General features: G+C 58.6%; 179 protein-coding genes, 5 tRNA genes, 1 rRNA gene, 2 pseudogenes, 1 riboswitch and 1 other annotated feature. Of the genes and pseudogenes, 88 read left to right on the top strand and 99 right to left on the bottom strand.

Features of this window, described 5'->3' with window-relative positions:
- The first annotated feature begins 195 nt into the window (after window positions 1-195).
- The 3 genes from C4N24_RS07105 to C4N24_RS07095 all read left to right on the top strand — a co-directional run bounded on the left by C4N24_RS07105 (window position 196) and on the right by C4N24_RS07095 (window position 1534).
- Window positions 196-513, top strand: a complete 318-nt coding sequence (locus tag C4N24_RS07105; RefSeq protein ID WP_112090864.1) for a double zinc ribbon domain-containing protein — start codon at window positions 196-198, stop codon at window positions 511-513.
- 32 nt (window positions 514-545) lie between these two features.
- Window positions 546-1055 (top strand): hypothetical protein, encoded by a 510-nt coding sequence (locus C4N24_RS07100; protein WP_097791373.1) that lies wholly within the window; start codon window positions 546-548, stop codon window positions 1053-1055.
- A 68-nt stretch (window positions 1056-1123) separates the two neighbouring features.
- On the top strand, window positions 1124-1534 hold the full coding sequence (locus C4N24_RS07095) for a hypothetical protein (RefSeq protein ID WP_242960575.1): 411 nt from the start codon (window positions 1124-1126) through the stop codon (window positions 1532-1534).
- A gap of 74 nt (window positions 1535-1608) precedes the next feature.
- On the opposite strand, the pseudogene C4N24_RS15640 reads toward C4N24_RS07095, so the two are convergent.
- Window positions 1609-1797 (bottom strand): annotated as a pseudogene (locus C4N24_RS15640) (DUF6061 family protein); the annotation flags it as partial.
- Between the two features lie 149 nt (window positions 1798-1946).
- Between C4N24_RS15640 and C4N24_RS07085 the strand changes: the two are divergent.
- The 6 genes from C4N24_RS07085 to C4N24_RS07065 all read left to right on the top strand — a co-directional run bounded on the left by C4N24_RS07085 (window position 1947) and on the right by C4N24_RS07065 (window position 5987).
- The gene (locus C4N24_RS07085; protein WP_097791371.1) at window positions 1947-2195 is read left to right on the top strand and encodes a hypothetical protein; all 249 of its coding nucleotides are present in this window, start codon (window positions 1947-1949) and stop codon (window positions 2193-2195) included.
- Between the two features lie 58 nt (window positions 2196-2253).
- Window positions 2254-2685 (top strand): hypothetical protein, encoded by a 432-nt coding sequence (locus C4N24_RS15155; protein WP_143405465.1) that lies wholly within the window; start codon window positions 2254-2256, stop codon window positions 2683-2685.
- A 111-nt stretch (window positions 2686-2796) separates the two neighbouring features.
- Complete coding sequence (locus tag C4N24_RS07080; RefSeq protein ID WP_035393314.1) at window positions 2797-3102, top strand: type II toxin-antitoxin system RelB/DinJ family antitoxin; 306 nt, start codon at window positions 2797-2799, stop codon at window positions 3100-3102.
- Window positions 3099-3419 (top strand): type II toxin-antitoxin system RelE/ParE family toxin, encoded by a 321-nt coding sequence (locus C4N24_RS07075; protein WP_112090862.1) that lies wholly within the window; start codon window positions 3099-3101, stop codon window positions 3417-3419. Before C4N24_RS07080 ends, C4N24_RS07075 begins: the two co-directional genes overlap by 4 nt.
- Window positions 3420-3431: 12 nt before the next feature.
- Window positions 3432-5009: a recombinase family protein gene (locus C4N24_RS07070; protein ID WP_112090861.1), complete on the top strand. Its 1578-nt coding sequence runs from the start codon at window positions 3432-3434 to the stop codon at window positions 5007-5009.
- 66 nt (window positions 5010-5075) lie between these two features.
- The gene (locus C4N24_RS07065; RefSeq protein ID WP_112090860.1) at window positions 5076-5987 is read left to right on the top strand and encodes a LysR family transcriptional regulator; all 912 of its coding nucleotides are present in this window, start codon (window positions 5076-5078) and stop codon (window positions 5985-5987) included.
- A 220-nt stretch (window positions 5988-6207) separates the two neighbouring features.
- On the opposite strand, the gene C4N24_RS07060 is transcribed toward C4N24_RS07065, so the two are convergent.
- Window positions 6208-6999 (bottom strand): YoaK family protein, encoded by a 792-nt coding sequence (locus tag C4N24_RS07060; protein ID WP_112090859.1) that lies wholly within the window; start codon window positions 6997-6999, stop codon window positions 6208-6210.
- A 182-nt stretch (window positions 7000-7181) separates the two neighbouring features.
- Here C4N24_RS07060 and C4N24_RS07055 point away from each other — a divergent pair, with 182 nt between their 5' ends.
- The 3 genes from C4N24_RS07055 to pyrB all read left to right on the top strand — a co-directional run bounded on the left by C4N24_RS07055 (window position 7182) and on the right by pyrB (window position 10023).
- Window positions 7182-7592: a NifB/NifX family molybdenum-iron cluster-binding protein gene (locus tag C4N24_RS07055; RefSeq protein ID WP_112090858.1), complete on the top strand. Its 411-nt coding sequence runs from the start codon at window positions 7182-7184 to the stop codon at window positions 7590-7592.
- 185 nt (window positions 7593-7777) lie between these two features.
- A complete protein-coding gene (locus C4N24_RS07050) occupies window positions 7778-9079 on the top strand; it encodes an adenylosuccinate synthase (protein ID WP_112090857.1) in 1302 nt (433 codons plus the stop codon).
- On the top strand, window positions 9070-10023 hold the full coding sequence (gene pyrB / locus C4N24_RS07045; RefSeq protein ID WP_112090856.1) for an aspartate carbamoyltransferase: 954 nt from the start codon (window positions 9070-9072) through the stop codon (window positions 10021-10023). The genes C4N24_RS07050 and pyrB overlap by 10 nt, the downstream gene beginning before the upstream one ends.
- 67 nt (window positions 10024-10090) lie before the next feature.
- Here the strand turns inward: pyrB and C4N24_RS07040 are convergent, their stop codons facing one another.
- The 4 genes from C4N24_RS07040 to C4N24_RS07030 all read right to left on the bottom strand — a co-directional run bounded on the left by C4N24_RS07040 (window position 10091) and on the right by C4N24_RS07030 (window position 14334).
- Window positions 10091-10972 (bottom strand): aldose epimerase, encoded by an 882-nt coding sequence (locus tag C4N24_RS07040; RefSeq protein WP_112090855.1) that lies wholly within the window; start codon window positions 10970-10972, stop codon window positions 10091-10093.
- Between the two features lie 43 nt (window positions 10973-11015).
- A complete protein-coding gene (locus C4N24_RS15340; RefSeq protein ID WP_181573063.1) occupies window positions 11016-11168 on the bottom strand; it encodes a hypothetical protein in 153 nt (50 codons plus the stop codon).
- Window positions 11169-11244: 76 nt separating this feature from the next.
- Entirely contained in the window at window positions 11245-12735 is a 1491-nt protein-coding gene (locus tag C4N24_RS07035; protein WP_112090854.1) for a UxaA family hydrolase, read from the bottom strand.
- Window positions 12736-12819: 84 nt separating this feature from the next.
- Window positions 12820-14334: a tagaturonate reductase gene (locus tag C4N24_RS07030; protein WP_112090853.1), complete on the bottom strand. Its 1515-nt coding sequence runs from the start codon at window positions 14332-14334 to the stop codon at window positions 12820-12822.
- A gap of 322 nt (window positions 14335-14656) precedes the next feature.
- Here C4N24_RS07030 and uxaC point away from each other — a divergent pair, with 322 nt between their 5' ends.
- The 3 genes from uxaC to C4N24_RS07015 all read left to right on the top strand — a co-directional run bounded on the left by uxaC (window position 14657) and on the right by C4N24_RS07015 (window position 17371).
- Window positions 14657-16090 carry a glucuronate isomerase gene (gene uxaC / locus C4N24_RS07025; protein ID WP_112090852.1) on the top strand — a complete coding sequence of 478 codons (1434 nt, stop codon included), beginning with the start codon at window positions 14657-14659 and terminating at the stop codon, window positions 16088-16090.
- A 248-nt stretch (window positions 16091-16338) separates the two neighbouring features.
- On the top strand, window positions 16339-17223 hold the full coding sequence (locus tag C4N24_RS07020; protein ID WP_112090851.1) for a YitT family protein: 885 nt from the start codon (window positions 16339-16341) through the stop codon (window positions 17221-17223).
- A gap of 72 nt (window positions 17224-17295) precedes the next feature.
- Window positions 17296-17371: transfer RNA gene (locus C4N24_RS07015), tRNA-Pro, on the top strand.
- A gap of 278 nt (window positions 17372-17649) precedes the next feature.
- Here C4N24_RS07015 and C4N24_RS07010 read toward each other — a convergent pair.
- Window positions 17650-17811 (bottom strand): annotated as a pseudogene (locus C4N24_RS07010) (DUF6061 family protein); the annotation flags it as partial.
- Between the two features lie 227 nt (window positions 17812-18038).
- On the opposite strand from C4N24_RS07010, the gene C4N24_RS07005 reads away from it, so the two are divergent.
- Genes C4N24_RS07005 through C4N24_RS06990 form a run of 4 tightly spaced genes read left to right on the top strand, consistent with a single transcriptional unit; the run spans window position 18039 to window position 21453 of the window.
- Window positions 18039-18581 (top strand): RNA polymerase sigma factor, encoded by a 543-nt coding sequence (locus C4N24_RS07005; RefSeq protein WP_242983210.1) that lies wholly within the window; start codon window positions 18039-18041, stop codon window positions 18579-18581.
- Window positions 18578-19309: a hypothetical protein gene (locus C4N24_RS07000; protein ID WP_112090848.1), complete on the top strand. Its 732-nt coding sequence runs from the start codon at window positions 18578-18580 to the stop codon at window positions 19307-19309. The genes C4N24_RS07005 and C4N24_RS07000 overlap by 4 nt, the downstream gene beginning before the upstream one ends.
- A gap of 12 nt (window positions 19310-19321) precedes the next feature.
- Window positions 19322-20203: an ABC transporter ATP-binding protein gene (locus C4N24_RS06995; RefSeq protein ID WP_112090847.1), complete on the top strand. Its 882-nt coding sequence runs from the start codon at window positions 19322-19324 to the stop codon at window positions 20201-20203.
- Window positions 20200-21453, top strand: a complete 1254-nt coding sequence (locus tag C4N24_RS06990; protein ID WP_112090846.1) for an ABC transporter permease subunit — start codon at window positions 20200-20202, stop codon at window positions 21451-21453. The genes C4N24_RS06995 and C4N24_RS06990 overlap by 4 nt, the downstream gene beginning before the upstream one ends.
- Window positions 21454-21768: 315 nt before the next feature.
- Here C4N24_RS06990 and lysS read toward each other — a convergent pair whose 3' ends face one another.
- The 10 genes from lysS to C4N24_RS06940 all read right to left on the bottom strand — a co-directional run bounded on the left by lysS (window position 21769) and on the right by C4N24_RS06940 (window position 31607).
- Complete coding sequence (gene lysS, locus C4N24_RS06985; protein ID WP_005920647.1) at window positions 21769-23280, bottom strand: lysine--tRNA ligase; 1512 nt, start codon at window positions 23278-23280, stop codon at window positions 21769-21771.
- Window positions 23281-23292: 12 nt separating this feature from the next.
- Window positions 23293-23778: a transcription elongation factor GreA gene (gene greA, locus C4N24_RS06980; protein ID WP_055186361.1), complete on the bottom strand. Its 486-nt coding sequence runs from the start codon at window positions 23776-23778 to the stop codon at window positions 23293-23295.
- 259 nt (window positions 23779-24037) lie between these two features.
- Window positions 24038-24676: a GDSL-type esterase/lipase family protein gene (locus C4N24_RS06975; RefSeq protein WP_112090845.1), complete on the bottom strand. Its 639-nt coding sequence runs from the start codon at window positions 24674-24676 to the stop codon at window positions 24038-24040.
- 7 nt (window positions 24677-24683) lie between these two features.
- Window positions 24684-25613, bottom strand: a complete 930-nt coding sequence (locus C4N24_RS06970) for an ROK family protein (RefSeq protein ID WP_112090844.1) — start codon at window positions 25611-25613, stop codon at window positions 24684-24686.
- Window positions 25614-25631: 18 nt separating this feature from the next.
- Window positions 25632-26336 carry an N-acetylmannosamine-6-phosphate 2-epimerase gene (locus C4N24_RS06965; RefSeq protein WP_097783200.1) on the bottom strand — a complete coding sequence of 235 codons (705 nt, stop codon included), beginning with the start codon at window positions 26334-26336 and terminating at the stop codon, window positions 25632-25634.
- A 4-nt stretch (window positions 26337-26340) separates the two neighbouring features.
- Complete coding sequence (locus C4N24_RS06960; RefSeq protein ID WP_112090843.1) at window positions 26341-26790, bottom strand: YhcH/YjgK/YiaL family protein; 450 nt, start codon at window positions 26788-26790, stop codon at window positions 26341-26343.
- Window positions 26791-26863: 73 nt separating this feature from the next.
- Entirely contained in the window at window positions 26864-27793 is a 930-nt protein-coding gene (locus tag C4N24_RS06955) for a dihydrodipicolinate synthase family protein (protein ID WP_112090842.1), read from the bottom strand.
- A 444-nt stretch (window positions 27794-28237) separates the two neighbouring features.
- Window positions 28238-29209, bottom strand: a complete 972-nt coding sequence (locus C4N24_RS06950) for a carbohydrate ABC transporter permease (protein ID WP_055186355.1) — start codon at window positions 29207-29209, stop codon at window positions 28238-28240.
- Between the two features lie 14 nt (window positions 29210-29223).
- Window positions 29224-30120 (bottom strand): carbohydrate ABC transporter permease, encoded by an 897-nt coding sequence (locus C4N24_RS06945; protein ID WP_112090876.1) that lies wholly within the window; start codon window positions 30118-30120, stop codon window positions 29224-29226.
- A 131-nt stretch (window positions 30121-30251) separates the two neighbouring features.
- Complete coding sequence (locus tag C4N24_RS06940) at window positions 30252-31607, bottom strand: extracellular solute-binding protein (RefSeq protein ID WP_112090841.1); 1356 nt, start codon at window positions 31605-31607, stop codon at window positions 30252-30254.
- A gap of 485 nt (window positions 31608-32092) precedes the next feature.
- On the opposite strand from C4N24_RS06940, the gene C4N24_RS06935 reads away from it, so the two are divergent.
- The gene (locus C4N24_RS06935; RefSeq protein WP_112090840.1) at window positions 32093-32938 is read left to right on the top strand and encodes a MurR/RpiR family transcriptional regulator; all 846 of its coding nucleotides are present in this window, start codon (window positions 32093-32095) and stop codon (window positions 32936-32938) included.
- A 73-nt stretch (window positions 32939-33011) separates the two neighbouring features.
- On the opposite strand, the gene C4N24_RS06930 is transcribed toward C4N24_RS06935, so the two are convergent.
- The 3 genes from C4N24_RS06930 to C4N24_RS06920 form a co-directional block, all read right to left on the bottom strand.
- A complete protein-coding gene (locus C4N24_RS06930) occupies window positions 33012-36035 on the bottom strand; it encodes an InlB B-repeat-containing protein (RefSeq protein ID WP_112090839.1) in 3024 nt (1007 codons plus the stop codon).
- A gap of 121 nt (window positions 36036-36156) precedes the next feature.
- Window positions 36157-36819 carry a hypothetical protein gene (locus C4N24_RS06925; RefSeq protein WP_112090838.1) on the bottom strand — a complete coding sequence of 221 codons (663 nt, stop codon included), beginning with the start codon at window positions 36817-36819 and terminating at the stop codon, window positions 36157-36159.
- A 140-nt stretch (window positions 36820-36959) separates the two neighbouring features.
- Window positions 36960-37748, bottom strand: coding sequence for a hypothetical protein (locus C4N24_RS06920; protein ID WP_112090837.1), 789 nt, complete (start codon window positions 37746-37748; stop codon window positions 36960-36962).
- 153 nt (window positions 37749-37901) lie between these two features.
- Window positions 37902-37996, bottom strand: a riboswitch (cyclic di-GMP riboswitch).
- Window positions 37997-38329: 333 nt separating this feature from the next.
- Window positions 38330-38589, top strand: a binding site (T-box leader).
- Between the two features lie 107 nt (window positions 38590-38696).
- On the opposite strand from C4N24_RS06920, the gene C4N24_RS06915 reads away from it, so the two are divergent.
- On the top strand, window positions 38697-39641 hold the full coding sequence (locus tag C4N24_RS06915) for a bile acid:sodium symporter family protein (protein WP_112090836.1): 945 nt from the start codon (window positions 38697-38699) through the stop codon (window positions 39639-39641).
- Between the two features lie 189 nt (window positions 39642-39830).
- On the opposite strand, the gene C4N24_RS06910 is transcribed toward C4N24_RS06915, so the two are convergent.
- Window positions 39831-39907 (bottom strand) — tRNA-Val (locus C4N24_RS06910).
- Window positions 39908-40179: 272 nt separating this feature from the next.
- Here C4N24_RS06910 and C4N24_RS06905 point away from each other — a divergent pair.
- Window positions 40180-40350: a FeoB-associated Cys-rich membrane protein gene (locus C4N24_RS06905; protein WP_112090835.1), complete on the top strand. Its 171-nt coding sequence runs from the start codon at window positions 40180-40182 to the stop codon at window positions 40348-40350.
- A gap of 108 nt (window positions 40351-40458) precedes the next feature.
- Here the strand turns inward: C4N24_RS06905 and C4N24_RS06900 are convergent, their stop codons facing one another.
- Together C4N24_RS06900 and C4N24_RS06895 are read right to left on the bottom strand one after the other, a co-directional pair.
- Window positions 40459-40752 carry a hypothetical protein gene (locus C4N24_RS06900; protein ID WP_112090834.1) on the bottom strand — a complete coding sequence of 98 codons (294 nt, stop codon included), beginning with the start codon at window positions 40750-40752 and terminating at the stop codon, window positions 40459-40461.
- Window positions 40749-41012, bottom strand: a complete 264-nt coding sequence (locus tag C4N24_RS06895; RefSeq protein ID WP_112090833.1) for an XRE family transcriptional regulator — start codon at window positions 41010-41012, stop codon at window positions 40749-40751. Before C4N24_RS06895 ends, C4N24_RS06900 begins: the two co-directional genes overlap by 4 nt.
- Before the next feature lie 192 nt (window positions 41013-41204).
- Between C4N24_RS06895 and C4N24_RS06890 the strand changes: the two genes are divergently transcribed.
- Genes C4N24_RS06890 through C4N24_RS06875 form a run of 4 tightly spaced genes read left to right on the top strand, consistent with a single transcriptional unit; the run spans window position 41205 to window position 43672 of the window.
- Entirely contained in the window at window positions 41205-41825 is a 621-nt protein-coding gene (locus C4N24_RS06890; protein WP_112090832.1) for a LexA family protein, read from the top strand.
- 24 nt (window positions 41826-41849) lie between these two features.
- Window positions 41850-42068, top strand: a complete 219-nt coding sequence (locus tag C4N24_RS06885) for an aspartate dehydrogenase (protein ID WP_242983209.1) — start codon at window positions 41850-41852, stop codon at window positions 42066-42068.
- Between the two features lie 14 nt (window positions 42069-42082).
- Entirely contained in the window at window positions 42083-42781 is a 699-nt protein-coding gene (gene tsaA, locus C4N24_RS06880) for a tRNA (N6-threonylcarbamoyladenosine(37)-N6)-methyltransferase TrmO (protein WP_112090831.1), read from the top strand.
- A 12-nt stretch (window positions 42782-42793) separates the two neighbouring features.
- On the top strand, window positions 42794-43672 hold the full coding sequence (locus C4N24_RS06875; protein WP_112090830.1) for a LysR family transcriptional regulator: 879 nt from the start codon (window positions 42794-42796) through the stop codon (window positions 43670-43672).
- A gap of 61 nt (window positions 43673-43733) precedes the next feature.
- Here C4N24_RS06875 and C4N24_RS06870 read toward each other — a convergent pair whose 3' ends face one another.
- Together C4N24_RS06870 and C4N24_RS06865 are read right to left on the bottom strand one after the other, a co-directional pair.
- Complete coding sequence (locus C4N24_RS06870; protein WP_112090829.1) at window positions 43734-44720, bottom strand: glycerophosphodiester phosphodiesterase; 987 nt, start codon at window positions 44718-44720, stop codon at window positions 43734-43736.
- Between the two features lie 80 nt (window positions 44721-44800).
- Complete coding sequence (locus tag C4N24_RS06865) at window positions 44801-46240, bottom strand: 6-phospho-beta-glucosidase (protein ID WP_112090828.1); 1440 nt, start codon at window positions 46238-46240, stop codon at window positions 44801-44803.
- Between the two features lie 326 nt (window positions 46241-46566).
- On the opposite strand from C4N24_RS06865, the gene C4N24_RS06860 reads away from it, so the two are divergent.
- A complete protein-coding gene (locus C4N24_RS06860; RefSeq protein WP_112090827.1) occupies window positions 46567-47436 on the top strand; it encodes a phosphoribosylaminoimidazolesuccinocarboxamide synthase in 870 nt (289 codons plus the stop codon).
- Between the two features lie 64 nt (window positions 47437-47500).
- Here C4N24_RS06860 and fabZ read toward each other — a convergent pair whose 3' ends face one another.
- From fabZ to rsmD, 22 genes are all read right to left on the bottom strand, one after another.
- Window positions 47501-47971 (bottom strand): 3-hydroxyacyl-ACP dehydratase FabZ, encoded by a 471-nt coding sequence (gene fabZ / locus C4N24_RS06855; RefSeq protein ID WP_112090826.1) that lies wholly within the window; start codon window positions 47969-47971, stop codon window positions 47501-47503.
- A gap of 3 nt (window positions 47972-47974) precedes the next feature.
- Window positions 47975-49213: a beta-ketoacyl-ACP synthase II gene (fabF, locus tag C4N24_RS06850; RefSeq protein WP_112090825.1), complete on the bottom strand. Its 1239-nt coding sequence runs from the start codon at window positions 49211-49213 to the stop codon at window positions 47975-47977.
- A gap of 12 nt (window positions 49214-49225) precedes the next feature.
- Entirely contained in the window at window positions 49226-49975 is a 750-nt protein-coding gene (gene fabG, locus C4N24_RS06845; RefSeq protein WP_112090824.1) for a 3-oxoacyl-[acyl-carrier-protein] reductase, read from the bottom strand.
- A complete protein-coding gene (gene fabD, locus C4N24_RS06840) occupies window positions 49972-50904 on the bottom strand; it encodes an ACP S-malonyltransferase (RefSeq protein ID WP_112090823.1) in 933 nt (310 codons plus the stop codon). The genes fabG and fabD overlap by 4 nt, the downstream gene beginning before the upstream one ends.
- The gene (locus C4N24_RS06835; protein WP_112090822.1) at window positions 50901-51968 is read right to left on the bottom strand and encodes an NAD(P)H-dependent flavin oxidoreductase; all 1068 of its coding nucleotides are present in this window, start codon (window positions 51966-51968) and stop codon (window positions 50901-50903) included. The genes fabD and C4N24_RS06835 overlap by 4 nt, the downstream gene beginning before the upstream one ends.
- The gene (locus C4N24_RS06830; protein WP_112090821.1) at window positions 51962-52897 is read right to left on the bottom strand and encodes a DUF561 domain-containing protein; all 936 of its coding nucleotides are present in this window, start codon (window positions 52895-52897) and stop codon (window positions 51962-51964) included. The genes C4N24_RS06835 and C4N24_RS06830 overlap by 7 nt, the downstream gene beginning before the upstream one ends.
- Before the next feature lie 5 nt (window positions 52898-52902).
- Entirely contained in the window at window positions 52903-53853 is a 951-nt protein-coding gene (locus C4N24_RS06825) for a beta-ketoacyl-ACP synthase 3 (protein ID WP_112090820.1), read from the bottom strand.
- A complete protein-coding gene (locus tag C4N24_RS06820; protein ID WP_112090819.1) occupies window positions 53850-54809 on the bottom strand; it encodes an acetyl-CoA carboxylase carboxyltransferase subunit alpha in 960 nt (319 codons plus the stop codon). The genes C4N24_RS06825 and C4N24_RS06820 overlap by 4 nt, the downstream gene beginning before the upstream one ends.
- A 14-nt stretch (window positions 54810-54823) precedes the next feature.
- Window positions 54824-55681, bottom strand: coding sequence for an acetyl-CoA carboxylase, carboxyltransferase subunit beta (gene accD, locus C4N24_RS06815; RefSeq protein ID WP_112090818.1), 858 nt, complete (start codon window positions 55679-55681; stop codon window positions 54824-54826).
- Window positions 55682-55702: 21 nt separating this feature from the next.
- Window positions 55703-55930, bottom strand: a complete 228-nt coding sequence (acpP, locus tag C4N24_RS06810; RefSeq protein WP_015537410.1) for an acyl carrier protein — start codon at window positions 55928-55930, stop codon at window positions 55703-55705.
- 242 nt (window positions 55931-56172) lie between these two features.
- Complete coding sequence (locus C4N24_RS06805; protein WP_112090817.1) at window positions 56173-57651, bottom strand: UDP-N-acetylmuramoyl-L-alanyl-D-glutamate--2,6-diaminopimelate ligase; 1479 nt, start codon at window positions 57649-57651, stop codon at window positions 56173-56175.
- A gap of 23 nt (window positions 57652-57674) precedes the next feature.
- Window positions 57675-59255, bottom strand: coding sequence for a cell division protein FtsQ/DivIB (locus C4N24_RS06800; RefSeq protein ID WP_112090816.1), 1581 nt, complete (start codon window positions 59253-59255; stop codon window positions 57675-57677).
- Between the two features lie 34 nt (window positions 59256-59289).
- Window positions 59290-60417: an undecaprenyldiphospho-muramoylpentapeptide beta-N-acetylglucosaminyltransferase gene (gene murG, locus C4N24_RS06795; protein ID WP_112090815.1), complete on the bottom strand. Its 1128-nt coding sequence runs from the start codon at window positions 60415-60417 to the stop codon at window positions 59290-59292.
- Between the two features lie 55 nt (window positions 60418-60472).
- Window positions 60473-61786 (bottom strand): FtsW/RodA/SpoVE family cell cycle protein, encoded by a 1314-nt coding sequence (locus C4N24_RS06790; protein WP_112090814.1) that lies wholly within the window; start codon window positions 61784-61786, stop codon window positions 60473-60475.
- A gap of 28 nt (window positions 61787-61814) precedes the next feature.
- On the bottom strand, window positions 61815-62810 hold the full coding sequence (locus C4N24_RS06785; RefSeq protein WP_112090813.1) for a glycosyl transferase family 4: 996 nt from the start codon (window positions 62808-62810) through the stop codon (window positions 61815-61817).
- Between the two features lie 28 nt (window positions 62811-62838).
- On the bottom strand, window positions 62839-64221 hold the full coding sequence (locus C4N24_RS06780; protein WP_112090812.1) for a UDP-N-acetylmuramoyl-tripeptide--D-alanyl-D-alanine ligase: 1383 nt from the start codon (window positions 64219-64221) through the stop codon (window positions 62839-62841).
- A gap of 254 nt (window positions 64222-64475) precedes the next feature.
- Window positions 64476-66953, bottom strand: coding sequence for a peptidoglycan D,D-transpeptidase FtsI family protein (locus C4N24_RS06775; RefSeq protein ID WP_112090811.1), 2478 nt, complete (start codon window positions 66951-66953; stop codon window positions 64476-64478).
- A 113-nt stretch (window positions 66954-67066) separates the two neighbouring features.
- Window positions 67067-67546: a cell division protein FtsL gene (locus C4N24_RS06770; protein WP_112090810.1), complete on the bottom strand. Its 480-nt coding sequence runs from the start codon at window positions 67544-67546 to the stop codon at window positions 67067-67069.
- A 39-nt stretch (window positions 67547-67585) separates the two neighbouring features.
- Complete coding sequence (rsmH, locus tag C4N24_RS06765; protein WP_112090809.1) at window positions 67586-68551, bottom strand: 16S rRNA (cytosine(1402)-N(4))-methyltransferase RsmH; 966 nt, start codon at window positions 68549-68551, stop codon at window positions 67586-67588.
- Window positions 68552-68586: 35 nt separating this feature from the next.
- On the bottom strand, window positions 68587-69006 hold the full coding sequence (gene mraZ, locus C4N24_RS06760) for a division/cell wall cluster transcriptional repressor MraZ (protein ID WP_112090808.1): 420 nt from the start codon (window positions 69004-69006) through the stop codon (window positions 68587-68589).
- A 228-nt stretch (window positions 69007-69234) separates the two neighbouring features.
- On the bottom strand, window positions 69235-69696 hold the full coding sequence (locus C4N24_RS06755) for a hypothetical protein (protein ID WP_005921047.1): 462 nt from the start codon (window positions 69694-69696) through the stop codon (window positions 69235-69237).
- Window positions 69693-70268: a 16S rRNA (guanine(966)-N(2))-methyltransferase RsmD gene (rsmD, locus tag C4N24_RS06750; RefSeq protein WP_112090807.1), complete on the bottom strand. Its 576-nt coding sequence runs from the start codon at window positions 70266-70268 to the stop codon at window positions 69693-69695. Before rsmD ends, C4N24_RS06755 begins: the two co-directional genes overlap by 4 nt.
- Window positions 70269-70456: 188 nt before the next feature.
- Between rsmD and C4N24_RS06745 the strand changes: the two genes are divergently transcribed.
- From C4N24_RS06745 to C4N24_RS06725, 5 genes are all read left to right on the top strand, one after another.
- A complete protein-coding gene (locus C4N24_RS06745) occupies window positions 70457-71077 on the top strand; it encodes a flavodoxin family protein (protein WP_112090806.1) in 621 nt (206 codons plus the stop codon).
- Between the two features lie 356 nt (window positions 71078-71433).
- On the top strand, window positions 71434-73833 hold the full coding sequence (locus C4N24_RS06740) for a glycoside hydrolase family 2 protein (protein WP_112090805.1): 2400 nt from the start codon (window positions 71434-71436) through the stop codon (window positions 73831-73833).
- Window positions 73834-73980: 147 nt separating this feature from the next.
- A complete protein-coding gene (locus tag C4N24_RS06735) occupies window positions 73981-74376 on the top strand; it encodes a hypothetical protein (protein ID WP_055185500.1) in 396 nt (131 codons plus the stop codon).
- Window positions 74377-74382: 6 nt separating this feature from the next.
- Complete coding sequence (locus C4N24_RS06730) at window positions 74383-75228, top strand: DUF5685 family protein (RefSeq protein WP_112090804.1); 846 nt, start codon at window positions 74383-74385, stop codon at window positions 75226-75228.
- An 87-nt stretch (window positions 75229-75315) separates the two neighbouring features.
- Complete coding sequence (locus C4N24_RS06725; protein ID WP_112090803.1) at window positions 75316-76068, top strand: J domain-containing protein; 753 nt, start codon at window positions 75316-75318, stop codon at window positions 76066-76068.
- A 459-nt stretch (window positions 76069-76527) separates the two neighbouring features.
- Here C4N24_RS06725 and C4N24_RS06715 read toward each other — a convergent pair whose 3' ends face one another.
- A complete protein-coding gene (locus C4N24_RS06715) occupies window positions 76528-77007 on the bottom strand; it encodes a cytochrome C (protein WP_112090802.1) in 480 nt (159 codons plus the stop codon).
- 349 nt (window positions 77008-77356) lie between these two features.
- On the opposite strand from C4N24_RS06715, the gene C4N24_RS06710 reads away from it, so the two are divergent.
- Both C4N24_RS06710 and C4N24_RS06705 read left to right on the top strand, forming a co-directional pair.
- On the top strand, window positions 77357-77905 hold the full coding sequence (locus C4N24_RS06710) for a TetR/AcrR family transcriptional regulator (RefSeq protein ID WP_112090801.1): 549 nt from the start codon (window positions 77357-77359) through the stop codon (window positions 77903-77905).
- Window positions 77906-78106: 201 nt separating this feature from the next.
- The gene (locus C4N24_RS06705; protein ID WP_112090800.1) at window positions 78107-78781 is read left to right on the top strand and encodes a hypothetical protein; all 675 of its coding nucleotides are present in this window, start codon (window positions 78107-78109) and stop codon (window positions 78779-78781) included.
- 279 nt (window positions 78782-79060) lie between these two features.
- On the opposite strand, the gene C4N24_RS06700 is transcribed toward C4N24_RS06705, so the two are convergent.
- From C4N24_RS06700 to C4N24_RS06690, 3 genes are all read right to left on the bottom strand, one after another.
- Window positions 79061-80662, bottom strand: a complete 1602-nt coding sequence (locus C4N24_RS06700) for a glycosyltransferase family 4 protein (protein WP_112090799.1) — start codon at window positions 80660-80662, stop codon at window positions 79061-79063.
- 35 nt (window positions 80663-80697) lie between these two features.
- Window positions 80698-81492, bottom strand: a complete 795-nt coding sequence (locus C4N24_RS06695) for a hypothetical protein (RefSeq protein WP_112090798.1) — start codon at window positions 81490-81492, stop codon at window positions 80698-80700.
- Between the two features lie 104 nt (window positions 81493-81596).
- Window positions 81597-82712, bottom strand: a complete 1116-nt coding sequence (locus C4N24_RS06690; RefSeq protein WP_112090797.1) for an acyltransferase family protein — start codon at window positions 82710-82712, stop codon at window positions 81597-81599.
- Window positions 82713-83115: 403 nt separating this feature from the next.
- On the opposite strand from C4N24_RS06690, the gene C4N24_RS06685 reads away from it, so the two are divergent.
- From C4N24_RS06685 to cysS, 9 genes are all read left to right on the top strand, one after another.
- Entirely contained in the window at window positions 83116-84567 is a 1452-nt protein-coding gene (locus C4N24_RS06685) for a class I adenylate-forming enzyme family protein (RefSeq protein ID WP_242983208.1), read from the top strand.
- Between the two features lie 38 nt (window positions 84568-84605).
- Complete coding sequence (locus C4N24_RS06680) at window positions 84606-86072, top strand: class I adenylate-forming enzyme family protein (protein WP_112090796.1); 1467 nt, start codon at window positions 84606-84608, stop codon at window positions 86070-86072.
- A gap of 27 nt (window positions 86073-86099) precedes the next feature.
- Window positions 86100-86342: an acyl carrier protein gene (locus C4N24_RS06675; protein ID WP_005922973.1), complete on the top strand. Its 243-nt coding sequence runs from the start codon at window positions 86100-86102 to the stop codon at window positions 86340-86342.
- A 50-nt stretch (window positions 86343-86392) separates the two neighbouring features.
- Window positions 86393-87556 carry a hypothetical protein gene (locus C4N24_RS06670; protein WP_242983207.1) on the top strand — a complete coding sequence of 388 codons (1164 nt, stop codon included), beginning with the start codon at window positions 86393-86395 and terminating at the stop codon, window positions 87554-87556.
- 198 nt (window positions 87557-87754) lie between these two features.
- The gene (locus tag C4N24_RS06665) at window positions 87755-88792 is read left to right on the top strand and encodes a lysylphosphatidylglycerol synthase transmembrane domain-containing protein (protein WP_112090794.1); all 1038 of its coding nucleotides are present in this window, start codon (window positions 87755-87757) and stop codon (window positions 88790-88792) included.
- Window positions 88793-88796: 4 nt separating this feature from the next.
- The gene (locus C4N24_RS06660) at window positions 88797-89252 is read left to right on the top strand and encodes a hypothetical protein (protein WP_112090793.1); all 456 of its coding nucleotides are present in this window, start codon (window positions 88797-88799) and stop codon (window positions 89250-89252) included.
- Window positions 89253-90154: 902 nt separating this feature from the next.
- Window positions 90155-92407 (top strand): formate C-acetyltransferase, encoded by a 2253-nt coding sequence (gene pflB / locus C4N24_RS06650; RefSeq protein WP_112090791.1) that lies wholly within the window; start codon window positions 90155-90157, stop codon window positions 92405-92407.
- Window positions 92394-93146 (top strand): pyruvate formate-lyase-activating protein, encoded by a 753-nt coding sequence (gene pflA / locus C4N24_RS06645; protein ID WP_112090790.1) that lies wholly within the window; start codon window positions 92394-92396, stop codon window positions 93144-93146. Before pflB ends, pflA begins: the two co-directional genes overlap by 14 nt.
- A gap of 570 nt (window positions 93147-93716) precedes the next feature.
- Window positions 93717-95114: a cysteine--tRNA ligase gene (cysS, locus tag C4N24_RS06640; protein ID WP_005922944.1), complete on the top strand. Its 1398-nt coding sequence runs from the start codon at window positions 93717-93719 to the stop codon at window positions 95112-95114.
- A gap of 87 nt (window positions 95115-95201) precedes the next feature.
- Here cysS and nifU read toward each other — a convergent pair whose 3' ends face one another.
- The 4 genes from nifU to C4N24_RS06620 all read right to left on the bottom strand — a co-directional run bounded on the left by nifU (window position 95202) and on the right by C4N24_RS06620 (window position 98105).
- Window positions 95202-95645 (bottom strand): Fe-S cluster assembly scaffold protein NifU, encoded by a 444-nt coding sequence (gene nifU, locus C4N24_RS06635; protein WP_005922938.1) that lies wholly within the window; start codon window positions 95643-95645, stop codon window positions 95202-95204.
- Window positions 95646-95647: 2 nt separating this feature from the next.
- On the bottom strand, window positions 95648-96865 hold the full coding sequence (locus tag C4N24_RS06630; protein ID WP_112090789.1) for a cysteine desulfurase family protein: 1218 nt from the start codon (window positions 96863-96865) through the stop codon (window positions 95648-95650).
- A gap of 174 nt (window positions 96866-97039) precedes the next feature.
- Window positions 97040-97471, bottom strand: coding sequence for a hypothetical protein (locus C4N24_RS06625; RefSeq protein WP_112090788.1), 432 nt, complete (start codon window positions 97469-97471; stop codon window positions 97040-97042).
- A 310-nt stretch (window positions 97472-97781) separates the two neighbouring features.
- A complete protein-coding gene (locus C4N24_RS06620; protein ID WP_112090787.1) occupies window positions 97782-98105 on the bottom strand; it encodes a rhodanese-like domain-containing protein in 324 nt (107 codons plus the stop codon).
- Between the two features lie 132 nt (window positions 98106-98237).
- Here C4N24_RS06620 and C4N24_RS06615 point away from each other — a divergent pair, with 132 nt between their 5' ends.
- The 4 genes from C4N24_RS06615 (at window position 98238) to C4N24_RS06600 (ending at window position 99308) form a co-directional block, all read left to right on the top strand.
- The gene (locus tag C4N24_RS06615) at window positions 98238-98708 is read left to right on the top strand and encodes an RrF2 family transcriptional regulator (protein WP_097782970.1); all 471 of its coding nucleotides are present in this window, start codon (window positions 98238-98240) and stop codon (window positions 98706-98708) included.
- A gap of 67 nt (window positions 98709-98775) precedes the next feature.
- Window positions 98776-98851, top strand: a tRNA-Trp gene (locus C4N24_RS06610).
- 301 nt (window positions 98852-99152) lie between these two features.
- Window positions 99153-99229: transfer RNA gene (locus C4N24_RS06605), tRNA-Asp, on the top strand.
- A gap of 3 nt (window positions 99230-99232) precedes the next feature.
- Window positions 99233-99308, top strand: a tRNA-Thr gene (locus tag C4N24_RS06600).
- Between the two features lie 100 nt (window positions 99309-99408).
- On the opposite strand, the gene C4N24_RS06595 is transcribed toward C4N24_RS06600, so the two are convergent.
- From C4N24_RS06595 to C4N24_RS06580, 4 genes are read right to left on the bottom strand one after another with little or no spacing between them, the layout of a single operon-like run.
- The gene (locus C4N24_RS06595) at window positions 99409-100260 is read right to left on the bottom strand and encodes a hypothetical protein (RefSeq protein ID WP_242983206.1); all 852 of its coding nucleotides are present in this window, start codon (window positions 100258-100260) and stop codon (window positions 99409-99411) included.
- Entirely contained in the window at window positions 100244-100969 is a 726-nt protein-coding gene (locus C4N24_RS06590; protein ID WP_112090785.1) for a hypothetical protein, read from the bottom strand. The genes C4N24_RS06595 and C4N24_RS06590 overlap by 17 nt, the downstream gene beginning before the upstream one ends.
- 11 nt (window positions 100970-100980) lie before the next feature.
- Window positions 100981-101502 (bottom strand): hypothetical protein, encoded by a 522-nt coding sequence (locus C4N24_RS06585; RefSeq protein WP_112090784.1) that lies wholly within the window; start codon window positions 101500-101502, stop codon window positions 100981-100983.
- Window positions 101489-102034: an RNA polymerase sigma factor gene (locus C4N24_RS06580; protein ID WP_242983205.1), complete on the bottom strand. Its 546-nt coding sequence runs from the start codon at window positions 102032-102034 to the stop codon at window positions 101489-101491. The genes C4N24_RS06585 and C4N24_RS06580 overlap by 14 nt, the downstream gene beginning before the upstream one ends.
- A 172-nt stretch (window positions 102035-102206) precedes the next feature.
- On the opposite strand from C4N24_RS06580, the gene C4N24_RS06575 reads away from it, so the two are divergent.
- Window positions 102207-103169 carry a biotin--[acetyl-CoA-carboxylase] ligase gene (locus C4N24_RS06575; RefSeq protein ID WP_112090782.1) on the top strand — a complete coding sequence of 321 codons (963 nt, stop codon included), beginning with the start codon at window positions 102207-102209 and terminating at the stop codon, window positions 103167-103169.
- A 12-nt stretch (window positions 103170-103181) separates the two neighbouring features.
- Here the strand turns inward: C4N24_RS06575 and C4N24_RS06570 are convergent, their stop codons facing one another.
- From C4N24_RS06570 to C4N24_RS06560, 3 genes are all read right to left on the bottom strand, one after another.
- Window positions 103182-104186, bottom strand: a complete 1005-nt coding sequence (locus tag C4N24_RS06570) for a GTP 3',8-cyclase MoaA (protein WP_112090781.1) — start codon at window positions 104184-104186, stop codon at window positions 103182-103184.
- A 101-nt stretch (window positions 104187-104287) separates the two neighbouring features.
- Window positions 104288-104962, bottom strand: coding sequence for a GntR family transcriptional regulator (locus C4N24_RS06565; protein ID WP_112090780.1), 675 nt, complete (start codon window positions 104960-104962; stop codon window positions 104288-104290).
- A gap of 123 nt (window positions 104963-105085) precedes the next feature.
- Complete coding sequence (locus tag C4N24_RS06560) at window positions 105086-105727, bottom strand: phosphatase PAP2 family protein (RefSeq protein WP_112090779.1); 642 nt, start codon at window positions 105725-105727, stop codon at window positions 105086-105088.
- Window positions 105728-105850: 123 nt separating this feature from the next.
- Here C4N24_RS06560 and C4N24_RS06555 point away from each other — a divergent pair, with 123 nt between their 5' ends.
- From C4N24_RS06555 to C4N24_RS06535, 5 genes are all read left to right on the top strand, one after another.
- Window positions 105851-106759 (top strand): Cof-type HAD-IIB family hydrolase, encoded by a 909-nt coding sequence (locus tag C4N24_RS06555; protein ID WP_112090778.1) that lies wholly within the window; start codon window positions 105851-105853, stop codon window positions 106757-106759.
- A gap of 237 nt (window positions 106760-106996) precedes the next feature.
- The gene (gene eda / locus C4N24_RS06550; RefSeq protein WP_112090777.1) at window positions 106997-107959 is read left to right on the top strand and encodes a bifunctional 4-hydroxy-2-oxoglutarate aldolase/2-dehydro-3-deoxy-phosphogluconate aldolase; all 963 of its coding nucleotides are present in this window, start codon (window positions 106997-106999) and stop codon (window positions 107957-107959) included.
- A gap of 93 nt (window positions 107960-108052) precedes the next feature.
- Window positions 108053-109078, top strand: a complete 1026-nt coding sequence (locus C4N24_RS06545) for a sugar kinase (protein ID WP_112090776.1) — start codon at window positions 108053-108055, stop codon at window positions 109076-109078.
- Window positions 109079-109097: 19 nt separating this feature from the next.
- A complete protein-coding gene (gene kduI / locus C4N24_RS06540; protein ID WP_005921078.1) occupies window positions 109098-109946 on the top strand; it encodes a 5-dehydro-4-deoxy-D-glucuronate isomerase in 849 nt (282 codons plus the stop codon).
- A gap of 91 nt (window positions 109947-110037) precedes the next feature.
- Window positions 110038-110838 (top strand): gluconate 5-dehydrogenase, encoded by an 801-nt coding sequence (locus C4N24_RS06535; RefSeq protein ID WP_112090775.1) that lies wholly within the window; start codon window positions 110038-110040, stop codon window positions 110836-110838.
- A gap of 66 nt (window positions 110839-110904) precedes the next feature.
- Here the strand turns inward: C4N24_RS06535 and C4N24_RS06530 are convergent, their stop codons facing one another.
- The 6 genes from C4N24_RS06530 to eno form a co-directional block, all read right to left on the bottom strand.
- A complete protein-coding gene (locus C4N24_RS06530) occupies window positions 110905-112209 on the bottom strand; it encodes an HlyC/CorC family transporter (protein WP_112090872.1) in 1305 nt (434 codons plus the stop codon).
- 229 nt (window positions 112210-112438) lie between these two features.
- Window positions 112439-115051, bottom strand: a complete 2613-nt coding sequence (gene clpB / locus C4N24_RS06525; protein ID WP_112090774.1) for an ATP-dependent chaperone ClpB — start codon at window positions 115049-115051, stop codon at window positions 112439-112441.
- A 570-nt stretch (window positions 115052-115621) separates the two neighbouring features.
- Window positions 115622-118195: a hybrid sensor histidine kinase/response regulator gene (locus C4N24_RS06515; protein WP_242983204.1), complete on the bottom strand. Its 2574-nt coding sequence runs from the start codon at window positions 118193-118195 to the stop codon at window positions 115622-115624.
- On the bottom strand, window positions 118185-119012 hold the full coding sequence (locus tag C4N24_RS06510; protein ID WP_242983203.1) for a substrate-binding periplasmic protein: 828 nt from the start codon (window positions 119010-119012) through the stop codon (window positions 118185-118187). The genes C4N24_RS06515 and C4N24_RS06510 overlap by 11 nt, the downstream gene beginning before the upstream one ends.
- Window positions 119013-119029: 17 nt before the next feature.
- Entirely contained in the window at window positions 119030-121135 is a 2106-nt protein-coding gene (locus C4N24_RS06505) for a diguanylate cyclase (RefSeq protein ID WP_112090772.1), read from the bottom strand.
- A gap of 1195 nt (window positions 121136-122330) precedes the next feature.
- Window positions 122331-123617: a phosphopyruvate hydratase gene (eno, locus tag C4N24_RS06495; RefSeq protein ID WP_112090771.1), complete on the bottom strand. Its 1287-nt coding sequence runs from the start codon at window positions 123615-123617 to the stop codon at window positions 122331-122333.
- Between the two features lie 363 nt (window positions 123618-123980).
- Between eno and C4N24_RS06490 the strand changes: the two genes are divergently transcribed.
- From C4N24_RS06490 to asnA, 7 genes are all read left to right on the top strand, one after another.
- A complete protein-coding gene (locus tag C4N24_RS06490) occupies window positions 123981-125402 on the top strand; it encodes an MATE family efflux transporter (protein ID WP_112090770.1) in 1422 nt (473 codons plus the stop codon).
- 274 nt (window positions 125403-125676) lie between these two features.
- Complete coding sequence (locus C4N24_RS06485; protein ID WP_112090769.1) at window positions 125677-126888, top strand: ABC transporter substrate-binding protein; 1212 nt, start codon at window positions 125677-125679, stop codon at window positions 126886-126888.
- Window positions 126889-127042: 154 nt separating this feature from the next.
- Window positions 127043-127921, top strand: a complete 879-nt coding sequence (locus C4N24_RS06480) for a branched-chain amino acid ABC transporter permease (RefSeq protein WP_055185517.1) — start codon at window positions 127043-127045, stop codon at window positions 127919-127921.
- A gap of 12 nt (window positions 127922-127933) precedes the next feature.
- Complete coding sequence (locus tag C4N24_RS06475; protein ID WP_112090768.1) at window positions 127934-128962, top strand: branched-chain amino acid ABC transporter permease; 1029 nt, start codon at window positions 127934-127936, stop codon at window positions 128960-128962.
- The gene (locus C4N24_RS06470; protein WP_112090767.1) at window positions 128955-129794 is read left to right on the top strand and encodes an ABC transporter ATP-binding protein; all 840 of its coding nucleotides are present in this window, start codon (window positions 128955-128957) and stop codon (window positions 129792-129794) included. Before C4N24_RS06475 ends, C4N24_RS06470 begins: the two co-directional genes overlap by 8 nt.
- 3 nt (window positions 129795-129797) lie before the next feature.
- On the top strand, window positions 129798-130511 hold the full coding sequence (locus C4N24_RS06465) for an ABC transporter ATP-binding protein (protein WP_112090766.1): 714 nt from the start codon (window positions 129798-129800) through the stop codon (window positions 130509-130511).
- Window positions 130512-130696: 185 nt separating this feature from the next.
- Window positions 130697-131710: an aspartate--ammonia ligase gene (gene asnA, locus C4N24_RS06460; protein ID WP_112090765.1), complete on the top strand. Its 1014-nt coding sequence runs from the start codon at window positions 130697-130699 to the stop codon at window positions 131708-131710.
- A gap of 273 nt (window positions 131711-131983) precedes the next feature.
- Here asnA and C4N24_RS06455 read toward each other — a convergent pair whose 3' ends face one another.
- The 6 genes from C4N24_RS06455 to C4N24_RS06430 form a co-directional block, all read right to left on the bottom strand.
- On the bottom strand, window positions 131984-132886 hold the full coding sequence (locus C4N24_RS06455) for a DegV family protein (protein ID WP_112090764.1): 903 nt from the start codon (window positions 132884-132886) through the stop codon (window positions 131984-131986).
- A gap of 48 nt (window positions 132887-132934) precedes the next feature.
- Complete coding sequence (locus C4N24_RS06450; protein WP_112090763.1) at window positions 132935-134227, bottom strand: adenylosuccinate synthase; 1293 nt, start codon at window positions 134225-134227, stop codon at window positions 132935-132937.
- Between the two features lie 270 nt (window positions 134228-134497).
- Window positions 134498-135205: an LrgB family protein gene (locus C4N24_RS06445; protein WP_112090762.1), complete on the bottom strand. Its 708-nt coding sequence runs from the start codon at window positions 135203-135205 to the stop codon at window positions 134498-134500.
- Window positions 135186-135521: a CidA/LrgA family protein gene (locus C4N24_RS06440; RefSeq protein ID WP_278320364.1), complete on the bottom strand. Its 336-nt coding sequence runs from the start codon at window positions 135519-135521 to the stop codon at window positions 135186-135188. Before C4N24_RS06440 ends, C4N24_RS06445 begins: the two co-directional genes overlap by 20 nt.
- A gap of 248 nt (window positions 135522-135769) precedes the next feature.
- Complete coding sequence (locus C4N24_RS06435) at window positions 135770-136528, bottom strand: nuclease-related domain-containing protein (RefSeq protein WP_112090760.1); 759 nt, start codon at window positions 136526-136528, stop codon at window positions 135770-135772.
- A gap of 10 nt (window positions 136529-136538) precedes the next feature.
- The gene (locus tag C4N24_RS06430; RefSeq protein WP_005922796.1) at window positions 136539-136970 is read right to left on the bottom strand and encodes an RrF2 family transcriptional regulator; all 432 of its coding nucleotides are present in this window, start codon (window positions 136968-136970) and stop codon (window positions 136539-136541) included.
- Window positions 136971-137206: 236 nt separating this feature from the next.
- Here C4N24_RS06430 and cysK point away from each other — a divergent pair, with 236 nt between their 5' ends.
- Complete coding sequence (gene cysK, locus C4N24_RS06425; RefSeq protein WP_112090759.1) at window positions 137207-138139, top strand: cysteine synthase A; 933 nt, start codon at window positions 137207-137209, stop codon at window positions 138137-138139.
- A gap of 332 nt (window positions 138140-138471) precedes the next feature.
- Window positions 138472-139422 (top strand): tRNA dihydrouridine synthase, encoded by a 951-nt coding sequence (locus tag C4N24_RS06420; RefSeq protein WP_112090758.1) that lies wholly within the window; start codon window positions 138472-138474, stop codon window positions 139420-139422.
- Between the two features lie 178 nt (window positions 139423-139600).
- Here the strand turns inward: C4N24_RS06420 and C4N24_RS06415 are convergent, their stop codons facing one another.
- Window positions 139601-139846, bottom strand: a complete 246-nt coding sequence (locus C4N24_RS06415) for an IreB family regulatory phosphoprotein (RefSeq protein WP_005921243.1) — start codon at window positions 139844-139846, stop codon at window positions 139601-139603.
- 164 nt (window positions 139847-140010) lie between these two features.
- On the opposite strand from C4N24_RS06415, the gene C4N24_RS06410 reads away from it, so the two are divergent.
- From C4N24_RS06410 to C4N24_RS06395, 5 genes are all read left to right on the top strand, one after another.
- Window positions 140011-140418 (top strand): holo-ACP synthase, encoded by a 408-nt coding sequence (locus tag C4N24_RS06410; protein ID WP_112090757.1) that lies wholly within the window; start codon window positions 140011-140013, stop codon window positions 140416-140418.
- A gap of 140 nt (window positions 140419-140558) precedes the next feature.
- The gene (locus tag C4N24_RS06405; RefSeq protein WP_005921241.1) at window positions 140559-140909 is read left to right on the top strand and encodes a type II toxin-antitoxin system PemK/MazF family toxin; all 351 of its coding nucleotides are present in this window, start codon (window positions 140559-140561) and stop codon (window positions 140907-140909) included.
- Window positions 140910-141105: 196 nt separating this feature from the next.
- Entirely contained in the window at window positions 141106-141504 is a 399-nt protein-coding gene (locus C4N24_RS15635; protein ID WP_242983201.1) for a LytR/AlgR family response regulator transcription factor, read from the top strand.
- Window positions 141468-141839 (top strand): LytR/AlgR family response regulator transcription factor, encoded by a 372-nt coding sequence (locus C4N24_RS15630; protein ID WP_242983200.1) that lies wholly within the window; start codon window positions 141468-141470, stop codon window positions 141837-141839. The genes C4N24_RS15635 and C4N24_RS15630 overlap by 37 nt, the downstream gene beginning before the upstream one ends.
- Window positions 141836-143116, top strand: coding sequence for a sensor histidine kinase (locus tag C4N24_RS06395; RefSeq protein WP_242983199.1), 1281 nt, complete (start codon window positions 141836-141838; stop codon window positions 143114-143116). Before C4N24_RS15630 ends, C4N24_RS06395 begins: the two co-directional genes overlap by 4 nt.
- A gap of 59 nt (window positions 143117-143175) precedes the next feature.
- Here the strand turns inward: C4N24_RS06395 and C4N24_RS06390 are convergent, their stop codons facing one another.
- Window positions 143176-144492, bottom strand: coding sequence for an NAD(P)-dependent oxidoreductase (locus C4N24_RS06390; protein ID WP_112090756.1), 1317 nt, complete (start codon window positions 144490-144492; stop codon window positions 143176-143178).
- Window positions 144493-144632: 140 nt separating this feature from the next.
- A complete protein-coding gene (locus tag C4N24_RS06385) occupies window positions 144633-145835 on the bottom strand; it encodes a nucleotidyltransferase family protein (protein ID WP_112090755.1) in 1203 nt (400 codons plus the stop codon).
- Window positions 145836-146078: 243 nt separating this feature from the next.
- Here C4N24_RS06385 and C4N24_RS06380 point away from each other — a divergent pair, with 243 nt between their 5' ends.
- The gene (locus C4N24_RS06380) at window positions 146079-147278 is read left to right on the top strand and encodes an acetate/propionate family kinase (RefSeq protein WP_112090754.1); all 1200 of its coding nucleotides are present in this window, start codon (window positions 146079-146081) and stop codon (window positions 147276-147278) included.
- 586 nt (window positions 147279-147864) lie between these two features.
- Complete coding sequence (locus C4N24_RS06375; RefSeq protein WP_112090753.1) at window positions 147865-148152, top strand: zinc-ribbon domain containing protein; 288 nt, start codon at window positions 147865-147867, stop codon at window positions 148150-148152.
- Between the two features lie 76 nt (window positions 148153-148228).
- Here C4N24_RS06375 and C4N24_RS06370 read toward each other — a convergent pair whose 3' ends face one another.
- From C4N24_RS06370 to C4N24_RS06315, 12 genes are all read right to left on the bottom strand, one after another.
- A complete protein-coding gene (locus tag C4N24_RS06370; protein WP_112090752.1) occupies window positions 148229-149248 on the bottom strand; it encodes a glycosyltransferase family 2 protein in 1020 nt (339 codons plus the stop codon).
- A 21-nt stretch (window positions 149249-149269) separates the two neighbouring features.
- Window positions 149270-150331, bottom strand: coding sequence for an acyltransferase family protein (locus C4N24_RS06365; protein ID WP_112090751.1), 1062 nt, complete (start codon window positions 150329-150331; stop codon window positions 149270-149272).
- A gap of 5 nt (window positions 150332-150336) precedes the next feature.
- Window positions 150337-151716, bottom strand: a complete 1380-nt coding sequence (locus C4N24_RS06360; RefSeq protein ID WP_112090750.1) for an O-antigen ligase family protein — start codon at window positions 151714-151716, stop codon at window positions 150337-150339.
- A 43-nt stretch (window positions 151717-151759) separates the two neighbouring features.
- A complete protein-coding gene (locus C4N24_RS06355; RefSeq protein ID WP_112090749.1) occupies window positions 151760-152872 on the bottom strand; it encodes a glycosyltransferase family 1 protein in 1113 nt (370 codons plus the stop codon).
- Between the two features lie 15 nt (window positions 152873-152887).
- Window positions 152888-154087: a glycosyltransferase family 2 protein gene (locus C4N24_RS06350; RefSeq protein ID WP_112090748.1), complete on the bottom strand. Its 1200-nt coding sequence runs from the start codon at window positions 154085-154087 to the stop codon at window positions 152888-152890.
- On the bottom strand, window positions 154084-155922 hold the full coding sequence (locus C4N24_RS06345; RefSeq protein ID WP_112090747.1) for a GGDEF domain-containing protein: 1839 nt from the start codon (window positions 155920-155922) through the stop codon (window positions 154084-154086). Before C4N24_RS06345 ends, C4N24_RS06350 begins: the two co-directional genes overlap by 4 nt.
- Window positions 155919-157217: a hypothetical protein gene (locus C4N24_RS06340; RefSeq protein ID WP_112090746.1), complete on the bottom strand. Its 1299-nt coding sequence runs from the start codon at window positions 157215-157217 to the stop codon at window positions 155919-155921. The genes C4N24_RS06345 and C4N24_RS06340 overlap by 4 nt, the downstream gene beginning before the upstream one ends.
- 46 nt (window positions 157218-157263) lie before the next feature.
- Entirely contained in the window at window positions 157264-158199 is a 936-nt protein-coding gene (locus C4N24_RS06335; protein ID WP_242983198.1) for a metallophosphoesterase, read from the bottom strand.
- A gap of 220 nt (window positions 158200-158419) precedes the next feature.
- Window positions 158420-160231, bottom strand: a complete 1812-nt coding sequence (gene lepA / locus C4N24_RS06330) for a translation elongation factor 4 (RefSeq protein ID WP_112090745.1) — start codon at window positions 160229-160231, stop codon at window positions 158420-158422.
- Between the two features lie 19 nt (window positions 160232-160250).
- Window positions 160251-161453, bottom strand: a complete 1203-nt coding sequence (gene alr, locus C4N24_RS06325; RefSeq protein WP_112090744.1) for an alanine racemase — start codon at window positions 161451-161453, stop codon at window positions 160251-160253.
- On the bottom strand, window positions 161434-162234 hold the full coding sequence (locus tag C4N24_RS06320; protein WP_112090743.1) for a tRNA 2-thiocytidine biosynthesis TtcA family protein: 801 nt from the start codon (window positions 162232-162234) through the stop codon (window positions 161434-161436). Before C4N24_RS06320 ends, alr begins: the two co-directional genes overlap by 20 nt.
- Entirely contained in the window at window positions 162231-162800 is a 570-nt protein-coding gene (locus C4N24_RS06315; protein ID WP_112090742.1) for a hypothetical protein, read from the bottom strand. The genes C4N24_RS06320 and C4N24_RS06315 overlap by 4 nt, the downstream gene beginning before the upstream one ends.
- A gap of 312 nt (window positions 162801-163112) precedes the next feature.
- Between C4N24_RS06315 and rplM the strand changes: the two genes are divergently transcribed.
- Both rplM and rpsI read left to right on the top strand, forming a co-directional pair.
- On the top strand, window positions 163113-163541 hold the full coding sequence (rplM, locus tag C4N24_RS06310; protein WP_112090741.1) for a 50S ribosomal protein L13: 429 nt from the start codon (window positions 163113-163115) through the stop codon (window positions 163539-163541).
- A 17-nt stretch (window positions 163542-163558) separates the two neighbouring features.
- Window positions 163559-163957: a 30S ribosomal protein S9 gene (gene rpsI, locus C4N24_RS06305; RefSeq protein WP_005921092.1), complete on the top strand. Its 399-nt coding sequence runs from the start codon at window positions 163559-163561 to the stop codon at window positions 163955-163957.
- A 321-nt stretch (window positions 163958-164278) separates the two neighbouring features.
- Here the strand turns inward: rpsI and C4N24_RS06300 are convergent, their stop codons facing one another.
- Genes C4N24_RS06300 through C4N24_RS06270 form a run of 7 tightly spaced genes read right to left on the bottom strand, consistent with a single transcriptional unit; the run spans window position 164279 to window position 169083 of the window.
- Entirely contained in the window at window positions 164279-164533 is a 255-nt protein-coding gene (locus C4N24_RS06300) for a phage holin (protein WP_112090740.1), read from the bottom strand.
- 4 nt (window positions 164534-164537) lie between these two features.
- Window positions 164538-164756 (bottom strand): hypothetical protein, encoded by a 219-nt coding sequence (locus tag C4N24_RS06295; protein WP_112090739.1) that lies wholly within the window; start codon window positions 164754-164756, stop codon window positions 164538-164540.
- A 5-nt stretch (window positions 164757-164761) separates the two neighbouring features.
- Window positions 164762-165175 (bottom strand): YcbK family protein, encoded by a 414-nt coding sequence (locus tag C4N24_RS06290; protein WP_112090738.1) that lies wholly within the window; start codon window positions 165173-165175, stop codon window positions 164762-164764.
- Window positions 165176-165186: 11 nt separating this feature from the next.
- Complete coding sequence (locus tag C4N24_RS06285) at window positions 165187-165864, bottom strand: SGNH/GDSL hydrolase family protein (protein ID WP_112090737.1); 678 nt, start codon at window positions 165862-165864, stop codon at window positions 165187-165189.
- 1 nt (window position 165865) lies between these two features.
- Window positions 165866-166888, bottom strand: coding sequence for an Ig-like domain-containing protein (locus C4N24_RS06280; protein ID WP_112090736.1), 1023 nt, complete (start codon window positions 166886-166888; stop codon window positions 165866-165868).
- Window positions 166885-167469, bottom strand: a complete 585-nt coding sequence (locus C4N24_RS06275) for a hypothetical protein (protein ID WP_112090735.1) — start codon at window positions 167467-167469, stop codon at window positions 166885-166887. Before C4N24_RS06275 ends, C4N24_RS06280 begins: the two co-directional genes overlap by 4 nt.
- Window positions 167470-167481: 12 nt before the next feature.
- Window positions 167482-169083, bottom strand: a complete 1602-nt coding sequence (locus C4N24_RS06270; RefSeq protein WP_112090734.1) for a hypothetical protein — start codon at window positions 169081-169083, stop codon at window positions 167482-167484.
- 786 nt (window positions 169084-169869) lie between these two features.
- On the opposite strand from C4N24_RS06270, the gene C4N24_RS06265 reads away from it, so the two are divergent.
- From C4N24_RS06265 to atpC, 16 genes are all read left to right on the top strand, one after another.
- The gene (locus tag C4N24_RS06265; protein ID WP_238057046.1) at window positions 169870-170862 is read left to right on the top strand and encodes a 3D domain-containing protein; all 993 of its coding nucleotides are present in this window, start codon (window positions 169870-169872) and stop codon (window positions 170860-170862) included.
- A 136-nt stretch (window positions 170863-170998) separates the two neighbouring features.
- Window positions 170999-171247 (top strand): hypothetical protein, encoded by a 249-nt coding sequence (locus C4N24_RS06260; RefSeq protein ID WP_112090733.1) that lies wholly within the window; start codon window positions 170999-171001, stop codon window positions 171245-171247.
- A gap of 192 nt (window positions 171248-171439) precedes the next feature.
- Window positions 171440-173719 (top strand): 1,4-alpha-glucan branching protein GlgB, encoded by a 2280-nt coding sequence (glgB, locus tag C4N24_RS06255; RefSeq protein WP_112090732.1) that lies wholly within the window; start codon window positions 171440-171442, stop codon window positions 173717-173719.
- Window positions 173720-173805: 86 nt separating this feature from the next.
- A complete protein-coding gene (locus tag C4N24_RS06250) occupies window positions 173806-174999 on the top strand; it encodes a glucose-1-phosphate adenylyltransferase (RefSeq protein WP_112090731.1) in 1194 nt (397 codons plus the stop codon).
- The gene (gene glgD, locus C4N24_RS06245) at window positions 174993-176120 is read left to right on the top strand and encodes a glucose-1-phosphate adenylyltransferase subunit GlgD (RefSeq protein ID WP_097783029.1); all 1128 of its coding nucleotides are present in this window, start codon (window positions 174993-174995) and stop codon (window positions 176118-176120) included. The genes C4N24_RS06250 and glgD overlap by 7 nt, the downstream gene beginning before the upstream one ends.
- A 165-nt stretch (window positions 176121-176285) precedes the next feature.
- On the top strand, window positions 176286-177704 hold the full coding sequence (glgA, locus tag C4N24_RS06240; RefSeq protein ID WP_112090730.1) for a glycogen synthase GlgA: 1419 nt from the start codon (window positions 176286-176288) through the stop codon (window positions 177702-177704).
- 338 nt (window positions 177705-178042) lie between these two features.
- Window positions 178043-178303, top strand: a complete 261-nt coding sequence (locus C4N24_RS06235; RefSeq protein WP_172679811.1) for an AtpZ/AtpI family protein — start codon at window positions 178043-178045, stop codon at window positions 178301-178303.
- Window positions 178304-178318: 15 nt separating this feature from the next.
- A complete protein-coding gene (locus tag C4N24_RS06230; protein ID WP_112090729.1) occupies window positions 178319-178822 on the top strand; it encodes an ATP synthase subunit I in 504 nt (167 codons plus the stop codon).
- Entirely contained in the window at window positions 178823-179566 is a 744-nt protein-coding gene (locus C4N24_RS06225; RefSeq protein WP_112090728.1) for a F0F1 ATP synthase subunit A, read from the top strand. It begins immediately after the preceding gene.
- A 50-nt stretch (window positions 179567-179616) separates the two neighbouring features.
- Window positions 179617-179898: an ATP synthase F0 subunit C gene (gene atpE, locus C4N24_RS06220; RefSeq protein ID WP_005921517.1), complete on the top strand. Its 282-nt coding sequence runs from the start codon at window positions 179617-179619 to the stop codon at window positions 179896-179898.
- A gap of 37 nt (window positions 179899-179935) precedes the next feature.
- Window positions 179936-180442, top strand: coding sequence for a F0F1 ATP synthase subunit B (gene atpF / locus C4N24_RS06215; RefSeq protein WP_112090727.1), 507 nt, complete (start codon window positions 179936-179938; stop codon window positions 180440-180442).
- Complete coding sequence (atpH, locus tag C4N24_RS06210) at window positions 180439-180978, top strand: ATP synthase F1 subunit delta (protein WP_112090726.1); 540 nt, start codon at window positions 180439-180441, stop codon at window positions 180976-180978. Before atpF ends, atpH begins: the two co-directional genes overlap by 4 nt.
- A 90-nt stretch (window positions 180979-181068) precedes the next feature.
- On the top strand, window positions 181069-182589 hold the full coding sequence (gene atpA, locus C4N24_RS06205; protein ID WP_055186786.1) for a F0F1 ATP synthase subunit alpha: 1521 nt from the start codon (window positions 181069-181071) through the stop codon (window positions 182587-182589).
- Between the two features lie 19 nt (window positions 182590-182608).
- Window positions 182609-183457, top strand: a complete 849-nt coding sequence (atpG, locus tag C4N24_RS06200; protein ID WP_112090725.1) for an ATP synthase F1 subunit gamma — start codon at window positions 182609-182611, stop codon at window positions 183455-183457.
- Between the two features lie 25 nt (window positions 183458-183482).
- Entirely contained in the window at window positions 183483-184877 is a 1395-nt protein-coding gene (gene atpD / locus C4N24_RS06195) for a F0F1 ATP synthase subunit beta (protein WP_055186784.1), read from the top strand.
- Between the two features lie 3 nt (window positions 184878-184880).
- Window positions 184881-185279 (top strand): ATP synthase F1 subunit epsilon, encoded by a 399-nt coding sequence (gene atpC / locus C4N24_RS06190; RefSeq protein ID WP_112090724.1) that lies wholly within the window; start codon window positions 184881-184883, stop codon window positions 185277-185279.
- Window positions 185280-185880: 601 nt separating this feature from the next.
- On the opposite strand, the gene udk is transcribed toward atpC, so the two are convergent.
- Window positions 185881-186510: a uridine kinase gene (udk, locus tag C4N24_RS06180; protein WP_015537343.1), complete on the bottom strand. Its 630-nt coding sequence runs from the start codon at window positions 186508-186510 to the stop codon at window positions 185881-185883.
- A gap of 205 nt (window positions 186511-186715) precedes the next feature.
- Between udk and C4N24_RS06175 the strand changes: the two genes are divergently transcribed.
- Entirely contained in the window at window positions 186716-188332 is a 1617-nt protein-coding gene (locus tag C4N24_RS06175; RefSeq protein WP_112090723.1) for a phospholipase D-like domain-containing protein, read from the top strand.
- A 51-nt stretch (window positions 188333-188383) separates the two neighbouring features.
- Here the strand turns inward: C4N24_RS06175 and C4N24_RS06170 are convergent, their stop codons facing one another.
- Window positions 188384-189538: a glycosyltransferase family 4 protein gene (locus tag C4N24_RS06170; protein WP_242983211.1), complete on the bottom strand. Its 1155-nt coding sequence runs from the start codon at window positions 189536-189538 to the stop codon at window positions 188384-188386.
- Between the two features lie 228 nt (window positions 189539-189766).
- Window positions 189767-189883, bottom strand: a 5S ribosomal RNA gene (gene rrf / locus C4N24_RS06165).
- Window positions 189884-189889 lie beyond the last annotated feature (6 nt).

Genomic DNA, 189889 nt, shown 5'->3' with positions numbered 1-189889 from the left:
AATGTCAGCGAAGCCGAATTTCACAATCTTCAGCAAATTGTCTTGTGCGAAAATCAGAAAGTTTCCATTGAGAAAAACTTGCAAGTACGATACTACTGGTTCTGATGATATGTGCAACTGCTGCATTTGTATGGTTCACTTTTTGGTTTGACTGAATGATTTTGGCGTTTTGAATATTAAAGGATTGTATGTAAAATGACTTGCAAAAATTGTGGTTATGAAAACAAGCTGGGTGTTCAATATTGCCAACGGTGTGGTCAATACATTGAGCCTAAACGAACATTGGCACAAGAAGTAAAATCGTGGGATTTTAGAAGTCTCGCTGGTGTTGGCCGTAGAGATGTGAATATTGCGCCGCTGTTTACTGCATCACCCGTTCAAACTCCAGCAAAAGCACACCAAACGCCCTCGCCTGTTGAACCGATGCCAGACGGAAGATGGTATTGCCCGGACTGCGGAACATTAAATGCTTCTTCTGAACGTTTTTGCAAAAACTGTGGAAAAGTCCGATAAATGTGAAGAAAAACATGGAAGGAGGAAACCGTATGAAAAAGAAGGCTATAATAGTTCTTTGCCTTGCGCTGGTATTTACATTGATTGGCTGTGGAAATAATGCTCAAAGTTCAGATGAGCACAATGCAGAATACGAAGAAGGCTATACCGCTGGCTACGAGGCCGGGTATCATGACGGAGAAGAGCAAGCAACCGGAAATGAAAAACATTTTGCACGGTTTTCGGGTTCTTTTACGGCCACTGTTGAGCAGATCTTGCCCGATTACTATGCACTGCCGGGAAAAACGGTTGCGGTTGTTCACTTCTTTCAGGACAGACCATTTTTGCTTCATTTCCAGAAAGACTTAACTGGTGAACTTATTGAAGGAACAGCTTATGTGTTTGAGTTTGAGACTTTTGAAGTTGAACTTCCAGACGATGAAGAAAATCCAAATATTTCAGATTATATGTATTCAATAAATGTTACCAGTTATAGAGTTGCAGAAGATGACGAACTCGGATTGGAAGGCAAGATGCCAACTGTCGAAATAGTATCGAAGTAAGCAGACAAGCTGTTTTATAATGAAACGCAAAGATGGCAGTACACATTGGAATAGGATTCAAAAGCCGTATGAAGAACACAGCATCAAAAAAGAAAACTTGTCTCGGATTTTTGCTGATCGTATTTTTAGCATATGTGGTGTGCTATCTTCTTTCTCAAACAGTGTTTCATGAAGTCTACTTGTTTGAATGGACAGCAGCCCATTATTATTTGTGTTTATGGGTTGCATCTGTTACTTTCTGTTTTCTGGAAATGTATAGAGCAGCTCTTATCACAACAGCTGGAAACTGGACAGGAATTTTGATCGGACAAGTGTTGGGCGATTTTATTATCAAAATAAACGCCACAAAAATCACGCCGGATATGTATATAGGAAAAATATGGCAGCTCAAGGCACACTACGGAGTTTTGATTTGGCTACTCGTTTTCCTACTTTCGTTTATTATCGGAATGCTTGTTGAAAAGAAAAATCATTGTTAAAATGCGTAGTTAATAATAGACAGCCATCTATTTGCAAGTCGCAAGTAGATGGCTGTCGGTTTTATCTGTATATTCTAATTAAAGGTCAATCCTCTAAATCTGCCATGGTCACAGCTGAGTGAGAGATAATGCTCAATCTCACCACCCAGCACAAGCTGAGCATACTCCAAGGGCTTGTTGTAGAGCAGCCAGTCCAGTTCCGCCCGCTGCGTTGGAGTATTGCCGTATTCGTCCTCAATAGCGATGCAGATAAACAAAACTGTGATTATGCAACAAATTTTCCATGAATTTATGTGCAGCTATACGATTTTGAAAAATTTTGTAGACAAACGAAATAAATTGGGCTTAAATTTCGTTATTCCAGTAAGAAACGCAAGAGATTTCTTTTAGAGTGTATATAGGAGATCCTTTTATGCTAGAGCAGTTTTTCAAATCGCAAGTCGCAACCGTTTCTGATCCCTACCAAGGCAGTCGCATCACGGATGCGTTGGCGGCTGCGGGAATCAAGTTCTATTGCAAAACTAAAGATGTCAATCGGCGTAATACGTTCGATCAGGCAAGAATTGGAACTCTAGGTATAAAACCAAAGTATATCACAGAGATATTTGTAGACAAAGAAAATGCAGATATGGCACTGCATATTGTACACACGCTAAAGTAAAGTCTGCGATATCATAGTTCTTACAGCGTGATATGTTTTCAGTTGACTGGAGAAAAACATGAAAAGAATTTGCATTGGACTTTTGACCGCACTAGGGTGTATTGCTGTAGCTACGGCGTTGATTGTTCGGCCATTTAGCAAAAAATCCATCCAGTCTTATGTACTGCGAAATCAGGATGAGCTGACAAACTATGCGCGGAAAGTGATAGAAGAACATCCAATGGGACCGCTAGAGTGGAATGGATGGAAAGTATATTATTACGCAGATGATATGGTGGAATTTTGTACAGGCTCTTTCGGGCTCATTCCGAGTACTACATATAAGGGCTTTTACTATTCTGAAGATGATGAACCACATGGCTTTCAAGATGTTCCGGTTGAGTTTGTAAAAAGTGGAAATGGATGGTCGTGGGCAGAATCAGAAGGTGATAATACACAATATACTGAACGAATTGCAGCACATTGGTATTGGTATGAAGCAAAATTTTAGAAGTCGGAGAACCTGAAGTTATGTTGTGCAATATGGAGAAATTTAATTATAAGTTTGGGAGTTGTTGATTTGCAACGCAAAATACGTTACAATAAGGCCGAGGTGATAACCATGGAAAAAACGATGACACTCAATCTTCGTGTCAACCCCACCGTTAAGCAGCAAGCCGAGGATGTGTTGAAGCAGCTCGGCATCCCGATGGCAACAGCCATTGATATGTACCTGCGCCAGATCACCCTGACTGGCGGCATCCCCTTCTCGCTGTCCCTGCCGAAGGCTCCTGCGGCTCTGAACGCTGACACCATGACCGATGACCAGCTCCATGCAGCCTTGCAGGTGGGTATTAAGGAGATTCAGAACGGTGATACCGTGGATGCCGCAAGCGCATTCGCACAGTTCAGGGAACAGCACAGATGAAGCAGTATGACGTAAAAATTTCCCATGCAGCCCTCAGTGATATGGAGCAGATTTACAGCTACATTGCGGACCGTCTGCTGGAGCCTGACACGGCTATGGGGCAGTACAACCGCATTGCAGAAGCCATCCAGTCGCTGAACATCCTGCCGGAACGCTGTGCGCTGGTGGAAAGCGAGCCGGAACGCACCCAAGGGCTGCGGCAGATGCTGGTGGACAACTACTCGGTGTTCTACATTGTGGGCGAGGATACCGTGTCGGTGGCTCGTGTGCTGTATAGTGCATCCGACCTTGTCCGCCGCCTGCGGAGAATGAAGTAAGGAGGTGCAGCCATGACTGCCGTGATTTACGCCCGCTATTCCAGCGATAATCAGCGCGAAGAATCCATCGAAGGCCAGATTCGTGAATGTACGGCCTACGCCGAAAAGAACGGCATCACTGTGGTCAAACACTACATTGACCGTGCCCTTTCCGCCAAAACCGATAACCGCCCGGACTTCCAGCAGATGATCAAGGACAGCGAGAAACGGTTATTTGACATTGTGCTGGTCTGGAAACTTGACCGCTTTGCCCGAAACCGCTACGATTCTGCACATTATGAGTACCAGTTGGAGCGCAATCATGTCAAGCTGGTATCTGCCACGGAGCCCATTTCGGACAGCCCTGCGGGTATCATGGTCAAGAGTATGCTCACCGGCATGGCTGAATACTACTCGGCAGAACTTTCTGAAAAAGTTGTGCGCGGCATGACCGAGAATGTTCTGAAGGGAAAGTACAACGGCGGCACGATTCCCATTGGTTTTAAGGTGGACGAGGAGAAGTTCTTTCAAATTGACCCGCTGAAAGCCCCCTTTGTGGTAGAAGCCTTCCAACGTTACAACGATGGCGCGACCATGAAAGAACTGATGAACTGGCTGAACGACAGTGGTGTGACCACCAACCGCAACCAGAAGTTCACCTACAACAGTGTTCAGACGCTGCTGACGAACAAACGGTACATCGGAGAAAACCGCTTCAAGGATATCGTAATGCCGGACAGCATCCCGGCCATCGTGGACAAGGACTTGTTTGAAGAAGTGCAGCAAAAAATCAAGAAGAACAGCCGCGCTCCTGCCCGCCACAAGGCCGAGGATGATTATTTGCTCACCACCAAGCTGTTCTGCGGAATGTGCGGCGCGATGATGTTCGGCGAGTGCGGTACGGGTAGAAACAAGGTCGTTCATCATTATTATAAGTGCGCCACCGCGAAGCGTTTCAAGACCTGCAAGAAAAAGACCGTCCGTAAAGAGTGGCTGGAAGATTTGGTCATAGCTGAAACCATGAAGCTGATTCAGGACGATGCCGTGATTGATGCCATCGTTGCGGAAGTGATGGAGTTGCAGGATCAGGAAAACACCACGCTTCCTTTGCTGGAAAAGCAGATGCGCGAGGTAGAGAACGGCATTGAGAATATGCTGAACGCCATCCAAGCAGGTGTGCTGACCAACTCCACCAAATCGCGTTTGGAAAAGCTGGAAGCTCAGCAGAAAGAACTTGCGATTCGGATTGCCGAAGAAAAAATCGCTCGGCCACGGTTGAGCGAAAATCAAGTTCGGTTCTGGCTGACCCGGTTCCGCAAACTCGACCCGAATGTGAAAAGCCACCGGGAAACGCTTATCAACACGTTCGTGAACGCCGTTTATCTCTATGATGAAAAAGTTTTGATTACATTCAACTACAAAGACGGCACAAAAACCATCACTTTCGATGAAATCGCCGCCAAAGATGCCCCAGAGGGCAATGGTTCGGATTTAGGTTGCTTCGCTCCACCAAAAAACCTCAGCGTATGCAAGTACGCTGAGGGTTTTGTTTTCCCCGGCCTTTCCCTCTCCCGCAAAAAACACTTGCATTTCCGGCACATCGTGTTATGATACAAATCAGAAAAAGTCGTATAAAGTCATCAGGCGATATTGAAACGGAAAGAAGGCGCTGCACCCATGTATGTGGACTGGGAATACTACAAGATCTTTTACTATGTGGCAAAATACCAGAACTTTACCCGCGCGGCGCGGGTGCTGGGCAATAACCAGCCCAACATCACCCACGCCATGAACCGGCTGGAAAGCCAGCTGAACTGCGTGCTGTTCATCCGCTCCAACCGGGGCGTCACCTTAACGCCGGAGGGGGAGCTGCTGTACTCCCGCATTGCATCGGCGGCGGTACAGATCCAAGATGCAGAAGAAGAGCTGAGCGCCAGCGCCACGCTGGAGCACGGTGCCATCAGCATCAGCGCCACCGAGACCGCTTTGAACATCTACCTGTCCGAAAAGCTGCGCGCCTTCCATACCGAGTACCTGGGCATCCGGCTGCGCATCTCCAACCACTCCACCCCGCAGGCGGTGCAGGCAGTGCGCAACGGCGAGGTGGATTTTGCCATCATAACCACCCCCGCAGAGGTGGAAAACGGGCTGAAAATGGTGGAGCTGATGCCCTTTTACGAAGTTCTTGTGGGCGGCAGGACCTTTACGGCGCTGGCCAGCCAGACTTTGAGCCTGAAAGAGCTGGCCGGTTATCCCCTGATCTGTCTGAACGAAGAGAGCATGACCCGCAGCTTTTACCGGCAGTTCTTTCTGGAGCACGACGCGGTGCTGAAACCGGACACCGAAGCCGCCACCACCGACCAGATGCTCACGCTGGTCAAAAGCGAGCTGGGACTGGCCTTTATGCCGGAGCCTATGGCAGCACCCCTGCTGGCAAGCGGGGAGCTGGTGCAGCTGCACTTGCAGGAGATCATCCCCTCCCGCTCCATCTGCCTTGTCTACGACCATCACCGCCCGCTGAACACTGCCGCCCGCAAGTTCCAGCAGCTGCTGACCAAAGCCGGTGCACGGGGTGCAGCGCACAAATAATACCAATACAGCAAGGGGCTGCTGCAAACGATCAGCATCCTCGCCCTCTCAGTCAAAGCCTGTCGGCTTTGCCAGCTCCCCCAAAGTGGGAGCCCTTGGCAGTCCACGCAGACTTCATCTCTTTGCCAAAGCCTCTCCCTTTGGGAGAGGTGGATGCGAACAAAGTGAGCAGACGGAGAGGGCGAGCACGCTAAAAGTGTTTGCAGCAGCCCCTTTTCTCTTATTTTTTTACGCTCTGCTTCAGCTCCCGCTGTTCTTCCTGCAGTTCCCGCTTCAGGGTGCGGTCGATCTCCCGCGTCTCCTGCCGGATGGCGGTCAGATCCTTTTCGATGACCGGGTTTTCCTCCAGTTCCTCCCGGATGAACATCAGCGCAAAGCTGACCAGCAAAAAGCAACAGGAGATCCAGATGGCTCTGCCGCCCAGCTGCGCCGCGCTTTTACTGCCCAGCCCAGCCCCCAGCGCGAACAGCAGGATGATGCCGAAGTACCGCACCATCCGGTCCTTTGCGTGGGGCTCGTGGGTCTTGCGCCAGATGCAGAAGGCTTCTACGCCGCTGCGCAGGTCTCCGATGCACATGGTGCTGGCAAAGGCATAGCCGTCCACCTTGCGGAAAGCCTGCACCTGCATGGCGCAGGAAAAGGAAACGATGGCGTTTGCCAGCAGGTTCTGCGATTGCGGCAGAAAGCCCACCGCAAACAGCAGCAGCACCTCGCCCAGCACCACCAGCTGCCGCCAGTGCAGCCGCTGCATTGCCTGAAACTGCTCCCGCATTTTTTCTGCGACCAGCACCCCCAGCGCAAAAGCGCACAGGGGCACCAGATAGTGCAGCACCTTATCCCACCGGCCATCCATGATGTTGGCGCTCAGCAGCACGATATTGCCGGTCTGGGCATTGGCAAACACCTTGCCCCGGAACAGATAGGTATAGGCGTCCTGCAGGCCGCCGGACAGCGAAAGGAACACTGCCGTAAGAAAGGACTCGGACATTTGCCCGTGATGCTTTGTTTTCATACTTTTACCCTCTTTTCGGGCTCTATTATAATACATTTTACGGCAGTTTCTGATATCACTTTTACATACCGGCCATGTTTACCGCCCCAAAAGGCGCAAAAAGCGCGGGTGCCCTTCCCTATTTCGCCGCAATCTGTTAGAATAGGGAAAGAGAATATTGCATACAGGAAGGAGCTCTTATTATGAAGATCGCAATTCCTTATGAAAACGGTCAGGTGTTCCAGCACTTCGGCCACTCCGCGCAGTTCAAGCTTTACACCGCCGAGGAGGGCCGCATCACCGGTGCTGAGGTGGTCTCTACCGACGGGCAGGGGCACGGTGCACTGGTGGGCTTTCTGGTGCGCAGCGGCGTGAACGTGCTGCTGTGCGGCGGCATTGGCGGCGGGGCACAGATGGCACTGGCACAGGCCGGCATCCGTCTGTGCGGCGGCATCACCGGTAATGCTGACAGCGCTGCGGCGGCTTATCTTGCCGGCACACTGGTCTTTGACCCCAACGCCCGCTGCACCCACCACGATCACGAAGAGAGCCACAGCTGCGGCGCTCACGCCTGCCACGCCGGCAAGGGCGGCTGCACCGGCAGCTGCCACTGAGCAATACTTTTTTATGGCACAGCCGGATCTGCGGGTCCGGCTGTGCTCTTTTTATGTGCAGCATACAAAAAACATATCGTGACTATATGCAGGATACTTTTTACACATTCTCTTTTTCCTCGTATAATAGGCAAAGCGGTCTGAGACCGCACAAGGGAATTTATAGAAGAAGGTTATGAAGTATTATGCTTACCGCTGTTACTGGAATTAACTGGGGCGATGAGGGCAAGGGCCGCGTCATCGACCTGTTGGCTGAAAATGCCGATGTCGTGGCGCGCTATCAGGGCGGCGACAACGCCGGACACACTGTGGTGACGGAGCAGGGCAAATTTATCCTGAATCTGCTGCCCTCCGGCATCCTGCACCCGGAAGTGACCTGTGTGCTGGGCGCAGGCATGGTCATTGATCTGGATCACCTGTCCCGAGAGATCGATGCCATCGAGGAGCGCGGCGTGAAGGTCGACCCGGAAAACCTGAAGCTTTCCGATAAAGCCACCATCTCTATGCCGTGGCACAAGGTGCAGGACGGGCTGGAAGAAGATCGTCTTGCCCAGAAGGGCCGTGCGTTCGGTTCTACCCGCCGGGGCATTGCCTACGCCTACAGCGACAAGTACCGCAAAAAGACCCTGCGTCTGGGCGACCTTTTGCATCTGGACGAAGAGCGCGTCCAGAACCGCCTGCACGTGATTTTGGAATCCAAAAATCTGGAGCTTGCAGGCTGCTACCATCAGGAGCCCATGAGCTACGATGCTCTGCTGGAGTGGTGCCGGATGCAGGCCGGACAGTTTGCACCCTTCATCTGTGACGCGGGTGCCTTTTTGCAGCAGGCGCACGACAGCGGCAAGCGCATCGTGCTGGAAGCACAGCTGGGCGCAATGCGGGATATCGACTACGGCATCTTCCCGTTCACTTCCAGTTCCAACACGCTGGCAGCATACGCGCCGCTGGGTGCAGGCATCCCCAACTGCAGGCTTGACCATGTGGTGGGCGTGCTGAAAGCCTATTCCACCTGTGTGGGTGCAGGCCCCTTTGCGGCAGAAAATGCCATGGGCGAAGCTTGGAACGAGCAGCTGCGCAAGGCCGGCGGCGAGTACGGCGCTGCCACCGGACGTCCCCGCCGGGTAGGTCCCTTTGACTGCGTGGCAAGCCGGTACGGTCTGTCCTGTCAGGGTGCGGACAAGATCGCCCTGACCAAGCTGGACGTGCTGAGCAGCATGAAGGAGATCCCGGTCATCACCGGTTACAAGCTGGACGGCGTTGAAGTCCCCCGCTTCGACCCGCTGTCCGACCTTGACCGGGTGCAGCCGGTGGTCACCCTGCTGCCGGGCTGGAACAAGGATATCTCCGGCTGCAAAAGCTGGGACGCGCTGCCCAAGGCCGCAAAGCAGTATGTGGAGTTTCTGGAAAAGCAGCTGGGGCACGAGATCCAGTTCGTTTCCACCGGTGCCGAGCGCGAGAAGTTCGTGCTGAAAGGAGAATGGCTGTGAGACACTTTATTGAACCCAACAGCTTTTCTCTGGCTGAGCAGCTGGCACTGCTCGACCTTGCCGACCGGATGGAAGCTGACCCCGCGCCTTACGCCCACCTGTGCGATGGCCGCATTCTGGCTACCCTGTTCTACGAGCCCAGCACCCGCACCCGCCTTTCCTTCGAGTCTGCCATGCTGCGGCTGGGCGGTAAGACGCTGGGCTTTGCAGGGGCGCAGCTTTCCAGCGCAAGCAAGGGCGAGACGGTGGCCGACACCGCCCGCGTGGTAAGCAACTATGCCGACATCATTGCCATGCGCCACCCCAAGGAGGGTGCGCCGCTGCGCGCCTCCCAGTGTGCCCGCGTGCCGGTGATCAATGCCGGTGACGGCGGCCACGCACATCCCTCCCAGACCATGATCGACCTGATGACCATCCGCCAGCGCAAGGGGCGGCTGGATCATCTGACCATCGGCTTCTGCGGCGACCTGAAATTCGGCCGGACGGTGCACTCCCTCACCGCCGCGCTGAGCCAGTTCGAAGGCAACCGGTTCGTGTTCATCTCGCCGGAGGAGCTGCGCATCCCGCAGTACCTCAAGGACGAGACTCTGACCCCGCTGCACCAGACCTACAAGGAGACCGCCGATCTGGAAGCCGAGCTGCCCGGGCTGGATGTGCTGTACATGACCCGCATCCAGCAGGAGCGCTTTTTCAATGAGGAGGACTATCTGCGGCTGAAGGGCTGCTACCAGCTGGACGCAAAAACGCTGGCACTGGCAAAGCCCGACACCCCGGTGCTCCATCCCCTGCCCCGCATCGATGAGATCAAGCCGGAGATCGACAGCGACCCCCGCGCCGCCTATTTTGATCAGGTGCACAACGGCGTGTATATTCGCATGGCGATCATACTGGCGCTGCTGGGCATTGCCGACCCCATCACCGGCAAAAAGGTGCTGGAAGCATAAAGGAGCAGTATACAAAAACGGGCTGCCGTGCAGACATTGCACGGCAGCCCGTTTTATGTTTTATACCTTATGCCTTCTCGATGGTGATGCTCCACTCGCTGGTCATGGCCTCGTCCGGCTCCAGCACCTCGTGCTTGCCTTCCTCGTTCACGCTGTTTGCCCAGCCGTTCCAAGGCTCCATGCAGACAAAGCTCTCGGCATCCTGCTGCCACAGCACGCCGTTTTCAAAGGTCTCGTCCGCGTCCACGGTCACCTTGTGGCCGTTGCCCTTGTCGGTAAAGGTCATGGGGAACTGCACACCGGTCAGCAGACGGATGGTGTTGTCTGCACCCTCCTTGCGGGTGAGGGTGATCTTTTCCGGGGCGGCAGGCTGCTCGCCCTTGGCGTTCTCGGAGCAGGTGGCGCACTTGATGTCAAACTCCACGTTCTCCAGCTTGGAGGCGGTAAAGTAGGGGTGGTAGCCAAAGCTGAAGGGCATATCGGTGTTGCCCTCGTTGATGACGGTCAGGCTGACCAGAGCCTTGTTGCCCTCCAGATTATAGTTGAGCAGCAGGGTGAAATCGAACGGGTAGAGGAACTTGGTCAGCGGGGTGGACTCCAGTGCCAGCGTCACGCCGTCCGGGCCAACGCTTTCCACTTCCCACGCGCACAGGTCGGCAAAGCCGTGGGTCTCCATGGGATAAGCCTTGCCGTCAAAGATGTGCACGCCGTTATCCGGGTTGCCGCAGCTGGGGAACAGCACCGGCACGCCAAAGCGGGGACGGTTGCACTCCGAGAAATTGGGGCGGCGGGTCCAGACGAACTCCTCGCCGTCCAGCGTAAAGCTGGTGATCATACCGCCGCGCTCCGGGGTGATGGTGAGGGCGGTCTTTGCCTCGGGGTCGGTGATGACGTACTGCTCGTAGCAGGCGCCGTTCTCGGTGATGTACCGGGTGGTGATCTGATTCATAAATAAAAGCCTCCTATTATTGCCGCCGGGTCGCCCCGGCGGGTCATTTTTCTTGCTCGGTCTGCCGTGCATCCAGCTTTTTGAAGTAGTAATCGATACCGTAGCGGATAAAATATTTGATCAATCGTACTACACCATAAATGATAGCCGCATAAAGCAGCAGTGTCAACAGCAGCACTCCATTTGCGCCCAACATTTCATACACTTCCTTTCTTTTTATGCACAAAAAGGCCGCCGTACCGCTTTTTGCCGTACAGCAGCCCTTTTTTCAGTTACAGAACCACGCCGTCCTTGAAGATGGAGATCTCGCGGAAGCCGTGCTTTTCCGCCTTGGTCTGCTCGCCGCTGGCCACGCGGATGACCAGATCCAGCAGATCCTTTGCAGCCTCGTCGATGGTCTTTTCACCGTCTGCGATGACACCGGTGTTGAAATCGATCCAGCCGCCCTTCTTCTCTGCCAGCGGGGTGTTGGTGGAGATCTTCAGGGTGGGAGCCGGAGCGGAGAACGGGGTGCCGCGGCCGGTGGAGAACAGGATCAGGTGTGCGCCTGCTGCCGTCATGGCGGTGGCAGAAACCAGATCGTTGCCGGGGCCGTAGAGCATATTCAAGCCCTTGGTCACCACGGGGTCGCCGTAGCCGATGACGTCCATGATGGGGGCAGTGCCGCCCTTCTGCACGCAGCCGCAGCTCTTATCCTCCAGCGTAGTGATGCCGCCGGCCTTGTTGCCCGGAGAGGGGTTATCGTACACCACCTCGTTGTGGCTGATGAAGTAATCCTTGAAGCCGTTGATCATGTGCTCGGCCTTGACGAATACCTCCTTGTTGATGCAGCGATCCATCAGGAAGCCCTCTGCACCGAACATCTCGGGCACCTCGGTCAGCACGGTAGAGCCGCCGCGCTGACCCATCATGTCGGAGAAGCGGCCGATGGTGGGGTTGGCGGTAATGCCGGACAGACCGTCCGAGCCGCCGCACTTCATGCCCACCACCAGCTCAGACACGGGGATGGGCTGGCGCTCAAACTGCCCGGCATAGGCAGCCAGTTCCTTCAGGATATCGCGGGCGGCGGCAAACTCGTCCTCCACGTCCTGACAGGTCAGGAACTTGACGCGGTCGTGGTCGTACTCGCCCAGCTCTTCCACGAACTGATCGTGCTGCAGGTTCTCGCAGCCCAGATGCAGCACCAGAACGGCAGCGGCATTGGGGTGGCGCACCAGCGCAGCCAGCAGCTTGCGGGTCTGTGCGTGGTCGTGGCCGGTCTGGCTGCAGCCGAAGGGATGGGTGAAGGTGTACAGACCCTCGATGGAACCGGTGACCAGATCCTGATTGTCGGCTACCATCTTCTTAGCGATATCGTTCACGCAGCCCACAGTGGGGATGATCCAGATCTCGTTGCGGATGGCGGCGCGGCCGTCCTTGCGGCGGAAGCCCATAAAGGTCTCCGGCTCCGCCTTGGGCAGCGGAGCCAGATCCGGGGCGGGGTTATAGCTGTACTCCACCTCGCCGGACAGGTTGGTGTGCACGTTGTGGGTGTGCATCCAGGTGCCGGGGGCGGCGTCTGCGGTGGCGTGACCGATGGGGAAACCGTATTTGATGACGTTCTCGCCGTTCTTAATGGGCTTGACTGCCATCTTGTGACCCTGCGGGATATCCTCCAGTGCGGTGACGGCAAGGCCGTCCACCTCCACCAGCGTGCCCTTGGCAATGGGGTGCAGGGCAACGACCACATTGTCGATGGGGCTGATATGAATTGCCTGCGGCATAGTTGTTCTCCTTATCGTATCGCACAAAAGGGCTGCTGCCCAAAGCAGCAGCCCTTTGTTGTGCGGGTAGGTCGATTTTTCAGCTTACAGGCAGCTCTTGTAAGCAGCCTCGGCACCCTGAGTGCGGATCATTTCCAGATCTGCCAGCACAGCGGCCTCCAGACCCTCGATCTTGGTCAGATCCTGATCCCACATCTGGGTGTTGGTCAGCACAGCGTGCACCAGCTGGGCAGCGGTGTCGTCCTTGTGTGCATAGTAGAAGTCCAGAGCCCATGCATCGTCCTGGATCTTGTAGGTGTTGCCTGCGGGGCGCTTGCAGATCAGACCATCAGCGGTGCGCTCCTGAATGTCGTTGGAGTAGAAGGCGATGTAAGCAGCCAGAGACATGGTCAGGCACTTGGGCAGCTGCTTCTGCTCCTCGATATAAGCCAGGAAGGAGGGCATATTGCGGGCCTTCCACTTGGAGGTGGAGTTCAGGGAGATGCTCATCAGCTCGTGGTTGACGAAGGGGTTGTTGAAGCGGTCCTCAACAGCAGAGGCAAAGTCCTCCAGATCCTTCTTGTCCAGCGGCAGGGTGGGGATGATCTCCTCGTGCAGCATCTTGTTCATAAAGCCGCGCACGGTATCGTTGTGCATACAGTCGCGGACGATATCAAAGCCTGCCAGATAAGCGCCCAGCACAAAGCCGGTGTGTGCGCCGTTCAGGATGCGGACCTTGCGCTTCTTGTAGGGGGTAACGTCAGGCACGACCATAACGTTGACGCCGGCCTTCTTGAACGGCAGCTTGTCCTCCAGACCTGCGGGGCCCTCGATGACCCAGACGCCGAACACTTCGCCCACGTCCAGCACGGTATCGTGGTAGCCGTTGGCTTCTTCCAGAGCAGCCAGCTCCTGCGGGTCACGGATGCGGCCCGGAACGATGCGGTCCACCAGCGTGGAGCAGAAGGTGTTGGCAGTGTTCATCCAGTCGATGAAGGCGGGCTCCAGATCCCAATCCTTAGCGTAGTTGTTGCAGCACTTCTGCAGCTCCTTGCCGTTGTTGTCGATCAGCTCGCAGCTCAGGATGACCAGACCCTTATCGGCAGCGCCGTTGAAGGCCTTGTAGCGCTCGAACAGCACGCGGGTCAGCTTTGCAGGGAAGCTGTTGGGGGGAACCTGATCGAACTGGCTGTCGCCCTTGGTGTAGGCAATGCCGGCCTCGGTGGTGTTGGATACAACAGTCTCCAGATCCTCAGAGCGAGCCAGTGCCAGAACCTCGTCCCACTTGTTATCGATGTAGGGGCACACGCAGTCGGACACGCAGGAGATCACCCGCTTTGCGTCCACCTTCTGGCCCTTTTCACTGCCGCGCAGGTACAGGGTGTACAGACCCTCCTGCTCGTTGATCCAGTCTGCCATCTGGGGGAAGTTGCCGATGGGCTGCACCAGCTTGACCTTGCCGTTGTAGCCGGCCTTCTCGTTTGCAACATCGTAGAAGTAGTCCACGAAAGCGCGCAGGAAGTTGCCCTCGCCGAACTGCATCACCTTAACGGGAGCATCCTTCAGGATGTAGCCGTTGTAGCCAGTGCCTTCCAGAACCTTGTAGTTCAAAGTTTCCATCTTATTGATCTCCTTTATAAACTTGCTTTGCATGGCAGGCTCTCGTTTCCCCTGCCATCTTCTGCTCCTATTTTATGCTGTTGTATACAAAGAAGTCAAGTGTTTTGTGCAATGTTTTTAGTCCAAAAATGGCTATTTAGCGCATTTCCAGCGGTTTATACAATTCCAAGGGTGAAATTTTGGCAGTTTTTCAGTTGTATACATCGGCATTTTCCGGTATACTAAGGATAAGGCAGCCTGCCTGTTTAAAGCAGGTGCAATTCCATGCCCGTTTTTGTCTAAATTTTAACAAAATTTATCAGAGAAAAGGAGTTAAAATCCCATGAAAGCATTTATGGATAAGGACTTCATGCTCCAGTCTGCTACCGCACAGCATCTGTATCACGACTATGCAGCTGCTATGCCCATCTGCGACTATCACTGCCACATTCCTCCCCGCGAGATCTACGAGAACCGCCGCTTCGAGAACATCGCTCAGGTGTGGCTGGGCGGCCGCAACCCGGACGGCAGCTACTTCGGCGACCATTATAAGTGGCGTGTGATGCGCTCCAACGGCGTGCCCGAGGAGTACATCACCGGCGATAAGCCCGACCGCGAGCGCTTCCAGAAGTTTGCCGAGGCTCTGCCCATGGCCATTGGCAACCCGATGTACCACTGGACCAATCTGGAGCTGCACGTTTTCTTCGGCTACGACGGCGTGCTGAACGGCGACACCGCTGAGGAAGTGTGGAACCTGTGCAACGACAAGCTGCAGCACGATCCCAAGCTGACCGTCCGCGGCCTGATCGAGCAGAGCAACGTGGCCTTCATCGGCACCACCGATGACCCCATCGATGATCTGTACTGGCACCAGAAGATCAAGGAGGATTCCACCATCAAGTTCACCGTGGCTCCTTCCTTCCGTCCTGATAAGGCCATCAACATCAATAAGCCCGGCTTTGCTGAGTACATGGGCAAGCTGGCTGCCGTTGTGGGCAAGGAAAAGCTGGCCTGCATCGACTGCGTGACCGATGCCCTGACCAAGCGCATCGAGTTCTTTGCCGAGATGGGCTGCCGCGCTTCTGACCACGGTCTGGACTACATCCCCTTCCGTGCTGCCGACAAGGACGAAGTGAACGCCATCTACCAGAAGGTGATGAAGGGCGAGAGCTGCACCGTGGAAGAGGCTGAAAAGTACCAGACCTACATCCTGATCCATCTGGGCAAGCAGTACCACCGTCTGGGCATTGCCATGCAGATCCATTACAACTGCCTGCGCGGCGTGAACCGCAAGATGAACAGCCTGCTGGGTCCCGACACCGGCTTTGACATGATCAACACCGCCACCTGCGGCGGCGAGATCGCACAGCTGCTCAGCGCCCTGAACGACACCGACGAGTGCCCCAAGACCATCATCTACAGCCTGAACCCCGCCGACGACGCACAGATCGGCACCATTCTGGGCTGCTTCCAGAACAGCGAGGTGCCGGGCAAGATCCAGCACGGCTCCGCATGGTGGTTCAACGACCACAAGATCGGCATGGAAGAGCAGATGACCCGTCTGGCAAGCCTTGGCCTGCTGGGCAACTTTGTGGGTATGCTGACCGACAGCCGCAGCTTCCTGAGCTACACCCGTCACGATTACTTCCGCCGCATCCTGTGCAACATCATCGGCCAGTGGGTCGAGGACGGCGAGTATCCCAACGACGAGAAGGCTCTGGAGAAGATCGTCAAGGGCATCTGCTTCGACAACGCAAAGCGTTACTTCAATCTGTAAGCGCTTTCCCCTTTTCCTGAATTAGATCCTTCCGCGCCGCCCGCAGACAAAACTGTCTGCGGGCGGCGCTTTATTTTGCCCTTTTGCGCCCAAAGTGCACCGGATGTGTCGGTTTTTTGACCTTTCAGCGGCTATTTTCCGTCTTTTTCTACAACTTCTCCTTTATCCCTTGACTTCCTTGTACAAGGAGAGTATATTTTTGCATGGCATTCAGGCCAAATCGCTGTATTTTTTGATGGAGGAACCCCATGAACGGTTTAAAAGAAGCCTTCAGCCGCGAAAATCTGCTGAAGAATCTAAATTTCTTTGCCCTGCTGAACCTCGGCCTTGTGCTTACGGCAGTAGGCATCGTATATTTTAAAAATCCCAACCATTTCGCCTTCGGCGGCACCTCTGGTCTGTCCATCCTGCTGGCAGACCTGTTCCCCCGGATCAATGTGGGCGGCTTTATGTGGATCATCAACGTGGTGCTGGTGGTGCTGGGCTTTGTGTTTCTGGGCATCAAGTGCATGGGCTGGACGATCTACTCCTCCTTTGCGCTCTCCTTTTTCGTGTCCTGCTGCGAGTGGCTGTACCCTTCCGGCGTGTCCCTGAGCGGCGATGCCATGCTGGATCTGGTGTTTGCGGTGTTCCTGCCCGCATTGGGCGCGGCCATCGTGTTTGATATTGGCGCTTCTACCGGCGGCACCGACATCGTAGCACTGATCCTTGCCAAGTACACCTCCATGGAGATCGGCAAGGCGCTGATGGTCAGCGATATCCTCATCGTACTGGCTGCCGCCGTGCGGTTCGGCATGGGCACGGGTCTATACTGTATCCTTGGCCTGATCGGCAAATCCTTCGTGGTGGACGGTGCCATTGAAAACATCCGTCTGCGCAAGGTGTGCACCATCATGACCGCGAACCCGCAGCCCATTCTGGACTTCATCATCCACGACATGAACCGCTCTGCCACGGTGGAAAAGGCCTACGGCGCCTACACCCACCACGAGCTCAGCGTGCTGGTGACCGTACTCACCCGCCGTCAGGCTTTGCAGCTGCGCAACTTCCTGCGGGAGAACGACCCCCACAGCTTTATCACCATCGTCAACTCCAGCGAGATCATCGGTAAGGGCTTCCGCTCCTTCAACTGAGGATTTTGTATTGACGAACTGCACAAAAAACGATATACTATACTTTGGCGGTGCAGTTGTGCCGCCGGATGCCGGGGTGTTGCGCAGTTGGTAGCGCGCCTGCTTTGGGAGCAGGAGGCCGCGAGTTCGAGTCTCGCCACTCCGACCACAAGAAAAGCCACGATGAACCGTTTATAAATGCGGTTTTGTCGTGGCTTTATTTGTTGCTTTCTTTGGTGCATTCTTCCAGAATGCACCATATTTTTGCCTTGTTTTGGGCATAGACAGCTGTTAAAGGGGGGCTTACCACTCTTGACAAGACTTGATTGATACGCAAAGCAGTTTTTACTGGAACAGATCGAACGAAAATGCAAACAGTGCCCGCTCACCGTGGAGATTTGGCTCCATCGGTAGGCAGGCACTGTTTGCGTCAAATCATCAGATAGCTCAATCTTCCAGCCAGCCATGGTCACAGCCGAGGGAAAGATAATGCTCCGTCTCCCCTCTCAGTACCATCTGTGCATACTCCAAGGGCTTGTTGTATAGCAGCCAGTCCAGTTCTGCCCGCTGTGCCGGGGTGTTGCCGTACTCGTCCTTAATGGCAATGCACGCGAACTTTTGAGAACACGCCACTTTCGGCAGTGTGCAAGAAAAAGCAATGAAAACTTTGGCAAAAAGAGAGAGGGCTGGACGGTGCCAGCCCTCTTGACAAGGAAAAACACAAGGCTCTTTATTATAATAAAGCTATAAGAACATAATAAAGGCAATTATTTGAAATTTTTGAAAAAACAGAAATCATTTTGATGATATGGGACGTTTTAATAGACAGGAAGGGGGTGAACCGTATCCAGACAGAATTATTGCTGCGGAAAGTGCAGAGCGGAGATACGGGTGCGCTGGACACTCTGATTACAGCGTACTATCCACAAATTCTGAACTATTGCCGTTGGCATACAGCGGACGAGCAGCAGGCGCAGGATGCAGCACAGGAAACCTTTTTGAAAGCGGTGCGCTGGCTGGATTCCTGTGGTGGATTTCAGGGGGCATTCCGTCCCTTTCTGTACAAAATCGCAAAAAACATTTGCATCGATCTGAACCGTACGATGGAGCGGTCGGAGATATCGCTGGAAAGCTTGCCGGGCGAACCCGCCTATCAGGAAAGCGGCTTTGCTGCGGCAGAGGAGAAAGCAAACCTGCGAGCGCTGACGGCCCAGCTGGAGCCGGAACAGCGGGAACTGGTATTGCTGCGGTTCGCACAACAGCTTAAATTGCGGGAGATCGCGCAGATCACAGGTCTGCCCCTGCGCACAGTGCAGTCCCGCCTGCGTGCCGCATTGAAAACCTTGAAAATGCAATTGGAAAAGGAGGACTGGAGATGAATCGAGCCTTTGAAAAAGAACTGTCCAGAGCACTGGCGACAGAGCTTGACACAGCCGCACCGAAAACGCTGCTGCGCCGCTGCCGGGCGGAACATGTCGTAAAACAACGGAGTGATTGGCGTGATTTGCTGCACTGCCAGTTCAAATTGCTGGGCTGGAAGGTCTGGGCGCTGGAAGCAATGGCGGCACTGGCGTTGTACAGTGTGGGTCGGGAACTTGCCCTGTGGGAGAAGGCATGGACATTACGCAATGCACTGTTTGGTCTGAGCACACTTGCCATGCTGACAGCCCTGCTCGGTCTGCCGTTTTTATACCGGGCAAGTCAATATAAGATGCTTGAACTGGAACAAGCCACATATGCAGGAATCGGTCGTCCACTGGTGATGCGGTTTTTGCTGCTGCTGGCGGGGGAAACAATCCTGCTGGGAGTGCTGGTACTCAATGTGCGGGCAGCCGTGCCATGGAGCATCGGGCAACTGCTGGCGGTGTTGACCGTGCCATTTCTGGCCGCAAACAATGAGCTGCTTCTGCTGCTGCGCTGGGTGCGCCCGGAATGGATGATGACCGGGGCTGTACCACTGTTTGCAGGGCAGATGTGTTTGCTGCGGTTCGTGCAATTATCGGAACTGCCGAAAGGTCTGCCGCTGGCGGCGGGCGTGCTGGTACTCTGCATGGTGTTGCAGTGCATCCGGCTTGCCGCCCGGTCAGAATATATTGCAGAAGGCTGAAAGGAGCAAGCCATGGAACTGAAAATTCAGAATATTACAAAGCGATACCGGGATAAAACGGCGGTGGATGATGTGTCCATCACGCTCACGCCGGGTGTGTGGGGGCTGCTGGGGGCGAATGGTGCAGGCAAAACAACCTTAATGCGGATGCTGGCGGGCATTCTGCGGCCCAGCAGTGGCCGGATTTTGTGCGATGGGGTGGAGATTGGGACGCTTGGTGCGGCCTACCGGGAAAAGCTGGGGTATCTGCCGCAGGAATTCGGGTTTTACCCGGAATTCACGGTGCAGGACTATCTGGAATATATGGCGGCGCTCAAGGGTCTGCCGCGCACAGAGGCTGCCCGGCAGATCGACGCACTGCTGGAGCGGGTAAGCCTGACTGAGGTGCGCCGCAAAAAGATCATAAAGCTTTCCGGCGGTATGAAGCGCCGGGTTGGCATCGCACAGGCACTGCTCAACGACCCGGAAATTTTAATTCTAGATGAGCCCACGGCAGGGCTGGACCCCGGAGAACGGGTGCGCTTCCGTAATCTGCTGTCGGAGTTTGCGCAGGAGCGGATCGTTCTCATTTCAACGCATATCGTTTCGGATGTGGAATACATTGCGGCCGAAAATGCCGTGATGAAGGCTGGCAAAATCATTGCACAGGACACCACCGAAGGGCTGGTAAAGCAGATCGAAGCCAAGGTCTGGCAGGGAAATATCCCGATGGAACAGCTTGCCCGGTGGGAATACCGGCTGCGGGTGGTGAACCTGCGCAACGAGCCGGACGGAACGGTAACATTGCGGTATCTGGCGGATGCACCGCAGCTGCCGGACAGCGTCCCGGCACAGCCCCGGCTGGAAGATTTGTATCTGTGGCTTTTCCCAGAGGAAATGGAGGAAGCAAAATGAACCTGTATCGTTTGGAATTGAAACGTGTGTGCAAAACTCGTATGACAGCTATTCTGCTGGCCATTGCGCTGGTGCTGGCTGTGGTCATGGCATATCTGCCGGTGACCTTTATCGGCTGGACGGAACTGGATGCCAGCGGAAACAAAGTAAGTTACACGGGTCTGAAAGCAATCCGGAAACGGCAGGAGCAGCAGGTATCCGGTACCATCACGCCGGATGTCATGCAGGAAGCACTGGAAGCCTATCAGCGGGTGTACCGGCAGTATGATGCAAGCTCCATCAACGATATCCCGGTCGAGGTATTTTATAAAGAACTTGCCCGGTATCAGCCTCTTGTGAACAACGCAAAGGAAGCCTTTGCCGACCCGAAAACCGGCATGGCACCGGGCGTGATGGGGCTGACCGCAGAGGATATGCAGAACTTTTACAGCCAGCTCCCCAAACGGCTGGAATCGGTGATCTGGCTGGAACAAGACGGAAAGCCCGGCTATGAGCAGGCGCAGGCCATTGCACAGAAAAAGTTCGATGCTGTACAAAAACCGTTCACCTATTCATTTGGGGTCAGTTCAGACGCAATGGATTACCAGACCCTGTTGAGCTTGCTGCTCACCCTGCTGTGCGCGGTGATTGCAGCCCCGGTGTTTGCATCGGATGCACAGACCGGGGCTCAGGACATCCAACTGTGCACAAAAAACGGCGGTCTGCGGCTAGCAGCGGCAAAGCTAGCGGCGGCGTTTAGTATCACAGGGGCGGCGTATCTGCTCTGCGGCGTGGTGTGGATCCTGGTCACGAATGCTCTATTTGGCTGGGAAAGTACCCAAACTTCCGTGCAATGGCTGTTTTCTGTGACCAGCCTGCCGCCGTATACCGTTGGCCAGATGGAGTGGGTCATGCTGGTGGCAAACTTCCTGATCTTCTTTGCGGAGGTGGCCTTTGTGCTGATGGCATCCGTATGGGCCAAGAACAACCTGACCGCTTTGTCTGTGGCGCTGATCAGTGTGGTGGCACCGCTGATTGTTTATATGGTCGTGCCGGGCTCCTTTGGAGAATGGCTGTCCACCCTGATTCCGGCAGGGGGCATTGGGCTTTCCAATGCATTGCTGTATAAAATGATCAGCTTTGATTTTCTCTATGCAGGCGGGTATGCCTTCTTTCAGGCAGATGTACTGCTGGCATCGGCACCGATCAAGATCGTTCTGCTCGTTGGATTGGCAGCATGGGGGTATCTGCGAAAGACCAAGGTGGCTTAAAAGGAAACGCTACTGAAAAAAGTTCATCGGATGAACTTTTTTGTAACATTCTTTCCACAACTTTCTCGTATTATCTTTCAATAATAAGCACAAAGGCAGGCACACCATGTTTCCACAGTGTACCTGCCTTTTTCGTCTTTACGGGTTCGGTGTCCCTACTACACCAATCCACCTATTCGATTCTTACACCACACCGCTTTGTAAGGCTCCTTTTCGGGAAAACGTCCCCAAATTGGTGTAGTTGTGGTGTAGTACCGCAGATGTTGCTTGAAATCCGTTCAAAATTTCATCGTATCTGCGCCTTAATTTTGCATTTTACTGCTCAATCGGCTTCATCGTGGGGAACAGCAGCACATCGCGGATGGAGGCGCTATCAGTGAGCAGCATCACCAGACGATCCACGCCGAAGCCCAGACCGCCCGTGGGGGGCAGGCCGTACTCCAGTGCGTTGACGTAGTCGTAGTCCACCTGTGCCTTGCACTCGGGCTCCAGCGCCTTGCGCTCGGCCACCTGACGCTCGAAGCGGCCCTTCTGGTCGATAGGATCGTTCAGCTCGCTGAAGGCGTTGCCGTACTCGGTGCAGTCGATGAAATACTCGAAGCGCTCGGTGAAGGCGGGATCATCCGGCTTGCGCTTGGCCAGCGGGCTGATCTCCACGGGGTAATCGTAGATGAAGGTGGGCTGGATCAGCTTGTCCTCCACAAAGGCGTCGAAGAACTCGGCCAGAATGGCACCCTTGGTGGGCACCTCGGGCAGTTCCACGTTGTGAGCCTTGGCGGCGGCGATGGCATCTGCATCGGTCTGCCAGTCGTTGAAGTCCACGCCGGAATACTTCTTCACGGCTTCCACCATGGTCAGGCGCTCCCAGTGGCTCATGTCGATCTGCTTGCCCTGATACGGGATGACCAGACTGCCGCAGATCTTGAGGGCAAGGCGCTTGTACAGCTCCTCCACCAGATCCATCATGCCGTGGAAATCGGTAAAAGCCTGATACAGCTCAATGGTGGTGAACTCCGGGTTGTGCTTGGGGTCCATGCCCTCGTTGCGGAAGATACGGCCCACCTCGTACACGCGATCCATGCCGCCCACGATCAGGCGCTTGAGGTACAGCTCGGTCTCGATGCGCAGCACCATGTCCATGTTCAGGGTGTTGTGGTGGGTGTAGAAGGGGCGTGCGGAAGCACCGATCTCGAACGGGGTCAGGATGGGGGTATCCACCTCCAAGAAGCCCTTCTCGTCCAGATAAGCGCGGATCTCCTTCAGGATGCGGCTGCGTTTGATGAAGGTGTCCTTCACCTCCGGGTTTGCGATCAGGTCCACATAGCGCTGACGGTAACGCATCTCGGTATCGGTCAGGCCGTGGAACTTCTCGGGCAGGGGGCGCAGGCTCTTTGCCAGCAGGGTCAGCTCAGTGGCGCGCACGCTCAGCTCGCCGGTCTTGGTGCGGAACACCTCGCCCTTCACGCCGATGATATCGCCCACGTCCAGCTTTTTAAAGGCGGCGTAGGCCTCGTCACCCAGCTCGTCGCGGCGGACATAAAGCTGGATATCGCCCTTGTCGTCGCGCAGGTGGGCAAAGCTTGCCTTGCCCATGACGCGCTTGGACATCATACGGCCTGCCAGTGCCACCAGCTTGCCGCTGTCGGTCTCGTTGGGCAGCTCCTTAAATTCTTCCTTCAGGTCGGCAGAATACGCGTCCTGCGGGAACTTGGTCAGGGTAAAGGGGTCGTTGCCGGCGGCCTGCAGGTCGGCCAGCTTCTGGCGGCGCACCTGTACCTGCTCGCTCTCGGACAGACCCGCAGCGGGGTTTCTCTTTTGCTCTTCCATGGTTACTCCTACTTAGTTTGCAGAATGGGTGATGGCCAGCACGGTGTATTCCACGGTCTGGCCGGTGGGCAGCAGCACTTCGACCTTTTCGCCCACAGCCTTGCCCATCAGGGCGTGGCCCACGGGGCTCTCATCGCTGATCTTGCCGTTGAAGGCGTCAGCTTCGGTGCGACCCACGATATCGTATTCCTCGGCTTCGTCCTCGCCGGTCTCGCGGATGGTGACGTGAGTACCCACGGAAACGTTATCCACGCTCAGCTCGCTCTCGTCGATTATAACTGCGTTCTTGATGGTCTGCTCCAGCTCGGTGATGCGGTTTTCCACCAGACCCTGCGTATTTTTGGCCTCGTCGTACTCGCTGTTCTCAGACAGGTCGCCGTGGCTGCGGGCTTCCTTGATTTCTTCAGCCAGTTCCTTGCGGCGGACAGTTTTGAGGTATTCCAGCTCCTCCTGCATTGCCTTCAGACCGGCAGCGGACATCTTGATCTCTTGTGCCATTTGAGAATCTCTCCTTGTTATTAGCTGTATTTCTTTCGCGCAGCCACAAAGCCGCACAGGAATGCCATTTTGACTACACTATTATAATAGCAAGCCGGTGCCTTGTCAACAAAAAAGGCGGCAGTATGGAGGAAAAAGCGGCGCTTGCCGCGTGGCTTTTCCATGCTGTCCCGGAAATCGTGCTCTCTCCCCTGCTTACATGAAAATGCGATCCCGGAAAGTCCGCAGACCTTCCGGGATCGCTCTGACATCTTTTTGCTCAGACCAGCTTCGGCACCTCTGCGCCCAGCAGCTCTGCCAGCCGGGCGTGACCCTTGCGGGTCAGGTGCATAAAGTCCACCTCGTTGAACTCGCACTCGGCGGCGTCCATAAAGTGCACGCCCTGCCGCTCGGCCACGATGCGCAGCTGCTCGGCGACCCCGCGGGATTTCTCCACGCAGCCTGCGCCCATGACGGCATCGTGGAAGCCGTCCTTGATGCAGGGCGGTGCCACCACCAGAATGTTAGGCGCCTTGCCGCCCCAGCAGTCCACGCTCTTGACCTTGAGCAGCAGCCGCTCCATGCCCGCACCGATGCAGGCAGCGTTTGCACCAAAGCGCTCCTTGACGTCATTCGTGCCCAGCATGATGACCAGCAAGTCGATGACTTCATGGCTCTTGAGCAGGGCGTAGGCCACGCTCAGCGCATCCATGGACTCATGCAGCGGGTCCACGAACACGGTAGTGCGGCCGGAAAGTCCCTCCTCGGTGACCAGATACTCTTCGCCCAGCGCCTTTTGCAGGCGGCAGGTCCAGCGCTCGTCCTCGTTGAAGCGGATGCCGTGGTCGGCGCAGTCGTTGGGGTCGGCGCAATAGCCGTGGGTGTTGGAATCACCCAGACAGAGAATATGCTTTTTCATAACCAAATTACTCCTTTTCCATCGTCTGCCGGAAGTAGTACACAGCACCCACTATCCCGGCGTTATTGTGCAGCTGCGCGGCGCGAATTTCCAGCCCTTCGGCAAAGGCGGGCATGACTGCAGCCTTTACCTTGGCGGCAATGGGGTCGATGAGCAGCTTCTGCTGGGCAGACACGCCGCCGCCGATCAAAATCAGCTGTGGGTTAAAGATATGCACCATGCCCGCCAGTCCCTGCGCGATCTCGTCCGTCCATGCGTCCAGCAGCGCCAGCACGGTCTTGTCGCCCGTCTCAGCGGCGGCAAAGATGGTACGACCATCCCTCCATGCCGGGTTTTCCTCCTGCGCGGCGCGCACCAGTGCGGTGGTGGCGGCGTAGCGCTCCCAGCAGCCCTTTGCGCCGCAGGTGCAGTCCACGCCGTCCAGCGCGTGGGTGCGGTAGTGTCCCAGCTCGCCGCCCAGACCCCGCGCGCCTTCCAGCAGGCGGCCGCCGGTCAGGATGCCGCCGCCCACGCCGGTGCCCAGCGTCACGCCGATGACGTCCGTATAGCCCTGTGCACCGCCGACCCACACCTCGCCCAGCGTCATGCAGTTGGCGTCGTTGGCTACCGTGACCGGCAGGCCAAAGGTCTTTTCCAGCTCGGCTTTAATAGGTGCGCCGATGTAGTTGGGCAGGTTGCCGCAGGTACCCGCCACGATGCCCTTGCGGCTGTCGATCTGCCCGGTGGCAGAAACGCCGATGCCCGCAAGGCTTTCCGCCGGGACGCTCTGCGCGGCAAGGAAGGCTTGTGCAGCTTTCAGCACCGTGGTCAGGATGGGGGTGCGGTAGCCGTCAAAGCTTACGCTCTCCTCAGCTTTCGCCAGCACCATGCCGGCTTCGTCCACGATGCCCAGCTTGACGGCTGTGCCGCCGATGTCGATACCAAGATAGTGTTTCATAGCAGGCACTCCCCTGTGTTATTTTTTTGCGGCGTTGATGGCACCGGTAAAGCGTGCGGTGATCTCTGCCGGGCGGGTAATGGCACCGCCCACCACCAGCGCAAAGGCACCGGCTTCCAGCGCCTTGACCGCCTGCTCCGGGTAGTGGATGTGACCCTCGGCAATGATCTTTGCCGGGCACTCTGCGGACAGCTTGCGGATGAAGTCAAAGTCGATATCGTCAATGCCGGTGGTCTCGGGGGTGTAGCCGCGCATGGTGGTGCCCACAAAGTCGGCACCGGCTTCGGCGCAGAGCATGGCGTTTTCAAAGTTATCGCAGTCCGCCATCACCAGCTGTTCGGGGTACTTTGCCTTGATGGCGCGGATGAACTGCGCCGAGGTGGAACCGTCCGGGCGCAGCGCACCGGTGCCCTGCACGGCAAGGATATCTACCCCGCAGGCCACCAGCTCGTCCACTTCCTTCATGGTGACGGTGATGTACATGGGCGTGCCGGGGTAGTCCTTTTTGATGATGCCGATGACCGGCAGGTCCACCACCTGCTTGATCTGGGTAATATCCCGCACGGTGTTGGCGCGGATGCCCACAGCGCCGCTCATGGCGGCAGCTTTCGCCATCAGGGGCATCACGCCGCCCTCCTTGGTATACAGCGGCTCGTGCTCCAGTGCCTGACAGGACACGATAAGCCCACCCTTGATCTGTGCAAACAGCTTTTCCTTATCCATGGTCTTACTCCTCCATTCTGATCTTGACAACTGCCTTGCGCACGCTGACGCATCCGTGCTGTACAAGGCCGGGTTTATGCAGTTCCTCCGGGAAGAACAGTACAAATCGACCCTCGCCCAGTGCACCGGTTACTACGCTGGCACTGTCCTGAAAGCCGCAGTCCCCGGTAAACTCCCCGATCTCCGCGCCGGGCAGATTGGTGTAGCCCCAGCCCTCGCTGCCGGTAAGGTCTACCTGTAAATCAGCATAAAGCTTGTGGTACTCCGGGTGGTAGCCCGCGTCCGGGTGCAAGGTGGCGTCCATCAGGTTGATGAACACCTTGTCCCCGTCCACCTCGGTGCGCCCCAGCGGCAGGGCGGCAAGGTCGTGGGTCAGCAGATAGTCAATGGCGGTATCCAAGTTGGGGTGCAGTCCCCTGTACCGTACCAGATGCTGCAGGGTATCGCAGATCATTTGCGTTTCCTCCAATAAAAGAAGCGCCCGCCTCCCCTCTGAAAAAGAGACGGAGAGGGGCGCTTTTATTTTGTTACAGCTTTGCGATTGCGGCTTCGATCATGGACTGTGCTTCGGCAACGATGGGCTCATCCTCGGGGATCAGGCCGGGCATCGGGGCGCGCACGCTGCCCAGTTCCAAGCCGTACATCCGGCGCAGGATCTCCTTTTGCACCGCATACAGGTTGCCGTGGGCAGAGCACATCTTGTAGATGATGCGGTTGGCTTCGTACTGGATGGCGCGGGCCTTTGCGATCTCGCCCTTTTCCAGATGGGCATTCATAGCCAGATACAGCTCCGGCATCACGGCGTAGGTGCCGCCGATGCCGCCGTCTGCGCCGATGACGCGGCCGGAAACGAACTGCTCGTCCGGGCCGTTGAACACCACAAAGTTCCCCTCGCCGCGGGCAGCGATGCCGGCATCCTTGAACATCTGGATGTCCTGCGTGGGCATGGAGCTGTTCTTCACAGCCACCACGTTGGGGTTCTTCAGCATCTCGTTCAGCAGGCTCATAGTCAGCGCCGTGCCTGCCAGCTGCGGGATATTGTAGATGACGAACTCAGTGTTCGGGGCGGCTGCGGACATATCGTTCCAGTACTTGGCAATGGCGTATTCCGGCAGATGGAAGTAGATGGGCGGGATGGAGGCAATGGCGTCCACGCCCACGCTCTCGGCGTGGCGTGCCAGCTCCATGCTGTCGGCGGTGTTGTTGCAGCCGACATGGGCAATGACGGTCAGCTTGCCCTTGGCTTCGCTCATCACGGCTTCCAGCACCGTCTTGCGCTCATCGACGTGCTGGTAGATGCACTCGCCGGAGGAGCCGCCCACATACACGCCCTTGACGCCCTTGGCGATCAGGTGGCGGGTCAGCGCCTTGACCCCCTCCACCGAGATGTTGCCCTCTGCGTCATAGCAGGCGTAAAAGGCAGGGATGACACCCTGATATTTTTTGATATCTTTCATGTTTCAAGCCCTTCTTTAATTATAATTGTAAGTTGTATCAAGCTCGTACGCTTTTCAGTTCGGGCAACGGCATCAGCGCCCTCTTGCGGTGCCCTGCATCCGCTTCGACCCTTGGGCGGGTCTCGCGTCTTGCAGACCGCTGCGCCAAAAATTTCTCCCTGTACATCAAGCTCGTACGCTTTTCAGTTCGGGTAACGGCATCAGCGCCCTCTTGCGGTGCCCTGCATCCGCTTCGACCCTTGGGCGGGTCTCGCGTCTTGCAGACCGCTGCGCCAAAAATTTCTCCCTGTACATCAAGCTCGTACGCTTTTCAGTTCGGGTAACGGCATCAGCGCCCTCTTGCGGTGCCCTGCATCCGCTTCGACCCTTGGGCGGGTCTCGCGTCTTGCAGACCGCTGCGCCAAAAATTGCTCCCTGTTTCGGCCGCAGGCCGCGGTCGCAATTTTAGCCTTTAACCGCACCCATTGCGATGCCCTTGGTGAAGTACTTCTGGAAGATGAGGAAGATGATGATGATCGGCACAGCAGCCAGTGCAGCACCTGCCATGATCAGGCCAAAGTCGGTGCTGTTCTCTGCCTGCAGCTTTGCAATGCCCAGCGAGATGGTCAGGTTGCTGGTGCTGGACAGCATGATCAACTGCATGAAGTAATCGTTCCAGCTGTTGATGAAGGTAAAGATGGCCAGTGCGCCGATACCGGGCTTGACCATGGGCAGCACGATCTTGACAAAGGTGCGTGCCTCGCTGGCACCGTCGATGCGGGCAGCTTCCAGCATTTCGGTGGGGATGCCCTCACTGAACTGCTTCATCAGGAACACGCCGAACGGCCAGCCCACGATGGGGAAAATGACCGCCCAGATGGTGTTGTACAGGTTCAGTGCGCTCATCTCGCGCAGCAGGGGGATCAGGATGACCTGCTTGGGCAGGGCCATGGCACAGACAATGAGGGTGAACAGCAGCTTGCGGCCCACAAAGCGCTTTTTTGCCAGCGCATAACCGGCCATGGCGGCGGTCAGGCAGGTAAGGATCATGGACATAACGGCCATGAACACGGTGTTGATCATCCAGCGGATGGCGGCGGGAGCCATGGGACCCACCGAGAAGTAGACAGGCTCGCCGTTGGCGCTGAACTTGGAGCCGAAGGGCACAGCCAGCTGCCATAGCGGGGCACGCTTCCCGGCAAACAGTTTCTGGTAGTTGGTCAGCACCCACTGGCTGGGCCACCACTCGGGGGTGGTGGCGTTGATGGCGGCGCCGGTCTTGAAGGAGCCGGTGATGATCCAGTACAGCGGGAAGGCGAACAGCACCGCCATGATGCTGATGAGGATGATCGCCAGAATGGCGTAGGCGCTCATCTTTTTCAGTTTACTGGGATGGCGCTTCAACGGTTTTTGCTTTTTTGCAGCAGTTGCACGCATTGTTCCGCACCTCCTTAATTATCCTTGTTGCCCAGCTTGAACTGGACAGCAGACAGAATGGCGATGATCACCGCCAGCACCACGCCCATGGCGTTGCCGTAGCCGTACTTGTACTGCTTGAAGGCGGTGTAGTAGATGTAGTACATAATGGTATCGGTCTTGTGGTTGGGGCCGCCGGAGGTCAGCAGCTGGATCAGTGCAAAGCACTGGAAGGAGTTGATGGTGGTGATGACCAGAATGTACAGAGTGGTGGGCATAATGGCCGGCCACTTGATCTTCCAGAAGCACTGGAGGTCGGTAGCGCCGTCCACCTCGGCAGCTTCCACAATGGACTGATCCACGTTGCCCAGTGCCGAAACATACAGCACGATGGGCTGACCTACGGAGGTGGTGAGCAAGATCAGGATGATACAGCCCAGTGCAAACCGCTCGTCACCCAGCCAGTTGATGTTCTTATCCAGAATGCCAAGGCTCTTGCCCAGATAGTTGAAGATGCCGTAGTAGTTGTTGTACATCCACTTCCACACCACGGTAACAGCGACCGAGCCGGTGACCACGGGCAGGTAGAACACGCAGCGGAAAAGGCTTGTCGCCCACTCCGGCAGGTCCACGATGGCGGAGGACACCCACAACGAGAAGATGCAGGTGATGGGCACCGACACGATGACGATGACAAAGGTGTTCTTTAATGCGCCAAGGAAGATGGGATCGGCAAACAGGGTCTTGTAGTTTGCCAGACCCACAAAGATATCCGCGCGGTTCATGGTGGAGTCAAAGAAACTAGTCACCACGCAGAGGATCATGGGGTAGATGACGAAGCCCAGAAAGAAGATCAGGCTGGGCAGCAGGAAGCAGTAGGAGGCGAAGGTTTCGCGCCGTACCAGCGCACTGCTGCGTTTGGGCTCTTTCATTGCCGTCTTTGCAGCCAAGAGGATCACCAGACCTTTCGTTTGAGAGTGTTTTTTCCGTAAAAAGACCCCTCCCTCACCCGGAGGAAGGGGCCTTGCGGTTCAGCTGTGATGCAGTTCAGAAAAAGTAGCGCTTATGCCTCGGCAGCAGCGGCTGCGTTTGCGTTGTCCACAAAGGTCTTGACGGCAGTCTCGACGGCTTCGCCGGAGCCCACGCGCTGCAGCATATTCCACCACTCGGTGCGGGCAGTGGTCCAGCCCGGGGTGATCTGGTAGTAGTCGCCCAGATAGCCCATGAACTTGCTGTACTCGCTCATGACCTCGTTGCCGGCGTAGATGTCGCCCACGCTGGTGCGGACGGGGAAGTAGGTGGAAGCCAGCACGCTGTCCTTGACCTGAGCGGGGTCGGCAGCAATGAACTCGATAAAGGTCTTTGCAGCCTTGATCTTGGCCTCATCGCCGTTATCAAAGATGCCGAAGCCCCAGATGCCGCCGCACAGCTTCGGGTCGCCACTTTCGGTGGGGAATGCCATGGGGAAGATCTCGTCGCCGCTGATGGTCTGGCCTGCGGCAGCGGTGTCAGCGTTCAGCTGCTGTGCAATGTTCCAGCAGAAAGCCATCTGCAGGGTGCCGTTGCGGAACAGGGTGATCTCCTCGCCGCCGTTGATAGAGGGATCAAAGTTGACGCCCTTTGCATCGTACAGAGCCTGAATGGCCTTGATGTTCTCGGCAGAGTCGGCGGTGTACTTGGTGTGGGCTGCATCGGTAAAGGTGCCGCCGTACATATTATTGATGATGGCGCGGGTGCCCTGATCGCCGCCCTGACCGCTGCAGTAGATGGCTGCCACGTTCTCGTAGCCGCCCTTGTACAGTGCGTCCACAGTCTTGAGGAAGCCGTCGGTGCTCCAGGTGTGCTTGTCGGTGTCGATGTACTGGTCAGCGCCCACTTCCTTGACCTTGGTCATGTTCACGGCCATGCAGTGTGCGGTCATGCACAGGGGGTACTCGTAGTAGTCGCCCTTTTCGTTGTGGCAGGCAGACTCCACAGAAGCGTAGATGTCCTTCTTGGCGTCATCGGTCCACAGATCGTTCAGCGGAGCCATAACGCCCTTGGCACCCCAGTTGGCCACCAGACGCTCGGGGCCTTCCATGACCAGATCGGGTGCGCTGCCGCCCTCGATGGCGGTGTTCACCTGATCGTCGCCGTTGGTGTAGTCCAGGTACTCCACGGTCACCTTGATGTCGGGGTACTTTGCGTTGAAGCTGGAGATCAGGTTCTGGACGGTATCGTCATTGCCCCAGCCGCCGATGGGGTATGTCCACAGCTTGATGCTTGCGCCGGTGCTGGCTGCACTTGCAGCAGCAGAGGAAGCGGTGGAGGAAGCAGCAGTGCTGCTGGAGGCGGAACCGCCGCAGGCGGCCAGTGCACCGGCAGCGCCCAGAATACCGGCAGCCTTCAGGAACGAACGGCGGGAAATGCAGTTTTTCATGGTAGATTCTCCTTGTTCATCTTCTTCGACCCATCAGGGATCGTACTCCGTTTTGCTCGTAGCGGCTGCTCGTGTCCGCAGCCGTTGTTTGTAGCCTAATTATAGAAAATTATTTTCATTTTGTCCATTCATTCTTTTCATAAATTTTCATTTTTAAACCCAGCAGCCTGCACAAAATTGTGGGATATCAGAAAAAACACAATAATTTTGCACACTTCACTTGTCAAAATAGTTACAAAACGGTACACTTCCCGCTGTTATACTGAAAACAACTTTCAGAGCCCAAATTGTAAAAATGAAAATCATTTTCACAATTTGAAGCGTTTTTTCTGCCAAAACTGTGCCCTCTGCACAGAACCGGCGGGCAAAATGTGGTCATTACGCCTCTTGCACAGCGGCGCGGTTTCTCTTATACTTTTATATAAGAAGGTAATCACCAAAACGGCACCGGTGCACTGCCGGCAGCCGAGTGAGGAGAAGGAAGAATGTCTACTAATTTTTGGGAGCTGCTGCAGCAGCATCAGGGCGACCTGACAAGATCCGGCCGCACGGTGGCGGACTATCTGGTGCAGCACGCTGCGGAGGCACAGTATCTGTCCATATCGTCGCTGGCCAGAGAGTGTCAGGTGGCCGAGGCCACGGTGTTCCGGTTCTGCCGGGCGCTGGGCTTTGAGGGCTACCATGAAATGCGCATTGCGCTGGCACAGGCCAACGCCACCGGCGTGCTGGTGAACCAGCAGGAGCCCGCCCCGGACGCCGACACCGCCACTTTGTGCGAGCACGCTTCGGCGCTGTTCATGACCGCCATCAACGGCACCCAGAACGCTCTTTCGCCGCAGGCGGTGGAGCAGGCCGTGGCGCTGCTGCATAGCGCCCGGCAGGTGTTCTGCATGGGACAGGGCGGCAGCATGGCAGCCGCCAACGAGATCTGCGCCCGGTTTGCCTGCATCACCAACAAGTTCCGCGCCGTTGCCGACAGCCATATGCAGGTAATGGCTGCCAGCCTGATGACCGAGCAGGACGTGGTGCTGTTCGTCTCCTACTCCGGCGCTACCCGCGACCTGATAGAGACCCTGCGCACCGCCAAGGCCAACGGGGCAAAGGTCATCCTGATCACCCACTACGAGGACTCCCCCGGCGCAAAGCTGGCAGACCTTGTGCTGCTGTGCGGCGCACAGGAAAGCCCGCTGGACTCCGGCAGCATTCCCATCAAGGTAGCGGTGCTGTATGTGGCCGAGGTGCTGGTACTGCGGTACATTCTGGACGACAAACCCGGCAGCACCGAAGCGCAGGAGCGCACCACCGAAGCGCTGGCTGTAAAGCTGCTCTGAGCGGTTGTCTCCGGCAAAACGTGCAAACAAAAAAGGTGAAGTGACCAAAAGATCACTTCACCTTTTTGTTTTGTCAGCGCGTCAGCAGGATGTCCGCGTCCCCGCCGGGGTCTACGCTAAAGACATCGTCCAGTTCCTCCGGCAGCGGGTCGGGGTCTGCATCAAAGGCGGCGTCCGGGTCTACGCCAAACAACTCGTCCAGCTCTGCCGGCGGGACATCGGGGTCAAAGGGTTCTGCAGGCTCGACCGGGTCTATAGGCTCAACGGGGTCAGGGTCTGCCACAGGGCGTTGGGCGGCGGTCTTTTTCCACTGGGCGTAAAGGTCTACCGTGTCGCCATCCCGCCAGTCGGTCACGGGCACGCCGTTTACCCAGTACCATGTACCTGTGCCGTCCTCTTCCGTGTTCCAGCCCGCAAAAGCATAGCCCGCCCGCTTGAACATACAAGGGTGCACCGTTACGTCCGCAGCGCTGCGGCAGTACACAGTCTTTACCGTTTCCTCAAGGGCATCGTCCGGCTCAAAGTTCGCGTGATAGTGCAGGGCAAGGCCGACGGACGGTGCGGGGCTGCTCAGCCCCGGGGCTAAGCTCGGGCCGGGCATAGGGGTGGTGGAGCCGGGGGTGGAGCTACTTTTTTTAGAAAACGCCACTCGGACGGAGTCACCGTTGTAAACAGGCTCTGGATTCTGATCGCTTGGCGTGTAATAGTGGAGTTTGTCATCCTTTGCCGTCATAAATCCAGAATAGGACTGCGTCATATACTTAAAAACAACCCCCGTAGTCGGCGCCGTTCCTTCTGTTAGCGAAAGTTTGAAAATCAAATATCCCTGATCTTCGTAGTCCGGTTCAGCTTTAACATCTTTTATCTCATACCCTGCACCATAGTTCAGACCGCATTGATAAAACGATGTGTTGGATGCTTTTTCATCATTATTTACTGTAACAGTAAACGTGCCATATTTCTGGTCATTAGGATTTTTTGCAATTCCGTAGACATAACTCGTAGTAGCTTCCGCGCTGATCACCGACAGCAAATACCGTCTGCGCTGGATCATCAACGTGGGGTTGGGCTTTTTCAAGTCCTCTGCGCTGATCGTGCATTCCTTCGTGTAGTTAAAATTATGACCCTCTTCTATGTAGTTGCCTATCTTCCAAATCTTTCTTTCAAGTTCTTCCCCTATTGCGGTTTCATTATCCGTTGCATTCTCAATCAGCGTGGCGTCTCTTGCGGCGTTGGTTGCAGCGGTAATTGCCGTCATCACCTCAGGATTTGTCAAATCCAGCGTCCATTCCTTGCCCTCTTCCACCGCTTGACCTTTGAGCGTGAAGGAATATCCAGTCATCGAGCTGCCAAGAACAGGGTCTTTCGTACCATCTGCCGTGTAGCCCGTTTCGTCCTCAAACTGCACGGTGATGTTATAGCCCCAAATGGCGTAAAGCACACGTTTTTGCTCATCGCTCTGCGGCCTTGCAGCCATTTCGGCGGCGGTGTAGGTGTCCCATACGACATCGCTAACCTTAGCGCCCGGTTGATAAAGCTTGTCTCCCTTGGTATAGGTGGATTTTGTGCTCCACCCGGCAAACGACTTGCCGGCGGGGGCGGTAATTCCCAAGTCCTCCGGTTTTTCCAGCGTGCCGGTTTCCTCATACAGCACGTTCGTGCGCGCCGGGTTATCCTCATTTACATCTTCCTTGCCGCCTATACCGTCGTTGACCATATAGGTAATGCCCTTTTTATAGCAGGGAATGTAGCAGTAGCGGACATTGCCGTAACCATCCGTGTCCGTTGGCGTACCGGTCAGTTCACCCGTATACACACGGTAGGTCGTCAGGTTATCGTTGCTTTCTTCCTTAGTTTGGGTGACTGTCAGAGTTTTGTTTGCACAAATTCTAACATTTTTGCCGGGGGTCTCTTCATCATAGAAATAGCCGTTTTTGACATGGTGCAAACCCAGCTTAAAGTGGATGCCATAGGGAAACCGCCCCCAATAGTCATCGCCGTCACCCTGCCAGAACCAGTCCGTCCAATCCTGTCCATCTACGGATACCTGCATATTCACATGGCCGCTGATTCTCCCGCCTTGGTTGCCGCTGGCGTATTCACCATTGTAATCTGTAGCGCCGTTCACATCCAGCCAGTACCACTTGTACTTCCGGTTCAGGTTGATGGTAACGTTATTGTTTGCATCCACCTTGTTATCCGTCATACCGCTGGCATCTTGGTGTGTGTTCATGGTCGCTGTCGCTTTTTCCCAGCGAAGAGCAGCATCTGCTTCGTCACCGCTATAGCTCCACGGATATTCTTTGTCATTTCCAGTGGGATATTCCAAAATCTCGGTGTGCACCGGTTTAGCACCGGGTTTCACTGTTCCGTCCGCATTCACCATATCCACGGCTTCAACGCTCTTCCCATCGGCTGTAAGCTGCAGCTCCTGTTCGTAGACGTTGATGAAATAAGTAATGCATGATTTATGAGTAATGGCAAACTCAAAGCTTACTGTATCGGAGTAAGTGCCGCTCATGGTAGCTTGGCTGGGGTTTGTCACCTGAACAGTCAGAGGGACGTTAAAGCTGTCCTTCCAATTTATGTCAAAATCGTCCTTAGCCTTCTGTGCTACAATCAAATGAAGCTCCGGCTTTTTTGTTTTACGGTCAGTTCCAACTTCGTTATACATCCACATATTTTTCCCGCTGTACGAAGAACCGATGGCCGGGTCTGCCGTCAGGCTATACCCTGCCTGCACCTGCCCGCTCTCGTGCCGTAACTGCCAGTTGTTCTTAGAGTCAAGGGTGATTGTCAGGGTGCGCATCTGCCGCACGTCTGCCGTAACCATCAGCGTACTCGTCGTATTATCCTCGCTATCCACCGTCACAGTGGTGGGGATGGTCACGGTATAGCCGTCAGTCTCAATGCTGCCGGCGGTGTTCATGCCCGGTTCGGCGGTAACATTCGGCTCGTAGTCCAGCATTTCCTGCTCCGGCAGGGCGGCGGGCACATCGGCAAATTCCGGCGTTTGGGCAAGCGCCGTTCCACCCACTGCAAGGCACAGAGCCAGCGCAAACGCAAGGCCCAGCAGTTTTTTTGCACAATGTTTCATGGTGTATCCTCCTTGTGTGGGGTGGCTGCTTTTTGCCGCAAAGCCCAAAAAAGGGGAGAGGGAACAGCTCCCGTCTCCCCTTTGGGTTCAGGTGTTATTAGGTTGGGTGGGGTGGGTTAGGTCAGGCGTTGTCAACCTTTGCCGCAAAGGCAACCGTGCCGGTATACTCACCGGCAATTTCAGCATCGCCAGTGGAAAGGATAAACGTCAGATCCTGCTTACCGTAATCCGTGCCCGCGTTGAGTTTCAGAATCTCGCTGCTGTTATCAAGTTTATTTTCCGGAGTCGGCGTTGCGGGGTCAGCCTCTGTGCCCTTATAAATTGCGTAAGGCACTTTGGCGGTGTTACTGGTGATGGCACCCTTATTGGTCGTTTTCACATAAAAACCATCAGTGGCATTATACATCGTAGTAGTGCTAGAAATCGAAATGGTCAGCTTCGTGCCCGGCTTAAGTCTGCAATCAGAAACGTAAACGTTGCCAGACTCACCGCGAACATTTGTATCCGCAACCTTATAGGAGCCGGTATCTTTTACCTGATTGGCGTCAACCGTGCGCGTTGCATTTAAACCCGCATCTTTACCAAAGTCGATCGTTGCAGGAATCGCCCACTTATATCCTTCGGTAACCTCGTACTTTACCGTTGTTGTGGTATTCGTAGGCGTAGTACCTGACACATTTTCTCCAGCATGAGCAGTATCAGCCGCAAACACCGGCATTGCGCACACAGAAACCGCCAGAGAAGCTGCAAGGAGCAGGGTGGCCGCTTTCTTCGTCAATTTCATAATCCTTATTCGGCAATGGGGCCCGCAGCTGACGGTCAGCCTTGGATCTGCCTACTCCTTTCACACCATATGGTTTGTTGATCCCCAATTCAGTTCTTTTTTATTGTCAACACTGCCGGTTTTGCCCACCGCAAGGGGGCTCAGCCTACGGTCAGTGTCAGCTTTACAATGCCGCTGTTGGTCTTGGTGGTGCGGTCCGAAAGATAGGGCTGGCACACCACATAGGCCGGGTACTCGCCGGGGGCAAGGGCGCGGGTCATCTCCATCTTTTGCACATACAACCCGGGCGCTACAAGGCCGGACTGGAACAGCAGCTCGTCGCCGTCCTCTAAATACAACCCAAAGGCGATGTAGTAGCACTCCTCCTTGCCGGTCAGGGTAAGGGTGTACTGCTTGCCGTCATCGGCCTGCACGGTCAGGGTCTTTTCGCCCTTATAGCCCTTGACGGCTTCGATGGTGTATGCCCCGGCATCGTTTTTTTGGATGTCGAAAAACGCAGGGTCGGCGTCCAGCACCTTGGTCACATCGGCCTGAATGCCCGCCAAGCGCAGGTAATGGCTCAGCTCTGCGGTCTGGCCGCTGTCCACCACCAGCTTTTCCAGCGGAGTGCCGTCGATGCTTACCCAGTCCTCGTACCAGAGATTCTCGGCAGGGTTATGGAACTCGAATCCCTGCGTGATCTTTTTGGTCTTTGCGGGGATGGTAAAGCCGCCCCAGCCCGGCAGGGTGACGTTTTTGCTGCGGTCGATGGGGGTCTCCGGCTTGACATACTGCGCCTGATAGGTCTCCATGGGCAGCGCGGCTGCTTCGGACGCGCCGTTGGCCGTGGCAGCGGACTTGCCGCCGGACACTGCGATGTAGCCGCCCAGCAGCACCACCAGTACCACCAGCACCCCGATGACCGCTTTGCTTATGTTTTTGTTCTCCATGGGCTCCACGCTCCCTTTCCGTTGGAACAATAAAAAAGCCGCCCGACCTTGCGGGCAGCTTTGATGATACGAGCAAAATCCGGCGTGCCCTTAAAAAGAACACACCTGTGGTTTTGGACGTTCCCAGTATGCAGAGCATTTCTGCAAAAAACCGGGAGCAACCGGCTGGCATCATCCGGGAAATACCCCGAACCTTAGCCCCTATGGCTTTGCGTCCTTGCCTTTCGACAAGTTTGCCCAAAATTTGCCCAATATTTTTAAAGATTGATACATCATTTTTGTCGACAATAGTATAGCATACCCCCCCCCCGGTGTCAACCGGTTTTACCGGGATTTTGTTTATATTCTATGTTGTATTTTTTTAGTAACGCGGCCGAAAACGTTTACTTTTATATAGCAAACGGCAGTTTTCCCTTTATTTGTAAAAAGTTGGAAATTTGACCCGCGCAGCGCGGTGCAGCCCATGGCAAGGCAGCACAGCATGAGCTGTGTTCACCTTTGATGTGAATCAGGTGAAAAAGCAGACAGGCCGCATCCCTTGACTTCCGCCTTTAGGGGGAGTATACTCCGTGGCAGTGAAATATTCGGCTATGACGAGAAAGAGTACCCGGAAAGAATGCTGCAGAGAGCTGCCGGCTGGTGCAAGGCAGTGCAGGGCGTCCGTGGGAAGATCCTCTCCGAGCTTTCCTGCTGAATGGGCGGTGTATACGCCCCAGTAAGCGGGAACGGCAGGCTTCCGTTATCACGAGCCGCGCATTGTTGGATGCGCACTGAGGGGCCGGGCTTTGCACCGGCAATAAGAGTGGTACCGCAGAGGAGTTTATACGCCTTTGTCTCTTACGAACCGTAAGGGACAAAGGCGTTTTTGTTTGCGGGAAAGCCATTTCCCGGATGTTTCATTGCCTTTACATCCGCAAAAATAAGTGTTCAGGAAAAAGGAGTATCATCATGAAAACATTGGAAAAAGTAAGCGATTTTGTGGGCAAGTACATGGCCGTCATCGTCATTGTGGTGGCGGCGCTGGCGCTGCTGTTCCCCGGTCCCTTCAGCGTGGTAAAGACCGCATGGGTCAACACCCTGCTGGGCATCGTCATGTTCGGCATGGGTCTTACCCTGAAGCCGGAGGACTTCAAGGTGGTGTTCAGCCGCCCGAAGGACGTGATCATCGGCTGCATTGCACAGTTCACCCTGATGCCCTTCCTGGCATGGGCGCTGACCCAGCTGTTCCACCTGCCCACCGAGCTGGCCATCGGCGTCATTCTGGTGGGCACCTGCCCCGGCGGCACCTCCTCTAACGTGATGACCTATCTGTCCAAGGGCGACGTTGCGCTGTCCGTTGGCATGACTGCCGTTTCCACCGTGCTGGCACCCTTCCTCACCCCGCTGCTCACCCTGCTGTATGCCGGCCAGCGCGTGGATGTGAACCCTGTAAATATGTTCCTGTCCATCGTCAAGGTGGTGCTGGTTCCCATCGCACTGGGCTTTGTGGTCAACCACTTCTTCCATGCCTTCACACAGAACGCCGTCCGCGTGCTGCCGCTGATCTCCACCACCGCCATCGTGCTGATCATCTGCGCCGTTGTGTCTGCCAACTCCGCTAAGATCATGACCAGCGGCCTGCTGATCCTTGCCGTGGTCATCCTGCACAACCTGCTGGGCTACCTTACCGGTTTTGGCGTGGGCAAGCTGCTGAAGCTGGATTCCACCAAGTGCCGCGCAATCTCCATCGAGGTGGGTATGCAGAACTCCGGTCTTGCCACCTCTCTGGCCGCTGCCCACTTTGCACAGTATCCGCTGGCAACCATCCCCGGCGCTGTGTTCTCGGTGTGGCATAACATTTCCGGCGCTGTCCTTGCCAACTTCTTTGCCCGCACCGCAGAGAAGAAAGACTGATCCTTCCTACATATAATATAAGGGGCTGCTGCACAAGGTTTCTTCCCTGTGCAGCAGCCCCTGCTTTGTTTATAATATGTGTCGTGCGCGATGCCCTGCCTTTGCCTGTTTGCCGCTCTGTTGCGCAGGCAAACCCTCCGATAAACAAAAAACGCACCCGAACCCTCTCGGGTTCGAGTACGAACTGTTTGGTGGAGAATTAGGGACTCGAACCCCAGACCCCCTGCGTGTGATGCAGGTGCTCTAACCAGCTGAGCTAATCCTCCATATTCGCTTGTGTTGTGCGTTCCGAACTGGAACGTGATTATTATAGCACGGCATTTGCCGAAATGCAAGCCCTAATTTAAAATTATTTTACTTTTTTCGAAACACTTTCTCTGGCTGCAAATAAAGCACGCTGACTACCGGGCGTGCAACATTACCGCCGGGCAGCAGCAGCTGCTGCGCCCTGCACAAAAAAATGTGCGGCAGGCTGTTGCTCTTTGCCTGCAAATCGTGTATACTTGGGGGCAGAAAGCTGCATAAGAGAAATCGAGGGATGAATATGCTGACACTTCGCGGGATCATCACGCTGGTAATATTGGCTGTGCTGTTTGCGCTGGCTGTGGTCTGGATCTCCAGACAGGGCGGCTGGAAGGGCGAGGGCTGCAGCGGCAACTGCGCCTCCTGCCACAGCCATTGCGAGGATCCGGACGCTAAAAAGAAATAACCAAAACAGGGCTGCTGCACGAAACACGGTGCAGCAGCCCTAGTTGTTTATGTTTGTACGCCAAAAACGTCTGCGGACATTTCCGGGGTACTTTTCACGGTTGTTTGCTCAGAACGCTCCACGCTGGGCGGCGTAGACAGCGATGGTGCTCAAAAGATCCTGCAGCGCCTTCTGGTAGGTGGTGCGGCCGATGTGCAGCTGCTCTAAGATCTCGTCCTCCGGTCGCCGCTCAAAAAAGCGCATCCGCAGCAGGTCTGCCCGCATGGGGTCGTGCGCTTGATAGTAGTCGATGCCCTCATCAATGGCACTTTGCCAGCGGCGGTTTTCCGGCGTGCGCGCCCAGTGACGCTCGCCGTACCTGCGCAGGGCGTTCCGGGTCAGGTCTCGCTGTTCCGGTGTCACTGGCGCTTCCCCCTTTTGGGCAGTTCCAGCGCTGCACTGCGCGAGAACCGGTTCTCGGCATCGAAAAAACAGGCGTCCCGCTCGGCCATCGTCAGCCCCAGCATGGTGGAAAGCCGCTCGGCTTCGTCCAGCTTGAACTGGGTCTCGCCCAGCAGCTTGTGCCGCAGGGTGTTGCTGCTGATGTGCAGCACACTGGCCACATACTGCAGCTTGTAGCCGCTGTCTTGGATGTAGGTGTAGATCAGGTTTGTGTTTGCCATGGCTTCGCTCCTTTTTTGTAGTTCACCGCATTTGCAACAATCATTGGTTGTATTATACTCCGTTGTTGATTTGTTGTCAACCTAAAATTCCCAAAACGCGCGGGAATTGTTGATTTTCAGGAAATTTTCTGCTATACTCAACCCAGAACATTCTATCGCACATTACAACGCATTGTTTTTAGGAGAACTGCCATGTCCGATCTATCTACCCGTGTCCGTCTGCGCCGGGAGCAGCTGGGTCTTTCGCAGGAGGAGCTTGCCCGGCGCATGGGCTACCGCTCCCGTTCCTCTATCACCAAGCTGGAAAAAGGCATCAACGACCTGCCCCAGTCCAAGGTAGAGGAACTGGCGCAGGCGCTGGAGACCACCCCCGCCGCCCTGCTGGGGCTGGGCGCACCCTGCGCCTGTCCCCCGGGCTTTGAGCCGCTGCCCGCTATGGTGCAGGTGCCGCTGATCGGCTCCATCGCCTGCGGCACGCCCATCACCGCCGAGCAGAACATTGAATGCTATATCGGGGTGCCTGCCGCATGGCACGCGGATTTTGCTCTGACCTGCCACGGAGACAGCATGGCACCCACAATATGCAACGGGGACATCGTCTGCATCCGCTGCCAGCCCGAGGTGGAGCAGGGCGAGATCGCCGCCGTGCGGGTGGGCGAGGAAGCCACTCTCAAGCACTTCCACCGGCAGGGCGATGCCGTGATGCTGCTGGCGGATAACGCCGCCGTATGCCCGCCCATGTTCTACGCCGGAGAGCAGCTTTCGGAGCTGCACATCGAAGGCAAAGCCGTGGGACTTTGCCGCGGCTTATAAGATAAGGAGAGAAAGGAGCAGCCTGTGTTCGGCAAAAAGAAAATGTCCTCATCCTACGACCCCACCGCCCAGAAGCCGGTACTGCGATGCAGCATCTGCACCGGGGAGCAGGTGGCCGGGTTTCAGGATCTGCACACCGGCCATTTTACTGAGGTGCAGCTGATCCGCAGCCCGCAGGAATTGCAGGCTTTCCGCAGCCGGTACGGCATCCCCGCCGACTGTCCCATTGAAAAGATCTATTGAGCAAGGAGTTCATCATGCAACAGGCACCTGAAGCCATGACCCTGAAGGTCATTGCCCATATCCATACCGCCTTTCCCACCAAGTTCGGCATCCCGCGCCAGAGCGGGCTGGTAGAAGAGCTGCGGGGCGAGATCATCTTTACCCCGGAATACCGCAACCCCGATGCCCTGCGCGGGTTAGAGGATTTCAGCCACATCTGGCTGGTATGGCAGTTTTCCGGCGCAGTACGGGAAAGCTGGTCCCCTACCGTGCGCCCGCCGCGCCTTGGCGGCAACACCCGGGTGGGCGTATTCGCCACCCGGTCGCCCTTCCGGCCGAACCCGTTGGGACTTTCCAGCGTAAAGCTGGAAGCCATTGAGCAGCGCCCGGATGTGGGGCCGGTGCTCATCGTGCGCGGTGCCGACCTGATGGACGGCACCCCCATCTACGATATCAAGCCCTACATTCCCTACGCCGACTGCCACCCGGACGCCGCCGAGGGCTTTACCGGGCAGACCCGCACCCACCATCTGGAAGTGTCCTGCCCTGAAGCGCTGTGGCAGACCGTACCGGAAGCCGACCGCGCCGCTTTGCAGGGCGTGCTTGCCAGTGACCCCCGCCCCTCCTACCAGCACGACCCGCAGCGGGTGTACGGCATGGAGTTTGCCGGGCTGGAGGTGCATTTTACCGTGGACGGTGCTCAGCTCACCGTGCGGGACATCACCCTGTTATAAAAGGAGCTGTTCATGGAACTGCGGACTGTCAACACCTTTCTGCACATCGCCGAGCTGCACAGCTTTTCCCGCACCGCGCGGCAGCTTGGCTACTCGCAGTCGGCGGTGTCCTCCCAAATTGCACAGCTGGAAGCCGAACTGGGCACCCCGCTGTTTGACCGCGTGGGCAAAACGGTACGTCTGACCGATGCCGGCCAGACCTTTTTACGCTACGCCCGCACCCTGCTGGAAACTGCCCAGCAGGCGCAGGCCGCCTTGCAGCCCGCCCAGCAGGTGCGGGGCAGCCTGCGCATTGCGCTGGCGGATTCCGTATGCAGCACCTTTTTGCCGGGACTATTGCAGCGCTACCACGCCCGCTGCCCGCAGGTGGAACTGGTGCTGCATACCGCTTCCACGGACGAGATGCTGCAATTGCTGAGCACCAATCAGGTAGACCTTGTCTACACGCTGGACCAGCCCCTTTTGCAGCCTGCGCTGGTGCTGGCGGCAGACGTACCGGAGCCGGTGTGCTTCATTGCACCGCCGCAGCATCCGCTGGCGCAGGAAAACACCATCCCGCTGGACCTTCTGCCCCGGCAGGAATTCCTGCTTACCGAGCGGGGCATGAGCTACCGGGACGCGCTGGACCAGTGCATGGCGGCGCACGGTCTTGCCATCCACCCCTATCTGGAGCTGGGCAGCGCCGCGCTGCTGTGCCAGATGGTGGAGCAGGGCATGGGGCTTTCCTTTTTGCCGGAGTATATCGTGCGCAGCGCACTGGCCGAGGGGCGTCTGGCGCGGCTGAACGTGCCGGACTGCACCGTCATGATGCACCGGCAGCTGTTCTACCACCGGGATAAATGGGTGACCCCGCAGATGAACGTGTTCATCGAGCTGGTGCAGCAGCAATAACGGCGCATTACACAAAAAACACCGTCGTGCCCGCAGGCACGACGGTGTTTTTTGCTTGACATTATTTGCCGGCAGCCGTTGCTGCCTGCTCCTTTTCCATCCATTCCCGCACACGGTCGGGACGGTTGGTGATGTAGGCATCGGCGCTGGTACGCAGCAGACTGCGGACGGTATCTTCCATATCCACCGTCCACAGAGACACCTTGATGCCCATCTCGTGCAGTTCGTCAATGAAACCGGCATTTTTGTAGGCAGTGTGGTACTCGCAGCTGACCCACTCCGGCACAAAGTCCAGACTGCGGATATAGGTGGGCAGATCCCGCTGCGCCATCAAGTTCTTGTAGATCTCGTTCAGGCTCTCGCCGGGAAAGCTTGCCCGCAGCATACTTACCTTGTCGCTCATCCAACGGGTCATCCAGCTGCAGTTTTCCTCATCTGCTGCGCTCTCCGACAGGGCGGTATCCATGGCTTCCATTTCGTCCATGCCGTTGGTCAGCCCCAGATCCTTCCAGATGATGGGCGGCGGCAGCAGCAGGCTTTCCAGCTCGCCGTATACCAGCGCGCCTACCCGCAGTTCCGGCAGCAGCTGCTTTGCCTGCCGCAGCAGCGCGTGGTTGAAGGAGACAAGGATCACCTGCTCCACCATCTCGGTCTGCTGCAGTACCTCCAGCACCCGGGGCACAAAGTCCGGGTCGTTGTCCATAGTGGATTTCAGCTCCAGATGCACGGTGCACCCCGGCATCTGCCTGCACAGCTCCATGGCCTCCTGCAGGGTAGCGATCTTCTCGTCCTTGAACAATACGTCCTTCCAGCTGCCAAAATCCAGCGTCTTTAGATCGCCCATGGTCATATCGTAGATCTTACCGGAAATATCCGTGTGCAGATCGATCATATAGTCATGGTGGATCACAAGCCCGGCATCGCTGGTCTGCTGTACGTCCATCTCCACACCGTCCGCGCCCAGCTCCATGGCTTTTTTAAAGGCGATCAGGGTATTTTCCGGTGCAAGGTAGGAAGCACCGCGGTGTGCAATGATTTGTGGTGTCATAAATTTTCTCCGTTATCGGTTCGTCCTCACACATGGATGCCCCGGCGCTGCTGTTCCGCAAACAGTGCCGGGGCGTTGGCTCAAGCCAAGTCCTCGCCGTCCGAAGCAATGACCTTTTTGTACCAGTAAAAACTGTCCTTCCGGCTGCGGGCAAGGGTGCCGTTGCCGGCGTTGTCCTTGTCCACATAGATAAAGCCGTACCGCTTTTTCATCTCGCCGGTGGAAGCGCTTACAAGGTCGATGGGACCCCATGTGGTGTAGCCCATCAGGGGCAGACCGTCCTCGTTGACGGCCTTTTCCATCTCCTCGATGTGCGCCCGCAAATAATCGATGCGGTAGCTGTCGTGGATGGAGCCGTCCGGTTCTACGGTATCCACCGCACCCAGACCGTTCTCCACGATGAACATGGGCTTTTCGTACCGGTCGTAGATGGTGTTCAACGTCACCCGCAGACCCACCGGGTCGATGGCCCAGCCCCACTCGCTGGCTTTCAGGTAGGGGTTCTTCACCGATGCCGACACGGCGTTGCCTTCCGCATTTTCTGCCGCCATCAGCTCCTTATCCACCGTGATGCAGCGGCTGGAATAGTAACTGAAGGATACAAAATCCACCGTGCCCTCCCGCAGCGTGCGGTCGTCCTCCGGCTGGGTGCGCAGCTGCACCCCGGCACGCTCCATCCGCTTTTTAGCCCACACGGGGTAAGCGCCGCGCACCTGCACATCGGTAAAGAAGTAGTTGTCCCGATCGGCTTCCTGCGCCGCCCGCACATCCTCCGGGGCGCAGGTGCGGGGGTAGAACTGTCCCGCTGCCAGCATACAGCCCACCATGGCGTCCGGCATTTTTTCGTGCGCCAGCTTTACCGCCTTTGCGCTGGCTACCAGCTCGTGATGGGCAGCCTGATACTTGACCTGCTCCACGTTCTCGCCGGGATAGAACACCAGCCCTGCGCCGGTAAAGGAGAGGTGCAGCAGCATATTGATCTCGTTGAAGGTGAGCCAGTACTTCACCTTGCCCTTGAAACGGTCGAACAGCACCTCGCAGTAGTGGACGTAGGCGTCCACCATGCGGCGGTCTTTCCAGCCGCCGTATTTTTTAATGAGGGCAATGGGAGTGTCAAAGTGGCAGATGGTGACCAGCGGCTCGATGCCGTACTTATGGCACTCGTCAAAAATGCTGTCGTAGAAGGCCAGCCCCGCCTCGTTGGGCTGGGCGTCATCGCCGTTGGGCAGGATGCGCGTCCATGCAATGGACAGCCGGAAGCACTTGAAGCCCATCTCTGCAAACAGGGCGATATCCTCTTTATAATGGTGATACAGGTCAATGGCTTCGTGGCTGGGGTAGAAATGCGCATCGTCACAATCCAGCATCTCCATATAGCCCGTTGCCACCGGGAAACGATCCGGGCCGAAGGGGGTCACATCCACCGTGGCAAGACCCTTGCCGTCTGCCTGCCATGCACCCTCGCACTGGTTGGCAGCGGTAGCGCCGCCCCACAAAAAGCCCTTGGGAAATTTGCCCATACTCTTTACCTCCTCATCTGCTGTCGTGCCCCCTTGCAGGGGCACACGTTCTCTTATACTCTTATGATACCGCAACTGGCGGCGCTTGTCCATGACTGCATTTTGCAAAGGTGCGTGCATTTGGGGATAAAGTACGACTTTTATCGTCAAAACGCCGAAATTTCCTGCTGTTTTTTGCGCACTTTTCACGATAAAAACACAAAACTTGCCCGTTTTTCTTTTATTCTGTTCCTTTTAAACCGCGCGGCAGTATGGTAGAATAGTAGGGTAAGAACTGCGCTGCGCTGCTGCGCTGCCGAGAACATGGAAAAATGGAGTGTTTGATTATGACTGAGTTCAAACCCATCAAAGAAGGCAAGGTCCGCGAGATCTACGACAATGGCGACAGCCTGATCATGGTTGCCACCGACCGCATTTCTGCGTTTGACGTCATCCTGAAAAACAAGGTCACCAAAAAGGGTACCGTGCTCACCCAGATGAGCAAGTTCTGGTTCGATTATACCCGCGATCTGCTGCCCAACCATATGCTGAGCGTGGATGTGCAGGATATGCCGGAGTTCTTCCGTCAGCCCCAGTTCACCGGCAACAGCATGATGTGCCGCAAGCTGACCATGCTGCCCATCGAGTGCATCGTGCGCGGCTACATCACCGGCAGCGGCTGGGCCAGCTACCAAAAGACCGGCAAGGTGTGCGGCATCCAGCTGCCCGAGGGTCTCAAGGAGTCCGATAAGCTGCCCGAGCCCATCTACACCCCCTCCACCAAGGCAGAGATCGGTGACCACGACGAGAACATCTCCTACGAGCAGAGCATCGACGTGCTGGAAAAGCAGTTCCCCGGCCACGGTCTGGAGTACGCTACCAAGCTGCGCGACTACACCATCGCTCTGTACAAAAAGTGCGCCGAGTACGCACTTTCCCGCGGCATCATCATTGCCGACACCAAGTTCGAGTTTGGTCTGGACGAGGACGGCAACGTGGTGCTGGGCGACGAGATGCTGACCCCGGACTCCTCCCGCTTCTGGCCGCTGGAGGGCTACGAGCCGGGTCACAGCCAGCCCTCCTTCGACAAGCAGTTTGTCCGCGACTGGCTGAAGGCCAACCCCGACAGCAACTACGACCTGCCGCAGGATGTCATTGACAAGACCATTGCCAAGTATCTGGAAGCCTATGAGCTGCTGACCGGCAAGAAGCTGTAAGCGCTTTGTAAATCAAACGCTCCCGTTCATCGCCACAGGGGATGAACGGGAGCGTTTTCTGTTTTTATTCTGCTGCTTCGGTCAGCACAAAGGTCAGCTCTGCGGTGACGGCGCACTTGCCGTCCACCCATGCCGAAGCCTTGCCTACGCCCACAGCGCCGTGCTGCTGCACCAGTTCACAGTGCAGGGTGAGCACATCCCCGGGGACGACCTGCCTGCGGAAGCGGGCACTCTTGATGCCGCCGAACAGCGCCAGCTTGCCCTTGTTTTCCGGCAGGCTCAGCGCTGCCACAGCGCCGGTCTGTGCCAGCGCTTCCAGCAGCAGTACGCCGGGCATGACCGGCTGTGCCGGGAAGTGGCCGTTGAAAAACTCCTCGTTGCGGGTGACGCACTTGCGGCCGATGGCCCACTGCCCCGGCTCGTAGTCCAGAATGCGGTCCACGAGGGCAAAGGGGTAGCGGTGGGGCAAGATCTCCGCGATCTGCACACTGCTCAGAGTGTTGGCATTTTCACGCACGGTACGGGGTTCTGCCACAGGTCAGCCCTCCCATCTGCGCAGGGCGATGCAGGCGTTGTGACCGCCAAAGCCCAAGCTGTTGCTCAGTGCGTACTGCATCTCCTGCTGCCGCCCGGTGTTGGGCACATAATCCAGATCGCACTCCGGGTCGGGCTGGGCGTAGTGGATGGTGGGCGGGGCGAACTGATCCCGCAGCGCCAGCGCGGTGAACACGGCCTCAATGCCGCCCGCACCGCCCAGCAGATGACCGGTCATGCTCTTGGTGCTGACCACGGTCATCTCCTTTGCGTGTGCGCCGAACACGGCGTGAATGGCGGCAGTCTCGCAGGCATCGTTCATGTGGGTGCCGGTGCCGTGGGCGTTGATATGGTCCACCTGCTCCGGTGCAAGCCCAGCATCTGCCAAGGTCAGCTTCATGCAGTCGATGGCGCCCACGCCGCCGGGAGCCGGTGCGGTAAAGTGGTAGGCGTCGCAGTTGGCACCGTAGCCCACCACCTCGGCGTAGATGTGTGCGCCGCGCGCTTTTGCGTGTTCCAGCTCCTCCAGCACCAGCACACCGCTGCCCTCGCCCATGACAAAGCCGCCGCGGCGGGCATCAAAGGGCAGGCTGGCAGCGTCCGGGTCGGTGGCGGTGGAAAGCGCCTTCATGCTGGTAAAGCCGCCGATGCCCAAGGGGCTGATGCAGCTTTCCGCGCCGCCGCAGACCATCACCGGCTCGTAGCCGTCCCGGATGCGGTGGAAGGCGTCGCCCACGGCGTTGGTGCCGCCGGCGCAGGCCGTGACCGGGCAGGTGCACATCCCCTTCAGGCCGAAGCGGATAGCCACCTGTGCCGCTGCCATGTTGGCAATGGCCATGGGCACAAAGTAGGGGCTTACCTTCTCCATGCCCTTTTCCTCGCCGCGGGCGTGCTGCTCCTCAATGGTGGGCAGACCGCCGATGCCGCTGGACAGGATGACGCCGATGTTTTTGCCCTCGGCTTCCGTATCGATGCCGCTGTCTGCAATGGCTTCGGCGGCAGCGCCCAGTGCCAGCAGGGTGAAGCGCGCCATCTTGCGGACTTCCTTTTTGTCCACCACAGTCGCGGGGTCAAAATCCTTTACCTCACCGGCCAGTTTGCACTTGAAGTCGGTGGTATCGAACTGAGTGATGGGGCCGATGCCGCATTTACCGGCACGGGCTGCTGCCCAGCTGTCGGCCACATTGTTGCCCAGCGGGTTCACCGTGCCAAGTCCGGTGATCACAACTCTGCGTTTTTCCATAAGGGTTCTCCTTTACATTGCCATGCCGCCGTCCACACAGAGCACCTGCCCGGTGAGATAGCTGCTTTGTTCTGCGGCAAAAAACGCCACTGCCTGCGCCACATCCTCCGGCTGGCCTGCGCGGCCTGCGGGGATGCCCTGCGTCATGCCGGTGCGCACAGTCTCCGGCAGCACGGCAGTCATGTCGGTGTCGATAAAGCCGGGCGCTACCGCGTTCACGGTCACGTTCCGTGCGGCCAGCTCCCGGGCAAGGCTCTTGGTCAGGCCGATGAGCCCCGCCTTGCTGGCGGCGTAGTTGGTCTGCCCGGCGTTGCCGCGCAGCGCCACCACGCTGGAAAGGTTCACGATGCGGCCATAGCGCTGGCGCACCATGCGGCGGGCAGCTTCCTTGCAGCAGAGAAAGGCGCTTTTCAGGTTGGTGTCCAGCACCGCGTCAAAATCCTGCTCGGTCAGGCGCAAGATCAGGTTGTCCCGGGTGATGCCCGCGTTGTTCACCAGCACATCCACCCGGCCAAAGGCCTCGGCGGCGGCATCGAACAGCGCTTTGCAGCCCTCAGCGGTGGATACATCCGCCTGCACGGTCACCGCCTGCACGCCCTCGGCGCGGCAGAGCGCTGCCGTCTGCTCCGCAGGCTCTGCGCCGTGGCAGTAGTTCACCACCACATTGCAGCCCTGCTTTGCCAGTGCCACGCACACTGCGCGGCCAATGCCCCGGCTGCCGCCGGTAACGATGGCGGCGCGGGTCAGCTTTTCATCGCTCATTCTGCTTCCTTCCATGCGGTCAGCACCGCATCCAGCTGTTCCGGGGTCTCTACTGCGGTGCAGACCACCCCGGGCAGGGTCTTTTTCACAAAACCGCTCAGGGCGCTGCCGGGGCCGACTTCCAGAATGTGGTCCACGCCCAGCTCGCCCAGACGGCGCAGGGTATCTTCCATGTAGACGCTGCTCTGCACCTGCTTTACCAGCAGCTGCGGGATGCTGTCGGTCTCGGCCTTTTCATGCCCCAGACAGTTGAACAGCACCGGCGTCTCCATGGTGCCGAAGTTCTCGCCCGCAAAGCGCTGTGCCAGCGCATCCCCTGCGGGAGCCATCAGCTTTGTGTGGAAGGGGCCGCTGACCTTCAGCGGGATGCAGCGGCGGGCACCGGCTTCCTTTGCCAGCGCAGCGGCCTGCTCCACAGCGGCTTTCTCACCGCCGATGACCAGCTGCCCCGGGCAGTTGTAGTTGCAGATCTGCACACAGCCCGTCTCTGCAGCCTGTTCGCAGCAGGCAGACAGTTTTTCTCTGTCCAGCCCCAGCACGGCGGTCATGCCGCAGGCAAGGCCCTTTGCAGCTTCGGCCATGGCCTTGCCCCGGAAGGCGGTCAGCTCGATGGCCTGCTTTGCGGTGAACACCCCGGCTGCCTGCAGCGCGGAGTATTCGCCCAGCGAAAGCCCCGCCAGATAGGCGGGCTTTACACCCTTTTCCGCCAGCACGGCGGTCACACCGCAGGCAAAGGCCACCATGCAGGGCTGGGTGTATTCGGTCTGGTTCAAAACGCCGTCCGGGTCCTCAAAACAGACGCGGTGCAGGTCAAAATCCAGCGCTGCGCTGTCAAAGGCCGCCCGGAAGGCGGGAGATGCTTCGTAAAATTCCTTGCCCATGCCGGGGTGCTGCGCACCCTGACCGGCGTAAAGTACGGCAAGCTTCATAAGTTCTGCCTCCATTCGGTCACAAGTTCGTCCATCAGCTCGCGCACGGTGCGCATCCGGTCCAGCCTGCCCACGTTTTCGCCGCAGAAGAAGAGCCCTTCCTCCACGTTGCCCTTCACCGCCTCGATGAGGGCGTGGGTGATGCAGTAGGGCACGGCGACGGGGTCGCAGGTCTTGAGACACCGGGCGCAGTGCTTGGGCGGAAAGCGTTTGCCCTCGGCCAGCGCCTGCACCAGCGGGGTGTTCAGGGCGCGGCCGGGCATTCCCACCGGGCTGTGGATGATGCGCACATCCTCCGGCTTTGCCGCCAGCAACACGTCCTTGTAGGTCTGGGAGGCGTCGCACTCGTAGGTAGGGATAAAGCGAGTGGCAAGCTGTACGCCCGCAGCGCCAAGCTTTGTAAAGTGTGCCATGTCGGCACCGGTGTACACGCCGCCCGCTACGAATACCGGGATGGCGTGGCCGTATTGTTCCTCGTAAGGCTTTACCTCGGCCAGCACCCCGGGCAGAATTTCGTCCAAGGTCTGGCAGCGGTCAGCCAGCAGGTCCTCCTCGGCAAAGCCGAGATGCCCGCCCGCCTTGCAGCCCTCGATGACCACAAAATCGGCGGTGCGGTCAAAGCCCTTTGCCCAGCGGCGCAGGATGAGCTTTGCCGCCCGGGCGCTGGATACGATGGGCGCAATGGCCACCTCTTTGGTGCCCACGATGCCCGGCAGCTCCAGCGGCAGACCCGCACCGGAGACCACGGCATCCACCCCCGCCGCCACAGCGGTGCGGATGGCGTCGGCATAGTCCCGGGTGGCTACCATGGCGTTGATGGCCACCAGACCCATGCCCCCGGCGATGGCCTTTGCTTTTTGGATCTCTGCGGTCAGGGCGCGGTGGTTGGCAGCCGCCGGGTCACGGGCAAAATCCGGCTCGCGGTAGCCTGCATCGGCGGTGGAGATGCACCCCATGCCGCCGCAGGCCGCTACCGCACCGGCCAGCCCACCCAGCGAGACGCCCACGCCCATGCCGCCCTGCAAAATGGGTACTTGCAGGGGCTTGCCGCCAAGGGTCAGCATTCGGTGTTCAGCGCGGCGATGCGCTGCCTCCCGCCCTGCCACAGGTCGGCAAGGATGTCCGCCACGGGGCGCACCTCGTGCAGCATTCCGGCCACCTGACCGGCCATCAGGCTGCCGCTTACCGTGTCGCCCTCAAAGACGGCGCGGCGCAGGCTGCCCAGCGTGTATTTTTCCAGCTCCATCTTGTCCGCGCCCGCCTTTTCCTGACGGACATACTCCCGGCTCATGCGGTTTTTCAGCACCCGCACCGGTGCACCCACAGTGCGCCCGGTGACGATGGTGTCACTGTCCCCGGCTTTGAGCAGCGCGGCCTTGTAGTTGGGGTGGATGGGGCACTCCTCGCTTGCCAGCAGGCAGGTGCCCACCTGCACCCCGCAAGCGCCCAGCGCCAGCGCAGCCGCCAGCTGACGGCCATCGGCAATGCCGCCTGCGGCAATGACCGGCACGCTGACTGCGTCCACCACCTGCGGCACCAGTGCCATGGTGGTCATCTCGCCCACATGGCCGCCGCTCTCGGTGCCCTCGGCAATGATAGCATCGATGCCCAGCGGCTCCAGATGCCGTGCCAGCACGGCAGCAGCCACCACCGGGATCACCTTGATGCCGGCAGCTTTCCACATGGGAACGTATTTTCCCGGGTTGCCTGCGCCGGTAGTGACCACGGCGACCTTTTCCTCCACCACGATTTGGGCAAACTCATCTGCCTGCGGGTGCATGAGCATGATGTTTACGCCAAAGGGCTTGTCGGTCAGCTCCCGGCAGCGGCGGATGTTCTGGCGCAGGGTATCGGCATTCATGCCGCCCGCACCGATGATGCCCAGTGCACCGGCGTTGGAACAGGCGGCGGCAAACTCGCCGGTGGCAATGTTTGCCATGCCGCCCTGAATGATGGGGTATTTCGTCCCCAAGATCTCGTTTAAAAGTTTCATGGTCTTTATCCTTTATATTCCACGATCATGCCGCCCCAGGTCAGGCCGCCGCCGAAGCCAATGCAGGCAAGGGTCTGGCCGGGGTGCAGCTGGCCGCTTTCAGCCAGCTCGTTCAGCGCCACCGGGATGCTGGCAGCACTGGTATTGCCGTGGCGATCCATGTTTTTGTAGAACTTTGCACCGTCGGCGTGCAGCGCCTTGACGCAGTGGTCGATGATGCGGCTGTTGGCCTGATGGCAGACCACCCAGTCCAGCCCGTCCAGCGTAAGACCGGTCTCGTCCAGCACGGTGTGCAGGCACTTGGGCAGGGCATCCACCGCAAAGCGGAACACCGCCCTGCCGTCCATGCTGATGGGTGCCGAGCCTGCACGGCTGGGGCCGCCGGCATGGATGGCGGCATCGCCCCGAGCCCCCAGCGTGATGGCAAAGGGCGCGGCGGTGTCGGTCAGTTCAAACACCGCCGCACCGGCACCATCGCCGAACAGCACGCAGGTGGAACGGTCGGCGGGGTCCATCAGGCGGGAGAGCGCCTCTGTGCCGATGACCAGCGCGTACTGCCCGCCCAGCGTAGCCAGCAGACCGCGCGCCACCGCCGTGCCGTACAAAAAGCCGGAGCAGGCGGCGTTCACATCCAGTGCGGGGCGGTTTTCCGGCAGTGCCAGCGCCGCCTGCACCTGACAGGCCACGCTTGGGGTGGCATCCGGCGCGGAAAGGGTGGCGCAGACGCAGCAGGCAATGTCTGCCGGGGCAAGACCGCTGCGCTGCAGCGCCTGCTTTGCGGCGGCAATGGCCAGTGTGGCGGCATTTTCGCCCTCGGTGCAGTAGTGCCGGGTGCGGATGCCGGTGCGGGTGGTGATCCACTCGTCGCTGGTATCCACGGTGCGGCTCAGCTCTTCGTTGGTGACCGTGCGGCCGGGCAAAGCCCCGCCGGTGGCGATCAGACGCAAACCCTTCATGCTTTCCTCATTTCTCCGATCTGACGGAATTTCTGGTAGCGCTGCTCGGCCAGCTGACGGCCGTTCATGCGGTCAAGGCTGCGCAGCTGACGCCGCAGTGCCTCGTCCAGATTGCCGAACAGTACCCCGTGGGCACGCTGTGCGCCGCCCACCGGCTCCGGGATGATCTCTTCCACGATGCCGTCCTTGTACAGATCCTGCGCGGTCAGCTTCATGATCTCGCAGGCTTCGCCGCTGCGGGAGGAATCCTTCCACAGGATGCTGGCAAAGCCCTCGGGGCTCAGCACCGAGTAAACGGCGTTTTCCAGCATCAGGATGCGGTTTGCCACACCCAGCGCCAGTGCGCCGCCGGAGGAGCCCTCGCCGGTGACCACTGCGATCACCGGCACGGTCAGGCCGCTCATCTCCATCAGGTTGCGGGCAATGGCTTCGCCCTGTCCGCGCTCCTCGGCATCCTTGCCGGGGTACGCACCCGGGGTGTCGATAAAGGTGATGATGGGACGGTCAAATTTTTCGGCCTGCTTCATCAGGCGCAGGGCCTTGCGGTAGCCCTCCGGCCCGGGCATACCAAAGTTGCAGCGCAGGTTTTCTTCCAGCGTGCTGCCCTTGCGGTGGCCGATGACCGTGACCGGCTGGCCATGGAACAGTGCCACACCGCCCAGAATGGCGGCATCTTCCTTGCACTGGCGGTCGCCGCACTGCTCAAAGAAGTCGGTGAACAGTGCATCCACGATCTCGTCGATGTGGGGGCGCTCCGGGTGGCGTGCCAAAAAGACCCTGTCCTCTGCAGTCAGCGCCCCGCAGCCGGACAGCAAAGCGTCCTCCTGTGCGGAAAGCTCTGCCAGCTCGGCAGCGTGGTTGGTGATATCGGTCATATTCTCGTCCGCCGGGTCGCCGCGCAAGGCGGCGATCTTTTCATCCAGCGGTGCGAGCTGTTGTAAGATGTCCTTGATCATAAGGCGCTCCCTCCTCAGGCGTGCAGACGCAGCAGCTGCGCCAGTGTTTCGCGCATTTCGGTACGGGGCACTACCTTGTCCACAAAGCCGTGCTCGTACTGGAACTCGCTGCGCTGGAAGCCTGCGGGCAGCTTTTCGCCGATGGTCTGTTCAATGACCCGGGGGCCCGCAAAGCCGATCAGCGCCCCGGGCTCGGCCAGCATGATGTCGCCAAGGCTGGCAAAGCTGGCAGTCACACCGCCGGTGGTGGGGTGGGTCAGCACGCTGATGTACAGCCCGCCCCGGGCGGAGAACCGCTCGATGGCGGCAGAGGTCTTTGCCATCTGCATCAGGCTGAAAATGCCCTCCTGCATCCGGGCGCCGCCGCTGGCCGAAAAGATGATCAGCGGCAGGTGCTTTGCGGTGGCGTGCTCCACGGCGCGGGTGATCTTTTCGCCCACAGTGGTGCTCATGCTGCCCATAAAGAACCGGCTGTCCAGCACCGCAGCCACCACCGGGGTGCCCTCGATGCGCCCCGTGGCGGTGATGACAGCTTCCTTCAAGCCGGTCTTGCCTGTCTGTGCTTCCAGCTTTTCCGGGTAGCCGGGAAACTGCAGCACATCCTGCGGGGCAAGGTCGGCATCCAATTCCCGGAAGCTGCCCTTGTCCAAAATCAGGTTCAGGCGGTAGTACCCGCCGATGGGCAGGTGCACCCCGCAGTTGGGGCAAACGTACTGCGCCTTGTTCCAGATCTGGCGGGTGGCGCGGCGTCCGCACTTTTTGCATTCCACGAACTGCGGGTCGTTCCACACGGCACCCGCATCCCGCCGGGCTTTCAGCTGGAAGGTGCGCTCCCGCATACTGCCCGGCAGCAGGTCTTTGATACTGTTCATCGCGTTTCGCCTCGGTCAGCCTCAGACATGGGCATTGATGTAGTTGAAGATATCGCCCACGGTCTTGAGGTTTGCCAGCTCCTCATCGGGGATGGACACGCCGCAGGCCTCTTCCAGTGCCATGTTCAGCTCCACAGCGTCCAGGCTGTCGGCCTCCAGATCCTCGGTCAGGCTGGCCTCCATGGTCACCTTGTCCTCATCGCAGCTCAGGGTATCGACAACGATCTTCTTCATTTCCTCGAAAGTCATGGTAGTATTCTCCTTTATGTTGTATGATTGTATTGATTATTTACCTAAAATTTGTGAGGTATCGAACACGACCATTATAGCTAATTCGTCGGATAAGTCAATGGATTTAGTTAAATATTTTTATCTTTTACACTTTTGTCACAGTTTGCTTCCTTTTTATATAGCCCCCTGCACAGGGCGCAAAAAAGCCGCTGCACAGTGCTTTGTGCAGCGGCTTTTCCCGCAATAATATTATTATTTTCTTATTCCAGCCCGATCTGCTGGGCGTATTCCTCCAGCAGCTCCCGCTCAAGGAAGGGGGTCTTGACGCCCTCGCGGTCGCGGTAGGTCTCGTGACCCTTGCCGATGACGGCGATCAGATCGCCCTCCTGTGCGTGATCCACTGCGTAGTGCAGCGCGTCCAGACGGTCGGGAATCTCCACGAACTTTGCGTCCGGGTTGCCCTTGTTCATGCCCTCGCGGATATCCGCGATGATGTCCTCCACCTTTTCAAAGCGGTTGTTGTCCTCGGTGAGGATGGAGAAATCGGCCATCTTGGCGCAGATCTCGCCCATGCCGTAGCGGCGCAGCTTGGAGCGGTTGCCGCCGCAGCCGAACACCACCACCAGACGGTGGGGCTTGTAGGCGCGCAGGGTGGTAAGCAGGCTCTCGGTGGATACCTCGTTGTGGGCGTAATCCAGCAGGATGGTGAACTTTTTGCTGATGGGCACCAGCTCCACACGTCCCTTCACCACGCACTTGCCCAGACCATCGTGGATGGCGGCATCCGGCAGACCCAGCACCTTGCCCACGGCCAGCGCAGCCAGCGCGTTGTACACGCTGAACTCGCCGGGCATATTCACCTTGACGTCCATCTCGTCCTTGCCGGTAACGTGGAAGGCAACGCCCAGAAAATCGTGGGTGCGCAGCAGCTCGTATCCGGTCTCGCGGTAGTCGGCCTTTTCATCGCGGCCATAGGTGACCAATTTGCAGGTATGACCCTCCAGCAGGGCGGCGGTGTTCTCGTCATCGATATTCACCACGCCCACATCGCAGCGCTTGAACAGCTGTCCCTTCCAGCTGCGGTACTCCTCAAAGGTCTTGTGCTCGCCGGGGCCGATATGATCCGGCGAAAGGTTGGTGAACACGCCCACATCGTAGTGCACGCCCGCCACACGGTCCATCATCAGACCCTGACTGGACACTTCCATCAGTGCGGTGTCGCAGCCGGCATCCAGAAACTCCCGGAAGGTCTTTTGCAGCTCGTAGCTTTCCGGGGTGGTGTTGGCGGTGTCCTTGTGGCGTCCCATATAGTAGATGCCGTTGGTGCCGATCATGCCTACCTTGCGGCCTGCGGCCTCCAGCACGCTTTTGATCATGTGGGTGGTGGTGGTCTTACCCTTGGTGCCGGTGACGCCGATCATGGTCATCTGACGGGCAGGGTTTCCAAAGAGGTTGGCGCTCATCAGTGCCATGGCATAGCGGCTATTCTCCACCTTGACCACGGTCACCCCGGGCATGGCAGAAAGGTCGATGTCGTGCTGGATGACCAGCGCGCTGACCCCCTTGGCGGTGCAGTCGGCAGCAAACGCGTGGCTGTCCCGCTGGGTGCCCACGATGCACACGAACAAACGCCCCGGGGCAGCCTTGCGGCTGTCGTAGATGATATCTGCGATCTCAGTATCCAGACTGCCCTGCACAAGGGTAAAGGGCACGCCTTCCATCAGTTGTTCCAGCTTCATACAGTCTCCTCCAAAAAGCTTCTTTACATGGGGTTTTCTTCTTCGTTGGCCGTCATGCGGTCAGGGTGGGTCAGAGGCAGCTGCTCGGTGTCCGCTTCAGCCGCCGGTTCGGCGGTATCCGTGGGCTCTACACCCTCGGTGCTGTCCGTGCTGTCGGCGGCGTCCTCTGCCGGGGCGGGTTCCTCAACCTTGGGCGGCACCACATAGCCGGAGGGCAGCGTAGGCTCGCCCTGTGCAAAATAGATCTTGCGGGTGCTGCTGGCGCTGGTATGGCTGAAATCCAGCCGCCCGGTGTCGGTGGGGCCGCAGCCCTTGCCATCGGCGTTGGTCAGCACATAGCGGGCGCGGTCCAGCTTATAATCCAGATCGTTCAGCGTACCCAACAGCACGCTGATGCGGTCCTGATACAAAAATGCGATCTGTTCGGTGTCTGCCACTTCCAGCCGTGTCACATCCTGCGACAGGCCGTATTCTTCCAGCTTGCTCACCAAGGTGCTCAGAGCTTCCATGCGGGCATCCCCTGTGTCTGCCGTGCTTTCGCTCCCGGCTGCTTCCGACCCGGAGACGCTTGCTGCGTCCGCATCCTCCACAAGGCAGAACGCCTGTCCCGGGGCGGTATCCTGCAGCTTACCGCCGTACAGGGTGCAAAGCCCCTCGGGCTGGGTGCTTTCCTCGGACAGGATCTTCCATTTGTCCGAGATCACAAGCCACTTGCTGCCGTTTTGCACCGCGTAGGCGGGCACGGCTTCGGTCACCTGCACCACCACGGTGTTGGGGTAATCCCGGATCACCTTGATGGAGCCCAGCAGCGGGAAATTCTGCTCCAGCACAGCGGCCTTTTCGCCGGGCTCAAAGCTGAAAATGTTCTCTTCCAGCTGCACGCCCATCCGCTGCAAAATGCTGTCTGCGGAATAGCCCGCGATCTCGGTCACCTGCTTGCCGTCCGGGGTCTGCACCTGAATGGAATTGATGCGGAACAGCATGGTCATGGTCAGGTAGATGCCCGCGCCAATGACGCACAGCAGCATGGCAAAGGCGGTCAGGCGGCGCAGTATCCGGCGGCGGCGCAGGGTGGCGCGGGTCACCTTGCGCGTTTTGCGCTTTTCCCGACGGGCAGGGCTTTGCTGCGGGGCAGTCTGCGCCGGGCGCAGGCGCTGACCGTTGCCCGCCGGGTGCTGCCGGTTCGGGCGGTTTTGCGCGTTCTGGTTTTTCCGGCTGCTCTGCCCGCTGCGGGCATTGTTTGCCGGGCGGCGCTGTTTGCCGCCGGACTTCGCGTTTTTTGGTCTGCTGCCCGCCGGGCGGCTGCCGGCGGGGTACTGGGTGGTATTGCTCCCCTGCCCTTGCGCCGGACGGCGGGTCTGGGACTGGGGCTGGGTTGGGAACTGAATGCTGTTATCCGCCCGGGAGGAGCGCACACTGCCGTTGGCACTGCGGGAGGGCGGGCGGCTGAGCGGCTCGCCGTTGTAGCCGTAGCGGCTGCTGCCGGTGCTCCGGGGCGCATTATGATCCTGCGAAGGCGCAGAGGTGCGCGCCACATCCCGGTTCAGGTCATAGGGTCTGGTGTTCCGGGGTCTGCCGTTGCGGTCACGGTTCTGCTGCATCATTCGCACCTTCCTTCTTGTTTATTCCGGGTCTGCATCACGGGGTCTTTACCAGCTTGAGCAGCGCCGCAGTGATGCGGTCCAGACTGTCATCCACCGACAGGCTGCGGGCGTTTTTGCCCATTTCAGCCAGCTTGCCGGGCTGTGCCAGCATTTCGGCCACCGTCTGCACCAGCTTTTCGCCGGTCAGGTCTTTTTCCTCAATGACCATGGCCGCCCCTGCCTTTTGCAGCTCCATGGCGTTGTAGTACTGGTGGTTTTCGGCCACATTGGGGCTGGGGATCAGCACAGCGGCGCGTCCCACGGCTTCCAGCTCTGCCAGCGTCAGCGCACCGGCGCGGCTGATGACGAGATCTGCCGCAGCCAGCAGTTCCGGCATATTGTTGATGTATTCCTTTACCACAAGGCTGTCGCCGGGGGCAAAGCCCTTCTGCTTTTGCAGCTGCTCAAACAGCTGCACCCCGTACTGCCCGGTGGCGTGCAGATGCAGCACCGGCTTGTGCTCGTGCTGCTCCCATGCGCACAGGTCTGCCACCACCTCGTTGACCCGGCGTGCGCCCAAGCTGCCGCCAAAGGACAGGATGACGGTGCGGTCGCCCGCGCCCAGCTGTGCGCGGATGGCTTCGCGGTTCGCGGCCTGTGCAAACACTTCCGGCCGCACGGGGTTGCCCACCACAAGGGTCTTGTCCGGTGCGCCCAGCTTTTCCACAGCGGCAGGCACGGCGGCAAACACGATATCCACATCCGGAGCCAGCAGCTTGTTGGTCACACCGGGAAAGGCGTTCTGCTCGTGCAGGGCGGTGTGGATGCCCATTTTGGCGGCGCAGCGCACCACCGGCCCGGACACATAGCCGCCGCAGCCGATGACGAGATCCGGCTTTACCTCTTTCATCATGGCCTTGGCCTTAGGGCCGGAGAGGGCCAGATTCCACAGGGTGATGATGTTGCGCTTGATGTTGTGCAGGCTGAGCTTGCGCTGGAAGCCGGTGATCTCAATGTGGTGGAAGGGGTAGCCCGCCTGTGTGACCAGACGGTACTCCATGCCCTCCTTACGGCCTGCAAAGTGGATCTCGGCGGTAGGGTCAGCCTTTTTCAGAGCACCGGCAATGGCCAGTGCGGGGTTGATATGTCCGGCAGTGCCGCCGGCTGCAATGAGAACACGCATGGTGATTCCTCCTTATAAACGCCCGGCCTGCGGCCGGGCGGGCTTGCGGTTTGTTTTACTGTTCTGTGCGGGCTGCGCGGGCAGAAGCCAGATCAATGGTCTTGCGGGCAAGTTCCGCTTCCCGCTCAGCGCGGGCGGCTTCCCGCTGGGCACGCATCTGCTCCCGCTGCTGCGCCACCCGCTCGCCGTTGCGGCCTATGTTCACCATCACGCCCATCTCTGCCAGCAGCAAAATCAGGCTGGTGCCGCCGGAGGAGAAGAAGGGCAGGCTGATGCCGGTATTGGGCAGGGTGTTGGTGACCACGGCGATGTTGCAGAACACCTGCCACGCGATCTGTGCCATGATGCCGATGCCCACCATGGTGCAGTACAGGTTCTCCGCCTTATAGGCGATGAGCAGCCCCTGCACGATGAACAGCACGAACAGCACGATGATGAGCACTGCGCCGATGAAGCCCAGCTCCTCACACACCACGCTGAAGATGAAGTCGTTGGTGCTTTCCGGTAGCCAGAGCTGCTTTTCCACACTGTTGCCCAGCCCCAGTCCCTTCAACCCGCCGGAGCCGATGGCGTAAAGGCTCTGCACGGTCTGGTCGGTCATCTTGCTCAGATCCTGCGTCCAGCCGTCCAGACGCTTTTGCAGGTAAGGGATGGAGTCCACATGAGAGAGCAGCGTTTCCAGCAGGGCACCCGCCGTAACGGCACCCGCCCATGTCAGCACACCGCCGCTGCCGGACAGCAGCAGGATGGTGCCCACCACCGCCACCGTCAGCACGATGCCGGACATATGCGGCTCCAGCGCCAGCAGGATGACCACCGGCACAAGGGGCAGCACCGGCACCACCAGCTGCTTCCACACCCGCACCCGCAGCCACTCCCGGGGGGTAAGCAGGATGCGGCGCTCCGGGTCCAGCCGCTCCACCTGCGGCGCTTTGGCCGCAAGATGGGAACTGAACAGGATCATCTCAAACTTTGCTACCTCCGAGGATTGCAGTGTAAGCCCGCCGAAGCGGATCCAGCGGCGGCAGCCGTTCAGAGGAGCCATGGTCAGGGTGACGGCCAGCATGGCCAGCACGATGATGTACCCCGGCACCACCATCTTGCGCAGAAAACGGTGGTCCACATAGCTCATAAGGAATATACAGCCCAGCCCGAGCATCATACACAGCGCCTGCTGTTTGATGTAGTGGAAGCTGTCGCCCATGCGCAGGTAACCAGTGGTATAGCTGGCGCTGAACAGCATCACCAGCCCAAAGATCATAATAACAGCCAGCGTAGCCAGCCAGTCGATCAGCAACCGGGACCACGGGCCCGGGTCTCGCTGGAACACCGACACCGGCGCTCTGTGTTTTTTGCGGATAGTCGCCATCTGCGCTCCCTTCCCTCTCTGTGCCCGGTCAGCACCAGCGCAGCAGCGCCAGCGCCAGCACATAGCCGACAGCGCTCAGCGCAAAGCTGCACAGAAACACCGTCTCCGGGCTCATTTTATGCTTTTTTACCCAGCAGCGCAAGGGCTTGCCGGTGCGCTTTGCACACAGCAGCTGCGCTGCCAAAAGACCGCCCGCCGCCCAGAAGGGCAGCGCCAGCGGCACAGTCAGGCTGGTCATGTCCAGACTGAGCGGGATGCAGCCGATGGCACCCGCTGCCAGCAGACTGCCGCAGCAGCCCACCCCCAGCCTTGCCGGAGGGAACGCCCACAGCCCCAGTGCTACCAGTGCCCCTGCCAGCGCCCCGGGCAGCACCGCCAGCCCGGAAACGCCCAGACCGGCTTCTACCATCATCAACGCCAGCATGGCCACAAAGGCTGCACCGCACACCGCGCCCTCGTCCCGCTCGGCTACGCGGGCACACTCGGCCAGTGTTACCATCAGCACCGCCCACAAAAAGGGCACGGCGCTGCCCAGCAGCACATACCCCGCCCCGGGCACGCCCAGCCCCCGGGGCAGACAGCCCGCTGCCCGCAGCAGCAAAAGGACAAAGGCCGCAGCCAGTGCTTCCAGCAAAAGCCGCAGGTCCCGCCGCAGGCCCAGCGCCGCCGGGCTGCGCATCCGGGCAACATCTTCTGCAAGACCCACTGCCCCAAAGGCAAGGCTTCCGGCCAGTGCCGTGAGCAGCCGTGTCATCAACCGGCCCTCGCTGCCCAGCAGCTCCGGCTGGCCTACGCAGGCAGCAAGCCAGCCCACGCCCACCGCAGCCACCGTGCCCGCCGCAGCACACAGCCCGCCCCACAGCGGGGCGCGCAGGGGTGCAGGCCGGGGCTGCTCAGACTGTACCGGCTGCTGCTGTTGTTCGCGGCGTTCCAGCACCCGCCGCAGCGGCACAAACAGGCTGCACAAAGCTGCCGTAAGGGCAAAGCCCAGCACCACCGCCGCTGCCAAGGCGAAACGCTCCATAGATCAGACACTCCATTTCGCCAAATAGTTATACTTCCACTTCTTTATGCTCTGCGTAGAAGATGTCCAACACTTTTTCCAGTGCCATGCCGTGGCTGGCCTTTACCAGAACGGCATCGCCGGGCTGCACCCGGCTCAGCAGGGCATCGGCAGCCTCGCGGTAGCTGTCCGCGTGCAGGGTCTCTACCCCCTTGGCCGCAGCCACTACGGCGGTGCGCTTGGCCTGCTCGCCGTAGGTGATCAGGCAATACAGCCCGCTCTCGGCGGCAAGGCGTCCCAGCTCCTCGTGTGCTTCGCGGCTCAGATCGCCCAGCTCCAGCATATCGCCCAGCAGGGCAAAGCGGCGCTTGCAGGGGAAATCTTTAAACATCGCCAGCGCAGCCTTCATGCTGTCCGGGTTTGCGTTGTAGCAGTCCTCGATGACGGTCACGCCCTCGCTGTCCACCACCTTCTGGCGGCGTCCGGTCTGCTCAAAGTTGGAAAGGCCCCGGATGACCCTCTTGGCGTCACACCCCAGACGGGTAGCGGCGCAGTAGGCAGCCAAGGCGTTTGCCACATTATGGCGTCCCATGGCGGGGATATTCACCACAAAGGTGCCGTGCTCCTGATCCTCCAGCACAAAGCTCATGCCGTCAGTCTCCTGCCGGATGGACAGGGCGCAGACATCGGCGTTTTCATCGCTCAGACTGAACCACACCGGGCACACATGAGCGGGCAGCGCTGCCTTGCGCAGGAAGGGGTCGTCGTAGTTCAACACCAGCGGCGCACCCTCCGGCAGACCGTTGCAGATCTCCAGCTTTGCCTTGCAGATGTTCTCCTGACTGCCCAGATTGCCGATATGGGACACGCCGATGCAGGTAATGATGCCCACATCCGGGCGTGCCGCCCGCGCCAGACGGTCGATCTCGCCGGCGTGGCTCATGCCCATCTCGATGACCGCGTACTCGGTGCTGCTTTCCAGCCGCATCAGGGTGCGGGGCATTCCCAGCTCATTGTTCTGGTTGCCCTCGGTCTTGATGGTCTCGCCAAAGCCGCACAGAGCGGCGTAGGTCATCTGCTTGGTGGTGGTCTTGCCCACACTGCCGGTCACACCCACCATTTTGGGGTGGTACTGGCTGCGGTAGTTTGCGCCCATCACCATCATGGCGTGGTAGCTGTCCGGGCAAAGGATGGCCTTTTCTTCCGGCACACCGGGCACGGGATGGTTGACCACCACATACTCCGCGCCCTGCTCCAGCGCACGGGCGGCGAAATCATGTCCGTCGAACCGCTCGCCGGGGAAGGCCACAAAAATGCAGCCGGGTTTTACCTCGCGGCTGTCGGTGGTGACCAGTGCCACCTCCGGGTCACTGGTCAGTTTTCCGGCAGGCACCAGCCCTGCCAGAAGCTTGCTTGCATGAATCTTTTCCATTGTTCTATCCCCTCTCTATATTGATAAAAGTTCTCAATCCATACGATTGTTATCAACTGAATTTCTTGCTATTTTTAAGCGGGCTCGCCCTCTCCGTCACCTACGGTGACACCTCTCCCAAAGGGAGAGGCCTTGGCAAAAAGATGAAGTTTGCGTGGACTGCCAAGGGCTCCCACTTTGGGGGAGCTGGCGCGTAAGCGCCTGAGAGGGCGAGGCCGTTGCCCTGCGCAACAAGCCTTTGCAACGTGTCACTTTTACCCACAGGTCAGGGTGATGATGGTGCCGCGCTGCACGCTGGAGCCGGGCTCGGCGCTTTGCGCCTGCACCGTGCCGCTGCCCTCCACCACGCAGTTCAGCCCGGCGGCGCTCAGCATCTGGCGGGCAAAGTCCGGGCTCTTGCCTGTCACATCCGGCACCTCGGTGCGGCTGCCCTCATAGGTATCGGTATACAGGTAGATGGTGGTGCCGTAGGGCACCTTTGCGCCCGCGTGGGGGTACTGATAGGTGACCGGGGCAGCGGACTGGCTGCTCTGGCTCTCCTGCAATTGATGCTTTAAGCCCTGAATGTTCAGGCTCACCTGTGCGTTGCTCCACTCGGTGCCCACAAGGTTCGGCACCGTAACGATGGTACCGCTGCGGTCCTCGCCGTCGGTGGCGATGCCCAGATAGGGGGCTACCTCGCTGATGATATTGCCCGCCACAGGGGCTGCAAGGATGGAGGAATAGTCCGTCTTTGCGTTGTTGGGGTCGTCCAGCATGACGTAGACCAAAATTTCCGGGTCGTTGGCGGGCAGCACTGCCACGAAGGAAGCCACCTTTTTATAGTCGCCGTCGGCGCGGCGGTGCATATTCAGCTGCTCGGAAGTACCGGACTTGCCGCCGATGCGGTAGCCGGACACATAGGCGTTTTTGCCGCCGCCGGTGCCGTTGCCTACCTCATACTCCATCATCTCCCGGATGACCTCGCTGGCGCTCTGACTGATGACCTGACGGCGCACGTTTGCGCCGATCTCCTGAATGACGTTGCCGTTGGCATCGGTGATCTTATCCACCACATGGGGGGTGACCAGATACCCGCCGTTGACGGTGGCCGCAATGGCGGTGCACATCTGCAGCGGGGTGATGGCCATGGCCTGACCGAAGGAGGAGGAAGCCAGCTGCACCTCGCCCAGCTGGTCGGCGCGGTAGTACTGCATAAAGTTGGTCTCGCTGGGCAGGTCCACCCCGGTGCGGGCGGTAAAACCGAAGGCATCGAAGTAGTTATAGAACTGCTGCGAGCCGACGCGCTGCCCCAGCTGGATGTAGTAGATGTTGCAGCTCTTGCGCAGCGCCTCGGCCATATTGAGCAGGCCGTGCGCCTTGCGCCCTGCGCAGTGGTAGGTCTCCTTGGCAACACCGTACGCGCCGGAGCAGGTAAAGGTAGTGTTCATGGTCGCCACGCCGGAGTCGATGCCCATGGCGGAGGTGATGACCTTGAACACAGAGCCGGGGTAGTACAGTTCGGTGATGGCCTTGTTTTTCCACAGGATATCCCGGTAGTAGCCGGAATAGTCCGCTTCCTCGTCCAGAATTTTGTTGCCCTGTTCATCGGTGATGTAGTTGCCGTCGGCGTCCTTTTTATAGACGCCGTAAAGCTCCGGCTCTGCGTGCACCAGCTCGTTGAGATAAGCCTCGTTGGCGGTGTAGTTCAGCGGGTCGTTGGGGTCAAAGTCCGGCTTGGAAGCCATGGCAAGGATGGCACCGGTCTTGACGTTCATCACAATGGCGCAGCCGCGGTTTTCCACCGTGTTGGCTGCAATAGCTTCGTTCAGGTACCGCTCCGCGATCTCCTGCACGTTCACGTCCAGCGACAGCACCAGATTGGAGCCGTCCTTGGCGGCAAAGGTGGTAGCATTGGCGTCTGCAATGGCGTTGCCCACCGCGTTGCGCTGGGTGATGGTGCGGCCATCTACACCGGCCAAGGTGGACTGGTAGGATTTTTCCAGTCCGTAGGTGCCGACGCCGTCCGCATCCGTAAAGCCCAGCACCGCTGCGGCAAAGGCGCCGTAGGGGTAGTTGCGCTGGAAGCTCTTTTCCGAGGACACCGAGATGCGCCCCTTACGGGAGGTATCGGTGGCCTTTTTATGCGTCTTGTTGAAGCTGGTGACGTATTTTTCAATGGAAAGCTTCACCGCGTTGTTCACCTTGGTGGCAAGGGTGACGTAGGCAGAATCCAGCCGGGAAAGTGCATCGTAAACGGTCTGGTACTGCTGCTGGTACTCTGCCGAGGAGGTATCCACGCTGTCCATGCTTTCGCCGTCCCCAGAGAGCAGACGCAACGTCAGCTCCCGGCTCACCTCGGCGCACATGGCGGGGTCCAGCGTTTTGGTCACGGTGTCGTCATCATTGGTCTTGCTGGTATAAAGGATGCTGCTGTAACTGGGGTCTGCCCAGATAGTCCACACCACGCTGGTGGAAGCAAGGGTGATGCCGGAAGCATCGTAGATCTCGCCGCGGGTGGCCTTGATGGTGGTATCCAGCAGCTGCTGCTGGGCAGCGTACTGGCGGTACTCTGCCCCGTGGACGATCTGGATATTATACAGGCTGCGGATGACGATGGCGGCTGCCACCACCACCGCAAGGATGCCCAGACGGCTGCAAATCCGCCGCACCCGGCTGTCCAGCCGATCCCGTCCAGAAGCCGGACGCAGGCGGTAGCCCCTGCTTTTTTTGTTACGGAAAGGTTCTTGCATTGGTTCTCTCCTGCGGGGCGTGCACTGCATTCCGCACGCCCTGCGCTGTTATTTGTTCAGACTTCGGTGTCCATAAACCGAAAAAAGCGTGCGCCGCCGCACGCTTTTTCCGTTTATCTCACGGTGCCCAGAATGTTCACCGCGCCGGTGTACAAAAAGTCGGTCCATTGCCGCACGGTGGACTCCCGGCGCACCAGTGCGCCGCTCTCGCCCAGGCGGATGTAGGTGATCTGGCTGGGGTCTACTTTCATCAGACCCAGCCGCCCTGCGGTCTCCTCCACGCTGGCAATGTTGGTCTTGCTGTTCAGAGTGCTGTTGTAGTAGGTATACTGGCTCTGCTCGCTGACCAGCTGCGCTTTTGCGTCCTGGATCTGGTCGTTCAGCTCCACCAGCTGTGCCTCGCTCCACAGCAGACTGATGGCAAAACCCACCAGCAGTGCTGCCGCCACCAGATTCATGGCGTTATGTACGGCGGCCTGCAGCGGGTTCAACCGCCGCTTGCCGCCCTTTGCTACCCGCAGGTTTGCTTTGCGCTGCGGCTGCGGCGCCCTGCGGCGGCGCGCCGCGTTACGATCGTATGCTGGCTGACCCATGGTTCCTCTCCTCCTCATGATGCCGGTGCTTCCGGTATCTCAGCATTTTTCCAGTACACGCAGGTGGGCAGAACGGCTGCGCCGGTTCTCCTCCAGCTCCTGCGTATCAGCTTCAATGGGTTTGCGGGTGATAAGCTTTGCCTTTGCCTTGCCGCCGCATACACACACCGGAAACTCCGGCGGGCAGGTGCAGGCCGTGGACCAGCGGCGGAACTTGTTCTTGACCAGCCGGTCCTCCAGAGAGTGGAAGGTGATCACGCACAACCGGCCGCCCGGTGCAAGGTGATCGAAAATGGTATCCAAGCCCTCTTCCAGCGCATCCAGTTCATGGTTCACTGCAATGCGCAGTGCCTGAAAGGTGCGGCGGGAGGGGTTCTTGTTTTTGCGGCGCTCTGCCGGGGGCATCGCGCTTGCTACGGTATCTGCCAGCTGCAGGGTGGTCAGGATAGGAGCAGTTTCCCGCGCCTCCACGATCTTTCCTGCAATCTGCCATGCGTAGGGTTCCTCGCCGTAGTCCCGCAGGATGCGGGCCAGTTCCTCGCGGCTTTCGGTGTTCACAAGGTCTGCGGCGGTCTCGCCCTGCTGGCTCATGCGCATATCCAGCGGTGCGTCTGCCCGGTAGGAAAAGCCCCGGGCGGCATCGTCCAGCTGGTGGCTGGAAACGCCAAGATCCAGCAGTGCGCCGTTGATCTTTTCAATGCCCAGCTGCTCCAGCGCCTGCCCCGCATAGCGGAAATTGATCTGCACCACGGTGGCAGGCAGCCCGGCAAGACGCGCCCGCGCGGTCTGCACCGCGTCCGGATCCTGATCCAGCGAGATGAGTCTGCCGCCCTTGGCGGCATCCAGCCGCAAAGCGATCTGGCGGGAATGTCCCGCGCCGCCGGCGGTGCCGTCCAGATAGGTGCCCGCCGGGTCGATGGCAAGCCCTGTCAGGCACTCGTTCAGCAAAACGGGGATATGCTCAAACGAGGCCGGGTCAAAGGGCTGCTGTTCTTCAAAGGCCATTGGCACGGCCTCCTTTCTCGGTTTAATTTTTTGCATCAGAGGTGCAGCTTGCGCAGCTGCTCGGCGCGCTGGTCGTTGGTCACGGCGGCGCGGCGGGCGTTCCAGACCTCGGTGGCCCAGATCTCGGCGTGGTTGCGGTTGCCGATGATGGTCACGTCCTTTTCCAGCCCGGCGTAGGCGCGCAGCTCTGCGGGCAGCAGGATGCGTCCCTGCTTGTCCGGCACCACCTCGCAGGCGGTGCTGAACAGATCGCCGGAGACAGCCCAGCTGTTCATCAGCTCATCGCTTTCCAGCTTGTCCGCCAGCCGCTGGACTTCCTCCATGGGCAGTGCGAACAGGCAGTTGTCCACCCATTCCAGCACCACAAAGCTCTCGCCCATGGCGTCGCGGAATTTTGCGGGGAAGTTCAGCCGCCCCTTGGCATCGATGGTGTAATCATAACGGCCAAAAAACACGCGCTGCTCCCCCTTTCAGGGGCGTTTTCAGGGTGTATGCCCTACTTTTACCCACTTTGCCCCACTGATACATCTTTATTGTAGCAAATCAAGCCTGTGAATGCAAGGGTTTTCGGGCGGCTTTTTGCCGCAAAAGTCCACAAAAAAAGTCCCTGTGAGCCGTCATTTTTGCTCGCAGGGACTTCGTTTTCCGCAATGTGTGGAATTTGTGTGGAAAGTTGGCCGTTATCAGCCGTTTTTCTTGGCGTTCTGGCGCAGGCTGTTGCGGATGTTTTTGACCTGTGCGGCGTTTTCCACCATGGTGTCCTCGGTGGTGCGCAGCATATTCTCGCAGTAGTCGGTCACGGTCTGGCGCAGGGTGCGTGCCTCGGTCTGGGCTGCGGAGGTGATCTCAGAAGCGCGCTGCTGGGCAGCCTTGACGATCTCGGCATCGCTGACCAGAATGCGGGCGCGCTCCTCGGCCTTTTTCACAATGGCCTGTGCCTGTGCGTTGGCGCTGTCCACGATCTGTGCACGGTCGTTCACGATCTGCTGCGCCTGCCGCAGTTCGCCGGGCAGAGCCGCCCGCACCTCGTCCAGATAATCCCGGATCTGCTCCACATCCACGATGCGCTTGCCGCCGGAAAGGGGCACATTTGCGCTCTCTTCCAGTGCATCCTCAATGGTATCCAAAAGCTCGTTCACGTTCATAAGGCTTCTCCCTCCTGCTCAGCGGCGGGCTGCATGGGCTTTGTGTACTTCCACAGCAGCACCTTGCCGTATTTATACTGTTTCTGCAGGGTCAGACTGCCCGCCTGCGCGGGCAGCACGATGCCTGTTTTGCTCTCGCACAGCACGATGCCGCCCGGAGCAACGCACTTTTCCACGGCGGGCAGGATCTTTTCCAGCGTGCCGCCGCGGAAGGGCGGGTCCAGCAGCACCAGATCGAACTGCTCCCGGCAGGCCGATAAAAACCGCGCAGCCTCGCCGATATTCACCCGGCTGCGGTCAAACACGCCGCAGGCCTTGCAGTTGCGCATCACGATGCTTACCGCCTCCCGGCTCTCGTCCAGAAAGACGCACCGGGCCGCACCCCGGCTCAGCGCCTCGATGCCCAGCTGGCCGCTGCCGGCGTACAGATCCAGTACCCGTGCCCCGGGCAGGTCGAACTGTACGATGCTGAACATCGCCTCCTTCACCTGCGAGAGGGTGGGGCGGGTCACATCGGTGCCGGGCAGTGCTTCCAGCCTGCGGCCCCGGGCTTCTCCTGCGATCACGCGCATGATGTTACCTCCTTGCCGTAGCTGCCGCCCCCGCGGCAGCCAGTTTGAACTCTTTCGTATCCTTTATTATCTCCCATCTGCATAGCATTGTCAAGAGCCCGCATTGCGCTGCGGGCGGCTTTGTGCTACAATCATAGCAGCAATATTGCGCATTTTACGGCGCATTTCAGCAAAGGAGAGTATACAGCATGAAAGTTCTGCTCATCAACGGCAGCCCCCACGAGAAGGGCTGCACCTACACCGCCCTTTCCCTCATTGCCGGGGAGCTGAAGGCACAGGGCATCGAGACCGAGATCCTGCACGTCGGCGGTCAGCCCGTGGGCGGCTGCATCGGCTGCGGCGGCTGCCGCAGCGGCAACGGGTGCGTGTTCGGCGGCGTCGTCAACGAAGCCATTGAGAAGGCCAAGACCGCCGACGCCTTCGTGTTCGGCAGCCCGGTGCACTACGCCTCCGCTGCGGGCAACATGGCCAGCTTTATGGACCGTCTGGCCTACGCGGGCGGCAAGTATCTGGCCTACAAGCCCGCCGCCATCTGCTGCTCTGCCCGCCGCGCCGGTACCACCTCCACTCTTGACCAGCTGGTCAAATACCCCCAGTTCTTCCATATGCCGCTGGTCAACGGCTCCTACTGGGCGATGGTACATGGCTCCAACCCCGAGCAGGTATTGCAGGACGCCGAGGGCTGCGCCGTGATGCAGGAACTGGGCCGCAACATGGCATGGCTGCTGCGCTGCATCGAGGCCGGTAAGGCTGCAGGCATCGACCACCCGCAGAACCCGCCCCGCCCCATGACCAGCTTTATCCGCTGAGATAAAAGATTTGTTATGCGCTCCGCGTTGCTCTGCGCATCTTCAGCGGAAGAATTATTTTAAATTTATGGATTGGGAAACTCTACAGAGTTTCCCAATCCATTTTTTCACATACAGCCCCTCTCGTGAAAATGATTTCAGAGCCCCGGAACGCCGCTGGCGTTCCGGGGCTCCATTTCTATGGGCGATTTTGTACAATTTTTCCAAGTATTTCTTGGGCAACCTGCCACCCGGCAGCTTCCGCGCACTGCAAAATTTCTGCTGTTCCGGCACAAAAGGGGCGCGAATGCTTTTTTCGTTCATAACTTTGTGATACCATACCTCTATAAGCTTATCACTCAGACGGAGATCCTGCTATGGAACACTACGATTGGAACGAGGGCTGGCTGTTCACCCCCACATTCGACCCGGCGCTGGTGCGCCCGGAGTGCCCGGAGCTTTCCCTTACCCCGGTGCGGCTGCCGCACACGGTCAAACCCCTGCCTTATAACTACTGCAATGAGAACGACTACCAGCGCCTGTGCGGCTACCGGCGGGAGTTTTTTGCGCCCAAGGAGTGGCTGGGCCGCACCGTGCTGCTTACTTTCGGGGCAGTGGCACACGATGCCACTGTGTTCTGCAACGGGCGGCGGATGTTCCACCACGGCTGCGGCTACACCGCCTTTACGGTAGACCTGACCGGTGCGCTGCGTCTGGGGCAGAAGAATGTGGTGGCTGTGCGCTGCGACAGCCGGGAGGATCTGAACATCCCGCCCTTCGGCGGGCAGCTGGATGCGCTGACCTACGGCGGCATCTACCGCGCCGTCAGTCTGGATATCAAGGAGCCCGCCTACCTGCGGGACGTGTTTATTGAAGCAAAGGCGGAGGGCGATTTCCGCATCTACACCGCCACCGTGGGCGAGACGGTCGGCTGCACCCTGCAGGCCGAGATCCGCAGCCCCGCCGGGAGCCGGGCGGTGTACAGCGGCGAGCTTTCCCTGCCCATCACCGGCACGCTGAACAACGTGCACCCGTGGAGCTTAGAGCACCCTACCCTGTACACCCTGACCGTGCGGCTCATCCGCCCCGGCACCGGCGGTCTGCCCGACCGGGTGCTGGACGAAAAGACGGTGCGGTTCGGCTTCCGCACCGTGCAGTTCGTGGCGGGTGGGCTGTACCTGAACGGACAGCGGGTGGAATTGCGCGGCCTTGACCGGCACCAGAGCTACCCCTATCAGGGCTACGCCATGCCGGACAGCATCCAGCGGCTGGACGCCCAGCTGCTGAAAAAGGAGCTGGGCTGCAACGCCGTGCGCACCTGCTATGCGCCCCCCAGCCCGGCGTTTCTGGACGCCTGCGACGAGCTGGGTCTGCTGGTGTTCCCCGAGATGCCCGGCTGGCAGCACATCGGTGACGAGGTCTGGCAGGCGCAGGCGCTGCAGAACTGCCGGGAGATGGTGTGCCAGTGCCGCAGCCATCCCAGCATCTTTTTGTGGGGTGCCCGCATCTGCGGCAGCCCCGACAACGAGGCCTTTTATAAGCGCACCAACGAAGCCATCCACCGGCTGGACCCCACCCGCCCTACGGCGGGCAGCCGCAGCACCCGCAAGAGCCAGCTGCTGGAGGACGTTTACGCCTACAATGATTATTCCTACGCCGGGCGCGGCGCGGGCTGCGAGAACCGCGCCGCCGTGACCCCCGACACCCGCAAGGGCTACCTTATCAGCGAGTTCGGCGGGCAGAACTTCCCCGCCAAGCCCTTTGACGATGAGCCGCACCGTCTGGTGCAGGCACTGCACCACGCCGCCGTGCTGAACGACAGCATCGCCCAGCCGGGCGTTGCGGGCAGCTTTGGCTGGTGCATGACCGACTACAACACCCACCGGGAATTCGGCAGCGGCGACCGCATCTGCTACCACGGCGTGATGGATCCGTTCCGCAACCCGAAGCTCTCCGCCGCCGTCTATGCCAGCCAGAAAACGCCCCGCGCCCCCTCCGACATCGTGCTGGAGGTCTCCTCTGCCATGACGCTGGGCGACCTGCCCGGCGGCGCAGCCGCCGCCTGCTGGGTGTTCACCAACGCCGAGAGCGTGCGGCTGTACCGCGGCAACGACTTTGTGGCCGAGTTTACCCCCGACCGCCGGGGACGCTTTGCCGCCCTGCCCCACCCGCCCATCGAGATCAACGATTTTGTGGGCTCGCTGCTGGAAAAATACGAGGGCATGGATCACGCCACCGCCGTGCAGGCTGCCGCCATCCTCAACGAGCTGCGGCGGGACGCCATGGCGCTTTCACCCCTGTCCAAGGCGCGGATGCTCTCGCTGCGGCTGAGCTGGAATGAGCTGCTGCGGATGTACTACAAGTACATCGGTGTGCTGGGCAGCTCCGCGCCGGTGTACCGGTTCGAAGCGGTGTGGCATGGCCGCGCCGTGCGCACCGTGGTGCGGGAGCCGGTGCAGAGCGTCCGGCTGGAATGCACCGTGCACAACCCCTTGCTGACCGATGGCCCCACATGGGACTGCGCCGCGGTCAGCCTGCGCGCCATCGACCAGAACGGCAACCTGCTGCCCTACTGCGGCGAGGCCGTCTGCCTGTCCGTGGAAGGGCCGCTGAAAATTTTAGGCCCCTGCGTAGTGCCCCTGCGGGGCGGCATGGCGGGCACCTACCTTGCCACCACCGGCAAGGCCGGACGCGCCGTGCTGCACTGCCGCATGGAGGGAGCACTGGACACCGAAGCGGTGCTCACCGTGCGCAGCCGGGAGGAGCAAAACGTTTAATTTTCGTCCTTTCATGATAGATTTGCAGTCTGTTCAAAATTTTATCATGGTTGGCTGATATTCTAGAGGTACAAAGTATTCCGCAGGGCGGCGCTGCTGCCCTGCGTTTCCGTGTGTAAAGCCCCAGAGAAGAGGATGCGAAAACCTATGAGAGAAAAATTCCGTCAATTCATGATCGGCCGCTACGGCACCGATGGCCTGAACCAGTTTTTGAGCATGAGTTCCATCGTGATGCTGCTGGTATCGCTGCTCACCCGCGTTTCCCTGTTCACATGGCTGGGCGCGGCGCTGCTGATTTTGTGCTACTACCGCAGCCTGAGCCGCAATATCTCCAAGCGCACCGAGGAGAACTACCGCTTTTACAGCCTGAAGGATCGGTTCAATAACAAGTTCCGCAGCCTGAAGGAGCAGTGGGCCAACCGCAAGCTGTACCACTACTACCGCTGCCCTCAGTGCCGCCAGAAGCTGCGCGTGCCCCGGGGACGCGGACGCATCCAGATCTCCTGCCCGCGCTGCGGCACCCAGTTCATCAAAAAAAGCTGAGCCGCCATGTTCGGATATGTGATCCCGGATCGGGCCACCCTCAGCCCCGAAGCGCAGAGCCGCTACCGCTCGGCCTACTGCGGGCTGTGCCGCCGCATCGACGCTTTGCACGGGCTGCGGGGACGGTTCAGCCTGAGCTATGACCTGACCTTTTTGAACATTCTGCTGTGCAGTCTGTACGAGGGCGAAACCCCCGCAGACAGCGGTATAAACCGCTGTCCCATCCACCCGGTACACGGTGTACTTTGGCGCAGCGCCGACCCTACCGACTACTGCGCCGACCTGAGCGTGGCGCTGCATTACTACAACGCGCAGGACAAATGGCAGGACGACCGCAATCTGCTGGCGCTGGGGTACAGCGCCCTGCTGGACAACAGCACCGCCGAAGCCGCCCTGCGCTGGCCGCGCCAGTGCAATGCGATCCGCTCGTGTCTCGCCAAGCTTGCCGAGTACGAAGCCGCCGGCAGCACCGACCTTGATGCAGTGTCCGGCTGCTTCGGCACCCTGATGGCGGAGCTGTTCGACTACCGGCAGGACCGCTGGGCACCGGAGCTGCGCAGCATCGGCTTCCATCTGGGCAAGTTCATCTACCTGCTGGACGCCTACGACGACCTGCCCCGCGACAAGCGCCGGGACGCGTACAACCCCCTGCGGGAGCTGAGCACCCACCCGGACTATGAGGAAGAGATGCTGGACATCTTTGAGCTGCTGCTGGCACGCTGCGCACAGAACTTTGAGCGTCTGCCCTGCGTGGAGGACGCAGATCTGCTGCGCAACATCCTGTATTCCGGCGTGTGGCTGAAATACAACTGCAAAAACGCAAAACGCACCGGAAAGCCCGATGTGTCTTGATTTTGTGCCGATATTCCGGTAAAATAAAACGGATATGGTGCAGCGGCGCTGTACCGTCAGTATAATGAGTGAGGAAGTATACCGAGCATGAGAGATCCCTATGAGGTGCTGGGCGTTCAGCGCGGCGCAAGCGACGATGAGATCAAAAAAGCATACCGCGCCAAGTGCAAGCGCTGGCACCCGGATTTGAACCCCAACGACCCCACGGCCGAGGAGCACTTCAAGGAGGTGCAGGCCGCCTACGACGCTATTACCAAGGGCGATACCGGCCCCCAGATGGGCGGCAACCCCTACGGCGGCTACCAGCAGCAAAGCTATAACCGGCAGAGCTATGGGCAGCAGGGTTACGGCCAGCAGAACTACGGCTATACCGGTTTTGACGGCTTTGACGGGTTTGAGGGCTTCGACCCCTTTGGCTTTGGTTTTGGCTTTGGCGGCTACCAGCAGGCCGGGCCCAGTGCTTCCGGCACCGACACCCCGGAAATGCAGGCCGCCCGCAACTTTGTGGCCAGCGGCCGTTACGCCGAAGCGCGCCGGGTGCTGGACGGCATGACCGGCCGCAACGCGCGGTGGTACTATCTCTCCTCGCTGGCCAATCAGGGGCTTGGCAAAAGCGTGGACGCTTTGCAGGATGCCCGCCGCGCCGTGCAGCTGGACCCGAACAACACCGAGTACCAGATGCACCTGCGCCGGATGCAGAACCCCGGCCAGACCTACCGCACCCAGACCACCTACGCCCAGCCCGGCGGGCTTTTGCGCTGGTGCTGGAGCATGATTTTACTGAACCTGCTGTGCAACTGCTGCTGCGGCGGCTGGGGCTTCCGTGGGTTCAGAATGTAATGGGAAGTAGACGATTTGAAATGGCTTCCGCTATCGGGTTGCGGCACCCAGCATCCGCATCGTGCCTTGGGCGGCACTCGCGTCTTGCTGGCCGCTGCCCCAACAACTCCTCCCTGTTTCCGCCGCTGGCGGCGGTCGTCGTCGTTGCACTCTAGCCATTTTCAGCGGAAAAATTATTTTAAATTTCGGGATAGCGGAACGCCTGCGGGCGTTCCGCTATCCCATTTTCACAGGAGGGGTCGTAAAGGGAAACTACCTGTCAGCCGCTGCGTCCCTCCCCGTGAAAAAGTAAATCGGGAAAATCCGCAGATTTTCCCGATTTACAAATAAAAATAAAATTCCGCTATTGATGCGCAGAGCATCGCGGAGCGCATTCCAAATCGTCCACTCTGCCAAAAAAGGCTGCTGCACGCACGGTGCAGCAGCCTTTTTTCTGCTTACAAATGTAAGGGGATGCTCTTACTTCTGGGGAGCTTCGAAAGCGATGGCGGTAGCACCGGCAGCGGCGTCCACGCTCTTCAGAGAGATGGGAGCCACCTCGTAGTGCAGGGTGTCAAAGCTCTGGGTATTGCCGTCCTCGGTGGTGAACTCCAGAACGTAAACAACGTCAGCCTGCTTGTCAGCCTCGACATCGCGGGTGATGACGAGGCTCTCGCCGTCAGCCAGACCCTCGCCTGCCAGGTTCTCGCCCTTGTCCTCAGAGCCTGCATCGTACAGGTACAGCTCGGTCACCTTGCTGCCGGTGGTGTTGTACACGGTGTACTCGGCAGAAGCAGCCTCAGCCTCAGAGGAAGCAGCCTCGGAGGAAGCAGCCTCGGAAGAGGCAGCAGCAGAGGATGCGGTAGAGGATGCAGCGGTAGAGGCAGAGCCGCCGCAGGCGGTCATGCCAACAGCCAGTGCCAGAGCGGCAGCGGCAATTGCAACAGTCTTGAGCTTCATAGGGATTATCTCCTTTTTCGTCTTTTGTTGGTGTCAGGCCCCCGGCAGCATACCAACTGCCTTGGTTGGGCTGATATTCTTCCATTATACGCACGTTGACGAAAAAAGCAAGCTTTTTTCGTCAAAAATCAACGATAAAATAAGAATTGTTACTATTTTGACATGAATTTGGCACATTTTAGGAGATGTAAACTTGAATCATATCGTTGACATTCCGGCTGTTTTTTCCCTATGTGGCTGCGGGATAACGGCGCAGATAATTTTATTTTCCCCTTGACAGCCGCCAGCCGCCGCTGTATACTATGCATCGTGAACAGCGTTCATGTTGGGAGGTGAGCTTACGAATCCAATGGCAACGTCCAAAGCGGACATCCTGAAAACCAGCCGGGAGCTGATCCAGCAGAACGGCTGGGCAGCGGTCAACATCCGTGCGGTCGCCGCAGCCTGCGGGGTCTCCGTGGGCTGCATCTACAACTACTTCGGCTCCAAGACCGAGCTGGTAAGCGCGGCAGTGGAAAGCATCTGGAACGACATCTTCCACCACCCGGAGGACGAAGCCGTGTTTCAGGACACCCTGTCCTGCATCCAGTGGATGTACCGGCAGATGGAATACGGCTGCCAGCAGTATCCCGGCTTCTTCACCCACCACGCGCTGGGCTTTGTGCAGCAGGACACTGCCGGCGGCAAGCAGCAGATGCGGCAGACATGGCAGCACATTCTGGACGCTTTGTGCAGCGTGCTGCGCCACGATGCCAAGATCCGTCCTGACGCCTTTACCGAGCAGTTCACCCCGGAGCAGTTTGCGGGCATCCTGTTCTCCCTGATGCTGTCTGCGGTGGTGCAGCAGAGCTTCGACCCCTCTGCAGTGCTGGAGATCGTGCGCAGAACCATTTATTAAACAAAAAAACATCCCACAAGTCTTGTGGGAGTTTTTTAAGTCCGAATGTGAACACTGTTCAATTTGGTTTTTGCACCCCTCGAAACATACTATCACCAGCCCTTTTCCCTACGATGCTTCCGGTACGGCTCTGCCGCGCCGGTTCGCTATAAAAATCAAAAACAAAACCTGCGATCTAAAACAAACAAAGGGGACAAACGTATGCGAGCAATCATTGAAACCGTTTTCGACATCTTCTATCTGGTCACCGTGCTTACGGTGGGCATCCGCATGATCCGCGGCAGCAAGGCTGGCACCCAGTTCCGCCTGTTCGGCCTGATGGCCGTTGTGCTGGGCGCGGGCGACTCTTTCCATCTGGTGCCCCGCGCACTGGCACTGTGCACCACCGGTCTGGAAAACTACGCTGTGCCGCTGGGTCTGGGCAAGTGGATCACCTCTGTGACCATGACCGTGTTCTATGTGCTGCTGTACTACGTCTGGCGCAAGCGCTACCAGATCGAAGGGCAGAAGAACGTGACCGCCGCTGTGTACGCCCTGTCCGCTGTGCGCATCGTGCTGTGCATGATGCCGCAGAACCAGTGGCTCACCAACCACACCCCGCTGGCATGGGGCATCCTGCGCAATGTACCCTTTGCCCTGCTGGGTCTGCTGATCATCGTGCTGTTCTACCGCAGCGCCAAACAGAACAACGATAAGGCTTTCCGCTGGATGTGGCTGACCATCGTGCTGAGCTTCGGCTTCTATATCCCCGTGGTACTGTGGGCAGACGTCAACCCCCTGATCGGGATGCTGATGATTCCCAAGACCTGCGCCTACGTCTGGACCGTGCTCATCGGCTACAACGCCATGAAGGCCGAAACCGGCAAGCAGAACTGAGCCTGCACCTCCCCCGCTGCTTAGGGTGTATCTGAAAAGTCGAAAATTTAGTCTATTTCTACAAGCACAGCTGGATTTTGCGTTAAATAGCCTTGAAATCCACAAAGGATTCCTGCGGCTATTTGCCTTAAATCCCGCTTGTGTTTGCGAAATATTCGTCATTTTCTTTGTTTTCAGATACACCTTAACACAAAGGGGCGCACAAGACCCGGCAAAAAGACCGGAGCTGTATCAAGCCCTGAAAGGGCTTTACAGCTCCGGTCTTTTGTTTTTGCTATCTCATTCGCCGTCCGTCAGCTCTTTTACAAGCCTTGTCAGGGTGGCTACATAGGACTCGTTGGAGAACTGCTGCTCATACAGCCGGCGGCAGTCATCGTGCATGGCAGCCAGCATCTCCGGGTGCTCGATCGCCCAAGCCAGCTTGTCGGCCAGCTGCTGCGGGTCGTCGTCCTTGTACAAAAAGCCGTCCACGCCCTCGGTCACAAGTCCCGCCGTGCCGGTGTGCTCTGATACGATGGAGGGCTTGCCGAAGATCAGACCCTCGGTGACAAAGGTAGGCATGGGATCATCGCGGGAAGCGCACACCACGCAATTGCACTGCTCCATCAGGGATTTCACCTCCGGGCGCTCCAGCCGCTTGCGGTAGAACACCGTCTGTGGGTAATCCCGCACCAGACTGTCCACGGCGTTGTACATCCCCTTGTCGGCGGCTTTGCCCACAAAGAGGAAGGCGGCTTTTTCCCGCACCGCAGAGGGCAGCAGCCGGATGGCATTGCAGAAGATATCCGGGCCCTTGCGGGGCTCCAGCGAGCCGACCGTTACAAAGAGGGTGCGTCCCCCGGCAAAGCTGATGTCATAGCGGGGGAACTGCTCGGCGGCGTAGTCCGGCAGACCGTAGATCAGCTGCTCGATTTCAAAATCCGGCCGGACGGAGTGCATGGCGGCGGTGGCGTGGGAGCCTACGGCGCAGACATGGATATTTTTGCCCAGCGCCTTGGGGATGCTGTGAGAGATGAAGGGGTAGCCCGCAAAGGCATCGTGCAGCCACCACAGCACCGGCACAAAGGAGCCGTTCAGGGTGTTCACCACCGGCGCTTCCACCACCGTGTTGGCCAGCACAAGGTCTGCGCTGGTGGCCAGCCCCCACAGGGCGCTGGAAGTAACGCAGTCCGGGCGGGTGACCACGGCGGCACCGGCGTCCAGAAACAGCTGCAGCGGGCCCTCGTCCGCAGGGCCCAGCACTACTACCTCAAAGCCAAGGCTGCGCAGCACCGGCACGGCGCTTACCAGCACGATGGGCGCGCCGGTCATGGTCAGCTCGTGGCTCAGGATCAGCGCGCGGCGTCCCTTGGCGGAGAATACGTCCTCGGCGCACAGCTCCCGGCGGAAGTGCAGCAGCGCCTGCGGGATGCAGCAGCTGTGCTGCGCCATGGCGTGGGACAGGCGCAGCAGCTCGGTAACGCTGTCCCTGCCCCGGGCGGCGGCGCGCACCTTGTCCAGCAGTGCCCGGGACACCATGGCGCAGCTGCTGCCGGGCAGGTGCCGGGTGCTCAGGTACAGGGCGGTAGAGCCGTCAAAGCCAAAGGAGGCATCGCAGACTGCAAGGTCTGCACCCTCCCGCAGGGCAGCGGCAAAATAGGTCAGGGCGGTAGGGATGCATTCCACATCCTCGCTCACCAGCAGCACCCCTGCCACATCGGGGGTCAGCTCGCCCTCCAGCGCAGTCACCAGACGGAACTTGCGGTGCAGCTGGTTTTGCAGCGCCGTTTCCAGCGCCTTGTGACGCCCCGGCGCATAGACCAGAAGATAGGTGCTCTGGGTATCGGTATAGGCCTGCTTGGACAATTGCTTGCGCTGCAGGGTACTGTAACTGGTGTACATCGATCCAACTCCTCCGGGCAGAATATCGGGCGGGCTCAGTGGCCGCGCAGCAGGGTCAGCAGTCTGCGCAGCGGAGCGGTCAGCCGCCAGCTGCTGCTGGCGCGTATCGTTTCCAGCGAGACCTGATATTCGTGCTGGATGCCCTGCAAAGTCAGCAGCTGCTGGTTCAGCCGCATACATTCGGCGCGGCTGGCCTGCAGCATCTCATCAGCCTCCTGCGCGGCGGCAGCATTCTTCAGCTTCAGCTCGTTCAGTGCCCGCAGCAGAGATTTGCCGGGCTGCTCGTGCAGAAAACGCCCCAGCGGGTAGTAGTGGTAGTTTACCGCAAACTTCATGCCGGCGCTAAAGCCGGTGGTGCAATGCAGCGAAAGGTTCGGGTCCACATCCAAAAACAGCAGGCAGTCCTCCTGCAGCATAAGGCCGTTGACCGACTGAAAGCTGATGCGCTCGTCCGAAATGGCAAGATCGGTGATGCAGCAGGCCAGCTCGCCGGGATCCAGCCGGACAGCGCGGGCGTCCTCCGGCAGAACAAAGGTGACCGACACCTCATGGGTCAGCTCGTTGTGGGCGTCCTCGGCTGCGATCAGGCATTCCCGGGGCGAAAAGCCGCTGCCGGTGTCGTAGAACAGCTGCGGCAGGGTGAGGGTAAAGTTATCCGTCTCCGTGCTGTGCTTGGCAAGCTCGGTCTGGCAGACCAGCAGCTGCTGCTCCAGCTCCAGACACCGCTGTGCCAGCTGGGAAACACCCTCGTCCGAGAGCCTGAGCTGCTGCTCCAGCTCTGCAATATGCGCCTGCAGGGCAGCAGGGGTCGCGGGGAGTTCATGGTTCATAACGGGATCCTCCTCTTCCTTATCCTATAAGCTCAGCTGCGCCGCCGCAGCCGCAATGTGCTGAAAAGCCGTTTGCATAAGCATTGCAAGCAGCTTCCGAAAGATCAGTGCCGCGCAGTGTAGTGCACCTGCGGGGTGTGCCGCCGGGCGGGGAACAGCCGGATGATCAGCTCCCGCCGCCGCTGCAGCAGGGCACAGACCAGCCAGATGGAGCCCAAAGAAAAGGCATATTCCAGCCCGATGCCCACAAACGGGCGGTCGGCGTATTTTGCCGCAAGCAGATACCACGGAATGGCGGTAAGCTCCACGGTATGTATACAGAAGATATACAAAGAGCGGCGTCCGACGGCCTCAAAAAAGCTCACCAGCGCGTTCCGGTGCCGGTTCAGCCGCAGAAACAGCCGGACGAACAGCAGGCCGGCAAGGCCGTCCAGCAGGATGCTGATGGGGCCTAAGGTCCACTCTGCCATGGAAACGCAGTCGGTGCTGCCGGTGGCAAAGGCAGCCACCGGGATCAGCAGAACAGCTGCCCACAGGATGCAGGACATCCGGCGGGACAAGGGCTGATCCAGCCAGTGCTGCCGCTTGGCAAGGTAGCCGATGTACAAATACGGCGTGATCACCGCGCCCTGAATCAGGCAGAAAGGCAGCTCCCACGCAAGGCTGGTGCCCCAGCCCAGCAGGGCGGCACCGCCCACTACCCACGAAACGTACCGCTCCGGGAAGATGTTCAGGATGACGTCCAGCAGGATCCAGCCCACCAGCAGCGCCAGCAGATACCACATGGGCCCGCAGGAAAAGAACTCCTGCCCAAAGTAGGTGGCCGTATGGGGCAGACCCAGCAGAAAGCCGCCCGCCACCTTGATGCTCTCGGTCAGCGAGCCGGGCAGGTAGTGAAAGGTCTTATAATGAATGATAAAATGCAGCACTGTGGTGAACACCGCAGTATAGCAAAAGGGCTTGAGCAGACTTTTGAGCTGCTGGTGGATGCATTTGTGGATAGAGCGCTTGCGGAAGCCGTAGCCGCTGGCAATAAAAAAGGCTGCCATCAGCGTTTCGCGGTAGATAAAGCAAAAAAAGGCGGTCAGTGACAGGCCGTTCGACAGCTGGAGCGGATAAAGCTCTACGGTATGCCCCAGCACGATGGACAGCATCCCTGCGCCCTTGAGCATATCAAACATCCCGATGGAGCTGACAGTGCGGGGCTTGGTTGTTTCCATGAAAGATTCCTTCCCTGCGCCGGGCAGATACCCCCCTCGAGAAAAAGCCGGATACGGCGCAAATGATCAGTTTTTATGCAGCATTGCTATGATATATGGCTAGTATAATGCTTTTTGGGGAGACTGTCAATTTTGTTTTGCAGTCCGCGCCATACCGGAACTGGTATTTTGCGCTAAAAATTGTAGCACAGGAACCGGCGGATTGCAACGAAAGGTAGAATTTGGCCAGACTGCGCCAAAAGATACGCAACAAAAACTTGTCAAGATAAGAAATTAAATGTTGCAGAAGTATTGCATTGCGCTGGAAAATATTGTATACTGGGCACAGTTGAGCGCCCGGGCTGCGCCCCGAAGGACGGAGCCGGACGCTGGGCAGGACAAAATGCTCCGGGAGGTTAAAATTATGGTCACATCGCTGTATCAGTCACTTTGTAATATGGAAACGATCTATGCGGACCACGTGGCGATCCGGTATTATGACGAGACAAAACAGGGCGTAACGGAGGTGTACTACCGCCAGTATGCCCAGGATCTGCGCAGGTTCGTCAGCTTCCTGCGCAGTAAGGCAGGGGATGTCAAGGGGCAGCGGGTCGCGATCCTGGCCCGCAACAGTTACCACTACGTCATCTGTATGTACGGCACCGTGCTGGCGGGCGGTGTGGCAGTGCCGCTGAATATGGGCAAGAACTGGGACGAGATCCAGTACGAGCTGGATCTGGTGGAGCCGGTCTGTGTGCTGCAGGACGGTGAGTATCTGCAGTGGGAGCCTGCCCTGGCGGATGCCTACAGTGCAAAGCTGGAGCCGATGGATGCCTTTACCGCCTTTGCCCCCGCACAGGATGTAAAGGAAGTGGAAGATCTTGCCGCGATGGCCTTTATCATGTTTACCTCCGGCACCACCGGCCGCAGCAAGGGCGTTATGCTGAGCCAGAAGAACCTGTTTGCGGCCATGCCCGCCTTCCTGAATCCGTTTGATGATGTGCGCAAGGCGACCGGCTGGGACACCGATAAGTTCTGCTCGCTGTCCGCGCTGCCCATGTTCCACATCTCGGCCATGACCAGCCTAGTATCCTGGAGCATTACCGGCCACTGCATCAACCTGTGCAACGACCTCAAGTATTTCTACCGCGATATCGGCGCGATGCACAGCGAGGTGATGGCTGTGGTGCCGGTGCTGCTGAAGAGCCTGTATAAGGATGTGATGAAGGGCCGCCGCGACCGTCTGAATGGCCTGTGCGTCCTGACCTGCGGCGCAGCCATGTTCGACCCCAAGATGCTCAAGGACCTGATGGACAAGGGCTTCTTTATTGCCCAGATGTACGGCCTGACCGAGACCTGCGGCGATGGTGCCTGGAACTCCTCCCAGGAGGAAAAGCACCTGACCAGCGTGGGCCATGTGGACAACAGCTGCGAGTATAAGCTGGACGATGGCGAGCTGTGTATGCGCGGCACCCCCATCATGCTGGGCTACTATAAGGACCCCGAGGCCACGGCTGAGGTCATCGACAAGGACGGCTGGTTCCACACCGGCGACATCGCCCGGCTGGAAGAGGACAGCTATATGTACCTGACTGGCCGCAAGAAGAACCTGATCATTCTGGACAGCGGCGAGAACATCAGCCCCGAGGAGCTGGAGGATCTTGTGGAAAAATGCCCCGCCGTGAAGGAATGCATCGTGAAGGAAATGGGCAAAAAGATCGGCGCTGTGGTGTACTGCCCGCAGGACAAGCAGCAGACTGTGCAGGATCATATTACCGAGATGAACCGTACCCTGCCGCTGTATAAGCGCATCGGTGTGGTGGAGTTCAGTGCAGAGCCGCTGCCCCGCAATGCTACGGGCAAGCTGATACGCTGAGTATAAAGCAAACAGAACAAAACAGGATGGAATCTACAATGGAAAAATTCGTGAGCACGATGTACGATGCCATTACGCAGGGCATGGAAAAGGAATTTCCCGAGCGCGTGGCCTTCCGTTACTACACCGAGGAGACCGACATGGTGACCACCGTCCTTTTTAAGGAGCTGGCACAGGATGTCCGCCGGACGGTCACCTATCTGCAGAGCACCATCCCGGACGCGAAGGGCAAAAAGGTCTGCCTGCTGAGCAAGAACAGCTACGAGTATGTGGTAAACACCTTCGGCGCGATCATGGCAGGCTGCGTGCTGGTGCCGATGAACCAGCGCAAGAGCTGGGCAGAGATGTCCCACGAGCTGGAGCTGGTTGAGCCCGCCGTCATCCTGACCGACGGCGAGGACTACGGCAATAAGGCACAGCTGGAAGCCGCCTACGGCAGTCTGCTGCATCCCATGGACGAGTTCCGCCGCTATGAGCCGGCGGCGGAGCTGCACCCCATCGGTCACGACGACCTGATGGTGCTGATGTTCACCTCCGGCACCACCGGCCTGAGCAAGGGCGTTATGATGAGCGAGCGCAACCTGTTCAGTGCAGGTCAGGTGCTGTGGGCCATCTCCGCACAGCTGGCAGACAAGATCGATCTGACAAAGCCCCTGCCCGGCCACTACATGGTGCTGCCCATGTTCCATCTGGGTGCTTTCATCGACCTGTTCTCCACCACCGTCATGGGCTGGCCGCTGAATCTGGGCAGCGATATCCGCGACTTCTACCGCGATATCCAGAAGATGCCCAGCCAGATCATGTCTGTGGTGCCGATGATCATGAACGCCCTGCATAAGGATGTGATGCGCGGACACCGTGACCGTCTGGGCGATCTGTGGGTGCCCATCGGCTCCTCTGCCATGTTTGACCCGCAGGTGCTGCTGGATATGGTGCACAACGGGATGTTCGTCATCCAGTGCTACGGTGCTACCGAGACCTGCGCCGCCGGCATCATCAACTTTGCACAGGACGAAAAGCACATTGGCGCCGTGGGTCAGGGCAGCGAGTACATGGACTACAAGATCGAGCCGGACGGAGAGCTGTGTATGCGCGGCGACTGCGTGATGATGGGCTACTATAAGGACCCGGAGGGCACCGCAGAGGTCATCGACAAGGACGGCTGGGTGCATACCGGCGACCTTGCCCGAGTGGACGAGGACGGCTACTACTACATCATCGGCCGCAAGAAGAACCTGATCATTCTGGACAGCGGCGAGAACATCAGCCCCGAGGAGCTGGAGGGCATGGTAGAAAAATGTCCCGTCGTACAGGAATGTATCGTAAAAGAACTGGGCAAAAAGATAGGTGTTGTGGTATACTGTGAAAAGGAGCACCAGCAGACCGTGCGGGACTTTGTTACCCAGATGAACCGTACTGTCCCCCTGTACAAGCGCATCGGCGTGGTGGAGTTCAGCGAAACGCCGCTGCCCCGCAACGCTACGGGTAAGCTGGTACGCAAGTAAAACGCAACAGAAAGGAAGCATAATACGATGGAACGTGCAGAAATCATTTCTCAGATCACGGCTATTCTGGAGGATGTCGCAGAGGTATCACCGGAGGATGTGACCGAAAGCAGCGTCCTGATGGACGATCTGGATCTGTCCTCTATGGAGATCCTGACCATTGTGGCAGATCTTGAGGAGACCTTTGGTCTGCGCATCCCGGAAAAGGAGCTGCGCAACTTTGTCACCATGGGTGATCTGGTGGATTATCTGGCAGCAAACGTGGGGTAAAACCAATGGAAACACAACAGCGCTCGACGGAATATAACTTTCAGGGTGTTATGTATTTTTTCCGTCGGGAAAAAGTCCAGTGCCGGTACCAGTTCTCGCTGCGGGATGCGGTGGATCTCACCCTTTTGCAGCGGGCACTGACAACGGCCTTGGCAAGTGCGCCTTATTATACCCAGCGTCTGGTGCAGGAAAAGCGGGAGATGTGGCTGGAGCCCAACACTGAGCCCTGCCTTGTGTACCACGGCAGCACCATGCGCAATATCCCGGAACAGACGAACGGCTACCTGTTCTGCGTCAGCTGCGAAGGGGATACCATCTACTTTGACTGGCATCACTTCCTACTGGACGGCCACGGGGTATCGCCCCTGTTCACCAGCATTCTGGAGCAGTACTGCAACCTGCGTTACGGCACTGCCTTTGCGGTGCAGCAGATCGTGTGCGACCCGCCCTATGATATGGATGCCATGCTGGCAGAGTATCCACCCGTGGAATGCGGAAGTGATGCCATCCAGCGGGACGTGGTGCAGACCTACGAGGGTACGCTGCGCCGCACCCGGGTGTGCCTGAGCAAGCAGAGCCTTGTGGAAAAAGCACTGGCAAACAACGCAAAGCCGGTAAGCGCCCTGATGGGTCTGCTGTGCATGGCCATGCGGGAGTATCTGGGCAAGGAGAAGATCCAGTATTCCTACTCCTCCGATACCCGCGATGTGGCTGGTGTGCCGAATGCGCTGTACAACTGCGTATGCAGCTTTGAGCATACAGTGCAGCTGCAAGCTCAGACCCGCCTTGCGGATTTTATATCTGACGTAGATGCAGACATCAAGCGGGACTTGCAGCCGCAATCCAAGCGCCGCCGCATGACCGAGCAGATGGGCTGGGTGTACAAGGTGAATCAGCAAAAAGCCCCCCTGCGCATCAAGCAGCGGGTGTTCCAGATGGGCGAGTACATTGGTGGCACTATTTCGGATTTCTGGCTCAGCTATCTGGGCAATCCGCTGATGCCCGCCACCCCGGAGCTGGCACAGTACACCACGGATTTTGGTGTCTGGGTGCCGCCGGATGGCGCATCCGTGGGCGTGGAAGCCGCCAGCCTGAACGGAAAGATCATCCTGTGCATCCACAACAAGGCACCCCACCCGGGTCTGGCCGATATTCTCCGCAAGACCTTTGAAAACGAAGGTGTCACCGTGCTGGAAGCCGCCGATCTGGACTGAGAAGTACATAAAAAAAAACAAAAAGGATCGCTGCACCTTATGGGTACAGCGATCCTTTTTTCATGCCGCAGCCGGGTCCTTCCTTTTTATCAAATCCCCCAAATTGCCCAACAAAGTTCCGCTTCCGTTCACAAAGGGCGGCGGGAGATGTGCTATACTGATTCCAGAATTTCCGGTTATGAAAGGAGTTTTGTTTCCATGAGCCAAGCCGCCGCGCAGCAGCCCTCCCGCAAAAAGACCGTGATCTCTCTGCTGGTGCTGCTGGCACTTACCTGCATCATCGTGTTCACTTTTAAGGATCACTGGGCCGAGATCACCACGGCGCTGGCACAGCTGTCGGTGTGGCAGGTGCTGGCGGTGCTGGCGGTCGGCATCAGCTACCCCCTGCTGGAAGGGTGCGTGGCGTGGGTCATCGTGCGCAGCCGTCTGCCGCAGTTCACCCTGCGGCAGGGGCTGGATGTAGGCTGGTGCGGCACCTTTGGCAACGTGGTCACGCTGGGTGCCGGTGCGGTGCCGGTGCAGCTGTACTACCTGCACAAGGTCGGGCTGCCGCTGGGCCCCGGCGCAGGACTGATGACGCTGGAATACGTTTTCCACAAGAGCACGGTGCTTTTGTACGCCACCGTGATGCTGCTGTTGCAGCGCCGCTGGCTTGCCGCCAACACCACTGGTGTCATGCGCTATCTGCCCATGGCATACGCTGTGGTAGCGGTAATTATCGTGGCGCTGGTGCTGCTGTGCGTCTCGCCGCTGGTGCAGAACCTCGCCCGCTGGCTGCTGGGCTTTTTGCCCAAGACCGAAAAGTGGCAGCAGCGCCGCGCCGACTGGCTGGAACAGCTGGAGGTGCTGGGCACCGAGAGCCGCCGCCTGCTGGCAGATAAGCCCCGCTGCCTGAAAATTTTTGCCCTGCAGGCGCTCAAGCTGTTCGGGCTGTTCTGCCTGCCCTACCTGTGCATCCGGTTCATGGGGCTTTCGCCGCTGGGCTTCTGGCAGGTGCAGCTGCTCACCAGCCTGATGCTCTTCGTCTCCAACGCCCTGCCCAACGTAGCCGGGATGGGTTCCATCGAAACCGCCTTTCTGCTGGTGTTCGGCAGCTTTCTGGAACGGGGCGAGGTGATGAGCGTGCTGATGCTCTACCGCATCGCCAGCTATTATGTGGTATTTGCCGCCAGTGCCGTGGGCTTCTTCATCGCTCAGCGGCATCTGGCGCAAATGGAGCCGCCAAAGGAGGGGTGAGCAGATGAAAAGCTTCCACATTCCCCGCACCGCTTTATTTTTTATCCTGTTTGCACTGGCAGCTTTTGCGGTGCTTTACCATCCCATCGACCTGAAAGCACTGGTACGCGCCAGCTCGCAGGGCACGCTCCGCACCGAGGAAGTGGCGCATTTTGGCAGCACAAACGACATGGACTATCACCTCCTCTCCATGGACAGCGAAGAGTTCCAACAAACGGCAGAATTGCTTTCCACCGTCTCCTGCCGCAAAAAGCTGAACCAGAACTATTCTGCCTACACCCACGATACCTTCCCGGTGCAGTCGGTCACCGTCAGCTTTTATGACGATGCCGAAAACCAGAAGTTTCTGCTGACGGTGTACTCCGACGGCGTGTGCATCCTGAACAGCGCCTATGTCAGCGTAAAATACCCCGGCGGCGCAGCGCAGCTGTATGAACAGCTGGCGGGGATGGGGCAGTAAAAAATGATTTTGAATGCCCTCCGCTTATCGGGTTGCGGCACCCAGCATCCGCATCGTGCCTTGGGCGGCACTCGCGTCTTGCTGGCCGCTGCCCCAACAACTCCTCCCTGTTTCCGCCGCTGGCGGCGGTCGTCGTCGTTGCGCTCTGGGCATATTCAGCGGAAAGAATATTTTATAATTTGCAGTTCGGGAAAATCTGCGGATTTTCCCGAACTGCCTTTTCACGGGTGGGGTCGTAAAGGCAGATGGCATATTTGTCCTTTTCCCTGCGCTCTCCTCTGTGAAAGCCAGATTCAGAAACGCCCGCAGGCGTTTCTTCACAAAAACAAAAATCGGGGCGTGCAGGTGGTCAAGCTGCACGTCCCGTTTTTGTTTTCTTTGCGTCGGCTGTGGTACCAAACACAGCCGGTGCCGCGCCGGAAGCAGCAGAGCAAACCGTGCTGCCGCTTCCCGTAGAAAAGAGAAAGGAATGGAGGAATGGAGCGGAGCGCTTGCAGACGCTCCTTTTTTCTGGTGCAACGTGGTTAGAATTAGCTAACCACCGCTGCGAGAACAGGATACCACAGACGGTTAGTCTTGTCAACCCTTAATTTGCAAATTTTTTCGCAAATTGTATGCACCGCCGGGGTTTCGGCGGTTTTTCTACATTCTGCCCAAAGAATAGCCTTTCCGCTGGAAGAAAACCCACTTGTTTTCTATTGCTTTTTAAAACGGTTCTTGCTATTATAGTAACGCAAGATTTTGTGGGCAGGTTTTTATTTTTGTCTACACCTTGTAGTAAGGGCTGCCGCAGTCGGCAGCGCAAGACCGTTTCGCCCCCAGAAAACCGCCCAGACAGAGCGGTTTTTCAAAGGCTCATTAGTTAGAAAACGCTAACTGCGTAATGGAGCAAGGAGGTTCCAATGATCCAGTTTGAACAGTGGGAAGGCTTTGAAGGCCGCATCTGGAAGGAAGAGGTCAATGTGCGTGACTTCATCCAGAAAAACTACACCCCCTATGACGGCGACGAAAGCTTTCTGGCAGGCCCCACCGAGGCTACCGATAAGCTTTGGGGTGCTTTGCAGCAGCTGCAGAAGGCCGAGCGCGCCAAGGGCGGCGTGCTGGATATGGAGACCGAGGTGGTCAGCAGCCTGACCTCCTACGGCCCCGGCTATATTGACGAAAACCTGAAGGATCTGGAGCAGATCGTTGGCTTACAGACCGACAAGCCCCTCAAGCGCGCCTTTATGCCCTACGGCGGCATCAAGATGGCAGAGCAGGCCTGCACCACCTACGGCTACCAGCCCTCTGCCGAGCTGCACAAGATCTTTACCGACTACACCCGCACCCACAATCAGGCCGTGTTCGATGCCTACACCCCCGAGATGAAGAAGGCACGCCACACCCACATCATCACCGGTCTGCCAGATACCTATGGCCGCGGCCGCATCGTGGGTGACTACCGCCGCGTTGCCCTGTACGGCATCGACGCCCTGATCCAGTTCAAGCAGGAGGATCTTGCCAACTGCGGCGACGGCACCATGACCGATGACGTCATCCGTCTGCGCGAGGAGATCGCCCGCCAGATCAGCGCCCTGAAGGGCATGAAGAAGATGGCCGAAGCCTACGGCTACGACATCTCCCAGCCCGCCAAGGACGCCAAGGAAGCCTGCCAGTGGCTGTACTTCGGCTATCTGGCCGCCATCAAGACCCAGAACGGCGCCGCCATGAGCGTGGGCCGCATCTCCACCTTCCTTGACATTTATATCCAGCGTGATCTGGACAAGGGCATCCTGACCGAAAGTCAGGCACAGGAGCTCATCGACCACATGGTCATGAAGTTCCGCATGGTCAAGTTCGCCCGCATTCCCAGCTACAACCAGCTGTTCTCCGGCGACCCCGTGTGGGCAACGCTGGAGGTGGGCGGCATCGGCATGGACGGCCGCAGCATGGTCACCAAGAACTGCTACCGCTTCCTGCACACGCTGGAGAACATGGGCCCCGCACCGGAGCCCAACCTGACCGTGCTGTACTCCTCTGCCCTGCCGGAGGCCTTTAAGAAGTACGCCGCCAAGGTGTCCGTCAACACCAGCAGCGTCCAGTACGAGAACGACGATGTGATGAAGCCCGTCTGGGGCGATGATTACTCCATCTGCTGCTGCGTGTCTGCCACCCAGACCGGCAAGGAGATGCAGTTCTTCGGCGCACGCGCCAACCTTGCCAAGTGCCTGCTGTACGCCATCAACGGCGGCGTGGACGAGAAGAGCCACGAGCAGTGCGGCCCCAACTACGCCCCCATCACCAGCGAGTACCTGACCTATGACGAGGTGCTGCCCAAGTATGTGCAGATGCTGGACTGGCTGGCCGGGCTGTACGTCAACGTGCTGAACCTCATCCAGTATATGCACGACAAGTACTACTACGAGGAAGCCGAGATGGCACTCATCGACACCGATGTGCGCCGCACCTTTGCCACCGGCATTGCAGGCTTCTCCCACGTGATTGACTCCCTGAGCGCCATCAAGTACGCCAAGGTGAAGGTGGTGCGCGATGAAAACGGCCTTGCCACCGGCTTTGAGATTGAGGGCGACTTCCCCAAGTACGGCAACGATGACGACCGCGCCGACGAGATCGGCGTGTGGCTGCTCAAGACCTTCCTTGAGATGATCAAGAAGCGCCACACCTACCGCAACTCCGAGGCTACCACCTCCATCCTGACCATCACCTCCAACGTGGTGTACGGCAAGTACACCGGCGCTCTGCCGGACGGCCGCGCCGCCTTTACCCCGTTTGCCCCCGGCGCTACCCCCAGCTACGGTGCAGAGCAGAACGGTCTGCTGGCCTCGCTGAACTCGGTGGCAAAGCTGCCCTACCACTGGGCACTGGACGGCATCTCCAACACCCAGACCATCAACCCCGAGGCACTGGGTCACAGCGAGGACGAGCGCGTGGAGAATCTGGTGCAGGTACTGGACGGCTACTTTGATCAGGGCGCACACCACCTGAACGTGAACGTCTTTGGCAAGGAGAAGCTGCTGGACGCCATGGAGCACCCCGAGAAGGAAGAGTACGCCAACTTCACCATCCGCGTTTCCGGCTACGCCGTCAAGTTCATTGACCTGACCCGTGAGCAGCAGCTGGACGTGCTGGCCCGTACCTGCCATGGCGTCCTGTAAGACCCTTGGGTACGTCCACTCGCTGGAATCCTTCGGCTCGGTGGACGGCCCCGGCGTGCGCTTTGTGGTGTTTTTGCAGGGGTGTGCCCTGCGGTGCAAGTACTGCCACAACCCCGAAACATGGGCAGAGGGCGGCGAGGAATGGACGGCGGAAGCGCTGTTCCAGCGGGTATACCGCTACCGCAACTACTGGGGCAAAAAGGGCGGCATCACGGTCAGCGGCGGCGAGCCACTGCGGCAGCTGGACTTTCTGACCGAGTTCTTCACGCTGGCGCGCGCCAAGGGCGTGCACACGGCGCTGGACACCGCCGGGCAGCCCTTCCGCCCGGATGACCCGGCGTATCTGGCGGCGTTCGACCGTCTGATGGCTAACACCAATCTGGTGATCCTCGACCTCAAGGAGATCGACCCGGAGCGCCACCGGCAGCTCACCGGCAAAGACAACGCCAACATTCTTGCCATGGCGCGCCGCATCTCCGACCTCGGCATCCCGCTGTGGGTGCGGCACGTCCTTGTGCCCGGTCTGACCGACGACGAGGAGGGTCTGCGCAAAACAGCAGACTTTATCCGCAGCCTGAAAACGGTGCAGCGGGTGGAGGTGCTGCCCTACCACACCTTAGGGCTGTTCAAGTGGCAGAAACTGGGCATTTCCTACCCCCTGCCGGACGCAGTACCGCCCACCGCAGAGCAGGTAAAGCGGGCAGAAGAACTGCTGGAAGTGAGCCGGTATCCCGGGTAAAGAAAGACGATTTTAATTGCGCTCCGCTTCGCTCTGCGCAAGTTCAGCGGAAAGAATATCTATGATTTCGGACTCCCGGAGCGTCTGCGGACGCTCCGGGAGTCCATTTTCACGGGAAGGGTCGCAGCGGTAAGCGACATTTGCAGCGCCGCTTCCTTCGGAAGTGCGGCGCTGCGGAAAAATCTTGCGATGCCGTTTGCCTTTACAGCCCCTCCCGGTTCTTCGTTCCCTCCTTGACTTCCCTGTGCCGCACCGCTATAATAAAAGGGTAAAAGGATAAATGCGTTTATCCGGGCAGAGTAGCGCCGCACACCGTCTGCGCAGAGAGAACAGGCCGCTGGCTGGAAGCCTGTTTGCAGACCGCTGCGCAAAGTGCGCCCGGACAGCACGCGGCGGGAACCCCTGCGGGGAAGTATCGCCGTGCGGTGCGCCGCCGTTACCGGCTTTGAGCGACAAACAGAAGTGGAACCGCGATTTTGATTTTAAAACCGCCTTCGGAGCTGTGCCCTGTGCACTGCTCCGGGGGCGTTTTTTTGCGGCTTCTGTTTGGAACAAAAAGGAGAATTGACCATGCAGATCTTCAACACCCTGACCCGACAGAAGGAAGAATTTGTGCCGCAGGTGCCCGGCGAGTACCGCATCTACGTCTGCGGCCCTACCGTGTACAACTATATCCACATCGGCAACGCACGCCCGCTGATCGTGTTCGACACCCTGCGCCGCTATCTGGAATACCGGGGCAACAAGGTGATCTACGTTTCCAACATCACCGATATCGACGATAAGCTCATCAAGAAGGGACAGGAAGAGGGCACCTCCATGAAGGAGGTGGCACAGCGCTTTGAGGCCGAGTACCTGAAGGATGCCGCCGGTCTGAACTGCGAAAAGCCCACTGTACAGCCCCGCGCCACCGAGCATATCCCCCAGATCCTGGATATCGTCAAGGATCTGATCGACTCCGGCCACGCCTACGTTGCCAAGAACGGCGATGTATACTTCCGGGTGAAGAGCGACCCCGGCTACGGCAAGCTGAGCCACCTGAATCTGGACGATCTGGAAAGCGGCAACCGCGAACTGCGCAGCCGCATGGAGGACGACCTGAAGGAGGACCCCGCCGACTTTGCCGTCTGGAAGGCCGCAAAGCCCGGTGAGCCCGCATGGGAAAGCCCCTACGGCATGGGCCGCCCGGGCTGGCACATCGAGTGCAGCGCCATGAGCCGCACCCATCTGGGCAAGACCATCGACCTGCACTGCGGCGGTCAGGATCTGATCTTCCCCCACCACGAAAACGAGATCGCCCAGAGCGAGTGCGCCAACGGCTGCGAGTTTGCCCGCTACTGGATGCACAACGGTTTCATCAACGTGGACAACCAGAAAATGTCCAAGAGCCTGCACAACTTCTTTACCGTGCGGGATGTGGCAAACCTCTACGGCTACGAGCCCATCCGCTATTTCATGCTGACCGCCGGCTACCGGATGCCCCTGAACTACACCGTGGACCTCATCGAAAGCTGCAAGAACAGTCTGGAGCGCCTGTACACCTGCCGCGAGAATCTGGACTTTGCCCTGAGCAAGACCGACTTCGGCACCGACGAGACTTTGAAAGAAAAGGCCGCCGAGGCACGCACCAAGTTCTGCACCGCCATGGACGACGACCTGAACACCCCGGATGCGCTTGCTGCCGTGTTTGATTTGGTCAAGGAGATCAACACCCTGTCCGCCGCTTCCAGCAAGGCTGCCCTGGAGACCGCAGCCGCCGCCTTTGACGAGATCACCGGCGTGCTGGGTCTGCTGTACAACCGCAAGAAGGACGAGGTGCCCGCCGAGGTGACCGAACTGGTGGAAAAGCGCGCTGCCGCCAAGAAGGCCAAGGACTGGGCCACCGCAGACGCCATCCGCGCACAGCTGACCGAGCTGGGCTGGGCTGTCAAGGACACCGCACAGGGTCCCCAGCTGAGCAAGCTGTAAAACTTAGCGCCGCAAGCGCGCTGTAACAAAAAAGAGGACGCCGCACGAAGCGGTGTCCTCTTTTTGCTGCTTATGATATTGTCAGGATCAGTGGCCGCAGCTCTCGCAGTGCTCACAATCCTCTTCCAGCTTGCCCACGATGGGTTCCGGGTCGATGCCCTGACGGCGGTAGTAGTCGGACAGAGCAGCCTTGACAGCCTGCTCCGCCAGAACAGAGCAGTGCACCTTGACCGGAGGCAGACCTTCCAGAGCCTCCACAACGGCCTTGTTGGTCAGCTTCAGCGCCTCGTCCACGGTCTTGCCCTTGATCAGGTCGGTGGCCATGCTGCTGGTGGCAATGGCTGCGCCGCAGCCAAAGGTGAGGAACTTAACGTCCACGATCACATTGTTCTCGATCTTCAGGTACATCCGCATGATGTCGCCGCACTTGGGGTTGCCCACTTCACCCACGCCGTTTGCGTCGGGCAGTTCACCTACGTTGTGCGGATTTGCGAAATGCTCCATGACCTTGGCACTATACATACTTGCCATAATTACTGCTCTCCCTTCAGGCTGAACTGGCGGGCCTTGTTCTGACCCTGCAGCCACATACAACTCATAGCGCGGCGGCGGGGGATGACCTCCTCCAGCACGTCACACAGATATTTTGCTTCCTCCATGGTGTTCTGCGGGCCAAAGGTGAACCGCATGGAACCGTGGCCGATCTCCTCCGGCAGGCCGATGCTCAGCAGCACATGGCTGGGGTCCAGACTGTCGGAGTTGCAGGCGGAGCCGGTAGAGGCGCAGATGCCGTGCATATCCAGATCCAGCAGGATGGTCTCGCCCTCCAGACCCGGGAAGCTGATGTTCACATTGTTGGGCAGACGGGGGCTGCGGCCGCCGTTCAGGCGGGCTTCCGGGATGTTCTTGAGGATGCGGTCGATGACGTAATCGCGCAGCTCGCTCTCGTGGGCCATGCGCTCATCCAGATGCGTGGTAGCCATTTCCAGTGCCTTGCCCATACCGGCAATACCGGCTACGTTCTCAGTACCGGCGCGGTGGCGGGCCTCCTGACTGCCGCCATCGATCAGGTTCTGGGGCCATACGCCCTTGCGGCAGTACAGTGCACCCATGCCCTTGGGGCCATTGAACTTGTGGGCGCTCATGGACAGCATATCCACGCCCAGCTCCTTCACATCCACAGGGATGGCACCCACAGCCTGCACGGCATCGGTGTGCATCCACACGCCATGCTTGTGGGCGATCTCGGCGATCTCCTTGATGGGCTGGATAGTGCCGATCTCGTTGTTGGCCATCATGATGCTGACCAGTGCGGTATCGGGACGGATGGCGGCTTCCACGTCCTCGGGGCGGATGTAGCCCTCGGAGGTGGGGCGGATATAGGTCACCTCAAAGCCTATGCGCTCCAGTGCAGCCATGCTGTGCATGATGGCGTGGTGCTCGAAAGCGCTGGTGATGAGGTGCTTTTTGTTCTGGCGTGCCTTGGTGAAGGCGGTGCCCTTTACGGCCCAGTTGTCGGCCTCGGAGCCGCAGCTGGTAAAGAAGAGCTCCGCCGGACTTGCATTGATGGCCTTTGCCACCTGCGCACGGCCGGTGTCCACGAATTCCTTGGCCTCGTAGCCCACACTGTAATGGCTGCTGGGGTTGCCGCAGGCACCGCTGAGCGCCTGCACCATTACCTCCAGCACCTCCGGTGCACAGGCTGTGGTGGCAGCATTATCTACATAAACCACTTTTTCTGTGTTTTCCATAAGAATGACCCTTTCTCATTGAATGCGTGTGCCACAGGGCGGCACCCCCGCACGCACGCGCGGAATCCTTTCAACGGATAAGTTATACCATATCATTCCCTAGTATGTCAATAGGAATACTGGAATTCCCGGTTCAAAAGCAATTTTTTGCGCCCGCAAAGCCGGAAAGAACCATTATTTGCCTTTTCCGGTCAGCTTGCCCAGCGCCACCTTCCACTTGGGGTAGCCCCAGCGCTTATCCTCGGCAAAGTCGTCTGCCAGCTTCCACGGGAACACCCCGCCGTCAAAGTACAGATTGCCGGCTTCGTCCACCCGGTCCAGCTTTTTGGGCAGATAGCTTTCGTCATAGTAGCTTTTGCGGCGGTCCGGCAGCACCCAGTGCAGGGTACCGTCCTCGTCCATGCCGGACGCCCACACGCCGAACACAAAGGTGGCAGCTTCGCCGTAGCAGTGCTGCTCAAAGCGGATAGCGCCATCATAGTAGAACTTGATGACCTCCAGCGTGCCGGATTCCTTTTTGCCGTCCCGACCTAAAGTAGGGCGGTAATCCTGCTGGTAACGGCAGCCGCAGTGGCTGCCCGCGAACTCTTTTGCATGGAACGACATGGCATGGTTTCCTTTCTGTTGTGGTTTTGCGCTTCTTATTATAATAAGCGGCTTTTTGGCGGGACGATTTGGAATATCCTCCGCTGCGCTCTGGATATTTTTAGCGGAATTGGATTTTTTATTTGAGCATCTGAAAAGCCTGCGGGCTTTTCAGATGCTCTTTTTCACGAGTGGAGGGCGCCGGTTTTCTAAGCCCCTTTTGTGAAAATGCGTTTGGAGCGGCCCGCAGGCCGCGACAAACGCGAAATAAAAATAAATTTTCCGCTATTTATGCCCAGAGCGTAAGCGGAGGGCATTTCAATGGTTTTCCTTAAAAATGCCCCTCAAAATCGCCCTCGATCTCGTAGGGCCAGCTTAAAATGCCGCCGAGGTCCCGCAGGTCGGTGTAGCCAAGGGCTTCCAGCTTCTGCACGGCATCGGCGCTGCGGCGTCCGGTGCGGCAGTACACCAGCCACAGGGCGTTTTTGTCCGGCAGCACCTCGGCGGCGCGGTCGGTGACCTGTCCCAGCGGCAGCAGCTTTGCCCCGGGGATGTGCCCCACGGCGTATTCGTCCGGCTCGCGCACATCCACAGCCACGGCCTTGCCGGAATCCAGCAGACGGATGGCGTCTGCGGCGGTGATCTTCTCTGTCATACTCTCACTCCTCAAAAATAGGTTCTGTTCCATCCTATGATAACAGACCTTTTTTGTTTGCACAAGAGGTTTCTCCTTTGCAAAATCCGAGTAACGTGCTATACTATGAAATACAGCAAGGAGAGGACGACCATGAAATTTTCCACCAAGAGCCGCTACGCCCTGCGCCTGATGGCGGAGCTGGCGCGCTATGCGCCGGGCACCACCGTCAGCCTGAAGGAGATCAGCGAACGGCAGAACCTGAGCCTGAAATATCTGGAGCAGATCGTCACCCCGCTGGCGCGGGTGGGGCTGGTCAAGAGCGAGCGGGGCAGTCAGGGCGGCTACCGCCTGACAAAAGACCCTGCCGACTACACCGCCGGCGAGATCCTGCGCGCCATCGAGGGCAGCGTAGCGCCCATTCCGTGCCTTGGCAGCGTGACCAACGAGTGCCCCATGTCCGAGCAGTGCTTCACCCTGCCGTTCTGGGCGGGGCTGGACGAGGTGATCAACCAGTATATCGACAGCGTCACACTGGAACAGCTGGCAAGCCAGCTGCCCGCACCGGATTCCGCCGCGCAGGAGAGCTGCTGCAGCTGCGGCGGCACAAAAAATGAGAAATAAGTAAAAATAAGGCTTGACATTCCCCTTTGCATCGGCTATAATAATCAAGCATTCAGCGAATGTATATAGGGGTATAGCTCAGCTGGTAGAGCAGCGGTCTCCAAAACCGCGTGCCGTGAGTTCGAAACTTACTACCCCTGCCATGACGCACAGGTTCTTCGGAACTTGTGCGTTTTGTTTTTAGTAAAACTCCCCCAGTCTCGCTGCGCTCGACAGCCCCCTCTAAGATGGGGCCTTTGGCGCGCCCGGAAACTTTACCGCCACCGCCAAAAGCCGTCCCCTTGGGGAAGGTGGCTGCGACCAAAGGGAGCAGACGGAAGGGGTCTTTACCCCCTTCTGCAAAAAATTGCATTTTCTGCAAATTTGTGCTTGACAACAGGCCGACTTTTCGATATAATAGAGCACGTTCCCGCGGTAAGACGCCGCACGAACTTGAGCGATCATGGCCCGGTAGCTCAGTTGGTTAGAGCACCAGCCTGTCACGCTGGGGGTCGTCGGTTCGAGCCCGATCCGGGTCGCCATTTGCTGCTATAGCTCAGTTGGTAGAGCGCATCCTTGGTAAGGATGAGGTCTCCAGTTCGAATCTGGATAGCAGCTCCAAAGGCAAACACCTCGAAGTCTTAGGACTTCGGGGTGTTTTTTGTTTATCCTTTCAGCCGCACCGCAAAAATACCGCCGCACAGCTGTGCGGCGGTATTTTTCATTCTTCCCCATCGGGGATATTTTCTGCGTCCAGCAGATACTCGGTCTCGGTCTGCTGCTCCATCTGCTGCACTGTCCAGTCCAGCTGCACAGCGCCGCTCAGGTCCAGCGAATAGTCCTCGGTGTACAGCAGACTGCCGGTGTTCAGGCTGCTTTCTGCCGGGCTGCGGGCATCCCATGTAAAGTGCAGCTTTTCCGGCGGCACGGTGCACTGCTTTGCCAGTGCGGTCAGGGTGTAGCAGTCCCGGGCAAAGGCGGCGGCGCTGTCGTAGGGGCCAAACAGCTCCACAGTCAAGGTCAGGCAGGTATCCCCGGCGGGCAGGGCGGCGGCCTGCTGCAACGTCTCGACCTGCGGGCCGCTCAGGTACAGCCAGCCGCTGATGTTCTGGATGGCGATGTCCTGCGCGTCTTGCTTGCAGGCGGAGTACAGTTCGTCAATGGCCTGTGCGCTCAGACGGTTCATCGTCTGCTGATTTTCGCCGCTCAACTCGTCCCATAGCATGGGCAGCATTGCCATGCAAAAGCAGCCCGCCATCAGCACCAGACAGACCAGCACGGACACAAAATCGTACTTCCAGCGGCCGGGGCGGGCGGCAAAAAACAGCACCTCGCACCCCAGCAGCACCAGCGCCACCGCCGGGGCAATTTTCAGGGTCAACTGCACATCAAAGCCCGGCACAAAGAAATACAGCAGAAAGAACACGCCCGCCGCAATGAGACACGCGCCCAAGGTCAGGCTGCCCACCCGGCGCAAGGGCTTTTCAGCGGGTCGTTTTTCTGCCGGTTTCTGCTCCGGCGCGGGCGCGCTGCCCGGCTGTGCCGTCAAGGGGGTCTTATTCTGCTCGGTCATCGTCATCCTCCGCAGGGGTTTCGTTCTGTTCTGCGTCGGTCACCGGCTCCCCCAGCAGTGCCGAAAGCTCCGGCATGGCAAAATGGGTATCCGTGTCTGCGGTGTCCTCTGCATCCTCAGCCTGCGGCGCAGCCGTGTAGGCGTGGAAATCCTCGGCTTCCTCAGTCTCCTCTTCAGGGAGCTGCTTGCCCTTTTTGTTTTTCGGGCCGCGCACCAGCCACATACCGCACACGATCAATGCCACGCAGACCACGATCTGCGGCAGGGCGTCCAGCATCAGGTAGATGGCGCGGAAAACCGGGTTATCCTGTCCCCAGCGCCACATCACATCGCCCAGCACCCGCATGATGATGTTGTTATAGAACACGATCGCGCCCAGCGCGATGAGCCCCCAGCCCACCAGCTTGTGGCTTTCGCCCATGAACTGGGTCATGCGGGCATCGTGCCAGTTAAAGTGCACCAGATAATCGTCCTCCGGGGCTTTTTCTGCCGCCAGCTGCGCGCGGAGGTTCAAGGTATCGAAAAAGCTGTACATATACACAACGATGCAGCCGACTACCAGTGCGTCCAGCCCCGTGGTGCTGCCTAGGATGATGAACAGGCAGAACATTGTGATGAGCGAGAGCCCCCGCTTCATATAGCCCTGATACATCTGCCCCGCACCGGGGATGCAGGCAAACAGCAGGGTCAGGATCCCGTTTTTCTTCATAATCAGTTCCCTCATTTCTCAGTGGTGTCTGCACTGTGGTGCAAAAGCGCATCCAGTGCATCGGATAGTTTCTCGGTCAGCTGTTTTTTGTCCTCTATGGGCTTGCCCAGCGGGGCGGTGGATGGCTGCGGGGCTTTGTGGTTCACCGGCTTGCCCAGCAGCTCCGGTTCGGTCTGCTGAGTAGTCTGCGGCAGCCATGTGTTCAGCTGCTGCCCGGTGTGCAGGATCTGTTCCAGCGTACCGGCACGCCACAGCGTCAGCGCCAGCACGGCGGCTACGGTCGCCACAGCGGCGCGTCCCCATGTGTTCTGCATCAGCCGTATCCAGATGGTGCCCATCACCGCGCCCCGGGCGGAGCGCGGCGGCTGTTCCAGCACATCATCGGTCAGCAGGGCGGTATAGCGGTCCATGCAGCGGTCGCAGTAGGCAAGGTGTTCGGCGGCTTCCAGCCGCTGCGTTTCGTCCAATTGCCCGCCGACCAGTGCCTGTAAGCCTTCCTCGCTCAGACAGCCTTTTGCGTCAAACAGTTCCATGTACGCTCCTCCTTTCACAGGGTACGCGGTCGTTTTGCAAGATCTGCTGCGCCAGCATCTTTTTGGCGCGGTAGACCTGTGCTTCCACCGTTTTGGGCGGTCGGCCGCACAGCCTTGCAGCTTCGGCCATGGTGTGCTGCTCCAGCAGCACCAGACGGCAGGGCGTGCAGTAGGGCTCACGCAGATTTAAGATCATCTCCGTAAGCTCCTCCTCGCCCAGCGCATCCAGCACCTGCTGTTCCGGCTGCATACCGGGCGGCGCGCCTTCCAGCGCCAGCACCTCGTCGCCGGGGGTGTTCATCTTGCGCACCCATGCGCTGCGCAGATAGTCCTTGGCTTTGTTGGCGGCGATGCGCGCCAGCCACTGCTTTTCAAAGCCGGGCGGGCAGCGGTCGATGGCCCGCCACGCCGCCAGAAAAGTCTCCTGCGTCAGGTCCTGCGCTTCCTGTACATCCGGTACCAGCTGGTGGCAGACCGTGTACACGAGCGCCTGATATTTCTGCACCATCGTGCTGAATTCCTGTGTTGTCAACGCGCTGCACGGCCTCCTTTCCGGTTCTGGATGCGGTGCTCTGCGCCGCCCTTCTGTCTTTAATACGAGGGAGCGGCGGCAGTTCCTGCAAAAAACTAAAATATTTTCAAACTTTTTCTTCTCCCACAGATATGGTACAATAGCAGTATAGCACACAGGGAGGATTTACGCCATGGCTTCTACCACCCGTCAGGCGCTTTTACAGGCGCTCAGCGCCGCCGAGGGCGCGTATATTTCCGGCCAGCAGCTGGCGCAGCAGCTGGGGGTCAGCCGCGCCGCCGTGCACAAGGCGGCGGCGGCGCTTACCGCGCAGGGCTATGCGCTGGAAGCCGTCTCCCGCCGGGGGTACCGTCTGCTGGGCGGCGACCCCTTCTGCGCCGAAGCGGTAGGCCCCTACCCTGCCCCGGTGCAGCTGTACGACACGCTGGAAAGCACCAACCGCACCGCAAAGCTGCTGGCGCTGGAAGGCGCTGCCCACGGCACGCTGGTGCTGGCGGGCGGGCAGACCGCCGGGCGCGGGCGGCTGGGACGCAGCTTTGCCAGCCCGGCGGGCAAAGGGGTGTACTGTTCGGTAGTGCTGCGCCCGCCGCTGCCTGCCGCCAACGCCCAGACCGCCACCATCGGCGCGGCGGTGGCGGTGTGCCGGGCGGTGCGGACGCTGTGCGGGCTGGAACTTGCCATCAAGTGGGTGAACGACCTGTATTACAAGGGCAAAAAGGTGTGCGGCATCCTGACCGAAGCCGGTACTGACCTTGAAAGCGGCCAGCTGGAATGGCTGGTGGTGGGCATTGGGCTGAATCTGACCGCCACGGCTGAGGACTTTCCCCCGGAGCTGACCGCCAAAGCAGGCAGCTTATACCCCGGCGGCCCTGCCCCGGTAAGCCGGGCGGCGCTGGCGGGTGCCATCGGGCGGGAGCTGTTAGCGCTGTGCCCGGGTTTTGAATGTCTGGACGAGTACCGCGCCCGCTGCTTTGTGCCCGGCCACTGGGTGACCGTGTGCACCGGCACCGAGACCTACGCCGCACAGGCGCTTTCTATCGACGGCACCGGGCGGCTGGTGGTGCAGCGGGAGGGCGGCCGCATCGAAGCGCTGCGCTGCGGCGAAGTGACTATCCGTCCTACCAAAACAGATTGACCGGCAACACCGTCATCCCCCGATGCGGTACATATCCCGGGTCACCGGGATATCAAGGCAGTCCCACGGGTGGAAGGGATGCTGCAGGGGCTTGCTGCGGACAGCCGCCCGGATGGCTTCCAGCAGCTGCACATCCGATGCGCCGCCGCGCAGCATTTTTCCCAGCTCTACGCCTTCCTCGCTGGCCAGACAGGGCCGCAGGAAACCGGAGGCCGACAGCCGCACCCGGTTGCAGCGGGTGCAGAAAGGCTCTTTGCCGTGCACCGGGCTGATAAAGCCCACACTGCCCGCCCAGCCGGGGTTTGTGTAGTATACCGCCGGCCCGTCCCCAAAAGCGGCGCTCTGCGCCGGGGGCAGGCTGTACAGCCGGGGATAATCCTGCCGCAGCTGCTGCAGGATCTCGCTGTTGGGGATGCCCAGTTCCTGCAGTTCCCGGGCGCAGCCCACGGGCATCAGCTCCAGAAACCGCAGCCGGACGGGGAAAAACCGGACATACCGCCGGACGAGCCAGCGGTAGTCCTGCTCATTATAGCCCCGCAGCGCCATATAGTTGAGCTTGAGCGGGATGCCGCAGAACATGGCATCCTCAAAAGCCTGCTTCACGGCGGCGTGCTGCTGCGGCGTAAGGCGGGAGATGCGCTTGTTCCGTGTATAGCTCAGGCTGTTCAGGCTCAGATTGATGCCGTCCAGCCCGGCTTCCTTCAGCGCCGGCAGCTGCGCCGACAGCAGAGTGCCGTTGGTGGTCAGGGTCACCTTGCGGATGCCGGGCACAGCCTTGAGCCGGGCGGTCAGCTGCGGTACGCCGGCGCGCAGCAAAGGCTCGCCGCCGGTCAGCCGCAGGGTATCGATGCCGCAGGCGGCAAACAGCTGCACCAGATGCAGCAGCTCTGCATCGGTAAGCTCCTGCGGCGGCAGCGCGGCAGGCTCCTGCGGGCGGCAGTAGCAGCAGCGCAGGTTGCAGCTCTCGGTCAGCGAGAGCCGCAGGCAATGGATATCACGGTTTGCCTGATCATACATAGCTTTGGTCTCCTTGCGCCCCGTCTGCGGGGCTGTTTTTATGCCTGCCGGATGCCGGATGAAAAAAGCCCCTGTCCGCCTTGCAGACAGGGGCTTTTCAATCAACCCTCGGTAAAGTATTCCGGGTGGACGCTGCGGGCCTGCTCCACCGAAAGCTTATAGCGGTTCAGGTGGCTTTCCAGCGCTTCGCCAAGCTCTTCGGCGGTGCCGTGCAGCACCATTTCCAGAATGCGGGTGTGCGCATCGCAGACGGACTTGTTCTCGTTGGTCTGCAGGCTGAACTTGCGGATGCGCTCCACGTGCTGCAGCTCGCCGAGCATATGGTCAAAATGTGCTTCCATGCCGGTGATCTCAAACGCCTTGCGGTGGAACTGGTTGTCCAGCTCCAGCAGGCGGGTCTCCCGGTTCGGCTGGGTCTGGTCGGCCTCCAGCAGGCGGTAGTTCTCAATGATCTGCCGGTACTCCTGCTCCTGCTGGTCGGTCAGATGGCCGCGCACCCGGTTCAGGATCTCTTTTTCAAGGGTAAAACGGGCAAACTGCTCCAGCTCCATCCGCTTCAGGTCGATAGGAGCCACATGGGTGCCGCTCTGGGGCTTGATGTCCACCATGTGGGCAATGTTGAGCATGATCAGCGCTTCCCGCATGGGGGTGCGGCTGATGCCCATCTGCTCCGCAAGCTCCCTGTCGTTCAGGGGGTCGCCGGGCTTCAGCTCCATGGTGATGATCCGGCTTCGGATGGTCTGATACGCCTGTTCCCTCGCACTCAAAGATGCCATTGCAGTGTTCTCCCTTCGGGGTCAGTTGGTGATATATTAGTATATGACCATATTACCCAACTGCCGGGCAACTGTCAATAGCAGGAGCAACCGAAAATCAAAGGCAATTTTTTGCTATTTTGTTCAATGAAGTGCCCGCACCCGGCGGTACGCCACCGGCAGCCACACAAAAGCCACTGCCAAGCCGCAGGCCACGTCAATGACCGAGTGCTGCTTGGTGAACACGGTGGACAGGCAGATCAGCGCCGCCCAAACCCATGCCAGCGCCTTGCGCAGGGGCTTGCCCTCTGCCAGCTTACTGTGGCTGAAGGCCATTGCCATGCAGGCAGAGCTTTGGCAGTGGATGGAGGGGCAGACGTTCACGGCGGCGTCCGCTTTCCACAGCAGCTGCATGATCCGCAGCGCCGGGTTATCCCGGCCAAGGGACTCCACAGCGGGACGCAGCTCCAGCCCGTTGGGCAGGATCATGTACACGATCAGGCAGAAGGTCATGCCGGAAAACATGGTCAGGCAAAGCTTATCGTAGCTGGCGGTATCGCACCACCACAGTGCCGCCGTCACCCCCGCCAGCAGCAAAAACCAGCTGCAATAGGGGAGCACGAACCACTCGTTGAAGGGGATCAGATCGTCCAGCGGACTGTGCAGGATATATTTCGGGGCGGTAACGGTGAGATCCAGCCAGAAGAACCAGATCAGGTACACCACCCAGTACAGCTGGTACCACAGGTGCGGGCGGCACCGGCTGCGCAGTTGGCTAAGCTTCATGTCGTTTCTCCTATTTTTTATGTGAATTGACGTGCTATTATAGCACATTCCGTCCACTTGCGCAATTGCCGCCCCTGCGATACAATAAAAACAAGCTGGATCTTATTATAAAAGGAGTACCCTATGCCACAACAATTTCCCGCCATCCGTCTGGTCGCACTGGATCTGGACGGCACTCTGCTGAACCGCGAGGGACACGTCACTCCCCGCACCCGCGCCGCATTGCAGGCCGCCGTGGACAAGGGCGTGTACATCGTGCCCGCCACCGGCCGTCCGCTGGCCAGCCTGCCGCCGGAGGTGGCGCAGCTGCCCGGCATCCGCTACGTTATCACCTGCAACGGTGCCGCCGTGTGGGACTTGGGCGCAGACCCCGTGGGCGCAGTGTACAGCCGCTATTCCAACGCGAAAGAGCACCGCACCAGCACCCCGGTCTGCCTGCTGCACAGCCTGATGCCGGTGGAGACTGCCCGCGAAGCCTTTGCCGTCTGCGAGAGCTTCCACGCCGACCTGCGCATTTTCTCGGACGGATACGCCTGCACCGATGCCCACAGCATTGCGCTGGCCGCTGCCCGGGCGGCGCAGAAGGACAGCACCGAAGCGCGCCAGCCCAATGACGGACGCTTTACCATCCTGCGGGACGCAGCCGAGTGGATGAGCCGCAACGCCTTTGCCATTGAAAAGCTCTGCGTGTTCTTTGAGGACCCGCAGCAGGCTGCGGCTGCCTTGCCCCGCTTTTACGCCGTCCCGGGCGTGGAGGTCGTGCAGGGGTCGCCGAAAAATGTGGAGGTGACCGCCGCCGGTGTGGACAAGGGCGAAGCGCTGCGCGCGCTGGCAGACCGGCTGGGCGTCCCGCACGAAAGTACCCTTGCGGTGGGCGACAGTGAGAACGACCGCGCCATGCTGCAAAAGGCAGGGGTCGCCGCTGTAATGGCCAACGGAATGCCGGAAATTCAGGCGCTGGCGCGCCTTGTCAGCAAGGCCGACTGCGACCACGACGGCGTGGCAGAGATACTGGAAACACTTGGCATCTGAGCCAGTTTTTACAGCAATTTCACAGCATTTTCACCGGGTTTTGCCCCGATTTTTCGGGTCGTTCGTCATTTTTGTGCAATGTATACAAGCTATTATGCCAAACATTGTGCTTGTTGAGTATTACCAAAGACGGGCTGTTCGTTTATACTAGTATCATAAGCGCGTATGGGGGTATTGCGCCCACAGGAGCAAGCCCGACGCACCGAGAGAGTTCAAATATAAAAGGAGAAATGCGTTATGAATCCCATCGTAGAAAAGGTCTATCAGATCGGCATTATCCCTGTTATCGCTTTTAACAGCGTTGATGAGGCCCTGCCCCTGTGCAAGGCTCTGGCTGAGGGCGGTCTGCCCGCAGCCGAGGTCACCTTCCGCACTGCCTGTGCTGAAGAGTGCATCCGCAAGATCCACGAGGAGATGCCCGAGATGCTGCTGGGTGCCGGCACCGTTCTGACCTGCGAGCAGGCTGACCGTGCTATGGCTGCCGGTGCTTCCTTCATCGTTGCTCCCGGCTTCGACCCCGAGGTCTGCAAGCACGTCATTGACAAGGGCGGCATCATGATGCCCGGCACCTGCTCCGCAGGCGAGATGCAGCAGGCCATGAACATGGGCTGCGAGGCTCTGAAGTTCTTCCCCGCCGAGGCAAACGGCGGCGTGGGTATGCTGAAGAACATCGGCGCTGCCCTGAAGGGCGCTCGCTGGATGTGCACCGGCGGCGTCAACGCCAAGAACGTCAATGATTATCTGGGCTACGACCAGATCTTCGCTGTTGGCGGCACCTGGATGTGCAAGAGCGACGTGATCAAGGCCGGCGACTGGGCAAAGATCACCGCACAGAGCAAGGAAGCTGTTGACACCATGCTGGGCCTGAAGCTGCTGCACGTCGGCATCAACACCGATAACGAGGAAGAGGCCATGAAGGTGGCTAACCTGATCGGCGCTATGCTGAACATGAAGATCGCTCCCGGCAACTCCAGCATCTTTGTCGGCAACAAGGAGTTCGAGATCATGAAGAAGCCCGGCCGCGGCACCAATGGCCACATCGCCATCGGCTGCAACAACGTGGACCGCGCCATCTACCACCTGTCTCAGCGCGGCGTGAAGTTCGATCTGGACAGCAAGAACGTGAAGAACGGCAAGACCGTTGCCTGCTACATGGCAGACGAGATCGCCGGCTTTGCCTTCCATCTGGTGCAGGCATAAGCGCCTGTCCCCTTTTACCCGTAAAAGCCCCACCGCAGCGGGTATGCCCTGCGGCGGGATGAATGAAACACCTGATATAAAGGAGAATAACCAATGAAAGTCGTTACTTTTGGCGAACTGATGGTCCGTCTGCAGCCCTTCAACTACGAGCGTTTCGTTCAGGCCAACAGCCTGGAGTTTACCTTCGGCGGCGGCGAGGCTAACGTTGCTGTTTCTCTGGCCAACTACGGTCTGGACGCAGCTTTCGTTACCAAGCTCCCCGCACACGCAATCGGTCAGGCCGCTGTCAACAGCCTGCGCCGTTACGGCGTTGATACCAGCATGATCACCCGCGGCGGTGACCGTGTGGGCATCTACTACAACGAGAAGGGCGCTTCTCAGCGTGGTTCCGTCTGCATCTACGACCGTGCCAACAGCGCCATCCAGCTGGCTCAGCCCTCCGACTTTGATTGGGATAAGATCTTCGAGGGCGTGGATTGGTTCCACTTCACCGGCATCACCCCGGCTCTGGGCGAGAATGTTGTCGAGATCTGCCGCGAGGCCTGCAAGGCTGCTAAGGCTCATGGCGTGAAGATCAGCTGCGACCTGAACTACCGCGGCAAGCTGTGGACCCGTGAGCAGGCCCGCGCTGCCATGACCGATCTGTGCCAGTATGTTGACGTCTGCATCTCCAACGAGGAGGACGCAAAGGACGTGTTCGGCATCGAGGCCGAGGCTACCGATATCTACGGCGGCAAGCTGAACGCTGAGGGCTACAAGAGCGTTGCCAAGCAGCTGGCTGACAAGTTCCACTTCGAGAAGGTCGCTATCACCCTGCGTGAGAGCCACAGCGCATTCGACAACGGCTGGAGCGCTATGCTGTACGATGTTGCTTCGGGCGAGTACTGCTTCTCCAAGAAGTACGACCTGCACATCATCGACCGCGTTGGCGGCGGCGACTCCTTCGGCGGCGGCCTGATCTACAGCCTGCTGACCGGCAAGAGCACTCAGGAGGCTGTGGAGTTCGCAGTTGCAGCTTCCGCTCTGAAGCACTCCATCGAGGGCGACTACAACATGATGACCGTGTCCGAGGTCGAGAAGCTGGCCGGCGGCGACGGTTCCGGCCGTATCCAGCGCTAAGAGCAGGAGGGAGTCCGCTATGGATATCCGTTATTCCTGCAACCAGAAGGATTTCAAGCGCTATACTACCGAGGAAATGCGGGACGAGATGCTGATCACCGGCCTGTACAAGGCTGATGAAGTGGTGGCCGTTTACAGCCATGTGGACCGTATGGTCACGCTGGGCTGTATGCCGGTGCACGAGACCGTGTCCATCGACAAGGGCATCGACATCTGGGCCAACTTCGGCACCCACTACTTCCTGGAGCGCCGCGAGATCGGTATGTTCAATATCGGCAAGGATTCCACCGGCATCGTGGTGGCTGACGGCGTAAAGTACGAGCTGGGCTATAAGGACTGCTTATACATCACGCAGGGCACCAAGGAAGTCACCTTTGCTTCCGCCGACCCGGAGCATCCCGCCAAGTTCTACATGGTCTCTGCTCCGGCGCACTGCGCTTACCAGACCCGTCTGATCAAAATGGCTGATGCAAACCACCGCCCGCTGGGCAGCGTGGACACCTGCAACAAGCGCACCATCAACCAGTTCATCCACCCGGATGTGCTCAAGACCTGCCAGCTGAGCATGGGTATGACCGAGCTTGCACCGGGTTCCAACTGGAACACGATGCCCAGCCACACCCACGAGCGGCGCATGGAGATCTATACCTACTTTGAACTGCCCGAGGGGCAGGTGGTGTTCCATATGTGCGGCGAGCCTACCCAGACCCGCCACATCGTGATGCACAACGAGGATGCTGTCATCAGCCCCTCCTGGAGCATTCACAGCGGCGTAGGCACCTCGAACTATACGTTTATCTGGGCAATGGGCGGCGAGAACATGGAGTTTGACGACATGGACAACATCGCTACCACTGACCTGCGCTAAAAAGCACCAATCAAACGCCCCGTACCGGGAAACCGGTACGGGGCGTTTTGCTAAAAAATTAACTTGGATACTGTGAAAAAAGGAGAACATCATGGATCTGTCTGCATTCAACCTGCAGGGCAAAGTAGCCCTGATCACCGGCGGTGCCCACGGCATCGGTTTTTCCATCGCAGAGGGCATGGCCAAGTGCGGCGCCGTCATCTGCTTCAACTGCTCCTCTGAGGCCAGCTTAGAAAAGGGCATGGCCGCCTACAAGGCTGCCGGCATCGACGCCCACGGCTATGTGGCAGACGTTTCCGACGAGGACGCCGTGAACGCCATGGTGGCAAAGATCAAGGCCGAGGTCGGCTCTGTGGATATTCTGGTGAACAACGCCGGCCTGATGAAGCGCGTGCCCATGATCGAGATGAGCCACGCCGACTTTATGCGTGTGATCGACGTCCATGTAGGCGGTGCTTTCAACTGCTCCAAGGCCGTGCTGCCCGACATGATGGAAAAGCGCGAGGGCAAGATCATCAACATCTGCTCCATGATGAGCGAGCTGGGCCGCGAGACCGTCTCTGCCTACGCCGCCGCCAAGGGTGCATTGAAGATGCTGACCAAGAACATCGCCTCCGAGTACGGCGAGTACAACATCCAGTGCAACGGCATGGGCCCCGGCTACATTGCCACCGCCCAGACCGCTCCCCTGCGCGAGATCCAGCCGGACGGCAGCCGCCACCCCTTTGACCAGTTCATCGTTGCCAAGACCCCCGCAGGCCGCTGGGGTGACCCGGAGGACATGGTTGGCCCCTGCGTGTTCCTTGCCAGTCACGCATCCGACTTTGTGAACGGCCAGATCCTCTACGCCGACGGCGGCATTCTGGCTTATATCGGCCGCCAGCCTAAGTAAAAGCACATAAAAATACACCCCCAGCGCTGCTTTTGCAGTGCCGGGGGTGTTGTGTTTTATACCGTTTTATTTAGAGGTCATTCTGCCAAAGTGGCCTTTTTCCTCTTCGTCCTTTTTGGAGTCGGGCTTTTCTGCGGGGGTCAAGCGCACCTCGGTCACGCGGCGCTTGGCGGTGCGGGTGACCACGCCGTCGTAGCTGCCCAGCGTAAAGCGGTCGCCCACCTTGGGCAGACGGCAGGTCTTTTCCTGCACCAGACCGTTCACCGTGTTGGAGTCGATATCCTCGTCCTCCGGCAGTCCCAGCCGCTCGTACAGGTCATCCACACCGGCGCTGCCCAGCACGATCCAGCTGCCGTCCGACTGCTTGCGGAAGTCCTCGGTCACCTCGTCGTGCTCATCCCAGATCTCGCCTACCAGCTCCTCCAGAATGTCCTCCAGCGTGATGATACCCTCGGTGCCGCCGTACTCGTCCACCACCACAGCCATGTGGTGGTGCTGCTCGCGCAGGGTGCGCAGCAGCTGGGAGATCTGGGTGGAACCGGTGGTGTAGAGGGTGGGCTTGACCAGATCCTCCAGCTTGACCTCCTTTTTCAGGCGTGCCATGTAGAAGTCCTTTTCATGTACCACACCAATGATGTTATCAATGGTGTCGTGGTACACCGGCAGACGGGAGTAGCCGGACTCGGCAAAGGTCTGCGCCACCTCTTCCAGCGGCAGATCGTCCTCCACCGCGATCACATCCACGCGGGGGGTCAGGATCTCTTCCACCTCCACGTCATCAAACTCGATGGCGCTGCGGATCAGCTCGCTTTCCCGGTCGGTCAGCTCGCCGTCATTCTCGGCTTCGCTGACCATGGTCATCAGCTCGCCCTCGGTGATGGTGTCCTCCTCGGTGCTGTGGACAAAGTGTCCCAGAAAGCGCTTCCACTGGCTGAACAGCCATGTCAGCGGGGTAAATACCAGCATCAGCAGGCTGAGCACCGGTGCAACTGCGGTGGCTACCGTTTCCGGCATCTCCTTGGCAAGGCTCTTGGGGGTCACCTCGCCAAAGATCAGCACCACCACGGTCAGCACCATGGTGGACACCGTAGCGCCACGCTCTGCACCCAGCATCTTGGTGAAAATGATGGTGCCGATGGAAGCTGCGGCAATGTTCACGATATTGTTGCCGATAAGGATGGTGGAAAGCAGCTTATCGTATTTTTCAGCCATTGCCAGCACCCGGGCGGCAGAGTTATCGCCGTCCTCGGCGCGGCTTTTCAGGCGGATCTGATTCAGGGAAGAAAATGCGGTCTCGGAGGCGGAGAAAAAGGCAGAGAGTGCCACCAATACTACCAGCGCTACCCAGAGCGTCATACTGCCATCGTCCATAAAAAGGGAAATCACACTCAACTTTCTGTTTTAAATTTAGTTTTATTTGCCCGTTGTATTTTCATTGTGCTTCAACCGTGCCACGCGGGCTTTTCCGTATACAAAAATGTGCTTTCCATCGTTGCCATTTCCGCGATGAAAAGCACATCAATGTTATTTTCTATAATAACATATTCTGCACACAGGTGCAAGCGTTTGACCTGTACTCCATGTACAAAACCGGTAAAGTTTAGCGCAGAACCAATGCGCTGCCGTCATAATCCACCGTCAGGGTGTTGCCCTCGGCATAACTGCCCTTGATGATGGCCTTGGCGATCAGGGTCTCTACGCGGCTCTGGATGAAGCGCTTGATGGGACGTGCACCATAAACGCTGTCGTAGGCAGAATCAATGATGAAGTCCTTGGCGGCGGTGGTCACCTCCAGCTTGAGGTGCTTGCCCTCCTCCATGCGGCTGCGCAGATCCTGCAGCTGCAGATCCACGATCTTGCGCATTTCGTCCTTGGTCAGGCTCTTGTAGTAGACGATCTCGTCCAGACGGTTCAGGAATTCGGGGCGGAACTTGCTCTTGAGCAGCAGGTCGATCTGGTGCTTTGCGTCCTCGCTCAGCTCGTTGGAGCCCTGCGCACGGCGCTGCTCCAGATCATTCAGGATGATGTCACTGCCAAGGTTGGAGGTCAGGATGATGACCGTGTTCTTGAAGTCCACGGTGCGTCCCTGACTGTCCGTGATGCGGCCATCGTCCAGCACCTGCAGCAGGATGTTGAACACATCGGGGTGGGCTTTTTCCACCTCATCGAACAGCACCACGCTGTAAGGTTTGCGGCGCACAGCCTCGGTCAGCTGGCCGCCCTCTTCATAACCGACATATCCCGGAGGCGCGCCGATCAGGCGGCTGACGCTGAACTTCTCCATATATTCGGTCATGTCGATACGCACCATGTTGCGCTCATCGTCAAACAGTGCCTGTGCCAGCGCCTTGGCCAGTTCGGTCTTGCCCACGCCGGTGGGGCCGAGGAACAGGAAGCTGCCGATGGGGCGGTTGGGGTTGGCGATACCGGCGCGGCTGCGCAGGATAGCTTCGCTCACCTTGGTCACAGCCTCGTCCTGACCGATGACCCGCTGGTGCAGCACATCGTCCAGATGCAGCAGCTTCTCGCGTTCGCCCTCCACCAGCTTCTCCACCGGGATGCCGGTCCAGCGTGCCACGATGCGGGCGATCTCCTCATCGGTCACGCGGTCGCGCAGCAGGCTGTCCTCCTTCTTGGCGGCAGCCACCTTTTCCTCTTCGGCCAGCTGCTTTTGCAGCTGGGGCAGCTTGCCATATTTCAGCTCGGCGGCCTTGTTCAGGTCGTACTCGCGCTGGGCTTTTTCGATGGCGGCATTGGTCTGCTCGATCTGCTCACGCAGAGTCTGCACCTTGCCAATGGCGTTCTTCTCGTTCTCCCACTTTGCCTTCATGCTGCGGAACTTATCCTGCAACTCGGCAAGCTCCTTTTCCAGATCCTTCAAACGGCTCTGGCTCAGGGCATCGGTCTCCTTTTTCAGGCTCACCTGCTCGATCTGCAGCTGGGTGATGCGGTGTGCCAGATCGTCCATCTCGCTGGGCATACTGTCCATCTCGGTCTTGATCATGGCGCAGGCTTCATCCACAAGGTCGATGGCCTTATCCGGCAGAAAGCGGTCGGTGATATAGCGGTCGGAAAGGGTAGCAGCGGCGATCAGGGCGTTGTCGTTGATCTTTACGCCGTGGAACACCTCATACCGCTCCTTCAAGCCGCGCAGAATGGAGATAGTATCCTCTACGGTAGGCTCATCCACCTGCACCGGCTGGAACCGGCGCTCCAGTGCGGGGTCTTTTTCAATATACTGGCGGTACTCGTCCAGCGTGGTCGCGCCGATGCAGTGCAGCTCGCCCCGGGCCAGCATGGGCTTGAGCAGGTTGCCTGCGTCCATGGCACCGTCGGTCTTACCGGCACCCACGATGGTGTGCAGCTCATCAATGAAGAGGATGATCTTGCCCTCGCTCTTCTTCACCTCGTTCAGCACGCTCTTCAAGCGCTCCTCGAACTCGCCGCGGTACTTTGCACCGGCCACCAGAGCGCCCATGTCCAGACTGAACACGGTGCGGTCTTTCAGGTTTTCGGGCACATCGCCGCGCACGATACGCTGCGCCAGACCCTCGGCGATGGCGGTTTTACCAACGCCGGGCTCGCCGATCAGGCAGGGGTTGTTTTTGGTCTTACGGGACAGGATACGGATCACATTGCGGATCTCCTGATCACGGCCGATGACGGGGTCCAGCTTCTGCTTGCGGGCAAGCTCCACCAGATCCTGACCGTACTTCTGCAAGGCGTTGTAGGTGTCCTCCGGGTTATCGGTGGTCACCCGCTGGTTGCCGCGCACGGCGGTAAGCTGCTGTAAAAAGGCATCCTTTTTCAGGTTAAAGGCGCGGAACAGCTCACTGGTGGTCTGGTCCTGCTCGTCCAGCAGGCCAAGGAACAGGTGCTCCACACTGATGAAGTCGTCCTTCATGGCCTTGGCTTCGCGGGCGGCAGCGCTGAGTACCTTATCGGTGGCCTGCGAGATATAGACCTTATCGGGGTCACGGCCGGAGCCGGACACCCGGGGCAGCGCGGACAGCTTTTCCGCCACGGCGGCGGCAAAGCTGCCGGGGTCAACGTTCAGCTTTTGCAGCAGCTGAGGGATCAGGCCGTTTTCCTGCGCAGCCAGTGCGTGCAGCAGGTGGGCGGGCTCCAGCGCGTTGTGCTGGTACTCCACAGCCAGCTGCTGGGCTGTCTGCAAAGCCTCAAGGGTCTTTTGGGTATATTGATTGGTATTCATAAAGTCAAGCCTCCATTCATACCGGAAGGTTTATTTTAGCGGACGGATAAGTTCTTTGCTAACAGCTCCGTGCCCGGCGGCGGCAGAGCCTTGCGTTGATTGTATCGATATTCTTCTTCATGGTCTTGCACACCTCCTGCGGGGCAGTTCGTTTTGTTTTTAGCACTCTATCTGCTCGACTGCTAAGAATATACTCCTGTCCACCTGCTTTGTCAATAGGGTTCACAAAAAGTTTGCAGAATAGACGCAAAACCATGCTTTTCTGTCCAGCGGGATAAAACAAAAAAGCACCGGCAGCCTTCGCCGCTGAATTTCAGAAACTCAGCGAATTGGTTGCCGATGCTTTATTTTTAGCGTCCTCGCCCTCTCAGTCATCGCTGCGCGATGCCAGATTCCCCCTTTTGTCGCTGCGCGACATCTTCCCCCGGCCGGGGGAAGTCGGCCCTCAAAGTGGGAGCCCTTGGCAGTCCACGCAAACTTCATCTCTTTGCCAAGGCCTCTCCCTTTGGGAGAGGTGGATGCGAACAAAGTGAGCAGACGGAGAGGGCGAGCCCGCTGCCCTTTTCCGTCTTATTTCAGCGCTTCTTCCAGCACCTTCAGCAGGTGCGGGATATCCAGCGGCTTTGCGATGTGGCCGTTCATGCCCGCATTCAAGGCGTTCTGCTTATCCTCCTCAAAGGCGTTGGCAGTCATGGCAAAAATGGGGACGCCCGCCTTGCGGGGGTCGGGCAGGGCGCGAATGCGCCGGGTGGCTTCGTAGCCGTCCATGCGGGGCATCTGGATGTCCATCAGGATCAGGTCGTACTGCCCGGGCGCGGACTGTTCCATCTTTTCCACCGCTTCAACGCCGTCCTCGGCGGTGTCCACAAGGAAGCCCGCTTCCTTTAAGATCTCTATGGCGATCTCCCGGTTCAGGGCGTTGTCCTCCACCAGCAGCAGGTGCTTACCGCTGAAGTCCACCTTGGGCTGCTGGGCGGGCGTCTGCTCCGGCTGCACCCGGAAGGGTTCTGCCAGCACCTTGCGCAGCTCCGAGAGGAACAGCGGCTTTTCGCAGAAGGCGGTCACACCGGCGGCGCGCGCTTCTTCCTCGATATCCGCCCAGTCGTAGGCGGTCAGGATGATGATGGGGCAGCTGTCCCCGATGACCTTGCGGATCTGCCGCACGATCTCGATGCCGTTCATATCCGGGATGAGCCAGTCGATGATATACACGCTGAAAGCATCGCCCTGCTCCACGGCGTACTTGGTGCGGATGACCGCTTCCTTGCCGGAGATGGTCCACTCCGGGCGCATCCCGATCTTGGAAAGCATGGTGCTGACGCTCAGGCAGGTGTTGGTGTCGTCATCTGCCACCAGCGCCCGCAGCCCTTCCAGCTGGGGCAGCTGCTTGATCTCCGCCTTCTGCCCGCTGAGGGGGAAGCAGAGATTCACAATGAACTCGCTCCCCTTGCCCGGCTCGCTTTCAAGGGTGATGGTGCCGCCCATCAGGTCTACGATATTCTTGGTGATGGAAAGGCCCAGACCCGTGCCCTGAATGCCGCTGACAGTAGAATTCTCTTCCCGGGTGAACTCCTCAAAGATATGCTTCTGGAACTCCTTATTGATGCCGATGCCGTTGTCTTTAATGCGGAACTCGTAGTTGCCGCAGCCCTTGGGCGCACCGGGCTTCTGGGCGATGCGGATGCTCACCATGCCGCCGGTGGGGGTGAACTTGATGGCATTGGAAAGGATGTTCAGCAGTACCTGATTCAGCCGCAGCGGGTCGGTGATGATGTCCTCGTCCACCACGTCCATGGTGTCGATGAACAGCGACAGGCGCTTGGAGCTGATGTTGGGCTGGATGATGGAGCGCACATCGTGCACAAGATCCGGCAGATGCACCGCCTTTTCCTCGATCTTTACTTTTCCGCTCTCGATGCGGCTCATGTCCAGCACATCGTTGATGAGGGAGAGCAGGTGCTGGCTGGAAGTGGAGATCTTTTTCAGGTAGTCCAGCACCTGTTCCTTATTATCAATATGGGTCGCCGCCAGCGAGGTGAAGCCGATGATGGCGTTCATCGGGGTGCGGATGTCGTGGCTCATGTTGAACAAGAACTCCCGCTTGGCGCGGTTTGCCGCTGCCTCGTGCCGGACAGCCTTTTCCAGCTTGCGGTTCTGCTCCTCCAGCTGGGCATGGTATTTCTGCTCCCGCTTTTGCTGCTCCGCAGCCTTTATGGAGCGATGGCGCAGCGTTTGCAGCACTGCCACAAAGATCAGATAAAGGATCAGCGTTGCCAGCAGTGTACTGCTGGAATTACGGAACACCGCTTTTTCGTTGATATAGATATACAGATCAAAATTCTGTCCGTTGCTGTACATCCCAAAATAACAGCCGGAATTTGCCCAGTCGTGGGTATGGGTCAAGGTATCGGGCGCACCGGCCTTGCGGATGCCCTGCACCAGCGGGCTGTTCGTGGTGTACAGTCCGATGAGGCTCGGGTCGTTTGCGGCGATCACCTTGTTATCCTGCACGATAAAGATGGTGCCGCTGATGTCCTGCGGGTAGCCGTCCAGCACGCTCTGGATGGACAGGGCTGCGCCCTCCACAAACTCCGGCGGGGTCACCCGGTAAGCCAGCAGTATGGCATCCCCTGCTGCGGCGCGGTGGGTGGCAACATCCACCGCCGTGCCATCCTGTAACAGAATGCGCTTGAGATAGGTCTTTTGCGGGTTTTGCAGCACGTTCAGCGCGGCTTTCTCCCGCAGCGACTCCGCAAACTGCGCATAGCTAACATTACCACTTGTATATTCACACAGTGCTTTTCCGTTTTCGTCCAGTACGGCAATGCCGGTAAGCCAGAGGGACTCCGTTTCTGCCCGGAGGCTTTCGGGGTCGTAGAGGTCTAAGGCATCATTTTCAGCCAGCTGCCGCACCGCCACCGCCATCCGGCGCAGCGCCTTTGCGGTGATGGTGTCGTTATGTTTTTCGAAGCTGGTGGACTGCACCTTTACAAAGCTGATGGTGCGGGCAAAGTAATCCTCGGTAGCACGTATGGACTCCTGCCCGGAGAAGAGGGTCACTGTCAGCAAAAGCAGCACGCCCATCAGCAGATAGAGCGCCGCCATCCGCATATTGGGAGTGAACGTTTTCTTTTTACGGTTCAAGGGCGTCCACCTCCAGATATTTTTCCGGGTCCGGCAGATACTTGCCTACGATCTGCTTCATCGTGCCATCGGCGCGCATGGCGGCAAAGGTCTTGGTCAGCTGTTCGTCCAGCCCGCGGGTGTCGTTCAGTGCAAAAGCCACGCCGATGCCGGTGACCAGCAGCGGCTCTTCCAGAATGCGGAAATCGGCATTGCAATCCTGCATATACTGCAAAATGGCAGTCTCGTGGGCGGCAACGGCGTCCACATAGCCGCAGTTCAGCATAGCGTACTGCACGCTGCGGTCCTCGGTGCTCAGCACTTCGCCCAGCTGCGGGATGCGGGGGTCAGTACCGGCAAGGAAAATTTCCTCCGGCTTGGTGGTGCTTTGCACCATCATGGTCTTGCCCGCAAGGTCGGCAAGCGTTTCAATGCCGCTGTCCGCATTGACCGCCACCACCTGACGGCTAGTCATATACGGCCCTGCCCAGCGGTACAGCTGCTCCCGCCCGTCCATGGAAAAGCAGCCCCAGATGCAGTCGATGGCGCCGCTTTCCACCAGATTGGTTTTCTGCTCCCAGTCAATGATCTCGATCTGCAGCGCATACCCCATGCGGGCAAAGGCTTCGGTGGCAATGTCCACATCAATGCCGGTGGGGGTGCTGTCATTGCTCAGGTAAACAAAAGGCGGGTAGGAATCGCTGCCCACCGTAAGTTCGGGCAGTGCTGCCGCCGCCTGCGTTTTGCCGCAGGCGGTCAGCCCGGCTGCCGCTGCCGCCGCGCACACTTTTAAAAAGGTGCGGCGGGGTATTTTATGGTTGGATCTCTGGTTTGTCACGCGTAATTTTCCTCACATTACCATTGTAAAATATCCTGCTTCAGTTCCCCCTGCACATCCAGCAGGCACTGGATCAGCAGCGGGTTGAACGCCCCGCACGCGCCGTTTGTGATCATCTGGACAGCAGTCTCGTGCGGGAACGCCTTTTTGTAGCACCGCTCGCTGGTCAGCGCATCGTACACATCCGCCATGGAGACCAGCTGCGCACTGATGGGGATATCGTCCCCTTTCAGCCCGTCCGGGTAGCCCTTGCCGTCCCAGCGCTCGTGGTGCCAGCGGGCGATCTCGTAGGCAGTCTGCAAAAGCGGCTGGTCTGCAAAGCTTTCGGTCTTTTGCAGCATCTCTGCGCCCAGCATACTGTGGGTCTTGATCACCGCAAATTCCTCTGCGGTCAGCTTGCCGGGCTTATTCAGGATGGCTTCGTCAATGCCTATTTTGCCAATATCGTGCAGCGCCGACGCAAGCGGGATATCATCCTGCTGCTCCGGGGTCAGGTCGTAGCGGCTGGTCAGCTCCATCAGCCGGTGCAGCAGCGTCTCGGTGATGACGCGGATGTGCCGCACATGAGAGCCGGACTCGCCGTTGCGGAACTCCACGATCTGGCTCAGCACGCCTACCAGCACATCGGTGTTCTTTTCGCGGGCGCGGATCTGGTCGGACACCATCTGCACCAGCCGCCGCTGCTTGGCATACAGCTTGATGGTGTTGACCACCCGGCGGTAGACGATCTTGGCGTCAAAGGGGCGGCTAACGTAATCGCTTGCGCCCAGCTCATACGCCTTGCGGATGGCTTCTTCCGAGTCGTCGCTGGAGATCATGATCACCGGCACATCCTCGATGGTGTGGTTGGTGTTCATGGTGCGCAGCACCTCAAAGCCGTCCATGACCGGCATATTGATATCCAGCAGCACCAGCGAGATCTGCCCCGCCTTTTCCCGCAGCAGCTCCAGACACTGTTTGCCGTTCCCGGCTTCCAGAATACGGTAGTCCCCGCCCAGAATGCCGGTCAGCATCATGCGGTTCATCATGGCATCGTCCACCAGCAGGATGACGGGCTTTTCCTCCAAGACTTGCTCCTGAGCCGCCAACCGGCTGTCCTGTGTGTCCACCGCCACCGCGTCCTTGTGGTTCTTGGCCTGATACATCAAAAGGTCTGCCCGGCGCACCACATTCTCCATGGGGTCGGCAAGGGTCTGCATCGCGCCGCCGATGCTCAGCGAAAGCCGGAAGTGAGGGTAGCCCGGCACCACAGCCTTTTGCACGGCATCGCGGATCTGCTCCAGCTTTGTCTTGAGGTAATCTGCCGGGATGCCGGACAGCACCAGCAAAAATTCATCGCCGCCGTAGCGGATCAGCAGATCCGTCTCCCGGATACAGCTGCGGATGGCCTTTGCAACGGTTTCCAGTGCCAGATCTCCGGCGTGGTGGCCGTAGGTATCGTTGCAGATCTTGAAATCGTCGATATCCATCAGGGCAATGCCCGCCGGGCCGATGTTATTGCGCACCACATCCTCGTAATAGCGGCGGTTGTAGGTGCCGGTCAAAGCGTCATGGTTCAGCCGCTGCCGGTAGCGCTCTTCTTTTTCCATATTCCGAGCGGTGGTCTGGGCAAACTGAGTCTTTTGCTCCTCCATCTGCTGCATCATCCGCAGCAGGTTGCGGTTGGCGGTTTCCAGTGCTTCCCGCTGGGTGCGGTTCTGCTGTTCCAGCTTTTCCCGCAGCTCCATATAGGGGGTGATATCCGTGATAGTGCCCACGATATAGCCATCGCCGCGCCATTCCACCCGGTTGGCAGCACTGGAGACCCAGCGGTAGCCGTTTTTGCCCAACATCCGGAAGATGTTGTCGCCCTCCTGTGCGTAAGTCGCGCTGTTTTCTGCGTTCCGGTAGCGCAGCCCGTCCGCCAGATCATCCGGGTGTACCAGCGCTGTATAGCGGTTATCGAACCTTGCCGCAAATTCTGCCCGCTCCCAGCCCAGTATCTCCAGAAAACGGTCGCTGATATAAGCAAACGGATAGCCGTTTTCCGGGTCCTCTGCGCAGCAGTGAAAACCACCCGGTATATTCTGTGCATAGCGTTCCAGCCGCAGAAGTCCTTTTTTTATCGTCTCGCCTGTTTCCATCTGGTTTTCCCTGTCTCTTTCTCTGTGTACCGCACCTTGACAGCACGCGGTACACCCTGTTGCCGCAATTTACCTTCCTATGATGCCCCGATTTTGGGCGTACTGTAACAGTGTAATTTTATCATCAAAACCGCCTAGATGCAAGCATTTTTTGCCAATTTTGCCAATGGGGTGGCAAGTAAAATGTATCAGAAAAAGTTACAAGGGCAGCGGGCTCGCCCTCTCAGTCAAATCCTGCGGATTTGCCAGCTCTCCCAAAGGGAGAGCCTCTGGCGAAACCACGAACTTTGCAGTTTGACCGGAAACTTTTCCGCCATGCCAAGGCCTCTCCCTTTGGGAGAGGTGGCAGTGAGCGAAGCGAACTGACGGAGAGGGCGAGCCTAGTGAAATCGTTCCGCGCAGCAAAAAAGCCGCCGCACAAAAAGTGCAGCGGCTTTGCGGGGTGTCACCTCACAGCCAGCGCTCTGCGATGATCCACCACATACCGGGCAGATTGATCCGACCCAGCAGATGCTCCAATACGATCAGCATGGTATTCTCCTTTCAGACCGTCCGTTTCAGCCGAACAGCCCCTTTAGCAAAAACAGAAGCAGCTTAGTCAAGCTGCCGCCGCCCAAAAGGTTGAGCAGCGGCCCAAGGCCTTGAAACATGGAAGGTTTGCTCCTTTCGTTTTTCGCAAGTCAAGAAATCAGTGCAACATTCAAACAGCATATTTGCGCCATGCAATTCAACGCTGTTGCCGTTGCATTAAAAAGTTGAATTGCTATCATTCCGTCCCGGCTGCTGTCGGGTGTCGGTCTGCCTTATATACGAACCAGCCCGCCGCAGGATTGCAAATACCATGGTGGTAAATATTGGGAAGAATCAATTCAAATCGTTTCTATTGCACAAGGTCAGCATCCTCGCCCTCTCAGTCATCGCTGCGCGATGCCAGCTCCCCCAAAGTGGGAGCCCTTGGCAGTCCACGCAAACTTCATCTCTTTGCCAAGGCCTCTCCCTTTGGGAGAGGTGTCACCGTAGGTGACGGAGAGGGCGAGCCCGCTGAAATTATTCGCAGCTGCCGTCTGCCTTACGACCCCTTCCCATGAAAAAGTTGCTCAGAAACGCCCGCAGGCGTTTCTGAGCAACAAATCCAAAATACTATTTCCGCTGAAAATGCCCATAGCAGCGCGGAGGGCATTCCAAATCGTCTTACTTAAAATGCTTCCATGCCGGGGTAGACGGCGCTTTCGCCCAGCTGCTCCTCAATGCGCAGCAGCTGATTATACTTTGCCACACGCTCGGTGCGGCTGGGTGCACCGGTCTTGATCTGGCAGGTGTTCAGCGCCACAGCCAAGTCCGCAATGGTAGTGTCCTCGGTCTCGCCGGAGCGGTGGGAGCTGATGGCGTTGTAACCGGCTTTGTGCGCCATCTTGATGGCCTCCAGGGTCTCGGAGACAGAGCCGATCTGGTTCAGCTTGATCAGGATGGCATTGCCCGCACCCAGCTGAATGCCCTTTGCCAGACGCTCGGTGTTGGTCACGAACAGATCATCGCCCACCAGCTGCACCTTGCCGCCCAGCTCGCGGGTCATCTGCTGCCAGCCCTCCCAGTCCTCTTCGTCCAGACCGTCCTCGATGGAGATGATGGGGTACTTTTCCACAAGGCTCTTCCAGTGTGCGATCAGCTCGGCAGAGGTGAACTCGGTGCCCGCCTTGGGCAGCTTGTAGAAGCCCTTGCCCTTGGGGCTCTTCCACTCGGAAGCGGCGGCATCCATCGCCAGCATAAAGTCCTTGCCCGGCACATATCCCGCCTTTTCGATGGCAGCCAGAATGGTCTCGATGGTCTCCTCGTCGCTGGAAAGGTTGGGCGCAAAGCCGCCCTCATCGCCCACGGAGGTAGCCAGACCCTTGGACTTCAGGATAGCAGCCAGCGCATGGAACACCTCGGCGCACCAGCGCAGCGCTTCCTTAAAGGAGGTTGCGCCCACCGGCATGATCATGAACTCCTGCGTGTCCACGGTGTTGGTGGCGTGTGCGCCGCCGTTCAGGATGTTCATCATGGGCACGGGCAGGCGGTTGCCGTTTACGCCGCCCAGAAAACGGTACAGCGGCATTTCCAGCGAAGCGGCAGCTGCGCGGCAGGCTGCAATGGACACCGCCAGAATGGCGTTTGCACCCAGATTGGACTTATCCTTGGTGCCGTCTGCCTTGATCATGGCGGCGTCGATGGCGTAGATGTCGGAAGCATCCATGCCCACAACTGCGTCCGCAATGACCGTGTTGATGTTCTCCACCGCCTTGGTCACGCCCTTGCCCAAGTAGCGGCTCTTGTCGCCGTCCCGCAGCTCCAGCGCCTCAAACTCGCCGGTGGATGCACCGGAAGGGGCGCAGCCGCGCGCCACCGTGCCGTCCGCCAGCGTGATCTCGGCTTCCACGGTGGGGTTGCCGCGGGAGTCCAGAATCTCGCGGCCTACAACAGCTTCAATTTCCAGATAATTCATCTTGAAACCCTCCTGAATATCATTTTTTCTCCCATACTGCCCGGGCGGGCAGACGGGGAACTGCTCTATTTAGATGGTTATATATAGCTAACCATCAATATCCTACCACGCTTTGCGCCCCGGTGCAAGAGCCCGGGCGGATGTTTGCGGCCCTAAATTTTTAACAGGAGCGCAAACCGCCGTGGAAAACCCGTTTACAGTCTGCCCCTTTGCGGCAGTGGGGATACGTTATGCTTACCATGTGTTTTTTATATGGCAGATATACCAAAAATTCTCTTTACTTTTTGGCAGTTCGGTTCTATACTGGTTGCGGCATTTACGCCGTTTTCCCATTTATAGTCGTTATAGAGGAGGATTTTTGCAATGAATAAGGATCTGACGGTGGGCAAGCCGTCACAGGTATTGTGGCAATTCTGTCTGCCCATGTTCGGCAGCATCATTTTCCAGCAGCTGTACAACATCGCCGACAGTCTGGTGGCAGGCAAGTTCATCGGTGAGAACGCGCTGGCTGCGGTGGGCAACAGCTACGAGATCACCCTGATCTTCATCGCCTTTGCCTTTGGCTGCAACATCGGCTGCTCGGTCATCGTGTCCCGCTACTTCGGCGCAAAGGAATACGGCGAGATGAAGACCTCGGTCTACACCTCCCTCATCGGCTCTGCCGTGCTGTGCGCGGTGCTGATGGGCATTGGCCTGTTTGGCTGCGATGCCCTGCTGGAGCTCATCAACACCCCGGAGGAGATCCTTGCGGGCTCTGCGCTGTATCTGGACATCTACGTTCTGGGCTTGCCCTTCATGTTCTTCTACAACATTGCCACCGGCATCTTCTCTGCCCTTGGCGACAGTAAGACCCCCTTCTACTTCCTTGCAGTCTCTTCTTTGTCCAACATTGGCGTGGACATCCTGTTCGTCGCCGGTTTCAAGATGGGCATTGCCGGTGTGGCATGGGCTACCTTCCTGTGTCAGGGTGTCAGCTGCGTGCTGGCCATGGTGGTGGTGTTCCGCCGCATCCGCGCCTTCCACACCGAGGGTCATGTGCAGCTGTTCTCGTGGAATATGCTGGGCAAGGTGGCCGTGGTGGCTATACCCAGCATCCTGCAGCAGAGCTTTGTCTCGGTGGGCAACATCATCCTGCAGAGCATCATCAACACCTTTGGTGCCAGCGTCATTGCAGGCTATTCTGCCGCCGTCAAGCTGAACAACATGGTCATCACCTCCTTTACCACCTTGGGCAACGGCATCTCCAACTACACCTCCCAGAACATGGGTGCAGGCAAGATGGACCGCGTCAAGGAAGGTTTTGGCGCAGGCCGCAATCTGGTGTGGCTGCTGTGCGTGCCGCTGGTGGTGCTGTACTTCTTCTTTGGCCGTTTCCTGCTGCTGCTGTTCATGAACGACCCGCAGGGCCCTGCCATTGACACCGGTATGCTGTTTTTGCGCATTCTTTCTCCCTTCTACTTTGTGGTATCGGTCAAGCTAGTGGCAGACGGCATCCTGCGCGGCTGCGGCCTGATGGTGCGGTTCATGATCGCCACCTTCACCGACCTGATCCTGCGCGTGGGCATTGCCGCCGTGCTCAGCGCCACCGCGCTGGGCTCCACCGGCATCTGGATGGCATGGCCTGTTGGCTGGTGCATCGGCACGGTGCTTTCCATGGTGTTCTACGTCACCGCCATCCGCAAGGCACTGGCAGAGCCGTTGGCCGCTGTCGAGGCTGAGGGACAAGCCGCAGAGATCCGCGCCGAGGCCGAATTTGCCGCCGACGCCGAGATGGAAACCCTGTAACCATTTCGCAATCCGTGAATCTGTTTCATCTCACAGATAAACAAAATGAACAATTTGAAATAGTGCACAAAATCGTGCTCTAATTTTTGTATAAAGTATCAACAAAGCCGAGAAAATGCGTCCAAAAGTATGGACGGTTTGTGAATTGCGGATTTGAACCCAGATAGCTATAATAACAGACAAGAACAGGAGCAAGGCCGCTTTTAGAGGGGAAGGGCCTTGCTTCCGTTTTTATCAATTTATTTTATAGAACACTCCGAAGGAGGAGATTTTTATGAAAAAGATGATCACTCGTCGTCAGTTCATGGCCGCTGCCGGTGTTGTTGCCGCAGCAAGCGCTTTGACTGCCTGCGGCGGTTCTTCCGCAAGCACGGCCGCTTCTTCTGCTGCCGGTTCCGCTGCTGCTTCCGGCAGCACCATCAAGGTGGGTGTTCTGGGCCCCATGACCGGCGATGCTTCCGTTTACGGTCTGGCTGTTATCAACGGCGCAAGCCTGTATATGAAGCAGGTCAATGCCGATGGCGGTGTCAACGGCAAGCAGCTGGAGATCATCACCATGGACGAGCAGGGCGATGCTACGCAGGCTGTTACCTGCTTTACCAAGATGGTGGATCAGGGCATCACCGCTCTGGTGGGCGATGTTACCACCACCCCGACGCTGGCTGTCGCCGCTGAGAGCGCCGATTACAATATGCCCATGGTCACCGCTTCCGCTACTGCCGAGGCTGTCACCTACGATGCCGAGACCGACACCGTGAACGCCAACGTGTTCCGTGCAACCTTCACCGACCCGTTCCAGGGCATCAAGATGGCTGACTACGCTTACAAGAAGCTGGGCTACACCAAGGCAGCCGTTATTTTCCAGAAGGGCGCTGACTACAACGAGGGTCTGGCCGAGAATTTCGTGACCGAGTTCGAGAGCCTGGGCGGCACCGTTGTCGATCAGGAGACCTACTCCGAGGGCGATGTGGACTACAAGACCCAGCTGACCACCATTCTGGGCAAGGGTCCCGAGGTAGTGTTCTGCCCCAACTACTATCAGGAAATTGGTCAGATCCTTGCGCAGGCCGAGAGCGTCGGCCTGACCGTTCCCTTCCTGGGCGGCGACGGCTGGGATGGTCTGGAGGGCTACGCTACCGCCGACCAGCTGAAGGATGCTTACTTCTGCGCAAACTACGCAAAGGGCTCCAATCCCGACTTTGAGAACGCCTACAAGGCCGAGTACGGCGAGGAGTACCCCAACGGCTTTGCACCTCTGGGCTACGATGCAGCCATGACCGTTGTGTACGGCATCAAGGCAGCTGAGGAGCAGGGTCTCGAGGCTGGCTCTGACGAGTACAAGCAGGCCGTCATCGATGCCATTGCCGGCGGCACCATCGAGGGCATCACCGGCACCTTTACCTTCGACGAGCACCACAACCCCGTCAAGCAGACTGCTATCCTGTGCTTCGACGGCGCAACCCCCGTGCTGAAGGAAATGTTCTGATCTGCGCCGTTCCATCCACCGGTGATGGAGCCGCCCGCACAGAGCAAACCCCATGATTTTCTGGAGAACGCCGGAACAGCTTTTTTCTGGTCAGGCGTTCTCCGTTTTTTATATCAAAAAGTGTAAACGCCGCAAAGAAAGGAAGTATCCAACCATGACAGTGTTCTTTAGCCAGCTGATCAACGGCTTGTCCCTTGGCAGCATCTATGCACTGATCGCACTGGGCTACAGCATGGTGTACGGCATTATCCTGCTGCTGAACTTTGCCCACGGCGATGTCATCATGGTGGGCGCATACATGTCGTGGTTCGTCATGAACCAGCTGGGTCTTGGCCCGGTCACCGCTGTGTGCGCCACCATCATCACCTGTACGCTGCTGGGCGTGGTGATCGAAAAAATCGCCTACACCCCCCTGCGCAGCGCACCCCGCATCTCGCTGCTGATCACCGCCATTGGTGTCTCCTTCTTTCTGGAGTACACGGCAGAACTGATCCTCGGCTCGGGTGCAAAGGTGATCCCCGCCTACTACACCAACCAGACCTTCCATCTGGGCAAGGTGCCGCTGGGTCTTACCTCCATCATCACGCTGGTGGTCACCGTGCTGTCCATGCTGGTGCTCACCTTTCTGGTGCAAAAGACTAAGCTTGGCAAGGCCATGCGCGCCGTTTCGGAGGATATGGATGCTGCCCGCCTGATGGGCATCAACGTCAACAGCACCATTTCCTTTACCTTTGCCGTTGGCTCGGCGCTGGCGGGCATCGGCAGCGTGCTGTACTGCTGCTCCTACCCGCAGGCTACCCCCACCATGGGCTCCATGCTGGGTCTGAAAGCCTTCGTTGCCGCCGTGCTGGGCGGCATCGGCTCCATTCCGGGCGCCATGATCGGCGGCATTGCCATCGGCCTGTGCGAGTGCTTTGTTTCCGCCATCGGCCTTTCCGCTTGGAAGGACGCTGTTACGTTTGCAATTCTGATCATCGTGCTGCTGGTCAAGCCCACGGGCTTCCTTGGCCGCAAGGTGCAGGAAAAGGTGTAAGGGGGCATAACGATGAAAACCAACCGTAAAACCATCAAAATGCCCGTGCGCTACCTGATGAACGCCGTGCTGGTGGCGCTGCTGTTCGTGGGGCTTTCCTTCCTCACCCAGAATGTGCTGTCCACCTACCAGAACAAGGTGCTGCTGACCGTGGGCATCAACATTATTCTGGCCGTCTCGCTGAACGTTGCTACCGGTTATCTGGGGCAGCTGCCGCTGGGTCACGCCGGTTTTATGGCCGTGGGTGCCTACACCTGCGCGCTGTTTACGAAGTATTCCAACCTGCCCAAAGGCGTTGCCTTTGTTATCGGTCTGGTGCTGGCATGGATCATGGCCGGGCTGTTCGGGGTGCTCATCGGCATCCCCGCCCTGCGCCTGACCGGCGACTATCTGGCCATCCTGACGCTGGGCTTTGGCGAGATCATCCGCATCACCTTGAACAACATTGATGATGTGCTGGGCTTCAAGCTGTTCTACGGCGCAAAGGGCCTGAAGAACATCCCCAAGTACTCCAACTACTGGAATGTATTCCTGTGCGTGGTCATCACCTGCTTCCTCATCCACGCCATGATGAAGAGCCGCCACGGCCGCGCCGTGCTGGCCATCCGCGACAACGAGATCGCCGCCGAGAGCTGCGGCATCCAGACTACCTATTATAAGGTGATGGCCTTTGCCTTCTCCGCCGCCTTTGCAGGCTTGGCGGGCGGCCTGTACGCCTGCTATCTGGGCGTGCTGGATCCCTCTACCTTCGGCTTTATGAAGTCCATCGAAATTCTGGTCATGGTGGTGCTGGGCGGCATGGGCTCTATGCTGGGCTCCATCCTGTCCGCTACCGTGCTGACCATCCTGCCCGAGGCTACCCGCAGCTTTGAGAGCTACCGCATGGTGGTCTATTCGCTGGTGCTGGTGCTGATGATGATCTTCCGTCCGGGCGGACTGCTGGGCAGCTACGATTTCTCCCTGAGCCGCATCGTGGAAAAGGCCATGAATGGCGAACTGTTCCGCAAACATACCAAAAAGGAGGCCGCTGACCATGAGTGAGTTCAAGACCAGACTGCACAGTGTGCCCTCCGGCGGTTTTCTGACCGACCGCGACAAGGACAAAAAGCCCATTCTGGACGTGCGTGAGCTGGGTATCGACTTCGGCGGTCTGACCGCCGTGGACAACTTTAACCTGATGATCGGCCGCAACGAGATCGCCGGCCTGATCGGCCCCAACGGCGCAGGCAAGACCACCGTGTTCAACCTGCTCACCAACGTCTACCAGCCCACCCGCGGCTCCATCCTGATCGACGGGATGCCCACCGCCGGGAAAAAGACCTATCAGGTCAACCGCATGGGCGTGGCGCGTACCTTCCAGAACATCCGCCTGTTCAAGGAGCTGAGCGTCATTGATAACATCAAGGTGGGTCTGCACGAGTCTATGAAGTATAATCTGGCGTCCTCCCTGCTGCGGATGCCGAACTACTGGAAAGAGGAAAAAAAGTGCACCGAGCGTGCGCTGGAACTGCTGGACATCTTCCACATGGCAGACCTTGCCAATACACAGGCCGGCAGCCTGCCCTACGGCGCACAGCGCCGGTTGGAGATCATGCGCGCACTGGCTACCGGCCCGAAGCTTCTGCTGCTGGACGAGCCTGCCGCCGGTATGAACCCCTCCGAGACGGCCGAGCTGACCGAGACCATCCGCCGCATCCGCGACGAGTTCAACATTGCCGTGCTGCTCATCGAGCACGATATGAGCCTTGTCATGGGCATCTGCGAGGGCATTGCGGTGCTGAACTTCGGCCGCATCATCGCCAAGGGCACCCCGGACGAGATCCGCGATAACCCGCAGGTCATCGAGGCCTATCTGGGCAAAAAGGAGGGCTGAGCCATGGCTGATACATTACTGAAGGTGGACGGCATCAACGTCTACTACGGCAACATCCACGCCGTAAAGGATATCTCTTTCACTGTCAATGCGGGTGAGATCGTCACCCTGATCGGTGCCAACGGCGCGGGCAAATCCACCACCCTGAAAACCATTTCCGGCCTTCTGAAGCCCCGCACCGGCGATGTGCTGTACAAGGGCAAAAGCATCAAAGGCGTGCGCGCCCACAAGATCGTGGAAAGCGGCCTTGCACAGGTGCCGGAGGGACGCCATGTGTTCCTGCACATGACGGTGGACGAGAACCTTGACATGGGCGCGTACACCCAGCCCGCTTCCACCATTGCCGCCAACAAGGAAAAGGTGTTCACCCTGTTTCCCCGCCTGAAGGAGCGCCGTAAGCAGCTGGCGGGCACCATGTCCGGCGGCGAGCAGCAGATGCTGGCCATGGGGCGTGCGCTCATGAGCAACGCTTCCATGCTGATGCTGGACGAGCCTTCCATGGGTCTTTCGCCGCTGCTGGTGCAGGAGATCTTTGACATCATCCGCGACATCCACAAGGAGGGCATGACCATCCTGCTGGTGGAGCAGAATGCGCAGATGGCGCTTTCGGTGGCCGACCGCGCCTATGTGCTGGAGACCGGCCGCGTGGTCATGGACGGCACCGGTGCTGAGCTGCTGACCAACGAGCGCGTCCGCAGCGCCTATCTGGGCGGGTAAACGGAAAAATAGTTTGATTTGCAGTTTCGAAACGCCCTTGGGCGTTTCGGAACTGCTTTTTCCTGCTATCACTTTACTTTCGTAAAAAATTGTGCCATAATGGGTGCAGTATTCCGGCTTTGCAAAAGCCACGCCCCGGCTCGGGAAAGCGGGGCGCAAACCACACAGAATGAGGGGTAAACGTTATGAGCAAGATCATCATCCCGGCAAACTACAAACCCGCGCTGAACCTGTACGACACCCAGCGCGCCATCGGCACGGTAAAGCGGCTGTTTGCCGATACCCTGTGCGCTACGCTGAACCTGTACCGCGTATCTGCACCGCTGTTTCTGGAGGCTTCCACCGGCCTGAACGACGACCTGAACGGCGTGGAGCGCAAGGTGACCTTTGACATCAAGGACAGCGGCACCGAAGCACAGGTGGTGCAGTCGCTGGCAAAGTGGAAGCGTCAGGCACTGAAGGACTACGATTTCCGCGTGGGCAAGGGTCTGTACTGCGACATGAACGCCATCCGCCGGGACGAGGAGCTGGACAACCTCCACTCGGTCTATGTGGACCAGTGGGACTGGGAAAAGATCATCACGGTGGAGGACCGCAACGAGACCTACCTGAAAAACGTAGTGCGCTGCATCGTGTCTGCGGTGTGCGCCACCGAGATGAACCTGCACGCCATGTTCCCCCAGCTGCAGGATCTGCCCCTGCACACCCCCAACGTGACCTTTGTCACCACGCAGGAGCTGGAGGACAAGTACCCCGATCTGACCCCGAAGGAGCGGGAGAACGCCTTTGTCAAGGAGAACGGCACCACCTTCCTGATGAAGATCGGTGCACCGCTGCGCAGCGGCAAGCCCCACGACGGCCGCGCCCCGGACTACGATGACTGGGATCTGAACGGCGACCTGCTGTTCTGGAACGACCCGCTGCAGTGCAGCTACGAGCTGAGCAGCATGGGCATCCGCGTCAGCCCGGAGAGCATGGACAGGCAGCTGACCATGGCAGGCTGCGACGACCGCCGCGCCCTGCCCTTCCACAAGGCAGTGCTGGCTGGCGAACTGCCCTACACCATTGGCGGCGGCATCGGCCAGAGCCGCCTGTGTATGCTGCTGCTGGGCAGCGTTCACATCGGCGAGGTTCAGGCCAGCGTGTGGGACAAGGCCACCCGCGAAGCCTGCGCCAAGGCCGGCATCCCGCTGCTGTAAGCGGAACGATTTTAAATATCCTCCGCTTACGCTCTGGATATTTTCAGCGGAAAAATATTTTTATTTTGAAATACAGCCAAGCCTGCGGGCTTGGCTGTATTTCGTTTTCACGAGAAGGGTCGTAAAGATAAGCTGCATCTCTCCCGTGAAAAGAAAATCGGGAAGATCCGCAGATCTTCCCGATTTTCAAATATAAAAATAGAGTTCCTTGAATCATGCCCAGAGCAACGCGGAGGGCATTTTAAATCGTCCTCCGGCGGGCATTCCTGCTTATCAATTTTGCTTTTTCCAGCGGCGCATGACGCCCATGCCCAGTGCATAGGGGCCGGTGTGCACCGCAATGGTGCAGCCGATCTGCAACAGCCCTACCTCACACTGTGCGCCGGGGTACTTGGCGCGCAGGGCGGCACGGGTCTGCATCCACAGACGCTTGCCTTCGTCGGCATCGTAACCGTAGCCCACCGTAATGCGGTAGTCGTCCGGGGTGCCGCCGTGGGCATCCAGATAGTTCATCAGCTGTTCCAGTGCCTTTTCAAAGCTCTTCTGCCGGCCGCGGGCCACGCCGCCGGAGAAGATCTCGCCCTCCTTGAACAGGATCATGGGCTTCAGCCCCAGCATATTGGCGGCGCGGCCGGTCACCTTGCCGATGCGCCCGCCCTTGATGAGGTAGTCCAGATCACCCACGGTGAAGAAGATCTGGTTGGTGGATTTTTCGGCTTCCAGCCAAGTCACAGTCTCGTCCAAGGTGCAGCCTGCGTCCCGCATGGCCACGGCATTTTCCACCATGGTGGATTCGGTCACCGTGGCGGCGGCAGAGTCGATGACCTCGATGCGGGCATCGGGGTAGTCCTCCAGCACCAGATCCCGGGCGTTGCGGGCGCTGCCCACGCAGCCGCTCATTTTGCCGGTGAACACCAGACACAGTACATCCCGACCCGCCTCGGCGTGTGCGCGGAAGGTCTTTTCAAAGTCCTCGATGGAGGCCAGACTGGTCTTGGGATAGGCCGCCGGGTTATCTACCATGAACTGATAGAAGTCCCGCACGGGGATCTCCAGCCCTTCCTTGTGGTAATGCTCGCCGTCCAGCGATACATAAAAGGGCACGACCTCGATGCCAAGCTGCTTGGCGGTGTCCAGCGTCAGGTCGCAGGCGCTGTCGGTAATGATATCAAACATCTGTGACGCTTCCTTTTCTGAAACTCAGGGGCTGCTTTTGGCGGCAGCTCAGCCGCGGTGGATGTAGGCTTCGCGCTCTGCGCCCACCGAGATATAGGTGATCTTGCAGCCAACAGCCTTTTCCAGATACTCCACATAATCGCGGGCCTGCTGGGGCAGATCCTCCCACTTGCGGGCTGCGGTGATATCGCAGTGCCAGCCGGGCAGATACTCCACCACAGGCTGTGCGGTATCCAGTGCCTCACCCATGGGGAAGCGGGTGGTAGTGGTGCCGTCGGTCAGCTTGTAGGCGGTGACCATGGGGATCTTTTCCATGTAGTCCAGCACATCCAGCAGGGTCAGAGCGACCTCATCGCAGCCCTGGCAGAACACGCCGTAGCGGCTTGCCACCAGATCGATGGGGCCCACGCGGCGGGGACGTCCGGTAGCTGCGCCGTACTCGTGGCCGGCCTCACGCAGGGCGTGCTTCTCTTCCTCGGTCATGGCCAGTTCGGCGGCGAAGGGGCCGTCACCCACGCAGGAGGAGTAGGCTTTCATGACACCGATGGAGTTGTGCAGCTTGTGGCCGGGGATGCCGGCGCCGATGGGTGCATAAGCACCGATGACGTTGGAGGAGGTGGTGTAGGGGTAGATGCCAAAGTCGATGTCGCGCAGTGCGCCCAGCTGTGCTTCAAACAGCACCTTCTTGCCGGCTGCATCGGCATCGGCCAGATACTGACCCACATCGCAGATATAGTCCTTGAAGATGGCGGCATACTTTTCGAGCCAGTTCCACATCTCATCCACGCTGATGGGCGCTGCGTTGTAGCTGCCCTCCATGACCAGATTCTTGGAATCCACCATGGTGACCAGACGCTTCTTCACGGCGTCGTCCAGATGCAGCAGATCGCCCATGCGCAGGGTCTTTTTCATGTACTTGTCGCCGTAAGCGTAGGCGATGCCGCGCTTGGTGGAGCCGAACTGTGCGCCGGTCTTGGACAGGCGCGCTTCCTCCAGACCATCCTGCTCCACATGATAGGGCATGGTGATGGTTGCGCGGTCGGAGATCTTCAGGTTCTCCGGGGTGATCTTAATGCCCTGCTCGCGCAGCTTATTGATCTCGCCGTCCAGATGATGCGGGTCGATGACCATGCCGTTGCCCATGACGCAGACGACATTGGGGCGCAGGATGCCGGAGGGCAGCAGGTTCAGCACGAACTTGCCGCGCTCGTTTTTAACGGTATGGCCTGCGTTGTTGCCGCCCTGATACCGTGCAACGATGTCGTACTCCTGGCTGATCAGGTCGACCATGCGGCCCTTGCCCTCATCGCCCCAGTTGATACCCGTAATTGCAGTAAGCATAATAAATGACCTCTTTATCCTTTTTTCAAAAGACAGCCTTTTCCGTGCACCTTGCCCGGGATACGCTACCTTGGGTAAAACGCACCGGCTCGCTGCCCTTGCGGCACGCACCAATGCTATTATAGTATAGCACAGTCTGCCGCGCAAAAAAAGGGGCTGTTGTAAAATACAACGCCCCTTTTATACAGATACATCCGATTGACAAAACAGCCGCCCGGTCTGCCCGGACGGCTGCTTTGCACGGAAAAGCGCTTTTTCCGCACGCCCGTTTTACTGGATAAAGCCCACGAACACCGGGCAGAGCACGGCGGTCAGCACACCGGCTACGGCAATGGAAAGGCCGCTCATGGCACCTTCCACCTCGCCCATCTGCAGTGCCTTGCTGGTGCCCACGGCATGGGCTGCCGTGCCGATGCCCACGCCCTTGGCGATGGGGTCGGTGATGTGGAACAGCTTGCACACGGTCTCGGCCAGCAGTGCGCCCACGATGCCGGTAACGATGACGATGGCACCGGTCAGGGCGGCAATGCCGCCCAGCTCTGCTGCCACGTCCATGCTGATGGCGGTGGTCACAGACTTCGGCAGCAGGGTGGCGTACTGCTCCTGGGTCAGGTCCATCGCCAGTGCCAATGCAAAGGCGCTGCCCAGACTGACCAGCGTGCCCACCGAAATGCCCGCAATGATGGCGGGCGCGTTCTCTTTGAGCAGGTCCAGCTTTTCATACAGCGGGATTGCCAGCGCCACCGTAGCGGGCAGCAGCAGATAGCTTACCGGCGCGGCGCTGGTTTTATAGTCCCCATAGGGGATATTGCACACCGACAGAAAAACGATGATAAAAATACTGCCCAGCAGCAGCGGGTTAAAGATGGCCTTGCCGGTCACCCGGTTGATGAGCGCACCCAGCCCAAAGGCCGCCAGCGTAAGCAGCACGCCCCAGGCCGCAGAGCCGGTCAAAAAGTTATTCAGCAGTTCCGTCATGGTCGGCCTCCCCCTTTTTATTGCGGGCGGTCAGCGCCTGCGTGGTGCGGCCTGCCGCCGCCATCACCAGCACCGTCACCGGCAGAATGGCGATCAGGATGGGCAGCAGCAGCTGTCCCATCTCTGCCCACAGCTCCATGATGCCCGCAGCAGCGGGCACGAACAGCAGCGGAAAAATACCGGTCAGGTAGGTGCCGGTCTCCTTGACCTGCTCCAGCTTTACGATCCCGGCGGTCAGGGCTGCCAGCAGCAGCACCAGACCGTACACACTGGCAGGCACCGGCAGCGGCAGCACCACGTGCAGCACCTCGCCCAGAAAACAGAACGCGAGAATGCGCCCGAACTGAAAAATATACTTCGTGTCAGAACTCCCCTTTCTGGTCTTATGGTCTTATAACGAACAGACAACGGGCTTTTTGCCCGGAATTTTCTGTCTCACACAAAGTAAAAGTATACCGCGGACTGCCCGTCCCATCAACCGTAAATCTTGCCAAGAAGTTCTGCACCTTTTGCGCAGAACTGTACAAAAAAACGCACCGGGCCAAGGCCGGTGCGCAGAATCAATTATTCCTGATAGGTAAAATGACAGCGTGGGTAATTCGAGCATCCCCAGAAGGTTTGCCCTGCGTGATTTCCTCGTTGAGCTACCCTCATAACAAGCTGTCCGCCGCATCGCGGACAAGTCCAAGTTCCATCCGCTTGAACGACTGGATATTGCTTTGCCTGAACGTCTCTTATATGGGCGTCTTTTTGCCAGCCGCTTGCTTCTGTGAAATTCACAAGTATTGCATAAAGTGCATTCATTTTCTCATCTGATAGCTGAGTGCCTGTACACCGAGCATTATACTCAATATCCCTTCGGAGATATAGGGCATAGGTCACATGATGCTTTCCGCTTGTGAGCTGAATGTTCTTTAGTTCACAATTGTTTCCAAATACTACATAGGAATAGTATGGGACAGTATCATCCTTCAGCAGTTCCATCAATGCGCAAATATGCGTCTCATTCTGCCGGAGAGGGTTATAAAAGGAGTACTTTTGCGTTGTATGAAATTTTCCCCTCAGACATTGCGTCCAATGCTCTTGCTCTTCATTGCCGAAAATCCAGCCACTGTAATTTTTGGATTCGATTACATAAAGTCCGGACTCGTGCAGAAAGACCATGTCAATCTCAGTTGTTCCTTTTTGACCTACCGGGATATAACAATTCGGCAAAAGAGCTTTACGACCGTGGACTTTGTTCAGGGCATTATAAATAATGTTTTCTCCAGCGTCTCCCCGTTCCTCCGGGCTACGAAAATCCCATCGAAATTGCTCAAACACGATAATGTCCTCAAATCACATAATCGTTGCCGGCCTGATCCGGCAGGGCAAGGTCTGCCAGCGTGATCTTGCCAAAGTAGTCCGAGATCAGGTCGTTGAGCCCCTTCCACATCTCGTAGGTGCGGCAGTTGGCCATCCGGGCGCAGGCAGAAGCGCCGGGGGTCAGGCAGCTTACCGGGGCAAGACTGCCCTCGGTGAGCATCAGGATCTCGCTTACCGTGTACTGATCCGGGCTGCGGGTCAGCCGGTAGCCGCCGCCCTTACCGCGCAGCCCCTCCAGAAAGCCGTTCTGCACCAGCACCTTGAGGATGTTCTCCAGATACTTTTCCGAGATCTCCTGCCGGGCGGCTACTTCCTTTAAGGGAACATATTTTTCAGACTGATGCTCCGCGAGGTCGATCATCACCCGCAGCGCATAACGTCCTTTGGTCGAAACGATCATAATCCGTACTTCCTTCCGGTCAAATTTTAATATAACCCATTATACAACAGGGTAAATCACTTTTCAATCCCACTTTTTTCAAAATAACCCTTGACAAGCAGGGAAAACAGGGCTATAATGCCATCAAACCCACAAAGAATGTTGGTTTAAAGGTTTAGAGGGAATCACAGCCGGGCACACCGGCGCAAAACAGGGTCATATACCCCGTAACGATACCAGAAAGAGGGACAAGTATTATGAGCAAAATCTATACCGCCGCAGATCAGTTGATCGGTCACACCCCGCTGCTGGAGCTCAGCCATATCGAGAAGGAAGAGCAGCTGCCCGCCCACGTTATTGCCAAGCTGGAGTACTTCAACCCCGCTGGTTCTGTGAAAGACCGCATTGCGAAAAAGATGATCGACGACGCCGAGACCAAGGGTCTGCTGAAGGAAGGCTCCGTCATCATTGAGCCCACCTCCGGCAACACCGGCATCGGTCTGGCTGCTGTGGCAGCTGCCAAGGGCTACCGCATCATCATCGTGATGCCCGAGACCATGAGCGTGGAGCGCCGCCAGCTGATGAAGGCTTACGGTGCCGAGCTGGTGCTGAGCGAGGGTGCCAAGGGCATGAAGGGTGCCATTGCCAAGGCCGATGAGCTGGCAAAGGAGATCCCCAATTCCTTCATCCCCGGCCAGTTCGTGAACCCCGCTAACCCGCAGGCACACATCGAGACCACCGGCCCCGAGATCTGGGAAGATACCGACGGCAAGGTCGATATCTTTGTGGCAGGCGTTGGCACCGGCGGCACCGTGACCGGCGTTGGCAAGTACCTCAAGAGCAAGAACCCCGCCGTCAAGGTAGTGGCTGTGGAGCCCGCCTCCTCCCCTGTGCTGAGCAAGGGCACTGCCGGTGCACATAAAATTCAGGGCATCGGCGCAGGCTTTGTGCCGGACGTGCTGGATACCACCGTCTATGACGAGATCATCACCGTTGAGAACGACGATGCCTTCGCCACCGGCCGTCTGATTGGCCACAAGGAAGGCGTGCTGGTAGGCATCTCCTCCGGTGCTGCCGTCTGGGCCGCCATCCAGCTGGCAAAGCGCCCTGAGAACGCAGGCAAGAACATCGTTGTCCTGCTGCCCGATACCGGCGACCGTTACCTGTCCACCCCGCTGTTTGCTGAATAATCTCCAAAAACTCTCCTCTCCCGCTCTGCACCCCGCAGGGCGGGAGTTTTTGTTTGGGAACAGGACGATTTGAATGCGCGTCGGGTAGCGGGCTCGCCCTCTCAGGCGCTTACGCGCCAGCTCTCCCAAAGGGAGAGCCCTTGGCATGGCGGAAAAGTTTCCGGTTAAAGTGCAGAGTTTGCGGTTACGCCAGAGCCTCTCCCTTTGGGAGAGGTGGCACGGCGCAAGCCGTGACGGAGAGGGCGAGGACGCTTACGGGGTACTTTCTCCCCTTTCCCCTCACCCGATTTTATGCTACAATACCGGTAACAAAAACGTTTGGAGAAACGCCCATGCTTTATTATGCTGCCCCCATGGAGGGGTTTACAGACCGGGTCTGGCGGCAGACCCATCAGAAATGGTTCGGCGCACAAGGCGCTGCCGACCGCTATTATGCGCCGTTTATCTCCCCGCCGGAGAACCGGGTGCTCATTAAAAAGAAGATGGCAGAGCTTGCCCCGGCGGCAAACCCCGGTGCACCGGTCATCCCGCAATTGCTGGCGAAGGACGGCGAGCTGGCTGCTTGGATGATCGGGCAGCTGCGGGCGCTGGGCTATACTGAGGTGAACCTGAATCTGGGCTGTCCCGCCGGGACGGTGACCGCCAAGGGCAAGGGCTCCGGGATGCTGCGGGACCCGGCCAAGGTAGACGCCTTTCTGGACGGGGTATTCTCCCGCGCCGAGGGGCCTGTCTCGGTCAAGACCCGGCTGGGTGTGGAGAAGCCGGAAGAGTTTGCCGCCATTCTGGAAATTTATAATCGCTACCCCATCTCGGAGCTGACCATCCATCCCCGGGTGATGCGGCAGCAGTACCGCGGACAGGCCGACCGCGCCGCCTTTGCGGCTGCGCTGCCCCGGTGCACCATGCCGGTGTGCTACAACGGCGATGTGACCACCGCCGCCCAGCTCCACGCGCTGGAAGAAGAGTTTCCCGCCCTGTCCGGCATCATGGTGGGGCGCGGGCTGATCGCAGACCCGGCGCTTTTCCGCAGGGCGCGGGGCGGTGCGCCCGCCGCCAAAGAGGAGCTGCGGGGCTACCTGACCGACCTGTACCACGGCTACACTGAACTGTTCGGCAGCGCGGGCTGCGCCATCAGCCGGATGAAGGGGCACTGGTTCTACCTCATCCACTGCTTTGCCGGGGCAGAAAAGCTGGAAAAACAGCTGAAAAAGCTGCGGGAGCCGTGGGAGTACGAGGTGGTGGTGAACCAGATCTTCACCCTGCCGCTGGTGGAAAACAATTAAAATGTGCTCCGCTTTGCTCTGCACATATTCAGCGGAAATCATATTTATAATTTCGTGTTTGTCGCACTCTGAGGAGTGCTCCAAACACATTTTCACGGGTGGGGTCGCAGAGGAAAACTGCATCTGCAATAAAAAAGCCCGCCGTCTTATGCAGACAGCGGGGCTGAAAAGGACCGTATTACACGTTGAGGTAGCTGCGCAGCATAGCCTGCAGCAGGTCGTCACGATCCACCTTGCGGATCATAGCACGGGCATTCTTATAGGTCGTAATGTAGGTAGGGTCTTCGGACAAAATGTAGCCCACCAGCTGATTGACCGGGTTATAGCCTTTTTCCTTCAAAGCATCGTACACCTGCTGTACGATCTCGTGGATCTCATAGTCCTTTTTATCGTGGATGGAGAAAATCGCGGTTGCGTCTCCCACGCAATACACCCCCTTCGGTTGAAACTAGTCTCATTGTACACGAAATGCGCCGAAACTTCAAGATAATTACGCCGGATTTGCACATCCTGTACAAAATTTCCAGCAATGTTCCGGCAAGATGAACGATGTCCGGGCGGCATTCTGCCCGCGAAAGGAGCCTTTGTATGCTTTACGGCATCGGCTGCGACCTGTGCAGCCTTTCCCATCTGGAAAAAAGCCTTTCCTCTGCCCACGCAGCAGCCTTTGTGCGCCGGGTGTACGGCCCGGCTGAGCAGGCGGCGCTGGGGCTTTTGGAAGGCTCTGCTGCGCCGCTGAACGCCCACCGCCTTGCCAGCGCCGCCGCAGATTTTGCCGCCAAGGAAGCCTTTCTCAAGGCGGCAGGCACCGGCCTGCGGGAGCCTTTTTCTCTGCGGGAGATCGAGACCGTCCGGCAGGAAAACGGTGCCCCGGCCTACCGCTTCAGCGGGCAGACCGCCGCATGGGTGGCGCAGCACCGGCTGCGCGCCCGGCTTTCCTTAAGCCACGAGGGCGGCATGGCGCTGGCCTTCTGCACGCTGGAAGAGGAAAGCTGACCGCCCTTTGTGCATACAATGGAATATCGCCCCCGCACTGCATAAGCCGCACCCGGTCTGCGCATACTGAGAGCAGACAGGATGCGCCGGACGCATCACATAGCGGGGCACATCCTCCAGACAAACAGGAGGGAGATTCCATGGAGGTACACAGAGGAGAAGTTTTCTACGCCGATCTTTCGCCGGTGGTGGGCTCGGAGCAGGGCGGTGTGCGCCCGGTGCTGATCGTACAGAACGAGATCGGCAACCGGCACAGCCCCACTGTGATCGCGGCAGCCATTACATCCCGGCTGGACAAGACCCGCCTGCCCACCCACATCAACATCCGGGCGGCGGACACCGGCCTTGCCAAGGACAGCGTGGTGCTGCTGGAACAGATCCGCACGCTGGATAAGCACCGCCTGCGGGAGCGCGCCGGGCAGATCACCGCCGCCGACCAGAAGCGGGTGGATCAGGCGCTGGACGTAAGCCTTGGGCTGAGCTCGTACTAAAAAACAAGCGGAAAGATTATTTATAATTTCGGGACACCGGAGCGTCTGCGGACGCTCCGGTGTCCCATTTTCACGGGAAAGGATTTGTGAAACCCCACCTATAACAAAAGGTAAATTTGCGAAAAAGACGTGACGAAACGGCGCAGATGTGGTATCGTTAAAGGGTAGATTTTTGTTCAGAAAGGATTTCTTTGCTATGACCCGGATCGCTTTCTGTGATGACGATGCCGCCCTGCTGCATCAGATGCAGGATTTTCTGGAGCAGTACCGTGCCCTGCGGGGTGTGCAGCTGGAGCTGTTTTCCTATACAAAACCCATGGAGCTTCTGGCAGATATCGAAGCCGGGGTACGCTTTGACGTGCTGTTTTTGGATGTGCTTATGCCCGGCATCAACGGCATCAATGCCGCGCGGGAGATCCGCCAGTACGACACGGCGGTGCAGATCATCTTTGTGACCTCTTCTTCGGAATTTGCCGTACAGTCCTATGTGGTAGGCGCATACTACTACCAGCTCAAGCCCATCTGGAAGGACAGCTTTTCCGCCTTACTGATGCCGTTTTGGCCGAGTGCCGCAAGCGCACCCAGCACAGCCTGATCCTGCGCTGCAAAAGCGGCGTGACCCGCATTACACTGGACAGTCTGGAATACTGCGAGGTGCAGGGGCGCACGCTGGTATTCCATCTGCTGGACGGCACCGTCATCGAGAGCAGCGGCAGCATGGACGAGCTGGCACGGCAGCTGGCAGATTACCCGGGCTTTCTGCGCCCGCACCGCTCCTATCTGGTAAACATGGAGTACATCCAGAACATCACCGCTAAGAGCATCACCATGGAAAGCCTTGCCGAGGTGCCGCTGCCCCACGGGCGCTTTACCGCCGTGCGGGATCAGTATCTGGAATACGCCTTTGCGGGAAAGAAGGTCGTCCTGTGACCGCCCCGGGCATTCTGCCGGAAGTGCTGGACGGTGCAGCAGTAGGCATTTTCGGTATCCTGCTCAGTGCGGCGTTCTGCCCCATCCGCTGGACGGGCAAAAAGCGCTGGGCGCTGGCGGGCTGCACCGCCGGGCTGCTGGCACTGCAGGGCATCTTCTACTTTGGCACCAGTCCCACGGCTGCCCAGTACCTTTACCCCCTCATCACCCACCTGCCGCTGTATGTCGTGCTGGTGCTGTTCAGCGGACAGAAGGTCTGGCCGCTGGTGGCGGTGCTCACGGCCTACCTGTGCTGTCAGGTGCGGCGCTGGGCGGCGCTGGCCGTGGCGCTGTTCTTCCCGCAGCATCCGCTGGTGCAGCCGGTGGCTGAGCTGCTGTTCACCCTGCCGTTGCTGTTGCTGTTCATCCGGTTCCTTGCCCCCTCCATGCGGCAGCTTTCCCGCTACCCGGCTTCCGTGCAGTGCCAGTTTGGCATCGTGCCGCTGGTGGGTTATCTCTTTGATTACATCACCCGTGTCTACACCAGCCTTTTGTCCGGTGCAAACCCGGCGGCGGTGGAGTTCATGTTCTTTGTGTGCTGCGCAGCCTTTTTGTGCTCTATTTTGCGCGCCTCCCGGGTGGAGCGGCAGCGCATCCAGATGGAGCAGCTGCAGACCAGCCTGAACTTGCAGGTCACGCAGGCCATGCGCGAGATCGAAGCACTGCGCCTTTCCCAGCAGCGCGCCAGCACCTACCGCCACGACCTGCGCCACCATATGCAGTTTCTGGCAGGCTGCATCGAGAATGGCCGCACCGAGCAGGCGCTGGGCTACATCCGCAGCGTGTGCAGCGAGATCGAGGCCGGCAAGGTGACCGTCTACTGCGAGAACGAAGCGGCGAATCTCATCTTTTCTGCCTTTGCAGACCGCGCCGCCAAGGCCGGGGTACAGTTCACGGTGCAGGCAGGCATCTCGCAAAAGCCGGCCGTCTCGGAGAGCGATCTGTGCGTGCTGCTTTCCAACGCACTGGAAAACGCCCTGCACGCCGCCGTGCGCTGCCGCGAAGCCGGGCACGAAGCCTTTATCGAGACCTCCGGGCACGAAAAAGGCCACAAGCTGTTTTTGCAGATCACCAACAGCTGTCTGCCGGACGTGCAGCTCCGGGATGGCATCCCGGTCACCGACCAGCCCGGCCACGGGCTTGGGGTGCGCAGCATCTGCGCCATCTCAGAGCGGTACGGCGGCCTGACCAGCTTTGCCGCAAAGGACGGACAATTCACCCTGCGGGTAATGTTATAAGATAAAAGGGACTTGGAAACGCCTGCGGCGTTTCCAAGTCCCTTTTTTATAGGAAGATATTACAGCTGCTGCTTGCCCAGCACGTCAGAGGTAGGGGTCTGGAACACCGGGATGCCGGCATAGGGGTCGGCAGCAGTGTCGGCGGGCAGGCTCTTCATATACTCATCCATGGCGACAGCCACCTTCTTGGCAACGGCCACAGCCTCCACCACGGTGCGTGCGCCCATGACGGCGTCGCCGCCGGCAAACACGCCCTCGCGAGTGGTACGGCCGTCCTCGCTGACGCTCAGCAGACCCTTCTGGTTGGTCTCGATGCCGGTCGTGGTCTTGACGAGGTTGCTCTCAGAGCCCTGACTGACCGACACGATGACGCCGGTGTGGGGGTACAAAGTCTCGCTGCCCTCCACCTGCGTGAACTTGCCGTCCTCGCCCTTGACGGTGTCGCGGCAGATCAGACCGTTTTCCCGGATCTCCACCGGTGCCTTGCAGAAGCGGAAGCCCACGCCCTCCAGCTTGGCGTAGCTGACCTCGTACTCGGAAGCGCTGATGCAGCTTTCGTCCCGGCGGGCATAGCAGGTAACATGGCGGGCACCGTTGCGGATAGCAGTGCGGGCGCAGTCCATGGCGGAGTTGCCCACGCCAATGACAGCCACGTCATCGCCCAGACGGAAAGCCTTGGAGTTTGCCAGATAGTCGATGCCAAAGGCCACGTTGCCAAGGCTCTCGCCCTTGATGTGCATGGCGTTGGCCTTCCACAGACCGGCACCGATGAACACGCTCTTGTAGCCGTCGCGGAACAGGTCATCGATGGTGATGGTCTTGCCGATGGTGGTGTTGGGGCGCACCTTGATGCCCTTCAGCTCCAGATGACGGTACTGGAAATCGTCCAGCACGCTGTCCGGCAGGCGGTAGTTGGGGATGCCGTAGCGCATCACGCCGCCGATCTTATCCCGGGCGTCAAAGATAGTCACGTCATAGCCCCAGCGCGCCAGCAGCACGGCGATGGTCAGGCCTGCCGGGCCGGAGCCCACCACAGCGGCCTTCATGCCGTTTTTCGGGGCAGGGCCTGCGGTCATCTTGTTGGCGTAGGTGGTAGAGATATAGTCCTCGATGATGGAAAAGTGCACCGGGTCGTGGCTGGGCATCCGGTTGCGGATGCAGTGGCCCTCGCACTGCTTTTCGTGGTTGCACACCAGACTGCATACAGTGGTCAGGGGGTTGTTTTCAAACAGCATCCGTCCCGCAGCGTCCATCTGGTTTGCCTTGAGCAGACGGATGACCTCCGGGATATTGGTGTGGATGGGGCAGCCCTCCTGACACATCGGCTTTTTGCAGCCGAGGCAGCGGTTGGCTTCGTCCAGAACATGAAGTGCCATGGGTTCCTCCTTGTGTTTCCCCTGCGGGGACAGTCGTTTTTACAGGTTTGTTGTATCCAACATTGCATTGCTTTAATCATACACCCGAACCGCGCCGGATACAAGAGGGCACAATATAAAATTTTTCACGTTATTTTTTGTCAATTCGTCAAAAAGATAATTTTTTGACGATATATCCCGCCCATCGGCTCCGGTTTTGCCCGGCACAGCGCACCAAGGTCGCTGGCCCTGCTCTGAGCAGCAGCCATTTGGGCGCAGGGCTCGTTTTCCCGCGCAAGCCGCGCCAGCGAGTGGGACAGCGGCAGCGCCGTTTCTCCGAGCAGGGGCAGCGCTTCCTTGTGCGCGCCCAGCAGGTGCAGGTAGGGCGGCAGCGCCGGGGTCTGGGCGGTGTAGCCCAGCGCCGCATCCATCGCCAGCCGCCGCATCCGTGCCCGGGGGTAGCGCACGGTGGTCAGGGCATCCAGCAAAGCGGGCAGGCTTGCTGTCTCCCGCACGGCGTTTTCCAGCCGGTGCTCCAAGCCCTCGGATACCCCGCGCACCGCGGCAAAGGGGGCTTGCTCTGTGCAGGCAGCCCGCAGCAGTGCCAGCTCGCAGTGCCCCATGACTGCAAAATCTGTATACTTTCCGTCATATTCCGCTTGTATATACAATTTTAGTGCCTTTTCCGGCACATAAGGAGCCAGCGCCGCCGCGCCACCCTCCGCCCAGAGCGTCCGCAGAGCGCTGGCGCTGGCAAAGGCTGCGTGAGCGCTTTCGGTCAGCGCCTGCCCGTGGTCTGCGCCCTGCCGGGGCAGGGCGATGGGCTGCATTTCTACATTTTGTTCTATGATGGCTTTACAATACTCTACGGCAAGATTATTGTTGGGCTTGTCCAGCAAGGCGGCAATGTCCGACCCCGGGCACAGCGTCTGCACCGCCGCCTGCCGGGCAGCGGCAAAGCTGCGTGCCCCGGCGGCAAGCTGCTGCCTGAGCGCGGTGCGGTATTCTTCGCTGCACAGCACCCGGGCGGCTTTTTGCAGCAGAGCGGTGTCCGGGGTCTCTGCCCCAAAGATCAGTGCGTCGCACCCGGCAGCGGCCAGAATGCGCACGCCCGCCCGGGCAAAGGCCTCGGCACCGGCGCAGGCGCAGGGCGCGGGCAGGGCAAACACAAGGTCTGCCCCGCAGGCCAGCGCCGCCTGCACCCGCACCGTCTCCGGCAAAAGCGGCAGCGCACCCCGCTGGGTAAGCCCGCAGCTCATGGCAACAGCCACCCGCTGCGCCCCCAGTGCCCGCGCCTGCGCCAGCTGCCATGCGTGGCCGTTGTGGAAGGGGTCGTACTCCGCAATGATGCCTGCAAACTTCATGGAACTGCTCCTTTTCGCCAAAAGATTGTTAAATTTATATCGGATATACAGAAAACTCCTGCCGTCTCCGGGATTTGTGGGCAGGATGTACAAAAACCTTGTACACAAGTTTTACCGCTTTGCCCGGGTTGCGCCTTGAAAAGCCGCCATCCCTATTATATAATAAACATAGGAATCTGTAAAATTCTGTCCGCAGGTTTTTCAGGCTGCGGACGGTACAAAAATTTTCAGGAGGCAACACAGATGAAAGTTCTGGTTATTAACTGCGGTTCTTCTTCCCTGAAGTATCAGCTGATCGATATGGACGGCGAGAAGGTGCTGTGCAAAGGCCTGTGCGAGCGCATTGGCATGGAGAGCAGCATGATCACTCACGAGGCCAACGGCACCAAGGCTACCACCCCGGCGATTTTCCCCACCCACACCGAGGCTTTTGCCGAGGTCGTGAAGAAGATGACCACCGGCGCAGGCAAGTGCATCAATGACGTGAGCGAGATCGACGCCATCGGTCACCGCGTCGTGCACGGCGGCGAGAAGTTCAAGAGCAGCTGCCTGATCACCGATGAGGTCATCAACACCCTGCGCGAGCTGAGCCCGCTGGCTCCCCTGCACAACCCCGCCGGTATTCTGGGTATCGAAGCCGCCCGCAAGGTGTTCGGCAACATTCCCATGGTAGCCGTGTTCGACACCGCTTTCCACAGCACCATGCCGCCGAAGGCTTATATGTACGCCATCCCCTACGAGTACTACGAGAAGTACGGCGTGCGCCGCTATGGCTTCCACGGCACCAGCCACAAGTACGTTGCCCACAAGGCAGCCGAGTATCTGGAGGAGCCCATTGAGCGCCTGAAGCTGATCACCTGCCATCTGGGCAACGGTTCTTCCATTGCCGCAGTCGATCAGGGCAAGGTGGTGGATACCTCCATGGGCATGACCCCGCTGGCCGGCCTGATGATGGGCACCCGCTGCGGCGATCTGGACCCCTCTGTGGTCAACTACCTGAAGTACACCCTGAACATCACCGGCCACGAGCTGGACGAGATCCTGAACAAGAAGTCCGGCCTGCTGGGCATCTCCGGTGTTTCCAGCGACAAGCGTGACGTGGAAGAGGCTGCCGAGGCCGGCAACAAGCGCGCACAGCTGGCTTCCGATATGCTGAACTATCAGATCAAAAAGACCATCGGCAGCTACATTGCAGCCATGGGCGGCGTGGATGCCATCGTCTTTACCGGCGGCATCGGCGAGCACGATGCCATTGCCCGCGCAAAAATCTGCCACCACATGGATTGGCTGGGCATCCGCATCGACACCGAGAAGAACAAGCACCCCATTGGCGATGTGTGCGAGATCACCGCTTGGGGCGCAAAGGTGCGCACGCTGGTCATTGCTACCGACGAGGAGCTGATGATTGCCCGCGACACCAAGGAAGTCATCGAAGAGAAGTAAGCTTTTCCCAAAGGGCTTTGCAGGGGCTGCTGCACAGAATGTGCGGCAGCCCCTTTTTGATATTTCAGAAAATCGGCAGTTTCTTTATTGTAGCTGTTTTTACTTTAGCATCCTCGCCCTCTCAGTCAATGCCTATCGGCATTGCCAGCTCTCCCAAAGGGAGAGCCTTTGGCAGTCCACGCAAACTTCATCTCATTGCCAAGGCCTCTCCCTTTGAGGAAAGACTTCCCCCGGCCGGGGGAAGATGTCGCGCAGCGACAAAAGGGGGAGTGTGGCACGGCGTAAGCCGTGACGGAGAGGGCGAGGGCGCTGACCTTGTGCAGTATACCGCTTTTCTATCTTCCGGCGGTGATTTTACCCAAATATATGCTGTCGGTTTGTGCCATGTGTACAAATAAAAGGGCGAACGGTTGTTTTTTGGTTGACAAATCTCAAAAATAACGGTACAATAGGAAAGTCCTCAATCCGAGGGCGTTTATCTATTCAAGCCCCTGGTAAGCTTACTGATCAGCGCGATGGTCCCAAAACCAAAGGTATGGTTACAATCCTTCCGTGGGCAAGAACTAACTAAAGAGGAGATACTACTATGTTTGAAGACAAGACTCTGGTCTGCAAGGACTGCGGTAAGGAATTTGTTTGGACTGCCGGCGAGCAGGAGTTCTACGCTTCTCGCGGCTTCGAGAACCAGCCCCAGCGCTGCAAGCCCTGCCGTGACGCCCGCAAGAACGGCGGCGCACGCAGCAACAGCGGCGAGCGTCAGATGTTCGACGCTGTCTGCGCAGCTTGCGGCAAGACCTGCAAGGTTCCCTTCCAGCCCCGTGAGGACCGTCCGGTCTACTGCTCTGACTGCTTCGCTCGCATGAAGCAGAACTAAGCGCTGATTTTCATTTAAATCGGTAACAAATCCCCCCGCTGCCTGCTTGGCAGCGGGGGGATTTTTGCGTTCCTCTTCAGGTATTCTTGCGCTGATTTACACCCGAAAGCATCAGCACCGTGCGGTACAGCCGCAGCTTGAGCAGCAGCAGCTTTACCCGGTCGTTCCGGCTCTGCATGGCGTGCAGCGGGGTGCTGCGCACCGCTGTGCGCACCCGGGGCTTTTGCAGCGCACTGCGCAGCCAAGCAGTCTGCTCGGCAAGAGAAAGCGGGCTGCAGCCAAGGTTCTTGACCCCCATCATCAGGTCGCGGACGGTGCAGTAGTTGGCCTTTGCGCGGTGCATAGGGCTGTCCAGCAAGCCCCACGCGGCAACGGTGTCCCACACCGCATCGCTCAGGTAGAAGTTATCTTCCAGCCGTTCCGGGTGGTAGCGGTTGGACAGACTGCCCCGCCGGGCGATAACATAATGATACAGCGGCTTTTCCAGCACCACCAGACAGCCGGGGTTCTGGCGATAGAATGCTACGAAGAACATTCCATCCTCTCCCAGCTGATGGGGAGGAAAGCGCAGATGGTGCTGTTCCAGAAACGCTCTGCGGTACATTTTGTTTGCAGCCAGATACGAGGACGCCATCTTGTCGAAATGCTCCTTGAAGGGCTCGCCCCGGTACACGCCGGAAAAGGTACAGTGGTCGGTTTCAGAGTGCAGCAGCTTTCCGTTTTCATCGCAGATGTCGTAAAACATCCCAAACTCCACACAGTCTGCATCCGCGTCCCGGACGATATGGTACAGCACCTCTGCGGCGTCCGGCTCCACCCAGTCGTCCGGGTCCAGAAAAAAGATATACTCTCCCCGGGCGGCATCCAGACCCGCGTTGCGGGCAGCAGCTACACCGCCGTTGGGCTGGTCAATAAAGCGAAACCGCGCATCCTCGGCAGCAGCCTGTGCGCACAGCGCGGCGCTGCCGTCCTTGGAGCCATCGTTGATGAGGATGGCCTCGAAGTCGGTCAAAGTCTGCGCCCGCAGTGAGCGCAGCGCCCGGGGCAGCAGGCGCTCCATATTATAAATGGGCACTATAAACGTAATACAGGGCATGATCCCAACTCCTTGAAATGATTATCCCGGCAGGCCGAGCCGACGCAGCAGCGGACGCAGATGCAGCCGACCGGCAAGACGGCAGAACAGGTACGGCATTACCAGACTGACCGCACCGCAGACGAGAACTGTCCCTCCCGCAGAAACGCCCAGTTTTTCATACAGCACAAGCCCCGGCACTGCGCAGCAAAAGGGCTGATGATACAGATAGAACAGCATGGTGTTCTGCCCCAGCGGAACCAGCCGCCGCAGGGGCTTTTGCAACAGCACACACGCCGCCCAGATGCCCACACAGAACCCGCTGACCTTAAAATAGTCCACCCATGTGCACACAGCCTCTGCAAGCAGGCCGTCAGGCCAGACCATAGTGGGGAACAGCAGTCCCCACACCACCCATAGACCGCACAAGGCGCCAAAAAGCATCAGCGGCTTTGCGTGCTGTTCGGCCTTTTCACGCGGGAGCACACAGCCCAGAAAGAAAAACGCACCCTGCTGGAAATAACTTTTCACTGCCCAGAACCATTCGGTGAAAAGCAGCTGATAGCACGCGGGCAGCGCTACCACCAGCACCAGCTTTGCCGCCCGGGCTGCCGCCGGGGACAAGGCTTTGTCCAACAGCCATGCCGTGAGGACAAACCAGAACAGCGTAGGCAGATACCACAGATGAAAACCATAGGGGTTCTCGTTGCGCAGCACCAACCAGAGATATTCCGCAGGCTGTTTTAACTGGTATGCACCGCCGGACAGCAGCGCCCGCACCGGCGGCACTAGATTCGCCAGATAAAACAAAAAGTACAAAAAAGCCGAATATATACCCCAGGGCAACAGCAGGCTGTGCGCCTTTTTGCGCACGAACTGCCGGGCGGAAAAGCTGCGGTTCTTCTGCGCGGTCAGGGTGCAGCCCATACCGGAGAGCAGAAACAGCAGCGGGACGTGGAACCGGTAAACAAAGGTATAAGAAAACGCACACCATGGATGTGCGGCACGCATGGACATCCGAAAGGTATGACCGTAGATCACCAGCAGCAGGCCAATGGCCTTGGCGATGTCGATGTGATCCAGACGTTTGGTGGTTTGTGTCATCTCTGTCAGCCCTCCTGCATCAGAATATGGATGCGATCCCGCATCTCCTGCCGACTGTCCGGCATCCACACCTTGGGCTTCGGGGGCTTTTTGCGCTCCATTGCATAGGCAAGCGTCACCAGACGCAACGCCATCGTGCTCCAGAAATAAAAGGCAGTGTTATCGGTCAGATAGGTCACCGTCATATAGCCCAGTTCGCACAGATACAGCAGTGTGGTCTGCTGGTCTGCATAGTGCTGCCAGAACAGCGGGGTCAGAATATATTGAATGCCGGACCAGAGCAGAAAACCCGGAAAGCCCATTTCTACAAAGACCTTCAGGATATCGTTGTGGAAAGGAAAGGGCTGGTTGATAAGTCCCGCATCGTACCACTGGCTAATGATGGTATCCACATATTCAAAGCCATGGCCAAAATAGGTAATGGATAATTCATAGTAGGGGTTTGCCATGCTCCACAGGTAGTCCCGTCCCATCATATCTACGCCAACACTGTTCAAAAGCCTTGAAATGATGCCATTACGCACACAGTAAAGAAATGCCAGAAAAAACAGGATGCAGCACCCGCCCACTGTCGGGTAAACCCAGCTGGGCACCTTGCGCTTACGGAAAAACAAAGCAATCAGAACAAACAAGAGCACTGCCGGAATGGCGCTGCGCTTCATACCGACCAGAAAAAACCAGCAGCAGGCAAGCAGATACCGCCGACGTTTGCGTTTTTCCTGCTGAGTGTCATGGGGCGCAAAGACGGTATAATACAAAACCATCTGTCCGAACACAAAGGTCAGATCATGGATCTCCAGCTGCAGCGCGTAGCCGTCTGCATCGCCGAAGGTGACCAGACAGGTGATGAGAGACTGGAGGCTGGCTGCAACGCCATATCCGGGAACGCTCATCAGCATGATGGCAGTGTTGGTAATACAGATGCTGATGGTGAACAGTTCGATTGCCTTTTCCCGAAACAGATAGACCAGCGCCACGGCAGTAAGGATGGCAATGCTCTGGAACAAAAGCTTAGAACAGCTGCGGATCATGGAGGACACCGCAGCAAAGCTTTCGATCCAGATGACTATCGACCAGAAAAACAACGCCACCATCAGGGACATATACAGCAGGGTAGGCTTCCAGATCTCCCGGAAGCGCTTTTCGTCCGGGTAAAACAGAGCGTACAGCACCGCCAGCCCGATCACCCCCAGCGCAACGGCCTTGGGCAGACCGCCCACTGCACTGTTGATAGGTTTCCACTCCCCCAGCCCGGCACAGGACAAAAAGACCACGCAGCCGATGGTCAGCAGCCTTTGCCACAGCGGGCTGTCCTTATAAAATAAAGAGGCCGGTGTTTTCCGGCTATAATCCTTTTTGGTCAGGATCTGATCCAATGTGCGCATGAAAAAGGGTTCTCCTTTTGTAGCGGGTGTTCCCGCAGGTGACTTACGCCTCTCCGCTTAGTTGCAGGTACTGCTGCTGTAAGCGGGCGGCGGCGATGTTGATATCGTAGCCTGCCTGCCGGATCAGTTCTGCACCGGCAGAGCGGTCGCAGGGCTGTTGCAGCATCCGCTGCAAGCCAGCTGCCCAGTCTGCATTGCTGGCAGAAAGCGGGATCTGGATGGCATGGTCAGAAAGCAGCACCTCCTCCGGCACTGCGTCCGAAAATACGCACCCCAGCCCGGCAGCCTGCGCCTCGATGCCCACCACCGGCAGACCCTCGAAGCGGGAGGGCATGACGAAGAGATCCATCAACTGGTACCAGTCTGCCACATTGCTTTGCAGCCCGGCAAACAGGATATGGTCTGTGATGCCCAGTTCCTGCGCCTGTGCGCGGACAGCCGGTTCCAGCCTGCCGGTGCCGATGAGTACCAGCATTGCCCGGGGCTCCAGCTGCAAAAAGGCAGCAAAGATCTCCAGCAGACGTTCGTGGTTCTTGCGGACGTCAAAGCGCCCTACATGGCCAAGCACCACCCGATCCTCCAGCCCGTAGCGCGCCCGCATTTCGGCGCGGACGGCGGGGGAGAAGCGGAAGGTCTCCGGCTCGATGGCGTTGGGAATGATCTGTCCCCGGCGCTCCCAGTCTGCCTTGCCAAAATAATAGATGCCCGCATCCCGTCCGCAGGCCCACAGGTGGGTGGCCGCGCCGGGCAGCAGCTGCTTGCAGAACATCTTCAGCGGCCACTTGTAGTCCCGGACGATCCAGATATTATGGGCGTGGGCAATGCGCACGGGCAGCCCCGCCTTCTCCGCGCCCTTCAGGGCGTACAGCCCCATGGCCTCGTTGTGGGCGTGCAGGATGCGGATGCGGGGGTCTGCGGCCACGGTCTGCTGCACAAAGCGCAGATACGCCGGGTAATGCAGCGGGTCAAGCCCGGGGCTTTGGTAGATATGACCGCCCAGACGGCGGATCTCATCGTCGTAGTCGCCGGGCTTTTTCTTGTTGACGATAAAATCAAACTGAACCTTGCTGCGGTCGATATGCCGGTAGTAGTTCATCAGCATGGTCTCGATCCCGCCGCGGTCCATATTGCTGACCGAATGCAGCACTCGTATCATGGGGTACTCCTCACATTATAACAACTGAAATCTTCTGCCGTAGCGGCACCACAGCCCAAAGTCCTGCTGCCGCAGCGCACGGGTGCCCCAGCGAGCACGGCGGGGCAGTGCGCTCTCCTGCGGCAGCGCCTTGGCATACAGTGCGCAGCACAGCCGGAAAACGGCCTGCTGCGTTTCCTGCGGCAATCCAGATATGGTGGCATAGCAAAAAGCCGAAAGCTGCAGCGTCAGGCTGCAGCGGTACAGGGCATCGTGGGGCAAGCCCAGCGCGGCATCCTGCGCCAGCAGCTGCTCCATGATCCAGTAGCTCTGCACGGCTGCAGGGCGGTGCTGGCTGGTGGCGGTAAGTCCCTTGGGGTTTTTGCGCCACAGGTAGACGACCTCCGGCACAGAGACCACTGCTTTTGCCTGACGGAACACCAGAAAATGGATGATGGTATCCTCAAAGCAGGTATAGTAAGCCGGAAAGCGCACCTGTGCAAACAGCTCCCGCCGGTAGATTTTACCCCATGGCATTCCGGGCAGCTCAAATCGCTCCGGCGCAGCGTTACCGATGTAGACCGCCGCCGGGTAGCACTGCACCGGACCGTAGCTGCCATCCGTGTACAGGTACTGCCAGCCGCCCTGCACTACATCGGCATCAAGGCGCTGTGCGGCCTCCAGCAGGGTACGGATTGCACCGGGCAATAACAGATCATCGCTGTCCACGAACATCAGCCAGCGCCCCACGGCATGGCGCAGCCCTTCGTTGCGGGCGGCAGCAGCGCTGCGGGGTGCGATGCAATTGCACAGCACCACCCCGGGCTGTGCCCGGTAGCGTTCCAGCACAGCGGCTGTACCGTCGGTGGAATCGCTGTCCACCACGATCAGCTGCACGGTGCAGTCGGTATCCTGCTGCAAAATGCTGTCCAGACAAGCAGCAATGGTGGCTTCGCCGTTATACACCGGCACGATGACCGAAAGCGTCACCGCCGGGTCCTGCGGCGGCAGCGGCGGGCATTCCCCCTCCGCTGCGGGCTTCGGACACAATGCTGTCAGCGCAGCACGGTCGGCCTGTGTGCTGTCCGGCAGCGGTGCACCGCCCCGGTGCAGCAGATGGTACAACGCAAGGTCTGCGTGACCGCAGGCGGCGGCGCACACGGCGGCAGCACCCGCCAGCAGACGACTGTGGGTGCGGCATTGGATCAACTGGTAAGCGCGTCGGTTGCGGATCATACTCCACCTCTTTCGATCCCGGCAAGGGCAGAGCCGCCCTCCTCTGCGATCAGGGACATCTTTTTCTGCGCTGTGCGCACCAGATCCCGCACATTATAGATATCATCCTCCGAAGAGGTCGCCCATGCGGCGGTGAACAGGATGGGGTACTCCGGGTTCAGCTTGTTGTACTCGTCCACCTGACTTTGCAGGATGCGGATCATGACCTCTGCCTTCCGGCTGCTGCACTCACCAAAGAAGGCAAGGAACTTGCCCGCGCCGTTGTAGCCCACCGTGCCGTCGGTATCACCCATCAGCTGCAGCAGACCGGAAAAATCCTTCAGGATGCCATCGCCTACATGGTAGCCAAAGCGGCGGCTCATATCGGACAGATTATCCAGCTGCAAAGCAAAGCAGGTATAATCTTCCGGCAGGATGCGGTCTGCCATACTGCTGATATAAACATTGAGCTTTTCGCGGTTGGGCAGCCCGGTCTTTTTGTCCACATACAGCAGATAATCCACGATATCGGAGATACGGCCCAGCAAAACGGCACCGCAGCAGCCGATGACGAAGAACAGCACCAGCGCCAGCATCAAATACAGCTTGACGTTGATAGCAGCAGCAACCTGCACCGAGCTGATCATCTTCAGATAATCCGCGCTGATGTACAGGTTCAGCTCCTTGCTGCTGGTATTGATGATCTCGTAGTAGCGCTTCAGCTGTGCCTCGTAGTCATTGATCAGGCTTTCCATCTTGGCGTGCTGCTCGTCTGTGCCGCCAAAATCCACGTTGCGGAAGCTTTGCAGGATCTCCTCCTGAAACTGTCGGTCGATCTGGCTGGCAGCCACCTGCTGTTCCAGTGACACCAGTTTCAGCACCAGACCGTCGTAGGTGGTCTGTGCCTTATCGCCCGCGCCCTCCAGCTCGATGTTGCCCAAGATGTAGTCCGAGGACACCACCTCGCCCCGGTCGGTAAAATAGTTTTGCAGCAGGTCGGCGTTCTTGTACACATACTGGTCGGTCAGAGCCCACAGGCTGTCCCGCTGCTCGGTGGAGATCTGTTCGTTCTGCTTTGCAGTCTCGATGCAGTTGGCCAGATACTCCTGCAGCACCGTGCCGTCCCGCACCTGCGGACCGTTGAGCACATAGGCGTACAGCTCTGGGATGGTGTATTTTTTAAAATCGGAATAGATATCGCACAGGTCTGCATAGGTGTAGCCGGTGCGGGAGGAGCGGAAGTCCGGGTAGTGCTCCCGCTTATTCAGCAGATAGTCCTGCATCTCGTTGGTATCGTTTTCCAGAATGCGGATGCACTCGTAGTAGTCGTAGCCGTTGTCCAGCAGACCGGAGGATGGGTTGAGCGAAAGCTTCTGCTCCACATATTTTTCCGTATAATAGGTGCAGTAGCTCTGGATGATAGCATCCAGCATATTGCGGGCATAGCCCGCGCCCAGCGATCCGTCTACCACAAGGCTCACCTTGTAGGTGTCGGGGAAATAGGTCACCTCTTCGCCCTTATCCAGCAGTGCCTCATTGATAGTCTGCTGATCCTCTGAAATCACCGGGGTCACCGAAATGTTGGAACGGATGGTGCTCAGCCGCCCGGAAGCGCCCAGCGCATCCATGGCTTGCGAAATGACCGTGGAGGAATAGATCTCGTTGACATCCAGCTCGCTGCCGTCCGGGGTGTAGCCGTCCGAGATACCGTCGTTGGTATAGCGGATGATGACCGATGCAGTGTACTTCTGCCGACCGTCCGCATACAGGTAGATGGCGGCCGCACCTGCCAGCGACACCAGAAAGATCAGCAGGCTGAAACGCTTCAGATAGCGCAGGATCTCAAACTTTTTCATTTGTGGTGCCTTACCTTTCTGCGTTTCCGTTCGTGGAGCAGCCATGCGCCGCCCAGCATCACGGCAACAGACTCCATCAGGGTCTTTTTCGGGCTCAGCCGCTGGATAAAGGAGGATGAACCGTAGCTAAAGGTGATATAGTTCTGGGATTTATACTTGACGTAGGCTTTGTCCAGCACGAACAGCTGCTCCGAGATCTCGTTAATGGCAGCTTCCAGCTTGTTCACCATGGCCTGTGCCTCGGCCAAGCGCGGCTGCCCGGCATCCAGCTCCCGGATCTTCTGGATCACATAGTTCGTGCTCACGATCTCGGACTGGTAATCGGTGGCATCGGACAGAGAAGCGTCTGCCGAGCGCGCCAGCGCGTCCATGGCGGTCTTGGTGCGGGACATATAGTATTCGCTGTCCTCATCCACGGTGGGGATCATCATGATGGAGGTCATGGACTTTTCGTAGATGGAAATGCCCTTTTTATCGGCGTCATAATAAGCCTGCTGAGTGCGCATGGCAAGATCGTCGATTTTGTTCTTGTATTCCAGAATGCTGGTCAGCATGGACGGGTCGCGGGCAACGCCGCCCTCAATGACAAAGGCCATGGCATTGGGTAGATCGTAAGCTACCAGATTGTTGATCTTTTTACCCAGCGTGGTAAAGTTGTTGGTGGCAGAGTCGGGGTTTGCCTCGTCCGTAAAGCTTTTGTTCTCCTGCAGACGAGCGTTCAGGTAGCGGTTCAGCCCCTCAGCGCGCACCTCCAGCTCGTTCAGCCGCAGATAAGGCTCACACGCAGAGGTCACGTCCAGCTTTTCCTTCAGCAGGCTCTGGTTGTCGCAGTAGCTGCTCTGAAAGATCTCCCGGTAGGATTCGCACACGCTCTGCAAAAGATCCATGGGCTTGCGGCTGCCAAGCTCCAGCTTGCGGGTATTGATGGAAAGATAGTAGTTGGTGCTGATATACTCGCTGCCATTGGCGCTGCCGGTGCCTTCCGGGCTGAGGTAAAGGCACTCCGCCAGCTGAGATGCCGTCAGGCTGTCCTGCAGTCCCACCCGCCGGATGGCGCGTTCCATCACCTCGTCCGAAACGATCTCGTAGGCGTTGAAGCGGGTCTTGTTGGGGTTCATGCCAAGCGCCGCCTCGGAGTAATTGAAGGAGATGCTGGCAGTGGCGCTGTCCGCACTTTTGAAATAGTGAACCAGCCCGAACAGACAGCACAAGGTCAGCAGGCAGAAAAACAGACGGTATTTATTGATCCAGATATGGCGCAGCGCCTGTTTGATCTTTTCTTTGATGTCATCCATGGCATTCTACCCTTTTGCAGCGGCCTGCACGCGCGGTGCAGACTGCTTAGTCGATGTCAATGACCGAAAGCTCCGGCACGTTATTGATGCGGGGCACCCAGCTGGAATCGCCCAGTCCCCGGCTTACGATGAGGGTGGCGTTGTTGGCAAGCTCATAGCTGCCACCGGCATAGTCGGGCAGAAAGCCCTCCTCGGCGCTATAAAGCGGGCCGATCTTCGGCAGCCGCACGATGCCGCCGTGGGTGTGCCCGGCCAGACCCAGTTCAAAGGAATAATTTTCCAGATGCTCAGGAAAGTAGGTGGGAACGTGTGCCAGACAGATGCGCAGATCGTAGTCTGTCTGCGGCTCCACGCTGTCCATAAAGGTGCTTGCTCCGTAATTATAAAAGTCCTCCGGGCTGCCCTCCACACCCAGAATGCTGATGACATTGTCGCGGACGGTATAGCGCGCTTCCTGATTGCGCAGGATGGTCACCCCGGCGGCGGTGAACTTTTCCACCAGAGCCTGATCGCCGTCCAGAAAATACAGCTCGTCCTCATGGTTGCCCAGCACCCCGCATACCGGCGCGATCTCGCTCAGCTGACTGCACAGGGAAAGCATATTATCATAGCTGGAACCTTCGCCGTAGGTCACAAGATCGCCGCCCAGCAGGATCAGATCCGGGGCAAGGCTGTGGATATCCTGCACCAGCTCGCAGTTATCCTGCCCGTACTCCCGCAGATGTAAATCGGTGAGAAAAACGACCCGGCAGCTCTGGGTCAGCTTGCGGGAATGGATCTGATAAAACTCTGCGGTATAGTGGGTACGGTTATAGCAGATATTCTGCCACAGCGCCCCGCCGATCAGAGCGAGCAGAGCAATAAAGATCAGCAGGGTCAGCAGCACCTGCTTCCACCGGGAAGCCGGTGCCTGTGCGCAGCTGCCGCTGTGTCTGCCGTTTTGCGCTGCGCCTTTTCCGTGCTTTGCTTTGATAAAGGCCACATCCTTTCTGTGGGGGAACGTTGCAGGGAGACGCGCGCGGCACAAGGCCGCAGCCCATCTCTCCAAAAACGGATACATAAATTTATATATAAAGAAATTATAACATATTTAGAGTGAAAAGCAAAGAGTGCATCTCTGCCATGAGCGGATTTCACATTTGGGAGTTTCCCATAAAAAAGGGATGCCGCAGCGCAGCATCCCTTTTTTGCATATTTGCGGATCAATCGTCGTCGCTGTCCAGCTTGAGCACGGCGGTAAAAGCTTCGCTCGGCAGGGAAACGCTGCCCAGCTGACGCATCTTCTTTTTGCCTTCCTTCTGCTTTTCCAGCAGCTTCTTTTTACGGGAGATATCGCCGCCGTAACACTTGGCCAGCACGTCCTTGCGCATGGCCTTGACCGTCTCGCGGGCAATGATCTTGCCGCCGATGGCTGCCTGCACCGGGATCTCGAACAGGTTACGCGGGATGTTGTCCCGCAGCTTTTCGCAGATGCGGCGTCCCTTGGCGTAGGCGTTGTCCCGGAACACGATCATGGACAGTGCGTCCACGGGGTCGCCGTTGAGCAAAAAGTCCAGCTTGACCAGATCGCTCTCGCGGTACTCCTTGAACTCGTAGTCGTAGCTGGCGTAGCCCCGGCTGCGGCTCTTGATGGCATCAAAGAAGTCGTACACGATCTCGCCCAGCGGCAAAGCATAGTGCAGGTCCACCCGCACATCGTCCAGATACTTCATATCGATCAGCACGCCGCGCTTGCTCTGGCACAGATCCATCAGACCGCCCACATAGTCGTTGGGCGTGTACAGGTGCACATCCACAAAGGGCTCTTCCTGTTTGACGATATTGCTGGGATCCGGGTAGCTGGAAGGGTTGTCGATCATTTCCACCGTGCCGTCGGTCAGGGTCAGACGGTAGCGCACGCTGGGGGTGGTGGTGATGATGTCCAGATCGAACTCCCGCTCCAGACGCTCGGTGATGATCTCCATGTGCAGCAGACCCAGGAAACCGCAGCGGAAGCCGAAGCCCAGCGCGGCACTGGTTTCCAGCTCAAAGGTCAGGGAGGCGTCGTTCAGCTGCAATTTTTCCAGCGCGTCCTTCAGGTCGGGGTACTTGGCACCATCGGCAGGGTAGATACCGCAGAACACCATGGGCTTGACCTGACGGTAGCCGGGCAGCGCTTCTGCGGTGGGGCGCTCTGCCAGCGTGACGGTATCACCCACGCGGGTGTCCTGCACCGTCTTGATGCTGGCGGTCAGGTAGCCTACCTCACCGGCCTGCAGTTGGGCGCAGGGAGTCAGGGCGGTGGCGCCCATGTGACCCACCTCCACCAGCGTGAACTCTGCGCCGGTAGCCATCATGCGGATGGTGTCGCCGGGCTTTACCGTGCCCTCGAACACGCGGATGTAGACGATGACGCCCTTGTAGCTGTCGTAGATGCTGTCGAAGATCAGCGCCTTTAAAGGTGCGTCCGGGTCTCCGGTGGGAGCGGGGATATCGCTGACCACACGCTCCAGCACCTGATCGATGTTCAGGCCGGTCTTGGCGGAGACGCGGGGCGCATCCATGCAGGGCAGGCCGATCACGTCCTCCACCTCCTGCGCCACCTCGTCCGGGTGGGCACTGGGCAGGTCGATCTTGTTCAGGATGGGCACCAGTTCCAGATCGTGCTCCAGTGCCATATAGGTGTTGGCCAGCGTCTGCGCTTCCACGCCCTGCGTGGCATCCACCACCAGAATAGCGCCCTCGCAGGCAGCCAGACTGCGGCTGACCTCGTAGGCAAAGTCCACATGACCCGGGGTATCGATCAGATTGAACTCGTAGGTCTTGCCGTCCTTTGCGGTATAGTTCATGGTCACGGCACGCGCCTTGATGGTAATGCCGCGCTCGCGCTCGATATCCATGTTGTCCAGGATCTGGTCTTCCATAGTGCGCTCGTCCACGCTCTTGGTCAGTTCCAGAATGCGGTCGGACAGGGTGGATTTGCCGTGGTCGATATGTGCAATGATGCAGAAGTTGCGGATGTTGTCTCTTGCCATGTAGTTCCTCCGGGCAGCTTTATGCTTCTAAGATCCAGTCCTCCACGGCCACGATCTGTCCATGGTCGCGGTAGACGCGGGGCACGCGGCGGGAAACGCCGCACAGCACTTCGTAGGGGATGGTATCGGTCTTGCGGGCAATGGTCTCTGCGGTGTCGCTCACGGTGCCGCCCCACAGGATGGCTTCGTCGTCCTCGCGCACTTCCGGCACGTCGGTCACGTCCACCATCATCTGATCCATGCACACCCGCCCCAGCACCGGGCAGGCCTTGCCGTGGATCTCCACCACGCCCTTGCCGCAGCTCAAAAGCCGGGGGTAACCGTCGGCATAGCCGGTGCAAAGGGTGGCTACCTTGGTGGGCTTTTCGGCGGTAAAGCGGCGGCCGTAGCTGGCGCACTGGCCGGGCTGCATCTCCTTGATCATGCTCACCACGGTCTTGAGGGTCATCACCGGCTTAAAGCGCCCAAAGCGTACCTCGTCGCTGGGGTCGTAGCCGTACAGGATGATGCCGGGGCGCGCCATGCAGCGCTCCCGGGGCAACCCCTCCGGCCAGTCCGGGTGCAGCATAACCCCGGCAGAGTTGTCGCAGTGCACAAGGGCGGGTTCCCGCCCGGCAGCTTTCAGCGCGTGGAAAGCTTTCACGAACAGTGCGTGCTGCTCGGCAGTATAGGCCACATTCTCCGGGGCAGTGTCATCAGCCACGGAAAAATGCTGGAACAGGCCGGTCATTTCCAGCCCGGGCAGCGCACAGGCTTCCAGCATCTCCCGGATGGCGGCGTCAAAATCGGTGCGCAGGGCAAAGCCGATGCGCCCCATACCGGTGTCGGCCTTGAGGTGGATGTGCACTCTGCCGCCCGCCGCCACGGCAGCTTCGCTCAGGGCGCGTGCCTGCGCAAGGGAGTAGCAGGCCACGGTGATGTCGTTCTGGATCAGGGCGGCGGCGTAGGCGGGCTGCACATGACCCAGAATGAGAATGGGCAAAGTCTGCCCTGCCTTGCGCAGCTGCACAGCTTCGGTCAGGCAGCTGACCGCCAGCCATGCGGCACCCTCCTCGGCGAACACCCGGGCGCACTGTACCGCGCCGTGGCCGTAGCTGTCCGCCTTGACCACTGCGCACAGGGGCAGTTCCCCTGCCCGGGCTTTTACCTCCCGGAAATTATACCGAAGGGCCTCGAGGTCGATCTCGGCCCAGACGTGTTTTTCAAATGGTTGTTTCTGCATGATCTGTTTCCTTTTTTGGTACGATAAAGCTGCCCCGGCCCGTGTGGACGGGACGCCAGCCGTCAATGCCGCTCTCCTGCAAGGCATGGAGGGTCTTTTGACGGAAGGCGTGGTCGGTGCGGCAGCGCTCCTGCACAAATTCTTTGGTCTGTTCCCGCACGGTAACGCCGTCGGCGGGACAGCGGCTCTTCACGATGGGCAAGCCCGCCTCCCGCACGGCGCACTGCACCTCGTACTCGGTAGCCAGCAGCATGGGGCGGATGAGGGTGAGATCCCGCTGGGAGAGGTAGGTCACCGGCGAGAAGCAGCCGATGCGCCCCTCCCGCCAGAGGTTCATATAAAAGGTCTCCACGGCATCGTCCAGATGATGTCCCAGCGCCACCTTGTTGCAGCCCAGCTCCTGCGCGGCGGTGTGCAGCGCACCCCGCCGCAGCTTGGCGCACAGGGCGCAGGGGTTCTTCTCCTTGCGGTACTCGAACACCACAGGGCCGATCTCGGTGCGGCGCACCTCGTAGGGGATGCCGTGCTGCCGGAACAGCTCTGCCAGCGCCGAGTAGTCCATGGGCTGATGGTCAAACTGCGGGTCCAGCGTGACCGCCACCACCTCGTAGTCAAAGCCGATGTACTTGCGCAGCATGGAAAGGCCGATGGTCAGCGCCACGCTGTCCTTGCCGCCGGAAACGCCCACCATCACCCGGTCGCCGGGGGCGATCATTTCATAGTCCTGCACGGCCTTGCGCATCAGGCCGCAAAGCCGCTGCATTGCACGAAGATCACTCATGACAGGCTCACACTTTCTACCAGATTGACCACATCGCTGATGGACGCCAGCTTTGTCAGCGCCGAAACATAGACCACATCGCCGCTGTCGTAGGTGATGGTGGCCAGCACGGCGTAGTAGGTGCGGATATCGCAGCGCACCGCCTCTACGGCTGCACCCTCCACGGTCAGGTTGACCTTGCGGGGCTTGATGACACCATAGGCCTGCTTGAGGTCGGCTTCCGAATCCTCAATAAAGTTGTCGTAGCTGTCGGCGGTGCCGCGCTGCAGCAGCACGGCCTGATAATCCTCGCTGTCTGCCGTATCGGCGGTGGCAAGTTCCAGCACGGTGCCGAGGGTTGCGTCCTCGGTCATGCGGCACACGCTCCACACGCTGCTGTCGTAGTAGACAGAGACGCCGTTCGTGCCGGTATAGTGGGTGTCGGGTGTCGCGGGGGTCTGCCGGTTCACCAGCAGGGTAAGCACCATGTAGGCTGCGATGCCCAGACAGATGAAAATGGCCATCGCCGTCAGCAGCCTGGAGCTGCGGCGCTGCGCCGAGGAAGTGCGGTCGATCTCATTTGGCATGGATGTATTCTCCTTGTGTTGGCAAGGCGGCGGTACGCCGCCCATATCCTTTATAGTATACCACAACCGCAGCGGGATTTGTAGCGGGCAAATGGCAAAAATATGCCGGGGCGGGCAAAAAACTTTTGCAAAAATCGAAATTTAGAAATCAAGAGAATTCAAGAGAAAACAAGCGATTTTGAGAGTTTCAAAAAATTCCGCTGAAAAAATCCAAAAATCATGTTGACAGGCGCGTTTTTGTGTTGTATACTGACACTCGCGCCCCAAAAGGGCGCCTGAAACGTACAAAAAGCTTATCAGGAGGAAATAGATATGAGCACTACTCTCGTAAAGCCCGCTGAAGTCGAGCGTAAGTGGTACCTGCTCGACGCTGCCGGCAAGAGCCTGGGCCACGTCGCTGCTGAGGCCGCTGTTCTGCTGCGCGGCAAGCAGAAGGTCGATTACACCCCCAACGTGGACTGCGGCGATTTCGTGGTTGTCATCAACTGCGACAAGGCTGTTCTGACCGGCAAGAAGGCCGAGCAGAAGTTCCACATCACCCACAGCAAGTACATCGGCGGCCTGAAGAAGGTCCAGTACAGCAAGCTGATGGCTGAGAACAGCGATCTGGCTATGACCTACGCTGTCAAGGGCATGATCCCTTCCAACACCATCGGTGCTAAGGCTCTGACCCGCCTGCACTGCTACCAGGGTGCCGAGCACGCTCACGCTGCTCAGAAGCCCGAGAAGATCGAGTTCTAAGAAGGAGGCAATCGAATATGTACGAAACCAAACCTTATTTCTACGGCACTGGTCGTCGTAAGGATTCCGTTGCCCGCGTTCGCGTTTACACCGGCACCGGTAAGATCACCATCAACGATCGTGATATCGACAACTACTTCGGTCTGGAGACCCTGAAGCTGATCGTCCGCTCTCCGCTGGTCCTGCTGGGCCTGGAGGGCAAGTACGACGTCGTCGTCCGCGTTTCCGGCGGCGGTGTTTCCGGTCAGGCTGGCGCTATCCGTCACGGCCTGAGCCGCGCCCTGCTGCAGCAGAGTGACGAGAACCGTCCTGTGCTGAAGAAGGCTGGCTTCCTGACCCGCGATCCTCGTATGAAGGAGCGTAAGAAGTACGGCCTGAAGGCTGCACGTCGTGCTCCCCAGTTCTCCAAGCGCTGATTATATTTCAGATGCACTTTTACGGCTCTGCTTCGGCAGAGCCGTTTTTTTGTTGCCCACCTTCCCGGAGAACTGGGGAGTACGACTGCGCATCTCCGGCGGTTGCCCCGCAAGGGGCGAGCCGGAGGCGCTTATAAATCCTTGCTCAAGCATCGCGTGCAGGGCGCAGCCCTGCCAGCGATGCTCCCCAGTTCTCCAAGCGCTGATTATATTTCAGTATGCAACTTTACGGCTCTGCTTCGGCAGAGCCGTTTTTTGTTGGCTGTATCTTGCAACAGTAGAGCCCCTGCACAGCAATCTGTGCAGGGGCTCTGTTACTTTTTACTTCTCCTTCCGCAGCTTTTCCAGATAGCCGTCGGCCTCAATGGCCTCCGGGGTGAAGGAGTTATTCTTCCACCAGCCCGCAAGGGCGGCGGCCACGGTCAGACCGGTGGTCACCAGCTGCTCCACGGTGGCGCTCTCAATGGGCAGCATGGGTTTTCCGCAGGCGCTCAGCACCTGATTGGTCAGTGCCAGCGCCAACGCAGCCGTGCGCGCCAGCGTGGCGGCAGAAATTTTGCAATGGGTATCGTTCATAGCTTCAGTTCCTCTCTTTCTCCAGATCTGCGATGCGGTGGTTCGCCACCTTCATCTGTTCTTCTAAAATGGGTACGCGGCGGGCAAAGTTGTTATGCTCCCGCACCTCCCGGGTCAGCTCCTCCAGCTTGGTGTCGGTCACCGCCTGACTTTTGCCGTTGGCGATCAGCACACCGATCAGGGTCACTGCACCGGCAAGGATGGCCGAGATGATGCTCTCCATCGCGCTCACCCCCTCCACCGGGCTTTTTCTGCCCGGGTGTCCACGTGCACCCAGCCGGCGGCTCTGCCCGCCTTTGCCGGGTATCTCCCCACGCCGCCGCAGCCGTGCAGCAGGCGCTCGGCACAGGCGGCTACCTCCTCTACGCTTGCGCCCTGCACCCGGATATCTGCCGCCCGTCCGTACAGATGCTGGCTGAACCTCGTCCCGCCCGCTTTGGCGTTGTGCGCCGGGGTGCGGTAGCCGCTGGTAATGGTCACCGCCTTGCCAAAATGCGCCCGCAGCTGCTCCAGAAGTTCCACCAGCGCTGTGTCAACGAAAACCGGGTCGCTGCCGTCTTTACAGCGGAACTCCTGCACCCTGAAATGGGGCGAGAGGTACGCTTCGCCGTCCCGGGCAAGAGAGTATGCCTGCAATGCCATTGTGTCCCCCCTTACAGCCGTTTCAGCAGCGCAGCGATGGGCTCCATGTAAAACCGCTCGTAGCCGGCCTTGTTGGGGTGTGTGCCATCAATCGTGTACTTGTCGCTCAGCTCGCTGACGCCGTGGGCACCCATGGGCGGGGCGCATTCCTCAATATCCACATAGGGCACACCCCACTTTTTAAGCGCCGCAAGGATCGCGGGCTTGTAGGTCTTGTACCAGTTTTCGCTGCTGGCAAACAGTCCGCCGTGCGGGAACACATAGGCCACACGCTTATCACTGCGTTTTTTGGCCAGATAGTCCAGCATCGCTTCCAGCGTACCGATCGTGTCCCCCGAATAGAACGCCGGATCAAAGCTTCCGTTCAGCGCGCCTAGCTTGGCATTGTTCCATGCATCATTCACGCCGCCCTCCAGCAGGATGTAGTCTGCCTTTTCCAGCTCCGTAGAGCTTTTCACGGTCATGCCGATGCTGGTGCGGTAACCGCCGTTCACATTGTCAGGGACCAGTGTCGCCAGCGTTGCACCGTCCACCGCTTCGTTGATCAGCTGCATTCCGTACCGGTCTGCAATGCACTTGCCGTAGCCGCCCGCGCTGCCCTTGCCATAGGCGATGCTGTCGCCTGCAACGTACAGTGTTTTTCCCGCCAGCGGGTCGATGATCTGACCGTTGATGTCGTATATCTCCATCTTACCACCCCTTATTGATATATGCTTTTATCCGGTTATCACTCAGCAGGCCCTTGTACACCTTGCACTGATACAGTGTGCCCGGCCAGAACTGCTGCTTTTTGCTGCCGTCCGCGCTCTGTGCCGCACCGATCAGGAAGGTCTGGGGCACATCGGTGATCCTGCCATTGCTGGTCAGCCATTCAGTCATCGGGCAGTAGGTGCTGCCGCCGCGGTACTTTTTACCGTCAATCTGCACCACATACCGCGTGCGGGTCTTGAGGTGCTCGATGCTGTCCGACAGGGTAACGCCGCCGTAGTTGTAGTAGGCGAACTCCGTCTTATTATTCAGCGGACTGCTGGTGGAGTTGAAGCCGGGCAGGTTGGCGGTGCTGCCGGTCTCGGTCAGGCAGTGCAGGAAGGCTGGCCATGTGCTTGCATCAAAGTTGTCCCCCGCCTTTGCGTCCACCAGAATGGTGTACTGCGGCGACTCGGTGGAAGCGTGCTCCAGCAGCTTCAGACCGGTATCAAAGCCGCTGGTCAGCTCCGTTTCGGCGGGCAGAGTGTAGATCAGCTGTGCTGTCTCCGCCTGCGCAATATTCACCGTGCAGCTGGCGCTCTTGCCGCCTACCGTAGCTGTCACCGTGCAGATGCCGGCCTTCACGGCAGTCACTGTGCCGCCTGCCACCGTAGCAAGACCGGCGGGCGAAACGCTCCACCACACCAATTTGTTGGCAGCGTTCGCGGGCAGCACCATGGCGGTCAGGGTCTGGCTCTCGCCCTCGCTCAGGTTCAGGATCGCGGCGCTCAGGCTCACGCTCTGCACGGGAACATCCTGCGCACTACCGCCCCACTCTGCCCGCAGGGCATTCAGGGCAGACTGTGCATCGCCGGTCTTGTAGGCCGCGTTTTCAAACAGGGTCAGCAGCAGTTCCTTTGCACCTGCGGTAAAGCCGCCGGCTGCTGCAATGCCCTCCTCCATGTGGTTCAGGTGGGCAGCCGTCAGGGTCTGGCCGTCCACAAAGTTTTGTTTTTCGTAGCTCATTCGTTCCTCCCTAAGCTCATTTTTCCAAGGATCGCCCGTCCCAGCACGGCAAAAACGTTCTCCTTCGGCGGCTGCGGGGCGCTCCACAGCGCTTCCAGACGGGCATAGGCCGTCATGGCTGCGTCATTGCCCGCCGCCAGAAGCCGCAGCACTGCCAGCAGCGCCTGTTTTTCCTCTGCGGAAATGCCGCCCGCGCCCAGCAGCCTTACCAGCGCCTCCCATGCAGAGGTAGCCGGTGCGGGCAGTGCACCCTCTGCCGTGCCGCTGTTGGCACACACTTTACACCGCACATCGGCGCTGGTCACGGTGCGGCTGCCGTCCGACCCCTCAAAGGTGATGCAGCCCGCACCGGGCACGGCCGTCACCGCCGCCGGAACCTCCAGAACGCCGTTTTCCACAAGCTGGGCTGCACTTGCACCGGGGGTGTGCCAATGGGCGCACACGGTCAGTCCCTTCCACTCGCCCCGCTGCTCGATACGCAGCCGGTAGTTGCCCCGGTTGCCCGCATACCCCAGCAGCAGCTGCCCGCCGGGCACGGCTGCCGCGCCGTTTTTGTCCAGCCGGATGGTCATCTCGTTCATGCCGCACCACCCTTACACATACTGGTAGCCTTCTACGTTGAAGGGATACTCAAAGCTGAGACTCGTGTCCGTTCTCACAACGCCTATGCTCAGCACGCCGCTGTCTGCAAAGTTCATCCGCACAGGCGCTGCGCCGCTGCACTTGACGCCGTTGCTCAGATCAGAGCTCGTGCCGCCCACCATGGCCACCGCTGTGCCGCCCCGCACGATGCGGGTGCTGCCGTAGTCCGCAGCAGCGGCGACCGGGTTTGCGCCGTTTTCTGCCGTGGGTGCCACCATCCGCACCACAATGTAATTCACCGTGCCCGGCACGGTCAGGCTCGTGGCAGATTTGCCCGCAACGCCTGCGCCGGTGTAGACCAGTTTTCCATCCATATTCATCATCCTTTCCAGTCGTTCCAGTTTTTCTGTCAGGCTAAAGCCCAGTACCGCGTTCAGGTTTTCTCTGGTCACCTCCAATGTTCCGTCTGCGCCCACAGTCACTCCCCGCCCGGCCTTTACGCCGCCCAGCACGGCGGCGGTAGCACACGGCAGCGTGTAGGCCGTGCCGAATTTCCGGTCAGCTTCGGCCTTGGAGTAGAACCGGTCATCTGCGCCCAGCTGCAGCAGCGCTGCCGCCTTTTCCTGCGCCGACCAGCCCGCCGCCCCGGCGGCGCTGGTCAGCGCTTTTTTTACGCCGTAGGGCAGCAACGCCGGGGTCAGGGGCGCATAGGCTTCGGTCATGCGGTCCAGCTGTGCCGCTGTGGCGGGCACAGTGGTCAGGGTGGCGTCTGCCCGCACCGCAACACCGTACTGCCCGTCTGCACGCACTGCGCCGGACGTTTTCGCTGTGGGCACGGTCTCGCTGCGCACATAGGGGCGCAGATCCGGCAGCGGGGTCGTGTCCGTCTGCACCGCACCGGTGGCACTATTCACGCTGAGGATGCGCACCACCGCGCCGGGCAAAGGCTGTGCCGGGCGCGGCACAGCCGCCACATCCTGTGCGGTCAGCCGCACCGCGCCGCCCTTGCCGTTCACGCTCAGCACCCGTCCATCGGCAGGGGCATAGCTCTCGGCCCGCAGCGCAGCGGCCTCCGCCCGCTTTGCGCAGGCGTCGGCATCGGTGCGGTCGGCAAGGATCTTGTCCGCAGCCTTTTGCGCCAGCGCCGCCTGCACGGCCGTGTCTGCCGCACCGTTCTCGGCGCGGCGGGCGCTCTCCGCTGCGGCGCGGGCGCTTTCCAGCACGCGCGCCACGAACTGCTCGTACACCGAGGGCGGCAGCTCCTCACTGCCGCCGTCCGTGGGCAGGGTGGCGTACACGTCGTAGCTGCCGGGGCGGGTGTAGGCGGTGTAGCCGCTGCTGCCCATGGCGGCCAGCATCCACTGTCCCCGCACGCTGCCGGTCAGGCGGCGGTCCACCGTCACGCTGCCGTCGGTGTCCAGCGGAATGGCGGCCAGCTGCACCCCGTCGCTGCGGCGCAGGTACAGCGCCAGCGTGCACTCCGCCCACGCCGCGGGCAGGATGAACTGCAGCCGGTCCACCCCCTCGGCGTTCTGTGCGCCAAGGTGCAGCCGGTGCGGGCTGGGCACAAATTCGGTGCCGCCGCACTGCTGTTCAAGGATCTCGATCTCCATGCAAAACCTCCTTTTCTGTTTGCTGTCCCGATTGTACCGCCGGGGGCGCAAAACTATCCAGTGTGTACAGAAAATGTGAAATTTTCTGTTCTTCGGCATTTTGCTAAACGGGGTTTCTGCCCCGCAGAGGCAGGCCGTTTTCCCCTGCCGGAGCAGGGTAATTCCCCCGCAGGTTTTCCATGCAAAACCCGCGATGTGGGGCAGCTTGTTTTGGGCGCAGCGGCAGTATCTGCGGCCTTATTTGCAGGAAAAAAAGCCGGTGCAAATGTTAAAAATTCATGAACAAATCATGCGCAGAAAAAAGGCAAAAATCAGAAGGAAACCACCTAAAAACCAAAATATAAAAGAAAACACTGTGAAAATTGCACAAAAAACTATGTTACAAATCCAACAAAATGCGAGACACAGATTTGACAGATGCTTTACGGTCTGGTAAAATACCGTTTGTGCAACGAACGTTGCAGCGTTTAAATTCTATCTGGATGAAGTAAAAAGCCGTCCTGCGTACGGCACGGCATGGGCAGATGCGGCCCGTGCCGGGGCAGTTTTGTGGTCTGCCCAAAGCGGATTCCAACCTGTAATACGATGCTTCTTCTTTTACCCAAAGAGAGCATCGTATTTGACTGTGCGGCGCTTATATCCCCAGCCGCCGCAGTCCGGGCGGCCGGGGTGCCGATGCAATACCCGCGGCCGCACTAAATACGACAAAGAGAGGAGTTGTCTCGTATCGCTTCCGTTAAATTGAAGAAAGCAGTTACTGCCGCAAAGCAGGCAGTATCTCCCCGTGTGCTGGCATTTTGTGTCATGGTGGTATGCCTTGTGGCTACCCTTGGCGTCACCGCTGCAAATCTGCGGCTGACCTACGTCACCGACTCCAATGGTGCGCGGCAGGTTCTTGTGACCGATGCCGCTGCTTCCCCCGCACAGGTCATGCACCTTTCCGGCATCCGCTCTGAAGAGGGCGATGAGGTCTACTACACCGCGTTCAGCGGCAATCTTGCATCCCTGAATATCGAGCGCGCATTCTCCGTCAGCATCACCGCCGACGGGCAGGAGTACCCGGTCAAGCTGGTGTACGGCACCGTAGCCGATGCGCTGGAGCGCGCCGGCATCACCCTTGAAGGGGACGACTACACCGAGCCGGCGCTGGATCACATCGTGACAGCCGGCAGCAAGATCGTGGTCCACCGCGTGGACTACGAAGAGCGTGTGGAGACGCAGGCTATCCCCTACGACACCCAGTATGTCTACACCAGCCTGTACTTCCGCAACACCGGCCGCACCACTACTATGCAGCACGGTGCAGCCGGTCAGCAGACCGTGACCACCCGCGACCGCTATGTGGACGGTGAGCTGGAGAACAGCACCGTTGTGGATACCACCACTACGGTGGAGCCCACCGACCACGTCATCAAGACCTACGGCGCAGGCGCACCGGTGTCCCCCCTGACCGGCGCGGACGGCACCACCAACGCCCCTACCTCTTATAGCAAGGTGCTCACCGGCAAGGCCACCGGCTACTATTCCCGTGGCGGCAAGGGTTCTTCCGGTCTGGGACTGGGCTACGGCACCGTGGCTGTGGATCCGGACGTGATCCCCTACGGCACCAAGCTCTACATCACTTCCACCGACGGCAAGTTCGTCTACGGCTACGCCGTAGCCACCGATACCGGCATCGCCGTCCAGAAAGGGCAGATCCTTGTAGACCTGTTCTACGAGACCTACGCCGAAAGCGTTATCAACGGCGCCATTCAGGTCAACGTCTACGTTGTGGGCTGAGAAACGAAAAACAATAACCACTAAAAAATCGGAGCACCTGCGGGTGCTCCGATTTTTTTATTTTCACGGGAATTTAAACTCCCGCAGTCAAAACCTACCGGTTTTGACAGCTCCCTCGGAGAGGGAGCCTTTGGCAATGCGGGACAGTTTTCCATTCAACGGAAAAGCCACCGGTTACGCCAGAGGCCCCATCCCAGAGGCCGACTTCCCCCGGCCGGGGGAAGATGTCACCGTAGGTGACAAAAAGGGGAATCTGGCATCGCGCGGCGATGCCTGGGGGAGTTTGCTTTACCGTTATGAGCGCCTTCTTATTCACAAAAATGTCGCATCCGAAACTCTTTCTTCTTTTTTCGCAACGCTTTCGCCGGAACCGTTTGTCAAATGAGCAGTTTACACGATGTCGAGCTGCAAATTTTGGATGGTATGCCCACAACATACAGAGAATGCCAGAAAATTTGTGTTAATTGTATTTGATTTTCGGACAAAAAGTCTTGCAAAAATGGTAAAAACCTTTTAATATAAAAGAGTACAAAGCTGCGAAAGCCGCTTTCGGCTTCCGCACGGGGAGGAGCAGTCTATGAAACCGACCGAAGAAAAGATTCAGAGCAATACATCGGATCTGCCGGTGTACCTGTTCAAGCAGGGCAATAACTGCGAGGCTTACCGCTACTTCGGCGCACATCTGGAAACACGGGTCGGGGAGTCCGGCGTTGTGTTCCGTGTATGGGCACCGCACGCCGCAGCCATCAGCGTTGTGGGCGACTTCAACAGCTGGAAGCCCGGCAGCCATCCCATGCGCAAGGTGGATGGCGATTCCGTGTGGGAATTGTTCATTCCCGGCATGAAGGAATACGATGTTTATAAATATTGCGTGACCACCCGCGCAGGCGACCTTGTCTACAAGGCCGATCCTTACGCTTTCCACGCCGAGACCCGGCCGTCCAACGGCAGCAAGGTCTACGACCTGTCCGGCTTTGCATGGCACGACGCCGCATGGCAGGCCGCGCAGAAAAAGGCGGACGTGATCAACGGCCCGATGAATATCTACGAGATGCACGCCGGAAGCTGGAAGCTGAAGGAGGGCGGCAAGCCCTACAACTACTCCGAGCTGGCGGACGAGCTGATCCCGTACATCAAGGATATGGGCTACACCCATGTAGAACTGCTGCCGGTGATGGAATATCCGTTTGACGGCAGCTGGGGCTATCAGGTCACCGGCTATTTTGCTCCCACCAGCCGCTACGGCACCCCCAAGGACTTTATGGCCTTTGTGGATAAGATGCACGCCGCAGGCATTGGCGTCATCATGGACTGGGTGCCCGCCCACTTCCCCAAGGATCAGTTCGGCCTGTACAATTTTGACGGCGAGGCCTGCTACGAGGACCCCAACCCCAAGCGCGGCGAACATAAGGAGTGGGGCACCATGGTGTTCGACTTTGGCCGCAACGAGGTGCAGAGCTTCCTCATTTCCAGCGCACTGTACTGGCTGGAGCAGTACCACATCGATGGTCTGCGGGTGGACGCCGTGGCTTCCATGCTCTATCTGGACTACAACCGCAAGCAGGGCGAATGGGAGCCCAATAAGGACGGCGGCAAGGAGAACCTTGAAGCCATCGCCTTCCTGCGCAAGCTGAACAACACCGTGCTGGGCCGTCACCCCCACAAGTACATGATCGCCGAGGAGTCCACCGCGTGGCCCATGGTCACAAAGCCCGCTTCGGACGGCGGTTTAGGCTTCAACTTCAAGTGGAACATGGGCTGGATGAACGATATGCTCAGCTACATGAAGACCGACCCGCTGTTCCGCGCCGGTAACCACAACAAGGTGACCTTCAGCTTCTTCTACGCTTTCAGCGAGAACTTTGTCCTGCCCATCAGCCACGATGAGGTGGTGCACGGCAAGGGCAGCCTGCTGAACAAGATGCCCGGCGAGTATGACGACAAGTTTGCCAACCTGCGCACCTTCTTCGGCTACATGATGGCACACCCCGGTAAGAAGCTGCTGTTCATGGGACAGGAGTTCGGTCAGTTTGCCGAGTGGAACGAGACAAAGCAGCTGGACTGGATGCTGCTGGATTACGACAAGCACGCCGAGCTGCAGAACTACGTCCGCACCCTGAACGCCTTCTATAAAGAGCACCCTGCCCTCTGGCAGATCGATTACAGCTGGGAGGGCTTCCAGTGGATCGTGCCGGACGACTCGCAGCAGAGCGTCATCGCTTTCCTGCGCAAGGACGCCGCCGGTAAGCAGATCCTTGTCATCTGCAACTTCAACCCCGTCCTGCGCGAGGGCTACACCCTCGGTGCACCGGTGTCCGGCACTTACAAGGAAATTCTGAACAGCGATGATGCCGCTTTCGGCGGCTCCGGCACTGTGCACAACAAGCCGGTGCGCACCCACAAAAAGCCGCAGCACGGCTTTGAGCAGAGCATCACCGTTACCCTGCCGCCCATGAGCACCCTGTACTTTGAGGTGCCCACAAAGCGCACCCGCAAGGCAGCAGAGGACAGCACGGACAAACCGGCAAAAAAGACCGCCAAAAAATCCACCGTCAAGGGCGCCGTGGAAAAGGCGGTAAAAAAGACGACCCGCAAGGCCAAAGCCGAGCCGGACGCCGACAAGCCGGTAAAAAAGACCCGCACCACCAAGGCCAAGGCCGCCGAAACGGCGGATGAAAAACCGGAAAAAGCAAAAAAGACCGCTGCTAAGTCCAAAGCAAAGCCTGAGACGGCAGCGGAAAAGCCGGTAAAGAAAACCGCCGCCAAGGCAAAGACTGCGGCAAAAGCAAAACCTGAGACCGAAGCAGAAACCAAACCCGCAAAGCGCACCCGCAAAGCAAAAGCACCCAAGGAGTAAGGATGCCCACACGGATGCACGCACGAACATTCTGATCTGTTGACTATCATTTCCAAAACGGAAATGCTAAAGGGGAGAATAAAGCTATGGCAAAAGAAATCGTGGCAATGATCCTTGCCGGTGGACGTGGCTCGCGCTTATACGCGCTGACACAAAAGACGGCAAAACCTGCGGTGTCCTTCGGCGGTAAGTACCGCATCGTGGACTTCCCGCTGTCCAACTGCGTCAACTCCGATATCGACACGGTCGGTATCGCAACGCAGTACCAGCCCCAAAAGCTGAACGAGTACATCGGTAACGGTCAGCCTTGGGATCTGGACCGTCTGCACGGCGGTGTGCACACCCTGCCCCCTTACGAGCAGGCAAACGGCACCGACTGGTACAAGGGCACTGCAAACGCCATCTACCAGAACATCGGCTTCATCGACAGCTATGATCCCGAGTACGTCATCATCCTGTCCGGCGACCAGATCTGCAAGCAGGACTACGCCGACTTCCTGCGCTTCCACAAGGAAAAGGGCGCAGAGTTCTCTGTGGCTGTTATGGAAGTGGACTGGAAGGAAGCTTCCCGCTTCGGCCTGATGGTGGCAGACGAGACCGACCGCATCACCGAGTTCCAGGAGAAGCCCCCGGTGCCCAAGTCTAATCTGGCCTCCATGGGCATCTACATTTTCAACTGGGATGTGCTCAAGAAGTATCTGATCGAGGACGAGGCCGACCCCAACTCCAAGAACGACTTTGGCATGAACATCATCCCCGCCCTGCTGCGTGACGGCCGCAAGATGTACGCCTACCGCTTTGCCGGTTACTGGCGCGACGTGGGCACCATCGACAGCCTGTGGGAAGCCAACATGGAGGTGCTGGATCCCGAAAACTCCGGCATCGATATCTTTGATAAGACCTGGAAAATTTACAGCCGCAACCCCGTGCTGCCCGCCCAGAAGATCGGCGAGCGCGCCGTTGTGCAGGACTCCCTCATCACCGAGGGCTGCAAGATCTACGGCAATGTCAAGCACTCTGTTCTGAGCGCAGGCGTCGTTGTGGAAGAGGGCGCTACCGTTGAGGACGCCGTGCTGATGGACGGTGTCGTAGTCAAGGCAGGTGCCGTGGTCAAGCGCTGCATCCTTGCTGAGGACGTTGTTGTGGGCGCAGGTGCAAAGGTCGGCGGCGATGGCGCTATTGCCCACGTTGGCACCGGTCTGACCATCGGCGCAGGCGCTACCGTCAAGGAGGGCGCAAAAGTGTTTGAATCCGTCAAGGAGGGTGTGGAAGTATGCTGAGACAGAACACCAATGCGTTGGGTATCATTTTCCCCAACAGCTATGACAATACCGTTCCCGAGCTGGTGACCGAGCGCGCAATGGCCTCGATCCCCTTTGCGGGCCGTTACCGCATGGTAGACTTTGTGCTGTCCAGCATGGCCAACTGCGGCATTTCCAACGTTTCCATCGTGGTGCGTAAAAACTACCACTCCCTGATGGATCATCTGGGCACCGGCCGCGAGTGGGATATGGCCCGCCGTCACGGCGGCCTGAACATCGTACCTCCCTTTGCTGAAAAGGGCGTGCGCATCTACTCCGGCCGCGTGGAGGCTCTGGGCTCCATTCTGAGCTTCCTCGAGCACCAGAAGGAGAAGTATGTGGTCATGAGCGATGCCAACATCGCTGTCAACTACGATTTCAACGCCCTGCTGGCTGCCCATCAGGCCAGCGGTGCCGACGTGACTGTGGCTTACCAGAAGACCGAGATCCCCGAGGGCCGCAAGAACGACAACTACACCCTGACCATTGATTCCGATGGCCGCGTGACCGAGCTGCTGTTCAACGACTACCGCTCCGGCGTGCAGAATCTGGATCTGAACATCTATGTGCTGGAGCGCGAGACCCTGATCAAGCTGGTCAAGGACGCTACCGCCCGTGGCCTGATCTACTTCGAGCGCGACATTCTGGCACACAATGTCAACATCCTGAACATCCATGCTCTGGAGTACACCGGCTATGTGGCTCATATCTGCGACATGAAGAGCTACTTTGACGAGAACCTGAAGCTGATCGATGACCGCAATCTGGAAGCGCTGTTCCCCAAGGGCAGCCCCATCTACACCAAGATCCGCGACGATAACCCCACCCGTTACGTCACCGGCTCCAAGGTCGTGGATTCCATTCTGGCCGACGGCTGCGTCATCGAGGGCACCGTGGAGAACTGCGTGCTCTTCCGCGGCGTCAAGGTCAAGAAGGGTGCTGTGGTCAAGAACTGTGTCCTGATGCAGGATACCGTGGTCGAGCCCAACGTGGAGCTGGACTGCGTTGTCACCGATAAGAACGTGAAGATCACCGCCGGCAAAAAGCTGTCCGGCACCGAGAGCTTCCCGGTCTACGTCCAGAAGAACCACACTGTCTGATCGATGCAATATCCATAGGGGCGGCTTCCTCCCCGGTAGCCCCTCTTGAGAGGGGCGGGGGCACCTGTGTGCCCCCGCCTGCTCTTTTGTATGCAAGGTTCGCGCCGCTTTTCATGGCGGCGGGGAGCGCGAACATCTGTCTGTATCATGGAAGGAGCGAATCCTATGAAGATCCTGTATGCTGCTTCAGAAGCCAATCCCTTTGCCAAATCCGGCGGTCTGGCCGATGTGGCAGGTGCCCTGCCCAAGGCGCTGGTCAAGGACGGCGTGGACGCCCGCGTCATCATGCCCCTGTACGGCGATTTGAAGTACCGCGATAAGCTGGAATACGTTACCAACTACTCCGTGCCTGTGGGCTGGCGCAGCCAGTACTGCGGCCTGTTCAAGGCCGATGTGGACGGCGTGACCTACTACTTCCTGGACAACGAATATTACTTCAAGCGCCGCGGTCTGTACGGCTTCTACGATGACGGCGAGCGCTTCGCCTTCTTCTCCCGCGCCGTGCTGGAGACCTTGTTCTACATCGACTTCACCCCCGATATCATCAACTGCAACGACTGGCAGACCGCTCTGGTGCCGGTGTACCTGAACCTGTACTATCGTCATCTGGACAAGTTCAACCGCATCAAGACCGTGTTCACCATCCACAACATTGCCTATCAGGGTAAGTACGGCACCGATATTCTGGAGGACACCTGCGGCATCGGCCACCGGGACCAGCATATCGTGGAGTACGACGGTTGCGCAAACTTCATGAAGGGCGCTTTCGAGACTGCCGACAAGATCACCACCGTCAGCCCCACCTACGCACAGGAGATCCTCGACCCGTGGTTCAGCTACGGTCTGGACGCTCTGCTGCGTGAAAAACAGTACAAGCTGTGCGGCATCCTGAACGGCATCGACATGGACGCCAACGACCCCGCCACCGACAAGAACATCCCCTTCAATTACAGCATCAAAACCTTTGAGACCGGCAAGGCCAAGTGCAAGGAAGCTTTGCAGGACAGGTTCGGTCTGAATAAAGACGGCAGCCCCGTCTTTGGCATGGTCAGCCGCATGGTGGGCATGAAGGGCTTTGACCTTGTGCAGAGCATTGCCGACGGTCTGGTGAACCGCGGCATCCAGCTGGTCATTCTGGGCAGCGGCGAGAGCCAGTACGAGAACTTCTTCTCTGACCTGTGCGGCCGTCACCCGGGCCGTGTGGGCACCTACATCGGCTTTGAGCCCAAGCTCTCGCAGGAGATCTACGCCGGTGCAGACGCCTTCATCATGCCCTCCAAGAGCGAGCCCTGCGGTCTGGCACAGATGGTGGCCTGCCGCTACGGCACACCTCCCATCGTCCGCGAGACCGGCGGCCTGCGCGACTCCATCCACGACAGCACCATGGGTGACGGCAACGGCTTTACCTTTGCCGGTTACAACGCCCACGAGCTGTATGTGGCCTGCTGCAACGCACAGGATGCCTACAACAACAAGGAAAACTGGAAGAACCTCGTGCGTCACTGCATGGAGTGCGATTTCAGCTGGGACGTTTCCGCCAAGAGCTACGAGGGTCTGTACAACGAGACCGCAAACCTCTGGTAAGCGCCTGAATCCCAAAGCACCCGCCGGGGCTGCCGCACAAACGTGTGGCAGCCCCTTTTTTGCTTCTTTTTCCGCTTTTTTACATTCTGCACAAACTTTTCTGCAAAGTTTGTGCAATGATGTGCCCGCAGGCGCACAATGTGTGTTTTCGGCGCACATTTATGGAATCAGTCTTAACAAACTATGAAATTTTACTATATTTCGGTGGAGAATTGATTGCAATATCCAACGTTTTGAAGTATACTGAGGGCATAGATTTTTTGCTGCCTGTCCATCTCTGGCAAGGCTTCCAGATACTGGAACACAGGCAGCACCCGCAGAAAGGAGCGGCGCAGGACTTGAAGGGCTGGTACAAGGCTTTGGAAGATCTGGTCTGGCTGACCCAGCTGGGGCTGAATATGCTGCTGCCGCTGGTGCTCTGCCTTGCCGGATGCTGGTGGGCTGTGGAGCACTGGGGCTGGCCGGAATGGCTGTTTTTGCCCGCTGTGGGGCTGGGGCTTGCCGCCGGGGCGCAGAACTTCTGGGTGTTCTGCAAGGAACGGCTGGAGCGCTCCAAACACGAAAAAAATCATCGGGTGGGCTTTAACTCCCACCAGTAATGGAGGTCCGTTTTTATGAAATTGCAGCCGGAATCCAAAAAGGAGCTGCTGCGCATCGCCTGCGGCGTGTCCTTATGCACCGCCGTGATGTGGGTGGTGTTTGCAGCGCTGCATCTGGTGGGCTGGGTAGTCTTTGACTACCGGGTGCTGCTGGGCGGCATCATCGGTGCGCTGGTGGCTATCGGCAACTTTGCCGGCATCTGCTTTGTGGTGCAGAAGGTCATTGACGAGCCGGACGAAAAAAAGCGTAAAGCGCAGCTGCAGATATCCTATAATACAAGGATGCTGCTGCAGGCGCTGTGGATCATCATAGCCATTGCGGCTCCCTGTTTCCAGGCGTTTGCAGGCGTTCTGCCGCTGCTGTTCCCCAGAGTTACGATCTATTATCTCCAGATAACCGGGAAGTACAAGCCGCTCACACCCCCGCAGGAGCCGGTGGACATCTCTGTGGAAGATGACCCCGCCCCCGCCAAGGCGTCTGCGGTGCAGCCCCGTGACGAAGGGGGTGAACAAGAATAAATGGAACTGAACGGCGCAAAGATCCTGTATACCATCCACACCAATATCCCCCTGCTGGGTGATTTTAAAATTACCCAGACCTTGGTAACCACGTGGATCGTCATGGCGCTGCTCTCGGGTTTTGCCATCTGGCTGGGGCACGACCTCAAGCTGGAAAATGTGTCCAAACGACAGGCCGCAGCCGAGTTCATCGTAACACGGCTGGAGCAGTTCGTGCACGACAACATGGGCTTCCACTTCGATCAGTATATCCCCCTCATCGGTGCTATTTTTGCACTGAGCATCGGGTGCAACCTGATCAGCGTCGTCGGCCTGTGGAGCCCCACAGCCGACCTGAACACCGAAGCAGCGTGGGCCATCGTGGTGTTTGTTCTGATCATGTACTACAAGATCAAGACAAACGGCATTCTGGCCTATATCAAGGGGCTGCTCGATCCGATCTTTATCATGGCACCCATCAATGTGCTGTCAGAGATCTCTACCCCTGTCAGCATGGCGTTCCGTCACTTCGGCAACATCCTGTCCGGTACGGTCATCTCCACACTGCTGTACTGGGCACTGGCAAGCCTGAGCCACGTCATCTTTGGCTGGCTGCCGGGCTTCCTGAGTCAGATCCAGCTGTTCCAGATCGGCATCCCGGCCTTTACCGGTTTGTATTTCGACTGGTTCGGCGGCTGCATTCAGGCGTTCATCTTCTGTACCCTGACCGCAATCTTCATCAAACGTGCTGCCGGTGAGGACTAACCCTTCCGGCATCCCCCAAAACACAAACACATTTTAGGAGGACAAATCTTATGACTGATTTCCAGTATCTGGCTCGTGGTATCGCTCTGGCAGGCTGCGGCATCGGCGCAGGCTGCGCACTGATCGCAGGTATCGGCCCCGGTATCGGCGAAGGCAACGCTGCTGCCGCTGCCTGTGAGGCCGTTGGCCGTCAGCCGGAGTGCAAGAGCGATGTTACCAGCACCCTGATCCTCGGTGTTGCCCTTTCCGAGACCACCGGTATCTACGGCTTTGTTACCGGCCTGCTGCTGATCTTCCTGGCTCCCGGTATGTTCATGAAGTATCTGGCATAAGCCTCCCGATCCGAAATAATAACGAAAGGAGACGCTTATGGAACTGTATCAGGCGTTGATCACGCTGGATGGCTGGACCTTTCTGGCCCAGATCTGCAACCTGATGATCCAGCTGGTCATCTTCAAAAAGTTCCTGCTGAAGCCGATCAAACAGGTGATCGCCGACCGCAAGGCCAAGGCCGACAGCGAGATCGCAGATGCACAGAAGCTGCGCACCGAAGCCGAAGCCATGAAGGCGGAGTACGAGCAGAACCTGCAGAACGCCCGCACCGAAGCCAACCAGATCGTAGCTGCGGCGCAAAAGACCGCCACCGCCCGCTCGGAAGAGATCGTGGGCGAAGCCCGCGCACAGGCCGCTGCGCTGAAGCAGAAGGCCGAAGCTGACATTGCGCAGGAGCGTAAGAAGGCCGTGAACGAGGTCAAGGACGAGATCGGCGGCATCGCCATGGAGATCGCATCCAAGGTGGTGGAGCGCGAGATCAGTGAGAAGGACCACAAGGACCTGATCGACGAATTTATCAAAAACGTGGGTGAAGCATCATGACCGAAACTGCAAAGATGTACGGCGGCAGTCTGTACGATCTGGCGGCAGAGGAAGGGCTGGAGACCCGCATTCTGGGCGAGCTTGACGAGGTGCAACAGCTTCTCAAGCAAAACCCGGACTACCTGCGGCTGCTCAGCACCCCCAGCATCCCCAAAAAGGAGCGCTGCGGCCTGCTGGACGAAGCCCTGCGCGGGCAGGTCCACCTCTATGTGCTGAACTTTTTAAAGATCCTGTGCGAAAAGGGCACCCTGCGGGAGCTGTCCGGCTGCGCACGGGCTTACCGCATCCGCTACAATCAGGCGCACGGCATTCTGGAAGCTACGGCCATCTCGGCTGTCCCGCTGACAGAGCAGCAGCGCGCGGCGTTGCACGCCAAGCTGGAAAGCCTGACCGGCAAGACCATCGACCTTAAAACCAAGGTGGATGCCAAGGTGCTGGGCGGTATCCGGCTGGATATCGAGGGCACCGAGCTGGACGGCACCGTCCAGAACCGTCTTGCCTCCCTGCGCCGGGATATTGCGGCGGTCACTTTGTAACTTTTTCCCTGCCCTTTACAAACGGGGCAGAGCACAGAACGAATTTCCACCCGAAATGACTATTATGAATTGAGTGGTGAACAAACAAAGATGCAACTGAAACCTGAAGAGATCTCCAAGATCATCCGTGCGCAGATCAAGCATTACGAAAATGCCATCGAGCAGAGCGAGACCGGCACGGTCATTATGGTGGGCGACGGCATCGCCCGGGCCAGCGGTCTGGAAAAGTGCATGGCAGGCGAGCTGCTCCAGTTTGACAACGGCGAATACGGTATGGCCCAGAACCTTGAGGAAAATACCGTTTCCATCGTGCTGCTGGGCTCGGATGCCGGCATCAAAGAAGGCAGCATCGTCAAGCGCACCGGCAAGGTAGTCTCCGTGCCGGTGGGCGATGCCATGATCGGCCGCGTGGTCAACGCACTGGGTCAGCCCATCGACGGCGCAGGCCCCATTGAGACCACCGAATACCGCGCCATCGAGAGCCGCGCGCCCGGCATCATCGAGCGCCAGCCCGTCAAGGAGCCGCTGCAGACCGGTATCAAGGCCATCGACTCCATGATCCCCATCGGACGCGGTCAGCGCGAGCTGATCATCGGTGACCGCCAGACCGGCAAGACCACCATCGCTTCCGATACCATCATCAACCAGAAGGGCAAGGACGTCATCTGCATTTACGTTGCCATCGGTCAGAAGCGCTCTACCGTGGCAAACCTTGTGCAGAGCCTGACCGAAGCCGGTGCCATGGGCTACACCATCGTGGTGTCCGCTACCGCCTCCGAGCTGTCTCCCCTGCAGTATATCGCCCCTTACTCCGGCTGCGCCATGGGCGAATACTTCATGCAGCAGGGCAAGCACGTCCTCATCATCTACGATGACCTTTCCAAGCACGCTGTGGCTTACCGCGCCCTGTCGCTGCTGATCCGCCGTCCCCCGGGACGCGAGGCTTACCCCGGCGACGTTTTCTATCTGCACTCCCGTCTGCTAGAGCGCGCCGCAAAGCTTTCCAACGAGCTGGGCGGCGGCAGCCTGACGGCTCTGCCCATCATCGAGACGCAGGCGGGCGATGTTTCCGCCTACATCCCCACCAACGTCATCTCCATCACCGATGGTCAGATCTTCCTGGAGACCGAGCTGTTCCACTCCGGCGTCATGCCGGCAGTCAACCCCGGTATCTCGGTGTCCCGTGTCGGCGGCAACGCCCAGATCAAGGCCATGAAGAAGGTTGCCGGTACCCTGAAGCTGATCTACTCCCAGTACCGCGAGCTGCAATCCTTTGCGCAGTTCGGCTCTGATCTGGACGCCGACACCAAGGCACGTCTGGCACAGGGCGAGCGCATCGTGGAGGTGCTCAAGCAGAACCGCTCCGCGCCCGTGCCTGTGGAAAAGCAGGTGGCTATTCTGTACGCTACCATTCACGACTACCTTGTCAACGTCAAGGTGCCGGATGTGGCCGAGTACGAGAAGAGCCTGTACGAGTATCTGGACAACGATGCCGCCGGGGCTGCCGTGATGGACACCATCCGCACCACCGGCAATCTGGATAAGGACACCGAGGAGCAGCTCAAGACCGTGCTGACCCGGTATACCGAAAGCTTTGTCAAGGCGCATTAAAGGGAAGGAGGCGTAACGCATGGCTGGTTCCATGAAGGACATCAAGCTGCGCATCAAAAGCGTAGAGAGCACCATGCAGATCACCAAGGCCATGGAGCTGGTGGCTTCCTCCAAAATGCGCCGTGCCAAGGAGCGGGTCGAGCACAGCCGACCCTATTTTGAAACGCTGTACAAGACCCTGACCGAGATCGCGGCAGCGGACCCCCGGGCCCGCAACCCCTACCTGCGCCGCAGCGAGATCAAGCGCACGCTGCTGGTGGTCATTGCCGGTGACCGCGGCCTTGCCGGCGGTTACAACGCCAATGTGCTCAAGCTGGCCGCACAGGAAAGCGGCAACGTGGAGGTGCTGCCCATCGGCAAGCGCTCGGCAGAATATTTTGTCCACCACGAAGCCGAACTGTTCACGCAGGAGGTGCTGCTGGCCGCCGATATTTCGGTGGGACAGTGCTTCCAGCTGGCGCGCCAGATCACCGAAGGGTACCGCAAGGGCGAGTTTGACGCCGTAAAGCTCTGCTACACCCGGTTCGATTCCATGATGACCCAGACGGCTGTCTCCATCGAGGTGCTGCCGCTGGCCATGGAACCCACCGAGCAGCAGAAAGCGGAGGCACGCCGCAGTCAGATCTTGTACAAACCCAGCAGCGAGGAAGTATTCAGCGCGATCATCCCGGAGTATGTGGCCGGTGTCGTCTACGGTGCTGTGTGCGAGAGCGTGGCCAGCGAGCTGGCTGCCCGCCGCACCGCCATGGACGCTGCCACTAAGAACGCCGGCGAGATGATCGACCATCTCAACCTGTATTATAACCGTGCCCGTCAGGCTGCCATCACGCAGGAGATCACCGAGATCGTGGCCGGCGCGGAGAACTAAGACTATCAAGAAGGAGTTGTAGCCTATGTCCGAAAAACATATCGGCAAGGTGATCCAGGTCATTGGCCCGGTGCTGGACATCCAGTTCAAGGATGGCGAGCTGCCGGAGCTGCTCAACGCCATTGAGATCGATAACCACGGCCAGAAGCTGGTGGTGGAGGTCGCTCAGCTGACCGGCGACAATGTGGCGCGCTGCATTGCCATGAGCAGCACCGATGGTCTGGTGCGCGGCACAGATGCCGTGGACACCGGCGAGTCCATCAAGGTGCCCGTAGGCGACCAGTGTCTGGGGCGCGTGTTCAACCTGCTGGGCGAGCCGGTGGATAACAAGCCCGCCCCCACCCCGGATGCCTACTGGCCCATCCACCGTCCCGCTCCCAGCTACGAGGAGCAGCAGTCCACCACCGAGATCCTGGAGACCGGCATCAAGGTCGTTGACCTGATCTGCCCCTACGCCAAGGGCGGCAAGATTGGCCTGTTCGGCGGCGCCGGTGTCGGCAAGACCGTTCTGATTCAGGAACTGATCTATAACATCGCCACCGAGCACAACGGTTACTCGGTATTTACCGGCGTCGGCGAGCGCACCCGCGAGGGCAACGACCTGTACGGCGAAATGACCGAGAGCGGCGTTATCAACAAGACCGCACTGGTCTACGGCCAGATGAACGAGCCCCCGGGAGCCCGTATGCGCGTGGCACTGTCCGGCCTGACCATGGCGGAGTACTTCCGCGATGTGAAAAATCAGGATGTGCTGCTGTTCATTGATAACATCTTCCGCTTCACGCAGGCCGGTTCCGAGGTGTCCGCACTGCTGGGCCGTATGCCCTCTGCCGTTGGTTACCAGCCCACGCTGGCCACCGAGATGGGCGCCCTGCAGGAGCGCATCACCTCCACCCGCAAGGGCTCCATCACCTCGGTGCAGGCCGTCTACGTTCCCGCCGATGACCTGACCGACCCCGCCCCTGCCACCACCTTTACCCATCTGGATGCCACCACGGTGCTGAGCCGTGACATTGCATCGCAGGGCATCTACCCCGCTGTGGACCCGCTGGACTCCACCAGCCGCATCCTCAGCCCGGAGGTCGTGGGTCAGGAGCACTACGAGATCGCCCGTGCCGTCCAGAAGGTGCTGCAGCGCTACAAGGAATTGCAGGACATCATCGCCATCATGGGCATGGACGAGCTGAGCGAGGAGGACAAGCGTACCGTCAGCCGCGCCCGCAAGGTACAGCGCTTCCTGAGCCAGAGCTTCCATGTGGCAGAGCAGTTCACCGGTATGCCCGGTCAGTATGTGCCGCTGAAGGAGACCCTGCGGGGCTTCAAGATGATCCTGAACGGCGAGTGCGACGAGCTGCCCGAGAGCGCATTCCTGTTCGCGGGCACCATCGACGACGTGTTCGCAAAAGCGAAGAAGGGGTAAGCCATGACGACCTTTCATCTGACGGTGGTCACGCCGGACGGCTGCGCCTTTGAAGGTCAGGCCGAGCGCATCGTCTGCCGCGCCATTGACGGCGATATCGCCATTCTGGCAAAGCACGGCGATTACTGCACGGCATTGGGCATGGGCGAGGCGCACATTGTAGATGCCGACGGTCAGCGCCGCCGTGCAGCCTGCATGGGCGGCCTGCTCAGCGTGCTGGACGGGGACGTGCGTCTGGTGGCTACCACTTGGGAATGGGCGGAGGACATCGATCAGGCGCGTGCGGAAGCTTCCAAGAAGCGCGCCGAGGAGATCCTTGCCCGCAAGAACCTGAACGACCGTGAGTACGAGCTGGCACAGGCGCGCCTGAAGCGTGCGCTGGTGCGTACCTCTATCCGTTAACCCTGTATGCAAAAAGGCACCCACAGCCGACTGGCTGTGGGTGCCTTTTGTTTTGTGATGGACGATTGGGAATGCGCTCCGCTTCGCTCTGCGCATCATCAGCGGAATAATTATTTTATATTTCGCGTTTGTCGCGGTCTGCGGACCGCTCCAAACGCTATTTTCACGGGAGGGGTCGTGGCGGCAAACTGCATTTGCAGCGCCGCTTTCTGCGAAAGCGCGGCGCTACGGGCGTGCCCGCTCCCCCATGGGGGAGCTGTCGCGCAGCGACTGAGGGGCTATAAATGGAGAAGCGAAAAAAGCGTTAAAGCGATAGCGCCGACTGGCGCAGCTCTAGCTTTTTTGTGCTTCGACTTCTTCTTTAGGATTGTCAAGGGCGTGCAGCCCTTGGCCCGTTGCGGGGTGGGTGGAGTCCAGAGGTAGGGAGGGGGGAGTCGGAACACCCCTCCCTGCCTCTGGCCCAGCGGAGCGTCTTTGCGCGCTGAAAGCAAGCAGAAACTTTCCCCACGGAGCACGCACTTTTCTGGTTTTCTTTTGGTGTCAAAAGAGAACGTCTCTTGGCTGTATCCTCCTGCCCTCGCGGCGCGCATTCCAAATCGTTTTACCCCCGGTTCGCCTTCTCGATCAGGGTGCGGATGTGGTGCGCCAGCATCTCCACGGCGGTGCTGTTCTCGCCGCCGTTGGGCACAATGATGTCCGCGTTGCGCTTGCTGGGCTCTACAAAGGCTTCGTGCATCGGCTTGACCGTGGTCAGGTACTGGTCGATCACGCTGTCCAGGCTGCGCCCGCGCTCCTTTACGTCCCGCAGGATGCGCCGCAGGATGCGCTCGTCCGCGTCCGTATCCACAAAGATCTTGTAGTCGAACAGGGCGCACAGCTCCGGCTCTACAAAGGGCAGAATGCCCTCCACGATCAGCACCGGGGCGGGCTCGATGTGCTGCACCTCGTTGCTACGGTTGTGGTTGGAGTAATCGTACACCGGGCAGTCGATGGCGCGTCCGGCCTTCAGCTCCTGCAAATGGTAGATGAGCAATGCGTTGTCGAAGGCGTCCGGGTGGTCGTAATTCAGCTTGCAGCGCTCTTCAAAGGGCAGCTCATCGTGGCGCTTGTAGTAGCTGTCGTGGGAGATCAGCCGCACCTCATCCTCTCCAAAGCGCTCCTTCAGCCGCAGCGCAAGGGTGGTCTTGCCGCTGCCCGAGCCGCCCGCGATGCCAATGATCAGGTTGTTCATGATGCAAACTCCTTCTGTACAAAATCTGCCGGTTTCTGTGGAAAAACCGGTCGGAATGGATTATAATAGATTTGTATATATTCTGCTGCCCCGGGGCTGTTGCCGCCCGGCAGCAGTTCTTCCCTTTTATCATAGCACAAAATGTGTCATTTGGACAGGGTTTGCAGGCTATCCTCCGACACATTCCAAAAAAAGGACGGTCAAAATGTCAAAAGAAACATTGCAGCACACCATGAGAAGCAAGGTCCGGGTATTTGAGGACGGCGGCATCCGTCTGCTCCGTAAAGGCCAGAAAGGGCTCATCCATGCCATCTTCAGCCGCTTTGGGCTGGTGCTGGTACTGCTGGTGCTGCAATTCGGGGCGCTCTTCAGCCTGATGCGCTGGTTCAGTAACCTGCTGCCCCACTACTTGGGCGGCACCTTGCTGGTCACCGCGGTCATGATGGTCTACCTGCTCAATCAGGATATGAACAACAGCGTGCGCATCCCGTGGCTGGTGGTCACGGCGCTTGCCCCGGTGCTGGGCGTGCTGCTGTTCTGGTACACCAAGGAGGATGTTGGCCACCGGATGCTCAAAAAGCGCCTGCTGGAGCTGGAGGGGCAGACCCGCAGTCAACTGCCGCAGAACAAAAAGACGGGCAAGGCGCTGGATGCCGACTGCCCCGGCGCGGCCTCTCTGGCGCAGTATCTGCGCGGACGGGGCGGCGGCTTCCCGGTGTACGAAAACACGCAGGTGACCTATTTCCCCAGCGGAGAAGCCAAGTTTGCTGCGCTGCTGCCCCAGCTGGAAAGCGCCACCCAGTACATTTTTCTGGAATACTTCATCATCGACGAGGGCCTGATGTGGGGGCGCATTCTGGAAATTTTGGCACGCAAGGCCGCGCAGGGCGTGGATGTGCGGGTAATGTATGACGGCACCTGCGAGTTCTCCACCCTGCCCCGGGACTACCCCAGACGGCTGGAGGCGCTGGGTATCCGGTGCAAGGTATTTGCGCCGGTCACACCCTTTGTTTCCACCCACTACAACTACCGCGACCACCGCAAGATCCTTGTCGTGGATGGCCGTGTAGGCTTTACCGGCGGCGTGAATCTGGCCGACGAGTACATCAACCACGTTGAAAAATATGGCCGCTGGAAGGACGCCGCCGTCATGCTGGAGGGCGAGGGCGTGCGCACCATGACCGCCCTGTTTTTGCAGATGTGGAGCATCCAGCGTGAGCCGGAGTTCGCGCAGTTCCTCACCCGCCCCATCCCGGAAACGCAGGCCAACGGCTTTGTCATCCCCTACGGCGACTGCCCGCTGGATGGCGAGCGGGTGGGCGAGATGGTGTACATCGACCTGCTCAACCGCGCCCGGCGCAGCGTACATATCATCACGCCCTACCTCATTCTGGACGGCGAGCTGGAGACCGCCCTGCGCTTTGCCGCAGAGCGCGGCGTGGATGTGCACCTGATTTTACCCGGCAAGCCGGACAAGTGGTTTGCTTATGCGCTGGCTAAGACCCATTACCTGCCACTGCTGTCCTCTGGTGTAAAGATCAGCGAGTGGGTGCCCGGCTTCACCCACGCCAAGGTGATGATCATGGACGGGCAGGAGGCGGTCGTGGGCACCATCAATCTGGATTACCGCAGCTTGTACCACCACTTTGAAAACGCGGTCTGGATGCGCGGCGTGGACTGCCTGCCCCGTATTGAAGCTGATTTTCAGGATACGCTGGCACAGTGCCGCACAGTAGAGCCTACCCGCCAGAGCGTCTGGCAGGGCAAAAAACTGCTGCATCTGGTGGGCATGGTACTCAAGTTCATCGCCCCGCTGATCTAAACGAAAAAACGCCCCGGAAACGCTTTCAAACGTTTCCGGGGCGTTCTTTGCTTATGCTTTTGCGCCTGCCGGCACTTTCTTTTTTTTCAGGGTGGAGGGCATCGCCTTCAGCGGGTCGCCCACCACATGATGATAGACCTCCTCGTAACGGTCCAGCATCACCTCGTACTCGAAATTTGTATGGATGTACTGGATCTGCTGCTGCCGCATTGCGTCCGGGTACTCCTGTGCGCATTCCCGCTCCAGCGCCCGTGCAAGGTCGTCCGTATCCTCCGGCGTAAAGGCCGCACCATAAATGTCGGCCACGACCGTATTCTCAGGGATATCGCTCACCAGACACCGTGCACCGATGGACAGCGCCTCCAGCAAAGAAAGGGAAAGTCCCTCGGTGTGGCTGGGCAGAACAAACAGTCCGCAGTTGCTGTAAAGCTCCTTCAGCGGGTCGCCCACCACATAGTCTGTCATGATGATATTGGGGTCATTTTGTGCCTGCTGCTGTACTGTCCTGCAATATTCGCTGTCGTCCAGCGGGCCGACCAGCACAAGCTTTTTCCCTGTCTTGGCCTTGCGGTAGCCCTCCACCAGATCCATCGTGCCCTTTTCCGGCGAGATGCGTCCCACATATAGGATGTACTCTCCCTGTTCCAGCCCATATTTTTCCCGGATCAAACTGCAATCGTGCCTTTCATAAAAGCGGATGGCATTGGGGATCAGAATAGACGCGCGGTCATATTTCTGCAAAAAATAGTTCCATTCCGTCTCCGAAAGCACCACCAGATCATCCGCATATTTTGCGGCGATCCTCTCTCCCAGCTTCATGTAACGGCTTGCAAAGCCGCGCCACTTGTCCACCTTCCAGTTCAAACCGTGCACCGTACATACGGTGTGCTTACCGAACAGTTTAGCGATCAGCAGCGGTACGCTGGGTCCGATGGCGTGGTAATGGATCACATCGTAGCCCCGGAACAGCGCGTCAAAGGTAGCCAGAAAGGAGTAGATCGTGGCATTCAGCGAAGGCTTTTGCAGGGTAAATACCCGCCGTGCGTGAACGCCGTCCACATCGTACACATTATGGTGCTTTTCCAAGCCGCGGTTATACACGGTAACGTCATAGCCGCGTTCCACCAGACTTCTGGCCAGCCCGCCGACCATGACCTCTACACCGCCCGAGCGACTTGGAAAATCCTTGTGCCCGATCATCGCCACCTTCAACGTAACTACTTCCTTCCGTTCTGTAATACATCTCTATCAAATCCCATTTTTCATCACAGTATCATATTATTATTGTATCATAAGCATCCCTTAGCTGCAACTAATTCCTATAAAGTATTTTAACAAAATATGAATTTTCAGTTATATCTTGCTCTATTTGTAGCAATTTCATCTTTTACATACTAAAAAACGCTTCAGGAAAGCTCCTGAAGCGTTTCTCTAAGTCGGCGACTACCTATTTTCACAAGCCGTTTCCAGCTAACTATCTTCGGCACAAGTAAGCTTAACTTCTGTGTTCGGAATGGGAACAGGTGGAACCTTACCGTCATCGACACCGACCGATTT

The organism is Faecalibacterium prausnitzii, assembly GCF_003287405.1.
Classification (GTDB): domain Bacteria; phylum Bacillota; class Clostridia; order Oscillospirales; family Ruminococcaceae; genus Faecalibacterium; species Faecalibacterium intestinale.
Note: the sequence above shows the minus strand (reverse complement) of the source record. Positions and strands in the feature narration are given on the sequence as shown.

What these genes read in the sequence shown, in the direction of transcription:
- C4N24_RS07105 (WP_112090864.1), top strand. Translation starts at nt 196, where the DNA reads ATGACTTGCAAAAATTGTGGTTATGAAAACAAGCTGGGTGTTCAATAT.
- C4N24_RS07100 (WP_097791373.1), top strand. Translation starts at nt 546, where the DNA reads ATGAAAAAGAAGGCTATAATAGTTCTTTGCCTTGCGCTGGTATTTACA.
- C4N24_RS07095 (WP_242960575.1), top strand. Translation starts at nt 1,124, where the DNA reads ATGAAGAACACAGCATCAAAAAAGAAAACTTGTCTCGGATTTTTGCTG.
- C4N24_RS07085 (WP_097791371.1), top strand. Translation starts at nt 1,947, where the DNA reads ATGCTAGAGCAGTTTTTCAAATCGCAAGTCGCAACCGTTTCTGATCCC.
- C4N24_RS15155 (WP_143405465.1), top strand. Translation starts at nt 2,254, where the DNA reads ATGAAAAGAATTTGCATTGGACTTTTGACCGCACTAGGGTGTATTGCT.
- C4N24_RS07080 (WP_035393314.1), top strand. Translation starts at nt 2,797, where the DNA reads ATGGAAAAAACGATGACACTCAATCTTCGTGTCAACCCCACCGTTAAG.
- C4N24_RS07075 (WP_112090862.1), top strand. Translation starts at nt 3,099, where the DNA reads ATGAAGCAGTATGACGTAAAAATTTCCCATGCAGCCCTCAGTGATATG.
- C4N24_RS07070 (WP_112090861.1), top strand. Translation starts at nt 3,432, where the DNA reads ATGACTGCCGTGATTTACGCCCGCTATTCCAGCGATAATCAGCGCGAA.
- C4N24_RS07065 (WP_112090860.1), top strand. Translation starts at nt 5,076, where the DNA reads ATGTATGTGGACTGGGAATACTACAAGATCTTTTACTATGTGGCAAAA.
- C4N24_RS07060 (WP_112090859.1), bottom strand. Translation starts at nt 6,999, where the DNA reads ATGAAAACAAAGCATCACGGGCAAATGTCCGAGTCCTTTCTTACGGCA.
- C4N24_RS07055 (WP_112090858.1), top strand. Translation starts at nt 7,182, where the DNA reads ATGAAGATCGCAATTCCTTATGAAAACGGTCAGGTGTTCCAGCACTTC.
- C4N24_RS07050 (WP_112090857.1), top strand. Translation starts at nt 7,778, where the DNA reads ATGCTTACCGCTGTTACTGGAATTAACTGGGGCGATGAGGGCAAGGGC.
- pyrB (WP_112090856.1), top strand. Translation starts at nt 9,070, where the DNA reads ATGGCTGTGAGACACTTTATTGAACCCAACAGCTTTTCTCTGGCTGAG.
- C4N24_RS07040 (WP_112090855.1), bottom strand. Translation starts at nt 10,972, where the DNA reads ATGAATCAGATCACCACCCGGTACATCACCGAGAACGGCGCCTGCTAC.
- C4N24_RS15340 (WP_181573063.1), bottom strand. Translation starts at nt 11,168, where the DNA reads ATGTTGGGCGCAAATGGAGTGCTGCTGTTGACACTGCTGCTTTATGCG.
- C4N24_RS07035 (WP_112090854.1), bottom strand. Translation starts at nt 12,735, where the DNA reads ATGCCGCAGGCAATTCATATCAGCCCCATCGACAATGTGGTCGTTGCC.
- C4N24_RS07030 (WP_112090853.1), bottom strand. Translation starts at nt 14,334, where the DNA reads ATGGAAACTTTGAACTACAAGGTTCTGGAAGGCACTGGCTACAACGGC.
- uxaC (WP_112090852.1), top strand. Translation starts at nt 14,657, where the DNA reads ATGAAAGCATTTATGGATAAGGACTTCATGCTCCAGTCTGCTACCGCA.
- C4N24_RS07020 (WP_112090851.1), top strand. Translation starts at nt 16,339, where the DNA reads ATGAACGGTTTAAAAGAAGCCTTCAGCCGCGAAAATCTGCTGAAGAAT.
- C4N24_RS07000 (WP_112090848.1), top strand. Translation starts at nt 18,578, where the DNA reads ATGAATCGAGCCTTTGAAAAAGAACTGTCCAGAGCACTGGCGACAGAG.
- C4N24_RS06995 (WP_112090847.1), top strand. Translation starts at nt 19,322, where the DNA reads ATGGAACTGAAAATTCAGAATATTACAAAGCGATACCGGGATAAAACG.
- C4N24_RS06990 (WP_112090846.1), top strand. Translation starts at nt 20,200, where the DNA reads ATGAACCTGTATCGTTTGGAATTGAAACGTGTGTGCAAAACTCGTATG.
- lysS (WP_005920647.1), bottom strand. Translation starts at nt 23,280, where the DNA reads ATGGAAGAGCAAAAGAGAAACCCCGCTGCGGGTCTGTCCGAGAGCGAG.
- greA (WP_055186361.1), bottom strand. Translation starts at nt 23,778, where the DNA reads ATGGCACAAGAGATCAAGATGTCCGCTGCCGGTCTGAAGGCAATGCAG.
- C4N24_RS06975 (WP_112090845.1), bottom strand. Translation starts at nt 24,676, where the DNA reads ATGAAAAAGCATATTCTCTGTCTGGGTGATTCCAACACCCACGGCTAT.
- C4N24_RS06970 (WP_112090844.1), bottom strand. Translation starts at nt 25,613, where the DNA reads ATGAAACACTATCTTGGTATCGACATCGGCGGCACAGCCGTCAAGCTG.
- C4N24_RS06965 (WP_097783200.1), bottom strand. Translation starts at nt 26,336, where the DNA reads ATGGATAAGGAAAAGCTGTTTGCACAGATCAAGGGTGGGCTTATCGTG.
- C4N24_RS06960 (WP_112090843.1), bottom strand. Translation starts at nt 26,790, where the DNA reads ATGATCTGCGATACCCTGCAGCATCTGGTACGGTACAGGGGACTGCAC.
- C4N24_RS06955 (WP_112090842.1), bottom strand. Translation starts at nt 27,793, where the DNA reads ATGAAAGATATCAAAAAATATCAGGGTGTCATCCCTGCCTTTTACGCC.
- C4N24_RS06950 (WP_055186355.1), bottom strand. Translation starts at nt 29,209, where the DNA reads ATGCGTGCAACTGCTGCAAAAAAGCAAAAACCGTTGAAGCGCCATCCC.
- C4N24_RS06945 (WP_112090876.1), bottom strand. Translation starts at nt 30,120, where the DNA reads ATGAAAGAGCCCAAACGCAGCAGTGCGCTGGTACGGCGCGAAACCTTC.
- C4N24_RS06940 (WP_112090841.1), bottom strand. Translation starts at nt 31,607, where the DNA reads ATGAAAAACTGCATTTCCCGCCGTTCGTTCCTGAAGGCTGCCGGTATT.
- C4N24_RS06935 (WP_112090840.1), top strand. Translation starts at nt 32,093, where the DNA reads ATGTCTACTAATTTTTGGGAGCTGCTGCAGCAGCATCAGGGCGACCTG.
- C4N24_RS06930 (WP_112090839.1), bottom strand. Translation starts at nt 36,035, where the DNA reads ATGAAACATTGTGCAAAAAAACTGCTGGGCCTTGCGTTTGCGCTGGCT.
- C4N24_RS06925 (WP_112090838.1), bottom strand. Translation starts at nt 36,819, where the DNA reads ATGAAATTGACGAAGAAAGCGGCCACCCTGCTCCTTGCAGCTTCTCTG.
- C4N24_RS06920 (WP_112090837.1), bottom strand. Translation starts at nt 37,748, where the DNA reads ATGGAGAACAAAAACATAAGCAAAGCGGTCATCGGGGTGCTGGTGGTA.
- C4N24_RS06915 (WP_112090836.1), top strand. Translation starts at nt 38,697, where the DNA reads ATGAAAACATTGGAAAAAGTAAGCGATTTTGTGGGCAAGTACATGGCC.
- C4N24_RS06905 (WP_112090835.1), top strand. Translation starts at nt 40,180, where the DNA reads ATGAATATGCTGACACTTCGCGGGATCATCACGCTGGTAATATTGGCT.
- C4N24_RS06895 (WP_112090833.1), bottom strand. Translation starts at nt 41,012, where the DNA reads ATGGCAAACACAAACCTGATCTACACCTACATCCAAGACAGCGGCTAC.
- C4N24_RS06890 (WP_112090832.1), top strand. Translation starts at nt 41,205, where the DNA reads ATGTCCGATCTATCTACCCGTGTCCGTCTGCGCCGGGAGCAGCTGGGT.
- tsaA (WP_112090831.1), top strand. Translation starts at nt 42,083, where the DNA reads ATGCAACAGGCACCTGAAGCCATGACCCTGAAGGTCATTGCCCATATC.
- C4N24_RS06875 (WP_112090830.1), top strand. Translation starts at nt 42,794, where the DNA reads ATGGAACTGCGGACTGTCAACACCTTTCTGCACATCGCCGAGCTGCAC.
- C4N24_RS06870 (WP_112090829.1), bottom strand. Translation starts at nt 44,720, where the DNA reads ATGACACCACAAATCATTGCACACCGCGGTGCTTCCTACCTTGCACCG.
- C4N24_RS06865 (WP_112090828.1), bottom strand. Translation starts at nt 46,240, where the DNA reads ATGGGCAAATTTCCCAAGGGCTTTTTGTGGGGCGGCGCTACCGCTGCC.
- C4N24_RS06860 (WP_112090827.1), top strand. Translation starts at nt 46,567, where the DNA reads ATGACTGAGTTCAAACCCATCAAAGAAGGCAAGGTCCGCGAGATCTAC.
- fabF (WP_112090825.1), bottom strand. Translation starts at nt 49,213, where the DNA reads ATGGAAAAACGCAGAGTTGTGATCACCGGACTTGGCACGGTGAACCCG.
- fabG (WP_112090824.1), bottom strand. Translation starts at nt 49,975, where the DNA reads ATGAGCGATGAAAAGCTGACCCGCGCCGCCATCGTTACCGGCGGCAGC.
- fabD (WP_112090823.1), bottom strand. Translation starts at nt 50,904, where the DNA reads ATGAAGCTTGCCGTACTTTACGCCGGTCAGGGTGCGCAGCACCCCGGC.
- C4N24_RS06835 (WP_112090822.1), bottom strand. Translation starts at nt 51,968, where the DNA reads ATGCTGACCCTTGGCGGCAAGCCCCTGCAAGTACCCATTTTGCAGGGC.
- C4N24_RS06830 (WP_112090821.1), bottom strand. Translation starts at nt 52,897, where the DNA reads ATGAAACTTTTAAACGAGATCTTGGGGACGAAATACCCCATCATTCAG.
- C4N24_RS06825 (WP_112090820.1), bottom strand. Translation starts at nt 53,853, where the DNA reads ATGAAGGGTTTGCGTCTGATCGCCACCGGCGGGGCTTTGCCCGGCCGC.
- C4N24_RS06820 (WP_112090819.1), bottom strand. Translation starts at nt 54,809, where the DNA reads ATGATCAAGGACATCTTACAACAGCTCGCACCGCTGGATGAAAAGATC.
- accD (WP_112090818.1), bottom strand. Translation starts at nt 55,681, where the DNA reads ATGAACAGTATCAAAGACCTGCTGCCGGGCAGTATGCGGGAGCGCACC.
- acpP (WP_015537410.1), bottom strand. Translation starts at nt 55,930, where the DNA reads ATGACTTTCGAGGAAATGAAGAAGATCGTTGTCGATACCCTGAGCTGC.
- C4N24_RS06805 (WP_112090817.1), bottom strand. Translation starts at nt 57,651, where the DNA reads ATGAAGCTGGAACAACTGATGGAAGGCGTGCCCTTTACCCTTGTGCAG.
- C4N24_RS06800 (WP_112090816.1), bottom strand. Translation starts at nt 59,255, where the DNA reads ATGATGCAGCAGAACCGTGACCGCAACGGCAGACCCCGGAACACCAGA.
- murG (WP_112090815.1), bottom strand. Translation starts at nt 60,417, where the DNA reads ATGCGTGTTCTCATTGCAGCCGGCGGCACTGCCGGACATATCAACCCC.
- C4N24_RS06790 (WP_112090814.1), bottom strand. Translation starts at nt 61,786, where the DNA reads ATGGCGACTATCCGCAAAAAACACAGAGCGCCGGTGTCGGTGTTCCAG.
- C4N24_RS06785 (WP_112090813.1), bottom strand. Translation starts at nt 62,810, where the DNA reads ATGGAGCGTTTCGCCTTGGCAGCGGCGGTGGTGCTGGGCTTTGCCCTT.
- C4N24_RS06780 (WP_112090812.1), bottom strand. Translation starts at nt 64,221, where the DNA reads ATGGAAAAGATTCATGCAAGCAAGCTTCTGGCAGGGCTGGTGCCTGCC.
- C4N24_RS06775 (WP_112090811.1), bottom strand. Translation starts at nt 66,953, where the DNA reads ATGCAAGAACCTTTCCGTAACAAAAAAAGCAGGGGCTACCGCCTGCGT.
- C4N24_RS06770 (WP_112090810.1), bottom strand. Translation starts at nt 67,546, where the DNA reads ATGGGTCAGCCAGCATACGATCGTAACGCGGCGCGCCGCCGCAGGGCG.
- rsmH (WP_112090809.1), bottom strand. Translation starts at nt 68,551, where the DNA reads ATGGCCTTTGAAGAACAGCAGCCCTTTGACCCGGCCTCGTTTGAGCAT.
- C4N24_RS06755 (WP_005921047.1), bottom strand. Translation starts at nt 69,696, where the DNA reads ATGAACGTGAACGAGCTTTTGGATACCATTGAGGATGCACTGGAAGAG.
- rsmD (WP_112090807.1), bottom strand. Translation starts at nt 70,268, where the DNA reads ATGCGCGTGATCGCAGGAGAAGCCCGGGGCCGCAGGCTGGAAGCACTG.
- C4N24_RS06745 (WP_112090806.1), top strand. Translation starts at nt 70,457, where the DNA reads ATGAAAGTTCTGCTCATCAACGGCAGCCCCCACGAGAAGGGCTGCACC.
- C4N24_RS06740 (WP_112090805.1), top strand. Translation starts at nt 71,434, where the DNA reads ATGGAACACTACGATTGGAACGAGGGCTGGCTGTTCACCCCCACATTC.
- C4N24_RS06735 (WP_055185500.1), top strand. Translation starts at nt 73,981, where the DNA reads ATGAGAGAAAAATTCCGTCAATTCATGATCGGCCGCTACGGCACCGAT.
- C4N24_RS06730 (WP_112090804.1), top strand. Translation starts at nt 74,383, where the DNA reads ATGTTCGGATATGTGATCCCGGATCGGGCCACCCTCAGCCCCGAAGCG.
- C4N24_RS06725 (WP_112090803.1), top strand. Translation starts at nt 75,316, where the DNA reads ATGAGAGATCCCTATGAGGTGCTGGGCGTTCAGCGCGGCGCAAGCGAC.
- C4N24_RS06715 (WP_112090802.1), bottom strand. Translation starts at nt 77,007, where the DNA reads ATGAAGCTCAAGACTGTTGCAATTGCCGCTGCCGCTCTGGCACTGGCT.
- C4N24_RS06710 (WP_112090801.1), top strand. Translation starts at nt 77,357, where the DNA reads ATGGCAACGTCCAAAGCGGACATCCTGAAAACCAGCCGGGAGCTGATC.
- C4N24_RS06705 (WP_112090800.1), top strand. Translation starts at nt 78,107, where the DNA reads ATGCGAGCAATCATTGAAACCGTTTTCGACATCTTCTATCTGGTCACC.
- C4N24_RS06700 (WP_112090799.1), bottom strand. Translation starts at nt 80,662, where the DNA reads ATGTACACCAGTTACAGTACCCTGCAGCGCAAGCAATTGTCCAAGCAG.
- C4N24_RS06695 (WP_112090798.1), bottom strand. Translation starts at nt 81,492, where the DNA reads ATGAACCATGAACTCCCCGCGACCCCTGCTGCCCTGCAGGCGCATATT.
- C4N24_RS06690 (WP_112090797.1), bottom strand. Translation starts at nt 82,712, where the DNA reads ATGGAAACAACCAAGCCCCGCACTGTCAGCTCCATCGGGATGTTTGAT.
- C4N24_RS06685 (WP_242983208.1), top strand. Translation starts at nt 83,116, where the DNA reads ATGGTCACATCGCTGTATCAGTCACTTTGTAATATGGAAACGATCTAT.
- C4N24_RS06680 (WP_112090796.1), top strand. Translation starts at nt 84,606, where the DNA reads ATGGAAAAATTCGTGAGCACGATGTACGATGCCATTACGCAGGGCATG.
- C4N24_RS06675 (WP_005922973.1), top strand. Translation starts at nt 86,100, where the DNA reads ATGGAACGTGCAGAAATCATTTCTCAGATCACGGCTATTCTGGAGGAT.
- C4N24_RS06670 (WP_242983207.1), top strand. Translation starts at nt 86,393, where the DNA reads ATGTATTTTTTCCGTCGGGAAAAAGTCCAGTGCCGGTACCAGTTCTCG.
- C4N24_RS06665 (WP_112090794.1), top strand. Translation starts at nt 87,755, where the DNA reads ATGAGCCAAGCCGCCGCGCAGCAGCCCTCCCGCAAAAAGACCGTGATC.
- C4N24_RS06660 (WP_112090793.1), top strand. Translation starts at nt 88,797, where the DNA reads ATGAAAAGCTTCCACATTCCCCGCACCGCTTTATTTTTTATCCTGTTT.
- pflB (WP_112090791.1), top strand. Translation starts at nt 90,155, where the DNA reads ATGATCCAGTTTGAACAGTGGGAAGGCTTTGAAGGCCGCATCTGGAAG.
- pflA (WP_112090790.1), top strand. Translation starts at nt 92,394, where the DNA reads ATGGCGTCCTGTAAGACCCTTGGGTACGTCCACTCGCTGGAATCCTTC.
- cysS (WP_005922944.1), top strand. Translation starts at nt 93,717, where the DNA reads ATGCAGATCTTCAACACCCTGACCCGACAGAAGGAAGAATTTGTGCCG.
- nifU (WP_005922938.1), bottom strand. Translation starts at nt 95,645, where the DNA reads ATGGCAAGTATGTATAGTGCCAAGGTCATGGAGCATTTCGCAAATCCG.
- C4N24_RS06630 (WP_112090789.1), bottom strand. Translation starts at nt 96,865, where the DNA reads ATGGAAAACACAGAAAAAGTGGTTTATGTAGATAATGCTGCCACCACA.
- C4N24_RS06625 (WP_112090788.1), bottom strand. Translation starts at nt 97,471, where the DNA reads ATGTCGTTCCATGCAAAAGAGTTCGCGGGCAGCCACTGCGGCTGCCGT.
- C4N24_RS06620 (WP_112090787.1), bottom strand. Translation starts at nt 98,105, where the DNA reads ATGACAGAGAAGATCACCGCCGCAGACGCCATCCGTCTGCTGGATTCC.
- C4N24_RS06615 (WP_097782970.1), top strand. Translation starts at nt 98,238, where the DNA reads ATGAAATTTTCCACCAAGAGCCGCTACGCCCTGCGCCTGATGGCGGAG.
- C4N24_RS06595 (WP_242983206.1), bottom strand. Translation starts at nt 100,260, where the DNA reads ATGACCGAGCAGAATAAGACCCCCTTGACGGCACAGCCGGGCAGCGCG.
- C4N24_RS06590 (WP_112090785.1), bottom strand. Translation starts at nt 100,969, where the DNA reads ATGAAGAAAAACGGGATCCTGACCCTGCTGTTTGCCTGCATCCCCGGT.
- C4N24_RS06585 (WP_112090784.1), bottom strand. Translation starts at nt 101,502, where the DNA reads ATGGAACTGTTTGACGCAAAAGGCTGTCTGAGCGAGGAAGGCTTACAG.
- C4N24_RS06575 (WP_112090782.1), top strand. Translation starts at nt 102,207, where the DNA reads ATGGCTTCTACCACCCGTCAGGCGCTTTTACAGGCGCTCAGCGCCGCC.
- C4N24_RS06570 (WP_112090781.1), bottom strand. Translation starts at nt 104,186, where the DNA reads ATGTATGATCAGGCAAACCGTGATATCCATTGCCTGCGGCTCTCGCTG.
- C4N24_RS06565 (WP_112090780.1), bottom strand. Translation starts at nt 104,962, where the DNA reads ATGGCATCTTTGAGTGCGAGGGAACAGGCGTATCAGACCATCCGAAGC.
- C4N24_RS06560 (WP_112090779.1), bottom strand. Translation starts at nt 105,727, where the DNA reads ATGAAGCTTAGCCAACTGCGCAGCCGGTGCCGCCCGCACCTGTGGTAC.
- C4N24_RS06555 (WP_112090778.1), top strand. Translation starts at nt 105,851, where the DNA reads ATGCCACAACAATTTCCCGCCATCCGTCTGGTCGCACTGGATCTGGAC.
- eda (WP_112090777.1), top strand. Translation starts at nt 106,997, where the DNA reads ATGAATCCCATCGTAGAAAAGGTCTATCAGATCGGCATTATCCCTGTT.
- C4N24_RS06545 (WP_112090776.1), top strand. Translation starts at nt 108,053, where the DNA reads ATGAAAGTCGTTACTTTTGGCGAACTGATGGTCCGTCTGCAGCCCTTC.
- kduI (WP_005921078.1), top strand. Translation starts at nt 109,098, where the DNA reads ATGGATATCCGTTATTCCTGCAACCAGAAGGATTTCAAGCGCTATACT.
- C4N24_RS06535 (WP_112090775.1), top strand. Translation starts at nt 110,038, where the DNA reads ATGGATCTGTCTGCATTCAACCTGCAGGGCAAAGTAGCCCTGATCACC.
- C4N24_RS06530 (WP_112090872.1), bottom strand. Translation starts at nt 112,209, where the DNA reads ATGGACGATGGCAGTATGACGCTCTGGGTAGCGCTGGTAGTATTGGTG.
- clpB (WP_112090774.1), bottom strand. Translation starts at nt 115,051, where the DNA reads ATGAATACCAATCAATATACCCAAAAGACCCTTGAGGCTTTGCAGACA.
- C4N24_RS06505 (WP_112090772.1), bottom strand. Translation starts at nt 121,135, where the DNA reads ATGGAAACAGGCGAGACGATAAAAAAAGGACTTCTGCGGCTGGAACGC.
- eno (WP_112090771.1), bottom strand. Translation starts at nt 123,617, where the DNA reads ATGAATTATCTGGAAATTGAAGCTGTTGTAGGCCGCGAGATTCTGGAC.
- C4N24_RS06490 (WP_112090770.1), top strand. Translation starts at nt 123,981, where the DNA reads ATGAATAAGGATCTGACGGTGGGCAAGCCGTCACAGGTATTGTGGCAA.
- C4N24_RS06485 (WP_112090769.1), top strand. Translation starts at nt 125,677, where the DNA reads ATGAAAAAGATGATCACTCGTCGTCAGTTCATGGCCGCTGCCGGTGTT.
- C4N24_RS06480 (WP_055185517.1), top strand. Translation starts at nt 127,043, where the DNA reads ATGACAGTGTTCTTTAGCCAGCTGATCAACGGCTTGTCCCTTGGCAGC.
- C4N24_RS06475 (WP_112090768.1), top strand. Translation starts at nt 127,934, where the DNA reads ATGAAAACCAACCGTAAAACCATCAAAATGCCCGTGCGCTACCTGATG.
- C4N24_RS06470 (WP_112090767.1), top strand. Translation starts at nt 128,955, where the DNA reads ATGAGTGAGTTCAAGACCAGACTGCACAGTGTGCCCTCCGGCGGTTTT.
- C4N24_RS06465 (WP_112090766.1), top strand. Translation starts at nt 129,798, where the DNA reads ATGGCTGATACATTACTGAAGGTGGACGGCATCAACGTCTACTACGGC.
- asnA (WP_112090765.1), top strand. Translation starts at nt 130,697, where the DNA reads ATGAGCAAGATCATCATCCCGGCAAACTACAAACCCGCGCTGAACCTG.
- C4N24_RS06455 (WP_112090764.1), bottom strand. Translation starts at nt 132,886, where the DNA reads ATGTTTGATATCATTACCGACAGCGCCTGCGACCTGACGCTGGACACC.
- C4N24_RS06450 (WP_112090763.1), bottom strand. Translation starts at nt 134,227, where the DNA reads ATGCTTACTGCAATTACGGGTATCAACTGGGGCGATGAGGGCAAGGGC.
- C4N24_RS06445 (WP_112090762.1), bottom strand. Translation starts at nt 135,205, where the DNA reads ATGACGGAACTGCTGAATAACTTTTTGACCGGCTCTGCGGCCTGGGGC.
- C4N24_RS06430 (WP_005922796.1), bottom strand. Translation starts at nt 136,970, where the DNA reads ATGATCGTTTCGACCAAAGGACGTTATGCGCTGCGGGTGATGATCGAC.
- cysK (WP_112090759.1), top strand. Translation starts at nt 137,207, where the DNA reads ATGAGCAAAATCTATACCGCCGCAGATCAGTTGATCGGTCACACCCCG.
- C4N24_RS06420 (WP_112090758.1), top strand. Translation starts at nt 138,472, where the DNA reads ATGCTTTATTATGCTGCCCCCATGGAGGGGTTTACAGACCGGGTCTGG.
- C4N24_RS06410 (WP_112090757.1), top strand. Translation starts at nt 140,011, where the DNA reads ATGCTTTACGGCATCGGCTGCGACCTGTGCAGCCTTTCCCATCTGGAA.
- C4N24_RS06405 (WP_005921241.1), top strand. Translation starts at nt 140,559, where the DNA reads ATGGAGGTACACAGAGGAGAAGTTTTCTACGCCGATCTTTCGCCGGTG.
- C4N24_RS15635 (WP_242983201.1), top strand. Translation starts at nt 141,106, where the DNA reads ATGACCCGGATCGCTTTCTGTGATGACGATGCCGCCCTGCTGCATCAG.
- C4N24_RS06390 (WP_112090756.1), bottom strand. Translation starts at nt 144,492, where the DNA reads ATGGCACTTCATGTTCTGGACGAAGCCAACCGCTGCCTCGGCTGCAAA.
- C4N24_RS06385 (WP_112090755.1), bottom strand. Translation starts at nt 145,835, where the DNA reads ATGAAGTTTGCAGGCATCATTGCGGAGTACGACCCCTTCCACAACGGC.
- C4N24_RS06380 (WP_112090754.1), top strand. Translation starts at nt 146,079, where the DNA reads ATGAAAGTTCTGGTTATTAACTGCGGTTCTTCTTCCCTGAAGTATCAG.
- C4N24_RS06375 (WP_112090753.1), top strand. Translation starts at nt 147,865, where the DNA reads ATGTTTGAAGACAAGACTCTGGTCTGCAAGGACTGCGGTAAGGAATTT.
- C4N24_RS06370 (WP_112090752.1), bottom strand. Translation starts at nt 149,248, where the DNA reads ATGCCCTGTATTACGTTTATAGTGCCCATTTATAATATGGAGCGCCTG.
- C4N24_RS06365 (WP_112090751.1), bottom strand. Translation starts at nt 150,331, where the DNA reads ATGACACAAACCACCAAACGTCTGGATCACATCGACATCGCCAAGGCC.
- C4N24_RS06360 (WP_112090750.1), bottom strand. Translation starts at nt 151,716, where the DNA reads ATGCGCACATTGGATCAGATCCTGACCAAAAAGGATTATAGCCGGAAA.
- C4N24_RS06355 (WP_112090749.1), bottom strand. Translation starts at nt 152,872, where the DNA reads ATGATACGAGTGCTGCATTCGGTCAGCAATATGGACCGCGGCGGGATC.
- C4N24_RS06350 (WP_112090748.1), bottom strand. Translation starts at nt 154,087, where the DNA reads ATGATCCGCAACCGACGCGCTTACCAGTTGATCCAATGCCGCACCCAC.
- C4N24_RS06345 (WP_112090747.1), bottom strand. Translation starts at nt 155,922, where the DNA reads ATGAAAAAGTTTGAGATCCTGCGCTATCTGAAGCGTTTCAGCCTGCTG.
- C4N24_RS06340 (WP_112090746.1), bottom strand. Translation starts at nt 157,217, where the DNA reads ATGGATGACATCAAAGAAAAGATCAAACAGGCGCTGCGCCATATCTGG.
- lepA (WP_112090745.1), bottom strand. Translation starts at nt 160,231, where the DNA reads ATGGCAAGAGACAACATCCGCAACTTCTGCATCATTGCACATATCGAC.
- alr (WP_112090744.1), bottom strand. Translation starts at nt 161,453, where the DNA reads ATGCAGAAACAACCATTTGAAAAACACGTCTGGGCCGAGATCGACCTC.
- C4N24_RS06320 (WP_112090743.1), bottom strand. Translation starts at nt 162,234, where the DNA reads ATGAGTGATCTTCGTGCAATGCAGCGGCTTTGCGGCCTGATGCGCAAG.
- C4N24_RS06315 (WP_112090742.1), bottom strand. Translation starts at nt 162,800, where the DNA reads ATGCCAAATGAGATCGACCGCACTTCCTCGGCGCAGCGCCGCAGCTCC.
- rplM (WP_112090741.1), top strand. Translation starts at nt 163,113, where the DNA reads ATGAGCACTACTCTCGTAAAGCCCGCTGAAGTCGAGCGTAAGTGGTAC.
- rpsI (WP_005921092.1), top strand. Translation starts at nt 163,559, where the DNA reads ATGTACGAAACCAAACCTTATTTCTACGGCACTGGTCGTCGTAAGGAT.
- C4N24_RS06300 (WP_112090740.1), bottom strand. Translation starts at nt 164,533, where the DNA reads ATGAACGATACCCATTGCAAAATTTCTGCCGCCACGCTGGCGCGCACG.
- C4N24_RS06295 (WP_112090739.1), bottom strand. Translation starts at nt 164,756, where the DNA reads ATGGAGAGCATCATCTCGGCCATCCTTGCCGGTGCAGTGACCCTGATC.
- C4N24_RS06290 (WP_112090738.1), bottom strand. Translation starts at nt 165,175, where the DNA reads ATGGCATTGCAGGCATACTCTCTTGCCCGGGACGGCGAAGCGTACCTC.
- C4N24_RS06285 (WP_112090737.1), bottom strand. Translation starts at nt 165,864, where the DNA reads ATGGAGATATACGACATCAACGGTCAGATCATCGACCCGCTGGCGGGA.
- C4N24_RS06280 (WP_112090736.1), bottom strand. Translation starts at nt 166,888, where the DNA reads ATGAGCTACGAAAAACAAAACTTTGTGGACGGCCAGACCCTGACGGCT.
- C4N24_RS06275 (WP_112090735.1), bottom strand. Translation starts at nt 167,469, where the DNA reads ATGAACGAGATGACCATCCGGCTGGACAAAAACGGCGCGGCAGCCGTG.
- C4N24_RS06270 (WP_112090734.1), bottom strand. Translation starts at nt 169,083, where the DNA reads ATGGAGATCGAGATCCTTGAACAGCAGTGCGGCGGCACCGAATTTGTG.
- C4N24_RS06260 (WP_112090733.1), top strand. Translation starts at nt 170,999, where the DNA reads ATGCGGGACAGTTTTCCATTCAACGGAAAAGCCACCGGTTACGCCAGA.
- glgB (WP_112090732.1), top strand. Translation starts at nt 171,440, where the DNA reads ATGAAACCGACCGAAGAAAAGATTCAGAGCAATACATCGGATCTGCCG.
- C4N24_RS06250 (WP_112090731.1), top strand. Translation starts at nt 173,806, where the DNA reads ATGGCAAAAGAAATCGTGGCAATGATCCTTGCCGGTGGACGTGGCTCG.
- glgD (WP_097783029.1), top strand. Translation starts at nt 174,993, where the DNA reads ATGCTGAGACAGAACACCAATGCGTTGGGTATCATTTTCCCCAACAGC.
- glgA (WP_112090730.1), top strand. Translation starts at nt 176,286, where the DNA reads ATGAAGATCCTGTATGCTGCTTCAGAAGCCAATCCCTTTGCCAAATCC.
- C4N24_RS06230 (WP_112090729.1), top strand. Translation starts at nt 178,319, where the DNA reads ATGAAATTGCAGCCGGAATCCAAAAAGGAGCTGCTGCGCATCGCCTGC.
- C4N24_RS06225 (WP_112090728.1), top strand. Translation starts at nt 178,823, where the DNA reads ATGGAACTGAACGGCGCAAAGATCCTGTATACCATCCACACCAATATC.
- atpE (WP_005921517.1), top strand. Translation starts at nt 179,617, where the DNA reads ATGACTGATTTCCAGTATCTGGCTCGTGGTATCGCTCTGGCAGGCTGC.
- atpF (WP_112090727.1), top strand. Translation starts at nt 179,936, where the DNA reads ATGGAACTGTATCAGGCGTTGATCACGCTGGATGGCTGGACCTTTCTG.
- atpH (WP_112090726.1), top strand. Translation starts at nt 180,439, where the DNA reads ATGACCGAAACTGCAAAGATGTACGGCGGCAGTCTGTACGATCTGGCG.
- atpA (WP_055186786.1), top strand. Translation starts at nt 181,069, where the DNA reads ATGCAACTGAAACCTGAAGAGATCTCCAAGATCATCCGTGCGCAGATC.
- atpG (WP_112090725.1), top strand. Translation starts at nt 182,609, where the DNA reads ATGGCTGGTTCCATGAAGGACATCAAGCTGCGCATCAAAAGCGTAGAG.
- atpD (WP_055186784.1), top strand. Translation starts at nt 183,483, where the DNA reads ATGTCCGAAAAACATATCGGCAAGGTGATCCAGGTCATTGGCCCGGTG.
- atpC (WP_112090724.1), top strand. Translation starts at nt 184,881, where the DNA reads ATGACGACCTTTCATCTGACGGTGGTCACGCCGGACGGCTGCGCCTTT.
- udk (WP_015537343.1), bottom strand. Translation starts at nt 186,510, where the DNA reads ATGAACAACCTGATCATTGGCATCGCGGGCGGCTCGGGCAGCGGCAAG.
- C4N24_RS06175 (WP_112090723.1), top strand. Translation starts at nt 186,716, where the DNA reads ATGTCAAAAGAAACATTGCAGCACACCATGAGAAGCAAGGTCCGGGTA.